Below are 230686 nucleotides of genomic sequence, written 5' to 3' on the forward strand. Positions count from 1 at the left end.
TCATCATCATTGGCATAGCCCCTAACTGCGCGTAGGCGGCAGGTGTCACCAAGTTGGTGGCCCCGGGTCCCAAAGTGGCCAGGCAGACCCCGGGTTTTCCTGTTAACCGGCCATATGTGGCGGCCATAAATCCCGCACCTTGCTCATGTCTGGTAAGCACGAGTTTGATTTTAGAGCTACTCAGGGACTGGAGCAGGTCCAGGTTTTCTTCTCCGGGAACTCCGAAGATATATTCTACCCCTTCATTCTCCAGGGCTTTTATAAATAAATCAGAAGCTTTCATCAAATAAAAGATTTAGTTTTGAAATGTATAAGTGGATAATCATTAAACAAAGTTGTCCTGTATTGAAGAATTTATGTGTTTAGAAAGAGGCACCATAGACCCCGGCCATTAGGGCGTCTATGATCTTCGCTATTTCATCAGGATTTTCTCTTTCCAATAAATAAAACTGGTTAGCTTGAGGGTCATCCCGCCATCGGTTGCTTCCGTCCTTATTTACTATGGCCTTGCCTTTTTTACTTAAATCCCAATATTGTCCAGGGGATACGGCATAGAGTATCGCTGCTTGATCCCAACTTTGCCGGCCTGCAAAATTGTTGTACAGTTCATATGCCCTGCGGACCGGATGGCCATCGGGCAGGTAGGCCTTTAAAAATGTTGAGCCTGTGATGATATTATTGCCGATTTCCCAACCGGCAAATACGACCTTGCCTGGCCATTTATCCACGGAAACCGCGGTGGATTCCGGATCCGGGCGATAGAAATTGGCTTCTTTTCCTTCCGGATAATGGCCGCCCATACAGACCCATAATTTCACCTTCCTTTTCACCAGGTCAAGGCCGGACAGGTTACTGTATTGGTCGGGTGATGAATCCAGGAGGTTTCTGAGGTTGGTCAGGTGACCGACGGTAATGATTGTGACACTTGCATCAGCCTGATCCGCCAGAAGTTTTCTGTACAGGTAAGAAGCGTCCTCTGCTTCATCATAACTTCCCAGCCGATGGTGAAATTCCTGCGCAATTGTTTTTGTGTATTTAGAAAAGCTCCTCAAATTTACATTTTTTTCTACACCAATGGGAATTTCCGGTCGCCCGAAGTAGTGATTCAATGCATCCGTGCATTGCGGGGCGTGCTGGTCATCACTGGTGACAATGATTCCTAAGATTTCTGCTCTTCCATGATCTGCCAAAGTGTGGAGCATAGCGATAGCGCCCACATCGTCTACATCCGAGTCGATATCTGTATCCAGAATTATTTTTTCCATCTGAGCAAATGAATAAAAAGGGAGGAGAAATACGAATGGGAATAAAAAGGCGATTGGTTTTTTCATAGCTGAATTTAGCGGTTTAGAGGAAGAAATGAAAAAAAGAAGTGTAGAAACTTATCATAAAGATGGGGAAGGTTTGCCCCACTGTCTGGCTTCGGGGCCATAAAAAATAGATATTAGATATTTTTTTTGGAATAAAGATTAACCAATTTTACTTTTTTTGGCATAAACACATTTTTATATAGATTATTATTGCATAATTTTAATTTAAATAAAATATATTTTATATAATAATGTAAATATTTTGGCATTGTACTTGCGACTGTAATGGTAAGGTCGATCAGTAAATACCTATAAGCAATTTGAAACTAAATCACTTAAATCATGAAGACCACACTTTATTTATTAGCATTATCAGGAGCATGTCTCTTATTTTCCTGCGAAAACAGGAGACATGATACAGAGAGAGACGGAGATCCTATACATAACGATAGGAATATCGACAGAGGCGCAGATACTTTGGACAGGCAAATGGATCGAAGAGACACCACTCCAGGCACGATGGACGATAGAGGGGGGGCGTTGAATGACAGGGGAGTCCCATCCGAAGGTATAAATGATCACAATGCATTGAGAAATATGCCGCGGGACGCCCGTGAAAAAATCAACAGGGATGCAGAGGAGAAGGAACGGGAGCTGGTAGATGGCCGGGCCGTTGATCATGGAAATGTTAACCATTATGAATTGACATTTTTGGAAAAGGATGGCAACCAAATCAAGGTGATGTATGATGAAACGGGGGAGGCCGTAGGTGACTAGAAAAAACCGCATCAGCTTGACCGGCTGCGCCTTAAAAAATATGAGTGACAACCACTAATTGTTATTAAACATAACCACAACAACCACATAACCACAACAACCAATTATTATTAATTATCATCAATAAATCAATTTTAAAACCCTACAAACCAGCTATTTGTTATGAAAAAGTTAATGTTATCCTTAGCGATCTGTGGCATGTTTGGCTATACTGCCGTACAAGCCAGCAGCATGTTTATCGGTGATCCGGCAACGGAGGTATCGTTTTTACAAGACGATAGAACAAAGATTGAGCCTGAAGAGCTTCCCGATCCTGTAAAGGAAAAAATCAAAAGTGACAATAACATCAAGTCCAAAAACATATCTGAAGCTTATACAGAGAGGGCGGACAATCAGATGTATTATGTAGTCAAATTTGAAAAGGACCAAGACGGTCAGGAAGTTACCAAAAGGTTTGATGCCAGAGGAAACGAAGCTGCCATGGATGATAGGGGACGTGGCCAGCGTCCGGCCCAACAGCCCGGTCAACAAGGTGCTCCAGGTCAGGAACGTCCACAGGGTCAGACACCTCCAGGTGAAGGTGCGCCACAACAGGGTGCACCTGGACAACAGGGAAGTCCCACTCAGGGTACTCCCGGATCTGAAAGACCGGTTAACCCTAATGAATAAAAATATGTAATGAAAGGTCTTTGATTAAAATGAACATAAAAAGTGGCAGTCAGTGGCAGCCACTTTTTTTATGTTCTGGAAAATATTGGGGCTACTTATTTTTTTGGAATTATTCTGACAATTCCTTTTCCTTCTATTCCTGCATAGATGTGTCCGTCGGGTCCCATTACCACATTCCGCGTCCTGCCCAGGCCGTCGATAATCCGCTCTCTTTTGATAACTTTATTTCCCTTTAAAGTCAATTTTTCCAGATAAGCAAAACTCAATGATCCCACGAGGAGGTCCCCTTTCCATTCGGGATAGCGGTCTCCGGTGACTATGGCAAAACCACTTGGAGCAATGGAAGGTACCCAATAATACAGCGGTTGTTCCATTCCCGGTTTATCCGTGTGCTTCGTAAGTACACTGCCGTCGTAATTGATGCCATAGGATATTTCCGGCCAGCCATAGTTGGCTCCTTTTTTTATGATGTTAATCTCATCCCCACCTCTGGGACCGTGTTCGTGGATCCATATTTCGCCTGTATCGGGATGAACAATCATCCCTTGCGGGTTACGGTGTCCATATGAATAAATGGCTTTTTTTGCATCAGGTTTATCTACAAAAGGATTATCATCAGGGACATCTCCGTTATCTTTTAACCTGTATATTTTGCCCCCATCACGCGAGATGTCCTGCGGATTTTGCTGGTGATTTCCTCTTTCACCGATGGAAAAAAACATATATCCTCCCTCGTCAAATACAATCCTTGAACCGAAGTGATGACCCGCAGTGGTATTGGGTTCGGCTTTATAGATCACTTCCAGGTCCGTCAGGCGGTTGCCGTTCAGTTTTGCCCTGCTGATGGCCGTATGTGCCCCAGTGCCTTTACCTTCTTCGGAGGAATAGGCAAAGTAGATCCAACCATTATTTTCATAATCAGGGTGGAGCGTGATGTCCAGCAGCCCCCCTTGTCCTCTCGCCCTTACCGGCGGAACACCCTGGATATTTGTCTTTTGGCCATTCCGAAAAAGAATAATTTCCCCGGTGCGTTCAGTAATCAACATGCCCCCGTCCGGTAAAAATGCGAGTCCCCACGGCACCTTCAAGCCATCCACTACAGTTTCAACGTCGTAATTGTCCCATTCCGGTGAGGTCACTTCTGGGCCATTTGGAGGGACTTGACCCATACAGGCATATCCTGTATAGAATGCTGCTAATAATAAGATTACGTGAATTTTCATGGAGATAAGTTTATGGTTACAGATGGGAAATCGGGAAATGATATTTCTTGTTTGAGATAAGTTTTGTGACCGACTTTGAATGATAGTATATTTAAACGCAACATTCAAATAGAAACACAAAATTATCTTTATTTTCGAATGCGATAATAACTTTTATTATGCTGTGTTCGTTTCACCAGTATCAAATGTATAAAAAATGCGACATATATACTTTTGCCTCTTGGCTTCTCTGACTTTGTTTTCTTCTTGTTCCCGTGAAGAAGAAAACCTGTATACCGGCAATGAAGTTACTTATCAGCTGTATCAATCCAGTGACTACCCTTATGAAGGGAAGGCGGAAATCAAGGAACTCAAATCCGGTGATCTGGAAATTTTGCTCAGGCTCAACGGTCCTACTTCCAAAGAGGCTTATCACTTTACCAGCCACTTTCATTTTGGCAGCTTCAACGAAGCAGGTGCCCATGTTGCTTATCTATTAAATCCTGTGGATATCAGTACTTTGGAAAGTAGAACCGTTCTGGGCAAGCTGTCTGATGGCACTTCTTTGGATTTCAGTGCTTTCCGTAATTTTGACGGCCATATCAAAGTTCACCTGGCGGATGACGGACCTGACTACAATGTGATCCTGGTTGCTGGCAATATCGGGAGCAATGACAACTCCATTTCCGGATTCAACAGAGCGAATATTTCGGCCTGTTCCCCTTATTATCCGGAATAGGTGAAAATCGCATAAGGATTAAGCGAACCCGTTTTGTAGTAAATGCTGGCAATTTGCTCCCTGATAAAAGTCCGGGGGAGTGAAAATATTCATTATAATAAATGAAGGGGATTTAGGAAAAAAGGGAATAGATAGAGGCCAAATACGCTAAAAATAAAGTTACAGGGCAGACGTTACGGTATCGGATCGACGGAAGTCAGGAATCATAAGAATATTAAAAAAGGCGGAAATGATCCGCCTTTTTATGCAATGTAAGCAACAAATAAAATACTGACTAATCAACGTGTACCTCATATACCATTTCAGTAATATTTCCGTTCACATCCTCGGCCCAGATAATCAACTCTAAGTGTTCTTCTCCTTCCGGCAGGATGATGGCGTTTTCGCCAGTTAAAAGTTCAGCCAAATTTATTTCTTTGGTGTCCGGGAGTTCAGCCCCTTGGGCTCCATCTATCCAGTTAGATGATCCCCACATTTTTTCGTAAAAATCTTCATCCATAATGCGTTGGTTTGGATTTCCATTGTGGTCATCATGCTCCTCTGTTAACCTTACCGATAAAAATGCTAGGTCAGAACTGAGTTCGTGAGTGCCTCTCCCGACGGTTCCCTGTACTTCCAATGCTGCTCCCGCTTCGCCATCCAGCTCGTCATCGTGTAAATTGGTGACGTCAATCACCGGCGCATAGGGAGTCCTGATATAAAAAGTGGCCAAATAATTAGAATTATCCGCATAGCTGGTCTGATTGCCCAGGATATCTGTAGCCTCTATGACAAAATCATAAGGACCTGCCAGTACGGGGCTTTCCACACGGGAATTGGGACCTGCCCAGTAAATGTCGGTTCCTGTGGCGTCCACATTCACCCTTGTAGCCCCCGCGGGAAATCGGAAATCCGGGTTGGATGCATTGGGGCTATATATATCACTTACGTTTAATTTTTCAAAATCGCTTTTAACTCTGGCATGACTGTGACCGTCGAAGTTGGCATGGATACTTACGCGAATCTGCTCTATTCCTGTGGCATCATCCACCCCAAACCTTACATGCATATGGTCTGTACCGGCCTCTCTTATTTCGCCGTTTCCAGGTCTGATTTCTTCACGACCGTCTGCATTTCCTATTACCGGCGCATCCAAATCCCGGATGGGATCATCGTCTGTTTCACAGGAATACAAGAGAAAAGCTGAAATAAAGATGCAGGATAACAATGTCTTTTTCATATTTTTTCTTTACATTAAATATTGTTGCAAATGCATTACTGTTGCAATTTTAAAATTTTTATTTCTTTCTTCCTAAGGTTTTTCAGCAAAAGATCAGTTTTTTATGTCGAAAGGTATTTTTAAACTAACGGATATGTTCCGGCCCTGTTCGGGTAAGTTCAGTAACCTGTACCGGCTCAGGTGGTTGAAATAATAGGTGTTGGTAAGATTTTGACCGGAAATCTGAAATTTAATGGGTTGGTTACGGAATTCCATGTTCCAGCCTAATCCCGCTTCCACCAGCCCGTATCCAGGGGTAACCCGCTCGTTCCTATCCACCCTGTCTTGCCTAGAGACATGGCGGTATTCCACAAAAATGTATCCATTATTAAAAATGTGGGAAATGGTGGGCAGCTTGTATTCAGCCCCCGTGAGGATGCTAAATGGGGGTGTTAGGGGTAGGGGCAGGCCACTGTCCAGATTTAAGTTATAGATATACTCTCCCGCCAAGGACAGGTTGAAATTGGGGAAAACAACCCATTCTGCTTTTACCTCTCCTCCCATAAACACGGCATCGTTTTGCCGGTACTCCCACATGGTGCTGGCCCCGGGAATGGTAGAAAACAAGCCTGTAGGAGCCAGATAAATGTAGCCGTCATAATAGCCAAAAAAAGGGCTGATACCTATTAACAGGTTTTTTTTGGCGTGGCTGTAGTTCAGGTCCGCCTGATAACTCCTTTCACTGTCCAGGTTTGGATTACCGATTTCATGACGAAAATTCCCATGATGAATGCCATTGGTTGACAATTCAATGGGGGTGGGGATCCTGTAACTGCTACCCAGATTGATTTTAAGGTTGTTTTCATGGTTTATGATCCATGAAAGTCCTGTAGATCCACTTACATTGAAGAAGTTCCTGTCTATCTGAGGATTCCGCTGTTCGTATTCTCCCGTTGGATTAAGCCGGTCATATATGGGCTGCAGGTGTTCCTCAATACGGTGTTGGGCACCATCTCCTCTGATTCCTGCGTTCAGGATAAAATTATCCTTCCATCTGTATTCATGGAAGTAGAAAAAACCTCCCTGCAAGGACTTGAATGCGGGAAGCAAAAACTCAAATCCGGTGTGCCGGTTTTCCATATAGGAGGACTGAAAACCGATAATGGATTGATGACTTTCATTGAGATGTTGGTTGTATCGGACATTGGCCGTATAAGTGTTCAGAAATAATCCCAATGCCAGGGTGCCTTCCGGGTTTGGACCGATGCCGTGGGCATGGGGAAGCGATTCTTCCAACCTCCGGTTTTTCTGGTATCCCAAGTCGATTTCCAGCCAATTTTTATTGAGTTGCACGGTGGTGTTGGAAATCATTTTCAGGTGCATGTTGTCCTGACGCGGAAACTCAATATTGCTGTTATCCCCGTTGTGGCGCAGGTTATAGCTGTTGGGGATGCCTACTGCACCTGTAAAAATACCGGCTTTCTGGTTAAACTGGCTGACGGTAAAGGTTGATTTGCCCCAATCCTTTCTAACGCCTCCCATGACGGAAAAATGTCTTTCCCTCCCTGCAGTGTTCTTCAGCCGGTTGTCATATACCGGCAACACGTAGCCAGCGTATACAAATTGATCGGTGGGAACGCGATAATCATTAAAGTCCTGTGCGGTAAATCTTGCCCTGAAAACCATGTCGTTTTCATTGCCTTCCACCATGGCGGTATTGCCCCACATGTTATTGTTGGTCCGGTAACTGCTGATCAGATGACCTCTTAGGTTTCCTTCAGCGGGAAGACTACCGGGGGAAATGTTGATCACGCCGGCCATGCCATCAGACCCATAAATCAGAGAAGCGGGTCCCTTAATGACCTCTACCCGGTCTACATCAAAAGGATCAATTTCCAGACCGTGGTCAGCACCCCATTGCTGACCTTCCTGCTTAATCCCCCGGTCATTGACCATTATGCGGTTAAAACTCATGCCCCGGATGACGGGTTTGCTGATACCTACTCCGGTATTGATGGTGCTGATCCCCGGCAGCTTTTCCAGCGCATTTGCAAAAGTGCCGGTATTGTTTTTTTCTATATAATCCCGGTCTACTACCTCAATGGACTGCGACTGTTCTACAGGGCCGTTTTTGAAAGGATTGGCCTCTATGGTCAGACTTTGCAGGGTGATGGCTGACTCTGCCATTTGAACTTCAATCTCCCTGTCCTCCTGTTCCAAAGTAATGGTTTTGGTCACTGATCTGAAGCCCATGTGGGTAAAATGAAAGTGGTAATTGCCGGGTCTTAAGCCTGAAATCGTAAAACTCCCATCCCAGTCAGCTATAGCGCCCTTGCTCAGTTCGTGGATTTGAACATATGCCGGAAGACCTTCTCCTTTTTCTGTAAGTATCCTGCCCCTTACAATAAGGTTGAGGTCACTTTGGGCAGATAGGGAGCTGCTAAAGCATATGCATATAAAGAATAATAGAAGATGTGCAGCCTTCACCGGGTGGAATTTTTGCAATATTATTTCATATGCAAATTTATTTCATTTGGCATAAAGATGCAAAGGTATTGCAAAAATATCTGGTATGAAATTTTATCCTTCCTAAAGGTTTCTTTTTCTTAATTCGTCCAATAAGTAGGTGAGCCCATTTAATTTTATTTCATACATGCTTTCAAGCCATATGCCCAATTTTCCTTCGGGAAAGCCCTTTCTTTTAAACCAAATAAGGTAATGTTCCGGTATATCACAAATCAGGGTGTTTTTATATTTCCCGAAGGGCATTTTTTTGGTGATAAGATCAAGGAGAATCGTGTTGTCCATAAATAATCAGCCTCTTAGGGGCAGGGTGTTTTAGTTTAACCAGGCATTCCAGGGGATTCTACTCAGGATCAGTATAAAAGCAATTCCGTAAAACATGTAGATGCTTCGGAAGCGGTTTCTGCTTTCCTCCAATTTTTTAGCCCGGCTGTAGCCTATGGTGATCAGGGCTACCGCGATGACATTGATCATGGGATGTTCCAAAGCATACAGTCTGCTCACGGAATCAGACATGGCTGCGCCACTGAGGTTAGAAAATCCCAATGGGCTCAGGAAATAGAGTATAATTCCGACAACGAGTTGGATATGGGAGGGTATAAGCCCAAAAAGACCAAGTTTCCGATCCTTTTCCCCAAAAGCCTTTCCGCTTAAAGCTCCAAAGAGCGCATATACAAAACTGATGGTAATACCCGCCAATACCAGGTAGGCAAGAAATGAATGAAGATGCAGTAAGCCGGTGGTCATAGTAGATGGATGATTTATTTGACAACTAAATAAAGAAAAAATTAAGATTAATCCTGCATTTTGAAGTTATTATTACTGGTCTGAGCGGTTATTTGCCTTTTTTATCGCTGCTGAACAAATAACCTAACGGTTTTAGTGCGGGCACATTGCAGCAGATGATGGTCACAATAGCAAATAATGGAAGAGAAAGTATCATCCCTGTCACTCCCCACACGGCATTTCCTAAGATAACCGCCAGAATAATAAAAAACGGATGTATATCCAGCTTACCGCCCAGGATTATGGGCTGGAGGATATAGGTCTCGATGAATTGTACGACGGCATAGGTTAAAGTTACACCTATTAAGGTCAGGGCGCTTCCACCGGAAATCACTCCCATCACCATGGCTATCCCGTACCCAATAAAATTTCCCACAAAAGGAATGATGGAAAGCACTGCTGATATCACACTTACAAATAAAACCCTGTCTACACCCGATATGGACAGGCCGGTGGCGTAGAGAACTGCCAATACCACCATAAGGATCAGTCTCCCGAATAGGTAGCTTTGTACTACAGCCGTCGACTTAGAAATGATATCTCTTACTTCTCCTTGTTTTGAATCTTCGAAAAGCATGAGGATGAATTTTTTAAACCGGCTTCTGAAATGGATGAAGAAAAAAATGTATACAAAGGTGATGAGAAAATCCGTCAGGAAGTCAAACACGCCGGCAACCACAGAAAGCGCTTGCTTGCCCTGTTCTTCTGTTTCTTCATTCCCTTTGCTCCCGTCACTTTTTTCTTCTTCTCCAAAAGCGGGATGATAATTTTCCAGATCCCCTTGCTCTAAAGGCGTGTGTTCCAGTATATACTGTTGTAAAGTTTCAACATGGGGTTTTACGGACGCTTTTATCTCATCCCAATCGTCAACAAAATCCTTGACCTGAAAGGAAACCACCAAAAACAAACCAATGGATACACAGAGCAACAGCAGGACACTGAAAGAAGTGGCCAACAGCTTTTTTATTCCCCACCCTTGCAGTTTGTTGGCAAATGGAAACATCAGTAAAGCCAGAACGGCCGCCATCAGAAGCGGGGCTAAAAATCCTTTTGCTTTTTCCAGTCCAAGCCATAAAAAATAGTTTCCCGCAATAAAAAGAAATGCATACAGCAGGTGTTTTTGGATATATTTTGAACCCTCTTTATTGGCCATGGTTAAAAATGGAATAGATTGGTTGGACAACAATAATGATGCTGGAATTTGCTTTTTTGGCTTATCGCCTCGTTTTATTGAGGAAAGTTGGTACAAAAATGTACACCAGCGGCTTTTTTTATCTTTCCCGCGGGGATCGGGATTAGGGAGAAGATTTTTATTGGTATCTTGATTGGGTAATTTTGGCAACTATATTTTCAACCGGTAGGAAACAAAGCATGACTAAAACGACACACACCGGGATGATGATCAACATGCGACGCAAGCTATCCCGACCTGAGGCGCGGGACAGGTTATGGCAGATGAATGATAAATTATAATCATATGAAATCGAGCATGACGGGATCGTCACAAACTGGGATGATTATAGATTGCGAGATTCCCCCGAAACAAGTTCCCCGAATCGAGTTCGGGGCAGGCAGGGGCAGGCTATATGGCCACTGAAAAATAATAATAGACATATGAAATCGAGCATGACGAGATCGTCACAAACATGACGAGATCGTCACAAAGTGGGATGCCCCGATAGCTATCGGGGAAAACATGCGAGCCATATGGCCACTGAAAAACAATTATAATCATATGAAAATCGGGGGACATGAGAAAGGGGCGTTTTTATTGTTTTGTGGTGGTTGTCATTGTTGTCCTGGTTGTAATGGTTGGGGAGTGGGATTGGGTTGCGTCTTAGGTTTTTGCGGAAGCCAGCATTTAATTCTACCATGCGGTCCCGGGATCTGGTAAATCCACCCCCTATGTGGGCATTACCATTTAAAGTCTTCGATAATCAGAATCGAATTAACACTATATGATGAATTATCTAGGTTTTGTTAAAAAGAACAGCAAATTACTATCTTTTGGTCTGTTGATGACATGTTTTTCCGGCTATGGACAGACTTACCTTTTGGCGCTGTATGTACCTTACCTGATTGAGGATTTTTCTATTCAAAATGCCCAGATAAGTATTTATTATATGATAGCTACTATTGCCAGCGCATTATTGTTGCCTCAAATTGGAAAGTTCATCGACAATGTCAGCCTTAAGAAATATACGTTCATGACTACTTTGCTCTTCGTAACTTCCATGGTTATGATGAGCTATAACGTATATTGGTTTTTACTTCCGGTTGCGTTTTTCGGATTGCGGTTGGCCGGGCAGGGGCTTTTCAGTCATATTGCAATCACGGCTATGTCCCAATATTTTTTGAAGGGAAGGGGGAAGGCTATCAGCCTGGCTTCTTTAGGTCATCCGTTTGGACAGGCCATCCTTCCGATTATGGTCGTTGTGCTAATCAACGTATTTGGCTGGCGGGAATCCCTGTTGGTCAATGCTGCGATCGTGCTTATTATCGTGCCGCTTTACCTGCATTTTTTCATAGAGGAAAGAAACTTGATTAAATATGATGAAGTTCCAAAGACCGGCCAGGTATTGGCCAAGAACGTTTCGCAATGGGATATCATGAAAACACCTGGTTTTTGGTTGCTGGCCCCCAATTTATTTGTGCTCTCGTTCATTGTCACAGGACTTTTTTTTTACCAATTTGCGATTGCGGAATTTAAAGGCTGGACTTTAGAGTGGATGGCGGTGGGGCTTACTTTTTATGCGATTGCCGGATCAGTGGCCATTTTGTTTGCAGGTCCTTTGATTGATAAATATTCCTCCAGAATATTTTTTCCTTTTTACCTGATCCCTTTTTTGATTGCCATTGCTGCGATAGGATCAATCACAGCCTCTTGGGCGATTTTCCCCTATATGATTTTTATGGGAGCATCAGCAGGATTTGGAAATGCCATTGTGTCGGCACTGCAGGTGGAACTTTTTGGTGTTTCTTATATAGGAAAGGTGAGGAGTATTTTTGCCTCCATCATGGTATTGAGCTCGGCAGTAGGACCGGCGGTTTTTGGCGTAGTGGTGGATGCGGGTTATGATTTTGATGTAGTTTTTTTAGCTTCGGCTTTGTTGCTGACTTTGGTTATCGTGCAATCCTTCCGCATTATTCCTAATTACACTTATGCGAAAATGAAATACAGGTTTAAAAAACGTCATAGGAGGTTTGACTTTTTCAATATTTTAAATCTAAAGCATTAAAAACGCTATAGGTTTACATATTTATGTTATTTATTTGTTAAATAAGGATTATGGTTTCATGACGGTTTCAAATATTTGTTGGGGAAATCAGCGCTATTTATCTTTGTTATAATAAAACTTAAAGGTAATGCAGACCCTGATGACCCTTTTGATTTTTACTTTTGCCTATGGGTTGCTGTTCCTGTCATTTTTTCCTGAAAAATCCCGAAGTAAAATAAGCAAAATCACCGTTACGGCGAAAAAGGCCATGCACAGGGACGATCTTGCATGGCCTTTTTTTCTTTCCTTTCTGGGGGGCTATATTGTGGCATCCCTGATTGTCTATTTGATTAGGGACTCTATTTGATTCCCGCTTTTATAACTCCCATAAGCGGGCTTCAGCTTCCATGGATTTCTCAAAACCAAAGTCTCCCATGATTGCTTTCATTTTATCGTTGATCTGCGGAAGACAAAGGTTGCCTATGCTTCCTTCATGGCTATGGGAAAGTTCCGTTTCCGGATGAAAGTGCCCTTCTTCAATATCCATCCCGATTTTCTTATAGGCGTCTCTGAAAGGCATTCCGTTCAATACCAGTTTGTTTACCTCTTCCACGCTGAAAATGTAGGCGTAAAAAGGGTCTTTCAGTATGTTTTGACGTACCTGGATGTTTTCCAACATCAGATGGGTAATCTGCAAACAGTCCTTTATTTTTTCAAAATCGGGAAATATGGTTTCCTTCAATAACTGCAGGTCCCTGTGGTACCCGGTTGTCATATTACTCAGTTGCATGATGATCTGTTGGGGGCTGCTCTGAATTTGATTGGACTTGGCCCTGACCAGTTCAAAAACATCCGGGTTCTTTTTATGGGGCATGATACTGGAGCCGGTAGTCAGCTCATCAGGAAAACTCACGAACCCAAAATGCTGGTTCATGAACAGGATCATATCGGCGGCCAGCTTGTTTAATGTGCCGGCGGTTCCAGCCATGGCAAAGGAAAGCATCTTTTCGGTTTTCCCGCGGCTGTTCTGGGCATTGATTACATTGTAATGCAGGTCGAAAAACCCCAGCAATTCCGTTGTTAAAGTCCGGTCCAGAGGGAAGGAGGACCCATACCCGGCAGCTGATCCCAATGGATTAAGGTTGACAATGCTGTAGGCTGCCTTCCAGAGTTGCAGATCTTCTATCAGTGCTTCGGCCTGGGAACTGAACCAAAGCCCAAAAGAGGAAGGCATGGCCAACTGGGTGTGGGTATATCCTGGCATCAGGTCCTTTTCATGTCTGGCCGCCAGGTCCATCAGTAACTCAAAAAGTTTTTGGACGTCTTCCAGTACAGCTCTTATGGCTTCTCTGTAAAAAAGCTTGAGATCTACCAGTACCTGATCATTCCGAGACCTTCCACTGTGGAGCTTTTTCCCCACATCACCATACCGTTTGGTGAGCAGAAACTCTACCTGGCTGTGGACATCTTCAATCCCGGTTTCAATCACAAATTTACCTTCTCTGATTTCTTCCCTGATTTCCTTCAGCCCTTTTTTTAGAATCCCCAGTTCCTCTTTGGTCAACAAGCCAATGGATTCGAGCATAATGGCATGTGCCAATGAACCGGTCACATCATGGTGGGCCAGGAGCAGATCAAACTCCGGATCACGGCCAATGGTAAATGTTTCTACTTCCTTTTTGTTGGTTTTATCTTTTTGCCAAAGTTTCATTTTGTGTTTTTTATGGTTGAAAAATATGCTTGGAGCAATTTGATATATAGGGCGATGCCTTCGTGGATCTCTTCTACCCATATAAATTCATCCGGGGTATGCGATCTGGCTGAATCTCCCGGACCGATCTTGATAGAAGGATAGGGGATCAGGGCCTGATCAGAAAGGGTAGGGCTGCCAAAGCTTTTCATGCCCAGTTTTTCACCAGCCCGGACAATGGGGTGGGCGGGGTCAATGTGTGAGGATTTCAGCCTTAGTGACCTTGGAACTAATTTTGCCTTTAACACGGCCTCAAGCTCATCCAATGCTTCCTGGTGGCTATACGCGTCTGTCAGCCTTACATCCAAGGTGTAAGTGCATTGATCAGGCACAACGTTGTGCTGGCTACCGGCCTGAATAACGGTGGCGGTCACTTTACTCGGGCCCAGATAACCAGATTGTCTTTTAAATTTGAAATGGCGAATGGCTGTAAGATCATCCAGGGCCTCATAAATGGCGTTTATACCTTCGTCCCGCGCCGCATGTCCGGCCTTTCCACTGACAATGGCATCAATTACCATCAGCCCCTTTTCGGCTACAGCCATATGCATTTCGGTGGGTTCGCCCACAATGGCCAACTCCAGAGGGGGCAATTCCGGCAAAATGCTTTCAATGCCGTTTTTTCCACTGATTTCTTCTTCAGCGGTGGCAGCCATAATCAGATTGCAGGGAAGATGCTGATCATAATAATATGTAAATGTGGCTATGAGACTGACCAAACAACCTCCCGCATCATTGCTGCCCAGCCCATACAACTTGCCTTTTTCAACAACGGGATTGAAAGGGTCTCTTGTGTAGCCTTTATTGGGCTTTACGGTATCATGATGGGAATTCAGTAACAAGGTAGGCAGGAGAGGATCAAAATGACGGTTGACGGCCCAAATATTGTTTCCCTTCCGGTGATATGGGATTCCATTTAGTTGAAAAAACGAACCGATCATGGCCGCTGTATGCGCTTCTTCCTTGCTAAAAGAAGGGGTTTTTATCAAATCCTTCAGGAGCAGGAGGGCGGCTTCCTTTATTTTTTCTGATGCTTCCAAATTATCTAACCAAGGTTTTTTGTGGGCTAAATTAGGGAAATAATCCGTTCATTATCCCAAAAAACAAATCCATCAGTAAAGATCATATTTCAAGGTTTCAATGGAAGTGCCGGAATTTTTTCCTTTGGAGGCAAGAAGCAGGTTTTCAGGCAGCCCAAGCCATACATGATTGACTCCTTTTTTCAACGCATTGAAAGCGTTTTCAAGTTTGGGGATCATACCTGAATGAATGACGTTGTCCCGCATCAATTCACCATAAATGTCCTCGTTGATGAGAGGGATAAGGGAGGACTCGTTCTTTTCGTCCATCAGCACACCCGTTCTGTCAAAACAAAAATACAAATTGACGGTGTGTTTTTTGGCGAGTGAAGTAGCTATTTCTGAAGCTATAGTATCGGCATTGGTATTCAGCAGCTGTCCTCTTTTATCATGGGTAATGGCGCAAAAAACCGGAGTCACGCCCTGTTGCAGCAAATTTTCCAGTAGGCTTGTGTTGACTTTCTTCACATCCCCTACATAGCCGTAGTCAATGTCTTTCACCGGGCGTTTTACGGACAGGATGGCGTTGCCGTCCGCACCCGTGAGGCCGATGGCATTTTGACCGAAAGCCTGGAGTTTGGCGATCAGGCTTTTGTTGATCAGGCCGGCATACACCATGGTGACCACTTCCAGCGTTTCTTTGTCCGTGACCCTCCTTCCATTGACCATATGAGGCTGGATACCCATCGATTTCCCGGTCCGGCTGGCCAATACCCCTCCTCCGTGGACCAGAATTTTGTTACCCGGAAATTTGGAAAAGAGCTTTAAAAACATCTCTGATTTTTCCGGGTGGTCTATCACATTACCACCGATTTTTATCACATTGATTTCCATATGACTTGGCTTTTTAAGATAAAATGCCGTCCAGCACTGCCTGTGCCGCAAAGATCCTGTTTTTTGCCTGTGCTTGTACCAGACTACGGGGGCCGTCGAGTATATCATCCCCCAATTCCAGGTTTCTTCTCACAGGCAGGCAATGCATGACTTTTGCTTTTTTATTTTTTTTCAATTTTTTTTCCGTCAATAACCAATCTTCATCTACAGCCAGTATTTTTCCATAAGGGTTATAAGCACTCCAGTTTTTGACATAGACAAAATCGGCGTCTTCCAGGGCCTTATTTTGATTGTACTGGATGTCTGCCCCTTGGGTAAACTGTTCGTCCAATTCGTACCCTTCCGGATGGGTGATGGTTAAATCATAATCACAGCCCATTGACCATTCAGCAAATGAATTCGCGACCGCATGGGGAATGGCCTTAATGTGGGGAGCCCAGCTCAGTACCACCTTGGGTTTTTTACCTGATGGGATATTCTCCCGGATAGTGACCATATCAGCAAGGCTCTGCAACGGGTGCCTTACTGCACTTTCAAGACTTACTACAGGTACCCCCGAATACTGTATAAACTGCTTCAATATAAAATCGGAAGTGTCTTCCTGCTTGTTGGTAAGAGAAGGGAATGCCCTTATGGCCAGAATATCAAAATAACTGCCTAAGACGCCAGCTGCGTCTTTGATATGTTCAACCTTATTTTTGTTCATCAAGGTCCCATCGTGCATTTCCAGGGCCCAGGTATCCTTGTCCATGTTCAGGACAAAGCTCTCCAAACCTAGGTTGGAAGCGGCTATCTGTGTACTGACGCGGGTCCTTAAACTAGGGTTCAGAAAGATCAACCCCAATCTTTTGCCCTGACCTTTATTTGGATGCATGTGTGGGTCTGCTTTAAATTCCAAAGCCTTAGAAATCAACGCATTGGCGGTAGAAATGTTTTCAAATTTTGTAAATTGATTCATTTTAATTGTTTCAGGCCTCCTTCAATTCCAAAACGTTATGGAGGCAATTCAAGAAAATATTTAGATCCTTCTTTTCTATGTTTAAAGCAGGAAGTAGCCGAATGGTATTTTTACCGGCGGCACTCCCGGTAAATATCTTGTGACGGTGGACCAATTCTGAACGCACCGGTCCAGCCTCGCGCTCAAGGTCAAATCCAATCATCAAACCTTTTCCACGTATCTCCTGGATGGCCTCGATTTTTTTCAGTTCCTCCAGTAAATAAGATCCAGCATCAAGTGCATTGGCTATCAGATTTTCGGCTATGATCACCTCCAAAACGGCTAACCCTGCTGCGCATGCCAGGTGATTACCCCCAAAAGTTGTGCCTAGGAGGCCGTGGGAAGCTTCAATCTCCGGTTGGATAAGCACTCCTCCCATGGGAAATCCATTGCCCATTCCCTTGGCCACTGTGATCAGATCCGGGCGCAAGCCTTCTGTCCATTGGTGGGCAAAGAATTTTCCGGTCCGCCCGTACCCGGACTGGACTTCATCCAAAATCAGTTTGGCGCCGTGCTTTTTGCAGCTTTCCCCCAGTTCAAGCAAAAATGTGCTGTCGGGAACCTGTATGCCGTTTACCCCTTGGATACCCTCGATGATGATGCCTGCGATGTCCCCTCCGGCCAGCAACTTATGTATTTCATCCATTTTCCCAAAGGGAAGTATATGGACCTCATGCCCCTGGTTGAACGGAGATACAATTTTTGGATTGTCGGTCAAAGCAACAGCACCGGAAGTTCTTCCGTGAAACCCGCCCCTGAATGAGATAAAACCGGCCTTTCCCGTAACAAAGGACGCGAGTTTTAAAGCGTTTTCATTGGCCTCGGCCCCTGAGTTGCAAAGAAATAGGTTATAGTCCTCATATCCGGATATTTCTCCGAGTTTTTGGGAAAGTTCCTGCTGAATGGGGATTTTAACGGAATTGGAATAAAAACCCATTTTTTCAAGCTGTTCCGTGATTCTTTGGACATAGTGCGGATGGGAATGTCCAATGGAAATCACGGCATGTCCTCCGTATAGGTCCAAGTACTCGTTGCCGTCTTTATCCCATATTCTGGAGCCTTTCGCTTTTTCAGGGGTAACGTCTATCAAAGGGTAAACATCAAAGGGTAGCATTGCTTTTATCAGGTTTTATTTCAGAATCAGGTTGTTTAATCAAAGTACAATCAGTTTACTAAAATGCTATGCTTTTTAATTTTAGCCCCTCGTTCTGCTCAAATCCAAATGCAAGGTTCATGTTTTCCACAGCTTGCCCGGAGGCTCCTTTTAGCAGATTGTCGATGGCCGAATAGATCACCAGTTGACCGGCTTCTTTCTTCAGGTGTACCAGGCACTTGTTGGTATTGACGACCTGTTTGAGATCTATATCCCTTGCCGAAACATGGGTAAAGGGCGCATCTTTGTAGAAGGCCTCATAGAGATGGTAAGCTTCTTCCAGTTCTCCCTCAAAAGGGAAGTAGGCCGTGACCCATATTCCTCTGGTAAAATTACCTCTATAAGGCACAAACAACAGCTCGTGGCTGAACCCCCAGGCCAATTGTCCGAATGTTTGCCGGATTTCCTTCAGGTGCTGGTGGTTAAATAGCTTGTATACAGAAACGTTTTGGTTTCGATGACTGAAGTGGGTGGTATCAGATAACTTTTTTCCGGCACCGGTACTTCCGGTGATGCCTGTGATATGGATAGCCTGGTTGACCAGCTTGCTTTTGACAGCGGGCGCCAAAGCAAGCTGTATTCCGGTGGCAAAGCATCCCGGATTGGCGATTCTGCGGGCGTTCTGGATTTTTGACTTGTTTACTTCAGGAAGTCCGTATACAAATCCGGCGGATTCATCTCTGAAGTCCGTACTGAGATCGATGATGACCGTATTGTCTCCAAACGTATTTTTTTCTAAAAACGGACGCGCTTCACCATGTGGTAAACATAGGAAAACAACATCAAGCCCTACGGTGCTGATTTCATCCGTGAAGGAAAGGTCAGTTTCTCCTATCAGATCAGGATGTACCTCTTCCAGTTTTTTTCCTTTTTGGCTGTTACTATGGATATACTGGATGGCAACATTGGGGTGGTGTACCAGCAGCCGGAGAAGCTCTCCTCCTGTGTACCCCGCAGCTCCGATCACAGCGGCGTTGATTTTATTCATTTTCGAGTGTTTGATTAACCTTGTGAAATATGGCTGTCTGATTGCCTAAAATCCGGGTAAATCCCTTCACATCTTCTGCGGTATAACCTTTGTTCATTTCGCCGTAACTGCCGAATTTGGAGGACATAAGATCATGATCGGATTGGATGCCGATCAAAGAAAAGCGGTAGGGCATCAAGGCTACCCTGACATCTCCTGATACGAATTTTTGGGTGTCTGCCAGAAAAGCCTCCAGATTACGCATGACCGGATCAAGGTAATGGCCTTCATGAAGGTGGTTACCATAAAATTCCGAAAGCTGGTTTTTCCAAAAACTTTGCCATTTGGTAAGGGTGTGTTTTTCCAGGAGTTGATGGGCCTTGATGATGATCAACGGGGCAGCCGCCTCAAAACCTACTCTTCCCTTGATGCCTATAATGGTGTCACCCACGTGGATATCCCTGCCTATTCCAAAAGGACCGGCAAGTTCCTGCACTTTAAGGATCGCGTCTACAGGATTATCATAGGATGTGCCGTTGACGCCTGTCAGTTCTCCGTTATTAAAAGCGAGCGTTATTTCTTCACGGTCTGTCTTGCTTATTTGGGTAGGGAATGCATCCTCGGGCAAAGTTTGGTGGGAGGTAAGCGTCTCCTTGCCTCCGACCGAAGTACCCCATATGCCTTTATTGATGGAATAGGCGGCTTTCTCAAAATTCATCGAAACACCGTGTTTTTTCAGGTAGTCTATTTCCTCTTCTCTGCTGAGTTTGAGGTCACGGATAGGGGTGATGATTTCAGCCTCCGGCAATATGGTCTGGAATATCATGTCGAACCGGACCTGATCATTGCCTGCTCCGGTGCTGCCATGAGCCACAGCCTTTGCACCTATACTTTTGGCATATTCTGCCAGCGATTTAGCCTGAAGTATCCTTTCGGCACTCACCGAAAGGGGATAGGTTTGGTTTTTGAGGACATTCCCAAATATCAGGTATTTGATGACTTCTTCATAATAGGTTTTGGTCACATCCAATACTTTAAAGGATGCAACGCCCAGCTTTGAAGCCCTGTCTTCTATGGTTTTGAGTTCCTCTTCACTGAAACCGCCGGTATTTACCAGTACAGCATGTACCTCGTATCCTTTGTCTTTGGATAAATGAATAGCGCAAAAGGTGGTGTCAAGGCCTCCGCTGTATGCTAAAACTACTTTTTTCATGTATGTTTTCTTGTTTTCCCACTAAGGGATATATTGATAAAAACGTTTAAGAGTTGACTTTTTCTTTTACTTTTTCAATGGCGTTTTTTTTGCTTTTAGCAAGGTTAAGGAACATGGCCCTTTTGATTTTGACCAACCGCTCAAACAGGCTCAGATTCTTTCTAAAATCGGCACGGAGCTTCTTTTGCTCTGCTTTTTTTAAAGATTTCGGCTCATAAAGCATGGCCGTGCACAGGCAGTTGGACCGGTTTTTACTCATGAGGATTTCATAATTCACGCAGCTTTGGCACCCTTTCCAAAACTCATCATCTGTGGTGAGATCCGAATAGCTGACGGGGTAATACCCCAGTTCTGAATTGATTTTCATTACTGCCGCTCCGGTCGTTAGACCAAATATTTTGGCCTCGGGATATTTTTTCCGGCTGAGTTTGAAAACCTCCTTTTTGATTTCCCGGGCCAGTCCGCATTTTCTGAATTCCGGGGCGACAATCAATCCCGAATTGGCCACAAATTTTCCGTGACCCCAGGCTTCGATATAACAGAAACCTGCCCATGTCCCGTCTTTTGCCAACGCAATGACGGCCTTTCCTTCCCGCATTTTTGTTTTGATGTATTCAGGTGAGCGCTTGGCAATGCCTGTTCCCCTCGCTTGTGCAGACCTTTCCATTTCCGCAGTTATGGTTTCTGCATAATGGCAATGTTTTTCGCCTGCTGCCTGGATGATAAATTTCTGGTTTGACATTTTGTCTAAATTCTAGGGGCCTCCCATCTCATTATCCCATTATATATTGTTACTATGACGGGTGGCCTAGTAAATGAACGCTTGTTTGAATGGTTTGATTTTGTTTTCCTGAAATAAATATCCGCGTAGGATATCGTAAAAATCATCATAGGGACTATGCCCTGAAAACGGACCTGAAAGTTTCCAGCGGAAATAAAAGAGAATAGCTCAAAAGGCTACTGAAAGCCAAATAAAATTTGGATGCTATGTGCGGTGACTGTTTCATCTTTTACATCACAAATATTTAATTATTCTGCCAAATTTACAAGAAATATTTTTTATTGATTTCAATAAACTCAATGTTTAACTGTTTTTTTCTCCATTTCTACCCCAATGAGATGAAATTTCGGCAAATAGCTTTCATAATACAATGGATATATTCCGTTTGTAGCGAACTTTTTCAGCAATGGGATAAAAAGGTTAACTAATTATGGTTAACCAATTATTCGGCAGAGAGAGGACGAAAATGCGGTAAAATTGACTGTTCAGAATAATTAACTGTATTATTTAAATAAAATTAAAATATTTGATGGATAAATAAACTTTAGCTTATTTTTTGTTAAGTCTATTAACGAACCAAAATTTTGAGAAGTTATGGCAGAATGTTTTGCATTGTTGGGCTGGAGTTTGCCAGTGATAGAAAGCATGGAGAAACTGGGTAAGCCTTATGTGGTGGTTTCCTACCCTGATTTTGAAAATTACGCAAAGGACAAGGATATTCCTTTTGTATCCTATCAATTTGATGAATGGAGTGATTCTTCCAATTCACTACTGCTAAAAGAGAAACTGGATGTTTTCGGTGCGGATGTGGCTGTACCCTTATTTGAAGAGACGGTGGAATGGGCTGGAGCCCTTAATTCCCTTTACAGGAACGACCCGAGGGTATTGAACAGGGCATTCCTTTTTCGGAACAAAGCCATGATGAAGCGAAAAGCCCTTATTGGGGGGCTGCGTGTAGGCCTGTTTGAAGAGGTCTTTAATAAGGAAGGCGTGAAGAGGTTTATGGACAGGTTGAATCAAGCCAATCTGCAGATTGAGGGAGAGGAAGACAGTTGGGTACACCTGAAGCCGTTTGCTTCAGCGGGTACGGTAGGACACAGACTGCTTAGGTCAAAAAAAGACATAGATGCAAAATGTGAGGACAATGACTTCCCATGTCTGGCCGAAAGCCATCTGCCGGGACGGGAATTTTCCTGCGAGGCTTTTGTACACGGGGGGGAAATCAGGTTTTTAAATATCACGGAATATGTGAAGCTGGGGTATTCAAATTTTATTCCCGAGGGTCATTACCTGCATTCCAAAAGAGACAGAATCATGCAGGAAATGCAGAAATTGGTGGATATTTTCGGTATCCAATACGGAATGATCCACCCTGAATGGTTTTTGACAGAAAATGATGAACTGAGCTTCGGTGAGGTGGCCTGCAGGATACCGGGAGGTCATATTCTTGAATTGTGCGGCAAAGCCTACGGTTTTGATGCATTGGCGGCATTTGTCTTGTGTCACGACCCCGCCTTGTCTGAGGAAGAACTCAAACAGATTCTGCCTCCCATAGACGCCCGTCCCCATGAGTTTTATGGGAATGTGATGATTTATCCGCACAAAAACCGGATATCAAGGTTGGTAATACCTGACGAACTGAAAGAAGAGCCTTACTTTTTGGATCATAACCTGGTTCCTCCTCTGAGTACGCAAAAAATAAATGACAGAGAAGGGTTCGGTAACCATTTTGGTACGGTCAACTTCAAAGGGGAAGACCCGGACAGGATGACGGAATTGCTTCTACATTATGAAAATGTGGATTTTTATCAATAAGGACAATGAGCTAATCAGATAATTTAGTACTTCATTTAAAAATCAGTTCCTTTGTAGGAAATGAATTTTATGGCCGAGGTTCTGGATGCATTCCGGTGCGACTGACCACTTCAGGCCCAACGAAAGAAATACAGTATACATGCTAGACAAGGCAATCAGAGAGAGAAACGAACAGTTGTTTGAAGAGTTGTTTTCAGAGTTTAAAGAGGCAACCTCCCTGACCAAATCCCAAAAGGCCCAGAAGCTTATGGGGCAATTGGACACTTGGAGTGATGATAAAGAGGGTATAAAAATGATTTACAATCATGTGCCACACCTTACCCATTCAGGGATATTTGAAGGAAGTCCATGGGAAAATCCGGGAAAACTTGTATCTGGCTTGGTCAATGGTACCTTCAAAAGTGGCCATCCCAATTCTACCCTTGAATTGCTTAGCGAGTTGAGAATACTGGCCATTGTCAAAGGTGATATCCAATCTCCTGACATGAGCCGGGACGAAGCGGATAATTTTATCCAGGATGTAATTGTCAATAATCTTGAATTCGTATTCAATGAGCCAAAGGAGGAAACCAGACTGGTGATGGCAGAACATGAGCTCAAAAAAGTACATGCTTTATTTTTGTTCTTGTCTGATCAAATTCACCTTTCAAAAGTTAAATCCAAACTGGCGGAAGAATTGCTGTTGATTTGTGAACAAAGACCTGTGGTCACCGAGAAACAGCGCCGGATCATTGCTTTGGTTAAAGAGCGGATCGAACTGGACCCGGATGATCCCGAGGATGCAGCCCTACTTTCCTTTCAAAGGTGCATTTACCGTCCAACTGATGGAGCAGAGGGTAAAGATTTTGAGGAGTATTGGGATTTTTTGAGGACAATTGATAAGGAAAGGATGAAAATTGAAGCGAAACAAATGGGGGAAACCATGCTCCGGTATGGGTTGGTGAGCCAGTATCAGGCTGTATTGTTGCTGCATCTGGAAAAGGAGCAGTTATATGAACTCCTACCGGTTTGTATGGGACTAAACCCAACCGGAATAGCCAGGTACAATGAATTCAGGGATTTTATAGGATTTCTAATCATTCAGGTCATCCACCCTTTTAATGCCCAGTGTATATATGGACTGGCTAAAATGTTGGAAAACGGAATCCTTTCCAGAGAGGCGGTGAGGGCTGGCCTCTATAATATCAGCAAAATCAGCATTCATCCTGAAGTGGCCAAAAGGATACTGATATCCACCGGAACTCCCCATAAAAAGATTACGCCCAAGCAGTACCTAATGGGATCCCTATTTCGGATACTGGGACAGCCGTTGGGCGTGGGCCAGGGCAACAATCCCACTTGCCAGAGTGCACGGGGTATCAGCATGTGGAGCCAACATGCCCCGGCCAAACTGATCCATATGTTACAGACTGCTGCTGTCCATAATGATTTGGGATTTAGGTTTGAAGGAAAGGAAATAAAGTATTCGGAAACTCCTGATGGGTTGGTACAGCGGCTGGATCATCATTTGGATGCTGTGTCCGTCACGCTGGTACCCATGTTGGATAGAATTTATAATGAAATGATGCGGAGGGCTTCGGGAAGAGGAGAGGACCCTCACAAATGGGTCAATCCGGCAATGTATGGACAATGGATACAGATAGGTTTTGCATCAGCTTATGATTACTTGTCCGATGCCATTGTTGATTTTGATGGGTTTGTCCGGATTTTTTACGCGATGTGCCATCCCTTATACAACGGCGGGCACCGATTGGTTTACCCAAATCCTGTAGGGATTTTCATTACTTCTGCCAAAGGCGAAATGCTGGGGTTTCACGCCGTGTCACTTTTAAGGGTAAATGAAGGCCCCGACGGGAAGATCAGGGCCTATTTTCTCAATCCCAACAATGAAGGTAGGCAGGACTGGGGCCAAGGTATCAAACCTTCCGTATTTGGTAAAGGGGAAGTGCATGGGGAATCATCTCTCCCTGTCCAGGAATTCGCTGCAAGGGTGTATGCATTTCATTACAATAATCTGGAAGCACCTTCCAAAATGGACAACGTACCCGAGGAAGAGGTACAGACTGTTTATAAACTGGCAATTGACAGTTGGGGAAAATCATATAAATGGCTGGAAATCAAAAAAAAATGGTAAGACATTCATCGCGGATAGAACTAAAGCAATCGGCATATAAAAACAATATCAATTTCATTCGTAAAAAAATTGGTGAGGGACCTGTTTTTTCTTCAGTAGTAAAGGCCAACGCTTATGGACATGGTATAGAGGTTTTTGTACCTATGGCCGAAAAGTGCGGCATTCACCATTTTTGCGTGGCATCTTCTTATGAAGCAGAACAGGTTCTTAAAGCCTGCCGGGACGACAGTCAAATCGTCATCATGGGGATATTGTATGAAGAAGACATTGTTTGGGCCATTGAGCATGGGATAGCTTTTTTTGTCTATAACTTTGACCGGTTACCGGTTACCTTGGAGGCTGCTAAAAAGGCAGGCATCCGGGCCAAAGTACACATAGAGGTAGAAACCGGTGCCAACAGAACGGGCATGAATGCCAGGGAATTTCCCAGAGCGCTCAGCTATTTGAAAAAACATAGGGAATCACTCCATTTTGAAGGACTATGCACGCATTTTGGAGGGGCTGAAAGCACCTCCAACCAGTTTAAAATAGATATGCAGCATAAAAGATACAAGGAGTTTCTTCAAAAATGCAAGGAAAAGGGCTTGATGCCCCAAATCAGGCACATTGCATGCTCTGCAGCCGCCTTGGCCATGAAAGATACTGTCTATGACATGGTAAGGATCGGTGTGGCTCAATATGGATTTTGGCCCAGTCCCGATATTTATTTTGCCCATATCTATGAGACCAATAAAAAATCCGATGCATCGCTAAAACGGATTTTCTCATGGAAAACGGATGTGATGGACATCAAAGAAGTGAAACCGGGGGAGTTTATTGGATATGGAACTGCATTTCAGGCTACTCACCCTATGAACATAGCTGTATTGCCCTTAGGATATTCCAACGGGTATCCCAGGGCTTTGTCAAATAGAGGCCAGGTACTCATTCACGGTAAAAAAGCTCCAATAGTGGGGCTTATCAATATGAATTTGTTTATGGTGGATGTCACCCACATCCCCTCTGTAAAAGTAGGAGATGAGGTTGTCCTCATAGGCCGTCAAAAAAACAATGTGATCAACGTATCCAGTTTTACCAATGCTACGCAGTTGCTGAACAACGAGATGCTGAGCAGGTTGCCTGCAGCCATTCCCCGATCAGTGGTAAAGTAATAGGCATGCGTTTGATTTGTGAGGGAGATTTAGGATTACCTTCTTTTAACCAAGTCCAGCAGCATTTCCGGTTCATCCGTGGTGATGAAATCCACATCCTGTTCAAGTAGCCAACGCATATCTTCCCTGTCATTAACGGTCCAGACATTGACCGTCAGATCCGACGTTTTGGATTCATGGATCCAGTGGGGGTTTTCTCTGATATGCCGTATATTGTAGTCAAGCCCGAAAAAGCCGTCTTTTTTGAGTTCAGCGGGTTCTTTGTCTCCATTGAGGTAAGCTACATTGGCTTCTGGATCCAGTTCAATGACCTTGAGGCCAATGTCATAATCAAACGTGATGTAATCTACCCATTTTTGGGCACCCAGTCTCCATACCAGTTCCACCGATTTTTGGGCCAGTTCCTGCCCCCTTTCCTTGCTCACCTTCGAGGGCTTAATTTCAAAGATCAGCTTTGTCCCCTCTTGCTTCATGCCTTCTCTGATAAATTCCTCTGCTGTAGGAATCTTTTCCCCATTGGACAGTCGTTTTGTCATCAATTGGTCATAGGTGACCTGTTCAATCACCAGCCCTTCAAAATCAGCATCATGATTGAGCACCAATACCCCGTCTGCCGTCATCCACACGTCGAATTCTGATCCTTCGCAACCAAGTTCAACTGCACGCTGTAAAGAAGCAAGGGAGTTTTGGGGTAGGTTTTGGGTTTTCCATGCCCCTCTGTGGGCAATCACTTTGTTTTGGTGAAAAGTACTTTTTTCTGTGGTGCACGCAGATAGTGTCATACCTAAAATAAGCATCCAAATAATTGGTGATACTGTCATCATTTTAAATGTTTTAGAGCGTTGTTGGCAAAAATCTTATATAACCGTCAGCCCAAAATACTTATTTTATTTTAATGTGAAATAAAAAAATTGGATTGGTTTCAACATTGGGGAAAATTGTTTCTATTTTTAAAATTAAAAATTTGATTTAAAATGTATTCATGAACCGTTTCGATAGAATTACCGCCATCTGGATATGTTTGCAATCCAGAAAATTGGTCACCGCGCAGCAATTGGCAGAACGGTTTGAAGTAAGTATCAGAACCATTTACAGGGATGTCCGCACCTTGGAAGAAGCTGGGGTTCCCATTGTCAGTGAGGCGGGCTATGGCTACAGCCTTGTGGATGGCTACCGCTTGCCACCGGTGATGTTCAGTCCCCAGGAGGCACTGAGTTTTGTAGCCGCCGAAAAGCTGATGGAGAATTTCACAGACAAGGCGCTGGGGGCTTACCATAGGTCAGCGATGGATAAAATCAGGGCAGTTTTAAAAAACAACGAAAAGGAACTGCTGAGCAGACTGGAAAATCATATTCAGATTAACCCCCTTCATGCCCCGATTAATGATTCTCTGCCGGAGACCTTGGATATTCTTCTAAGGGGAATATCCGAAAACAAGATCGTTACGGTAGATTATCAGTCCTTCCATTCCGATGAACCCGTAGAAAGGGATATAGAGCCTGTAGGAGTGTTTCATGAATATGAATACTGGTATGTCATTGGCTACTGTCACTTGAGAAGGGCCTACAGGCAGTTTAGGGCTGACAGGATGCACGATATACGCCTTACAGACAGAAACCATACGAGAAAACATGGGGAGTTGGAGGAGTACAGAAAACCCATGCAGACAGAAGTGGCCAAAACCGAAGTGGTCATCGAAGTGAAAAAAGATGCACATAGATATATCAAGGACCGAGCCCGGCATTTTGGTTTTGTTTCTGAAAGGGATAAAGGAGAGGTTATCGAAATGGTGTTTCACATTCAGGACCTGATGGATGGATTCCCAAGGTGGTTTTTGATGTTTGCGGATAAAGCCAGAATCATAAAACCTGGCATTGTTAAGAAAAGAATCAGGGAGCTGGTCGGTAAAATGAGTGAAAATTTGGAATGATTTTTTACCCCTGCTGACATACAGTTGTCAGGCCACATGATTATTTTTCATTTGAATTTGATTTCAACCAACGATAAAAAGCCTTATGAAAAAAATCATTGATCTGTATAGAAAAGAACTGGAAAATGAGTCGGAAATAACAAAGAAGATGCTCTCCCGTATTCCCGAGGATAAATTTGATTGGCGTCCCCATCCCAAAAGCATGAATGTAGAGCGGCTTTCCAACCACCTTGCCGAACTACCTTTTTGGGTGAGGATGTGCCTGCATCAGCCTGTTCTGGATTTTGCCGATACTCCTTATCAGCCCACAGCATATGTAACCACGGATGAGTTGAAAACCTTTTGGAATAAAGGGATGGAAGATGCGGTGAAAGCATTCTCCAAAGCTGACGACGAAATGCTGAATGAAAAATGGATGTTACGGACAGGCGACCAGATCCATTGGGAAACCACAAAAGGAGATGCCTTAAGGATGAGCCTGAGTCAGATTATCCACCACCGTGCCCAACTGGGTGTATTTCTGCGGTTATTGGATGTGCCGATTCCGGGAAGCTATGGGCCCAGCGCAGATGAATACTGATTTCATCCGGGAAATCATGCAGGTCTCTATTTTTCATTTCCACCGGAGTTGAAAGGGGACGGATACTTCCCGGATTTCCGGTGGACGGTTCATTCCTGTCCACCGGTTGGTTTTTATGTTTTTAAAATCTGAACATCAAAACTATTTCCGCCGCAGCCTTTTTTAATTTTATGATTGGCGGTTTGTAAAATTTCAGCTCATTTTATTCTGTTATACATGGATTTTTGCGGAAATAAATTTTAAATTGAGGAAATTATTACTTGGATCAGGAGGAGTTCAGCACAGGGAAATGGCCGATTTATTGGGAAAATTCAATAATGTTAACCTCGTTTTTTTCAGCATATTTTTGCTGACGGTGTGTTTTTTGTATCCCGCCTGCCAAGAGAAAAAAAGACCGGAATTGGCCGAACAAGTCGACTTTAATTTTCATATCAAGCCCATCCTGGTTCAAAAATGCTACCTCTGTCATGGTCCGGATCCCAGCAGCAGGGAGGCAGGGCTTCGACTGGATATTGAGGAGGGAGCCTTTTCGATATTGGAGAGCGGGAATACAGCCATACACCCCGGAAGCTTGCAAAAGAGCGCCCTGGTGGGAAGGATAACCCAAACAGACCCCGAGTTAATGATGCCACCGCCTTCTTCTAATTTGGAACTTTCTGAAAAGGAGATAAACCTACTGAAGAAATGGATCAAACAGGGCGCCGCCTATAAAGAACATTGGGCTTTTATACCACCGGTGAGACCTGAAACGGCGCCTGACGAAAGCACATCCGAAGTAATAGACCGACTGCTGAAAGAGAAGGTGGATGCACATCAACTTACAGTCTCTCCGGAAGCTGACAAATATACGTTGATACGGAGGCTTTCCTATGTATTGACCGGATTGCCGCCCAAGCCGGAAGAAGTCAAGGCCTTTGTGGAAAACAAAGGATACAATGCTTATGAAAAACTGGTGGACCATTATTTGGCTTCTCCTGCCTATGGAGAAAGATGGGCCAGACACTGGATGGACGTGGTCCGTTACGCCGAAACAAAAGGACATGAATTTGACTTTATGATCCATGGGGCGTGGCAATTCAGGGACTATCTGATCCGCGCTTTTAACAAGGACCTTCCTTATGACCAACTTGTGAAGGAACATTTGGCGGGGGATCTGCTTGCTTTCCCTAGGTACCATCCGGAAAAGGGCTTTAATGAATCCATTCTGGGTACCATGTTCCTTACCATGGCGGAAGGCACCCACAGTCCGGTAGATATCCGCAAAGATGAAACAGACAGGATAGACAACATGATCGATGTGACTGGCAAGGGACTCCAGGGGCTGACGATAGCTTGTTCCAAATGCCATGACCACAAATTTGATCCCATTCCCACCAAAGATTATTACGGATTGTACGGCATCATGGAAAGTACACGGTTCACACCGGTTCCATTAAGTGAGGAGAGAAAAAAAACCATTAACCTGGAGGATGCCAGAAAGATCAAAAATTACATAAGGGTCTCTTTGGCAGCCTTATGGGACAGTGCCGACGCCCAAAAATTACCCTTTCAGCTGGCAGCTAATTTTGAGAAGAAGGATAAAAAAACGGCGACCAATTATAAAATACTTGGAGACTTCAGAGGCCAGGACTTACAAGGGTGGAAAGCCGATGGCCATGCATTCGGAGTCAGCACTACTTTAGGGGATCCTGTGTTTAAAAAAGATAAGCCTGAGCTGGAATATCTGAACCAAGGCATGGCTTCCAGCAGAAAATTCAAAACGGGGATTTTCGGAGCGCTCCGCTCCTCTGACTTCACGATTGGGGAGCAATTCGTAGGCGTTAAGGCCCGAGGAAGCGGTGGCAGCATCCGCATCATCATAGATAATTTCCAGCTGATCAGCTATCCCATCTATGGTGGGATGGACCAGAAAGTCAACAATCCCGAATGGAGCCAATTTGTTTTTGATGTGGGGGACTGGAAGGGACATAAGGCCTACATAGAAGTATTGCCAGGCGCTTACCGCAACCACGTCTATCAGCAACGCGAAGAAGACTATATAGAAGTAGAATACGCCATAGCCTATGAGGAAGAATGGCAGGAACCCTTGTTGCCTGGTAAAACCGCAAACACCAGCCTGATTACCGCTGTGGCCAATTGGAAAAACCAGCATAGTGCTATTGAAGAAGTTCATCATCTCAATACAATGCTGGCGGAAAACCGCCTGGCAAGGTCTTTTCCGGAAATGGAGAAGAGTATCTTTCAGGAAAAGCTGGTTTTGGCGCCGATCCGTGACAGCGTCTTTTTTAACGGGGTGACGGAAGGCACAGGAAGAGAAAGTCCTGTATTTATCCGCGGGAGCCACCTTGACCTGGAAAAGGACAAGGTACCGCGGGCATTTCTTCCTAAAATTCTGGATTATCAAGGCCTGTATTCTATCAAGGGCAGTGGCAGAATGGAAATGACCACGGCCATACTTTCTCCGGAAAATCCCTTGACGGCACGGGTAATGGTAAACCGGATTTGGCATCATGTGTTTGGAAGGGGGATTGTGGAGTCGGTTGACAATTTTGGTCTACAGGGCAAATTACCTTCCCATTCTGAGTTACTGGATTACCTTGCGCTGAGCTTTGTGGAAGGGGACTGGTCCATCAAGAAAATGATTCGCGCCATGGTATTGACCGATGCCTTCCGGCGTTCCACCCAGGCTTTGGACCCTGAAGCGGACATAGAAAACCGGTATTTGGCCCGGTATCCCGTCAGAAGATTAGAGGCAGAAGCCATCAGGGACGGCATGCTGGCCGTAGCGTCCAGTTTGGATCCAACCATGTACGGCTCTTCCGTTCCGGTGCATCTGACTGACTTTATGCAGGGCAGGGGTAGACCGCAGCTTTCCGGACCGGTAGATGGGAATGGAAGAAGAAGCATTTATTTGGAAGTGAGGAGAAATTTTTTGGATGGGATGATGATGGCTTTTGACAGACCCACACCCTTTTCTACATTTGGAAAAAGGGATGTGACCAATGTGCCGGCCCAATCCCTGTTTCTTATGAATGATCCTTTTGTGATCCTGCAGGCAGGCAATATGGCAGTCCACCTTATCAATAATAGGCAGGAGGACACCTTGGAGGACCGGATAAAATTCATTTACCTTAATGCATTTTCAAGACTGCCCGAACAAGATGAGTTAGGCCATGCCATCAACTTTATACAAACACTGGCTATAGAATATAAAGTGAGTAGTGACGAGATCATGGAGCATGCGGACCTGTGGAAGGATTATTGCCATTCCATATTCAACATGAAGGAGTTTATTTATTTGCTATAATATAATATGGGACATCATAAACCATTACTCAACCGGTCAATAAGCAGGAGAGAGATGCTTGAAATCTGCAAATGTGGCTTCGGTTCATTGGCCCTGATGGGGATGATGGGCAGTTGGGGCACTTCCTGTACCTCCCGGGAAAGCGGAAAAAAATCTGTCTTAGATGCGCTTTCCGGAGGGCCTCATCATATCCCAAAGGCAAAAAACATCATTTTTTTATACATGGATGGCGGGGTTTCCCAAGTAGATTCATTTGATCCCAAGCCCCGCTTGGACAAGGAAAACGGCATGGAACCCAAATTCAAGATTGATGCAACTCAATTTGGGGACAACGGAAAAATATTGAAAAGCCCATGGGCCTTTAAACAATACGGAGAATGTGGTATGGCAGTAAGCGAACTGTTCCCAAACATCGCCGGCTGTGTGGATGACCTGGCATTGATCCGCTCCATGGTTTCCAATTTTCCAGAACATACCAATGCCAACTATTTTTTGCACACGGGCAGCGGTTTACAGGGAAGGCCCAGCATGGGTGCCTGGGTCAATTATGGCTTGGGATCAGAAAACAGCAACCTGCCGGGATATGTTGTGCTGGACGGCGGGCTAGTGCCTCCCGGTGGGGTTGATAATTTCAAAAATGGTTTCCTTCCAGCGGCCTATCAGGCATCGATTATGAAAGCGTCCGAGGAGCCGGTTGCCAATATCCGGGCCTATGAATCCAGGAATGGGATTCAGAGACAAAAGTTGGATTTTATCCGTGAAATGGACCAAATGAAGAAGGAACAGGCGGACGAAATCGAGGCAGCCATCAGCAATTATGAATTGGCTTACCATATGCAGTCGTCAGTACCTGAATTGACCGAGTTTTCGGCCGAAAGCAAATCAACGCAAAAACTTTATGGACTTTTGGATGACGATCCCCATACACGGAGTTATGGGGCACAGTGTCTGATGGCCAGAAGGTTGATCGAAAGGGGGGTAAGGTTTGTGGAACTGACCTGTCCTCAGGTGGACAAGTCCATAGACCGGTGGGATCAGCACCATGACCTGAAAAACGGTCATGCGCGGAACGCCCATGCTGTGGACAAACCCATAGCCGGTTTGTTAAAGGATTTGAAATCCAGGGGACTTTTGGAAGATACCCTGGTGGTCTGGTCGGGTGAATTTGGCAGAACACCCTTCGCCCAGGGAACAGACGGACGCGACCATAATCCTTCGGCGTTCAGTATGTGGATGGCGGGGGCAGGTATCAGAGGGGGCACCGTATACGGGGAGACCGACGAATACGGTTATCGCGTGGTAGAAAACCCGGTAACTATACATGACTTACATGCCACTATTTTGTACCTGTTGGGGATAGATCACAAGCGTCTGACCTATCCTTTCGGAGGAAGGGATTTTAGATTAACCGATGTACATGGACATGTCGTGAAAGACATTCTGGTTTAATGGATACCGAAAAATGTCGGGCTCGCAATGGTTGAAACAAGGATCAACGTAGCCGGAAAAATTATATGGTTTAAAAATAAAGGATTTTTTAATAGGTGACTGTTTTAAATGTCAGGTAAATATGAAAATTATAATTCAATTATTTGTTTTCTTCTGGTTTGTGGTTTTCGATCTGACTGCTCAGCGCGATGTAAAGGACGGAGGAATAGATATTCCGGAAAATTATCAATTGGTATGGCGTGAGGAATTTGATGAAAACGGTAAGCCCGATGATCGTATTTGGGGATATGAGGAAGGTTTTGTTCGGAATATGGAATTGCAATGGTATCAGCGGGAGAATGCTTATATACACGATGGGGTGCTGGTCATAGAAGGCAGGAGGGTAGAGGTGAAAAATCCGGATTTTGAAGAAAATCACGGTGATTGGAGAAAAAGCAGGGCCTTTGCCCATTACACCTCCTCCTGTCTCCACACCAGGGGGAGAATGGAGTTTCAGTATGGCATTTTGGAAGTCAGGGCAAAAATAGATACAGCGACGGGGATGTGGCCGGCCATTTGGACCTTGGGCGTTTCCGGACGATGGCCCGCCAATGGTGAAATAGATATTATGGAATATTATTTGGTAGACGGGGAGCCCACCATTTTGGCGAATGCGGCATGGGCCCATCCGGAAAAAAGGGCCGCCTGGGATGAAGTGAAATTACCTTTTGGTTATTTTTCAAAGAAAGATGCTGACTGGCACAATGAATTTCATGTCTGGAGCATGGATTGGACCGGAGAATATATCAGGCTGTATTTGGATGGGGAACTGCTCAATGAAATTGATCTGGAAAATTCCCTGAATCCTGATGGCACAAATCCCTTTCATCAACCCCACTACCTGCTGCTCAATCTCGCCATCGGAAGCAACGGGGGAAACCCCTCACAGACCGCTTTTCCGAGAAAATATGAAATAGATTATGTGAGGTTATATCAAAAAAATAATATTTCCAATAAATAGGAATAAACCAAAATTCTGGCCTTCTTTGTATAATATAAACAATTGCATTGGAATACCGGTAATAGTATCTGACGAGTCATTTTTTTCAGCATCTATTTCCTCCCAAGTGAACTTAATCCGTGCTTAGCTCAAGCCGGATTCTGAACGCAATGGCGCTTTGGTGCAAAATTAATTAATCAACTAAAATCGATTTATGGCAAAATCCAGAGAAACGTTCAACAAAAAAGAAAAAGAAAAAAAACGACTCAAAAAAAAACAGGAAAAAGAAGAAAAAAAAGAAGCCCGGAAAGCTTCATCCAGCAGAGGCGGTGATTTAGACGATATGATTGCCTATGTAGATGCTGACGGCAATATCACTTCAACGCCTCCGGATCCTTCAGAAAAAAGGAAGAAAATCGAACTGGAAGACATAGAAGTCAGTGTTTCCAAACAAGCGCCTGTAGATCCGGAGGACCTGCGGAGAAAAGGCAAAGTGACTTTTTTTAACACCTCCAAGGGATATGGATTTATAAAAGACCTGGAAACCCAAGAAAGTATTTTTGTCCATGTCAAAGGGTTAATCGACGATATTCAGGAAAATGACCAGGTTACCTTTGAGACCGAAAAGACTCCAAAAGGACTCAGTGCGGTGGATGTGAAGCTGGTTGAAAAGTAACCGTCAGCCATTTAAGCCATTGTAGCGGGTTTTAAAGGATAAATATCCCCCATGATGTTTCCGACTTAACAAGACCCGTTACAAGCTTGGTGAATGACCCGTTACCGGAATCTCTTTATCCCAATCGCTTTTATGGAGGTTTATCCACTGTCAAGTCAAGTGGGGAATGTCGGGTTTCGGATCGCAGCCATTAGTTTCCTATTCCCTAAAATGTTCACGGATTGCACGGAATAGGACGAAGTAAACCGCTCATCACGCAAGTGGCGCGCAGAAGGATGCTCCGATAGCTTTCGGGGGGATATACGAGATTCTCCTAAAATGACCTTATAGGGCACCGTGTTAGCATGGAAATTGATAGGATTTATCAAATGAATGCATGATGATACTGGCCAGATCTTATATAGGATTGCTTATTATCTGCTCTTTATCCTGCGGGGTGAGGGAAGTTATTGTAATGGAGGATCAGGCAGGAAATTTCAATTTGGGCCGTTATGAAACTTTTGACTTTTTGGAAACAGGGGCAACAGGAGATCTTAGTGATAATTACCAGGAAAGCGTGGGAGCATTGATGGATGAGATTACCGAACAAATGACCAGAAGGGGAATAGAACAGACGGCTGAAAACCCGGATCTCAGAATCAATATCGGTATATTGATGGAAGAAAAGGTACAGACCAGAGAAACGGGACTGGTCACCGATCCAGGCACTTTCAATTACATCGGCCAACAGCGGTATACCTGGAGAAGCCAAACCGTCGAGGCTGGCCGCTATAGACTGGGAACAGTGACGGTCCATCTTGTGGATACCGATTTGGATAAGGCGGTATGGGTTGGTGTGGTGGAGAAAACCATTGCGAACAGACCAGCCAGAATAGAACGGATCAGCCGAAAGGCTGCTCAAAAGTTGTTTGACAGGCTGGATGAATACCCATAAGGATGTACAAAAAAGGAGAGGGTAATCTACCCCCTCTTTTAACTTCCAACTTAAATTAAAATGTACCGGTTGGATTATCTCCGCAAGTTTTTCATCATCTCGGAAACACCATCCAAAAATCTGTCGGTTACAGCGGGGTCAGGGTCGGTATTCCAATTGTTTTCAATATGGTTACCGCCTATCATGATGCCGTCTCTTCTGGGTATGAAATAGATGCCTGCCATATTAGCCCTGTAGTTTAATTCCCGTTGGGGCACCAAAAAACAAAGCTGGCCTGAAACCGGGGACATTTCATCATCGCCAAAAATCTCCATAGCACCCAGTCCCGTACAGTTGACGATGCATTGTTGTGGGAGCGCATCAACCTCTTCTGGTTTTTTAAATGATTTCACTTTTATTTTCCCACCTGCCAGGAGAAAATCATCAGTCAGCATTTTAAGATAAGAAGGGATGTTAAAAATATTGGTGGGACCTTTTCGGACCTCCTTGTATTTAAAAGGGTTTTCCCTACGCTTTAGTGCTATGGGTTTGGGATAGAAGTCCATGTCCGGACTGATGAGTTTTTTTCTGAGATCATTAGAATTCTCCACCTCTCCGGAACGTATATTATATGTGTCCATCCAGTCCACAACCCGGTTTAATCCCAGCATCCTTTGATAGGTATTGAAGGAATGCATATAGGCTTTTTTGAACATGGTTTGAAATTCAGATGTGATTTTATCCGGATCTATTAATTTGTGCGTGGGTGACCATGTCCCCGTGGCCATTGCAGAGGTGATGTTGGGATAGACTTCCTTGGTGTAAATGGTTACCTCATATCCTTGGTTTTGCAAGGTTCTGGCTGTGGAAAGGCCCACTACTCCACACCCCATTACGGCAACTTTTGATATCCCTGTTTGGGCAACAAGTTCGGAGGCCAGCATAGCAGAACCCCAGGAAAGGGACCAGCCGCTGCCTCCATGGCCGTAGTTGTGGATGATTTTTTTGTTGCCCAGCTCCTGCAGTTCGATCCTTGGGCCGCTTTTTCTGTAAGGTCTTAAACCTACTGATTGCTTAATAATACGTGATTTGGAAACCAATACTTTTGGCAGCCGGTTTGGTATGGGAGGGTAAATTTCCACGCCGCTGTGATGAGGAAAGGCCAAACCAGGGCAACCGAAACCTCCAGCAGCCAAAGTTGCCAAACTGACTTTCTTGATAAAGTCTCTTCTCAATATACTCATCTTTATCTAGTTAAAATGGTAATTACGTGAGTTTACCGGTCAGATCGGGTTTACAGGGGGAGATAACAAAATAAAAGCTTATTAATGTTGGTTATAATATTAACCAATATTATTGAATTTAAGTATATTATTCAATATATTGGTTAAAAAAATAACATATTCTGATTTTTTATATACTAATAATTATTTTGTAAGTTTCAAAAACAATCTAATTTGCTATTTTACTCTCTTTATCTATTGTGATTTATATGACTTTTGGATGAAGAATGGAAGCGTCTCAGAATTATTTAGCATAATCAATCTGGTCAAAGCAAATCAACCGGCTGTCAAAAATGTATAAAGGATGAGGAAGTATTTATATTCATCTGTTTATAATTTGTTATTCAATGGTCAGCTAGCCTGCCCCTGCCTGCCCCGAACTCGATTCGGGGAACTTGTTTCGGAGGAACCTCGCATGTGTGATAATTATATGCCTACCATTGTATTGATTAAGTTCTAATTTTTAAACCACCAATGACAAATAGTTAATTTCACGCCGCGAGCGCTGCGGATTCGTGGGTGGCCGTCGCGAAAAACCAAATGTCATTTACTTTCTGTAAATGCCAATTTTTAGTACTCCGTGTGACGATTCCGTCAAAATCGGTTTCAGCTGGCTTTATCTTTGAAAATTGATTAAATTACTAATCCTATGGTGGATTTAAGGTGTTGGAGGTTTGATCAGCAATATTTATCAATCTTGATTTTACTGGAAAACACTTTAGACTATATTTTAAATGAACACCCCTCATGGCTACACAAAAAGACTTGGATTTTACCTATTCCACCATTGATCAAATTTTTCGTCTGAGCATGGGTGAAACGGCTGATTTCAGCGGAGCCATGTACAATGGCAATTTCAGCCTGTCCCTGGAAGAGGCGCAGCGGGCCAAGCATGAATTCATCGCCGATAGCCTGGGAATCAATAAGGGAAGCAAGGTACTGGATATGGGATGTGGATGGGGGCCTTTCTCCAGATTCGTTCAAGAAAGAGGTGGGGAAAGTACCGGGCTGACACTTTCCCAGGGGCAGGTGGAGGCTTGCCGAAAGAACGGTCTCACTGTACACTTAAAGGATTGCCGCTATGTACACCCCGGGGATTACGGAATATTTGATGCGGTTTCCTGTGTGGGTGCCTTTGAACATTTCTGTTCCATAGAAGACTGGAAGGCGGGAAAGCAGGAGAAAATTTACCATGATTTTTTCAGGGCGGTCTACAACCTCTTGCCCAAAGGAGGCAGGTTTTATCTGCAGACCATGGTTTTCGGTAGGAATATGATTGATTTTGAGGACATAGACATTAAAGCTCAAAAAGGGTCTGCTGCCCATGTGATGGCATTGATGGTAAAAGAGTTTCCCGGTTCCTGGCTTCCTTATGGGCTTGAAATGGTCGTCAGAAACGCCGATCCGTTTTTTAAGGTGGTTTCAAAAAGCAGTGGGAGGCTGGATTACATCGAAACCATCCGCCAATGGCGGAGAAGATTCAGAACATTCAACTTGAAAAAATACTGGCTTTACCTCACCCTTGTCCCCAACTTTTTTACTGATGAGGAATTCCGGCACCGTGTCAGCATCTTTAGGATCAGTCCTAACAAGATTTGCTTTGAAAAAGAGATAATGGACCACTATAGAATCGTGTTGGAGAAAAAATGAGTTTAGGTATCATGTTTAGGCGTAGTCGGCATCAATTCTTCTATCGCCATTTGGAACCGGGTCCTCACCTCATGTAGACGTATAATATCTTTGGAAACCATAGAATCCGGGAATAAACGACAACCATTGTTGAGATCCTCAATAATTTATGGGAATTGCCCTTTAGTTGCCGTCCTACCCATTTATAGAATATTACAGACCGGAGCCCGCTTTTTTGAGAAAATTGTAGTGGGACCTCAATGCGCTAAAGAATGATTTGTTTTCATGATAAGGCAGATCGAATTCCAAGGCTGTTGTTTTTACAAGATCGGAAATAGCGGGATAATGTATATGACAGATCTTGGGAAATAGATGGTGTTCTATCTGAAAATTAAGCCCACCACATAGGAAAGTGGCCAAACTGCTTTTCCTGGCAAAGTTTGCAGTAGTCCTCATCTGGTGCTGCGCCCAGGCTTCCTCTATATTTTCATTCTCCTGAGGGTTTGGGAATGAGGTGTTTTCAACTAGGTGAGCCAATTGGAAAACAAGTCCAAGTACCAGCCCTTCTGCAAAATTCATCGCCAGAAAACCGATTAAAAACTGCCACCAGGTGATGTCCATCACAATCAAAGGGATGATTATAAAGAGCCCATAATAAACCAACTTGTAAAAGAAAAGGTTGAAATATTCAATTTTAGGGTGTTTGTTTTCGTGCTTTCCGATTCTTTCTTGAAAAAACTTCATAAAGTCTTTTCTAAAAAACCATGACATGGAAGCCAGGGAATACAGGAAAAAGGCATAGATGTGTTGGTAGCGATGAATGCGTTTCCGCTTTTCTTGGACGCAAACCCTAACCAATCCAGGTGCCACCTCCAGGTCTCCGTCATGCCCTACAATATTTGTATAGGTATGGTGGATTTTATTATGGGTGATGTTCCAGATATATACATTTGCCCCAATAAGGTTGAACAGGAAACCAAGGGTTTTGTTGATCCACGGCCTTGAGGAATAGGACCCATGCAGGGCATCATGACATATATTAAATCCAATAAATGCCATGGTCATTCCTAATCCCATGGCCAAAAACAAGTTTACCAACAGGGGAAATACCTCCAATAGGATAATCCCATATAAAAATACCAATAGAGCGAGATAAAATACTGTCTTGATAATCATGGCCCGATTCGCTTTTTTCGATATCTTCTGGGAATTGAAATAATCATCCACCCTTGTTCGAATCGTGTTAAAGAAGTTGGATTTTTGGGAATCTATAAATTTAAGCGGTGAATTCATTTACGTTTTTTATGGGCATAGTGATAACCGATGCCTATTTAACAAATAATTTAGTGTAAAGGTTTTACCAATAAGGAGGGATCAATGGGGAATTTGTACAAAGGTACCCATAAATTTGTCACCTATTGTTATTGTCATCATGTTATTTGACCACTTCTACCAATTCGACCCAATGTCTGGCTTTTTTTCCCGTAAAATGTTCAATCTGATGACGGCAACTGAAGCCGTTTGCGGCAAGACATGTCCCATTTTCCATGGACCTGACCGCCGGAAAAAGGATTTCTTCCCCGATTTTGTGGGAGATTTCATAATGTTCTTTTTCGTAGCCAAAGGATCCTGCCATGCCGCAGCAGCCTGAGGGTATCTCCGAAACGTCAGCTCCTTCAATCAAGCTCTTTTTCATGCCATTTGTACCATACAGTGCCTTTTGATGACAGTGTCCGTGGATGTTGAGCCGGGATGATTTTGGTTTTAGTTTGACCTGGATATTCCCCGCTTCCATTTCCCTGGACAGAAAAACATCAATCATCATCACGTTTTCTTTTAATTTCTTAGCCAGGGAAACATCCTCAAGCAGGTCAGGAAAGTCGTCATTCAGTGCCGATGCACAACTGGGTTCACAAACCACCACTGTTAAATCCTGGTCAATATATTTGACCAATTGCCCAATCACCGGTTCCCCTTCTGCTTTTGCGTCCCTAAGGAATCCATGGGATATTTTTGGACGCTGACAACAGCCTATGTTGGCCAAGACGACTTCATAACCGCAGGCATTGAGCAATTCCATGGCAGCGACCCCGACTTGGGGTTCGTGGAAATTCAGATAAGTGTCGGCAAAAAGCACCACCTTTTTTTCCGAGGAAATGTTTTTTGTTTTGTTTTTCTCAAACCATTTGTAAAAGGGTTCCGAAGCATAAGCCGGCAACGTTCTTCTTTTGTCAAACCCGGCAATTTGTTCCATCGCCTTTTTGAAGAACGCCGACGCCTGTAGCTTATTCACAGCATAAGCCAATGGACCCGCAAAACGCCGGGCCATTTTGGAGGTGTCCCTGATCAATTTGTCCCGGAGATTTGGACCTTTTTGGTCGTAATACAGCTGCATGACGTCACTTTTCATCTTGGCCATATCCACGTTGCTGGGGCATTCGGATTTACAGGCCTTGCAGGAAAGGCATAAAGATAAAACTTCTTTCAGGCGTTCGCCGGCAATACCGCTCCCGTTAAGCTGTCCCGACATGGCCATACGTAAGGCATTGGCTCTGCCCCGGGTCGAGTGTTCCTCGTCCCTGGTGGCTTTAAAACTTGGGCACATAGTGCCCCCAATAAGTTTACGGCATTCCCCTACACCGGTGCACATATGTACCGATTCCTGAAAACTCTGCTCAGAGCGGTATTTAAATTCTGTTTTTACAGACTGGTCATTGTATTGAGCTCCGTACCTTAGATTCTGTTCGATGGTTTGTGATTCGACGATTTTCCCAGGGTTCATCAGGTTTTGGGGATCAAAGAGTTTTTTGACCTGGATAAAGGCCTGATAGAGTTCCTTTCCGAAAAATCTTTCGTTAAAAGCGCTTCTGACCAATCCGTCTCCATGTTCGCCGCTCCAGGATCCGCCATATTCCATGACCAGTTGAAAGGTATCTTCCGCAATGTTTTTCAGTTTTTCGATGTCATTTGCCTCTCTGAGATCAAGAATCGGCCTGACATGAATAACACCCACGCTTACGTGGGCATACATGGAAACATCCGCACTGTGTTTTTTGCAGATCTGTAAGGTTTTGTCAATGTACTCTTTCAGCTTTTCTGTAGGAATGGCTGCATCCTCGATAAAAGGCAAGGGTTTTTTCTTTCCTTTTATCCCTAGCATCAACCCCAGACCTTTTTTCCTTACCAGCCAAACATCTTCATACGCATCGCCCTGCGGGAAGACAGGATAAGCATAACCCAGTCCTTGTTCCTGTAGGTCTTTGATCATCGCCATAGGCCTTTCCATGACATCATCGGGGGTTTCCCCGTAAAACTCCACGATCAGAATGGCTTCCGGATTCCCTGATATAAAATGGCAATGACGCTTGGTCGTCAGGTTTTCACGGCTTAAGTCCACCACTATTTTGTCCAGGATTTCCACCGCAGAAGGGTTGTATTTAAGTATGGGAGTCACCGAGCCGATGGCTTCCAGCAAATCTGAAAAATGCACCACACAAACCGACCTGTACCGGGGCAGGGGCTCCAGGTTTAATTTCAGCTCAAGCGTGGTGGCCAGGGTGCCCTCACTTCCGGTAATCAATTTGGCCAGGTTCCATTGATCTGTATGTATGAATTCATCCAGATTGTAGCCACCGACCCGCCGCATGACTTTGGGGAATTTCTGGTCAATCAGTGTTTGGTTGTTTTGGATGATGTTCCGGAATTCCCTATAAATTTCCCCTTCCCGGTCCCCTTGCTGGGCAATAATGTCATACGTAGCGTTATCTACAGGCCTGAGGGTCATTTCTGTTCCATCAGCCAAAAGCACCCTGGCCTCAAGGATATGATCCACGGTTTTCCCATAAATTATACTTTTTGTACCTGACGAATTGTTGCCAACCATACCTCCTACATTTGCCCTGCTCGAAGTAGCGGGATCCACGGCGAAGTGAAGTCCCAAAGGGGCCAATTCATCATTCAACACATCCCTTACTTTTCCGGGCTGTACCCTTACCCACCGCTCTTCGGTATTGATCTCCAGGGTATTGTTCATGTATTTAGAAAAATCCAGCACGATGGAGTGCCCTACCGTCTGTCCTGCCAGGCTTGTGCCTCCGCCCCGCGGAAGGATGGTAACGCCATGCTCCTTGGCCAATGCCATCGCCTTTTTCACATCACGCTCATCCTTGGGCAGTACAATGGCCACGGGTGTGATTTGGTAGATGCTGGCATCGGTACTGTACATGCCCAATGAATAGGCATCTGTGAGTACGTCACCTTGGATGTTTTCAATCAGTGCTTTGGTAAGTTGGGAATTTTCAGTCTGGATAAGGGTCATGGTTATTTTCGTTCAATTGCTGGAGTTTCAAAGATATTATTTTTTGTCAATCAATTGCAAAAACGAATTTTGTAACGGTATTAAATCTTGAATTTGGTGTAAAAAATGTTTGAATTGGAAAAGACAAATCGTATTTTTCCCCCACTGAATTTGTCAATAATTCCGAATGAATATCTCATTTCGGTAAATAAACCCGTTCATCGCTATGTTTGAAAAAGCAGATAAAAATGACCGCCGGTCATTTTTGAAATCCACCGGAACAGCAATCATAGGCAGCACCGTATTGCCGCTACCATTTTCCATATCTTCAGGTATGGCTGCACAGCGTGCGCCGCTAAAAGTAGGCCTTATCGGCTGTGGTGGCAGGGGCACCGGTGCGGCAGCACAAGCTTTAAAAGCTGATAAAGATGCCGTGCTTACCTGTATGGCTGATGTTTTTGAGGATTACCTCGAGGAATCCTATCAATCTTTGATCAAAATCAGCCCCAAACAGATAAAAGTAGATAAAGACCGGAAGTATGTGGGCTTCGATGGTTACAAAAAAGTAATCGATTCGGATGTGGATGTGGTGATCCTGACCACTCCACCGGGTTTCAGGCCAAGCCATTTCAAAGCAGCTGTGGATGCCGGTAAACATGTGTTCTGTGAAAAACCGGTGGCTGTGGATGCCCCCGGCGTAAGGAGCATCCTGGAATCTGCCCGTCAGGCAAAGGAAAAGGGTTTATCTGTGGTTTCCGGCTTTACTTTCCGGTATGATTTTCCAAAAAGGGCGCTGTTCAAAAGAATATTGGACGGCCAAATAGGAGAGGTGACTTCCGTATTCACAGCCCGAAATGGGGGAGGACTTTGGTACAAACCCCGGCAGGACAACTGGACGGAAATGGAATACCAGATGAGAAATTGGTATTACTATGACTGGCTTTCCGGGGATTATATTGTGGAGATGATGGTGCATAGTTTGGATATGATGTCCTGGGCATTGGGTGACCGGTTGCCCATTCAGGCCACAGGGACCGGAGGAAGGCAATCCCGCACCGAGGCCCAATGGGGGAACATTTATGACCATTTTGCCATTGAGTACGAATATGAAAACAACATCAAGGGGGTACACTTCAGCAGACAACAGAAAGGCTGTTCCAATACGAATAAGGTAGATATTGCAGGAACAGAAGGCTTTGCCTCCGTAGATATAGGGAAAAGGGTGCATGCCACCATGGGTCGGCAACGCTGGGATTATGATGGGGAATACAATAATCCTTATGAAACCCAGCACGAGGAACTTTTTGCTGCCATTCGTTCCGGAAAACCCATAAATGAAGGCGAATTGATGGCCAATAGCACGATGTTGGCAATTTTAGGGCGAATGGTGGGGTACAGCGGGCAGACCATTACCTGGGAGGAAGCCATGAACAGTAACCAAACGCTAGGCCCGGCAGCAGATGCATACAGCTGGAATTTGGAATGGCCTGTTCCCCCTGTAGCAGTTCCAGGGGTGACCAAAGTAGTTTAAAAATTTTGATCCTGATTTTAATATAGACCCATGTACAATTGTTTTCGAATCCTCTTTTTGGCAGGGCTGCTTTCCCTGCCTTTGTCTGTCCTGGCCCAGGACTATCTTTTTGAATTTGGAAAAGAACAGGGATTGGATGCTGTAATATCCGGCAAAGTCCCGAATAACATACCCATCAAATGGTACAACGTGAACACCGAGGAGGAAACCTGGCGCTTTGAAGGGGATATGCTGGTTTGCGAAGGTCTGCCCATTGGGGTGATCCGTTCTGAAAAACAATATGAAAATTTCATCATGTACATTGAGTGGAGCCATCAGGAAGCAGGGGGGAACTCAGGCACTTTTGTATGGAGCAGTGCGGTGCCAGGTACTAATAGGCTTCCCGATGGTGTGGAGGTGCAGATGTTGGAATTGGACTGGGTCAATCAGAATAAAAACGAAAAAGGGGAATTGCCGCCGATAGCCTATGTTCACGGTGAACTGTTTGGAGTAGGGGGAGTGGAGACTGTACCTGACAATCCCAGAGGCACCAGAAGCAAATCCATTGAAAACCGTTGTCTGGGAAAAGGGGAGTGGAATACCTATGTGGTGGTTTGTGTGGATGGGGTGATTAAACTTTCCGTTAATGGCAAATTCGTCAATGGCATCAGTCAGGCCTCCCAGAAGAAGGGATACATTTGCCTGGAATCTGAAGGAGCACCTATCCATTTCAGAAACCTTACCATTACGGAATTGCCACCAGGTGTGACTTCTGTAGATCAGGTGGCACCCTTATGGAAAAACAAGTAATTGTGACGCAAAAACAATACAACAACAAGTAATGAGCAGAGACCTTTCGTTAGTACATGAAATAATAGGTGACCTTTTTAAATGGCCCCGGACCGAAAAGGACTGGGAAAAATACAAGCTTACCGATGAGCAGGTGGCTTTTTTCAATGAAAACGGCTATTTATCCCATATCAAACAGTTGGAGAAATGGCAGGTGGATCAATTGAACAAAGAGCTGGAAGACCTGTTGGATCCCGATTATCCCGGAAATGAGCTGTTCTATGAATACCATTCCAACGAATCCAGTGACTCGAATGCCGTATTGTTTCACTCCCTAGGGCATTGGCGCATTAAACCCGGCTTCCACGATATTTTGTGGAATCCCGCATTTTTGATGGCAGCCAGTCAATTACTGGGGAATAAATCCGTCAGGTTTTGGCATGACCAGCTATTTTGCAAGCCCGCACATCATGGAGGGGTGGTGGCCTGGCATCAGGATTATTCTTATTGGACCCGTACCGTGCCCATGCAACACCTCACCTGTTGGGTGGCATTGGATAATGCTACGATAGAAAACGGTTGCGTTTATTACATTCCAAAAAGCCATGAATGGGGCTTGTTGGATAAACCGGAATTGGCGGGAGATATGGAAGGGTTGATGGATTATCTTACTGAGGAACAAAAAAAGCAATTCAATCCGGTGCCTATAGAAATGGAAAGCGGGTATGGGACTTTTCATCATCCTTTAATGGTCCATGGATCACATGAGAACAAGTCACCCCGATCGAGAAGGGCGTTTGTCCTGAATGTGTTTGCGGATGGTACCCAATCCAATTCAGATGACGAACTGTTGGCGGGAGTCCCGGTAATACCTAGGAAGAAAAAGATGGAAGGGCAGTTTTTTCCTTTATTGCTGGATAGGGATGAAGTGATTCAAAAGCCCTGATTTATATGTGGAATAGCTCAAAAAGAAGGCCTCCCTTTTGGTTTTGGTTCACAGCCCTGGTCCTTCTTTTTGCAGTTTGGTCAATTTTTAGCATCTGGGAGGGAAGTCCCGACAGGTCCCAACGGATTGAGGGATTGATTGTTCCTGAAGGTTTTACGGTGGAAGCTGCTACCGTACCCGGTTTGGTCAAATACCCCATGTTTGCCGTTTTTGATGATCGGGGAAGGCTTTTTGTAATGGAATCCAGTGGACAAACGGAAAGCACAGAAGGGATTTTGGCCGAACCGGATTTTAGAATTTTGCTTTTGGAGGATACTGATGCTGATGGGGTTTTTGACCATAAAACCGTATATGCAGACAATATTCCTTTTCCGATGGGAGGGGTTTATTTGGATGGAAGCCTCATTGTCACGGCCTCTCCGGATCTGGTGAAATTCACTGACAGGGATGGCGATGGTGTTGCGGATGAAAAAGAGGTTCTGCTTTCAGGATGGACTTTAAATCACAATGCGGCCATTTTGAGCGGCCCTTTTTTGGGACCTGATGGTTGGTTATACATGGCCGATGCGAGGCGTGGATTTGATATAGCAAGTAAAGAGGCTGTTCATTTTACCGGTAAAGGAGCCAGAATATGGCGTTGTCTACCCGATGGGACGCAGTTGCAAAGTTTTGCCGGAGGCGGTTTTGACAATGCCATCGAATTGGTTTTTACGCCGTCCGGTGAAGTACTTGGGACCATGACTTATTTTACTGACCCCCAGGGAGGGTACAGGGATGCTTTGATGCATTGGGTAGAAGGCGGCGTCTATCCTAAGCCCCATCCCGTTATTCAGGAGGATGTTCTGGTCAGAACAGGTGAGCTGATGCCGGTCATGCATGAAATGGCCAGGGTTTCTCCCTCTGGATTGATGCGCTATACGGGCGGCTCTTGGGGAGATGATTTTGAAGGGGATTTGTTTCATGCCGAATTCAACACGGGCAGAATTGTTCAAACGGATTTACATCCAAACGCTGCTTCTTTTTCGGCGCGGAGCCAGCATTTTCTTACTTCACAAATTCCGGATTTCCATCCCACCGATGTTTTGCAAGAACCGGATGGAAGCCTTTTGGTGGTGAACACAGGAGGATGGTTTATTTCCGGCTGCCCCTTAAGCCGTACGGCAAAACCGGAAGTAGACGGAGGTATATACCGGATCAGGACATTAGACCACCGGCGGGGTCCCAAAGATCCCTGGGGAATCAACATCCCCTGGGAGGATTTGAATGCGGGACAGTTGGTTGAATTTTTAGGCGATTCCCGTGTGAAAGTTTCCGATAAAGCGGGTGAATATTTGCTGAAACAGCCCCGGACAGCCATTCCTTATCTCACTGTTTTGCTTCAGGAGCATCCTGATGAACAGGTTCGGGCCAAAGCTGTATTCCTGTTGTACAGAACCCGGAACCCCGGGGCATGGAACCAGATGTGTTTAGGGTTGAAGGATGAAAGTGACCTGGTAAAAACAGCTACTGCCCGTGTGTTGGGACTTGCGAAGACCAATGCAGCTGTTGATGAGCTTATAGCCGTATTGGAAAACCATCCATCAACGCCTTTGGCCAAACAAGTGGCTACGGCTTTAGGGCAGATCGGCGACCCCAAATCCACCGGCCCTTTATTGAAAGCCTTGGAACATATCCCATATGACAGGTATTTTGAGCATGCAGTTGTTTTTGCTTTGATACAAATGGACAATGAATCCCTGTTATTGGAGCACCTGGCCACAACTGGCTTTAACAAAGCCGCATTGATCGCTCTCGATCAAAAAGGATCGGACGGCCTTGATGAAAAAAAGTTACAGCCCTATTTGTTGGACAATGACAGTATGGTAAGCAATACGGCCTTGTGGGTTCTGAAAAATCATCCGGAATGGGACAATGCATTTGTTTTGTATTTGGAGGATTATTTTAACGGGGATGAAAAAAACATGGTAAGGTTAATGAATGTGCTGCCTGTCTTTATCCATCAGGAGCGTGTTCAGGAATTCCTTTCCGGTGAATTGGATGACTTGCATACGGGGCCTGAAAGATTAATGATTTTGAAAATCATCAAGAAAAATCCCCCGCAACAAGTTTCTCCTGAATTAAGGAAAAGTCTGCTTAATTTATTAACAAATGCAGATGCAAAAACAAAAGATGCAGTAATGGACTTGGTAGTCCAGATGAACCTGAAAGATTTTAAGCAACCTTTGAGGAAGATAATTTCGGATGATTCCGTGGAATCTACAGTTAAACTGAAAGCTTATCAGGCTTTATTGGCAAACGGTGAGGAAATTACCGATGAGGAATTCCGGTGGATAGCTCACCAGTTGTTGTCGAGGGGACCTCAGCTCCAGTATTCATTGTCCTTAGCTATACTAAGGAACATTTCCTTACATACGAAAAGGGTGCAATGGTTGGCAGAAAATATCCTGCCTGTGGTTCCAAGCGGAAACATCCCGTATTTAATGGAGTTGTTTACTGATATGAAGGTGGATAGCGCTGTTTTGCATGACTTGGAGCATAGATTGCTGGAAAGAAAAGAAATCTGGGATAACCTTTCGCTATCCCAAATGGAGAAAATATTCTCTGGAAAGGAGGAAGGAAAAGCCATTATGGATAGTCTTGCAGATCGGCACCGGGATCGGTTGGCTTATTTGGAGAAGGTGGAAACGGATTTATTACAGGGAGATGTGACGCGGGGAAGAGCGCTTTTCTTTGGTAAGGCAGCATGTGGGACCTGCCATGCAGTGGCGGGAGAAGGAGATTCATTTGGTCCTGATCTGACCAATATCGGTGAAATCCGTTCCAGGCATGACATTTTGGAAGCCATTCTTTTTCCCAGCGCCAGTTTCGCCCGGGAATATGAGACCATGTTTGTACAGACATCCTCCCAAAGTTATCAGGGGATCATCAAAAATTTTGAAAATGGCAGGTATGAACTGGCATTGGGCCCAGGGGCATTTATACAAATCACTGAAGAGGAGGTGAGAGATGTTTATTCAACCACCCAATCGCTTATGCCTGCGGGATTGGATAAAGGTTTAAACCAACAGGAACTGAGTGATTTGATGTTGTATTTGCAGTCTTTACCGGATGGGATGTACACCCGGAATAATTAAATGGGAAGTTGGTCAATTTTGCCACCCAGGTGAAACCCGCCCATGGGAGAATACAGGTGCAGTCAGAGGGAGCTACTATAGCCTTCAAAGAGATATTATTGTATCCCTTGATAAAGAATTAGCCTAAAGATCCCGGCTTCAGGAAAATTTTTTTAAATTAGAATCAAGATTTAAAAAATTGTGATAAAAAATTCTCAGATAAAAAATTGTAAATGGCTTCAACAATGACCCAAAAACCGATAAGAATTTTAGTAGTAGGCTGTGGCAACATGGGGACTTCCCATGCATTGGCATATCATCAAATGGATGATTTTGAAATTGTGGGGTTGGTATCCGGGGGAAACTCCAAGGAAAAGCTCAATGAAAAATTGGGTGGTGGATATGCATTGTATGATGACTATTATGAAGCGATGAGGATTACCCAGCCGGATGCGGTGAGCATTTCTACGTATCCGGACACCCACGAACCTTTTGCCATTCATGCGTTTGAACAAGGTTGCCACGTTTTTGTGGAAAAACCCCTTGCCGATACCGTGGAAGGGGCTCAGAGGGTAGTGGACGCCGCGAAGAAACACAACAAAAAACTGGTGGTCGGCTACATCCTCAGGCATCACCCATCCTGGGAGCGTTTTATTGAGATGAGCCAGCAACTGGGCAAGCCGTTGGTGATGCGGATGAACCTGAATCAACAGAGTGAGGGGAGTATGTGGACCCTGCACAGAAACCTGATGAAAAGTCTCAGTCCGATAGTGGACTGTGGTGTGCATTACATCGATGTGATGTGCCAGATGACCCGTTCCAAGCCTGTTCAGGTGTATGCCATCGGTGCGCGCCTCACAGAGGAGATCCCTGCTGGAAATTATAATTATGGTAACCTTCAGATCCGGTTTGAAGATGGGTCGGTGGGCTGGTATGAAGCCGGGTGGGGACCGATGGTCAGTGAAACAGCTTTCTTTATCAAAGACGTAGTCGGGCCCAAGGGTTCGGTATCCATCGTGGCCAAAGATGCCGGAGGGTCCGGTAAATCAGACAGCATAGAAGCCCATACCAAAACGGAATCGCTTCTGTATCATCAGGCTGATTTGAATGAAAACGAGCTTTTTGCCAAAGAGGACGAATGGATTGACCTGACGGACGAGCCTGATCACAATGGGCTCTGCAAGCGCGAGCAGGAATATTTTCTCAAATCCATTAAGGAAAATATTGACCTCAGTGACCACATGGAAGATGCCGTTAACAGCCTGCGGATAGCTTTTGCCTGTGACGAATCTGTGAGAACGGGGAAAGTGGTTCATTTAGATGTCTGAGATGGTTTGATTGCCAATTTTAGACCTATTTTTGAAATTTCATTTTCAACTTGGTTGTCAAAAATCTGCTTTTTATGATAAAGAATCCGTGTAGGGGTGAATATTATCATTTTGCGCAGGTAAATGATAACCCATTTCCACAATAAATGACAAATCACCCACAACCAACTGAGATACAGATAGGAATAGTCGGGCTAGGCCTGATGGGATGCAGCATATCCACCTGTTTATTGATTGCAGGACACAAAGTGACGGCTTTTGATCCTATTCAGACCAATATATCTGCGGGTGAGAAAAGGATACATGATCACTTCCAAACAGCCAGGGAAAAAGGTTTGTTGGATAAACATCCCGATGATTACCTGGAAAACCTGGTTTTGGCAGATGCCTATGAGGATTTAAAAAGCTGTCAGCTCATTATAGAGTCGGTTAAGGAAGATGAATCCATAAAAGCGGAAGTTTTTAAGGCCATTGATGCGGTGGTAAGTCCTGAAGCATTGATCACCACCAATACCTCAGCAATTCCCATCAGTAAATTGCAGGAATACGTGAGCCATCCTGAACGTTTTTACGGTCTGCATTGGATGGAACCTGCACACACCACCCGTTTTCTGGAGGTGATTTGCGGGGATAGAAGTGACATGAAAGGTGCAGAATATCTTTACAGCCTGGCTGTTTTTTGGCAAAAAGAGGCTGTTTTGGTAAAAAAAGATATCCGCGGCTTTGTGGCTAACAGGCTCATGTATGCCATGTATAGGGAGGCCCTGTATCTCGTAGAGGGGGATTATGCGTCAGTAGAAGATGTGGACAGGGCATGCAGGAATGTGGCTGGGTTTTTCATACCCATGATGGGTGTTTTCCGCTGGATGGATTTTACAGGTATAGGATCATACAGAGAGGTGATGAAAGAACTTTTCCCCACCCTCAGTAATGCTACCCAACCCAATGAACTGATTAACAGGATAGTTGATAATGGCGGTAATGGGATTTTTAACGGTAAGGGATTTTATGAATATACAGAGGAAGAGCGGAAGATTTGGCTCGAAACCTATACCCGGTTTTCCTATGAAATCAGGGAACTGGCCCTCAAATACCCCGCGGATCTGGTCCAACAGCAGTTGGCGTCCGGAGAAAAGGAGTAAGAAATTATGGGATATTGAATGGGCTCAGTGCATTGTCTTAAATCCCGGTTCATAGATGATCCTGGCAAAGGAACTGAGGCCGCGGACTTCCTTATTGAGGGGAATGCCACTGACAATGCCTATCATCAGGTTTTCTGCCAATGCCACACGCATCTGGGGTCGCATGACTGCAACCAATTTGCCGTTTGCCCATTCCTTGTTGATTTCCACGCCGATAAAGTTTCTGGTGCCGGCGATCATGTAGTGAAAGTTGGTGTTGATTTCATACACCGCTTTTGTTTTTTCTTCCTTAAACTCCTGGACCATTCTCGGCCCGGTATAGACCAGTGTATGATAGTTCCTGCCCCATCGCTTTGCAGCTATAAAAAAGGGGTTGTATATATTCCCTTTGTAAAAACTTTCCTGGCCCATCTTGTTAAGATCCACAATTTCAAACTCATGGATATAACCCAGTGCCAGGGAGGTATTGGCTTTTTCTGAAACGAAAAATGACCATTGCGCGGCGAGCTTCAGGCTTTCCACTCTGTTGGAAGGAGCTATGACCTCATCTGACACTGCCGGTCCATATAAGGTCACCGGAACTTCTATTTCCAGTCCCAACCGGTCAATGGGCGCCCATTCGTATTCTATCAATGCCTCGTATTCATCGAAATTTTGGTCGGCTTTCATGCCAAGGGCAAAGTTCCATTCTTTTTCCCCTTTTCTGGCCCCCAAATCGCGGATCAGGTCGATATATAAAGGCTCGGCATGCAATACTTTTGGTTTCTCTCCGGGGACTTGCTCAATTTCCTGTATGAACAAGCTGTCCAATAAGATGTTTTCCGTCCTGATACTGTCCCTTTCAGTCTGAGCATCAACCCTGTTAACATGAATCCAGCACAGGGCCGTAAATGCTAGTAATGTAATTTTGCGAATACCTCTTTGGTTCATTAATCTGATAAAATAAGCGTGCGAAATTAAGGTTTTAAACCAATATAGAGAGGAATAGGTTTGATTAATTTTTGTTAAATTTTTTCAATTCATTAAGAACGAAAACAAATCCCGTATTTCCTGATCGGATAAGCCTTCCAATAGGCGTTCAGGCATAAATGAAATATCAGAAACATCCATTTTATTCAATTTTTCTTTCGTCAAGGTAGTGGGCTTTCCCCCAGACGGAGGAACGACCCGCATGGTTTGACCTTCGGTCTCTGTCAGTTTTCCCGTGATGATCCTGCCATCATCCGTTAAAGCATTTACCAATTCGAACCCCTCCCGGATATCCGCATTGGGATCGATGATATGGAGTAACCAATAGTCCAACTGGCTTCTGTCATAACCACTGAGATCAGGTCCTGATAAGCCCCCTTCCCCGTGCATCTGATGACATTGTCCACAGTTGCTGAAGAATACCGATTTGCCATTAAATACGTCTCCTAAACCGGACTGCACAATGTTTTTTACCCGTCTCATTTCCGTCGATATGGACGCCGCATCCAAAGGGAGCGTCTGTGGCCACAGTTTCCCAGTGAGGCGATCGATCTCCGAATCGCCGAGTAAATAGAAATTTCTCGCAAGAGCATATGGCACATCTTCTTTATGGATAATTTTATGGCGATCTATTTCCTCCAGGAACGATAGCGCCCAGCTTTTTCTACTGGCAAAAAGCCTTATCGCAGCCTCCCGGACATATTCATCCGCCCGGATGGAAGGATATGTCTTGGCTAAATTCCGCCCTATTTGGGGATCAGGATAGTTGGTAAGGGCATGGAGGGCAGCCTGTTGGATAGCAGGAGAACCGCCGGAAGCAGTGATAAGACCGAGCAGCACATCAACCGCCTCAGGTTCGTGGATTTCTCCGAATATATGAATAAGCGACAGCCTTCTGCCTATGGGTTCCTTTTCATCCTGAATGATGGAAAACGCTTTTTTTACATCTTTTCTTTCTCCTGACCGAAGAGACAATGCCAACGAATTGTAATCGTCTGTGTAAGGTTGGATGGCTTTAAGCAATGTTTCCGGTAAGGAAACCAAATCCTGGCCCCCCAGCCCCTGATACAGGCCAGCCACCAGGATTTCGGCCTGTTTTTTACCCGGTGCCAAGTCCAATAGTTTTTGACAAAATCTTAAGTTTTCCTGACCGCCTTCCATAGCAAAACGCTGCATCGCCCGGTTTAGCAGAAATTTCTCCGCAACCGGAGTGTGCCAGTGTTTTTCATTTTTGAAAAATCCGAGTGCGGATTCCGGATTTTCATGGATTTTGGCTTCAAGAGCCCACCACAGCTGCATGGGAATATCGGGATCCTCTGCATCATCATGGTATTGGGCCAGGTTACTGATAATAGGTAATGCTGCTTCCGACGGCAATCTTTTGGCTGTAGCGGCCAGCTGGCTCCTTACTTCAGCTGATTTTTCCTTTGTAGCCAAAGATTTTAATGTCATGGATAGGTCCGCAGAGACCTTTTGATAATCCCCAATCAACCTGAGGGCCCACATACGCACATGGGGATCCCTGTGCGCAAGGGCTTTGACCGCAAAGTCGTCTGTAAACCCACCGCTGAGATGGACGCCCCATAAAGCTTCCAAAGCTTCCTGATCATTGCCTTTTTCAAACAATTTGAAAAGCAGGGGCAACGCCTGTTTGTCCCCCCTGTCTCCCAGTTGCTTTAATGCCTGCTGTCTGAACCACTTATTGGGGTGGCTTAGGTAGTCAATAAGCGATTTTGTGTCATTTTGGCTAAGATCAAAGGGCCCGGGGTTGTTGTTCAGCCCATTTCCGGTCAATTTATAGATCCTGCCGGAGCTTTTGTGCCAGGTATCCCGAGGGTCCACGTGGGACAGCCTGCTGTCGTACCAGTCTGCGAGGTAAATCCCGCCGTCCGGTCCGAGTTTCATGTCCACCGGACGGAACCACTTGTCTTCTGTGGCCAGGATGATCGACTCGTCTATATTCTGAAAGGAAGAGCCGAGTTTTTCCATTCGGGTCAACTGCAGATAATTATGGAGTGGGTTGGCCGCCAACATCTTACCTTGATAGGCTTCGGGAAATCCATTGCCTTCATAGATGATCATCGAATGGGTAAACCGTTTCTTTTCCCCCTCCAAAGGCATATTGGGAAGATAGCCGAAAGCATAAGGATTGGTCAAAGGGCCGTGTTTGCCCCAGCTTTTGATATAATAAGCTCCCTGTTTATAATAAGGTCCTCTGCCATAACCATTTGATCCTGAATAAATTCTTCCCTTTCTATCAAACTCGAGGTTGAAGGGGTTGTTGCCGCCCCCCTCGGCAAATATTTCGAATGTCTTATTTTCAGGATGATACCTCCAGATCGCCTGCCCTGAAAATGAAGTGACATGGGAACTGCCCGTAACTTCAATTTTGGCGGTTGTGGTACTGCCCTGAACACCATAAAGCCAGCCATCAGGACCCCAAGTAAGGCTATTGGCCACCGAATGGGTATCTTCCAATCCAAAACCTTTAAGGTGAACTTCGGGGTTGTCTTCAGGAATACCGTCTCCGTCGGCGTCCTTATAGGCCAACAAATAAGGGGGATTTAATACCCAGATTTTTCCTCTGCCCAGCGCTACCGAGGTGGCAATATTGAGTCCTTCTATGGCATCAAAAGAACGGTCATATTTACCGTCTCCATCAGTGTCTTCAAATACAGTTATTCTATCTGCGCCTTTATCTCCCAAGGGAGGAGCGTCGGGGATTTTATCAAACTTTACCCGGGTGTGATTGTCTATGTCGGTAATTTTTAATCCTTTTGGATAGGGGTATTGACGATATTGTACCACCCACATTCTTCCCCGGTGGTCAAAACTAATGTGTAAGGGCTGAACGATATCCGGCTCAGACAAAACCAACTCCAATTGTAAGTCCCCGGCTACCTTAAATTGCTGCACCGCCATATCAGGTGAAGTAGGCTTCGAGGTAGGATCGGTAAGATCCCCCCGGCCTTCAAAGTTTTCCATATACCTTGCAACCTCCTCGTTGGCTGCATAGGGATGAAGCACCGTCTGATGCTTAAGGTCTTTATCCTGCCCACAGTTTTGTAACAACAGCGTTAAACACCAAAATATCAGGAAAAACCTCATGTGGGGATCAGCGCCCTGGTTTGCATTCATGGCTATAAAGAGTCAATTTTTCATTAAATTATGGATTTTCAGGGAATCTAGACTGCCATTTTCCGTATTTTTTGATATTTTCGCTTTCTGCATGGCCATTTTGGCCGGGGATTTTTGCAGAAAAGCCAGACACAACTGTTATTTAATAATAAACCTTTATTTTAATGAAATTTTACACACCTGATAGACAAGCCAAAACGCTTTTCTATAATAGAAACTCTAAAACACCAACATCCACTATTCAAGGACTGCAACCGATACCGGTTTTAGGAGTATTGTTTTTTATATCCGTTCAGTTTTTTGGTTTTAACAGTCAGGCCCAAGACAGTCAATGGAAGCCGGAGGGAGACCGCATCATGACACAATGGGCAGAAAATATTGACCCTTCTCAGCCGCTTCCTGAATACCCAAGACCTCAGATGGAGCGTGAAGGATGGCAAAATCTCAATGGATTGTGGGAATATGCCATCCGACCAAAAGGGGAAAGCCAACCGGCCCATTTTGAGGGAAACATATTGGTCCCTTTTGCTGTGGAATCCGCGCTGTCCGGCGTTGGTAAAGAAGTCGGGGCGGATAATGAACTTTGGTATTATCGGGAATTTGAAGTGGATAGAAACATGCGTCGGGGTGAGGTGCTGTTGCATTTTGGTGCGGTAGACTGGGAAGCCGAGGTTTTTGTGAATGGCAAAAGTGCAGGCGTACACCGGGGTGGCTATGACCCTTTCCATTTTGAGATCGGCACCTTACTTAGGTCAGGTAGGAAGCAGGAGCTGGCTGTCAGGGTATGGGATCCCAGCGATGAAGGACCTCAGCCCAGAGGCAAGCAAGTCCGGGAGCCACGGGGAATTTGGTATACGCCTGTTACAGGAATATGGCAGACCGTGTGGCTGGAGGCAGTGCCGCAGCAATACATAGGAGGGATCAAGACAACGCCTGATTTAGATGCAAATAGCATTACCGTAGAAACCGATATCCAAAGAGCAAAAACTGATCAGAAAGTACAGGTAAGGCTGTTGGACGGGAATAGGGTAATAAGTGAAAAAACCGTGAGCCCGGGTGAAACAGCGGTACTCCAGGTGGATAACCCGAGGGTTTGGTCTTTGGATGATCCTTTTTTATATGATATGGAAATCGATTTGGTGGAAGGCCGAAGGACAGTTGATCAGGTGAAAACCTATACTGCATGGAGAAAAATCAGTATGGAAACGGATGCGGGGGGGATACAACGGATGCTTTTAAATGATGAATTTGTTTTCCAGTACGGTCCCTTGGACCAGGGTTGGTGGCCTGATGGCCTCTATACGGCCCCCACGGATGAGGCGCTGCTCTTTGATATTGTGAAAACCAAGGAAATGGGTTTCAACATGATCCGCAAACACGTAAAAGTGGAGCCGGCCAGGTGGTACTATCATTGCGACCGGATGGGCATGCTGGTGTGGCAGGACATGCCAAGCGGGGATATGGGCAACCGTTGGGAATCCAGACCGGGCATTATTGGGAAAGGAACGGAAAAGGACAGGACGCCTGAATCCGAAGCGATCTTCAGGGAGGAATGGAAAGCCATCATCGATGCCAACTATAATTTTCCTTCCATCGTGGTGTGGGTACCGTTTAACGAGGCCTGGGGACAGTTCAAAACCCAAGAAATTGTGGAATGGACCATGAATTATGATCCTACACGGCTGGTGAACAGTGCGAGCGGTGGTAATTTCACGACTTCCGGGCAAATCATGGACCTGCACAACTACCCGGATCCGGTGATGCCCGACCCGGATATTTACGGCAAGGACCAGATCATCGTGTTGGGAGAGTATGGAGGACTTGGCTTACCCATCGAAGGGCATACCTGGCAGGAAAAGGACAACTGGGGTTATCAAAGTTTTAAGGACAAGGAGGAGTTGAAAAACCGGTATGACCAATTGATCAAGGATTTAAAGCCACTGGTAAATAAAGGACTTTCTGCTGCTGTTTATACCCAGACCACGGACGTTGAGGTGGAAGTAAACGGACTAATGACCTACGATAGGAAGGTGATAAAGTTCGATCCGTCATTTTTGAAAAAATTGCATGAAGAATTGTATCGCATTAAAATCCCTCTAAAATGAAAAAGAGCTTACTGATTGCTTTGATGGCTTCCGGAATTCTGGTGGCCTGTGAATCCGGTAAAAGAAATGAAAAATCCAAAGACAAACCCCTTACACAAATGGACCCGTCAAAATTTGAAAAAACCCTGGAAGAAGGGGAGGTAAAATTGTACCGTTTATCTAACAGCAACGGTTTGGAGATGACTGTCACCAATTTTGGAGCACGAGTGGTGGAGCTGTTTACCCCGGACAAAAACGGGAATTTTGAGGACATTGTGCTTGGCTACGATAACCTGGATGATTATATCAACCACGCCAACAGCTACTACGGAGCCCCCATCGGCAGGTACGGAAACAGGATTGCCGGTGCAAAATTCACGCTGCAAGGCAAAGAATACGAGTTGGAAGCCAACAACGGACCCAATAACCTTCACGGATGGCCCGGCGGATATCACAATGTAGTATGGGAAGTGCTGGAAGCCACTGACCAAAAATTGGCCATGAAATATATTTCTGAGGACGGTCATGGAGGATTTCCGGGAACCTTAACGGTATATATGACTTATTCATTGACAGATGATAATGAATTTAAAATCGAATATGAGGCTGAGACGGACAAACCCACCATTGTGAACCTAACGCACCATTCCTTTTTCAACCTCAACGGACATGGAGAGGGTGATGTGCTTAATCATAAAATGCAGCTTAACGCCGATCACTATACCCCGGTCAATGAGGTGCTGATCCCTTTGGGAGAAATAGCACCTGTAGAAGGCACGCCGATGGATTTTAGAGAACCTTTTCTTGTGGGTGAACGGATAGCCCATGATTTTGATCAATTGAAAATAGCTGGTGGATATGACCACAACTGGGTTCTGAACAATGACGCTGAAGGAGGGACCATTTGGGCAGGGTCCGTCTGGGTGCCTGAAAACGGCCGGAAGATGGAGGTTTATACTGACCAGCCTGGTATGCAGGTTTATACCGGTAATTTTATGGATGGTAAGGGTAAATCCAAAGCAGGGAAGACCTACGGAAAAAGAGGAGCCATTTGTTTTGAAACCCAGCATTTTCCTGATTCACCCAACCAACCCGACTTCCCATCGGTTGAATTGAATCCCGGAGAAACCTACGAACATCTGTGTATTTATAAATTCACCGTGGAAGATTAATATCGATGAATAAGGCAGGTTTTTTTCCGTTAATGCTGCTTTTGGCGCTTTGGATTGCAGCTTGTGGTCCTAAAAAGAGTGAAGGGGAAAAGCAGGAAACCCTTTCTCTGGAGATTGAAAGGCATGATCCCCGGCTTGACCAAATCATCGATCCTGAAGCCGAAGCGGTAATTTTGGGCAGTGGATTCGAGTGGACCGAAGGTCCGCTTTGGCTGGAAAAGGAACAAAAGCTTTTGTTTTCCGATATACCCTATAACCGGGTCCATTCGTGGACGGCAGAAGAGGGTGTTTCCATTTATCTGGAACCGGCGGGATTTACCGGGGAAGGTACCCGGGGAGGAGAACTGGGATCCAACGGCTTGCTGCTCGACCCGGAAGGAGCGTTGGTTTTATGCCAACATGGAGACAGGAGAATGGCCAAAATGAAGGCTCCCCTGAATTCGCCGAAGGCGGAATACGAAACCATAGTGGACAATTTTGAGGGCATGCGTTTCAATAGCCCTAATGATGCAGCATATGATGCCGGAGGGGATCTGTATTTTACAGATCCACCTTACGGTTTGGAAAAAAACATGGAAGATCCCTCCAAAGAAATTCCCTTTCAGGGGGTTTATAGGTTCTCAAAAGAAGGAGAGCTTACGCTTTTATTGGATTCCATTTCGAGGCCCAATGGATTGGCGTTTTCTCCGGACGGCGGTTCACTGATCATCGCCAACTCTGATCCAGCTAAACCTATTTGGTATGCATACAGCGTTTCGTCTGATGGCGATCTGTCTCAAGGGAGGATTTTCTACGATGCCACTGAGGAATTTAAAACGGATAAAGGGCTTCCGGATGGTTTGAAAGTCAGGAAGGACGGCTTGATTTTTGCCACCGGCCCGGGAGGAGTATGGATTTTTGATCAACAGGCAAAGGTTTTGGGCAGGCTGAAAGTAGGTGAGCTTACCTCCAATGTGGCCTTGGACAAAGCCGGCAAAAACCTGTATGTGACCGCAGATAGCTATGTGGTGAGGATCGCCCTCAAATAAGCCGATAAAATTACAGAGGGAAAGGCAGCAAGCGCTCTCTCAACCAGTGACCGATTTCATGAGGAAATGTTTTGTTTCCCATGAAAATATCGGTAAGATATTCACAACCCTTTTGGCCGTATTTATTGATCAACATCTTTCTGACATGCGGCTGTCCATAAAATGTCCGGCTTAATAATCCTGACGTTTTTAATTCGCGCAGGAGGTTGTTTTTCAATGTGGTCTGGTAAGCTTCAACGGCAGCACTTGGATTTGCAAAATGTTTATGGATACATTTTGCTGCCAGTTGCCCGCTGTACAACGCATTGGAAATACCCTCGGCCGTTAAAGGATCTGCAAAGCCGGCGGCATCTCCGGCCAGAAAGACCCTGTTTTTAGCAAAACCGTCTTTCCTGGCGCCAATGGGTATTTGAAACCCATGGGCTTCTTCTTTTATGATTTGCCTGACCCCTAATTTTTCCAGATAGTACCGATAATAATCTTTTAAATTGATCCTGGATTTCCTGAAACAGGCCACACCAATGGAAAGGTGCGCTCTTTTGGGAAAGCACCAGGCATATCCATAAGGCACGGTATCCACATCGAACCTTACCGTTTGCGAGAGCTTTTCAAAGGTGCCTGTATCCACCTCAACCTCATACTCTAAAGCGGGGATCAGCTGGCGGCTCTCTTTCCATCCAGCCATCCTTGCAGTAGGACTGAAAGCGCCATCGGCAACAATGAGGTAATCGCTTTCCACAAGGCCCGTTGTGGTCTTCAATTCCAGTTTTGATCCCATCCCGATATGCTCCAAAACACATTTTTGAATCAATTTTGCACCTTTTTCAACCGCTTTTTCGGTAATTAAAGCATCAAACTTATCCCGCATCACCATGGTAATAACCGGAGCATTTCGGCTTGCAGTGAAACAGCGGTCTGAATTCTCAAAGTGTACTTCTATTTCCGAAAACTCCTTCTCCGCAACCTGGGACACATCAAAAGGCAACAAGTTTCTACCCCGGTAGACGAGTCCTCCTCCGCAGGTTTTGTATCGGGGGAGGGTCTCCTTTTCAAAAATAGCAACGGAAAGGTTGGCTGCACTGGCTTCATAGGCTGCCATGGCGCCGGCCGGCCCCGTACCTATAATGACAATATCGAAAGATGGCATGGAAAGATATGACTTGGATTGATAATGATCTTGAAAAAAACAAGGGGTTTAAATATCATCAGGCTCCCGCTCCGGCCATTCAGGTCCCGTGAGCTGGAGGATTTTATTTTTGGGATCTATCCGGAAATTCAACTCCATTTTCTCTTTGTCTTGTTCATGAATATTCAAGCAGGCATTGTAATGAACCTTATCATACTTGACAGTAAATTTACCCTGATGGTTTTTAATAAAAACAAGATCATCTCCAATTTCTGTATTTTCGGCTATAGCACCTTCTGATTTCAAATAATAACTCAGGAATATATCCAAAGCCCTCTGTTCATTTTTAAGAAACGATGTGAGGGCATTCTTCTTCGGTGTAGAAGATTCATCGGTAAGTTTTGTTTCATTGATATTAAATTCCCAATGTTGTTGCATAGACCAAATATAGAATTTTTAAAGGAAAACTCCACTTCTCTCGGCCATTGTAATCATCACATTGATTTTTCTTAAAAAATTCGCGGGAAATACAGTAGCCCATCCGGTTAGAGCAGCGTATTGCTATCAGAGCAAAAGAATTATGGTTTATGCCAGCAATTATTTAAATTAAGCTAAAATTCACAATACAGTCTTTATTTAACCAAAGCCTTTTCACATTTACCATGGAAGTATTTTATTTACAATCCAACCCATCCTTTTGTGATCTTGAATCTACCGGTGCTTTAAAATGGAATTTTTAGACAAAGGAAATTATTCAGACATTCTGTGATTCTTTAGCGGAAAATATTTAGCATTATAAACATCTCAAAATAGTAGTATATGAAACCCATAGTCCAAATCAGTTTAGATCTTACCAACATTGATGAAGCCTTGGAAACGGCTTCTCTAGCCATGCGCGCAGGCGTGGATTGGCTGGAAGCAGGCACACCTTTGATTCTGGCAGAGGGACTGCACGGTGTGCGGAAGTTAAGAGAGGCATTTCCCCATACCCCTATAGTGGCAGATCTGAAAACCATGGATGGTGGCTATTTGGAGGCTGAAATGATGGCCAAAGCCGGAGCTACCCATGTGGTGGTGATGGCAAGGGCTCACGAAGAAACCATCAAATGTGTGGTGCAGGCTGGGAAGGACCATGGTGTAAAAGTGATGGGCGATAATCTTGGTTGTCCCGATATGGTGGCAGGAGCGAAAATGTTGGAAGATTTGGGTTGTGACTTTATTGTACACCATATTGGCTATGATGAAAGACGGGGGATTGCCGCACAGGGAAAACGTATGCCCAGTCCCCTCGACCAATTGCGGGAAATAGTGGAAGCGGTAAGCATTCCCGTGCAGGCTGTGGGAGGGTTAAGCCTGGAACAAGCCATATCCACACCCGTCTATGGGGCCCCACTGGTGGTCCTGGGGGCTCCGCTGACCATTGACGCCGATGCGTTCAAAACTGCTGAGGGGGATTTGGAAGCTTCTTTGAGAAAGATCTGTGAAGCGATACATGCCCATGGAGATGTGATCATAAAATAAAATGAATATCGCTTAAATTCAACAAAATATATAATGAAATCGAGCATGACGCAAGCGGCCCACGGAGGGATGATTATCATCATGCGAGATTCCATGCCTGCATGCTGAAGTGCATTACGGCCCGCAAGCATGACCGCTAAAAATCAATTATAAACACATGAAATCTGCTGCTGTAGTGAATTACGCGGAAGCCAAAGGCTCCGTAGAAATAAGGGAAATCGAAAAGCCGGAAATTGGGGAGGGCGAGGTATTGTTGGAGGTGGAAAACGTGGGGGTATGTGGAAGCGATCTCCATCAATGGACATCGGATCATAGCTGGCCCGTTAATTACCCGGTGGTATTGGGACATGAATTCGGTGGAAAGATTGCGGAGATTGGTCCTGGAGTTCAGGGATGGAAGACAGGAGACAGGGTGGTCAGCGAAACGGCTGCCGTTATTGACCCACTGAATCCCATGAGCAGGGTTGGGCTGTATAATCTTGATCCTACCAGAAAAGGTTTTGGTTATGGGGTTAACGGCGCCATGACCCGCTATGTAAGGGTGCCGGCCCGCTGTTTGCACCATGTGCCTGACCATGTGCCTTTTGAAGAGGCGTGCCTCACCGAGCCCTGCTGTGTGGCATACAATGCCGTAATTATGAACTCCACTATCAGACCCGGTGACAGGGTGGTTGTGATCGGACCCGGAACCATTGGGATTTTATGTGCGGTGATGGCCAGGTTGAACGGTGCCCATGTGGCTGTATTGGGGCTGGAGGCGGACCGCGGAAGACTGGAACTTGTAAAACAATACGGCTGTGAAGGTTTGATAGGAAGTGCGGACGAATGGGCAAGAGCAGGTGATGGCATGGGCGCAGACCTCGTGGTAGATGCCGCCGGAACCAGCGCCACCTTGCAGATAGCCATGGCACTGGTGCGGCCAAATGGCCAAATAACCAAAGTAGGCTGGGGACCTCAGCCTTGTAACTTTACATTGGATCCCATTGTACAGAAGAATGTAAGGTTGCAGGGTAGCTTCAGTCACAACTGGCCTATATGGGAGAAAGTAATCAGCATGATGGGCTCGGGAATGCTGGATGTTAAACCCATCATCGGAGGGGTATGGCCCATTACTTCCTGGTTGGAAGCTTTTGAAAAGATGCATCATGGGGAAGTGGTAAAAAGTGTATTAAAACCGGTATGATGAGGCTAAAAGACAAAGTGATTGTGATAACCGGGAGCACCACCGGCATCGGTAAGGCCATTGCCCAGCGATGTGTCAAAGAAGGCGCCAAGGTTGTGGTTCACGGTCTTGAAGAAGCATGGGGTCAAGAAGTGCTTCGGGAGTTGGGGGAGGATAACGCTGCCCTGCACATAGAGGATCTGACCCAGGACGGTTGTGCGGAGAGACTTGTAAAAACAGCGCTGAACCGCTTCGGTAAACTGGATGCCTTGGTCAACAATGCCGCATGGGTAGTCACTTCAAGCATTGATGATACGGATAAGACTTTTTTACAAAAGGTACTTGAAATCAATACCATTGCCCCCTTATTGTTGATCAAAGCGGCTCTTCCGGAGCTGGAAAAAACAGGTGGCGGTGTTTTGAACATAGGTTCTGTGAATGCCTGGAGCGGAGAGCCGCAATTGTTGGCTTACAGCATCTCGAAAGGCGGGCTGATGACCATGACCAGAAACCTGGGGGACAGCCTGTTCAGGGATTATGGCGTAAAGGTCAACCAGATCAATCCTGGCTGGGTACTGACGGAAACCGAAATCCAGCGAAAAAAAGACCAAGGGCTGTCTGATGCTTGGTATGAAAGCATACCTGCCATGTACGCCCCGGCAGGAAGGATCATTTGGCCCAAGGAAATAGCGGCTGCGGCCGTATTTTGGCTTTCCGATGAATCCGGTCCTGTGAGTGGCCAGGTGATGGAACTGGAGCAATATCCCATGATAGGCAGAAACGCGCCTAAAGATACCAGCACGATTAAGTAGATGATAATGATTATTTTCCAAAATTTTTAACAACAACTATATGCCTAAATTAGCCGCATTTCCCAAAGCTTTTATGCAGGCGCTCTGCAAAGACGGCAGCATGAAAGTGGAGGAGTGGATCCGACTTGCCGGTAACCTGGATATCGAAGGACTTGAATGGTATGCCGGATTCCTTGAAATGGAAGACAAAAACAACTGGGACAGGTTCAGGAAGATGGTAGAGGATACAGGTAAAGAGATTCCCATGATGTGCTGTTCCCCGGATTTTACACATCCTGAGCAAGCTTTTCGGAATAAGGAAATTGAGAAACAAAAGCATTGGATAGACATGACCCATGCCCTGGGCGGAAAGTATTGCCGCGTGCTGAGTGGCCAGAAACGCCCTGAATTAGGTATAGACGAAGGGGTAAAATTGGCAGCCGATTCCATTATGGCCTGTATTCCTTATGCAGAAGAAAGAGGCATCACGCTGATTCTTGAAAACCACTATAAGGATGATTTTTGGGAATATCCTGAATTTGCCCAAAAGATGGATGTTTTCTGTAAACTGGTAGACAGTATCGAACACCCTAATTTCGGAGTGAACTATGATCCCAGCAATACCTTTTTAGCGGGAGAAGATCCTTTGGAATTGTTAAAAAAAGTGTCCTCCAGGGTGGTTACCATGCATGCCAGTGACCGTTATTTAAAATACGGCACCATAGAGGACCTTCGAAAAGAGGAGGGAGGAGCTGTAGGCTATGCCAAAATACTTAGTCATGGAGAGATCGGGAAAGGCTTAAATGATTACGATGCCATTTTTACAGAACTGAAAAACGTAGGCTTTGATAGCTGGATCAGCATAGAGGACGGCGTAGACGGTATGGACCAGTTGGAAAGAAGTATCGCCTATTTAAGGGGAAAATTGGCTAAGTATTGGCCTTCCCATTAATTAATTCCAAAGACCAAAGCCCAGTTGAAGACCGGGGCGCATGCTTTGGCATTCACACTGGTTTTTTTTATTTTGAATTTTCTTTCATTCCAAAACATATATACATGGAAGCTTCATTATTATATCCTTCAAAATGTATTTTGGCCGAAGGACCATATTGGCATGCTAAATGGAACAGTTTTTTGTGGGTGGACATTGAGAAAGGAACTTTGTATCGTTACGACTGGGCAAAAAAGAAGGTCAAAACTTGGGATTTCCCGCACCGTCTTAGCTTGGTTTTGGAAGGAAAAGGAGACGGACTCATTTTAGCATTGGACGCAAGGTTGGCGCGGTTTGACCCTGACACGGAAAACTTAACGTGGTTGGTGGATATTGAAACGGAAAAACCTTTAAACAGGTGCAATGACGGTGCTTGTGATGCGTCAGGAAGACTTTGGGTGGGAACCATGAGTACCCAATTTGATAAAAATGCCGGGGCTTTATATTGTGTGGATACTGATTTTACCCTCACTAAAAAAGTGGCATCCGTAACCATTTCAAATGGTATCGCATGGTCATTGGATCATAAGACCATGTACTATATCGATACACCTACCAAAAGTGTACAGGCTTTTGGGTATGAGGTAAAAACCGGGGATATTTCATATATTAAAGAAGCCATCACTATCCCTGAAGGAATGGGATCTCCGGATGGTATGTGTCTGGATGAGAAGGGTCATTTGTGGATTGCCCATTATGGCGGATCAGGTGTCTATTGCTGGGATCCTGGTTCCGGCAAGTTGTTGGATAAAATTGAAGTTCCCGCACCCCATGTTACTTCCTGTGCTTTTGGCGGGTCTGAGGGGAACCAATTGTTGATTACCACTGCAAGGGAAAACATGATAGATGCGCAGTTGGAAGAGTTTCCCGACAGTGGTTCTGTTTTTGCTGTTCCCATGCCGGTTAAAGGAAGCCCGGTTTACGGTTGTGCATTTTGATACTTTTTTATAGGATTGTTCAGGGGTATTGGAGTCAGTTTTAGCTTATTTTTTATTGCGTTTTTTTATTTTTGAGAATTTCGGCATATTTGGGAATGATAAATGGTAAATATTGAATTTGCCCATCTCATTTTTACTATGATACGGAAGAAAATCAATAAACTTAAAAATTATACTGTTTTTCAAATATTAATGGACAGTGTAAAGGATTTTGGCAGGAGTGATTCCATGACTTTTGCAGCTTCCACCGCTTTTTATACCATTTTTAGCCTCCCGGCTTTTTTAATAATTGTGATGAATATAGCTGCCGCATTCTATAGCGAAAACACCGTAAGGGAGGAATTACTGGTTCAGGCAAGTGAATTAATAGGGGAGGACAGCGCCAAAACTTTGGATGACATTATGCGGAATGTGTCCATCGATGCCCGGGCTACCATTGCCAAAGTGATAGGGATAGGCGTGTTGATTTTCAGCGCTACCACCGTCTTTGTGAGTCTTCAAAACAGCATCAATCATATCTGGCATATCAAACCCAAGCCGGAAAAAGGATTGATTAAGTTTGGCATAAACAGGTTGTTGAGTTTCTCGATGGTAGCTTCTATTGGCTTTTTATTGTTGGTTTCGCTTTTAGCAGATGCTTTTATCATGATTATGCTCAATTATTTCTCCGACCTGTTTGAGGGAAACACGCTGTACTTCGCCTCTGTTATCAATTTCTTTTTTACCCAGGCATTGTTGGTTTTGATTTTTGGGCTAATGTATAAAATTCTTCCCGATGCCAAAGTAAAATGGAAAGATGTGTGGTTAGGGGCTTTTGTGACGATGGTTTTGTTTGCATTGGGTAAATACCTCATCGGGATCTATATGGGAAATGCTGATGTCGGCACTTATTATGGTACTGCGGGTTCATTGGTCATCGTGTTGGTATGGGTATATTATTCTGTTGTGATTTTTCTCTTTGGCGCACAGGTCACTTATTTTATTGCGGAAAAGGTCGGCGGAAGCGTAATCCCATTGAAACAGGCCGTTAAAGTAGAAGTGGTAGAAGTGGAAATGGAGGAAGATGGCCGCAAGAAAGAAACCAGGATCTAAACAAGTTGATTTGAAATGAAATCAAACCGCAAAACCGCCATCGGACGTGAATACAGCTCCTGTAGTATAGCTGGAAGCTTTGGAGGCCAAAAAGAGGGCCATGGCTCCTATTTCACCCTCTTCTCCGATCCGTTTTAAAGGAAGATCAGATAAAAATTTTTCTTTGATTTTTTCATTGGACCACAGGGCTTCGCTGAACCGGGTCTTGATAAGTCCCGGGCAGATTGCATTTACCCGGATGCTGTATTCCCCCCATTCTTTGGCGAACACTTTGGTAAGGGAAAGCAGCGCTGATTTGCTGACGCTGTACAGTCCAAGACCGCGTTCCGGTGAGATGGCCCCTATCGAACTGATATTGATGATGGAAGCGTTTGAAGATTGGCGAAGGTACGGAAAACTCAGTTTGGATAACTCATAGGGCGCTTTCAGATTTACATCCAAAATTTTATCAAATGCTCCCATATCTGTTTCCTGTATCGGCCCGAAAACAGGACTTGCAGCTGCATTGTTAACCAGAATATCGATTTGTCCGTATTTTTCAACGGTCTGCTTAACCAACACCTGCCTTTCCTCCTGATATCCTATATTACAGGCCACACCTGCCACCTCGTAACCTTTGTCCCGGAGTTTGTTGGCCGCTTCCATCAAATAATCCTCTTTCCTGCCGTTGATCACTACCTTGGCTCCTGCTGCTGCGAAAAAATGCGCAATTGAAAAACCTATACCTCTGCTGGCCCCGGTGATAATGGCCACTTTATCTTGAAGTGAAAATAAAGAACTTAAATCCATGCTTTTGTAAAATGGTTAAATGTGGTTTAATTGTTGGCGATTTAATTTGATACTAATTTATATTTTTATACGGTATAACGGCGACAACCTGGCAAATAATTTAAAAAATATTCCTACAGCGGCATTCCAGTATACAATATAGAAAAAGGCCCCGGAATCAAATCCCAAGGCCTTCCATTTCGATCCGCTCAACAATTCACTCCACTACCTGATTTCTTTGTTTTCATCACTTTCTTCACGTGGATGTTTTTCAGGATTGTCCGTATGCTCACCGCCGGTGGCGGGATCAAATTCCGATACTTCTTTTTTTAGGACCTCTTCGGCCGAAACCTCCTGAGATACACTGACTTTATCTTTCTTTTTGTTAAAAATTTTTTTGAATAGAAGAAGCAGGGCAATGGCAATACCGACAATGATTAACGCGCCTATGATAAGATCCATGATGTCAATGTTTTATGTTGAACAAAAATTCAGCTTTTTAGCTTAGTGCAATAAAAATGCCTGAAATGGTATACAAAGGATTTTTTATGCCAATTTGGCCGGCTTCCCGCGAAAACCCACACCGAAAACGCTGTAGCATTTGGCCATAATGTCCAAGGGCCTCAACTTTGGGTACTTTACTCACACCCCGTTATACCGGGTTAGTTTTCGGATTTTATTCTTATAGAGGGAAGGCTTCTAAAATAATTTCCCCTGCACAGGTTGGTACCTGACGTTTTGTTGGGAGCCTTTAAGGATTTCAAAAAACAATTTCAGGAACCCGTTTTTCCAGCTTTCAGCACTTATTTTGATGTCCTTAGGTTCATAGTGGACAGTACCTTGCAGCCAACAATTGCCGATGAGCATACTCCAGAGCGTATAAAATGTAGCTTCTGCCTGTAGATCGGGACGCATACTCCCATCCTTTATCCCCTGGGAAATTATTTTGATGCCTATTTTGGCCACGTCGTGGTGGCTGTCCAAAAGCTTTTTAAAATATTGGCTTTCCAGTACCAACCCATTCATGTTTTTCCTTTCACTTTCGTCATTATAGGGTTCCAACATCCCCAAAAAATAAAGTATGGCCTCATGGTATACCTTTTTATCTTTGGTGAATGATAAAAAAGCTTCCACCAGATCTGCGATAATTTCAATTCCTTTTTTGTCTTTGTTTTTGTTGTAGGCCTTATTAAACAGGTCCTTTAGTTCTTCAAAGCCTTTTTTGGCAACAGCCATGTACAGATCTTCCTTACTTTTAAAATAAAAATAGACCAGGCCTTTGCTGATTTTCGCTTGTTTGGCTACGTCTTCTACCTTCGTGTAATGAAAGCCTTTTCCGCCGAAAAGCTTAACAGCAGCTTCCAGTATTTTTTTTTCTTTTTGTTGTCGTTCGTAGACTCCCATATACTGATCAAACGCGAAAGAGAGGTTGGTTGAAGGGACAGGGGCTGATTATTGTTCCAGCCCCTGCTTTATTTTATTCTAACAATATAATAATTCTTTTTGCCTTTTTGGATCAAGAGGTACCTGTTTTGTAGCAAAGGGAAGTCCAAGGCCGATTGTGGATCACTGATTTTTATTTTGTTGATGCCCACACCCCCGCCTATAACCATTTTCCTGGCTTCACCTTTGGAAGGAAAGATTTTATGATCGTAATCAAGGAGGTCCAAAACATTATCAAGCTTCTTAAAATCGGAATGTTCCATCTCGATCACAGGTACACCATCAAAGACCTGAAGAAAAGTTCTCTCATCCAGAGAGGAGAGGTCCTCGAGGGAAGATTTTCCAAAAAGGATAGAAGAGGCCTTTTCGGCTATTTCATAATCAGCCTCACTGTGCACCAAAATGGTGATCTCTTTGGCGATTTCTTTTTGAAGGACCCTGAGGTGGGGAGCGTCCTGGTGCGATTTTTCCAGTTCCTCTATGGTGTTTCTGTCTAGTGTGGTAAAGATACGGATGTACTTGGAAGCGTCTTCGTCCGATACATTAAGCCAAAACTGGTAGAAAGCATAAGGAGAGGTTTTTTCGGGGTCAAGCCAGACGCTTCCGCTCTCTGTTTTCCCGAATTTGCTGCCATCCGCTTTTGTGATCAGGGGTACGGTCAGGGCGTGGGCTTCTCCATTTGCCATTTTACGGATCAGTTCGGTTCCCGTTACGATATTGCCCCATTGGTCAGACCCACCCAGCTGTATGCTACAGTCGCTGTTTTTCCATAAGTGATAAAAATCGTATCCCTGTATGAGTTGGTAAGAAAACTCTGTGAACGAGAGGCCGCTGCCTTCTTCCAGCCTTCTTTTAACCGAGTCCTTTGCCATCATATAGTTGACAGTGATGTGCTTGCCCACATCCCTGATAAAATCAAGGAAGGAAAACTTCGCCATCCAATCGTAATTATTGACCAGTTCGGCTTTATTGGGTGAGTCTGCAGCAAAATCCAGGAATTTTTCCAGCTGATTTTTGATACAATTGATGTTTTTCTCCAGAGTAGCCCTGTCCAAAAGGTTTCTTTCGGCGGACTTAAAGGAAGGATCGCCGATCATGCCGGTGGCACCCCCAATCAGGGCAAAGGGTTTATGGCCGGCTCTTTGAAAATGCAGCAGCGTCATTACCCCTACCAGATGGCCTATATGAAGAGAGTCCGCAGTAGGGTCGAAACCTAGATAAGCGGCTTTAATGCCTTTATTGAGGTGTGCCTCCAATCCAGGTGTCATGTCTTGCAACATGCCCCGCCATCTAAGTTCGTCTATAAAATTATTTGTCATGATCAGGTTCTTTTCAATGAGTCCGCAAATATAAGTTTTCAAACAGAAGGAAGGAAAGAAAGCAGGGATAATGGTTAGGTTGTTGGGCATTTTTTTATGATTGCCGGAGGGAGAAAAGGGGACAATAAAGGTTTTTTTCTCCAAAAAAGCCCCCGAAACTTATTGCGGGCAGAAATCCTTAACTAAATTTAAATATTGTATGAAAGTTAATTGAATACCGGTAAACATTGAAGAAAATACTGCTTATAGAGGATGACCCCGTCTTGAACAGAAATATCAAGGAAGCACTGCTGGATGAAGGATGCATGGTGGAACCTGTGTATGACGGGCTTTTGGCGGAAAAAATGCTGAATAAAAACAATTATGACTGTGTGATTCTGGACATCAACCTTCCCGGTAAAAACGGCTATGATGTTTGCCGGGATTTCAGGAGATCAAACCAAGTGACTCCGGTCCTTATGCTCACCGCATTTGATGAGCTGGATGACAAAGTGAAGGGTTATGAATGTGGAGCGGATGATTACCTTACCAAACCTTTTTATATGAAGGAGTTGATCCTTAAAATCAAATCCCTCATGAAGAGGACGGAAGCCCAAAACCAGACGGGACCTGTCCAGGATCTTATGGTGGTGTCAGATATTACCGTTCGGCTTTCAAAAAAAGAAGTCAGCAGACAGGGAAAGGAAATATCTCTTACCCCCAGGGAATACCAGATTCTTTTGCGTCTGTTAATGGCTGACGGGGAATTGGTAACCAAGCGTGAACTGATCAAGGAGATATGGGGTAAATATATCGACACCAATACCAATACGGTAGAAGTATACATCAACTTTCTCCGCAACAAAATCGACAAACCCTTCGGTAAGGGATCCATTAAAACAAAAATAGGATATGGTTATTATTTTGAGGACAGCTGACCCATTGCCGTTTCCCGTTAGAAAGGATTAGGAGATACGTTTTATTGGGTTACATGAGTATTAGAAAAAAAATATTGATTTATTTTTCCGCCACAGTCATCCTGTTGACGGGTTTGTCCCTCGTATTTATTTACACGCTTTTTGCGGAGTACCGCGAAGAGGAATTTCAGCAGCGTCAGAAAGAAAAAATCACAACGACTTTTAATTTCCTGACTGAAACACAAAGAATGGACAGTGATATCCTGCAATCCCTTGAAGAGGTAACCATACAGAAAATCTATGATGAAAAGCTTCTTATATTTGATGGCGACAAACAGTTGATCTATGAAAGCATCGATGATACGGAAATAGACAATCCAGAAGAAATCCTCAAGATGTTGTCCTCCGAAAACAATTGGATAGAAACAAAGGACGGATTGTATGATGTAGTAGGGATCTATTTCCAGTCTGAGAGGAAATCCTACTATGGCATCAGTAAAGCTTATGATGCTTTTGGGTACACAAAGTTGGACTTTCTCCGGAAAGTTCTCGTTTTCACATTTTTATTGATAACTGTGATTGTCATTTTTGTTTCAATTTACCTTTCGCGAAAGATTTCCAAACCCATAATGGAAATTACCCGGAAAATCAGGAATTATAACTTCGAAAGCGAAAACAGCCCTATTGAAATTGAGGAGTCTGAAAATGAAATAGGAATTCTCGCAAGCAGGTTCAATGAACTGATGAAACGGATGAAAGAGGCTTTTTCCTTCCAGAAACACGCCATCCACCACATTTCCCATGAGCTGAAGACCCCGATTTCGGTGCTGGTATCCAATTTTGAGAAAATTGAAAATGAAACTGATTTTGATACCGTTAAAAAGCATATCGCCAATCAAAAAGAAGACACCAAAAGCCTGAGTGAAATCATCAATGCCCTGCTTGAAATCTCCAAAGCCGAAACCGGAAGCCAGGTTCTGAAAGACCGTATCAGGATGGACGAACTGATATTTGATATCGCAGATGAATTGCAGGCCATCGCGCCGGATTTTAATTTTTTTATAAGTTACGCTCATATAGAGGACGACGAAAGTAACCTGACCATCTCCGGAAACCAAAGATTGATGAGATCGGCCGTTACCAATCTGATGATGAACTGCATACTTTACAGTGAGGAGAAAAACGCAACAATCAATATCCGTTCGCTGGCGGGCAAAATCCAGGTGGAATTCATCAACAGAGGCGAAACCATAAGTGACAAAGAAGAACAGTACCTTTTCCAACATTTTTTCAGGGGAACAAACAGCAAGGGTAAAAAAGGCTTTGGCCTGGGCTTGATTTTTATTTATAAAATCATGCAGATTCATCAAGGGGACATCTGCTACAAAAAGAAGGGGAAGGACACCAATATTTTTAGCATTTCGGTTCCTTTAAGCGGATTTTAATCCTCTTTAAGCCTTTTTTAAGGTCGTATTAAGCAGTTTTGAAACTGATTTCAAAACTAAAATGCGGTGAAAAGTATCTTTTTAATTATTGTTATTTCATTGATAGGTCTGGAGTATGCCCAGTCCCAGTCAGATACCTTATTTGTAGAAAAAAGGAAAAGATTAATCGACTCCCTTACCTATGAGACGCAGACAGGACTTCCCATTGCTGCTTCCAAAATCTATTTTACCGATTCTAAATTTACCTTTTCGGGCTTTGGTGAAACCAATTTTGTCAACTACCGGGGACCCAAAAATGTGGAAAGCAACGACGTGGAGCTCTACTATACCAACCTTCAACGGCTTGTTGCCTATGCTGCGTGGAAGCCAAAAAAATGGTTGGTCCTGTATGGTGAGTTCTTCGCTGAATTTCTGAATGACGGCAACAATGAGAGTCACTTTGAATACCTTCCGGAACTTTTTGTGGACTTTTTAATTGATGAAAAGTTCAATGTCCGTGTGGGCACACACCAACCCGGAATAGGGTTCATCAATAACAATGATGAGCCCATCATGTTTTTCACGGTCAACAGGCCTGAAGTGGAAAGGCTCATCATCCCCTCCCAGTGGATAGATCTGGGAATTATGACTTATGGAAAAATCAGCGACGATCTAAAATGGAACCTCTCCCTCTATCAGGGACTGGACGCCAACAACCTGAATGGCAGCACATGGCTTCGTAGAGGAAGGGATGAAGCGCTTCGTTTCAATTTTAGTTCTTATGTGTTGAATTCCAAATTCGTTTACACCGGGATGAAGGATACCGAAATCTCAGCCAGCGGGATCTGGACAAGATTGGGCGACAGCCAGCAAATCAATACCAACGACGGACTTGAAAGGGTACGGGCCAGCACCTTGCTGTTGAGTTCATATGTCAGACATGTTTACCGTGATTGGACCTTTATGGTTTTGGGAACTTATGGTAGAATCAATGACACGGATAAGCTTTATGAATTGACAAGGTCCTCTGATTTGGGGCCGCAGGTGCTTGGTGAGCAGGTGTACGGTGTATATGGCGAGGTCAGTTATGATATTTTACCCGCTCTGGGTTGGAACAAGCCAGGACCGTCCCGCGACAAGGATAATTTGTTTATCCGCAGGAATGAATTCAAATTGCCTTTGTTTGTCAGAATGGAAAGGTTGAATACCCACGCCGGGGTTCATGATCAATTGGCACACCTGGCCCGGTCCCAGACAGACCTTACTACCTTGACCATGGGACTTAACTTTAATCCCCGCAGGAACATGGTGTTAAAGTCCAATTATCAAATCAGGTGGAATGACCGTCCCATGGAAAACGGCGAATATGAGGGCAACCGTTTCGAAATGGGCCTAGGTTTTATTTTCTGATACCAGTTTGAAACGGATTTTCTCGCCCGGTCGCTTTTGGGCCAGCACGGCTACCGCATATTCACTGAGTTGCAATATTCTGGGATATCCACCTGTGACCTGGGCATCGCGCATCAATACAATCATTTTCCCGGAGGGAGTCAACTGTACTGTACCGGGATAAACAGGACAGGAAAGTATTTCATCCAAGGTATGGGACAGCGTCTCTTCCAATTGAATGCCCATCCGGTTTTGGGTGGGGGAGACGGTGAAGCCGCCCCGAATGAGCCTTTTTCTTGAGGTTTCCGGTAACCGATCATAATCCGGTCCGGAATATACCTCAATGGTTTTCTCGTTAAGGTGAGCGGGGATCCCAAGTTTCAAATAGGTTTGGGAGATCTTGCTTTTTGAGCTTCTAAACCCTATTCGATCCTTTTTTTCAAACTTTTCCTTTAAAGTAATGCCTTTAAAAAAACTATGGCTTCCCATTACTTTTTCAGATTGAAGTTTTCCGTTAATAGCCAGATATAACCACTGGCCTTTTTTAAACGGACTGATTTTCACCGTATCCCCTTTTTTGATGTTCAGTAGACTTTGGGCCGGATAATCTTTTCCGGAAATGGTTATTTTTGTATCGGCACCACATATGGCCACCTGGCAAGTCGCTGTAAATTGCAATACTATCTCTCCGTTATACATTTCCAGAGCCGGGGAACCCGGTTGGGTTCTTGCCAGATGGTTGGCTAGGTCAAAGGAAACCCTGTCCATGGGACCTGCCAACGGGACGCCCATCCCCGTATGGCCAAACCTGCCCCTGTCCTGAACAGTAGTATAAAGTCCCGGTGATTGAATGATCAGCTTACCCATCTGGCTTATCTCTTTTTATCTTGAGGTCAGGATTTTCTTTAAGTTCGTCAAAAGTTTTTCGGTCAATGGGCTTAAACTGTATCAGGTCACCTGGGCTGAATCCAGGGAAGATGTTTTTCCGGGGGGCGAAAATCTCAACAGGGGTTTTTCCCAGGGCATACCAGCCTCCGGGGCTGTCAGCAGGATAAATCCCGGTTTGGGATCCTCCTATCGCGACAGTGCCTTTTGCGATGACCCGGCTGGGAACAGGTTTTCTGGGACAGAAGAGATTCTTGTCCAATCCCCCCAAATACATAAAGCCAGGCAGGAACCCGAAAAAATGAAGCAGGTATCTTTTGCCGCTGTGCATGGATACAAATTCGTTATATTCCAATTTTTTCTTTTTCAGATAAGTTTCCAGATCCGGTGCGAGCGCTTTATCATAACACACCGGAATTTCCCAACAGGTTCTTTGAGGGCTATCCGGTAATGTTAACTTCCCAAGTATATGTTTAATTTCATTGGTTATCTCCTTGATTTTTTGAGGTAGTTTAAAATGCAGGCCCAAGATGTGATAGCCGCCGGTAATTGATTGGAGTTTCCCCTTGTAATGTTTTTGTAGGGATCTTTTGCAGCAAACCATTTCCATTAAGATGTTTTCATCTGTTGTTGCAGGCCAGACAAGTTCTACGATGAGGGGTCCTGTATTGGTTATTTTGATTTTTTCAGTCATCCAATGGTGTAGTTTTTGTCTTTTAATGCCTTGAAAATGGCAGCAGCGGTAGCTACAGCCCCCGGATGGTCTCCGTGCACACATACCGTCTCGGCAAAAATTTCGATTTCTTCTCCATTTATTGTCTTTACTTTTCCTTTTTCAACCATATGCATCACATGTTGGGTGATCAGATCCGGATCAGAAAGAACAGCCCCGGCATGCTGTCTGGATACCAAGGAAAGATCAGAAAGGTAACTTCGGTCAGCAAAAACCTCGTGCTTTACACCCAATTTGTTTTTTATGGCGATGTCTGCCAATTTGGAACGGAAAGGGGCATATAGGATGCTTTTTTTAAAATTCCTCTTCACCAACTCAACGATTAGAGAAGCCACGTCATCATTTCTTGTGGCGGCATGGTACAAAGCCCCGTGAGGTTTGATATGATTCAATTCCTGCCCTTTGCTGAAAGCAATTTCCTGAGTAAGAAGAATCTGTTCCATCAAGGTTTCGGCCAATGCAGATGATGAAATGGGAAATGTAACCCGGCCAAAATTCTTTTTATCAGGATAGGAGGGATGGGCACCTATTTTTACGCCATATCGTATAGCCAGTTCAATGGTTTTTGCAACTGTTTTTTTGTTTCCTGCATGACCTCCACAGGCAATATTGGCACTGCTGATGTATGGCATGATAGCCTCATCATTTCCAATGCCTTCTCCCAGATCACAATTGATGTCTATTCTTCTTAAATTCATCTGCAGGTATCATCTCAAGAGCAAGCTTATTTTTCCCCCACAATTGCTTGAATTTAATACAAGCCAGCCTCAATACAAAATTGTCAGGATCCGTCGAGGAAAAGATTGGCAAACAGTGCCAGTTGTAAATAACCTTTGGTTTTTCCGTTGAAATCCTGTGCCAACCACCCTGTTTGAAGATTTACAGCTTTGTTGAATTGATATCCTACGGCTGTATAAAACCGGTTTCTGTCATAGGGATTTTTTTCAAGATGATAGAATATTTCATTATAAGTGCTGATGAACACCGTATTGGCCTGCATGGAGCTTTTATTGAGAGGTATGTTGATCATAAGCCGATACCTTACCCTATCCCTGTAATTATCGCCGACAAACCTTTGTTCGAGTCTTCCCCTATGCTCAATAAACAACCGGCCCAAATTATGATAGTACAGGCCTTGTTGCCAGACCCTGTGTTCCGAAACAGTAGGGAGCTGATCGCCCGCCAGCGAATAACTTTCAATGTATCCATAACCACCGGTCAGCCAAAGATTTTTTTTAAGATGATAATTCATTCCGGCCCTGATAAGAAGTTGTTCATTCTTGTGGCTAAGATCATAGGCCCTGTCCTGTATTTCGCTGTGGATGCTCCATTTTTCTGTCAACTGCGTCCGGTTAAAAAACATTAACCACATACCCTGTCCTTCTCTAAAAGCCGACTGGGAATAACAAGGTTCTGCTGATATCAGCAAAAACAGCATCAGTATTTTTTTGTTGATCACTATAAAATATTCAGAGGTTGTTAAATCAATAGCTAGATAATAGAAATATTCTTGATATCATCCATTTTATTTATTGAGTAACTTTTTGGCTGTTTAAAAGGTTTTTTTAGCTGTATCTGGTTAGCAGGGAATTAATTTTGGCTGCAGGGATATAACTTATTTTTCGATTTATTCGTTTTTTAGATAAAAAAGTTAAATATGAAAAGCACCTTATTATATTTCATGATGGTCACGGTTGTTGCGACTGCGGTGTCGTGCAGTCCGGTAAAGGTGTATATGGAAAAAAATGAAGTCGCCAGTACCCAGGAATACCATACTTTTTATGTGATCAATGAGTTCTATGACAAAAATGCTTTTGATTCTCCCGTATTGGAGGAAAACCTGCAGCACAGCCTGACCGAAGGATTAAAGCGGATAGGTTTTGAGCCGGATGACAAACATCCGGATCTTATAGTAAGGTATAACACCGTCTTGACCGATAAAAAAAAGGAAATCAACACGATGCCTATGAGTCCATGGGGATGGGGGATGTACAATCCCTGGATGTGGGGAGGCCCTTGGGGTGGTAGAGGCGGTTACCGGGTGGAAAAATATGATCTAGGTGAACTGGTGGTGGATTTTATAGATACCAGACAGGACAAGGTAGTCATGCGGATAAGCGCCGTGGGCGAGATCAACAAGCCTGATCATAAAAGCAGAAATCTTAAAGCCTCCGTCAATAAAATCCTCTCGGAGTTTTCAAAAAAAGTATCGACCTAATTTCAAAAAAGAGGGACTGTATTGAAAATGCAGTCCCTTCCCGTTAATTACCCATTAGTTTTTTTTCCAGCAGGATGACCAGCCAGACAGCACTCACGATGGCCATGGAGGAAATCACCAGTATCGGATTGATGATTAAAGGATCCGGCAGGGGTAACTTGGGCCACTTTATTTCCTCTAAATAAGTGAAATAAACATTGTCAAGATGGTACAATGCATAAGAAAGTGTGGACAACAACAGGATAACAATCCCCCACAATATGGACGCGGGCATCTTGGCAGGCTCTATGATAGCCGACCGCTTCACAATGTTTTTCATGATGAGAGGAACCAAGTCTTTTTCCAACTGGTTGGTTTCCGAAAAAAACCGTTTTAGTTCCCGGTCATTTATTTTGTTGGTTTTCATAAATCATTCACTTCTTCTTTCAATATAACGGCCAGTTCCTTCTCCAGCTTTTTTCTGGCCCTGTGAAGTTTCACTTTTGAGGTATTGGCAGGTATTCCGGTGATTTCGGCTATTTCCTGCAGGCTCTGTTCGTGCATATAATATAAGGTAATAATCAGCCTCTCCTCCGCCAACAACCTTTCCAAAGCATACGATATGAATTTTTTACGGTCTTCCCATACCATTTGTTCCCAGGATGCCTTCCCTGAACCCGGAATTTCCATATGGGTCTGGGTCCATTCCAGAATCTTGACCGGGTTTCTGGCCAACTTGGATAATCTGTTCAGTGACATGTTATGCGTTATCCTGTATAACCAGGTCGAGAACCGGCTCTCCCCATTAAAAGAACCCAGTACATGATAGACTTTGACAAATACGTCCTGGGTTACTTCCTCCGCCTCTTCCCTGGATTTAAGGATTCCCAAAGCAATATGGAAAACATAACGCTGATAATGAGTAACCAAGGGTGCAAACGCAACGCTGGTCCCATTCCTGATTGCCTGTTGAATACTTTTTATTTTATCCTTGTCAAAGTCTGTTGTCATTGACCATTTAGACCAACCCTTTCTATAGACGGTTACACAAAGTAGAAAAAAAGTGTGATTGAACAAAAAAAAAGCTTACCGTGTAACCATACCTGTCCCAGCCTTGTCAAATACATGTAACAAAACTATTCATTCATTAAGAAATACCGATATGGCAGTAGCAATTGTATTCATTTCCTTTTTCGCGACAGCGTTTGGAATATGGTTTTATTCTCTGAAAACAAGAAACAGCGAGCGGCTGGCGCTGATTCAATCAGGTGCAGATGCCTCTTTGTTTTACAGTAAAAAGAAAGCTCGCAATTACAACGCCTGGTTCATTGTTTTGATTCTGGGTATGGTCTTTCTGGCAGTAGGTCTGGGGATCATTACCGGACATTTTATGGAATCGCTGATGATTGAAAATGAAAGATCGGTGTATCCGGATCACTTCAGAAGGCATTTTCCACAGGCTTACTTCACGTCAATATTTGTGTTTACCGGGTTATCATTGATCAGCGCTTACTTTTTGATCAGAAAGCTGAATAAGCAAGATGAAGCAGGACAACCCATGCTGGAAAAATAGGACTGAAATGCCTGAAGAACAAGTAGATAGACTCTTTTGAAGTTTCAAAAAAGGGGATTCGGATTTTGAAGCCCCTTTTTTATCATACCCAAGTATTTTTTTATTAGTTCACGTGACAACCATTCCCTGATAAATGTCGTAAAAGTCAAAAAAGCGGATCATTTTGAAATGTCTGCGAATTCAATCTTCTAACTGCATTTTTTGCTATCGGTGTTTTTGTTTATGAAAAAAAGTTTATTGAAATGTCGGTTCATTTCAGCAATCAGTTTTGGATGGGTTATTCTTTTGAATTGGGCATTTCAACCTGCTTACAGTCAAAGCTACTTCAGTTTCCAAACCGCCAAAGGGTACATGTTGGCGCATTCCTCTGACCTAAGGGACATCCATGGCTGGCCCAATATATTTAAATTGGATTATGCTATCAGGTTGAATTCAAAGGAATACCATCATTGCCTCAATACGCCTTTGTCGGGGGTAAGTCTTACTTACATGGATCATGATCACCCTGCCACGGGTAAGTCGGTTTCGTTGAGTACTTTTCTTCAGCCAACCATAAGAAAATGGGGGCGGCATGAGGTTTCGGGAAGAATGTCCTTGGGCTTGAGTCATGTCCAGAATCCTTTTGATCCGGTGAAAAATCCTCTTCAGCAAGCCATAGGGTCCAACATGAACTTTTTTGTTGAAGGTCAGCTATTGTATGCTTACAATCTGGCGTCCAACTTGGACATAGGAGTTAATTCGGGCCTCATACACATTAGCAACGGGGCCAGAAAACTTCCCAATTCAGGGTTGAATATTTTGGCTGTGGGGATAGGTGCCAATTACAGAATTACGGGAGAAAACCACATACCGTTCAAAAATGTGAACCACCCGGAATTGCCTTATGAAATTGATGATATCACCCACTATGTGAATTTCAGAGGAGGCCTGAAGAGCATCCGTATTTTAGATTATGATGTTTTCCCCGCTTTTGGACTCAATTATACCATGGCTTACAGGTATCATCCCATCGGCTCTTATACGATCGGATTCGATGCGGACTACAACGAGGGATACATTAAGGAAATGCATGCGGTAAATAGGGCAGGGGATGATTATACTCCATTTAGCCACTGGCGCTGGGCTTTGGCCGCGGGACACGAACTGCATATGAACAGGCTCAGTCTTATTACCCAATTTGCTTATTATGTTGTGTTGCCACACTCCCTGCACAAAAGAACCTATCAAAGATACGGCCTTAAATATGAATTAAGCCGGAGAACAGTAATTGCCGCAACCTTACGGGCTCATGCCGCACGGGCAGATTATATGGAATGGACGGTGGGGAGGAAGTTTTGACCCCTTTATTCCCAAATCCCTTTGGGCACAATTTCAAGAACATGCCCAAAGGGATCTTCAAAATAAAAACTTTCAAGGCCTTGTTTCCAAGACTGGTTATGGGTGATGGTGATTCCTTTTTTTATTAGATTTTCTTTTACTTTTTCGTACCTGTTTTTTTCCACTTCGAAAGCAATGTGCTGCTTCCCATGGGCGTAATGGGGCGGCAATATTTTTTCCTTTTGGGTGGCTTCCGGTATGAAACACAGCAAAACAGACGTACCACATCTGAAAAATATATGGCGGTCTTTGGCTTTTGATATGATCGGCATTTCAAGTTTGCCATGATAAAAATCTGCAGCCAGGTCCAGGTCATGGATATATAAACAGGTTTCTTTGATTTGGGTATAAGGAATCATCTTCGGCTTTTTGGGGTATTCAAATCATGGGCGGTAGATTATTGCCACTTTGTCAAGTCAAACATGATATTTCTGCTATTTGTTTCGTGAAACTGCCAGTGTCCGGGAACGCCTGGGTTATCCACAAATTAATTGACACGAATTTCATGAAATGATTCAGATCGTAGAATCGTTTTCCCAACTAATAATTTCAATTGAAGTATCCTCTTTCTTCGTGTCAATCAGAGTAATTCCCCGAATCCCTTTGATGGGTCCGGGGCAGGCTGTGGACAATAGATCCGCTGGTTAACCCCAAAAGTTGCCCCTTGATTTAACACTATCCATTGCCTTCCAAATAAAAGGATTTCAGAATATAATTCATCTGCTCATACTCTATTAGGAAAGCATCATGTCCGTAAATGGACCTGATTTCCTTGTAGGTACCCTTTGGCACCTGATGACTGATAAAACGGGACTCTTCGCTGGTAAAAAGTACGTCGGTATCCACTCCGATAGCCAATACCCTGGCCTTGATTTGGAAAAGGGCGTTTTCAGCGCCTCCGCGTCCTCTACCTATATCATGGCTATCCATGGCCTTGGACAAGACCCAGTAAGAAAGGGCATTGAAACGATTGGCCAATTTAAGACCCTGATACCGCAGATAACTGCTGATTTTGTAATTGTCCAGTTTTTCCTCTGTTTCACATTGGTTTTGCAGGAAAGTTTGCGGGTGTCTGTAGCTGAGCATACCTATAGCCCGGGCAGTTTCAAGGCCCTTTTTCCCCGCATCGGGATGGCGGACTCCCCAGGTTTGATCGGTTTCAATGGCCATCCTCTGTGTTTCATTGAAACCGATAATCCAGGGAGAGGCCTTGGCATTGGAGGCCACAATGATGGCGTTTTTCAATCTTTCACCCAAAGTGTAAGCCCATTCCAATGCTACCTGCCCTCCCAGTGAACCTCCAATCACCGTGTCTATTTGCTCGATTCCCAAATGTTTCCGTAACCTGTCCAGACTGGCAGCGATGTCCCTTGTGGTAAGATTGGGGAAATCGTAATAATAGGGCTTGCCGGTTTTAGGATTTTCGCTGAGAGGTTGTGTGGATCCATAGCAGGAACCCAGAAAGTTGGCACAAACAATGAAGTGTTTGGAGGGGTCAAAAAACTTGTCTTCTCCCACAAGGCCTGACCACCATTGCTGTGCATTGGCATCTCCGGTAAGGGCATGCAATACCCATATTACATTGTCTTTTTTTGGTGTCAGGTGTCCTTGTGTGGTATAACTGATCTGAAATCCGGGGAGAGTACCACCGGATTCCAGTACCAGGTCTTCATTGCAAGTGAAAATCTCTTGGGTCATTTCAGCGATCAGATACGGAGATTGAAGGTTCATATTTATTATTTGATTTTGTCAAAAGCAGCACTGAGGTCCGCTTTTATATCTTCTATATGCTCTATTCCCGAGGAAATCCGCAACTGCGTTGGCGTAACCCCCGCAGCCAACTGTTCTTCATCAGATAATTGCTGGTGGGTGGTGGCTGATGGCTGGATGATCAGTGTTTTGGCATCGCCCACATTGGCCAGGTGTGAAATCAGCTGCAGATTGTTGATGAATGCAGAAGCGGTCTCCTTTTCTCCCTCCAGTTCAAAGCTCAACACACCTCCGTAGCCATTTGGAAGGTATTTTTTTGCGGTTTGATGATATGGGCTTGAAGGCAGTCCCGGATAGCTTACTTTTCTGACTTGAGGGTGGTTCTCCAACCATTTTGCCAGTTCCAGGGCATTGTCTGCCGTTCGCTGAACTCTTAAAGAAAGTGTTTCCAATCCTTGCAACAACAGAAATGCATTAAAAGGACTCATGGCGGGTCCGAAATCCCGGAGTCCTTCTACTCTGGTCCGGATGGCAAATGCAATGTTGGGCAGGCCCAGCGGGTTGTTGTCTCCAAATGTTTCCCAAAAATTAAGACCATGGTAACCTTCAGAAGGCTCAGAAAATTGAGGAAACTTCCCATTGCCCCAGTTATAGTTGCCACCGTCTACAATGATACCACCAATGGAATTGCCATGTCCCCCGATCCATTTTGTAGCCGAAGAAACCACAATGTTGGCGCCGTGTTTGATGGGTTGGCATAAAAAGCCACCGGCGCCAAATGTGTTGTCAACCACCAACGGTATATCATATTTTTTTGCCAGATTGGCTACCTCTGCAAAATCAGGCACGTTGAATTCAGGGTTACCGATGGTTTCTACATAGATAGCCTTGGTTTTATCGTTGATTTCCGCCTCAAGATCCGCTGCTTTATCCGTTTTCGCAAACCTCGCCTCGATACCGATACGTTTGAAAGATACTTTGAACTGATTGTAAGTGCCTCCATATAAAAACGGGGAGGTAACGAAGTTGTCTCCCACAGTCAGAAAATTGTTAAGGGCCAAAAACTGTGCGGATTGGCCGGAAGCAGTGGCCACCGCCGCTACACCACCTTCCAATGCCGCCATCCTTTTTTCAAAAACATCTGTCGTAGGATTCATGATCCTGGTGTAGATGTTGCCGAATTCTTTCAAAGCGAAAAGATTTGCGCCATGTTCCGCTGAATTAAAAACATAGGAAGTGGTCTGGTAGATTGGAACCGCCCTGGCGTTGGTAGCTGAGTCTGCTTCCTGACCCGCATGGATCTGTAAAGTTTCGAAACGATAATTTTGAGACATGTTGTGTTTTGTTTTGAGGTTTATTAATTAGAACAGTTGTTTTCCATTGAAAAATATTTCCGCAGCAACCGACGGCCATATGTTTTTTGCAGTGTTTCAAAAACACATACAGCCATCAAAATGACAGATTCTAGGAATGAGGCAGGAAATATTCCTGTAACAGGAAGGTACGTTTTGTAGGGAAATTTGCTTGTGATATGAAACCATGCTCTTCAGAATTTATATATCCAAATGGCCTTAATGCCCCTTGGCAGGAATTGGCACCTTGGATTTTCCAGGTTGCCAGAGGATCACTGAGCCTGTCTCTAACCTCTTCTTTATAAATCCAAATACTTTAAAAAGTAAAAGGATGCTGCAAAATAAGCGCTCTTTCGCCTTATTTGCAATAATTTGCCACCAAAATTTTTAATTTTGAAACAAATATCCACGATTTCAGTGTGATAGGGTATGTATGAATTGAAAATCTCTTTTTTCTCATTGCTCCTGATTTTATATTTGGGAACACATGCTACTGCCCAGAAGGTCTCCAGGTGGACAGGGGAACTGCAAAAAGGCATTATCGTTGCCCATGCCACAGATCTGATTCCAGTGGCCGATTCCCAGCCCTTTGGCTTTCGTGCGGGCTTTGATGTATTGCAGAAAAGCAGGGATGCATGGCATGCATGTCATTGCCATCATTTTCTCGGAATAGATTTTTCATACCATAATTTCAATAACCGCGAAATCCTGGGAAGCGCTTTGTCCTTGTCGGGGGCATTCGAACCCGTTATATGGCATAATAAGAACTGGCTGCTGTCTGTAAGGTCCGGTATGGGTATCAGCTATATTACCAGAGTTTACGATGAAGAATTTAACCCGGATAATAATTTTTTCAGCAGCCCCATAAGTTTTCTGTTGTTTATTTCTCCGAAAATCAGTTACAAATTATCAGAACGCTGGATGAGTAGCCTTACGCTTCATTACAACCATATTTCCAATGGCGGTCAGAGGCAACCCAACAGAGGCATGAATTTTCCCACCTTAGGCATAGGGATATCCTATTTGGTACGGGATCTGGACTTGCCGGACCATGAGGCCGAAAAAGCAAGTAAAAAAGTAGCTTGGCATGCGGATTTTTTTGGTACGATGAGAGATGATCCCGTCAATCCGGGAAGGAAGCCTTCTTTTGGTGTATCTGCAGGAAGCATTTACCGGATAGGCAGGGTGAATGGATTAGGGGCGGGAGCGGAAATCAATTGGGACCTCGCAGCCAATGAAATCTCAGGAAGCGGCAACGCGGCTATCCTGGGTACCTATTTTTCCCACCATTTTCTCTTCGGCAGGTTTGATTTCAGTCAACGCATGACATGGTATATCCAAAAACCGGTTGGTTATCAGCCTGATAGGACTTTCTTTCAAAGGTATATTTTAAGTTATGAAATTTTTAAAGGGGTGCGTGTAGGAGTGGGTTTGAAAACACATGGCCACGTAGCGGAGAATATCGATTTCCGTATAGGATGGCGGAAATAGGGAGTGGTTTGTTCCGGGTTTCCCCGTTGCTATTATTTCAGTAAAACGCTGATTGAAAAGCTTGCTCTGGCGTGGAAGAGGCATACTTTTTGCGTCTTAAACCTGCATGAATAAAACCCATATTTCCTTACCTCAAATAGATATTTGGATTTCGATAAAACTAAAGCCATAGCAAATGAAAAACACCAACTATCAGAAGTTTTTAATCATGCTTACGGCATCTTTTATGATAATGTATGCTGTGATGTATTTGAATGTTGACACAGTTGATCATGTATATCTGAGCACGACGAGGTTATACATGACTTCCCTGATGGTGGCCCCCATGTCCTTAATCATGTTGACGGTAATGAAAGGGATGTATCAGAATAGAAAGCTTAACTTGCTTATTGTCGGGGCAAGTATTACCGTATTTGTTATGGCCTTCATTTTATTGCGGACCCAGACTCCCATCGGTGATAAGCAGTACATGAAGGCAATGATACCGCATCATTCCTCGGCCATTTTGACCAGCGAGGAGGCTGATATCAGAGATCCTGAAGTAAAAAAGCTGGCTGAAGAAATCATCAAAACGCAAAAGGAAGAAATAGCACAAATGAAAAAGATTTTGGACCGGATGGAGGAATAATACATCATTTCTATCTAAAATAAGACCTCGCCGGGGCTATTCAACAACCATCCCCGGCTATCTCACCTTTAGGCCATTGGCCCGATAACCATTTTATTTTTATGCAAAAATAAATACATTGACAGGTCAATATGGAGGTTATACGGAATCAGGTCATGATTTTGCAGCCGATTGTTCCGAAAACCATCATTTATTAGGTTAATGTTTCCAAAATCAGCTTAAACATGCTAAAAATTTATCTTTTTAATATATTTGCGCTTGTTTCTTTGTTTTCCTGTCAATCCGGTCAGCAGGATGCTGCCCCCTTAAGTACCGGCGGTGGGGACCGCTTCGATAATTATACGGATTGGGCCATCTATCGGGGTGATAAAAAAGCCAATCAGTTTTCAGAAATGGCCCAGATTCACGCGGCCAACGTGCACAAACTGGAAAAAGCCTGGGAATACCACACGGGTGATCCCAACGGGCCGTCCATGTATTCCAACCCGATTATTATTGAAGGCCTGATGTATTTTACCACGCCAAAATTGGATGCCGTGGCCATCGATGCCAAAACCGGTGAAGAAGTTTGGGTTTTTGATGCTACCCGGTACAATGAGGGCCAGAAAATTTTCAGAGGTAGAAACCGGGGGGTAACTTATTGGGAAGGTGAAGAAGGACAGCGCATCTTCCACTTTGTCAACAACAGGGTATATGCCCTGGATGCCAAAACAGGAGCGTTGATCACTTCTTTTGGAAAAGACGGGTTTATAGATTTGAGGGAACACCTGCCGGTTGAATCTGCCACTGCCTCCATAGAGGTGACCACTCCGGGAATTGTTTATAAAAACTTCCTGATCGTCACTTCGAGGGTACCTGAGGAATACAATTCCACGCCAGGTGATGTAAGGGCGTTTGACGCGGTGACGGGTGAATTCAAATGGATATTCCACACGGTGCCCCAGGAAGGTGAGTTTGGCCATGACACCTGGGAGTGGGTAGAAGGCGAAAAGTATGGTGGAAACAATCCCTGGGGAGGCTTTACCGTGGATGAAGAGCGCGGATGGGTGTTTTTTGCCACCGGTTCGCCTGCCAATGATTATTATGGGGGCTTCCGCAAAGGAATGAACCTGTTTGGTAATTGTGTGGTGGCCTTGGATGCAACTACAGGCGAAAGAAAATGGCACTATCAGACCGTTCACCACGATATTTGGGATTTTGACAATCCGCCTGCCCCGATATTGGTGACCCTTACCGACGGCAAAGAAAAGCGGGATGCGGTAGTCCAGTTGACCAAAATGGGCTTTACCTTTGTCCTGGACAGGGACACCGGGAAGCCTGTCTTCCCAGTGGTGGAAATGCCGGTGCCACCTTCCACCGTACCCGGTGAAGAAGCCTGGCCTACCCAGCCATTTCCTGTAAAACCACCCCCGCTGGTGAGAATATCCCTGCATGAGGCTGACTTGACCAGGGTTACACCTGAATCTTATGAATCCGCCCTGGAGCAGTTCAAAAAACACGGGACCGGATTCATTTATACCCCGCCATCCCTTCAGGGGACCATCACCACTCCCAGTCACCAAGGAGGAGTGGAATGGGGTGGCGCTGCCTTCAATCCCTACCTCAATGTCCTTTATGTGAATGCCAATGAGGCGCCTTCCATCAATACCCTGCATCACTTCTATGATACAGACCCCAATGCTGAGGCGTCGCCGGTACAAAAAGGACTTTTGGTGTATCAAAAGAACTGTACCACCTGTCACGGTGCCGAGCGTGAAGGAACATCTCCTGCTTTTCCCGCCTTGACCCATCTTAATATGGAGGAAAAGGAGATCAGGGAACTGCTTCGCAATGGGAGAGGCATTATGCCCGCGTTTGGTCAGTTGACTTACCAGGAGGTCAACCATCTGGTTGCCTATCTCAAGGCCGACCCAAAAGATATCGAAAAAGTTACCAATACAGGTACTGTTGAACGCTACTCGATCTCTAATCCGTTTTTTACGGATCAATATGGTGCACCCGCCATTTCCCCTCCTTGGGGTACTTTGAATGCAGTAGACTTGATAGGGGGGGATATCTTGTGGAAAGTCCCTCTGGGAGAATATCCTGAATTGGCGGCAATGGGGATCAAGGATACCGGGGCGAAGAACTTTGGCGGCCCTGTCACCACTCCAGGGGGCCTGGTGTTCATCGCCGGTACCCCGGATGAAAAGATCCGGGCATTCAGCAGTCATACGGGAGAGGTGCTTTGGGAGTACAAACTTCCCGCCGGCGGATATGCTACGCCAAGTATTTATATGATCGATGGGAAACAGTATGTGGTCATCGCTGCCGGTGGGGGAGGCAAAAATGCCACGCCTTATGGGGATTCCATCATCGCTTTTGCATTACCCGATGATGAAGAAGATGGGCTCTCTCAAAAGAAAGGGGAGTGGATGGAACTGTTTGACGGAGAAACACTGGATGGATGGGTACACCTGAACGGTTCCCATCGGTATACAGTAGAAAAGGGAGCCATCGTGGCCCGCACCGTAAAAGGAAGTGAGAATTCTTTTCTTTGTACCAAAGAGGAATTTGGCGATTTTGAGATGGAACTGGAAGTGATGATTGACAGCGTGACCAACTCAGGGATACAGATCCGGTCGCAGGTGAAGCCTTTGACACATGGTGAAGGGCACCATAACCGGGCCGGCAGGGTGTACGGCCCACAGGTAGAGATGCAGCGCAACCACCGTCCGGGCACCCCCACCACGGGTTTGATATATGGAGAAGCTTTAGGAACCGGATGGCTGTCTTCAGAAGAGAAAATACAAAACGGTCATCATTTCCTTCACAACGATGGCTGGAACCACATGCGTATATTGGCCGAGGGCCCGCGCATTCAGACATGGGTAAACGGACATAAAGTAGAGGACCTGACCAATGAAGAAGTATACCGCACCCATCCAAAGGGTTTTATAGGTCTTCAGGCCCATGGCATGGAAGACGGAAGGGAATATATCATGCGGTACAGGAATATGCGGATCAAGCCGTTGTAATTGATGGGGTTCAATTAGCCGATCCTTAATCCATTTGCTGTTCTTCTTTCTGTAGTCAGGAGGGTAATCTCGTTTCCTACAGCTCCCAGGATCAGGCATTCGCTTCGCATATTGGCGATCTGCTTGGGAGGGAAGTTGATGACCGCCACCACTTGTTTACCAACCAAGTCCTCGGGACGGTACAGATCGGTGATCTGGGCAGAGGATTTTTTGATGCCCAGGTCACCAAAATCAACCCATAGTTTGTATGAAGGCATTTTGGCTTCCTGAAAAACTTCGGCCATGATAATGGTTCCGGTGCGTATGTCCACCTTCATAAAATCCTCCCAGCTTAGTGTGTTTTCCATATGAACGGTTGTTTTAAGGATCGTTATAATGTTGAATTCACGAATTTCGGATACAATAGTGTCACCCGCAGCGCCGGCTTTACTGCTGTTTGAAATCTTCAATGTTTGGAGTTTGGACGCAGGTTCCTAGGAAACAGTATCCATCTCAATTATGGCCCAAACCGCAGCCACAACCGCTGTGCATAAAACCTCTGATGTGTTCATGCCAGGGGAAGGCTTCCCGGAACAGCCTGTTTTCCCAGTAAAACTGTCCCCTTTCCTTCGGCTCCATACCTATTTCATTCATGGTTTCCGTGTCATACAACCTGCCATTCACCATGGTATATCGGATGGATTCGGAATTGCGGATGTCCTCTAAGGGGTTGGACTCCAGTATGATCAGGTCTGCCAGCTTTCCGGCTTTCAACGAGCCTATATCCTCATCCGCACCGATGTACTGAGCGGGGTTGATGGTGGCGGCCTTTAAGGCCTCGTGGTTGTCCATGCCCCCCTGCGCCAGGTTCCATAGTTCCCAATGGGCTCCCAAACCTTGCAGTTGGCCATGAGCCCCTAAATTTACCTTGATGCCTTTTTTTGCGAGTTCATGTACGGCTTTTGACGTAAGAATATGGCTGTTTTCATATTCTTCATCCGGGACCATCGTACGGTGTCTGGACCGGGCATCGATGGTGCCCCTGGGGGTAAATTGCAGGAGCTTTTCATTCTCCCATACATCGGTTTTCTGGTACCAATAGTACTCCGCATTCAGCCCGCCATAATTGACAATCAGGGTAGGGGTGTAGCCTACATCTGTCTGGCTCCAGAGCTCCAAGACATCCTTGTATACCGGAGCAATCGGAATGTTATGCTCGATTCCTGTATGCCCGTCCATTATCATGGTCATGTTATGGAAAAAGGTAGAGCCGCCCTCTGGCACGACATTTACGCCCTGTTCTCTTGCTGCCTGCAAAACCTGCTGACGCTGGTCTCTGCGGGGCTGATTATACGATTTTACGGATGTTGCCCCGAAGGCTTTGGTACGCCGCACAGATGCCCGGGCATCTTCCAGGTTATCAATGAGGGCTTTGAAATCCCCATCCGCGCCGTACAGGATAAACCCGGTGCTGAAAATCCTGGGACCTACCAACGCCCCGTTCTTTACCATTTCCGACAAGGTAAATACGGTTTCGGTATTGGCGGAAGGATCGTGGGCGGTGGTCACGCCAAAGGCGAGATTGGCATACAGTTGCCAGTTCTGTTGTACCCTGAGCCCATCGCGGAAAGCACCGATATGCGCGTGGGCGTCCACCATGCCAGGCATGATGGTTTTTCCTTGCATGTCATAGGAAAGGGCATCGGAAGGCACTTTAACCATGCTTGCAGGTCCCACTGCGATTATTTTGTTGTTTTCTATCAGAATGGTGCCGTTTTCGATGACTTCATCGCCTTCCATGGTGATGATCCTTGCGCCTTCAAGGGCTATCTTACCCTGGGGTTTGTCTATTGCAGCCTCCAGTCCAATGGCAATTCCAGGATCTTCATCCTTTCTTTCTTGTTTAGAAGAGGAAGCCTCCAAAAAATCGAATTTATCGGTCAGTTTATTGGAGTAATACCGGTCACCCATGGTCCAGTAGACGGTCTGACTGTCTTTGGACCAGTGCAGGTTGATCCCTGCATCCTTGGTGAGCTGGGAAACGGGAATGGATTTTGTTTTGTCATCCAAATCGACGGTTTGGCCATTGAGTACCAATGGGGCTACATAAGCCTTGTGCAAATGGATAAAAGCAACCCATTTGTTGTCCGGGCTGGGCACCAATCGGTTGGCGTATTTGGACTTGATATGGCTTCTTTCGTCTTGCCCATTCAGGTCCACGCTTTTGAGCTCTTTGGTGAGGTTACCGAAAAATTGTCCACCTGTTTGGTAAAAAATCCTCTTGCCTTCCTGGTTGAAAACGGGAAAATCCCCTTCTTCGGTCAGCAGTTTGGTAGTTTTATTGGTCAAATCCATGGTATAAAGACCGGGATTTTTCGTGAAAGCCCTTCCCTGATCCAGATTTCCTGCTTCCTTCTGAAACAAGAGGGTCTTACCGTCGGGAGAATAGGAGGGATTCCTGTATGTTCCTTTTTCTAAGGTGAGTTTGGCAATAATACCGCTTTTGAGGTCTTTTTCATAAATAGCCCCTTTCTCAAGGTCATTCCACGTGACGAACACGATTTTATTGCCATCGGGAGAGAAGGAAGGCTCTGCTTCGAAATCTTTTCCATTGGTTAGTCTTTTGGGTTGACCATTTGGAAGTGTTTTGGTCCATATATACCCCAAGGCCGTAAAGGCCAGTGTTTTGCCGTCGGGGGAGGTGATGGCATTGCGGATCATTTTGGCAGTAAAAGCTTCTGTTTCGATGACATTCCTGAAATGAACACGCTCGGCAACCGGTATTTCCGCTTCCACTTCGAAGGGTATATTATCCACTTCAAGTGTTTGGGTGTGGATTTTCTGGATTTTACCTCCGGCCCAGATCACGATGTGTTGGTTGTCAGGCATCCAGTTGAAACCCGGATACACACCAAAAATGGCCCAGGCTGTTTGCTGGTCCTTGTTAAGTCGGTCGTAGACCGGCCATTCCTCACCCGTTTCCAGATCGTGGAGATAAAGCACAGTTTTGGTTCTCACCCTTTTGATAAAGGCCAGTGTTTTGCCATCCGGAGACACTTGCGGGCGCACGGCCCCCCCGGGCCCTCCGGTAATGACTTTCGTTTCCCCTTTTTCAAGGTCATATCTTTTGATGACATAGATTTGGTTGTTGGGATCCCGGTTGTATTCAAATACGTCTCCCGGCGACATGTCTTCGCTGAAATAAAGATACCGGCCGTCAGGAGCCACCGAGGGCTCGTTCACATCCATCTGGTCATTTCTGCGTTTGGTGAGTTGGAGACCTTCCCCGCCGCTGATGTGATACTGCCACATTTCCCCGGCACCAAGGGAGCGTCGGGAAGTAAAATGCTTGCGGGCGATTAAAAAGTTGCCATCAGGCATCCAGGTGGCATTGTTAAGGAGGCGGAAACTTTCCTTGGTGACCTGTCTGGCCTCGCTGCCGTCAGGTTTCATGACCCAAATGTTGTCGCCACCTCCTGCATCGGAAGTAAAAGAAATCCACTTTCCATCCGGGCTAAAGCGCGGCTGTATTTCGAACGGCAATCCTGCCCTTAGGGGCTTGGCTTTCCCCCCTGTAATAGGCAGACTATAGATGTCACCCAGTAGGTCAAAGACAATGGTTTGGCCATCAGGACTCACATCCAGATTCATCCAGGTACCTTCATCCGTGGTAAAGCGTACGGTTTTGAAATTCCAGTTGCCTTTGGGATTGGCAACATCCCATTTTTCTTCTTCCTGGGCATGCAGGCTTAAAATTAAGATCAATGATAAAAGGCCTGTGCTTAAAAAGGGTCTCAACATACAATAGGCGGTTAGCTTAATAAATTACTTTTCGGATAAAGATAGGGAGGTTTTTGTAAATGAAAACCGGGAGGATTATATGGAGGGGTATTCGATAATACTGAATTGGAAAGCCATTCCATAAGGAGAATATCCTAAAAGATAAATTAGAAGAATGGAATTTCGTTTATCTTTAAAAAAATAATGTTATGGCTGAATTTTAATTGGCGTCCATTTTTAGGAATTTTGCTTACAGGATGGTGTCTTGGCGGGGGGGATAATATTTGATCCACTAAGGGAAGTACCAACCGGACTCCATAAATATTCGGCGTGTCCCACACTAAAAAGATTCTAAAACTTGAAACCTTGATATATGACCATTGAAACCAACCAAAAACCTGCTTTAGATGAGTTGATGGTGTTATTCTCCCAAGTTTCCTGGGCTAAAAGCAGAAGCCGGGAAAGGGTGCAGCAGATGTTGGAAAACGACCCAATCTCGGTATGTATCCGTCTGGAGGGCAAGCTGGTTGCCTATGGGAGAATTCTCACGGATGGATGTTTTCGTGGTTTGCTGGATGACATTATTGTTGATGAGCCAGTCCGGGGAAAAGGGTACGGTGCCATATTGGTCAGAGAACTCCTCAAACTCGCCGATGACGTTGACGTACTTTTTCTGAACGCAGATCCCGATATGGAAGACTTTTATTTACGATTTGGCTTTAAGAAGTTTGGGCTGTTGACCATGATCCGGCCAAAGGAAGTCCCCGGATAATAATATCAAACCATTTGGAACCTCCCCCGGTAATCCACCGGCGTCATGCCACTCACCTTTTTGAAAACATCCCTGAATGCCTTGGGGTCGTTGTAACCTACATCGTACATTACTTCATTGACGGTTTTCTGTCCCGCTTCCAAGCTTTTTTTGGCAGCTTCTATCCGTATCCTTTGTATATATTCAATCACCGTATTAGCAGTGGCTTTCTTAAACCGGCGTTCGAAAGTCCTCCTTCCCACACCAAACCGATCGCATAATTCATTCACGGTGATTCTTTCGGGATAGTTTTCTTCTATATAGGCCTGGGCTTTTTTTACCTCTTCATCCTCATGGCATTTCTGCCCCTTAAAAATGATGAAAGGCGATTGGGATTGCCTGCCCACATCTACCTGGAATATTTTGGAACAATATATGGCTGTCTCCCTGCCGGCCATTTTTTCGATCAGATAGATGATCAAATTCACAGAAGAAAAAGCACCCCCACCGGTATATAAGTTGTCCTCATCGGTCAACAGTTTATCGGAAAGAAGTTTGACGTTTGGGAAAAGCATCCTGAAAGCCTCTCCGGCCCTCCAATGGGTCACACAGTTTCTGCCGTCCAGTAAGCCCGTACTGGCCAGAATAAATGCTCCCATACAAAGACTGACGACTTGTGCCCCGTTTTGATAATGGTTGCAGATCCAGGGCAAAAAATCCCTGTTTTTCTTAATGGCCTCAGCCAAATTCTCTTGTACAGGAGGGATGATGATGATGTCCGTCTTTTCCACCTGGTCGATCAATTTGTCTGGTTTAGCTGCATAAAAACCGTTTTCGATGACAATCAACGGCTCTAACCCGATGGTCTCAACGTGGAATATCTCCGGATTTCCCATTAATGTTTGATGGCGGTTGGCCTCCATAAGCCCCTGACGGACATTGTCAAAACCGGCCAGATTGGCCTGATGCAATAGGAGAATAGATACATGTTTCATAAAATTTATTTTTGGCTGAAGCTGAATACCCCATTCACCACCAATCCCTGAAAAATACTATGGGAAAACACTACATATTCAAATTCAACAGTTTACATGACTAATTGAGGATGAAATATAAATATAGGATTTGTCGTAATCAACCCTATACATATGTTTTTTTTCATAAATATTAAATTCTTGCCTGGTAAGTGTACAAGTCATAGTACCTACCCTGACTGGAAATGAGTTCTTCGTGTTTACCCCTTTCCACAATCTGCCCTTTTTCAATCACAAGAATTTGATCCGCCTGCCGGATGGTACTCAGCCTGTGCGCGATCACAAAAGTGGTTCTTCCATGCATCAGCCTTTTTAAACTTGCCTGAATGAAGTGTTCGCTTTCAGCGTCCAGGTTGCTGGTGGCTTCGTCCAGAATAAGGGTTCGTGGATCTGCCAAAATCGCCCTTGCAATAGCCAACCTTTGTCTTTGACCTCCTGAAAGTTTAATCCCTCTTTCGCCGATGACGGTTTCCAGCCCCATTTCGAACTGGTCGGTAAATTGGTTTACATAGGCTGCTTTGACGGCTTCTTGCAAGGCTTCTTCACTGGCATCCGGCCGGGGGAACATGATGTTTTCCCGAATAGTCCCTTCAAACAAAAAATCATCCTGTAAAACCACGCCAAGTTGCCCCCTGTAGGATGAAAGACTTATTTGGGAGAGGTCATGCCCATCAATGGTGATCTGCCCCTTGGTGGGATTGAGAAAAGAAGCGACAAGGCCCGAAATGGTGGTTTTCCCAGACCCCGAACTCCCCACCAGAGCGGTCACGGTCCCCGCCCGGGCTTTGAAACTTATGTTCTTCACCACATCATGTCCCTCCTCATAGGCAAAATCAACTTGGGTAAATTCCACATCGCCCCTGATTTCAGGAATCGTGATATTTCTTTTACCGGGATCTTCTTCCAAGGGGAGGTTCATCAGTTCCTCGGTCCGGTCCAGTCCGGCAAAGGCCTCGGTCAACTGACTGCCTATGTTGCTCATTTGGAGAATAGGAGCAATCATGAAACCCAACAAAAGGGTGAATGCCAGAAAGTCCCCAAAACTCAACTGCTCGTCCATAATCATATAGCCACCGATACCCATGATGCCGGCAGAAGCTAGACCCAGGAGGAAAGTGGCAGCGCTGGTGACAAAACTGGTCGCCGTCAGGCTGCTTTTGACATTTAGAAACAACCTGTTTACACCCTCTTCAAATGTTTTCGTCTCCTGGTCTTCCGCATTGAATCCTTTGATTACCCGGATACCACCCAAAGTCTCCGTAAGCCTTCCGGTCACTTCTGCATTCAATTTCCCCCTCTCTCTGAATATGGGTCTTATTTTTCCAAAAGCCTTCAGGGAAATCAGGCCAAAAATGCTTACGGGGAGCAATACATACAGTGTCATCAGCGGGCTGATATATACCAATAACACCAGACAGATCAAGGAGGTCAGCACACCGCCGACCATTTGGGCCAATCCGGTTCCGACCAGGTTGCGGACCCCTTCCACATCGGTCATTACCCTGGAAACCAATTCCCCGGTCTTGGCATTGTCGAAAAACCGTATGGGCAGCCGGATAATATGGGCCTGCACCTGAGCCCTCAATTTTGATATCAGGTTCTGTGCTTCTACACTTAGGATCTGTGTGAGGGCAAATGACGTGACGGCCTGAATTGTCACGGCTACAGACACAGCAATGATCAACCATTTGAGCAGGTCAAAATTGTTGGATGGAATCACATCGTCAACCAGGTATTTACTGGCCCAAGGTAAGACTAAACCCGATAAGCGGCTGATAACGATAAGGGCCAAACCTATAAAAACATGTTTTCTCCTTGGCCAGATTATGGTTTTGAATACCTTCGCCAGGCTGACTTTTCCCGGGATTTTTGTTTTTGTCATGTGGATGAAATTTGATAAAGTACGAATTCCTACATGGATATCTAAAAGCAGGTTTCCTAATAATTTAAAAATTCATTGGAAAGTTCCGTGGATCATATTATCGGCTTCCGGGTTTTTCTGACTTGCTATGTCTTTGGGTGACGTGAAGTGTGCCGTTACACTATCTTATCTTGCGGGATACAAAAATCACAGGCAATCTTTACCTTTGAGTGTCTATTGAAGACACGATGACGGGCATACAGTTTAACCGGAGCTAGAAAATATACTGGTCAACTCAGAAACCCACAGCCGTATCCATGCCTCTGGTATCAGCCCCTCCTTCCATACTTCCATCGTCCCTCATCAGGATGCCATCAACCCTGCCTATGGCACTTCTTTCATTAAGCACATGCCCTCTTTTTTTGAGGTCATCAAGGATTTTAAGCTCAGAAAATTCCTTTTCATAAGAAATCACGTCTGGTTTCCACTGACTGTGAAACCTTTCTTCATTGACCGCTTCCTGCATGCCCATATCAAATTCAATCACGTTGACTACCGTTTGAAATACCGATGTGGGGATGGTGGATCCGCCTGGGGTTCCCACAACCATAAATAATTTTCCGTCTTTTTCAATTATGGTGGGGGTCATTGAACTCAGCATGCGTTTCCCGGGCTCAATTTTATTGGCCTCTCCTCCCAGCACACCGAACATGTTGGGAAATCCTGGTTTGATGGAAAAATCATCCATTTCGTTGTTTAATATAAACCCTGCACCGTCTACGACGACTTTGGAGCCCATCCCGCCATTGAGGGTAGTGGTGCATGCCACAGCATTTCCCAATGGGTCGACGATGGAAAAATGGGTTGTCTCTTCACTTAACGCCAGTACGCTTCCTGCGTTGATCCCGTCAGAGGGTGTGGCTCTTTTTGGGTCAAAATCGGCAAAACGTTCAGCAAGGTAGTCCTTGTCCAATAATTGTTCCACTGGAACAGGATAATAATCCGCGTCTGCCATGTATTCTGCCCGGTCCGCATATATCCTTCTTTCCATTTCTGTTTTTAGGTGCAGGTAGTCTGCATATTTTTTGCCACGATTGGAGACTTTATAGTTTTCAAGTATGCCCAGCATTTGCAAAAGAATGATGCCTCCACTGCTGGGTGGGCCCATGGTAATGATGTCATATTGTTTATATGAACCCAGGAGCGGTTGTCTCCACGAGCTTTCGTAAGTATCCAGGTCTTCCTGTGTGATGATACCGTTGCCTCTCTCCATTTCTGCCAAGATAAATTCAGCCACTGGGCCCTTATAAAAGCCATCTCTTCCAAAATCCCTGATGCGCTTTAAGGTAGATGCCAGCTGATTCTGAATTAAAGTATCGCCTTGATGCCAGGATTTTCCGGAAAACTGTACCGGATCAACAGTGGAATATTTTTTCAGATTCTGGGATACACGGGTAAAATAGTCGGCCTCTTCCGATGTCAGGACAAAACCGTTTTCCGCCAGTTCAATTGCCGGCTGTATCAGTTCTTCCCAGGGCAGGCTGCCAAACTTTTCGTATGCCTTTACCATTCCGTCCACCGCTCCGGGAACGCCGGCTGCCAGGTGCCCGTTTTGGCTTTTTTCGGGCAGTGGCTTGCCTTCCTCATCCAAAAACATATCCCGGTCGGAAAGAAGGGGAGATTTTTCCCTGAAATCCAGGGAGTGGTATATTCCGTCTTTTTCCCGGATCACGAAGAAGCCGCCGCCTCCTATGTTTCCGGCCTGCGGATAGACCACCGCCAGGGCCATATGAACAGCGATGGCTGCATCGACTGCATTGCCTCCTCTTTGCATAATGGCTGTGCCTACCTCTGAAGCCAATGGGTGCGCGGAAACAGTCATGGCTTTCTGGGTGACCAGACCGGTTTCTGTGATTCTTTTTTCGGTGTGACAGGAAAAGACAAGCAACAAAACAGTTGCTAGGCTAAGTACTGGTATGAAAACTTTGTTTTTCATTTTTTAGACAACTCTTATAAGATCTCACATTAAATGGACATGGAAAATTTCCGGTTATTCAGGGGCATCAAAAAAGAATCATAATGTATCAAATGTTTTGGAGGATGTCCAATAAAACAGTTGATTAATGGAAGGAAATCTATTGATTGATCTTCTCAAGGAAAATTTTGAGTTCTTTTTCCAATGAGTCCAGTTGGTGGAGTAAGGTATTATAATAATAGGGGAATTTCTTCTCGATGTTTTTTTCTATGTTCTCGATGTTATTTTTGACCGTTATGGCACCCAGATAGCTTAACATGGGTTTTGATTTATGGAACTTCTTTTTGATGATGAAAAATTCCTTGTTTTCATAGTGGTGCTCCAGATTTTTGAGATCCTGAATACTGATTTCCAGAACCAATTCGATAATTTCATAAATCAGTTCCGTATCGTGGTCGAAAAAATGATAAATCATGTCGGGTTTGATCAGCTTGTACATAAAAGTGTGCTTAAGAAGTTATCCATTTTATCTGTTTTTAGCCCGACCACACATACCAGCTAATAGTTAACGATTGAACATCTGTTTTTATACGGAGTTGACGCCATTGATTTTGGCTAATAAAAGTAAATTTACTCAAATTCATTTATTTTTAGATGCATGTTGATGAAATTACTTTACAACTTTTAAGCACAGCATTCGGGATGTTCCCATCTGAGATTTTTTAGAACCCGGGCTGCGTCGAATTGGGCGGAAAAGGAACTTTTCTTTATACCGAAACCTTAATAGAACCGATAAGGATATTGGATCAAAAAGGCAACCGTATGGATCGAAATAAACGTAATAAATGGGTGTTCCTCATTTTTGGGCTTATTTTTTTGTTGATTATCGTTATTATTGGTATTGACATGTCGAAGAGGACCACTTTCCCTGAATCTAAAGGAAATTTAAAGGAAAGAATGACTCCCTCTGAATGAAAGTGTATATTTGCAGTTGATAATTATCAACAACCTACCGGTTACGCTGTCGGTTAGCCCTATTTCCATACGTGCATAAGCAAAAAACAGAAACACTCATCCAAGCATTGGACCTGGAAAAAATTGATATAGAGCCAGGCTTTGAACTGGAGGTCCGTCAAAAGCATCTCGAAGGTAAGGGGAAAGAATTATTGAATGAGGTGTATACTGAACTGGGGGGTAATGATAAATCCCCGATACTTGGGCGTCTGAAAATAGATTTTAAAGTAGGCCGGCATTTTTTTGTGTATGACGATGCCTACCATTTCAACAGGTACAGGCTGCAGACGTTGAAGTCGGCCGTGTATTCGGTTTTTAATTTCCAGTGGAAGACCCAATATTTAAGATTATGCCGTAGCCATGAACGCGAATGCCTGCTTTCCGGGCTTCAGGAGAGAATATGGGAAGGCCCTCCCTTGGCAGGGCAGTGCTTCGGTAGATCTGAAGAACCGGGTGATCTTTCCGGAAACGGCTCTTCCGGCTGGAAACTCAATGCTTACAACGATGTCCAGTATGACCTGATCTCAAGACTACAGGGGTACAGGATAATCCGGATTCCGGCTTACGAAAACCTGATGATCGGCGGTTCACTAAAAAAAATAGACCAATTGTTGCTGAGTCCAAATGAAGCGACCCTAAAGGCAATAGCGACCTGGTTATTAAGGAAAACGGCCCATTAGGTTATTTGAATAACCCAAAAATCTCCCGGTCAATTTTTTCCAGGATACCGGAAAAATGTTCCCGGTTGTCCACAAAATCCAATCCATTGACATTGATAACAAGAAGTTTGCCTTTGTCGTATCCCGCGATCCAGTTTTCGTAGTGTGCATTCAGATTTTGGAGATAATCAATGCGGATGGTTTTCTCAAAGTTCCGTCCCCTCTTCTCTATCTGTTCCACCAGTTTGGCGATGTCGGCTTTTAAGTATACCAACAGATCAGGCGGATTTACGTATTTCTCCATAGCATGGTAGAGTTGGAGATAGTTGTCATAATCCCTCGCGGAAATGAAGTGAGACTGGTAAAGGTTGGCCGCAAAAATATGGGCATCTTCATAAATGGTCCGGTCCTGGACAGTAGAAATATGGCTTTCCTGAACCCTTCTGACTTGATTGAAGCGGTTATGAAGGAAATATACCTGAAGGTGGAAGGCCCACTTCTTCATATCTTGATAAAAATCTTCCAGATAAGGATTATCCTCTACCGCTTCAAATTCTGCTTTCCAATCATAATGCTGGGCCAGTTTTTTGACCAAGGTCGTTTTTCCGCTCCCTATATTGCCAGCGATCGCGATGTGCTTCATTTTTAATCGTGGATTATTTGTTAAATCTTTCCGCTATTTTTAATTCCTTCGAACCGGAAGTGTATTGATAAAAGCCCTCTCCCGATTTTACCCCTTTGTGCCCAGCTGCTACCATGTTCACCAACAACGGGCAAGGTGTATATTTGGGTTGCCCAAAGCCTTCATGCAATACCTTCATGATGGAAAGGCATACATCCAATCCGATAAAGTCTGCCAGTTGCAAAGGCCCCATCGGATGAGCCATCCCCAGTTTCATGACAGCATCGATTTCCCCGACTCCGGCCACGCCTTCGTATAAACTGTAAATGGCTTCATTGATCATAGGCATCAGGATTCTGTTGGCAATGAAGCCGGGATAATCATTCACCTCCACAGGTGTTTTTTCTATATTTTTGCTCAACGACATGATCGTTTCAACAGTAGCGCCAGTGGTGGCATAACCCCGGACGACTTCTACCAGCTTCATCATAGGTACGGGGTTCATGAAGTGCATGCCGATTACCTGTTGGGGTCGGGAGGTGCTTGCAGCAATTTTCGTGATGGAAATCGAGGAGGTGTTGCTGGCCAGAATACATGTTTTGGGACAAAAAACATCCAGCTGCTCAAAAATTTCCGCCTTGACGTCAAAGTTTTCAGTGGCCGCTTCAACGACCAAATCGGCATCTTGGGTACTTTCCCGAATATTGGTATAGGTTTTAATCCTTTTTAGTATGGAATTTTTCTCGTCTGAGCGTACCAATTCCTTCCTGATTTGGCGGTCAAGGTTATCGGCGATGGTCGTCAAAGCTTTGGACAAAACCTCTTTTTGGGTATCCAAGAGATTTACATGATATCCATACTGGGCAAAAACATGGGCTATTCCGTTACCCATTGTGCCTGATCCTATCACTGTGATGTTTTTCATAATGCATGCCATGTTTTAAATCAAGCTCAAACTTATTACTTTTTCATGTAAGTTAAGGCGAATCTGAAGTGTTCCGCAATACAGGAACTAAATTACGGATAGTGGATCGAAGGAGGATGCCCGCCGGTGATTTTAGCTGAATAGGGGCTGAGGAAGATAAATCTCATGTTAGAGCGTCATTTATTTTAATATTATTTGATATATTAGAAGGGAAGTTGGTGTATATTTTCGTGTGACCGGGGAGATTGGAATCTGTGTATATTAAGTTAGGGCATATTGGACTATCATCGTTGAATGTGGCAGCAAAATATAGCTTTCGCCTCGATTTAGGTATTCGCACCCGCTCTTATCCGTATGGTCGCCATGGAGGCAATTGGAAATTTTATTTCTAGCAACTATAACAATCATCCATGAGTAAACTTACTGACGGTTCCCAGGAACTAAAAAAAACACTGGGGCCATTTATGCTATGGGGTCTGGGGGTGGGGTATGTGATTTCGGGTAATTATTTTGGATGGAATCTGGGCCTGCCGGAGGGAGGAACGCTTGGAGCCGCCATAGCCATCTTGTTCATCATCATCATGTATGTCACCTTTACCTTCAGCTATACAGAGATGGCCTGTGCCATCCCCAAAGCCGGAGGAGCCTTTTCCTATGCCGAAAGGGGACTGGGTAAAGATTTAGGGTTTCTGGCCGGCATGTCCCAGAACATTGAATTTATATTTGCACCGCCTGCCATAGCCTCAGCCATTGGCGCCTACTTCAGCATTTTTTTCCCAAACCTGGAGGTACTGTGGATTGGCATCTTCGCCTATTTTATTTTCACCGGCCTCAATATTGCAGGTATTCAGTTGGCAGCTTCCTTTGAACTGTTCATCACCATTATAGCTGTTTTGGGGCTGCTGTTTTTTGCGGGCATTACCTTACCTGAATTTCAATTTGAGAACCTGAAAAGCAATGCCTTTCCCAATGGCTACTGGGGGATTGTGGCAGCTATTCCCTTTGCCATCTGGTTTTTTCTGGCAATAGAGGGGGTGGCGAATGTGGCAGAGGAAACCATTAATCCCCAAAAAAACATTCTGATAGGTTTTGGGACAGCCCTGTTGACTTTGGTCATCCTGTGTTTATTGACTTTTTCCTCCGCTATCGGGGTAAATGGTTGGGAGGCCATCGTATATCCTGCTGAAAGTATGGTTGCCTCTGATTCCCCGCTTCCCATGGCGGTGGAGATGGTAGTGGGCCAAAGCCATTATTTTTACCAATTGCTGACTTTCATCGCTCTTTTCGGTCTGGTGGCTTCATTCAACGGGATTATTTTGGCAGCAGGGAGAGCCACTTTTGAATTTGGAAGAGTAGGATATGCACCCAAGGCTTTTGGTAAGGTAAATGGCCAATTCAAAACACCGGCCAACGCTTTGCTGTTCAATATGGTTATCGGCATCGTAGCATTGCTGACAGGGAAAACGGGAGAAATCATTACCATAGCCGTGTTCGGCGCTTTGGGATTATACATCCTTTCCATGGTTTCCTTTTTTTATTTGCGGAAAAAGGAGCCCAATCTCCACCGGCCTTTCAAAGTCCCTTATTATCCGCTTTTTCCGGCCGTGGCTTTGATCATCGCCAGCATTTCTTTAGTGGCGATGATCATGTACAACCAAATGCTGGCGTTGTTATTCTTTGCCATGCTACTCGGCTCATATCTGTTTTTCAGGTTGTTTATCTATGATTCAAAGGATTTGAAATATGAAAAAGAGCAAGGATGAAATAAGGAATTTTCTTAGGGAAAGCCATCACCAAAAAGTCCGGTTGGCCGTTGTGGATATCGACGGGGTGCTTCGGGGCAAGGTAGTTTCAGCGGAAAAATTCATCAGTATTCTTGAAGGGGGCATGGGGTTTTGTGCCGTGGTATTTGGCTGGGACATGGAAGACAAATCCTATGACAATATACAGGTTACCGGGTGGCACACCGGCTACCCGGATTTTGAGGCCCGTGTGGATCCCAACACCATGCGGAAAGTTCCCTGGGACGATGACCTTCCCTTCTTTCTGGCAGACTTCAGTGAGGACAAGGGCCAAGGAGCGGAGGTATGCCCCAGAAGTCTGCTGAAAAAAATAAAAGCCCAGGCGGAGACCGAGGGGTTCAAGGCCCAGTTTTCCCAGGAGTTTGAATGGTTTAACTTTGAAATGACGCCCGAGGCTTTCTATAGCCATGAGGCCGGTGCTGCCAAACCCCTGACACCGGGTATGTTCGGCTATTCCATATTACGGTCGTCCCTGAAGCACGCCTATTTCAACGAGCTTTTTGATCACTGCCATGCCTTCGATGTACCCCTGGAAGGATTGCATACGGAAACGGGTCCGGGTGTATATGAAGCAGCTATTCAATACGCAGATATTCTGCTGGCAGCAGACCGGGCGGCCCTTTTCAAAACATGTGTGAAAGAAATTGCTTATAAACATGGTATTATGGCCACTTTTATGGCAAAATGGACGGAGTCCCTTCCCGGAAACGGCGGTCATGTGCACCAAAGTCTTTGGGATCCGGGATTGGAGAGGAACCTGTTTTATGAGGCTTCGGATTCGAAGGGCATGAGTGCTTTGATGAAACAGTACATAGCCGGGCAACTCCATTGCCTTCCTTATATTCTTCCCATGTTTGCCCCCACCATCAACAGTTATAAAAGACTGGTGGAGGGGGCTTGGGCGCCCACGACCATTACCTGGGCGTTTGACAACAGGACCACGGCCTTGAGGGTGTTGACAGGGAAAGAAAAGTCCACCAGGTTGGAAACAAGGGTGATAGGTTCTGATGTCAATCCCTATTTGGCTATGGCAGCCTGTCTTGCATCAGGCCTCTATGGCATTCGCAAGGGCTTGGACCTGGATAGGCCGGCTACGGTAGGGAATGGTTATGAGGATTACAGCAACGGCTCCATCCCCACCTCGCTGAAAGAGTCAGTGGCTATGATGAAGGATTCAGAGCTTGCCAAAGAACTGTTTGGAGAAATCTTTGTGGATCATTTCTGCAGAACCAGGGAATGGGAATGCCGGGAATTTGCATCGAAAGTGACTGATTGGGAAAGAAAGAGATACTTTGAAATCATTTAAAGAATCAATAAGCATTTAATTACACACATGGATATCCATCAAAAATACAACTTCAGTTTTCCCACGGCCATCCGGTTTGGTGTGGGAGTGATAAAGGAACTGCCCGCTTATCTTAAATCCCAGGATATTGTAAAACCTCTTCTTGTGACAGATCCTACGGTAGCCGGGCTGAGCTTCTTTAAGGAAATAACGGATGAATTGCGGAAGGAGGGCTTTTCTGTTGAGGTTTTTTCGGATGTACAAAAAAATCCGGTGAAATCTGATGTGTTGAAGGGCAAAGCAGTTTATGCTGATGGAGCCAGAGATGCCATAGTCGGTATAGGAGGTGGTGTGGCACTGGATGTGGCACGGGCGGTAGCGCTGAGCATCAATCATCACCGGGACCTTTTTGACTATGATGACCTCATTGGGGGTGACAAATACATCACAGAACCCATTCCCCTTTTGGTTACCGTACCCACCACGGCGGGCACAGGCAGCGAAGTGGGGAGGAGTGCCATCATTTCCGAAGACCAAACGAGGAAGAAAAGGATTCTTTTTTCTCCTAGTCTTATGGCCAAGATGGTATTTGCTGATCCCCAATTGACCATGGATCTGCCGCCCTTTGTGACAGCTGCCACCGGAATGGATGCCCTTACCCATAACATGGAGGCTTATCTCGCCAAAAACTGGCATCCCCTATGCAGTGGTATTGCCATGGAGGGCATACATCTTATTTCTGAGTCGATCGTGAAAGCGACCATCGAGCCGGATCTTGAATCCAGAAGTAAAATGCTGATGGCATCTATAATGGGGGCTGTAGCATTTCAGAAGGGATTGGGTATTGTTCACAGTCTCGCACATCCGCTTTCCACACTGCTGGATACCCATCACGGCTTGGCCAATGCGATCAACCTTCCCTATGGGATGGAATTTAACTATCAAGGGTTTGAATCGCATTTTGATCATATGGCTTACGCGATGGGCATCCCATCAGCCGCCGGAGAAAAAGTATTTCACCATTTATTTGAATTGAACCGTAAACTTGGTCTTCCCACCACGCTGTCGGAGATAGGCGTTGAAGACAAGCATATTGATACCCTGGCTGACTTGGCGATAGCTGACTTTTGTCATCCCAACAACCCCAAGCCTGTGGGTAGAAATGATTTCAGGAATTTATACATTAAAGCGTTGGCATAAATGTTAAAAATAGGAGTCAGTGCGTGTTTCATGTATCCTGATCCAGGGAGAGTGGTTTTTGGGCCCAAGACCTTGGCCTATATAGAATTGGATATGGCGGGGTATTTAGCCCAGAAGGGGGTTTTGCCTGTATTGTTGCCGAATGTAGGAAAGAAAATGCTTGAGGAGATAATGGAAGAAATGGACGGTTTTGTTTTCCAGGGAGGCACAGACCTGGCACCGGAAAGCTACGGAGAAAAACCCATTGTTCCTGGAAAATGGTTGGGGGACCCCTATCGTGATGAATATGAGCTGAAGATTATGGATTTTGCGATTAATAGCAAAAAACCTGTCCTGGCCATTTGCAGGGGTATTCAATTGCTGAACGTTTATTTTGGAGGTACGTTGTATCAGGATATCGCTACCCAATTGCCGCAAGCAAGGATCCACCGGGATGCGGAGGCTTACGATAAGCTGTATCATAGCGTGGAATTGTTGGAAGGAAAAATCCTTGATAAGATCTATGCAGGCGTGAGCGTAAAAGAAAGAAAGGTAAATTCGGTGCACCATCAAGCCATAAAAACCTTGGGCGATGGATTAGAAGTTCAGGCCCGATGTCCGGAAGATGGTGTTCTTGAGGCGGTTAGCCTCCAAAATGAGAACAGGGGGCTGGTGCTTGGTTTACAATGGCACCCTGAGTTCTCGTTAGGTAAAAAAGAGGCCGGCTTAGATCCTTTAAAGTTATATCAATTTTTTCTGGACCGAGTTAAAAAATCATCATTATGAATATCATCAATCCCTATAACGAGGAGGTAATAAAGGTAGTCAACAGCGATACCTTTGAAACCACTTTGTATAAAGTCAGGAAACTAAAGGAAGGACAATCATCCTGGAGCCGGAAACCTGTTGAAGATAGATTGTCGGTCATTGTCCGTTTCGGCGAATTGGTAAAGACACATAGAGAAGAACTGGCCCGCATTCTCACTTCAGAAACAGGAAAGCCAATCCGGCAGGCCTTGAACGAAATCAAAGGGGCACATAATAGAATAGAGCATCTTAAAGCAAACGCGGTAAAATGGCTGCAACCCGAGGTGATGGTGGAAGAAGGTCCAACGAAAGAAGAGATCAGGTACGAGCCGTTAGGGGTAATAGCGAATATTTCCGCCTGGAATTTTCCCTACAATGTGGGGTACAATGTGTTTCTATATGCCCTGGTGGCAGGCAACGCCGTGGCCTATAAACCTTCTGAATATGCCACACTTACCGGATTGAAGTTCCGGGAACTTTTGTGGGAGGCGGGTGTGCCTGAAAACGTCTTCGAATGTTTCGTAGGGCCTGGCGAGGTGGGCGCCTGGCTATTGGATGCTGATCTGGATGGTTATTTTTTCACCGGTTCGTATAAAACGGGCCAATACATCGCCCAAAGAATAGCGCCCAAGCTGGTACCCCTGCAACTCGAACTTGGAGGAAAGGATCCGCTTTATGTAATGGAAGATGTTGAGGATATCAAACAAGCCGCGATCAATGCTGCTGAAGGGGCATTTTACAACAATGGACAGAGTTGTTGTGCCGTGGAACGTATTTATGTGCATGAGCATATTTTTGAGGAATTTGTAAAGTACTTTACAGAGGAAGTGGCTTCTTATAAAATAGGGGATCCCCTGGCTATGGATACTTTCATTGGGCCTCTCACGCGGAAGGATCAACTTTGGATTATTTTAAGGCAAATAGAAGACGCGACCGGGAAAAACGCCAATGTCAGGCTAGGAGGGAAAAGATGGGGAAATACAGGTTATTTTGTGGAACCTACTGTTTTGACTGGAGTGAACCATACTATGGATATTATGAGGGAAGAATCATTTGGTCCCGTTATAGGCATTCAATCCGTAAGCGGAGATGAAGAAGCATTGAAATTGATGAAAGATACGGATTACGGACTTACTGCCGCGGTATTTTCGCGGGATAAATCCAGGGCCACCCAGCTGTTGGAACAGCTTTCCGTGGGCACCGTTTATTGGAATTGTTGTGATCGTGTCAGCCCGAATCTGCCCTGGGCCGGGAGGAAACATTCAGGTCTGGGAATAACCCTTTCCTACCTTGGAATAAGGGCTTTTGTCCAACCAAAAGCTTTTCATCTTAGAGATTAAATATTATTTTAAGTTAATATTATTTTTTATTTAGATGATTTTATAATTAAATAAAGAACTTTCTTTCATGATTAAATTTTTTTGTGGGAATTTTGATTTTGCAAAGAATATTGATTCATATTATTCATATATTTAAGAATAATGAATTAAGTTATCCGTAATATCAGGCCTTTATTTTATAAAAAGGAAATATTGTAAAACAAGGTGCTAATCATCTGCCATTATTAACCGGTTAAGCTGGCGTATGTGAATTTTAACATCAAACCTAAAAAACCTGACCCATTACCCCAACAGGGTTATTACCTCATTATTTACTAAATCCTAAAAAATCACTATGAAAAAAGCCTTACATGTTTTGAAGGGCATCGGTTCGGCGTACATGAAACTTTCGTGCGGGATCGTAGCGCTTTATATGGCATTTTGCGTAATCGAAGCAAATGCCCAGTCAAAAACCATCGGTGGGAATGTCACAGAGAGTTCAGGTGGAGAGCCTGTTGTCGGGGCTTCCGTATTGCTTAAAGGAACGACTAGAGGGACGGTTACCAATATGGATGGAAACTTCCAGCTTGAGGTGGATGGTCCCGAAAGTGTGCTTGTGTTTTCCTATATAGGTTTTCAGACCCTGGAAATACAGGTGGGCAACCAAAATGTCATTAATGTGTCAATGGAATATTCTTCAGAGGAACTTAGTGAAGTGGTAGTAACTGCATTGGGCGTAGAAAGAGAGACCAAAGCATTGGGTTATTCCGTTCAGGCGGTGGATGGGGACAGGTTTACCGAAGCCCGGGAAACCAATGTGATCAATTCACTTAGCGGTAGGGTAGCCGGTGTGCAGATCACCAACTCCAGCAGTGGGGTCGGAGGATCGGCCAGGGTCACCATTCGGGGCGAATCCTCTTTGAATATCAACGCCAATCAGCCCTTGTTCGTGGTCGACGGGGTTCCTATAAGCAATAGCATTATAGGTTCCTCCGGATCGGGCAATCAGGAAGTGGATTACGGTAATGCCGCTGGTGAAATCAATCCGGATGATATTGCCTCGGTCAGTGTGTTGAAAGGGCCGGCAGCCGCTGCGCTGTATGGTTCCCGGGCAGCTAACGGTGCCATTTTGATCACGACCAAGACAGGGAGAACAAAACGGGGGTTGGGCATTACCATCAACTCGAATACCACCTTTGACACACCTTTGAGACTTCCCAAATGGCAGGACAAATATGGCCAGGGAAACAACGGGCTGTTTTCTTTTGTAGACGGGGCAGGTGGTGGACTTGCAGATGGCGTGGACGAGAGTTGGGGCCCGCAAATGGATCAGGGTCAGTTGATCCCGCAATTCGACTCGCCCAGAGATGTGGCCGGATACAGGGGAGGTGACCTGAATGCCCCTGAGGGTAGCACCATACAGCCCACGCCATGGGTATCCCAGCGAGACAATATCAACGATTTTTTTCAGACTGGCGTTACCCTGTCCAATAACGTCGCCATTGCCGCCGGCAGCGAAAAGTCCAATTTCAGATTTTCCTGGACTAATCTGGACCAAAAGGGTACTATTCCGAATACGGATTTAAAAAGAAATACGCTCGCTTTTAATGGAATGACCCAGATTACCGACCGCCTTACGATCAATACGGCTGTCAATTATCAGCGGACATCCAGTGGGAACAGACCTAGCATCAGCTACGGGACGGAGAGTCTGATGTATTTATGGATATGGTATGGAAGGCAAATCAACACGAAGAGCCTGAGGGACTACTGGATGAGGGGAATGGAAGGCAGGCAGCAATTCAATTACAATTACAACTATCACGACAACCCTTACTTCAACGTCTATGAAAACACGAATGGACAAAATAAGGACAGGGTGTTCGGAAACGTGATGGCCAATTATCAGTTTACCGATAATTTAAGTTTGATGGTAAGGACGGGGATTGATTTTTTTAACGACCTTAGGGACAGAAAAAGGGCTTTTAGTACCATGCGTTTTCCCAGAGGAAGCTACCGTGAAGATGCCGTGTTTTTTAGTGAAAGGAACACGGATTTTCTGTTGACCTATTCAGAGACTTCCAAAGAGAAATTTTCATATACGTTCTCCCTGGGAGGAAACCAGATGATTCAGGAAAACAGGTACACCCAGACCATGGCACCACAGTTGTTGATTCCGGAAATCTATAATTTTACCAACACTGCGGTAAACCTTCAGGTAAACCATATGGTCTCTGAAAAAAGGATCAATTCGCTATATGGATTTGGCCAGATGAGTTACAATAATATACTCTTTCTGGATATTACAGGCAGAAATGACTGGTCCAGTACATTGCCGATCAACGGTAACAGTTATTTCTACCCCTCTGCCACATTAAGCGGCATTGTTTCGGACATGATCAGCCTACCGGAAGCCATTTCATTCTTCAAGCTTAGAGCGGCTTATGCAGAGGTGGGTAATGATACCGACCCTTACAGCTTAACCAACGTTTTCAATCCCGGAATCGCATGGGGGTCCGTGCAGACAAAATCCGAATCCAACAGGCTGGCCAACGCGGAACTGAAACCTGAAAGAACCGGCTCGCTGGAGTTCGGAACAGACATCCGGTTTTTGAAAGGAAGGTTGGGATTGGATTTTACTTATTATGACAACCGGACGCGGAATCAGATTATTCCTATAGAGTTGGATATAGCCACAGGCTATGCCAGCAGGATCATCAACGCCGGCGAAATCCAGAACTACGGTATGGAAATCATCGTAAACGGCAGCCCTATCCAACGGGCAAACGGCCTTATCTGGAACGTATCGGCTAACTTCACCCGAAACAGGAGCCGTGTTTTGGAGCTGACTGAAGGTTTGGACACCTATTCGATGGTGGGTAGAAACGGTGCCACCATACAAGCCCGCATCGGAGAAAGAATGGGCAACATCTATGGAAGAGGGTTTGAAAGGGTGAGTGATCCCAACAGTGAATATTACGGTCAGATCATCCATAATACCACTGGTACACCGCTTACGGCCACCACACTGGTAAAACAAGGGAATTATAACCCTGATTGGATGTTGGGTATCCAAAACAATTTCAACTATAAAAGGTTGACGTTCGGATTTCTTTTTGACATCAGGTACGGCGGTATAGTGGTATCCCGCACCAAAACCATAGGGAGTACTTCCGGTCAGCTTGAGGAGACCCTGTTGGGCAGGGAAAACGGTTATGACCTGTCCGTAGAGGGAAACGGGATCATCAGCCCCGGCGTGATCAGGACTTCTGACGGCAGTTTTATACCCAATACCATTAAGATCAGTTCGAGAGATTGGCACAACCGCTATTATGAGAGGAGCAATGTGGAGGCGGCTATGTATGATGCCTCTTTTATCAAATTAAGGGAAGTGACGATCGGGTATAATTTACCCGGAGGTGCATTGCAGAAACTGCCTTTCCAGGAAGCCCGGCTGTCTCTCGTGGCCAGAAACCTGGCTTTGTGGACGGAAAATCCCCATTTTGACCCGGAGACCATGTCTATGAGCGGAGCCACGCTGATTCCAGGAGTGGAGGATATGGCCTTTCCCTCCACCAGAAGTATAGGCATCAACCTTAACTTAAAGTTCTGACCATTAACTGACTGAAATTATGAAATTTATAAAAATAAAGTTCCTCGGTGCGTTGGCTGTTTTGTGTATGTTGACCACCTCCTGTGATAAGGATTTTGAAGAAATCAATCAAAATCCCAATAGCCCGGAAACCGTTTCCTCCGCGTTGTTGCTGCCCAATGTCATCCGAAGTGCGGCCAATGAGATTGTAGGGAAATCCTGGGGAATAGGCAATGTGGTGGTACAATACACGGCTAAAATCCAATTTACCAATGAAGACCGGTACAATTGGGGACCGGAAGGTAATCCGTATAGCGTGTTTTATAACGCACTTAGAGATGTGAACAACATGATCAATATCTCAGGAGAAAGGGGACAAAACAATTATGTCGGCGCTGCCAAAGTGATGAAATCGCTGATGTATGCGTTTATGACAGATGCTTACGGTGACCTGCCCTATACAGAGGCCACCAAAGCCAAAGAAGGTGTCAATTATCCGAAATTTGATCGCCAGGAGGTCATCTATCAAGGGATTTTGGCGGAGCTGGCAGAAGCCAACCAGCTTTTGGGAAGTAGTAGCGAAAACCTGGAAGGGGATATCCTTTTCCAGGGAGATGTGATGAAATGGAGAAAACTGGCCAATTCACTGCGGTTAAGGGCTTTGATGCGGCTCTCGGACAGAATAGATCCTTCTGCGGCCATGCAGGCCATTGTATCGGATCCGGTGAACCATCCCATTATAGGCAGTAACGCAGACAATGCCGCTTTGCAGTACCTCCAAGATGTACCAAATCAACATTATCTGTATACAACAAGGTCCGGTTCTTTTGATGAATACAGATTGAGCACTACCATGGAAGGTGTACTGAAGGCATATAATGATCCCCGGTTATACGCTTATGCCCAACCTACCAATGACAGCGGGGCGGGAATATTAGGAGATCCGGATGATTATGCAGGAGTGCCTAACGGGCTGGCTGACGAAAATGCCTATGGTTACTCACCTTCCGGGGATCCCAACAAAGGCGGCTCCAACTATATCTCCAGAGTAGGTCTGCTATTCTCCTGCTTGACTTGTTCTGAACATGCTTCGCCCGTGGGTTTTCAAACCATGTTGATCAGCTATTCCGAAGTGCAGTTCATTTTGGCTGAAGCCAGGGAAAGGGGGTTTATCAGCGTGGGAGATGCCTCTGTCTATTACCAAAACGGGATAAGGGCTTCCTTTAATTATTATGAAAGTCGCCTTCGAATCGCTAACCTGAACACATTGGCAGATGTTATCCAGCCAGGAGAAGCGTATTTTAGCCAATCGCAGGTCGTTTATGAGGGGAGCCAGGAGGAGAAGCTTCAAAAAATCGGGATGCAAAAATGGCTGGCTTTGTTTTTCAACGGACTCGAAGGGTGGTACGACTGGCGAAGGACAGGGATTCCTGCCATTCAACCTGGTCCGGCAGCCTTTATAGCAACCGTCCCGGTAAGGTTTATGTATCCTACAGGTGTTCAGGCGCTGAATAGAGACAACTATCAGGCAGCGGTAAGCGTCCAGGGGGAGGATAGAATCACCACCAGGGTTTGGTGGGATGTAGAATAGCAAATTAGCCCAGGCGGATTCTTCCCGCCTGGGCTAATTTGTTGATTTGTATCTATCATGGTCTTTAAATAGATTTATCATGTATTATTAATAACTTACCAAACTGTCCAGGGTTTTCATTATTCTATTCTATCATTATTCATGAAAGATTCCAGAAGAGAATTTCTTAAAAAAGCAGCATTGCTTGCCGGAGGTGCCGGCATGTGGAACGTTCTGCCGGCTTCCGTTTACAAAGCCATGGCCATCCATCCGGATCCCGGAACCACTTTTTTAGATGCCGAACATATTGTGATCTTAATGCAGGAGAACCGCTCCTTTGACCATTGTTTCGGAAAATTGAAAGGAGTAAGGGGCTTTAACGATCCAAGAGCAATAAGACTTCCCAACAAAAACCTCGTCTGGCTCCAAAGTGACAAAGCAGGAAACACTTTTGCGCCGTTCCGGTTCAATATCAAAGATACCAAAGCAACCTGGATGAGAGACATACCCCATTCCTGGGAAAACCAGGTGGATGCAAGAAACAATGGAAAATATGATGGCTGGATAGAGGCGAAACGGTCAAGTAGAGAAGAATTTCGTCATATTCCTATGACAATGGGTTTTTACGATAGGGAGGACATTCCGTTTTACTATGCATTTGCTGATGCATTTACCGTTTGCGACCAGCATTTCTGCTCCTCTCTGACCGGCACGACGACCAATAGAAACTATCTTTGGGCAGGAAAGACCCACGGAAGTCCTGAAGAAAAACCCAGGGTCAGGAATTCGGAGCTTACCTATGGTAAAGAAGTGGCTTGGAATACTTTTCCGGAACGGCTTCAGGACAACGGGATCTCATGGAAAGTATACCAGAATGAAGTGAGTATTGACACGCTTCTGGAAGGAGAAGACGTTTCATGGTTGGCTAATTTCACAGACAATAACCTGGAATGGTTCAGCCAGTTCGGGGTTAGGTTCAGCCCGGGGCATTATGAGTATATGAAGTATCAAAGCAAGGAATTGCCCAAAATCATCAAAGATTTAGAGAAAAAGGTTAAAAGCACTGGAGATGAAGAAAAAGAAAGGCTTCAAAAGGAATTGGATGACAAACGGAAACAGTTGGTCTTTATAGAACAAAATTTGAAGAAATTCAACCCTAATACTTTTAATAAATTAAGTGAGAGGGAAAAAGAGCTCCATCAGCGGGCTTTTGCCATCAACAACGAAGATCCTGACTACCATCAAACGGAGATTTTCGAATACGATGACGAAGGGGAGACAAGGGCCACCAAAATTCCTAAAGGCGATATTCTTTATGGTTTCCGAAAAGATGTCAATACGGGAAACCTGCCTGCGGTTTCCTGGCTTGTGGCTCCGCAGAAGTTCTCGGATCACCCCAGCGCCCCGTGGTATGGGGCCTGGTATGTCTCTGAGGTACTGGAAATCCTCACCAAAAATCCGGAGGTCTGGAAAAAAACCATCTTTATCCTGAATTATGATGAAAATGACGGATATTTTGATCATATTCCTCCTTTTGTACCACCAAAACCGGGAGATGAAAGTACCGGAAAAATGTCCGCAGGCCTGGATGCGACAGGCGAATATGTAACGCTTCAGCAAGAGCAAAACCATCCGGGAATGAAACCTGAAAACGCCAGGGAAAGTCCGGTTGGATTGGGCTATAGGGTCCCATTGATTGTGGCATCTCCATGGAGCCGTGGCGGATGGGTCAATTCGGAGGTATGCGATATTACTTCCACCATCATGTTGATGGAGAAATTTCTGAGTCATAAAACCGGAAAGGAAATCAAAGAAACCAATATCAGCAGTTGGAGAAGAAATGTCTGTGGAGACCTGACTTCCGTCTTTAGGCCTTACAATGGCGAGCCCTTGGAAAAACCCGAAGCGGTGGACCTGAAGGAGCATGTGCAAACAATTTACAGCGCCGGTTTTAAAGATTTACCCAACAACTTCAAACCGCTGAACGATCAGGAAACCCAGCAGGTAAATGCCAACCCTGGAAGTTCCCCGTGGATGCCCAAACAGGAAGCCGGAACAAAACTGGCGTGTAGTCTTCCTTACGAGCTTTATGTGGATGGCAGTGTACGGGGTTCACGCAAATTTGGAATTGATTTCCGGGCGACAAAGGAGATTTTTGGTGAGAAAGCCAAAGGAGCACCTTTTCATGTTTATGCACCCGGGAGTTACCGGCAGACAGCCGGTGGCTTTTCGCCTGTCCGCACTTGGTCTTTGGCGGTAAAGGCAGGGGACCATTTGGCTTATGAATGGCCGCTGGAAGATTTTGAAGGGGAGTTTTATCATCTTCAGGTATATGGTCCCAATGGATTTTACCGCGAGTTTAAAGGAAATAAAGTAGGCCTTTCTGTTTCTATGGAAAGCCAGAAGATAAGTGGCAACCTGCTGACTTCAAATGACCATTTCAGGTTGAAAGTTAAGAATCCAAACTTTCAGCCAATTACGCTGTTTGTGGAGGATTTATCCTACAAAAATGGCAAAACATCCACTAGAGTCGGCCCGCGGATGCAGGAGAACATATCCATTCCGACGGCCAGAAGTTATGGTTGGTATGACTTCGCCGTATCGATGGAGGAGGAGCCGGCCTTTTTAAGGAGATATGCAGGCAGGATAGAAAACGGGAAAGCCGGGAGAACCGATCCTTTGATGGGGATGGAAGTTGATGAATTGAAGCGAAAAGTCTGAAATTCTTATTTTTTTGGAATGAAAAACCTACCCGTTCCCTATTTACCGTTTGGGAAAATATAGGGAACGGGTAACCGGCCCATTGCTTGGTTCCAGTGTCTTGGCTTTTTTCGGGCTTTTTATAACCATATTATTCCGACAATCTTATTATTTATAATTTAATTTTTTAATTTCATCCGCGAATATGTTTAATCTTATTTGATCTTAGAGAAATTAGTTTCTTGCTGTGATCTATATCAATCCTATTAACCGCTGGATAACAAGGGAGAATTGATTATTAATTAGAATAGAAGCTTTTATGATTAAGTTTTTGAGTTGTGATTGGGGCACTTCTTCATTTCGACTTCGATTGGTCAGTGTGGCGGACATGTCAACTGTCGCCTTCTACAGCAGCAAAGCAGGGATAAATAAAGTCTTTACAGAATGGAACACGTTATCGCAAAAGGATGCTCCCAGAGTAGGATTTTATTATGCCAGGATATTGAAAGGAATAGAGCATCTGGAAAAGGAGACAGGGAAGGATCTCTCAGAACTGCTGATCATCTGCTCCGGGATGGCTTCTTCCAGTGTGGGGATCCGTGAGCTTCCCTATACTTCTTTGCCGTTTGACGTCAGGGGAGAGGGGCTTGAAATGCATCTTTTTCCACTTTCAGAAGAAAGGAGACAGTCTTTGCTTCTGCTGTCAGGGTTGAGAACCGAAAATAATGTCATGAGGGGAGAGGAAACCCAATTGGTGGGGATCATTACCCAAATGAAGGATTTTGGTGGTGATGGCCAGTTCATTTTTCCCGGAACCCATTCCAAGCATATCACTGTCCAAAACAGCAAGGTAACAGGCTTTCACACCTGTATGACCGGGGAGCTTTTTTCATTGTTGAGCCAACACAGCATTTTGGCCAACAGCGTTGCTGAGGGACTCTCCTTATCGGATGAAGCTGGCCGCAGGGCTTTTAAAAAGGGAGTTTTGGAAGGTGCCGCCCATCCTATCATCTCCCGGCTTTTTCACGTCAGGACCAATGAACTTTTCAAGTACTTGAAAAAGGAAGAAAACTATCATTATTTAAGTGGTTTGCTCATCGGTGGCGAACTTGGTATTTTGGCAGTTCGTCAAAATAAACTACCCCTTTTTGTCTGTCCGGACAATAACCTTTATCAACAGTATTCCCTGGCCCTGGAATGCCTGGGAATTGATTGCGGGATAATTTCACCCTCGCTTGTCGAAGGTGCTGTTGTCCATGGTCAGTTTAAGATATTCAATCAAAATTTAAATCATGAAAGAAGCATTTTCCTGGGAAGCTTTTAAAGCTGCCCCTGTTGTATCCATATTTAGAAATCTACCCTCAGAGGCGCTGCTAGAAGTGGCTTCCTGCTTTGCGGAAACAGGCATGTCCACCATGGAAATCACCCTGAATTCTGAAAATGCGTTGCAGGATATCCGGACTTTGGTTGACCGGTTTGGGACCAGGCTGAATATCGGCGCGGGTACGGTATGTGATCTCGAAGGAATGGAGGCAGCATTGGAAGCCGGTGCGCAGTTTGTCGTGATGCCTATTGTAGATGAAGATGTTATTGGTCATTGCGTTTCGTGGGGAATTCCGGTTTTTCCGGGTGCCTATACTCCCACGGAGATATATAGAGCGTGGAAACTGGGGGCGTCTATGGTCAAAGTCTTTCCTGCCAATGATTTGGGACCAGGCTATATCAAAGACGTTTTGGCACCCCTCAATAAAATAGCATTGATGCCTACCGGAGGGATAACCAAGGAGAATATGGGTGATTTTTTCAAAGCCGGGGCAAAGGCCATGGGAATAGGAAGCAGCATCGTTCCCAAGTCATTCATTGATGGCAGGGATTGGGAAGGCTTAAAACATTATCTCAACGAATTTTACACCCATCTTCAAACCGTCAAAAGCAGCTTTTAGCCCATCATGGATCAAACAATATACCTATTTATAATAACCACCTTATCGATTTTTTTACTTTTAGTTCTGGTAATGAAAATAAAGGTCCATGCCTTTATTTCCTTGCTTTTGGCCAGTTGTTTTGTGGGTCTTGCCGCCGGCATGCCTTTCATGGACTTGATAGCCAGCCTTCAAAAAGGGATGGGGGATATCTTAGGATTCATCACCATTGTGGTAGGCTTGGGGGCCATATTGGGCAAATTGCTCGAAGTATCCGGGGGAGCCCAGACTTTAGCCCATTTTATAATAAAAGGATTTGGAGAAAAAAGAACCACCTGGGCATTGATGTTAACTGGGTTTATCGTTTCAATTCCGGTTTTCCTGGATGTTGGCTTCATTATTCTTATTCCGTTGATATATGCCTTGACAAAAAGATCGGGACTTTCTTTACTGCATTTTGCCGTTCCTTTGCTTGCGGGAATGGCTGTAACCCATGCCTTTATTCCCCCTACACCCGGACCGGTGGCAGTTGCGGAAATCATTGATGCCTCTCTGGGATGGATGATAATTTTCGGCTTTGTGGTGGGTGTGCCCTGTGCTGTGCTTGCAGGGCCGGTATTTGGCAGGTACATTTCCAATAAGATATATGTACCCATACCCCAACACATTGAATTCAAGGGGGAAGTAGACACCAGGTCCACGCGATCCGATTTTTTGATGATCGCCTTTGTCATTACCCTGCCTTTGTTTCTGATCCTGATTGCGACCACCTGTGGGATGATGGTGAGGACGGGATACTTCGCTCAGGATAATTTTATGGTTGATTTTCTTCAGTTTCTCGGACACCCTTTTATTGCCCTGGCCATTGCTACCCTGATAGCCAGTTATTTCTTGGGATTCAAAAAAGGATTCAAGCCCAAACAGCTGTTGGAGTTTTCTGATAAGGCATTGGCGCCGGCGGGTTTGATCATCGTGATAACAGGCGCGGGAGGAATGTTCAAGCAGATACTGGTGGAAAGCGGGGCAGGGGAGGCGTTGGCCCAGGTGTTTATTGATTACAATGTTGCCCCCATTGTCATGGCCTATATAATAGCGGTGATCATCAGGGTAATCCAAGGCTCTGCCACAGTGGCCATGGTGACGGCGGCCGGAATGATCTCTCCGGTAATCATAAGTATGGATTTGTCCGATCCCATGAAGGCTTTGATCGGCATCGCCATTGCTTCGGGCTCTTGCATTTTGTCCCATGTCAATGACAGCGGGTTTTGGCTTGTCAAAAAATATCTTGATATTTCAGAGAAACAGACCTTACAGACTTGGACAGTTTTAGAAACCATTATCTCGCTCACAGGCTTTGTGCTGGTCCTCGTGCTTTCGTTTTTCTTCTAGGTTAATTATCTTGTAACCTCTGCTAACCCATATAACATATGAAACCAAGATGACGCAAGCGACACACAGAGGAATGCCCCGATAGCTATCGGGGGGGAGAGATGCGAGATTCCATCTGACCTTAAAAAAACAATTATAATCATATGAAACTTTACAGAACTAAAAAAGGCATTCTTATTGAAAATGAAGGAGCCTATTATGCACCGAAGGAACCTTCTTGGGACAAATTCTTAAATGATGATGACCTGTTTGACAAAATGCAGGCATGTATCAGAGATTCCCCTCCTGACCCCGAAGGTGCAGAGAAAATCAAAGATTTTTTACTTCCTCCCGTTGAAAACCAAGAGATATGGGCAAGCGGGGTGACTTATTTTAAAAGTAAGCTGGGCCGGCAGGAAGAATCAAAAGACAGTGGGGGAGGGACCTTTTATGAAATGGTCTATAATGCCGAGAGACCGGAGCTTTTTATGAAAGCCACAGGATCCAGGGCCAGGGGACACGGTGATAAAGTAAGAATCAGAAAAGATTCCACCTGGGACGTACCCGAGCCGGAATTAACCTTAGTGATGTCCTCATCAGGCAAAATCATAGGCTACACGATAGGAAATGACATGAGCTCCAGAAGTATAGAGGGTGAGAATCCGCTGTATCTTCCACAAGCCAAAATATACGACGGAAGCGCGGCTGTAGGTCCTTGTATTTACGTGACCGATCAGCCCCTCCCGTCAGGTACTACCATACATTTGGAAATAAGTAGGAATGGAAGTACGGTTTTTAGTGAGCGTATTGCTATTTCCCAAATAAAACGCGAGTTCACCCAATTGGCCGGCTTTTTATACAGGGAATACACTTTTCCTCACGGCAGTCTGCTGATGACAGGTACGGGTATTGTGCCTGACAGCACCTTCACCCTACAAAGCGGTGATAAAATAAAAATCAGTATCGATGGCATCGGTACTTTGGTGAATACCGTGGAATGAGATTGATTTTACAATTGCCTTCGAATTACATGGGGGACGATTTGTCTTGTATTAAAATTTGAACTATAGAAAGTACACTGAATGAGGTGAATGATGATTGTGATACCGCAACAGCCTCAGCACCGGGGCTGTTGCCTTCACATCTGTTGTTTTTTTTGATACAGTATGCCATATTTTCAAAAGGGCATCAAGCCCTTTTATACCCACAAAGTCCGTCTGTCAGAATGCGTAGGAGCCGTTTTGAACCCCTTTCACCTCTTTTAACAATATGGACCGGTTTTTATCTAAAAGAAAAAATAATAGCATTTTGGGCAATGGATGTATTTATCCTTCATTGAAAAAATAAAATTTTTTATGTTCTCATCATAATCCTATATATTAATTACATTATTTAAATGTTTTAAAATATTTATTTGTATATTTGATTAGTTTATATTTGTATCTAAATAATATAAAATATAGTATTAATCAGGGTTTAAATGAATCGGCTAGAGGACTTATATTCCTATGACATATTGGATACTCCCCCGGAGCAGGCACTGGACGATTTTGTTGAAATAGCTTCGGCAATCTATGAGGCGCCTGTTGCTATCATTTCATTTATTGATGACAAGCGTCAATGGTTCAAAGCAAAGAAGGGTATCAAAGTCTCAGAGGTTCCTGTTGAAGGTACTTTATGTCAATATGTGCTTAGTAGCCCAAAAAGGGTGTTGGTAATAGAGGATCTGGAATCCGATGCGAGGTTTAAAGACCATTTTCCCCTCACAGGGATCCCCGGTACCCGTTTTTATGCCGGAGCCACGTTGAAGTCGCAGCACGGCAACGTGCTGGGAACAGTGAGTGTAATGGACTATAAACCCAAGAACATCCCTGATATACAACATAAGGCTTTGGGCCTGATAGCTAAAAAAGTGATGAATTATATTGAAACCAGAAGGTTTGTATACGATCAGGAAAAGGAAATTGACACCAATGCCATTAAACTCAAGAAATTAACTGATTTTGCTCCCGGCGCCTTATTTAAATTTCAAATTTCTCCCACCGGCGAGAAGTCTTTTGTTTTTATCAGTGAAGGAATCACTAAATTGATCCCTCAAATTCGCCCGTTAGATCTTAAAGAAAATGCTGAGTTACTCCTAAAGTACATCTATCCGGAAGACAGAAAATCCGTAATGGACAGTCTCATGAAGTCCTATTTGGATTCTTCTGTGCTGGATATTGAATACAGGATTGATAGGGGAGACGGGGAGATCTCATGGAATTGGGTAAGGGCAAACCCTGAAAGGAGCGACAACGGCGATGTAATATGGTACGGTACCTTTCAGGATATCAGCCAAAAGAAAGACTACTTGACGACACTTGAGAAAATATTGTTTGATGTTTCCCATGTTATCCGCAAGCCTATAGTAAACATGATGGGTCTGATCGATATCCTCCAAAACATAGAAGACACTGAAAAGGGTGCGGAAAAATATGTAAGGCATTTGAAAACAGTGACGATGGATTTGGAAAATTATACCCGAAAGCTTAATGAAGATTATTCACGACTAAAGAATTCATTGATCAAATAACCCGCAACTGTAAAAAGGTCTGGATAATATTGTGCTTTCACTGGTATAAAACAGACTCAAAATACAGATTCCCACAACAGATAAATAGGAATGGGGTAAACATTTTCCCCACCGGCTATCTGGGCCACAGGGTGTTTTTGTTTTTCCATTTTTCGGACCACCAGCTAGCGGCCCGTGTCCAAGGGGTTTGCTGTACGGAAAGTTGATGGGTTTGAGAGAGGTGTTGAAGGTACTCGCCCAATTCCTGGCACTGGTAATCCGTAAGCGGCTGATGGAGAACTTCGGTTTCGTCGGGATGTACTGCCTGGAACAACAGGGCCTGTTCATTTTCAACCGTCCAAACAAGGGGCGATTCTTTCGCCATTTCTAAAATATAGGGGTTAAGCAAGCTGTCGGTTTTTACATTCAACTGGTACAGGGAAGGCGATAAATTTCTCTCAAATACCCAGGGCGTGTTTTCCCCTATGGAAATATTGGAAACCGTATCCAATGAAGCGGTTTTCTTTCTTAAGTTCTTGTCAGCCACCATTCCCTGCCAGACAGGTGGATTATATTGGAAGGGAAACAATTGGCTTTTAATAAAGCCTGAGTTGATAATTTGCCATTTATCTATCCGGACCGAGTCTCCCAGGTCCAGCATGCTTTTTATCCGGTTACCCGTCATGTAGGCATCGTCAATCGAACTTTTCGGCAACACGATGGTTTCCAGCTCGCCTTCTTCCACCCGTTGATCGAGAAGATAGCCTATTGCTAAATTGAACTGTTGAAAGAGCAGCAAAGAATCTTGCCACCAAATGGTATTTTCAGGATTTTTATGGATTTCGCCTGATTTCAATTGGGCCCTTTGTTGTAAGACGGTTTCCTTTTCTTTTTCATCGATGATGGAATCCAGGGAGACTTCATAAAGGCACCTGGAGAATAAACCGAATTTGCCCGGCATGTCCTCAAACGGCAGTGAGGTCATTTTTTGGGTGATTTCCCCTAATATCACCTCCTTCTGAAGGGCAAGTTGCTGGTTTTTAAAGCTGTGGGTTCTTTCTGCCCGGAGCGAATCGATCGCACGGAATTCCGCGTGGACAAGCCGTTCGAAGTGGATGGCCTCAGGATAGGAAATAAGCCCGTCCTCCATCATGTTTTGGGTTAACTGGTTGATCTGGTCATCATGAAAAATCACTTTATTGATGGTCTTACCTGTAATCAGGCTGAAAAGGTTCTTAAAAGTCTCGGTACCTGAAACTTCGGCATTTTTTAGTATTCCGGCAGTTTCCGCGTTGATCCGTAATTTTTCGACGGCATATTCCTTTACTTTTTTGCTGTCCCTAAAATCCACTTTCCCATTGTAGTCAAGGATCTCGAAACCGGGAATACCTTTTTCAGGAATAAACCAAGGGTTTATATCCGCATTGAGGATTATCGGATGAATACCAAAAAAATGCAGTTCTCCGGCCTCTTCGTTGATATAAAAAGTACTTTTGTCAAGGCCGGACAGGTCGAAACCTGCTTTCACAGTACCTCTCCCTACCATGGCCAATCTTTTTCTGGTCTCATTTTTCGGGGTTAAGGCCACTTTTCTTTGGTAGTAAAAGTCAGTGAAGCGGTCATTGTTCCAAAGGACAGGTTCAGGCTGCTGGTATATCCTCCATAGGGTTTCATTCTTTTGTTTTAAGGAAAGGGATGCGCGCTCGGGGTCATCAATTCCCCTTTGTCGGTGGTACAAAAAATGAATAACCTCATCGTATAACGGCAAAATCTCCATTTCTTCATTCAAGCCCAAATATTCCATCTTTTCCTGCAGTGTCCCGGCTCTTACGGGTTGTCTGATGATGCGTCTCCATCGCGACACCCCCGGTCCATCCCGGTAGGCGGCCTCTCTGATTTCCAAAGGCTGTTCCTCAAAATCCCTCAGCATATCCAGAGAGGTTATGATCGCAGAATAGGTTATTTCTGCCTGATTTGAAATGTTTTCCACATCCAAAAAATTAAGCCTTGCTTCGTCTATGGAAACGATCACTTCTCCATAATACTCAGCCGTAACCAGTTCGGCCATACTCTGTACCTGATGCATAAGGTTGGCGGTAGGTTGCAGCCGCAATTTGCCACCGAATATCCCCATAGGGTTCCATATATAAATGAGAACAACGAGCCCTATTACCAGCAGGACTTCCAAAAGGAAACGAAAGTTACTTAACAAGCCGCGGATCATGACTCATCCTCATTATATTGCAAATTGACCATTGGGATGACTAATCGGTCATCCTGGAAATGAATATAAATTTCCTGAAAACCCAAAGAACTCAACAGGGTGTTCAGCAGCTTTCGGGTATGCTCCTGGCTGGATTTGACCAACCCCAGATACTGTAAATTATTTCTGATATCGGTTTCCGCCATTCTAAAAAATTCTTCCTGGTCCTCCAAACTGATGGAATTTAAAAACCGGTCAGGGTTGGATATCAAACTGTCCTCTACAAAGCTTGAAGGCGGATAGGAGAAGGTAATCACTTCTATGGAAGGGAGGTTAAGCGTTATTTTGTTTCCTTCTATGATGATGTCTTCTTCTTTGATTTTTTTAAGGTCTATCCCCGTTTTGACCTTAGCTTGGGAGTATGCCAAAAACTTTGCTTCATTCATTCTGAACCATAAGAGATTGCGTGACTTTTTGCCGAAGACCACTTTGTCAATGACAAACTCTGAGGTCACAAGGTCACTGGCCTGCTGGATTTTTCCTACCACCATCGCCCGTTCATCCTGGTCGCAGGATGAAAACCATATGGTGGTTAAAATCAATGCGCTACCCTTTATGAGGTTCAGAAACTTTTTCATGATTCCATTGCCTTATACTTTTCATAAGCGGTTTTCAGCTTGATGTCGTATTTATTCACCTTGTATCCGCTGCCGTTGTATCCAAAAGCAAATGATTCCCAATCGTATTGTCCGGCATTGTCTTCTGACACATAGGCTATCAAAGCTTTGCCCCGGACTTTTTTTGTTTTGATGAATTCAAGAAAATCCAGAAAATGGTAACACTCTGACTCATGCTGTTTGGCTTCGAATTCCTCGTGGCTTTTGTACTTCCTTCCTTTGATGTAATGTTCCAGGTTTTCGCCCAGTATCTGAAAGAGCCCCCATGACGCAGAATACACTGCTGCTTTGGCGTCAATCAGCTTGGCTTCGTTAAGGCGATCATACTCTTTTGCCCCTACTTTATAATGTTCCCGGGTCCATTTTGGATAGATAATATGTTCTTTCCCTTTTTGCAGGGCCTTTGGATCCTTGCCGAATTTCTCCAGCCAGTACCAGAATTTATGACCTTCGAAAAGTATCTTTGCTCTACCGTCCTGTAAATGTCCCCTTCCCGCAGATTCGACGGTGACAATGGCTTTGATCACCGGCATGCTGATTTTGATGTTTTCTTTTTGTTCCAATTCATCCAAGGCAAGACGGATGTCCATATCGCTCAGGACCTTACTGGTGGTGTTGTCCTTGATCTGCACATATTCGTCATTTGTAGACACCGTTTCTTCCGGCTGCTCCAACGAAGCGGATAGCATTACCCGCCGCTCGCTTAGCGATGGAGACTTTTCCGGCATGCTCTGCTCGGCAAATTCCTTATCCTCCCTCAGGAAAAATTCATCATCTTGATTTATTTCACTGGTTTGGGAAAGAGCGGCTGTAGGCCTAAAAGAGGGTCCTTCTCCCGGCTGCTGGAAAGTGCCGGGCTGACGGGTATTCGGATCCACCCATCTTGCCCTCAGGTGTTTTAAGGATTTATCGCCGAAGTAGAAGGCAATCATCATCAAAAAAGCAGTTTCAAAAAACTCAAATTGCTGACGGATCAGTGCCAGTTCCCCACCAGTATAGTGGGATCCGAAACTCGTGATCAACAGCGACATGCCTCCCATCAGAAGCGTAAAGGCAATCATTCCGCGTACCGTCCCGGGGGGCAATCCAAAAGTCTGACTTCTATAAGGGTTGTATTCCGGTGTTTGCAGTTCGGAGGGCTTGACCGGAAGACCTTCTTTGTACCGGTCTTTGGCTTCATAAATCCTTTCCCAATCCTGGTCGGTCAGTCCATAATTGATATTATAATGGTAGACCGACCACATGAAATAAATAAGAAAAACCGCGATCCATATGACCGATGTGGCCAGACCTACAGCCTGAAAAAGATTATGGTGCTCCACATAAACAAAAAAGGCCCCGAAAATGCCAAAAAAAACCAATAAGGTAGTCAAAAGCACTGTCCCTTTAAAAAAATAGCCATGATAAGGGTTGGCATTGGGATTTCTGTCCCTCACCTTTGGACTCATATACCTGGCCACGGTGCCATACATGAAGCCAACTGCAATCAATAAAACAAACCCATTGGCAAAAGCCCTGTTTGGCGGAGACATCGTGGAGGTAATGAAAATCGTTACCACTAATGTAAGCAGGATGATAGCACCCAAATGTACAGCCAGGTACTTCCAGTCGGAAAAAGGCTTTTCCTTTTTTGGAGACCCTTCAATTGACGTTTCTTCATTTTCCTTCATAAAATATAAAATTTGGCCTGGCAATTTCCGGAGATTCAAATTGCTCAGGTGGATATACTTTCGTTCTCAGTTTGAATACGGGCTTTTTGAAACCAATTCTCATCAAGAATGCGGATTTCCATCTTTTCGTTGTGCTTCAGTTTTGGATATAGCGTCTTATAAAACCTTTCGAAGGCTATTCTGGAATGCGTAATCATTTTCTCAGTGCCTGCTGCGGTCACCCCGTCAGCGATCAGAATACAGCCCCGGGTGTCTTGATGGGAATTGCCTATATGGATATATACATTGCTGAAATCGGGGACATCCTTGAGCTCGATATGAAAATCAAACCATTGGAACTGGTTTCTGTAACGTTGCGTGAGATCGGTGAGATTCCGGTTCAGGATCAAAGGATATATCCCTTGGGGGATCCGGGTACTGCCGGCTATTTTTTCGTCTTGATGGGTATCTTCCAATGTGTAGGCAAAAAACTTGTTCTGCAAAAAAAGCAAACCAAGCGTGGTTTCCCCGTCGTCCATGTATCGAAGAACAGTGACCTCTTGTTGCGATAGAGGTGTGTCCTTGACAGCTCCCTTTCTGAGCAACCCTTCTATCTTTTCGACATGATCTTCCAGGGAGCGGGGTTTTTCAGGCCCTGGGATGGGTCCGGGAACCTGGGGGCCGGTTTTTTTAGGGGTGACATCCGGTTTGGCCTGAAAAGGAGACTTAAGGGCTTCCACACCTTTTTCTATCAGCAGATACACATAACCGGCAAAACCTATCAGCCACATCCAAACCTTGTTTAATATTTCGGGGTTTGTTACCAGCAAAAGGATAAGTACAGCAATGAGGGCTATCGCCAGAAGTCCCAACAACCTTTTCATAGGTCAGTTATATATTAAAACATTCAATTGTATAAAAATGGTATAACACGCATAAATTATTTAAAATTTAATTATAATAAATCTTACTTCAAAAGAATCTGCTGGATTTTTTGCCAAAAACATTTTTTGTGACGGAAGTATATCGCGGCAGAAAAGAGCGTAAACCGAGGCGTCGGTTTCCAGCAGTGGATATATGAGACGATTTATATAATAAATGGTGAAAAATCAGTCGTTTTTTTGACAAGAGAAATTTTATTAATTAATTTAATACTTTAACAATAGAAAAAGCAAAATGGCTAACTACAAACTTCAAATCAACGGTAAAAACTACGAGATCGATGTAGATGAGGACACCCCCCTTTTGTGGGTACTTAGAGACAATCTGGGCCTTGTAGGTACCAAATATTCCTGTGGAATATCCCAATGCGGTGCCTGTACAGTTCATCTAAATGATACAGCGGTAAAAGCCTGTACTTTGCCGGTATCTTCTATAGGCAATGATAAAATCACTACCATTGAGGGGCTTTCCAAGGATGGTGACCATCCTGTACAAAAAGCTTGGGAAGAAGTGGACGTGGCACAATGCGGATACTGTCAGGCAGGTCAGATCATGACGGCGGCGGCCTTGTTGAAAAGCAATCCCACTCCTACAGAAGGGGATATCATTGACGCGATGAACGGGAATATTTGCAGATGTGGTACTTATCATAGAATCAAAGAAGCTGTATTGCTGGCTTCCTCCAAAACCAAATAACCATGGAAACTTTACTGAAAACAAACAGAAGAAATTTTCTGAAAATTGCGGCGACTGCCGGAGGAGGGTTGTTGCTCGGCTTCAATTGGTCCAGCTGTGATTCCCCAAAGATGAAGGTGGTGACGGATGAAGAAGTTCTGAAGAATGCGTTGAATTTCAACAGCTATCTGTCCATTTCACCGGATAACCATATTGTTATTTATTCACCCAATCCTGAGTTAGGCCAAAATATAAAAACTTCTTTCCCGATGATAGTGGCCGAAGAGCTGGATGCCGATTGGTCCAAGGTAAGGGTAATGCAGGCTTTCCTGGATAACGAAAAGTATGATCGCCAGGTTACAGGGGGGTCAGGGGCCATGCCCCATTCCTGGGAAAGGTTGAGAAAGGCCGGTGCTACTGCCAGACAAATGCTTTTAGAAGCAGCCGCTAAACGTCTGGATGTAAGTATGGATGAGCTTAGTACCGATTTGGGACAGGTAGTCCATCAATCCAGCGGCAAGAAAATCACCTATGGTGAATTGGCCAGTGATGCTGCTCAGGTTCCGGTTCCTGAAAACGTGGAGCTGAAGAAACCGAAAGACTTCAAAATCATCGGTACATCGGTAAAAAATGTGGACAACAGAGCCATGTTTACCGGCAAACCGCTGTATGGTTTGGATGTCTACAAAGAAGGTATGTTAAACGCCATGATCCAACGTCCTCCTTTCGGCATGAAACTCAAAGGAGTGGATGCAGAAGCGGCTAAAAAGGTGCCGGGAATCAGGGATGTGGTCACTTTCAAAAATAATGTGGCCATCGTAGGGGATGCCACCTGGCCAATAATGAAGGCCCGGAAGTTGTTGAAAATTGATTACGAGCCGGAAGACGACAAACTGGAAAGTACGGATTTTCATAATCAGCTTTTTAAAGATCTCCTTGAAAAAGGCAAAGGAGAAGTAAAAAGAAAAGATGGTAATGCGGATGCCGCTTTTAGGAATGCCGCCAAAGTGGTAAAAAGCGAATACCAATGTCCTTTTCTCTCCCACAGTCCAATGGAGCCTATGAATTTCTTCGCTCACGTCAGAGAAGATGGCGTGGAACTTATAGGACCCACCCAGACACCGGATAGGGCGAGGGATGAAACCGCTGAATTGTTGGGAATTCCCAAAGAAAAAGTAACGGTGGAATTGACCCGTCTGGGAGGAGGTTTCGGACGGAGGCTGCGGGCGGATTTTGTCGTAGAAGCCGTTGAATTGTCGAAAATGATGAACGCACCGGTGAAGGTGACATGGACGCGGGAGGATGACATCACCGGTGGCGCATACAGGCCCGCGGTCAGGTACCGGTTTGAGGCTGCTTTGGACAAGAACAATCAGATGATCGGTTATAAACTCCGGGGTGTGGGTATCAATGCCGGCAACTGTACCCGTGAACACAATTTCCCTTCCGGTTCTGTGGATAACTTGCTTATCGAATCCATAGAATATAAATCCTCCATAACCACCAATGCGTGGCGGGCGCCCATAACCAATTTTCTTGCCTTTGCCGAACAATCTTTCCTGGATGAAGTGGCAGAGGCCGCGGGGAAAGATCCGGTGGATTTCCGGTTGGAACTGCTGGATAGGGCTAAAAAATCCCCGGTTGGTGAAATTCATTATGACATAGACCGTATGAGGGGAGTTATCGAGCTGGTGGCCGAAAAGTCCGGCTGGGGCAAAAAAAGCGGCGTGGCCCAGGGATTCAGTGTTTATTTCTCCCATAGGTCATATGTCGCTCAGGTGGCCGAAGCCAGTATGGCAGAAGGAAGCCCGGTAATAGAGAAAATTTATGCAGCTACCGATTGTGGTATTGTAGTGAATCCTACCGGTGCCGACCAGCAAGTCCGGGGGGGCATGGTAGATGGTATGGGGCATGCCATGTTTACCAACATGACCTTTACCAACGGGGTGGCGGATCAGAAAAACTTTGATACTTATCGTTTGATAAGGATGAAGGAAACACCCGAAATAGAAACCCATTTTGTGGATAATGGTATTGATCCCACAGGGCTTGGAGAGCCTGCCCTTCCACCGACCGGTGGGGCCGTGGCCAATGCGCTCTATAAGGCCACTGGCAAGCGCCTCAGAAACCAGCCATTTACTGAACAGGAAGAGTTTAAAGGCTTTAAATTGGGAGATAGGGCTTAGTATTTTTGATGTTTTTGATACTAAAAAGGCTGTCCAAACTTTGGACAGCCTTTAATCATTCAAAGTGGCTACACTAAGAAAAAATATCGGGTTTTTTAACAATGGTTTTTTTGAAAACCGGATTATATCGTGAATGTTCTCCTACTGAAAAGCAGTCAACCTAGGAAATCGCTTTCCTTTTCCCCAGGGTCTCTTCTTTCCTCATATCTGCCTCTCAGTGTTTCATCACTATCCAATCCTGTATAACCGGGGTCAGTTTCCCAGGGTCTCTTATAACCATAGTAATCTCTGATTTCGGTGATAAACTCCAATTGTGGGCCAGTGGGCCAGTTATCTTTATCAAAACCGGGTGAATTTTTAAGCTTCTCCTTGTCCACGTTCAGAATGAACACGTCTTCTTGTGCAGTATCAAAAGCGAACGCCTGCCAGGGGACCGCAAAGTACTTGCTCCCCAAATTCAGAAAGCCGGAATCTACAGAGAGTACGACATACGCCGCTTCCCCGGTAGCACAATCCATCATAATGTCTTCAATGGAGCCGATTTTCTCGTCCACGGCATTTTTTACGGTAGTGCCTTTAATACTAGAGGCAGACAATACGAGATGTCCTAATTGATCTTTCATTGTTGGTTTGGTTTTGGGTTAAATAAAATATTATTTAAAAGACAGTTCAATAATTATGCCATGAAAATTATTATATTTTTAATTTGAAAAATAAAATAATATAGATAGAAGGGGAGAAGAATGTGCTTCAGCTGGGTATTGCCAATGGGAGGGATTTTATATCAGATCTACTATTACAAACACCCGGGCTGGAGTTTGTATAGTAGATAAACCGAAATGCACCACATGTGCTAAAATAATCCCGGATACATATAAACCCGGCTTCAGTTATGGTTTTTGAGTATTGGTGGAAAATGTAAAACCTATCCGATTTACTGAATAAATAGCTATCTTTTATGTATCTTCATGCTTTTAAAATATAAAATTCAAAATCATGAGTACAACCCTTATATTGATCATTGTAGCCGTAATACTGGTTATTTTTGTGATTTCCCTGTACAACAGATTAATTGCTTTCAAGAACAACAGGGAAAATGCGTTTGCTGATATTGATGTGCAACTCAAACAACGCCATGATTTGATTCCCCAGCTTGTAAGCAGTGTCAAAGGATATATGGAGCATGAGGCGGGCGTCCTGACGCGTGTGACCGAAGCCAGGGCCCGGGCAATGAGTGCCACCTCCATTGAAGGAAAAATTGCGGCTGAGCAGGAATTGGGAGCGGCGTTGCAGGGACTCAAAGTCCAGGTAGAGGCCTATCCTGACCTTAAAGCCAATACCAACTTCCTTCAACTGCAAAGCGAAATAGCCGACGTGGAAAACAAATTAGCTGCTGTCAGGAGGTATTTCAATTCAGCCACCAGGGAATACAATGTGGCAGTACAAAGTTTTCCCTCCAATATCATTGCCGGTATGTTTGGATTTCATAGAGAGCCCATGTTTGACGTTGGCTCGGACCGGGAAAGACTTGACCAAGCTCCCGAAATCAAATTCTGATTTATATGGCGAATTATGTAGGTATCCAAACCCAAATCCGCAGAAATAATTTTCGTTCCGTTTTGCTGCTTTTGGGTTTTCCTTTACTGGTGTTGGCCGCTGTATATGTTTTTTTGATGCTGACACTTCCGTATGAAGGGCAAATAGATCACAGCAGGGTCAGCGAGGCCTTTGTGCAAGTGATACCTGGGGTGCTGATTGCCGTAGCCATTTGGTTTGCCATAGCTTTCCTGTTCCACAGCACCATGATCAACAAGGCTGCGGGATCAAGGACATTGGAAAGAAAGGAAAATATGAGAATATATAATCTGGTTGAGAATCTCTGCATGAGTAAGGGCATGAAAATGCCCAGAGTAAACATCATTGAGGATCAGGCTCTGAATGCATTCGCCAGCGGTATCAACGAAAAAACGTATACGGTGACGCTTACCAGGGGCATTATAGAAAAATTGAATGATGAGGAGTTGGAAGGTGTGATCGCGCATGAACTTATGCATATCCGCAACAGGGACGTCAGGCTGTTGATCATATCCATCATTTTTGTGGGAATATTTTCCTTTGTGGCGCAGATCCTGTTCAGGAGCATGATCTATGGTGGCGGGAGGAGAAGAGGTAAGGGTGATAACAGAGCGCTTTTGATCGCGATGGTCATTGCATTCGTGGCCTTTCTCTTAAGTATGGTATTTCGCTTTGCCATATCCAGAAAAAGGGAATATATGGCGGACAGTGGTGCCGCAGAGATGACAAAAAAACCCAGGGCGTTGGCGTCTGCCTTGCGTAAAATCTCAGGTAACTACCGCGTGCAAACGGTTAAAAGCGATGATGTAGCCGAGCTGTTTATAGAGAACCGGCCGGATAGGTCCTCGGGGCTGATGGCCGCCATTACAGGACTTTTTGCGACGCATCCACCCATAGAAAAAAGAATTAAAATCCTGGAACAATTTTAAGTTAAATATCAGGTAGATAAGTTGTTATAGTCCGGCAAATAGTTTAACTTTAAATCATTGAAAAACATAGGCCTTTTAAAGATTATTCAACCAATAAGGTCGTTTATTTACCCGAATTCCTTTGCTTCTCCTATGGAGCAGGGAAATTCAACCATGTTTCTTTAAAACACCAATACTGGAATTCAGATTCCAGTTGGGATCAACAAATCCCAGGAAAGAAAAAATGCAGGTGATCAATTATCCCCTGCATTTTTTGTGTCCTTGGCTCTTGCAAAGGTATTTTATTCCAATGGTGCTTGGGCAATGCTATGGTTTGTTTTTTTCAATTTCCACAATAATTGCTCCGGAATTGTCGGCGAATCCAGCGCCGTACTGCTGATTCATGTCATCATTAATACACAGAAGGAGTTCGCCGAAGTGGGCCGCAGGTACGAGTCCGCCGTTGCCGATGAGAAAAACACGGCTGTCAGTCCTTCCGATAAGGGCACCTTCGGGGGCTCCCTGCAAAGTATAGCCTGATTTAGCAATGTAAGCCGGATTACCTCCTGCGTTTACAAAGCCCGTTGATGGATTGGCAGTCCACATTCCGCTTTTGTATAGAATATTCACCCTTTCTCCGGGTTTTATTCTCACACCTGAAGTTTGCCATTCTTGACTAGCGTATACCGTTACAGTAGTTGTGTTATTTATCAGGGCAGCTACCGCGGCACTTGTTTCCTGCTCGCTGAAACCGGCAGCAAGAAGTGACTGCCTCAACTCCCCACTGGACAAGTCCGGATATACTGTTGGGTCAAGAAGGAGTTTGCCTACGTCCGTAGCACTTATCCCGGGAAAACCCGCCTTCACCGCAATGGCGACATCATCCGGATTGTCATAGAACAATTTTGCATCCTGTGCCAGATCAAGCGGGGTAAGGCCACCCTGATCATCACCATATACCGCCCTGTAAACTTTACCAAGTTCACCCGGTCTTATCACTCTGTTGTGAAAACCATGTGCGGTTTCAAAACCTGCCAGGCTTTTCATTGAATTTGCAAATACCGATTGTGCATCAAACATCTCTGTTTTCAGCATTTCAATACTTTGCCTTCTGGTATATCCCTTCGATTTCAGAAGTGCTAAATGGTTCTCAAGGAACTGGGTCGTTGATAGGTTTTCAGTTGTACTCATGGTGTTTTAAAGTTTTTATTTTTTAGCTGTTATCAATATGTATAAAAAAGATATTGTGTTTATTTGGCTGTTAACAAAGTGATTTATGCCAGACCATTTTTAAGGAAAAGCGGTTTTCATGACCTGGGCAAACTGCTGTGGAGTAAGATTTGGATACACCTGCTTTAATCCCAATGTTACATCCCTCTGTGAATAGCCCCCTGTAACCATCGCCATTGCAAGCGTTTCCGGTTCCAGGTAGGGGAAGTTTTTAGTCAGTTTTGAAGCGGCATCTTCCGGCAAGGCTCCACTTTGGAATAAGCTTCCTGCGAACTCCTCCGGTGTGATTGTCGGGAAAGCAGAAACCATAATATCTGCAAATTCGGCAGGAGAGAGCGTAGGGAACTGCTGCTTCAATCCCTGTGTCACGTCGGTCTTACCATATCCTGCTTTTGCGAGTGCTGATGCAAATGTGGTAGGATCAATGTCCGGAAAGTTTCTGACCAGGTCTGCTGATGTGCTAAGCACGGGGACTCCTGCTGCAAAATACCGTTGTGCAAAAGCTTCCGGATCATCGGCAGGGAATGCGGCCAGCATTGCTTCTGCAAACGCCTCGGGAGACAGCGCAGGAAACTCCTGTTTCAATGCCAGCGTGGTCTCATCTTTTTTATATCCTGCAAATGCCATTGCTATGGCAAATTCCGTGGCCGTAATCAGCGGATATTGTTGATGCAGTGCAGCTGCTGTCTGAAGGTTGGTAAACCCTGCATCATGTTTCTGCTTTGCAAATTCATTTGGCGTCAGTTCCGGGATGGTAAACACGATGGGATCGCTCCAGCTACCGGGGATTGTACCGGGTTCTCCCGTGGCCTGAACGGAAAAATCATAATTACCGGGAGCAAGAGCGGATACGTTCAGACTGTCGGAAAGCTTATGGGTTACAAGGGTGACCACTGGTGATCCGTTCTGACTGACCTGTAGGCTATAACCAGAAGCTCCGGATACAGGATCCCAGCTTCCTGTTACCATAGGTGGCTCATACACTACCGAGTTTAATATCGCCTTTGCGAACTGTCTCACGGGGTTTGAGCTTGAAACCGCACTTACAAACCCATTCGGGTTTTCGGCGGTTATTTTTACCTGATAGTTGATGGAGGCTTCACTTTGCAAATACGGTGATAAGTCGAATATTGTATGTGGTGACGGATTCAGTTCTGATGCGTCGCTTACTTTTTTTGCAACAAGCGGGTTTTTATCTCCCTCTGTATTCCAGAGCTCTGCCAGGTAGGAAACAGTCAATGAGGACTTATTCCAGCTACTGTTTAATGAATCCGGGGATTCAAATGCAATGACAATATTTTCAACAGCAGGTAGCAGCAAGGCTCTTTCGACAGGATTGATTTCAAGCTTCCAAACAACAGCCTCGGGTCCTGAATCCATTGAGGTGTTTGCGGAGTCATGGCCAAGGACAAGCAGCATGATGGTATCACCCGCATTTATAGGTCCGGACCCAAATTGGGCATTTCCCCCACCGTCATTTCCTATCCATTTTTGAAGCCTGAATACCTGATGGAGATTGTTCACTGCCTGCCCTCCGGACAGTGACCACGAATGGGGGCCATTGGCGCCATCTGTACTTTGTACAAGCATTTTATTCAATCCGGCATCAAATCCATCAAAGGTTACAAGGTCACCACTCTGATATCCGTCTTTTCTCTGGAGGTTCTTCAATCCAAATGCAAAAGGGAACCAGGGGATAGGAGAGGCACCACCGCCAGTAAGGGCCACAACGGTAGCTTCCTGAATATCCTCAACCGCAACTGGCTGCATATTGCGGTAATTATTGCCCCAATTGAGGGTTTGTCCGTTACCGAGATAATAGGTGCCTTCATCGTCACTGAATGCCTGGGGCATATAGAACACCGCCGTCTCTGGCTGAACAATTGAAAGGCCGTTGGATGTGCTGGCAGGGCTAAAACTCTGTGATTTTTTTGCCCTTATTTCAATATTGTATTCAGACCCGGATGAAATCAAATCATTTGAAATCAGCGCCTGAGTAGTGCCCACTACAACATCTGGGATTATCTTTTCGCCCCCGGCATTAAGAATGCTCACCGAATAACTGTCAATCCCATTCACGGCTTTCCAGGCTGCGATGATGGATACACCATCGGTTCCGGTCTGTAGCTGGGTAGGCGTGTCTACCATAAATATGGTAATATTTGTACCGCTGCTCCAGGCACTTTCGAACTGCCCGATTTTTACTTTGATCTTAACCGTGTAAACAGTGTTGTCAGCAGGCTGACTGACTAAGAACTGTGCCGATGTTTTATCCGTTTCGACCGGGCTTCCCAAAGATTCCCCGGCCGCATTAAATAGCTGAAGAATATATTGGGTAACCCGGCTGTCATTGCTCTTCCAATTTGCACAAATATGGCCGTCTGCAAATGTTAGATCCGGTAACGGAACCACAACAGGTGGAATGGCGATCGCTGCTCCATAGGTGATTCCGCTATCAATAACGGTTTTAGCTCCCAAGGCCTGTACGGCTATCCGGTACACTCCGTTTAAAATATTGGAAAAGTCCTGTGGCGTAAAGGTATAACCAGGCTTTCCTCCCGTAGAAGGGGCATCTATGGTTTTTGAAGCCACGGGATTGTCTGCGTTGTCTGTATCCAGCACCTTAACCAGGTATTGTGCGGCTCCGGTCACTGAAGCCCAGGAGCTAACCAGGTTGTCCCCCTGAATGGAAGTCTTTAGAGAGGAAGGAGCGGCCAATCTGGTCACCGACTGATCCGATTGTTTCGGACTGCTGTTTAAGTAATTGGCGCTTCCTGAGGCCGTGATCCACATGAAAAATGTGGTTCCGTCGCCTGTAAGTTCAGCAACCCCAATATCCAGGCGCTGCGCATTGGCCTCGATATTATTGTTTTCAAAAGCCGTATTGCCGTTTTCATCTTTCAATATCAAGGAGTAACTTGTTGCCGCCTCTACGGCTCCCCAGCTGGCTGCAATTTTACCGTCTGTTTTATAAAGGCTGATATCTGCGGAAGCGGGCTGGGAAAGTTTGGTGACACCGGAAGCAGCAACTGGATTTCCGCTAACAAATCCGGGTTTACTTACCGGAACGATGCTTACTTCAACTGCTCCGGCAGGATAGGCTGACGTGTCCAGATTCACCGAGTTAGATCCGGCCATAACTGTAGCATTATCAGCTGGTGTACTTTCCACCATTACCTTTACCAAGTATTGGTCAACCCCTGCCTGCGCATCTTGCCAGCTAACCTCCAGGTGATTTTTGTCCGCTTTTAAGGCAGCGGATTCAACAGGATTCAACTTGGTCAGAGCACCCGAACCCGCTATGGTCTGACTAGGTACGGCAGAAATTCCCGGAAGCGGAATGGCGGTGACTTTTACCTGATACATGCCTGTCGGATCTAAATCCGCTCCTTTTTGTAGGTACGGACTTTGACCAACCACTTCAGTATGCCCTTGTGTCGGATCCGCAACCGGATAAAGGTTGACGGAGAACCTAGCAGAACCTGTTTCTTTCCATGAAATGGAAACCTGGTCGGTATCAGGAGTATAGTCTAGTTTAACCTGTTCAGGATCAGGTGTTTTAGCAATTAAAGTTGTTGCCCAGTTGGACTTTTTATCTCCACGGACACTGCGAAGTTTGGCGGTATAAGATCCGCCGTTGAAGTTGAGGGAAATCTGTGTTTTTCCAGAAGTGGTAGTGAGTCCCAGGCTTTGCGTTTGTCCGATTTTCTGTCCCTTCGGATCGTAGAATTCCAGCTCGTATCCGGATGCGTAGGAAGCTCCATACCAGCTGGCCGTAAGCCAGCCGTCTTTATAGGAAAGTCCTGTTGAAGTAAAGGTGGGTACTACGGGGTTGGGGTCGGTGCCACCACCACCGCCTTTATTATGCACAAGGTAGCTGTTGGCATAATATGTGTGATTTTCTTTCAGGATAAAGTTGTAAAGCTGTGTACTTGGATCAGCTTCGATGCATTTTATACGGGTGATTTTTTCCGTTGTACCATTTGCCAGCATCAGGTAGTTACCTTCTTTCAAAACACCAACCCGAAGGGATGGGTTCTCTCTTACAGTAGATTCCGGATCTATCGCTTTCCAGCCGTCTGTAGTAAAAAAAGGATGCTCGGCGGTTACAAAATAATCGCCGTCATTGAAAGCATACAGTTTTCGTGAGCCTAGCAACGGGTGGTCAAAGGCGATTACTTCATTTGTCGTGCCCTCTTGTCCCGCCAGAAGATCACCGATCAAAACGTCTTCAATCGCTTTTACAGAACGGTCTGCCATCTGAACCTGCGTACCGGCTGTAAAACAGGTGCTGCCTTTGTTGTGGGCAATGAGGTGATTGGCAAAGTAGGTATTGTTTCCGCTCAGTTTGAAATTATACAGCTGCGTATTGAAATCGGCGTCTTTTGCGCGGATTTCTCTTATTTCCAGTGTATGGTCATTTTCCATCAACAGTACATCGCCGGGCAATAGCTGACCTACTTTCAGTCTTGGATTTTCGCGGGCCGTGGCCACAGGGTCAATCGCTTTCCAACCTTTTTCTGTTAGAAAGGGGTGCTCTGCGGTTACGAAATAAGGTCCTTCGTTGAAGGCGTATAATTTTCTGGTGCCAAGCTTTGGATGATCAAAAGCCAGAACTGTATTGTTGATCTGGTTATAACCGGCTAATACATCACCGATCTTTACGTCTTCGATCATCTTAACCGTTCCATCAGCCATATTAACTTCAGTCCCTGCCGTAAAGCAGGAAGAGAAAATACTTCCGGCAGCTCCCAAACCTGCTGAGATGGCAGCGGCGGCGGCAGCTCCTCCAGCGGCAATGGCAGCAGCTCCTCCCGCCTCGACTACCGCAGCGCCTGAAGCGGCGACAGCCTCAGCAGTAAGGGCATCAATAAGGCCCTCACATAGCCATTGCGCCGCGAGTTCAGCCGCCTGTTCGGCAAATAGGATACCCGCTAGTTTTGCCCATTGTTCCCCGTTGTTTACCAGACTCTGCACAAAGGATGTGGCAGATGCCTTAATAGCGTCTTTGATATAGTCCTCCATATCGTCAAAGGAGGTGTTGTGGGGGAGTGGAATGCGTATTGTATTTGGGAAATCGATAGACGTAACTTCATGGCCGGCTACCAGGACGTTAAATTTTCCGTTCAACACAAAAAACAAGGAATATCCGTCTGATCCGCCAGCTTCAGTGGAAAAGGTCGGAGCCATGGTAAACTTATTCTGATAGGCTACTTCGGCAATAAGGCTTGTAATAGCTCCGCATACCAGGGTGGGGTCGGCTTTTTTCATTAGTCCGGATACCTCATCCGCAATGTCTATTATTTTCTGAACACTTTCATAGGCCTGTGAAAATGGTGGCCAGTTACTGATGACAAAGCCTTCACTTCGGCAATAACTGAAATTGACCGATAGCTCACCGAAAACAGGTACTTCGGCATCGGCCACCAGTTGTGCACTGATTTTGGTTTCAGATCCGCCTCCACTTAAGGTTTTCTTTCCTATACTGACTTCGGCGGTACCAAAAGGATATTCAAAGAAATTAAATCCGGTGGATAGACCGAATACGGTTGATCCGCTTTTGGTGCTGAGGTTCAGCGTCGGACTGTTGATGTATTTTTTATTTCCGGTCTCTGACTTTTGTTTACTGGCAAGTTCGAGGATAAAAATCTTAATGGAATCTGTAAGTCCCACCTGCGCTTCCATTCCCACATTGGTCTCCACGTTGATCTTCATGAGAATAGTAATGGTATATAGGAAAGTCAGTTCAATGGTAGATTCCAGGTTATAGCCATCCCGGAAATCATTACCGTTTATCTTTGATGGGGTAAGATCCGCACTTTTATCATAATAATATACCCTCGAATGATGATCAAGAGTATCGGCTTTGAAGGTAATATCAAAAAAGTCCGCTGACCAGGTTTGATTGTTTCCTACAAGATTTCCTATCAGCTGGCTTATAGAAAAATCCTGGGTGAGGGAGATCAATGCCAGTACAGGTTTTCCTTCCAGAAGATAAAGGTTGGAGCTGAGGAAAATGGTGCTGACCAGTTCCACCTTTCCCGTGACATTCAGTTCCAGGTATTTTTCAGTTCTTTCCTCTGTCTGGAAGTAATATATCACATCCAGCCCCAGTTGTTTTAATACCAGCAGCGGAGGCATGGATGTCGGAAAAAGCTGGATAGCAACGGACGTATCAGGTGCAGTAGTAACAGTAAACTTTGTCTTGTCATTGTTGACCAGCAGGTCACCCATAAATTCATATTCACCACCAAATACATTAAATCCGATAATCCCCGACATGGTAAATTCAGCCGATTCAGCCTGGGTATATTGCATCTGAATACCGGGCGCGTCCTTTGCACCTTTAAAAGTTATCAGATCGCTGATGATTGAAAAAGGTGCGAAAGTAGCTTTAAAAATAGTTTTTATGGAACCTTTATCAGGTTCGGTATCGGTTGAAAAGAAGGCATACAGCGTCACATCCAGACCACTTGTATCTTCTGCATTCAGCTGTGTGAACATGGAGAATAAAGGCCCGGTAAGCAATAATCTGCCGTATAGATGCACGCCTTGATTTACCGGTCCTGCGGGAAGGTTTGCCTGTTTTATCGGATTGGTAACTGTACCCGGTTTATCGTTAAGTGCAATAATACCGTCAATCTGTTGTACCAGGTCAGCTGCCGAACTTACCGTATAAGACGTTATAGCAATTCCCGCGTTGGAAATATTTAAGAAAGAATCTATTGGGGCAAGTCCTGAAAAGAGATCTGTAAATTTGAAATCCTCTTTCAAAGCAAAAGAAAATAGGTATCCTCTTTGATTATTTTGTTCACCGGTTTTCTGGGAAAGGAATATAGCGTCCCCGAAGTCAGCCAGTCCGCCGTAAAGGAACAACTGGTTTTTCGTCTGATTGAAATATAGAAATGCACTGGCGTACTGCACCAGTTTCATATCGTTTGGAGTAAGTTTGCTCCATTGGTTGTTGTCAGGATACGGGTTGTCGCTCGTCGCCCGGGCCTGGCCGGCAACTAAACCGTCACCAAACTTATCTATTTTTAAAGCATCTAACTGGGAGACAAGGAGGGTACCTGTGAAAATATTGTCAACGCCAGCAGGTCCAAGTTGCAATCCGACTGTCACCTGCAGGGTGTTCATATCCAGGAGTGCCCCTATATTGGCTTTGAAGTAGTTTTTGTTTTGCGGGTCCTCAGGCGAAAGATTTTTGAAATCCAGTTTGGCAGAAAGACCAAACATGTTGAACTGAAGACCGAGAAAAGAAACCGTCCAGTCCGCCTGTGTATCATCAGCAGGTGGATGCGGGGGAAGTATAATAACAGTACCGTTAATGTTGAAATTGCCGGTTTCCGGCACCATCTTCCCATCCAGAGACTGTACGGTCAAGGTAGGCAAGCCCAAATCCGTAGGTATTGAAAACAGGGAATCCAGATGCACTGCTGATATGAGGTCAGCAAAGCTAAAAGTGACCTGATCGGCAAGTTTTGCGGCAAAGCTCCAGTGCGGAACCGTAGATGCGTAATCCGCTGTAAATGAAACAGTGGCAGAACCCACCGTAAGATCTGTAGCTATGTGAACTGCCAGGTTGCTTTTTGATACATCCGTGTTGTTTACCGTAATTTTGGAAGCAAGAACGGTGTTGTCAAGTGACACATAGCCGGGAATGGCATTCCAGGGTGCAGCGTTGACGATTGAAAAATTTATCAGGTTGAGCTGCTGATTGGAAACATCAAAATCGATGTCAAGTGCCGTAAGATCAAATCCCGCGCCGAAAGGCATAAATGTTTCGGGAATATAGTTGGCCATGTCTCCGGGCAGCATCCAGTTGGCCAGCTGTGCAAGTCCTGGAAGGTGAATATCCTGCGCCACAGCGAGTTTAAATCTCCAGGGATCATCCAGCGTTTCTTTTACTGCCTGCAGCCATATCTGGATATTGAAAATATTTACAAACCCGTTAAAATCCCCAGTGCTCTGATAGGACTGGTTTGATCTAACAATTTTCAGATGGGCACTGATATCGGAAAAGGAAAAAAAGTTTTCAAGTACAACCCAATCTTCCTTTCCTGTGAGGTTGAATTCGAAGCTGTTGATCAGTGCCGGATCAAGTGCCGGGTTAAAATTAACTGTAAGTACATCCAGGGAAAAATTCCCGAAACTGTTAAAACTCTCCGGCAAACCATTGGCTACGGCGCTACCGCCGATCAGTTTAAGCAACTCACCCATTCCGGGAAATTCGACCGTTGTACCTTCCTGCAGATTTATTGTCCATCCTGCCTCTCCTGCGGGTATAGGCAATGTGGCTTCTATCCGGACAACATTACCAACCTGCATAAATCCATGAAGCATGCCGGTAATGTTGTACTCATTTGCTACATCCACAGACATGCTTACAGTCCAGTTATCCACTTTGAAAACGGGGAGTATCTCCCATGTCCCTTCCTGCGAAAGATCGAAACTAACGAGGCTTAAGGAGGGCGTAAATGGATTAAATCCTATCTGAATCTGATTCAGGATAATGGTAAGCTTGTTGTCTTCAAGTCCTTTTGGAAGGAGGGACAGAAGATCCTGATCGCTATGGTCTCCCTGTGGCCATATAAAACTTGCCAGGTCATTTAGGGTAGGTAATTTTGCGTTATCTGAGGTTATTGCCAACAGCCAGTCGCCCTCCAGAGGAATGGAAAGCGAAACATTGAGATTGGTCTGGGTTCCAATGGTGATATCCCCACTTACTATCCCAATGATCATGTAGGGTAAGGGATTGTCCTCGGATTTGAAATAGGAGGTGGCTAGGCCGAATTTTAAATTCCCTACCGCCAGATTGGGACTATCCACTATCTCCCAGCTTCTTGGCGTGCCATCCTGATTGGGTTTTAATGTGACCGAAGTAAAAAAGTAGGTTGAAGCATCGATGTCCTGATCAAACTGAATATCGAGATCCGAAACGCTCAGATTATCAACAACTTTAAGAGATGCTGGAAATATGGCGAGGGCATCAGGGCCAGCTGCCTGTTTGATGACCTCAGCAACACTTGGAAAATTGATGCCGTTGCCCTGGTCGAAGGTAAGCTCCCAATTTGTGCTTATTCCGGTGGGAATTGAAAGTATACCTTCAAAAGTCAGCTGGTCTGAAAGTTTTAGATCACCCAGAATAACAGGAGAATTGGAAATGACACCATTGCTGTCTGCCTTACTGACCAAGTGGACAACGGGGGAGGAGAGCTGCATGGGGGATAAACCAACAGGGCTGATCTGGAGGACATCTTCCAACCCGCTACTCTGAAGGTCGATGTTAAAGAAAGATTCATTCTGTGTTACAATTCCGATGAAATCAAGAGAGGAAACGTCAGTTTGCAAACTTGAAAGAACCCCTAAAGAACCTGATTGCAGCGATACCCGGAGGTACAAGTTGAGTCCGGTGGTCAATGGCCTTGGCAGCTCGGCCAAAGAATGCGGATATGATGTGGCTATCAGCCCCCTTGAGTTAAAAGCCAGCGTATCGAAAAATGAACCCAAAGTCTGCGGAAAGGAAGCCGAGGGGATCCAGGTGTCATTTAAGCCGGTGACCTTTAAGGTAAAATCAAGCCGGTCTTTTGTAATTTCAGCTATTGACAGCTCAATCTGAATGGCCGCAAGATGGTAAACCGATGTTTTACCGGTAACCAAAAGAATTCCGCCGGAATTAGTGATTTCAGCTTCTGTAAGATCCAACTGATGGCTAAATACAGAAGAGAAAAACAAAGGAGCTATGGTTTCGCCGAGGTCTGTATCAAAAAACGTAAAATTACTGTTCTTATACCTTTGTCTGAGCGTTTTCTCCAGTTGGTCCAGTGCATCAAGTTGGGTCGGAATATTGACTTCAACAGGGAAACTGTACTCACCGCCGGCGTAGGTTCCCTTAACAAGCGCGGTTTCTGTTTGCCCATTGTTATTGGCAAGCGCCTGCAACTGGAGGGTACTGGTATTTAGGTTTAGGTTTACGGGTTTGTCCAATGTCGCGGACAATAAAACACTACTTTGTCCGTCAATGTCGGTTATCATTCCCTGCAGGCTTATGGACTTAATCTCACTGTTAAGCGAACTGATACTTTCCAGTGCTGCGGTAGGTGTGGTACGCGCTATGAAATTTAACCCTGATAACATATTACCTTCCGGATCTGTTAAAGCATGCTCATAAGAGGTGGCAATAAGCCAGGTTGAACTCAGGTCCAGATTATCAAAATAAGTGTCTGCCAGAGATTCAAAACTGTCCGAAAACTTCCAGGTATTAAGACTGCTTGCATTTTGTACCGTAAATTGAAGTAGATTGTCGCTTTCAATTATACTGATTTTCATCGGGGTTGAGGCAGGCAGCAGCCATACGGAGGCTTTTCCAGTTATGACCAACAGGCTTTCTGAAAAAAGTATTTCCGCCTCGGTTAAGTGAACCGAGGAGATACCTGCCAGTTCGGTGAAAAGCGCAGCATTTGTGCCAAGATCTGTGGCACAAAAGTCAAGTTGTTTGTCACTTGTTAAACGTTCCTGAAGTGCTGTGTTTAAATTGTCTAGAAGTCCCATGGGAAGTTAAAAAATTAGAGGTAATACCAAGTCAAATTCACTATTTTGCTTTTCAAAGAAGACCTCAATGGTTTTTAGAAAATCTTTGGTCATTCTGTTATCCAGCTCAAATGTATGCACGGTGGAGGGCATCCATCCTTCGTTTCCGCTAATGATATAATAGTATTGTCTGGTTACTTCCATGCCAAAGCCTTCAAACAGTTCCAACCCATACGTGTTTGTTTCAGTATCCAAGGTTATGGCACAGGCATAGGTATAGAACCGATAGGAAATCCTGAAGTTTTCCAGGTTCATACCATCGATGCTGTATTTGTAGTTTTTGAAAAGGATGTTGTTTAATTCTTTCAGGTTTGGCCTTCCATTGGCTTTTTCATCTTCCCGCCATTCTTCCAGGAGGTCTTCATCCAGAAAGGTGAAATGTGTGCCGCTTTCATCCTGCCATATTATGGCGTAAGTTATCGTCTTTAATGTGTTTGATTTCCTTTTGAACTCATTTCTGTATCCTAAGAGGAAGTAGGTTTGTCCCCGCAGGTTTTGCTTCCGCTGAATCTGTGAACCCAAAGGAACAATGCCGGAACATGCAAGATAATTCATGAGATAGCCAGCTTTGAATTGAATTTCAGAAGGTATATTTACCTGGGCTTCCAGGTCCTCAAAATCGATTGTATCGAAATAGGTTCGTCCTTCAGAATCAAAAGGCAGATCCATAAGAGAAAGATCCAAATCCAGATTCAAATAGGCACATAAATTATCCCCGGCCTTTCTGCCGCCCGGTACGCCATCGGGACCGTAAACCGTATATCCTCCAAACTGTTGCGGGAATTTAAAAAGCTTGTGCATATCCAGTTTAGGCTGGTTGGTGAGCTCCCACAATGGAAAATCAGGAAAGGGAGTTTTCTGTGGCGGGTTATTGTAATTTCCGGGCGCATTCACCCATTTCATAAACAAAGGCATTCTGGAATATTTATTGACTTTGTTGTAAACAGGGTAGGGGGTTGAATTGTCGTGGATGCGAACAGTAGTAGGAACCCCCTGAATTCTGAATTCACCTGTTTGGATAAAACCGATCTGCGTCCATTGACCCCCTTTAGCCAGAGGAGAAAGGGAAGGATCGAAAAAGGCCTTTATGTTCACAGAGGAATCAAACGGTGTGGAAGCTCCGATGACCAGAGGTTTATCGTTGCCTCCAAAGGTCCAGGCCTGGCTGCCTATATTGATTGCATTGTCCCCCTGTCCCTGATAAACACCAGTCACAGTCCTAAATCCTCCTGTTGATCCTAGCGTTAGTGCCATATTAAAAATTGGGTTTAAGTAAATTCAGTACAAAGTCATTTAAGGTAAACCAGATCAGATTGATTTGTTTTTACCTCATGGCACTCGTGTTTCACAATGCTTGCTGCATTTGGCGCCCGCATTACGCTGCTTACCATAGTCCCCGGGAGCTCACCATTCCAGAAAACCGAAAATCTGCTTTTGGTGGCAATGTCTTCATCGTTTACCACCAGCACAATATCACCTCCAATTATTCCGACACTATGAGTGGGATTTCCCACATTTCTTCTTGTGTTGTCCGTAAATCCATCCATTAAGGAAGTGAGGTAATATTTCTGAAAGGTATTGGCTACGGTATCATTTGTGACAGCCGTCCAGCTTGAAATGTCCCATCGCGGCGATAGGGATGGCTCCATCGCTTCAATTACTTCTTCGTTAGGATGCCCGTGTTTATCTCCGCAGGAAACGATGCCTACTACCGGGGTTATCTGACTCAGGAAGTACTCGCTGGTACTGAGTGTGCTGCCGTGGTGGCTGGCTTTAAATGAGCAGATATGGCCTTTGGAAACATCCCTTCCTCCGCTTATCCATTTGAAATTCGATTTATCCCGCCTTTTAATTGAATCTGCCAATGGAGATTCCATGTCAATATATCCCCCTGTTTTCCAGCCACCCAAGTCGCCTCCGGTATAAAATCTGAAATTTCCATACTGTAGGATCCACGCCAATCCCAGATCATTCTGATTGGAACCGTTTCTCGGGGGATTTTGGCTACTGTCTTCACCTAATACATAATTGTTGGTTGCTACCACCAGCAGTTGCACCATCGTGTTTGCAGTCCCAATAAGATCAACGGTACTGCCGAGGCCAGCGGTGTTCCGGGTCATCGGTGCTTTGGTAGCCGCATCAACGTATTTGCCATAAACCGTCCTCTTTTTTGCTGTACCTTTTGGAGGTACGCTTTTGGTGTCACCCCGGTCTTTCGTGCCATTTGCAGAAGGGTTTGTGGCAATAACTGCCGGCAGGCCGCCGATATGATCCTGGTGGTAGTGGGAAGCTATCACATAGTCTACGGTTTTAATACCCGTCTTTGTGATGTAAGCATTGATTTTTGCTGCTTGTTTGCTTCCATCTCCTCCGTCAACCAATACAGCTTTTAGTACGGTGCCGGCAAGAGGTACACTCTTGTCCAAAGCCAATTTTAGCATTTCAGTCCTGTCCGGTGGAACAGTCAACCCTGCTGCCAGAATTTCGGCGTGCAGTTTTGCGGTGTCCCTGACTATGATAAGGGCAGCGTCACCGTGTCCTACACTCATCTGATGGATTTCCAGGGTTTGAGAGAAGCTCCACGGGCTATGGAAGATTATCAAAAGTGCCCATAATACCCGGTTAATCCGTTTTAATCTAGCTGTGATCATCTTGTGTTAATTTAAAAATATATTAAAAACATAGAGACAATGAATACATCCTATGTCATTAGGATCTTGTAAACTTTGTTGAAATTTTGTCGAAAATAATTTAACCTGACACCGTCGATAGCAGAAAGTGCCCAGGGTATTCAACTCAAAATCAATCTTGAGACCTCATGAATTCCTTCTTAAAACGCTGACAAAAATCCCAGGAAACAGAAAAATATTTAATCTACAATTGTAATTAAAGCGACCTCCAAAGCTGCGATAGAGGATTCTGAATATACACCCACAAGTTAAACAAAATTCATTTCTGGTTGATTTGCCGCTATTTTATGTCAATAATACCTAAATATAGGATTTTATTTTTATAATTTCCAAAAAACTTGTCGAAATAAATAATTTACAGGAATCAGCGTTCCCGCGCCCGAGAAAATTCATTCCGGTTCTTGCACAATCGAATTTTTCAATTAACTTTGAAATTAAAAGTACTTTTAAAATGAAAGAAGAGCAGGATTACATTCGGGATATAGCAGAGATACGCTCCATGATGGAGCGTTCTTCCAAATTTCTGTCGCTTTCCGGCTGGGCCGGAATAATGGCAGGGATCTATGGATTGGCAGGAGTCTATATTGCCTACAGCGTATTCCATTTTTATCCAGTTGAAATATTTGACAGCACGATAGGTTCAGGAGGGATATCTCCAAACCTGTTAAATGTGATTGTTTTAGCCGTTATTGTATTGATTATGGCTATCGGCACAGCCATATTTCTGTCGCACAAGAAGGCCGTTGCAAGGGGTGAAAGGCTTTGGAATCCTACCGCCAAACGGCTTGTGGTCCATATGGCGGTGCCGCTTGTTGTAGGTGGCCTGTTGATACTGATCATGATTGCCAAGGGGATGATCGGTTTAATTGCCCCGTTTTCACTCCTGTTTTATGGCCTGGCCATCTACAATGCCAGCAATTTTACATTTGAAGAAATGAAAATATTAGGGCTTACACAAATAGGCTTAGGTTTGATCAGCGCCTACTTTGTTCAATATGGGATATTATGCTGGGCGTTGGGATTTGGCGTACTCCATATTATTTATGGAATTTATATGCATTATAGGTACGAAAAGTGAAAATAAGAATTGATGGTTTACATAAGGCGTTTGAAAGCAGGATCAGGCTGGGCATCATGTCGGCACTGGCCGTTAACCAGAAGCTGGACTTTAATTCACTGAAGGAATTATTGGATGTTACAGACGGCAATCTGGCGAGCCATATAACCGCGCTGGAAAAGCTCAGGTACATAGAGGTGAAAAAGCAGTTTATCGGTAAAAAGCCCAACACGAGCTATACAGCCACGGCGCTTGGCCGAAAAACATTTAATGAACATTTAAACGCCTTGGAAAAGCTGATCAAAGGGGTGGGTTAATAAAGGAACTACCCCAAAAAAGTTTGTCGCCCCTGCTATGCAGGCGACAGATAATAGCAAAAAATATCAACGCATTAATCGCATATTGGTATGAAAGAAGAAATATTCACCTACCTCAACCAGCCTGGGCAACTTGAGAAGCTGTACCGGGCGAACAAAGCTGATTTTAAGCGGGCGTTCAATACGCTGTATCCTGAACTTAAAGGCAACGCATCAGCTGATTTCTGGAATGAAAGACTGAATTACGAAGCTGAGGGGCTTACCTGGGGTACCCGGAAGGAATTATTGTTTGTCATCATTGCCTCCCTCGCTGCTGGTCTTATTGCAAAACTGCCGGCAATTTTATCGATAAGCGAAGACTTTTTTTATCCCAGAAATATAGGCTTTATCGTGTTTCCGGGGTTATCGGTTTACTTTGCATGGAAAAATAAGCTATCCTTAGGAAAAACAGCTTTTATCATCGGCACATCCCTGTTTGGCTTGGTTTTCATCAATTCGCTACCCGAGGCTGAAAACAGTGACACGCTGATTTTATCCTGTATCCATTTACTTGTGTTTCTGTGGTTGGTATTTTGTTTTGCATTTGTCGGTGACCGTAAAATCAATGTTGAAAAACGGCTTAATTTTTTAAAGTATAACGGCGATCTGATCGTTATGGCCTCCCTCATCCTGCTTGCGGGAGCGATTTTGACAGGAATAACCATAGGACTCTTCTCGCTGATTGGCTATGATATTCAACAGTTCTATACCGAATACGTAGTGGTTTTTGGATTGGCTGCTGTCCCTATGGCAGGCACCCACCTTACCCGGACTAACCCGCAACTGGTTGGGAAAATATCACCGGTGATCGCCAAAATATTCAGCCCGCTGGTATTGGTGATGCTGGTTATATATCTGTCGGCCATCATTTATTCGGGTAAGGACCCTTATAACGACCGGGAATTTTTACTGATGTTCAATGCCCTGTTAATCGGGGTGATGGCCCTCATTTTCTTTTCTGTTGCCGAAACATCTGCAACAAAAAGCAGGATGGAAGTCTGGGTGCTGTTTCTGCTGTCTATTGTGACCATTATCGTCAATGGCATCGCCTTATCTGCCATCTTGTTCCGCATATCGGAATGGGGAATTACACCCAACAGGACAGCGGTTTTAGGCGGTAATGTATTGATTTTAATCCATCTTTTGAGCGTAACTGGACGGCTTTTCCGGGTACTTTCCCGAAAGTCCGGTATAAACAGCCTCGGCAAAGCCATAGCTTCCTACTTGCCCGTTTATTTCATTTGGGCCATTATCGTGACCTTTATTTTTCCCTTTATATTCGGATTCAAATAAGGAGCCGGCCTCTAGCCAGTAACGATAAACAAGCCATTTAGGAAAGAAATGGCTTGTTTAGGTCACTTCTGTTAAAGCACTTGGAAAACAGGTAGTTTTCTATTTTGTCCGTTTGGATAAGGCAGGATATTGCGGCAAGGCCCCTGAATGGTTGGACTGCCAATTATAGCCAAGAGGGTCCACAAGCAATCCCGGCGCACAGCGCTGTCTTTATAAAATCTTTATGAATCTTTCCCTCATTTTAATAGCTTTTATACACGTAACTCCCGAAATTTGTGGGTCAATTTGTGCCTCTCAAGAATGATATATATTACATGATGCGGGACATTTTTGGAAAGTCAGACCAGGCAATCCTACGCAAAAAATCGATAGAAAAGCATACCAAAGTTCTCATAAGGGTTTTAAGTATTCTTGCTTTTTCGTTTTTAATAGTCAATTTCGGTTTTGAGGTTGCTCCTCAATACATACCCCATGCCAGGGTGGCATATGCTATATTCATTATTTTGCTGGCATTCGCTATCGGGTTTCACCTTATAATCAAGACATCTGCATATATATGGATCAGGTGGTTTACAGAAGTACTCTTCTTTTTGATGTTGCTTGTCGGGGGAAGCATCAAACTTCGGTTATTGGATCTGGGATTCGAAAGGACCATAGTCAATATCCAGCTAAAGGATTTTTTCATCAATCTTTTGGTGACCGCAATTTTTTTTATCGAAATAAGCAAGTGGAGTTTGTCGGTAAGCAAATTGAAGATCAATCCTCCGCAGGCTTTCATTTTAAGCTTTGTATTTGCTATCCTGATCGGCACCGGCTTGCTTTCGATGCCAAACGCTACCTACAACGGGATCTCGTTCGTCGATGCGCTGTTTACATCTACCAGCGCGGTGTGTGTCACCGGTCTGATCGTTTTGGACACCGCTTCTGATTTTACATTGATCGGACAAATCATCATCATGATTTTATTCCAGGTAGGGGGACTTGGAATGATGACCTTCGCCAGCTTTTTTGGCTTCTTTTTTAAAAGCAGTTACTCCCTGCAAAGCCAGCTGTTCATTCAGGATTATATCAATGAAGAAAAAATCGGGGCCATCTATTATACGCTGGTTAGAATCATTTTTTTTACGCTTTTGGTGGAAGCGGTTGCCGGAATCCTTATTTATTCCCTGATAGAACCTGAGCTTTTTGCCTCAAAGGGAGACCAGGTGTTCTTTTCCATGTTCCATGCCATCTCCGCCTTTTGCAATGCAGGTTTTTCCACTCTCAGTGATGGACTTTATCAAGAGGGGTTCAGGACGGCCTATCATGTCCATTTGACCATAGCCTTTGCGATTATTTTGGGCGGGATTGGTTTTCCTGTGGTCATGAGTTATTACAGTTATTTGAGACACGTGGTCATCGGTACCAAAAAGATGATTACCGGTGAAGAACAATACCGGCATGCCCCCCGGGTGGTGAACGTCAGTACCAAGCTTATTGTGAACACCACCATCATACTGTTGGTTTTGGGATTTGTCAGTTTCTGGTTCTCTGAAAGAGACGCCACCCTGGCCGGATTGAGTGGCTATGGAAAAGTGGTCACCGCTTTTTTTGGGTCAGTTACCCCCAGAACGGCAGGATTCAACACGGTGGACATGACTGCCCTCACCCTTCCCACCATCCTTATCTGCCTAATATTGATGTGGATAGGTGCATCCCCGGGATCCACCGGCGGAGGGTTGAAAACCAGCACTTTCGCGGTGGCGGTGCTGAATGCATTCAGCATTGCCAAGGGAAAAAGAAGGGTGGAGATCTACAACCGGGTGCTCACCAATGTCACGGTAAGAAAGGCCTTTGCCGTCATCCTCCTCTCTTTTCTGGTCATCGGGTTGGGCGTGTTTCTGGTATCCCTTTTGAATCCGGAACTGGAGCTTATCTACGTGGCTTTTGAAGTATTTTCTGCATTTTCAACGGTGGGACTGAGTCTGGGAATAACGGGAGAACTGTCCAGCGGAAGCAAGCTGGTCGTCATCGCCATCATGTTTATGGGGAGGGTGGGCACATTGACCTTAATGATGGCCCTGGTGACCGCGAAAAAACACCAACGCTACAAATACCCGGAAGAAAGCGTTTATATCACTTAATCAATGAAAAACAACACCAAGAAAGGATTATCATGAAGTATATCATTGTAGGACTGGGGAATTTCGGCGGGTATCTGGCGGCAAGATTGACCGATTTAGGCCATGAGGTGATCGGGGTGGATTCCGACGGTTCCAAGGTAGAGGCTTTCAAAGACAAGATTACCCACGCGATCACCATGGATGCCACAGATCTCCAAGCGGCCAAGGGCCTTCCCATTAAAGAAACCGATGTGGCCATCATTGGCATTGGAGAGGATTTTGGCGCCTCCATCATGGCCACCGCCATATTTAAACAATTAAAGGTGAAACGCCTGATCAGCCGTGCTATCAGCGTTACCCACGAAACAGTCATCAAAGCCATCGGTGTGGATGAGATCATCCACCCGGAAGAGGAAACGGCAGAACGGCTGGCCAAAAGGCTGCAAATGAAAGGGGTGTTGGACTCCCTCGACGTGTCAGACGAATACAACATTATTGAGGTCGAAGCCCCGGAAAGATATGCGGGCATGACCCTTGCTGACACCAATATCCGGTCTGAATTCAACATCAACGTCCTCACCATCATCAAGATGGAGGAAAAGCCTAATATATTTGGTATCATGTCCAAAAAAAGAAAAGTCACCGGAGTGGTTTCAGGGGATACAAAGATAGAAAAAGGGGATATTCTGCTGCTTTTTGGTAATATCAAAGATATCAACCGGATCCTCAATCTTTAAGGTAGGCGTCAGAAGAATTACATTTAATTTTTTTATAAAGGAAGACGATGTGTCACCATAAAGCCCGGAATTTGCGAAATGTCTATTAAATTGATTAGGTAGCCAGGGCAGTGAAAAAGACCAGGAACTGGTGAAGCTCACTTCCATGGAATAGGAATGTAGTATTTTGGACCTGTTTACCCACTCCTATTATCCTAAAGGAGATTTGGGGCTACGGTCATCAGGCAGAGACTCATTTACGGTTTTTTGTCAGGGCCCCCTGCAAAAAATGAGGACAACCCCATAACCCACAGCATATTATCACGGAAAGCGGGATGAAGTACCGCTATCAGTGGATGGTATTTTTATCACTGACAGGCTTGGACCTGACGAACCATGCCACTATGGCCGAAGTAACCACTCCCATGATAAGGGCTCCCACTGTACTTTGGATGATGTAATTCCGGAGGTTGAAATAGGCTTCAGCCTCTTCCCTGCTTTGGTAATATCCCGTGGCCAGGCTATGCTCAATTACGTTAGGAAAATATTCCGGCGTAATGACGACCGAGGTGATCCACTGGGTCAGAGGGGCAAACACCATGACGATGAGGGAAATGATGACGCCCGATTTGAAGCCCTGCATATAGCTCATTTGGCCGTGGTAGTAATTCCGTTTCTTGTCGCGTAGGGCAAATACATAGACGGCTATTGCCGGTATGGCGAACAGGTTGGTAAGGTACAGGTGTTTGTCGATATGTTCATCATGAAGGCCCGACACTTTTTCCAGTACCATCCAAAACAACTGGACCAGGATAAAAACAAAAGCCCATTTGATCTCAATGCTGATTTTTCCCATATGTTGCTTGAAGGTAATTGATGGTTGCTTTCACTAAGATGGCCAATTGCCGGAGGTCCACATCCTCCAGTTTTTTCACATAGATGCAGGCTTTTCCCATTTTAAACTTCCCCAAATCCCTAAGCAGGTGTGCATGCTCCTCCAAGCCGGTAAAGACATAAAGGGAAAGCGCCGATTTACGTGGGGAGAATCCCACCAACGGTGCATCGCCCTCATGACCGCTGGCATATCGGTAATGGTACGTCCCAAAACCGATGATGCTCGGTCCCCAAATTTTGGCCTCAAAACCTGTAAGTTCATTGAAAAATGCAAGCAGCTCAAGACTGTCCTTTCTCTTTTTCTCTGTATCTGCAAATTCGTTGATAAATTCCAGGACGTCTTTATCGGTTGCGGTGGTTTTGTTTTTCGCCATATAATTGGATTTACCATTTGCTGTTATAGTAAATGTACAAATAAATCGACAACTAAGCAGCACAGATAAGCAGCTTATATTTAGGTTGGGAAGATAATCTGGTTAAGTTTTCCAATATATCCACCTAGATTCTCCGGCCGGGATGGTATTTTTTCGGGACGATTTGGTCCATTTCTCTGAAGCACGCCGAAAATTCCTTCGGATGCATCAGATGGGTTGGCTTGGTAAGGTCAATGAGGTGTTTTCGGGCGAGTTGCCGAACCTGCGTTTTTCTGAAAAGCTGTTTCAATACCATTTTGACTGGCAATTCCGGTTTTTGGAGCATGAAGGTCAGAAAGTTCAGATAGGCTTTTTTCCTGTACACGGGAATTCCCGATTCCGGACTGCTTTTCAGGTGGACCAGTGCGGATTTTACCCTGGGAGGCGGAACGAAGCTTTCAGGGCTTACTTCACCTATTATATTGATCTTATAAAAGGAGCGGTAAAGGGCCACCAGGGGGTTGTGCATCGTCTTGTTGCAAAGTTTCAGTGCCGCCTCATGCTGCATCACGATTGTCCCTTCGATAAATTTGCCTGCCTGTTCATACATAAGGGATCTTAGAACCTCAGCACTGATTCCATAGGGGATATTGGCCACAACTTTAAACTTGCCCGCGGGAAACATAAAATCCCGGAAATCACATCCAACAACAGAGACCTTTGGGGTTTTGAGAAAGCGCTGTCTCAGGAACTTCACCAGAGAGAGGTCGTTTTCAATGGCCAGTGTTTTATGGCATAGTCCTGCCAGATGAACCGTCAAAAAACCTTTTCCCGCACCAATATCAAGCACGGTATCGTTTGGGCTGATGTTTGCCAGTCTTATGGCTTTAAGGATCAATTTTCTGTCTACAGTAAAATGCTGCCCCGTAAATCTTACAGGGATTCTTCTTTTACTCATGTGCCTTTTTTGTAAGAAGTGAATGCTTGTTTTCAATCGTGGAAAATTGAATAGACAGCATTTATCCATCCTTACAAATGGACATGGATATTCCTAAAAGATAATGCAGGACAGAGTGCCGCTATCCCAAAGGAAAGACCGGAAAATATTGGGTAATCAATAAAGTAAAACCAGCTGTCTATCCGTTAGACAGTCATCCAAGGTTTCATGCAGAAGGCAAAATTTGAGCAACGCATTGGGATTTTTGTTTTTGAAGTAATAACGACAAAGATACAAAAGCATAGGTTCACTATGCCTATCTACCGGCATTTTTTGCGTACCTTTTGACGAAACCGGAGCAAGATGCAAGCGACCCAGAAAGGGATGATTATTAGCAAGCTACCCCTACCTGAGGTGCGGGACAAGTGATGACCGTTGAAAACACAGATTATAAACAGATGATGCTTTAGAAAACCAACTGATTTCAGAATGAAGAAGATGGGCATTTAAGCGATGAAGACAATCCTATTCTTGTCCATAAGCTCAAAACCGGAATTCAAACCGTTAGGGAAATTAATCGGGCGTTGGATTAAGGTTCTGGGTTGTTTTGGTGTAAAATTGGAATTTGAAAATTCTTTATATAAATTTATAGGCACATATAGACAGTAATAGTCTTTTTGACATTGTAAATATTTTTTCTGACTTCTCCTTTTAAGATGAATGTAATGAGAAGTGAGAGAATGTGGGAATATTCTTTCCGGGGGAAATCCCGGTAATGCGGTTACTAAAAACTACAAATTTTAATCTTTTAATCTTTTAAACTTAACACTATGTCTTATTTACATTTACCCAGACTGGTATTTTCAGGGGATTTTATTTCTGATGTTTCTACTGTAAATAATGACCCGGCACATTACAACAACGCGACTTTTCAGCCTTCTTTCCAGGAATATGGACAGGGAAGTAAAAACGGATGGTGGAATCCGGAAGGAGGGGCAACTTTTAATTTCCAGAACTGTAAAGTTTGTAAGGTGAGGTATGCCGATGGTTCATCATCAGATAGGGATGAATTGATAGGGGTTTTCGTCGAAGGTCCGGAAGGCAGGTCGGCGGGCAAAATGGTTGATCTCGATCCCCAGCAGCAGGGTGTGTCGGAGTTATGGGCAGTAAAGCTTAGAATTTTAACCAGGGACAATGCGCTTCTGTTAGAAGGTGACATTGGGGTGACGCCTTTTCGGGACCTTCAATTGAGACAACATGGTGGAGCAGACATAAATGGACAACCCCTTGGTGCATCTTGGACATCGGTTATCCGGAACATTACCTGGGGTGAGAAAGCCGATGATCACCGGTTTTTCAGCGAACTAAAGAATGAAACGCAGGATAATAAATTGGCAGTTAATTTAAATGGATTTGGTTACTACTACAGTCATGCGGCAGATGGCCGGTTTTCCCTCGGCCGGATTCTCGGAGCAATAGGCCCGTGGTACAGGGATGAGCCTAATACCTTCACCGCGGAACGCAGGCTTTTTGCCACGAAACAATATGGATCATCGAACAACCCTTCGACCTTTTTCAATATCTCGAATTTTAGATTTGACGCAGATAGATCACGTTTGTCGCTGGATTTAGGAAACTCTTTTCCGGTGGTCAATTCATTGGGGGATATAGCCATTCAACTGTCGCTTGTTTTAGGAATTGCAAAAAAACCATTCACCAATGTCCCAAGTATAATGGATGTCACTTTAACACCGGATCAAATCATAGAAACCGGAACAATATCTTATACCCAAGGGGATTGGTTGATGAAGACCGGCGGAATCATCGATTTGGAAGATGTTTCCAATGAGCTTCAGCATAAGCAGTTACTTTTATTGAGCAAAATGAGCGACGGAAACTATACATTGATAGCCAGAGAATCGATGAATGGGTTAAATGTGCGGGCCGACGAAATGGTTTTACGTCTCGATACCCATTATCAATCCGAAGTGCGCTTCTTCGCCCGTCAATGGGGAAAACCCTTAGCAACAGGACAAGTCGGCGTCCAAATGGCAAACCCAACCAAGACCACACCAAGTCCGATTTGCCCAATTCCCGGAAATAATTTTCCACAAGATGGGTTGACTTTAAGCAATTCAACGATTCAAATAAAGGACGGGATCGGCCGCTTTACGATAACCGGAAATAAGATCAACAATCCAAGAGGTTATATTGAAGGTCAAATGTATTTTATAGGTTATGGCCTTCTTCAAGAACCCGCGGACCCGGCGGATTCTGCCGGAGACGCAATATCGGTGCACTTAAGAGACTACTTCCCGGTACCGGATTACCCAAAGTGGTCTGATATCCGGGAAACGATGCAGCAATTCAGCAATTTGTACCCGATCATGAGTAAGTATATTGTTGATCTTGGTAATCGGGAGGCTGTTCTCGCAAAAAGAGACATCGTCCACTTCGCTTTCGACCAGGACATCAACAGCCCCATCTACATGCCGGTCACAAGGGACCTTTCAGAAGGAAAACGTCAGACAATTTTAAGATGGCTGGAAAGTAACGGAGAATATGATACCGATGAAATGGAGATCACCTCATTGAGAACACCCGTTTCGGAATCTCTTGAGCGTGCGGAACCGGCGAATACCGATGGAGTTTCGGACTTTCATCAGAAATTGATTCAGGCCATGCGCTTGAAAATGGGAAAAGACATCAGATATTCACCAATTGACTATACTAATTTTTAAGCCATGTTAAAGTTACATCCGCAATATATTGCATCACTACAAACAGCTGAAAGGTTGCCGGAGTTATTTCCACTGGTTCAAAATGCCATAGAATTAGAACACTCCACGATTCCTCCGTATTTGACAGCCATGTTTTCTATTAAACCAAACACGGAAGGGAGCATATGGAACATACTACATTCCATTGTAATCGAGGAAATGCTGCACATGACAATTGCTTCAAATATTTTAAATGCGTTGGGAGGACAGCCAAAGATCGATTTGCCGAATTTTGTTCCTGAATATCCATCTCCACTTCCAATGGGCATTGGAGACGGATTGAGGGTCAACCTGGAAAAGCTTACTAAAGATGTGGTGAAAAACACATTCATGGTTATCGAAGAACCAGAAGATCCTTTGGAATTTCCCATAAAAAAAATGGACCTGTTTGCCGCTGGAGTACCGGTTGAGTACAGCACAATTGGGGAATTTTACGAAGCCCTCAAGCAAAAAATTGATGAGATCGCGCCGGATGAACTTCCAGGAGACCCAGAAAAACAAGTGACTTCAGGATTTTTCGATAAAAGCGTATTGTTTCCAATTCTAACAAAACAGGATGCTATTAATGCAATAGACATTATTGTTGAACAAGGGGAGGGGACATCCACGTCTCCAATCGATTTTGAGGGGGAAATTGCACACTATTATCGCTTTGAAGAAATCTATGTAGGTCGTGCACTTGTAAAAGACGATTCAGTTGAAACCGGATATTCCTTTTCAGGAGAAGAAATTACATTTGATCCGGCAAATATTCAACCCCTGTTCCCGAATACTAAAGCAAGTATGCTGGCACCAGGCTCAGAAGAAAGACGGAGAATCGATGAGTTTAATGCTGCCTACGCCTCTTTGCTTAAGGGATTGCATGATACGTTCAACGGTCATCCTGAGAAGTTGAATAATACCATTGGAATTATGTTTGATATAAAACTGTTGGGAGAGAAGCTCTGCGCAACGGTGTTTCCGGGAAAGCCAGGTTATACGATTGGACCTTCATTTGATTACCAAAAGTAGTGGGTTGGAAAAGAATCTTTCCACACTTTTAGTCAATTGTTAGGCCAGTTTTTTGGCTTTGGATAAATTGACAAAAGAGTAACGGATACATTGAATGTACAACGGGTCAGGTGTTGTTTAACCTGATTCTATTGCAGCCTAAAAATCCCATATTTTGGGAAACAGTATCCTGCCCGTGGATAAACTTTCATTTATAAGCATGGCAGTATTATTTAATTTATTTGCGAATTCTAAATTGTGTTTAACTTAGCTTCCTGTTTGTTTCCGCCCTGACCATTTATATAAGCCGTGCCTTGCCATTCACCGGCTAACCATTTTAGAGTCTGCATTTTTGTTGTACAGTTGATAGCTGGTCAGCTTGTTGGATTGGGTACAGTTATATCTCTTTATCCAACGTTAGAGACTACCGTTCCTGCGATGCGCAGGACAACCAACCTGTTTAATCTGTAATAAATTTGGGAAAAAAAAGAAATATAAACAGTTTTGTAAGCACGATTTTTTTTGTAGGAGTAAGGCATTTTACTTTGACAAAATGGACGATCCAGGAATTATAGAAGAGCTTAAACGCGCAGAATATCGTTTTCGGACAATTGTAGAGCACTGTTCGGAAGCTATAGCGGTGTTATCTCCCGAGGGAGAAGTATTGTACATCACACCTTCCATTAGAAATGTTTTGGGATATGCCGAAGAAGAGGCCATGAAACTCAACGTTTTTTCGCTTGTACATCCTGACGAGTTGGAAGAGGCGTCTAAAGTTTGGGAAGATGTATTGGCAACTTCCGGTGTCCTGATGTCCGGCCATACCGCCCGGATGAAACACAAAGACGGTACTTGGCGATGGGTAGAAGCTTCTGTAAAGAACATGATACACGACCCGGCAATTAACGGTATCATCAATAACTTTAAAGATGTGACTGAAAAGGTCCATGCAAGGAAACAGAAAGCGTTTGACCAAAATAACCTGGAGGCTTTGATCAACAGCACCACGGATATGATGTGGAGCGTAGATAGGGATTTTAATTTAATCACGGCCAATAAGCCCTTTTTGGATATGTTGCGGAATTTTAGCGGAAAGGAAGTTGATAGCGGTGCTAATATTTTTAGTTCAGGAATACCACAGGAACTGGTAAACCATTATAAAAAATATTATGAACGGACAATGTCGGGTGAAATATTTACTGTCATTGAACATTTAGACTATCCTTCACCCATGTGGCTTCAGATTTCTTATCATCCCATTTGGGTGGGAAACGACATTATCGGAACAGCCTGTCATTCGCGCATCATAACTGAACTGAAAGAAGCTGAGCAAATTCGTATCAGAAATGAAGAACGGTTGAAAGAATCACAGGCAATTGCGAAACTCGGCCATTGGGAATTGAATTTTGAAACCGGGATTTCAATATGGTCTGATGAAACATGCCGGATATATGGGCTTCCCGTTGAGGATAACCGTCAATCATTTGAAGTGTGGGTAACTTTTATTCATCCGGACGATTTGGAGTATGTCATGTCAGAAATTGAAAAGTCTCAAAAGACCCTGAGTGACGTGGAATTGGACCATCGGATCCTTTTGAGAGACGGTACGGTTAAACACATATCATCAAAGAGCAAGTATGAATTTGATGAAAAGGGTAATCCAATTGGAATTTATGGCGTGGCCTACGACGTAACTGTCCGGAAACAAGCAGAAGAACAATTGAAGCAAAAAGCAAAAGAACTTGAACTGTCCAATGCGGAATTGGAACAATTTGCCTATGCGGCTTCCCATGATCTCCAAGAACCCTTGCGTATGGTAACCAGTTTTCTAACCCAACTGGAAAATAAGTATGGGGATGGTTTAGATGACAGGGGAAAAAGGTACATACATTTTGCCGTGGACGGAGCCAAACGGATGCGGCAAATTATTTTAGATATACTTGAATATTCCAGGGTAGGTAAAACGGTGGGTGAACCCGTCGCTCTCGATATAAACGAACTTGTAGAAGAAGTTAAAATGCTGTTAACCACCCAAATAAGTGGGAAAAAAGCACATATTCAATATCCCAAACTTCCCATCATTAACTCTTATAAAACACCCCTTTTCCAGGTTTTTCAAAACCTGATCGGAAATGCCTTGAAGTATTCTGCAGAGGGGATTGAACCTCAAATTAAAATTGATTTTAAAGAACTGAAAAACCATTGGCAATTTTCGGTCACCGATAATGGCATAGGCATCCACGAAGAGTATTTCGACAAAATTTTTAATATTTTCCAGCGGCTTCATACACAGGAGGTATATTCCGGTACCGGCATAGGATTGGCTACAACAAAAAAAATCATAGAACGATTGAAGGGGCAAATATGGGTAGAGTCAATTGAAGGGGAGGGGAGTACTTTTTATTTCACCGTCGGGAAATAGTGGGTAGAATACGGGGGAAGCGTGAGAACAAAATAACTATCCTGCGCTGTCCGATGTAAATGACTTCCCGTGTTTTATTGGGCTTCGCTGAAAAGCAGTTTATTGCCGAATGGATCAATTACTTCCATACACAATGCTTTCCAGGGAGCCACTTCCAATCCAGGGCTATTGTACTTGTATTTTTTTGCCAAGAGCTGTTTGTGGTATTCCCTTATACCCGTGCATTCGATAAACGCTTTGCTCCCCGGACAGCAATCCCCATGATGTTCACTTAAATGAAGCACAATAGTATCCATGGATACCTGCATGTAAATGGGGGAATTATCATCAAAACGATGTTCCCAATCAACTTTAAATCCAAGCCAGTCAACATAATATTCAATGGTTTTCCGGTAGTCAAAAACCCTGAAGATTGGAATTACTTTGTTGCTTTTTAGCATATTGTTTGTCTTTTAATCAATGTATCCGAAAATGTTTTGTTCCGACTTTTTAATATCTAAAAATTCGCCGGTAGTATCCTTAGGTATTATCTGCTCAATATTTATAAAAAATACTGAACCATTGAATTTTCTATAGAGGTTTGGATAAAGCTGAGTTTTATAAACTATATGATATATATTTCAAAAAAAAACCTTCTTAATATCCTTTTTAAGAAGGTATTAAGAAGGTCCATTTTACCGAAACAGACGTCTATTGTTTTTATTTCACCTCTTTTATCCACTTCATAAGTGTTTGATAGGTGATGTTATTTTCTTTGCAAAAATCCACTTTACTGGTGCCGGCTTTATCTGCTGCTGCCCATGCTTTTACCACCTTCGCCTTTTCAGCATCTGAATAGTTCCTTCTGGATTTGGTTTTTTTAGGACCTCCATGTAAATAGTTCAACAGTTCAATAAATTTGGTAGCGTCTGATTTGGACTCTATGCCCATGTTGCGTAAATCATCCAAAGCAGATTCATTAATATTGATCAATTTTACATCTTTACCGGCTTTGATGGCTTTATAAGCCTCTTCGTTTGAAGAATATATTTTCCCTTCTGAATCCTTGTGTACTATGGAAGTTTCAACTGATGTTAAATGGTAGTAAGTTTTAACAAATTCTTTAATGCTTTGCATATGGAATAATTTAAGTGATAAACAATTGTTTTATAAATTTATGTCATAAATTTTACATATACAATTTTATAACGGCCACTTCGCACGTAAATAGAAACAATATAATTATCTCAGAATTATCCAGTGAAATTCAGATCGTGTACCACACTATATATAAAGCATCAGTTTATTTCACATGATATACGTTAACCGATTCAAACAATTCATCCAATTTGTCATCCATGGAAGTCAAGTCATACTGTAAGGTGACCGACGGGTGTTTAACAATAATGCTGCCCGTATTATTAAAAATGGATATGATTTTTTATACTTGGTGGAGTTTATAAAGTTGTTTTAGCCACCGAAAAGGGAAGGCGCTATCCACAATAAGCCGCCGATAAATGTTCGTCAGCGCACTCATCAATATACGGATCATAATCTTTGTAATAGGTGAATAACTGATATTTTATTCTTAATTTTAGATGATAAATCTATCCTGCCGATGAAAACTACCATAAAATCACTTTTGCTTTTTTTTCTTGCCTTGCAGGCATGGGGCCAATCAGGAAAAAATTTGTCCCGGAGTACTCCGGCGGAGGAAGGGGTTTCGTCAGCAGGAATTATGGCTTTTTTGGATGCCGTGGGGGACAGCAAACACGAATTACACAGTCTGATGATCCTCAGGCATGGTAAGGTGATAGCCGAAGGCTGGTGGGAGCCTTATGGACCGGATATCAAGCATACCATGTATTCTGTCAGCAAGAGCTTCACTGCCACGGCGATTGGTTTTGCAGTAGCCGAGGGCAAGCTGACGGTGAATGATAAAGTTATCGCTTTTTTTCCGAATGATTTACCGGAAAAGGTCAGTCCCAATTTGGAAGCGCTTCATATTAAGGATTTATTGAGCATGAGTGTGGGCCACGGGAAAGACCCTACCTCAGATGTGCTACACACTGACAATTGGGTGGCTTCATTTTTAAAATACCCTATTGTTCATGAACCGGGAACCAAGTTCGTGTATAATACAGCGGCCACTTATATGCTGTCTGGGATCATCCAAAAGGTCACGGGAGAAACCGTACTGGATTATCTTACTTCCAGATTATTTGGACCATTGGGTATCGGGGGAATAGACTGGGAAAAAGACCCAAAAGGGGTCAATACAGGAGGGTACGGGTTAAGGTTAAAAACAGAGGACATGGCCAAATTCGGCCAATTGTTTTTACAGAAAGGCGAATGGCAGGGAAAACGGCTGCTGCCTGAAGCCTGGATAGAAGAAGCCAGCAGTAAAAAGATCCTCCAGGATCCGGAAGCCCCAAAAGAGAAAGTGGATGCCAGTGATTGGCTGCAGGGATATGCCTATCAGATGTGGCGCAGCCGCCATGATTCTTACCGCGCTGACGGAGCTTTTGGGCAGTTCATTCTGATTTTGCCGGAAAAGGATGCCGTGATTATCATTACTTCAGAAACCCCTGATCTGCAAGGCGAACTGGACCTGGTTTGGGAATACCTCTTACCCTCTTTTGACATGGATTTGCCAAAAAATGCCGCAATAAGCGACCAACAGTTGCAAGAGAAGCTGGAAAAATTATCCATCGAACCTTTACAGAGTGAACCTAACGTGGCATTGCAGCAGCAAATTTCCGGAAACTATTACCAATTGGCTGAAAATGACAAAGCTGATGCCATTTCCCTGTCTTTTACTGAAGAAACCTGCGAACTGATCATTGATCAGGGCGGAAATAGCCATCCTTTCTCCTTTGGTTCCGGTGAGTGGGTTATGGGGGAAACCGCCAGGAAGGGCCCGTACCTGGTATCCCGTGCAAAAGGGGCCCTTGAGGGTTTGGATCCTTTTAAGGTGGCCGGCAGCTATGCTTGGAAAGATGAACAAATACTTGAGTTGCAGCTCAAATACATAGAAAGTCCCCATACTGAAACGATCAGGATCGTTTTTGAAGATGATGAGAAGATAACCCTCGATTTCGAAAGCATTTTGAACAGGAATGCTGAAAGAAAGTTGATTGAGGGCAAGGCCGTAGAAATAATTGCCGCCTACTAAAACGCATTGAAAAGTTAAATGACATCTTTTTATACTTTCTGAATAATGAGAATTCCCGGTATCTCCGAGATAAGAAAGGAACTGAAATTCCTGGATGAGAAAAAATTGATCGAATTGGTGTTGGACCTGGGCAAATTGAACAGGGAGAATAAAGCCTATCTCTATTTTAAATTATTCGAAGAAGACAATCCCAGGCTTTTTATAGAGATGGTCCAGGAAGAGTTGATGACCGAATTTCAAAAAGCCAATACCAACCATTACCATTTCGCTAAAAAATCCGCACAGGCCATCCGCCGAAAGCTCAACAAAAACCTTAAGCTGACCAAAGACAAAGCAGCACACATAGATCTGCTGGTTTTCTTTTGTAGAAAGTTAAAGGAGTATGGATACCTTGATTTCCGTCATCCGGTTATAGATAACGTGTACCTGATGCAGATGACTAAGATTGAAAAATTGATTGCAGGCCTCCATGAAGATCTCCAATACGATTACAATAAGGAACTTGAAGAATTACGTGAGACTAGCCCAAGATAGCCACCCTTGAATAAACCGGCATATTTTAGTCTTTTCTTTTATCTATAAAACGGATGATCCTTGAGGTTTCTCGGGCCGTAAACGGGAACGTCATCTCCAGATTCGATGGCACCGAGATCGGGAGCTTCTCCGCGGTGGCCATCATTGATATTGGGGATTTTCAAGCCGGCATCCACGGCATTGCCATGGGGGTTCAAAGTAAAATCAAGATCCGTTGCGTGGTATATTGCGTGCGGATTGTCCGGATCGGGTGGTGTCAACGTAGTGAAAATATCATAATCAAGCTCCCTGCCATTGCGCTCTAATCCACTGTCCTTTGTCAGTTCTGATAGTGTAACATAGGTTTTGGCATCTTTTCCTGTCAGATCGTAGTCGTACATTCGGTCTCCTTCCGGGGAAATCCAAAGGTAATTGCTTTTTCCGGAATTGGGGCGGTAGCCGTTGTAGTCGGAAGTGGAATAAGCAGTGGCATGGGAAAATGCATTGATGGGCCGGTTGGGGGTGCCGATGCCCAGGAACAGATTATTGCGGAAATGGGAATTGGAATAGGTTTGTGTGTTGCGGTTTTCAGCAATGATGGTATTGTGATAGACTATAAGGCCGGCGGGCTTGGCCATGAATTTCAGGGCAAACCCATTGGGTATATGATATACCACGTTCCTGATGAAATAGGCAGGGCCACCAAAAACCGGCTGGGCACTCAAAGCACATTGGGCGGAGTTGACACCGCGGTTGCGCATTACCCGGATATTGTGCACCCCTCCATCCGCTTCTATAAAATCGTCCACCATCAGGTGCATGTCATTGTTATAGATATCAATGGAAACAGCCTTTAAATCCTGTTCTTTCTCGGGCGTGCCATAGGTCGACACATTGATGGCATCGTGGAAGTAAGCCAAGGCATTGTGGCAGATTACATGGCCTGAACCGTATACTTTGATACCCATATAGCTTTTCAGAGGACTGGCGCCGTACACGCCGGGGCTTGCCCAGCCTACAAGATGGCTGCGGGGGTCCCGGCCAAGTATGATGTTGTCTGCTATATAAAAGTTTTTTGAACCTGCGTACTCCGAAGTGACGGCTATCCCCACATCCTCTATTCTGCAATTCCGGATGGAGAGATTGGACGCGCCTACAACCCCTTTGAGACCAGCCGAAAAGGCAATATCCGTGTTTCTGATTACCAGATTTTCAAAAATATGATGATCCGTTCCGAGGACGTCAAAAAGGCGGTGCGCACCATTTCCATCAAATATGGCTTCTCCATCACCTGCTCCGCGGATGACGATGGGTTTGTCTTCCGTGGCTTTTACATTCAGCACATAGGTGCCATCGAAGGGAATGCCATGTGGGTCCACATAATCCAGCAAATCGGCTTTATAAAGACCTGCATGGACCATGATAATATCACCCGGCTGCACCGTTTTTTCACTTACCACAGACCAATCCCCTAACCCGGACCCATAATAAGCCGCTTTCAGTCCAAAAAAAGCCGGCTCCTCCATCTCCCCTTTGTACCCGGGGGGATAGACATGGAGCACCCTGCCGCCCTCACCGGCTTTGGGTTCTGTGCGGGTTTTTACCATGACCGTCTTTATCGCTTCTCCATCCACGCCATCCGGGTCGGAAAGGGTAAAGCGGCATTCATATTCGGTACCCGGTTCAAGGTCCAGAATGCTGCCGGCAAACATATGGGGAGTGGTATACTCCAACTGCTCCATCTCCCGGAAAACCCTTTCCCCGCCTATCCTCAGCAAGGGCATGCCGTCCTTCCATGTAAGAGTACCGGATTTTCTATAGGTTACCTGGACAAACGCATTTCTGTTATCATCTCCCTCGATTTTCCACTCAAAACCCAAATTGAGCAGGGTGGGAGGTTCTACAATAAACGCTCCGGGTCTGACGGCGTTATCGGCGTGAACTGAGCGGAAAATAAGAAAAAGGACAAAAAGGAGTACGGATTTAAAACGCATGGTGATTATGATTTTTTAAGACTGTCATTTGGATACATAAAGTAGCAAATCAAAAGCTTATATAAAACCGGTTTTTGACATACGTTTTAAATATCCCCGCTTTTAAGTTGTCCGGCACAACCCGATAGGGTAATTTCCCAAGGAAAATCTTTCAGGGCAAAACCCTTCCGGGGTTAAATGGGGCTTGGGGACGAAAATACCTCAAAACAAGCAGATGTCCCTCAAAAAGGATTAATCCACGAGGGCTCCCCGCTTTGGGATTATCAAAAACGATTCCTGATAATTTTCCTTACAAAGAGAAAAATCCTGATATTTTTTTCTTTGCTATCTTTGGCCGGGTTTTAGCATCTATTTGATCCTTACTGAAACAAGACCATTTCATTATCGGAATTACACTGAATTGATTTCACTCAATGAGCATAAAAAATGAACTTACAAAACCTGCCGGTCTTTCGTAGTAAAATTATAATCAGTACCCTATTATCAGGAGCGATGGCATGGACATTGTCAGGTTGTGCCGAGCGGGAAGAAGCAACCGATGATCCCAGCAAGAAGCCAGATCCTACACGCTTTACTTATGAGGTTGTGGCAGATGGCCTGGAGGAGCCTATGCAACTGGAGTTTGACCATGAGGGAAGGGTATATTGGATCGAGCGGACAGGCGCTGTGAAACGGGCGGATGAAGCCTCCGGGCAGGTGACCCGGTTAGGAAAGGTGGCATTGACGACCGAAAAAGCCCCGGGATTGATAGGCATGCTGTTGGCTAAGGATTTTCAACGCAGCCAGCAGGTTTTTCTTTATTATTCTGCCGCTGAAGATAAGGGGGAATATATGCGGCTTTCGAGGTTTACATTGGAAGCCAACGGGCAAATGAACATGGACTCAGAGGTGGTATTGTTGAAGATATTCTGGGAACAGCCTGACGGAGAACATTTTGGAGGGGGCATGGTATGGGACAATGAAGGCAATCTTTTGCTTTCCGTAGGCTGCGATTCCTCACCCACCCAATACGCGCCCTTTGCATTCAGCAATGAAGGCGGAAGAGGGGAGGATTCGGGCAGGTCCGCTGGCAATTCCAATGACCTCCGGGGAGCCATTTTGCGCATCCGGCCCCATCCTGACGGAACGTATTCCATCCCTGAAAACAACCTTTTTCCGGAAGGAATACCGCAGACCCGACCCGAGATTTATATCATGGGCAACCGGAATCCCTGGCGGTTGTCCATAGATTCACAGACGGGTTACCTACATTGGGGAGAGGTAGGCCCTGATGCCGGGATAGATTCAGAAAAATACGGCCCGAAGGGATACGACGAGTTCAATGTGGCCAAAGGGGCGGGTAATTTCGGCTGGCCTTTCTTTATCGCAAATAACCTCCCTTACAACCGTTACAATTATGAAACCGGAGAATACGGTGAACCATTCGATCCGATGGCACCGGTAAACAATTCACCTAATAACACCGGTCTGGAAAAACTGCCGCCTGCCCAACCTTCACTGGTGGCGTATCCCTACAGGGTATCAGATGAATGGCCGCTTCTTGGCAGCGCCGCCCGGTCCGCCGTCGGAGGCCCTGTCTTCAGAAAGAGCAACTTCTCTTCAAATGCTCTCAGGTTGTTTCCTTCATATTATGAGGGCAAATGGCTGGTAACCGATTACGTCCGTAACTGGATTATGGTTATCAGCATGGACGGGGAGCGTACAGAGGCCACTTCCATAGAACCGTTTTTGCCGCCGGGCCACTTAAAGCACAAGCAACCTCTGGATATGGATTTTGGACCAACGGGAGATCTTTACCTAGTGGAATATGGTCTCGCCGGACAAGGCCGCGTGTCGAAAATGGTGTACAATGCCGGTAACAGGCCGCCCATAGCCAACGCCTCCGCGGAGCCATCTGCGGGCGCTGTTCCACTCGAAGTCAACTTGTCCTCCGATGGCACTGTTGATTTCGATGGAGACCAATTGAACTATACTTGGAGGTTCCGGCCGTTGGGTGATGGGGAGGAGCTGGTTTATGACGGACCTCATCCCCGGGCAAGTATTCAGCAGGCAGGAAAGTATGAAGTAACGCTCACTGTGAGTGATCCTGAAGGGGCAGCCGATTCCACTTTATTGGAAATAGTAGCGGGCAACGAAAAGCCGGAAGTGAAGTTTAAGATCACTTCGGGTAACCGCACTTTTTTCTTCCCCAATGAAAACATTGGGTATAGGGTAGAAGTGAGGGATGAGGAGGATGGAACCACGGAGAAAGGGGATATTGCACCTGAATCCGTCTCTGTCACTGCCGAGTATATCCCTTCAGGTTTAAGTCCGGAAGAGCTCATCAGGCTCAAAAAAGAAGGGGCTGTGCAGCCCGGGGAGGCACTCCGCCACATCCAGGCCCAATCCCTTTTGGAGCAATACAACTGCATGACCTGTCATCAGCTTGATGAAAAGTTGCTTGGACCTTCTTTTCGTGAAATAGCACTTAAATATGGGCAAAATAGTAACGCATTTGATATCATGCATCGGAGTATCTTTGAAGGGAGTTCCGGTAAGTGGGGGGAAATAAACATGCCGCCCCATCCCATGCTTTCAGGAGAAGAGACCAGCCGGATCATTGATTATATCCTCAGTCAGGCAGACGGGGAGTCAGGCGTCAGGAAGCTTCCTCTTGAGGGGAATTTTTCCATGCATGCATTTGAACCCAGAAGCCATGTGAGCCGTTTGGGCAAGTTCTATTCTTTCAATTTCGAGCCGGGGTCTTATCTCTTCCATGCGAGCTACACGGATCGGGGGTCTGATGAAGTCCCTGGAATCAACCTTACCGGGGATCACCTTGTTCTCCTAAGGTATCCTTTGTTGACGCCTGAGTCTGCCGATTATTTTTCAGAGGAAGGCGTTTCATTCACCCCTTCAACGGATGATCCCGGCTTTATCATCACCGGAAAGGGAGGGTATTTAGGTTTTAGGAACATTGACCTCACCGGGATCAACAAAATAAACATCGGTGCATTGACCCGTTTTTGGCATTGGTCGCACTTTATCGGTGGCATCGTCGAACTCAGGGTGGGCTCACCCACCGGAACGGTGATAGGCGAGCCTTTTGAAATCATCCCGCATCCAATCAAAGAAGGGGAGGGGCCATTCTTTGGCGAGGATGCCGGAAAACCCGTCCCATTTGATGTTTCGAAAGTCGATGGCATACACGACGTTTATATTATTGTCCGCAACGAAGGAGCCAAAGAAAGTGACGCATTGGTGATCATGACAGGAATAGAATTTATCAAATAAAGGAATGGAGAAGAAACTGATTTCATATCTCAGCACATCTTTTTTTGGGTGGTGGTCGATACAGGTTGGCATATGTTCAGCGGTTATTTTTTGCGGTGTTGCCTGTTTTCCGGCTCAGGTTGTAAAAATCCCCCAAGGCTTTAAGCCATTGTTTAACGGAACCGACCTCAGTGGCTGGCATGCCAGCAAAACAACCCACCATGGAATCAAAGGTGATTTTTCTATCGAAGATGGGACCATTGTACTGAAGCAGTATCCCTTTGGTCAGGGAGGAATTTTATTGACCGATAAAAAATACAGGGATTTTGAACTGCACTTTGAATTCAAAGGGACGCCAGGAACAAACGGTGGCCTGTTTTTCAGGTCAGCGGAAAGCGGAACAGCCTATCAATTGGAGATGGTCGGTGACGGGGATACAGGGACCGGGGCATTGTTTGGTGAGATGCTGCGGGTGACAAGCCCTGTGCCTGCCCCTGATCTTTCCCAAGTATGGAAAAAAGGAGATTGGAACACCCTTGGCCTGCGGGTGACAGGCGTCATTCCCCATATTACTTTGTGGATTAACGGGGAGCAAATATGGGCGGTGCAAATGGAGCGCAATGATTTAATAGCCAATGCCACCGAAGGCATGATCGCTTTGCAGTTACATTGGAGTTCTACCTTGGTTCCCATTCCCGGAGGAAGTTGTTGTGGCTATTCCTGGAAACCGGAAGCCACACATCGATATAGGAATATAGCGATAAAAGAACTATAGATAGCCATGAAACTGTTTGCACTTATATTTTTATCAGTTTTTATCTGGAAGGGCAATGCCTTTTCCCAGCAGGGCGACTCAAAAAAAAGCCCGGCAAGCTATACCAATGAACTGGGAATGGAGTTTGAGATGATCCGGCCGGGAAGCATGATCGCAGGCCGACTGGAACTGCAATGCCCAACACCCCCGGACACACGTGATGTGGACGTAAGTGAAAAATGGACAGCAGAGGACTTTGAAAAGTGTGAGGAACTCGCCCGCAGGGATTCCCGCACCGGCTTTACAGTGGCAATCGATAAGCCCTACTACATGGGTAAATACGAAGTGACACAAGGCCAATGGAAAAAAGTAATGGGCTACAATCCCTCATTTTTCCAAGGGGAAAGGGCAGAAGGGGATGAGAACAACTATCCCGTAGACAACGTGAGTTGGGAGGACACCCAGGAATTTATCAGGAGATTGAATGCGCTTGACTCCGCTGTCATTTATCGCTTGCCCACCGAATTTGAATGGGAATATGCCGCAAGAGCCGGGGCAGCCGAACCTTTGTCCTGGGCTGAAACAAGAAAGCAGGCTTGGATACAGGATACCGATAAGGGAAGCACGCAGGCTGTAGGCCAGATGGAGCCCAATCCCTGGGGTTTATACGATATGCTCGGAAACGTATGGGAATGGGTGGAAGACTTTCACAATGAAGATATCCTTCCCGGCCCGGTTCCCCCGTCTTCTGGCGAAGTGCATGTGTTGAAAGGCGGGAGTTTTACTTCAGATGTGGTCAATGCCACTTATTTTTTTCATGGTGGTGGACCGGGAAACGGTTACGATGTGGGCTTTAGGGTAGTGATGGAGATGAAGGAGTAGGTTAGCCATCGAGAGATAATGCCCCCAGACAAAACCGTGGCCATCAAAGACCTGCCAGCTCCTTAATATAGGCAGGGGTTGAGGGTTCATCCTCGAAAAAACTGCCCTTTTTTCCCATGCTGAGCGCCCATCGGTCTATCCAGGAAATACCCCAGTCTCCAAAGTGGGTCACAGGAGTTTGGTACAATTCATCTTTAAGGGCCTGTTCCAAACCGATGAACTCATAGCCATTTTTTTTAAACATCCCGGCGAGGGCTTCCAGGCTGTCTGCGTTCAACAGATTGGCATGCAAAAGCAAAATATGGCTGATATTTTGGCCAAAAAGCCGAACGGATTGTATTTCATAATAACGCAGCATGTTTTCCATGTAGGTGATATAATCCCCGGCTATTTTAGACATCATCTGTTGATCGTTTGCAAGCCAAGCCTTGTGGTAGGCATAAGCAAAAATATATTCCTCATTATCGATGGTGACGGGGGCGACGGTATAGCCGTTTTCTGCAAGAAAAACATCAAGGGAATCGGCTTTTTCCCTTGTGTTGCCCACATGCAGATAAGGATGCCTGAAGTATTTTACAGATCTCCCGTTGTCGTCCTGTAATTTTTTGGTGACCGCCTCACCTTTTATTATATCCCTGGAAAAATCGGCAAACGACGTGTTGTTGTAATCAAAATGGGAGTAGCTGTGGTTGCCCAGTTCCAATCCATTTTCCACCCAGCTTTTTAACATCTGGTACTGAAAAAGCAAAAGATTATCCTGGCCATACAGTTTACTTTCATTTACAAAGCCAATCGCCGGGATATTGTTATTCTTTAAAGCACCGATCAACCGCTCGGTAAGTTTTCTTTGGGTAGCCTGATCCAACATGCCATAACCGACCACAGGCAGGTCGTCAATGGTAAAACAAACCCGTTTGGATTGTCCAAATGACCCATATTGAATAAAAAACAGGACAAATCCCAACAGCAAACACAATCGAGACTTCATGTTCTTCTGTATTTTAATTGCAAACCCTGAAGAAAATTACGTAAAATCTGATCTTTACACAGTCTGTATTGACTCTGTTCGGGTTTCCGAAAAAAGGCGCTTAATTCATGTTTGCTGATATGCCGTCCTGCTTTGGACAATATTTCCAACATGTCCTCATCTTTGAGTGCAAGGGCGATTTTCAGTTTCCACAAGATGATGTTGTTGTTCAACCGTTGTTCGGGGACAGGAGGCTCCCCATCCTTTTTACCCCGTTTATAATTGATCAGACCGTTGAGGAAAATGGCCAGTTTGAGGTCGCTGATGGGCTTGAATTCCGGATCATCCTCTCTTTTCAGCCAATCACTTACCTCAGCGCGGGTAACCTGAAGATCCGCCAAACCAAAAATTTCAATCATATTGGAATCATTAAAATCGAAAGTATATCTAAGGCTACGCAGTATGTCGTTATTTTGCATGAATGTTGCTTTGTTTTCAATTGATTATAAAGGCTAAGATCGTTATTAATTGTGGGAATAGGTAAATAAGCCTTGGTAAATCTTAAATACACCGATAAATTACTAATTTAATGGTTTGAGACATTTCTATGGAGGTCAAAAAATTCACTTTGATAACAGGTGCCAGTATGGGCATCGGCAAGGCATTTGCATTTGAATGCGCTTCCAGGGGTATGAATCTCTTGCTTATTGCATTACCCGATGATGGTCTTGAAGAAACCAAAAAACAAATCAATTTGCGGTTTTCAGTGGAAATCATCACCTTGGCGATTGACCTGAGGGATCATGAGGCTGTTCGAAGTCTTTATGATTATTGCATCCAACAGAATCTTGTTGTAAACATGCTCATTAATAATGCAGGTATGGGTGCCGGTGGTAAGTTCGAAGAAATATCCCATGAGATTTACACGGACATGTTGCATCTGAACATTCGTGCATTGACGATGCTGACCTATCATTTCCTGCCTATGCTGAAGCAACATGCGCCGGCTTTTATTTTGAATATGAGCAGTATGGAAGCAAATTTCCCACTGCCTTATAAAAGCGTGTATACGGGTACCAAAAACTTTGTGTATGCTTTTTCTCTGGCGCTGCGGGAAGAACTCAGCCATTGTAACGTGAAGGTTTCTGTCCTTTGTCCAGGGCCCGTATTGACCAATTCCGATGGCCTTAAAAGAATCAATGCTGTTGGAAACAGGGCCAAAATGATCATGTTGATGCCCGCAGAAGTCGCGAAAATCGGAGTCAACAATTTATTAAAGGGTCAGGGAATAGTGGTTCCGGGAAAAATCAATTGGACTATTGTCAAGCTCATGAAGTTATTCCCTACCGGGCTTAAAATGAAATTGCTGGAGCGTCTTTTCCGGGTATATACTGACCATTGACTTTTTGTGGAATTTATGGGAAGAATTTCCGGATACTGCACATTTCCTGAGTGAGTTGCCACAGCTTGGCGGCGTCTTCTTTGTTCACAGCATTTTTTGAAGGGGATTTGGTTTTACATTTGTCCCAGTATTTACCGCTGATATCCTTTACCTTTTCAGAAGTAGCCAGGTAAACCGAAGTAGCCGCTCCTTTTTCAGGTGAAACGCCCATCCACCGGCGGATCTTCCAAACCAATCCGTGAAAGGATATGGTATGCTTTAAGCCGATGTCTGTCTTGACCAATCCCGGCTGTACGGCATTGATGCTGATATGTTCAAAACCGGAAGGCTTTCTTCTTTCAAACTCCAACGTGAATAGCACATTGGCCAGTTTGGATTGTGCGTAAGCACGAAGTCCATGATAATTGCTGCGCAGGTTGACATCTTTGAAATGGATTTTCTCCTGAAAATGGCTGTCGGAACTCACATTGATGATCCTGGGGTCTGCTGATTTCTGCAGCGCCGGTAGCAATAAATGGCTTAAAAGAAAATAGGAGAGGTGGTTGATGGCCCATTGCCGCTCAAAATGGTCTTCGGTAAGCTCAAAATCGGAATACCAGCTACCCGCATTATTGATCAGCACATCGATTTTAGGATAACGTTTCAATAGGTTACGGGCCATGTCCCGTATCTGTTTTTGTGAGGAGAGGTCAGCAATGGCAAAATCGGTTTTGGCCTCCGGGACTTCCTGTTTGATCCGGGCTATGGCTTTTTCGGCCTTCTCCTGGGAACGACATACCAGAATGGTAGTAATCCCTTTGCCGCATAGGATTTTAGCGGTCTCATAGCCTATTCCGGAATTGGCACCGGTGATGACGCAGATTTTATCCACGGGCAGTGAGTTTTCATCTTCTTTTTTCATTGATTCCTTGATTTGTTGCGATGCTTCCCATGGGAAAACATGTTTTTTATTTTGTTCCAGGGAACCGCGTGTTTTTCAGTTCCCCTGCCACTTAAAAGAAAACCGACAGGTTGCAGGAAGCTGATGTTTTCACAACATATTTTTATCATGGCCATGAGGGGAATAATCAGCAGCATTCCTGCTATACCCCACACCATGCTTCCAAAAATCAGGCTTAATATAGTGATAAAAGGGTTAAGGTTCACATATCCACCTGTGATATTGGGTGTAAGAATATTGTTTTCTATAAACTGAATAGCCACAAAATACAGAAGCACGGCAACCACATAATTCGTTCCGTCCATGGCTAACAAAGCGTATGACAGGGGCAGTATGGCACCGATCAGCGTCCCGAAATAGGGAATAAAATTGAAGAAGGCCGCGGTAACCCCAAAAAAGACGGGATGATCAATTCCGATGATACTGAAGGTAACAGAATGGACAATGGAAAGAATCGCTACTACAATGACAACACCGGTCATGTATTTTTTGGTAACGAGATTAATCTCCGCCAGAATATGTTCCGCTTTGTTTTCCTTTTCTTTCGGAACCATCATGATGATAAAATCATGAAATTTATTCCTGTAGTATAAAAAACAAAATATAAATACGGGCATCAAGCCGATGGTCACCAGGGTGCTGGTAGTAGCTGAGAATACAGTTTGTACCTGAGCAGAAGCTTCAAACAGGTTTTTTGTGAAATCCTCTTCCCAGTCCCTGAACTGTTCTGTTGAAATCCCCAGCGATAAAGATACGTTTTCCCGCATGTTCTGGAGATTTTCTGCGGCCTGTTCTTTTATTTCAGGGAGGTCTTTTATAAAAACCGAGAATTGCTTTGATAAAAAGTTAACGAGCATGATAACGACAAATGCAGCGATGATAATAGCGATGAAATTGGCTAGAATTCTCGGAAATCTATGGTCTTCCAAAAATTTCACTATGGGATAGAGCAAATAAGATAGAAGTACACCTAAAAATAAAGGAACCACAAATTGTCTTGATTCAATCACACCAAAAATAAATAAGATCAGAAAGAGAAGAACAAAGGTGATTTTCTCCAAGAAGCCATAACGTGTCAGTTTCTTCATAAATAGCTGCGTTTTTCCTACAATCTGTTTGAATCCATTATCCCTTGTTTACCTTCTTTTTACCATCTAGTACTTTTTTCCTGCGCAATGATCGTGCAAATCTAGGACATGTGAGAACAGATTATTTTAGGCGGACATCCGCACAAATAATAAATAATAAAGATATCTATATTTGACGTTTAACTTTGAATGGTTGCTTCTATCTTTATCGGATTTATTTTAATTTTAAAACGATCATAAACCCTTGTTCCGATGAAACACGTTATTCCGGTTCCCTCCCGATTAGTTCATGGTATACTTATATTGGGGGCGTTGTTCTTGACCGGACTCACAGGGAGTCTTACGGCTCAGGAGATGGGATTTGAAGAATACAATCCAAGACCCACGCTCGTGGTTCCTGAAAATCCGGTAAAAAAAGCCAAATTTCCTTTCATAGACATACATAGCCATCAATGGAATGTGACTCAGGAAACCGTACACCGGCTGGTGAGGGAAATGGATGAGATCAATATGGGTGTGATGGTGAACCTTAGCGGCCGGGGAAGGTCCATGTCCTCCAATGACATCGATGGCCAGGAATACATGTACGCTATGATCAGAAGGTTCAATGGCGTGGCTCCCGGAAGGTTTATCGTATTCACTAATTTATCGTTCAGGGATTTTGGCAGTCCGGGATGGACGGAGAAAGCAGTTGAGGACTTGGAAAAAGACGTACAAAATGGGGCCAATGGGCTTAAAATATTCAAGAGTCTGGGACTTTCCGTCAGGGATGTCAATGGCCATAGGGTGCCTGTGGATCACCCTGATTTGGATCCGGTCTGGAAAAGGTGCGGTGAATTGGGCATACCGGTGCTCATCCATTCCGCTGATCCGGCCCAGTTTTGGGAGCCCATGGATTCGGATAATGAAAGATGGCTGGAATTAAAACTCAATCCGGGGCGCAGGAGGGCAAACGACAACCCCGTACCATTTGAGCAGATCATTGCAGAACAGCACAATGTCTTCAGAAAGAATCCCGGCACCACCTTTATCAATGCCCATATGGGTTGGATGGCGAACAACCTGGACAAAGCTGAGGCCCATCTGGAGGAGTTCCCCAACGTTTATTTTGGGATTGGTGCGGTAATAGCCGAATTCGGGAGGCAGCCAAGAAGGGCCAATGCGTTCTTTACCAAATACCAGGATAGGATCCTTTTCGGAAAAGATGCCTATAACAAAGAGGAGTTTTATACCTATTTCCGGGTATTGGAAACCGAGGACGAGTATTTTCCCTATTATAAAAAGTACCATGCATTCTGGAGCATGTATGGTTTGGGACTTTCAGAGGAAGTACTTAAAAAAGTCTACTATAAAAACGCCCTTAAAATCATTCCCAACATTGACAAAAGCAGGTTCCCGGATTGAGGGAACATCCGTTGATTCCGATACTTGTTATTGAGAAACAATTTCGGAAGCGGGACTCAGTCAGGTTCTTGTTTTTTCAGCCTTTCTTTTGTTTCCAATATAGTTGGATACAGATCATAGGTGGGGTAGAACTCCGTGGAAAAAGCTCCCCATACACTTTTCTCTACGGCGATGTTTAGGTTTCTTAATTCGCTGGCAGGAATTTTCACGGTAACCACCTGGCCTATTCCCATCATCACATACCAGGATATCACCTTGGCAGATTCAGGCGGAAACAGTTCAGTAAAGCCGTTCCTTTCCCTGATTTCGCGAAGCTCATCAATGTTCTTGTCCTGATGGTGCTTCATCATGATCGTGATCATGATGCTGTCGTTGACCGGTTTCTGGATTGCTTCCTGCGCTTGGGAATGATTCAAAACAAAGAGAGGAAGGCAGAGTAAGATTAATTTTTTCATATGGCAGAGAGATTTTCGGCCTTTGTTTGAAGATCGCTGAAGATGAAAGGTTTTGAAGTTTTGTCAAAGGATGCTCAACGTTGCCTGGGATCGGTTTCGAGTGACATTCTTTAAATACCCAGAAATCAAATCATCACCTTCCCATCCAAAGCCTCCCGGTCCCAATTGGCTAAAGCTGCCCCGGCTTCATATGTGCTCTCCAAAAACAAATGCAAGGTTGAAGCAGGGTCTTCAGACTGCTGAACCGCATTGTAAGGAAGAACAAATTCCCTCAATGTGTTGTGATAATAAGCTTCATCTGGTCGGACTTTGGCATGCTTATAGTCATCAGGCTCAGGATATAGATAACAGTAAAATGCAGGTTCGGGCAATGCCTCGCTCCCCGGCCAAAACCCGCAGCTGGTGACCTCATGGGAATAAGCCTCTTCTGCTACCCAATCGGGTAAATGAGGGACACCGCCGGGATGCTTAGGCGCCCGCCGCCCTGAAAAACGGCTGACGGCCAGATCAAAACTGCCCCAGAAAAAATGCACCGGGCTGCATTTTCCCTTAAATCCGCAACGAAACCGGTTGAAGACATCCTGCATAGAAAGCAAAGCCTGATGCAAAGCAGCTACCTGTGTTTTGTCATAGGTGGCATGCACAGTGTCTTCTTCAAAGGGAATGGGATTTTCGATTTCCACCGGTACAGGCTTGATCTTTACATCAATTTGCAGCTCGTGCAGCACTTCAAAGACCTTCCTATAAAAATCCGCGACGGAGCGACCGTTCAGGTCAAAGGAGCGAAATTCTCCCTCGCTGGTACCCACTTTTAATTGATGGTTAATAAAATCAAAATCGATCTGGAAGTGAATTCCCTGATAAGGCATATTCAAGGTGGATAGACCTATAGGTGTGATATGCAGGGTAACATGCCATGAATGATTGAGCCAGGGTAATGTGGCCAATTTTATCTTCCCGATGACCTGCGTCCACATGTGCAGGGTCTCAAATGTTTTTCTCCCTTTTTCATAGGAAAGTTCCGGCCATTTTTGTTGCATGGTTCCTCAATTTGATATCAGTGAAATTACGATTTTATATTCTGAAAATAAGACTTTCAGCTTAATATTTCCTCCGTAATCACCGTATACCTCACCATCAATCAAAAAAACTCTTTTGTTTTTTCAGTAAAGACAGGTTACAAGCGCCATTTACCGATGTGCACGGCACCCCCTCGCATGCTTTTATCGCTTTCGGGATCTATCTGGCATAAAGTCTCAACTTTTTCATTGTCCAAGGCCGTTCGCTCCCCTCCACTAAATGCAAACGGATAAATTTACCCATGATCTGTCTGTCCCAGCCAAAGGTATTGCTACCATTTTCTCCTGTACCATTGCCTACTTCCGTCCATTGGGCACCGTCGCTTGAGATTGAAACGGCATATTTTTTCGGATATTCTCCCTCGGGGGAATCAAACTGTATTTCCGCCAGGTTTGTCGGACGGGGAAGCTCTATCTGGAACCACATTCCTGCTTTTTGGGGGCCTTCGGTTTGCCAGCTCTTGTGACTAAAGACATATGAAGGGTCCCGGGTGGAGCCTACGCCCTGCAGGGCGGTGCTGCTGGCACTTACCTTCCAGTCATCCTGGGGAAAGAGAACCTTGGGGATTTCCTGGATCAATTCATCATAAGCATAGTTGGATTTCCGGTCCCGGGTTTCGTTTCTGATTTGGGCCACATATTCAGGAGTTACAAAACCGCCGCTGTTACCGAATTCATTGCGGATATAGGAAACCACCGCCGCGATCCAGTCATCATCGTTGGAATCCATAGCGATCATTACCCCTTCGTACTCTTTCCCTTCAATGGCCCCGGTCAATCCATGGAGCAGGGTTTTTACCGCATACTCGGGATGTCCCTGGATGCGCGGTGAACCGGAAAATGCCGGTGCGATGAGTTCTCCACCCGCAGCACCGGTAGGGGTGCCCAAACCTTTGATACCATGGCAAGCCGCACAATAGCCGTCGTAAATGGCTTTTCCCTTGTTGAATAATTCGCCTTCCCGTGGGGAATACTGTGTGGCCGCTAATTGCCTGGCTTCCTCCATTTTCTGTAAAATCTGGGTAGCCACCAACTGTGGCCCTTTTGCTTTGTTGGACTGGAGCGTGGACTGCAGCAGTTTATCCACATTCCCTATTTTTAAAATATAAGCGCTTTGCAGGGCCTGTATCACTACACTGGGGTCCTTGTCCTTGGCCAACCTGATATAATCTTCCTCGAGACTTTTCGCACCATATTTATACAGAGTTTCACTGGCCCTTAACGCCTGAATGCGCATGGCCGGGCTGGCATCCTGGAATAAGTTCCTGACCATTTCCAACTTTAATGCACCTAAACCTTCCAAGGTCCACATGGCATGGATACGGGCAAGTTCGTTCTGGGAATTATTTACCATCTCCACTAAGTTCTTAACCACGGATTTGTCCTGCTTCAGTACCAAAAGCTGCTGGGCCATATCGCGCCACCAGCCATTAGGATGTTCCAAGTGCTTAACCCACTCGGCAGGGGTTTCTTCATACATCCTCGGCTTTTCCTTGCTCCTGGGCATATCATCATGTGTTACCCTCCAAATCCGTCCGTTGCCCACAATATCGTCCATTTGATATTGGAGGATTTTGGTGCGCAGGTAGCTGCCTTCCTGGGTCCAATTCCCTTGCTGAATGATTCCCCGGTACATGTCCACGATGTACATGGTGCCATCCGGGGCAGTAGCGATATCGGTGGGCCTGAACAGCGGATCGGTGGATTGGATGAATTCAGTTTCGGTATCGATGTATTTGTTTTGTATATAGGTGAGACCTTCCTCTTTTTCCGAATGAACCTGGCGGACGATCCTTCCCACCGGCTCCCCATAAAAATATTGCCCTACCAACTCCCGGGGCAGCCGGTCACCCCGGAACACATCATTGCCGGCGGCTCCGGTAACATTATTGAGGGACCCGTCGGGTTTGGTTTCCCGCATGCCTGGTTCAAAATCCGCTAATTTCACGAGGCTATAAGGTACCCGGAACCCTTCCTGAAATTGGCCTTTTACCTGGAAATTTCCATACACGATGGGAAACTGAAAATTCTGCGGTACCCCGCCGGCTCCATCCTGGAACCATACCTGGCCATAATTATCCTGGGTCACGCCCCATTGCCCATAGGGGTTACCTGTGGGCTCCTGAATCACGCCGTCGGGAGTCCAGCGTATCCGCCGGGAGTTGTAGGTGCTGTACATCCAGTTATCCATCGCCCAGGTCAAAAAGCTGGTTTGGTGCTCCACATTGCCAGACCGGCCCAGCCCGGTGGCAAACAATTCCTTTTTGTCCGCTTTGCCGTCACCATTGGTGTCGGTGTATTTATACACATGGTCTTCATTGGATTCCATGGATAAAATGGTGTTGGGACCAAAAGGGACTACAAACCTGGGGAAAACCAGGCCATCCAGAAAAATTACTCCCTTGTCATATATCCCGTCGTTATTGGTATCCTCCCACCGGGATATTCGGCTTGTCGGCAGCAACTCTCCATTGGCATCAATGTCCTGCATATAAGTCCTGAGTTCCAGCACGTACATCCTTCCGTTTCCATCAAACCGGATGGCCGCCGGTTCCTTGATTTGGGGTTCGGTCAGGATGGGTTCAATTTTATAGCCGGGTTTGAGAACAAAGGTCTTTTTTTGTTCGGACGCAGATAAAGGAACTACCGGGGGTACCGGTGTCAGATCGATGCCTTTCCAGCGGGGAGATTCCAAATCTATCCCTTCAGGAATCTGTATCTGGGGATAGGGTGGCTGCATTCTTTTTGGATCCAGGCGATCAGCGGGCGATATATCAAAAGGGGACTTTTCCTGGCTGCAACTGAGAAAGAGAGATAGGGAAATACAGAATGAAAAAATGGATTTTGCAGATGGATTCATGAACTATCGAGAATGTTTTTGTTTACTCCGGTTAATTTCATTTTTGACAATTGGCTATATATTTCCAAAGGGGTCAAAAACAGAACTGGAAAAGTATATTTTTTTTGCTAAAAATAGATACCCATATACATAATTTTTTCTGCTTTTCTCTTTAAAAAAAACTAAGCCAGCTCACAACATAAAGGTAGTTGTATAAAAAAATACCGGGAGCTTGACTATTATCTGCTTCAGTTTCTTTTTTCAGGTTAATTTGAGTCGGCTATCAAAATATCCGGTTAATTTTGGGATAAGAGAAAACCCATTTGTTTCCTATATTAGCCATTAGAACTATGAGTTGTTTCCGGATTCTTTCGTTTATATCATATGGGAAAATACCTTCCGTTTATCGTTTTACTTATTAGTATCAGTGCCTGCAATCAAAAAGAGGAATGGTATTCCCTGGAGGATTTTTCGCAGGTAAAGAAAATAGATGTCCATATCCACATCGAGTCGGACCGGCCATATTTTGTCGAAAAGGCGTTGGAAGACAATTTCCGGCTTATCAATGTTTCGCTGGAGTATACGGATGGCTGGAACGATGTTTATGAAAAATTTGCGTTCGGGGCGGTGCAGAGGGAAAATTTCCCTGGCGTCGTGGACATGGTGACTGCCTTTGCGGTTTCGGATTGGGATGAAGAAGGTTGGGAAGATAAGGTGGTGACTTGGCTGGACAGTTGCTTCAGGCAAGGCGCATTGGGGGTGAAGGTATGGAAGAACATAGGAATGGTTTCAAGGGATACTGCCGGCAGCCTTATTTCAATAGACGATGAGCGTTTTGATCCTATTTTCAGATATATCCGGGATCAGGGGAAGGTGCTTATGGGGCATATCGGGGAACCCAAAAACTGCTGGCTTCCGCTCGATTCGATGACAACAAATAATGACAGGAGATATTTTGAGAGACATCCTGAATATCATATGTACCTGCAGCCCAAAATGCCTTCTTACGACGAACTTATTGACGCCCGTGACCACATGTTGGCAAAACACCCTGATCTGAGGTTTGTAGGGGCGCACCTGGGAAGTTTGGAATGGAACGTGGATGAGTTGGCGAAAAGGCTTGACCGGTTTCCCAACATGGGCGTGGATTTGGCGGCCCGTATGGGGCAGCTGTTTTATCAGACGGTGGATAACAGGGAAAAAGTAAGGGACTTCTTTGTCAAATACCAGGACAGAATCATGTACGGTACAGACTTGGTGGATGATGGCGAGCGCCGCAGGGAGGATCTGTACCGTGCCATGGATGAAAACTGGAAGCGGGATTGGGAGTATTTTGTGACAGGCAATGTCATGAGCAGTACGTTGATCAACGATTCCTTTCAAGGTCTAAAACTGCCCAAAGAAGTGGTGGACAAGATTTATTACCACAATGGCGTAAGGTGGTTTGGAATGGGGGAGTAGGATTGGGCATCAATAGAATTAAAACCCATAAAAATGGGGGCAAGTCATTGTCCATTGTTTCAGTGGATTTAAGGGTGTCGAGAATTGTTTGAAAGCAGGAAAATGGATAAATGGCTTTTATGTTTATATTTATTTGATAAATAGCTGAAAAAGACCAACAAAGTCCCGTTTTAAAACCGAAACCATTTCATGCATGAGGTGTCAATTGTTCTTCTGTTTCCGTTTATTGCCGGTGATGATATTTTTTTGTCATTTGCCGGATTCTTTTTCCCAAAACCCAATCACAACTCCAGGAATGCAAGACCTTAAAGATAAAAAAGACCTGCGAAAAGAATTATATGCCCTGTTGGGTAAGCTACCCGGAAGGGACAAGCCGATTTCTGTAGAAGTGGTTTCCACTGAAGAAAAGGATGGTGTAATTATTCAAAAATTATTGATGGATATAAATGGGCTCGAAAGGGTGCCCGCCTACTTTACCAAACCCAGTAATGCCGGGGGGAAACTGCCGGTGGTCCTGTTTAACCATTCCCATTTCGGTCAATACGAAGTAGGGAAGAATGAATTTGTATTGGGAAGAAAAGAAATGCAGTCACCCCCTTATGCCGTGGCTTTGGCCCGCGAAGGGTATGCAGGCTTGTGCTTGGATTCATGGGGGTTTGGGGAAAGGTCGGGAAGGGCCGAGATCGATATTTTTAAGGAAATGTTGTGGAAGGGAAAGGTACTTTTTGGTATGATGGTGTATGACAATTTGCGGGCATTGGATTACCTGGTATCCCGGGAAGATATAGATGCCGACCGCATAGCCACCATGGGGATGTCAATGGGAAGTACCATGGCCTGGTGGCTGGCAGCCTTGGATGAACGCATCAAGGTAACGGTCGACCTGAATTGTTTGACGGATTTTCATACGTTAATGGAGAAGGGCGATCTCCGGCTTCATGGCATCTATTATTATGTGCCTGATTTGTTGAACCATTTTTCCACTTCAAAAATCAACAGCCTTATATCTCCCAGGCCACACTTGGGGCTGGCTGGAAGGTTTGACCCGCTTACACCACTTGAAGGCCTTGAAATCATCGATTCCAACCTAAAGGAAGTGTATGCAAACGACGGCGCCCCGGAAGCCTGGAAATTAAAAATTTACGATGTAGGCCATGAGGAAACCAAGGAAATGAGGGAGGATATCCTGGATTTTTTAAGGAAATGGCTGTAACGGAACGTCTTCTGCTGAATCTCTTCAAATAAATCGGAATGCTTACAACAAGGTCATGCCAAATCCGGGAGCATTGGAAGGATAGATGAGACCATCTGAGATTTTATAATCGCCATAAGCTATTTGATCGGAAAAACAGGTAACCCCTTCTATGGTCACTACATTTCCCTGGGCTGCTGCCAAATGGGTGATATAGTTGGTTTTGAGGGAATTTCCCCATGCATGGGGACTTGACAGCGTGCCTTTTTCCTTTAAATCGATGTTTAACTTTATCCATTTCGAAAAGCCATAGTCATAAATGTCGGACAAGTAGACATCCAATATTCCGGCATCCACCATTTCGGAAAGCAGGTTGTGGTCAGGATTGGCTTCACCATCAGCGTACAATACCGATTCAAATCCATTTTTTTTCATCCAATCTTTCAACTGGCGGCCCTCGTGGAATGTTTTCTTAAAAGGTTCCTCCACCCAGAAAACCGGGACATCCCTGACCCCTTCCAGAAAATGCAGCGTGTCATCAAGACTGTACATGTCATTGGAGTCGACAAGAATCTGAATGTTTCGATCTTTAAAAGCATTATGGATGAGGTTGTTCGACATCCTTTTGGAGCCCTTCACGGTGACTATACCACCTCCCGCTCCGGCCGATTTTTACCTTCAAACTTCTGTATCCATGGTCAACGTCCCATTCACAGTTTTCCAATATCCTGTCGCAGCTTTCGAAGTTGCCCTTTTCGTCAAGTTCATCGAGGTAGATCATTCCGCTGTATACCGGAGTGCCGGTAGAAGAAGGCGTCTTATTTTCAGCCAGCAGCTGATAAACCGGCTTATCCCGGATTTGCCTGTTAAATCAAACAAGGCGACATCGAAGGCCTTTAAGGCAGGATCCCGCGTACCTTTTAGGAGATCGATCAACTGATCAAGGTGTTTCCCCTGATGCGGAATGAAGAGATTATTAAAAGACCCGCTGGCCAAAATACAATCACCAAGCGGTACACGGAAGAAGCTGTGAGATTTATTAGGGAAAACAAGGAGAAACGAAACCATTCTTTCTCTATCTGGCACATTCCATGCCCCATGTACCCTTGTTTGCTTCGGAAGAATTCAGGGGACGGGAACGCGGTTTATACGGAGATGTGGTCGAAGAAGTGGACTGGGGTGTCGGGCAGGTACAGGAAACCCTGACAGACGAGGAACTTGATGAAAATACCTTTGTCGTTTTCACTTCTGACAACGGCCCCTGGGTCGTGATGGATCAGCCTGGAGGCAGTGCCGGGTTGTTCTTTGGGGCGAAGGCGACAAGCTATGAAGGCGGAGTAAGGGAACCCGCTATTTTCTGGATGCCGGGAACGGTCAAGCCCGGCGTGATATCAAAAATGGGAGGTACGCTGGATTTGCTTCCTACCATCAGCAACATGGCCGGGACTTCTTTACCCGAGGACAGACTGTACAACGCCTATGATCTCACTCCTGTACTAACTGGGGAAGATGCCGGTCCGAGGAAAGAGCTTATTTACTATCATGGAACGCGGGTATTCGCGGCCCGAATAGGAGCTTACGAGGCAGTTTATTACAGCAACAATCCGCAGGTCTGTCCCGGGAATATGCAAAAGCTGGACAAACCCAGGTTGTTCAACCTGTCGGTAGATCCCAGTGAGAGGTTTGATCTTGCGGAGGAGCATCCTGGGGAAATAAAAATACCCTTAAGAGATACTTGCAGGCATGAAAAGGATTAACATGGCCAGAAAGCAATAGGCTAATCATTTTTTCTTATTTTGGGGGTTTAAGACGGTAATTCCTTATGGAAGGACAAATATAGCTATTGATAAAAAGAATACATGGAAGAATACCACATCAATATCCTGAATTTGTTAGCGATTTTGGTAGCAGCCTGGATAGGCGGTAGCATTTCAAGAAGGCTGAATTATCCCTCTATTTTAGGGGAATTGATTGTAGGGATTATTCTGGGGCCGGGCCTGCTTGGTTTATTGGGAGAGTCGTGGACAGTCAGGGTCCTAGCGGAGGTTGGGATCATCCTCCTTATGGTATATATCGGGATGGAAATTGATTTTAAGGATCTGAAACGCGCTTCATGGCCGGGATTCATGGCCGCCATAGGTGGGTTTATAGTACCTTTTGTGATGGGGTATGCAGCTATTATTTACTTTGGGGGAACTCCCATGTCTGCACTTTTTGTGGCCATCGCTGTGGGGGTTACTTCCCTGGTAACCAAAAGCCGGATCCTAGTGGATCTCAAGCTGCTCAATACACGAATTGCTTATGTGCTGATGGCGGGGGCGCTGATATCAGATACGCTGGCCCTGGTAATTTTTGCAGGAATTTTGAGTTTTGTGGATGTAGGAAGTATTGACCTAATTGGACTTTTGTTGGTGGCAGGCAAAGCGGTGATTTTCTTCGCAGTGACTATCCTGTTAGGTTTATATGCCCTTCCCAAGCTCGGAGCCTATTTATCCCGTGCTAAATTTCAGAGCAGTACCCTGTATTTTACGATTATTCTGATAGTCGCTTTCGGTTACGCCGAGCTGGCTGAACTGGCGGGAATGCATCAGATCCTGGGGGCCTTTATGGCCGGGTTATTTATAAAAGAGAGTCTGTTCCAAAGAAATATTTTCAAAGAAGTTCAAAAGACCTTTTATGATGTGTCCATTGGCTTCATGGCCCCCATATTTTTTGTAACCGCCGGTTTTTCTGTGACCGTAGAGGTGTTTACGACCGATCTTCCCTTGCTGTTGGTAGTGATCTTGTTTGCTGTAGTGGGTAAAATCCTGGGAACAACATTGTTTTACCTGCCCAGTGGATACGGCTGGAGAGAAGGTCTGGCGGTGGGTTCAGGAATGAATGGTCGTGGGGCTGTGGAGATCGTTATTGCAGGTATAGGATTAGAGATGGGGATCATTGATCAGAATATTTTTTCCATACTGGTGTTTATGGCTATTTTCACAACCACTACCGTACCCTTCCTATTGAAATGGACGACAGAGTGGCTGCGCAGGCGAGGTGAATTGGCGCAGGTCAACCAGCGGCACGGTTACTTGCTGGTAGGGGTCAATCCCGTAAGCTTGCTCCTGGCCCGGCACCTGCAGGAAAAATCCCCTGTAAACATGATAGATTCCAATAAAGATTTGGCAGACCATGCCATAGAAGCCGGATTTAAATGTGTTCATGGCAATGCCCTGAAAGAAGAGGTGTTGGTCGAAGCGAATGCTGCCAATAAGTTCATTTTTATAGCGTTGACCAATAACAGTGAAATCAATATGCTGGCTGCCCAAATGGCCCGCGAGAACTTTTTGATTCCCAATATTTACGTGGCTATTTTACGCAACGACGATGGGGTAGGGGCGGCCTTGCTGAAAACCATTAAGGCCACCAGTATGTTTTCAATGCGTACACCTTTGGATATCTGGTTTAATAAAATTTCCCGCCGGGAACACAAAGAAGTGTATGAATCCGTACCGGAAAAAGTGACGGCAAGGCACTGGGTGAAAGAAAAACGGGCTAAGGGGGTCCAGCTCCTCCCGTTCCTGATCAAGAGTACGGATGGCTATAAAAGACCGTTCCACTATGGAGAAGAAATTTTTTCAGGAGAACAGGTAGTATATCTGAAGTAAAAAGTTGGAAAGTGTATTGTTTTCCCTAGAAGTCTGGTCGAAGTGTACTATTAAAATAAAATTACTTTTACTAATTTTTTATTTATATTGAGAAATGTTAAGTATATTCCACAATTCAAAAACTAAAACCTTTTTCGCATGAGATTTTTTCTTTTAATTGTCGTTGCCGGTTACCTATTTTCCTGCAACAAGAGTAAGGAACAGGAAAACGTATTTTCAGGTAACCTGAGCTTCTCCATGGACACGGTTTGGGTGGATTCAGGCGATGAATTCATTTATCTGCAGGACAATTTATCCCTTTCTGATCTTTCGTCGGCCAAAAATTACCTGATTAATTTTAACCGAATGGATAATTATGCAGAGCGGATCAACCTGGATGAATTGGTGTTGGAAAAAAAAATCCAGTTTGAAAAGGAGGGGCCTAACGGATTGGGTTCTATTATTTCCAATTTCAGGATTACCCCAGAAGGTCAATTGATGGTTTGGTTTTATAAGACCTACGCCCTGTTTGATCAGGATGCAAAAAAGGTAAGGGACCTGGGGCTCGAAAAAATTGCGGGGTCTTATCTCAATGGTTCGGAAACATACCCGCTGATGTTATTTGAGGACCCTGCCCAACCCGACCGGATTGTGGGCGTCTTTATCCAATGGCAGGACAATACCTATTTTCTTTTAGACTTTGATTTGAAAAATCAGGATTTTAAAAAAACCGACCTGCCTGAATTGACCAAATTGCGCGACTACCGCGTGGACATTCTGCATGAGGGCAGGCCGGCGGGAAGTTTTGGCGTGGCCTTATTTCCTGCTTCGACACCGGATAAAATTGTCATTGCCAACAATTCCATCAATGAGGTACATGTTTTTGATTTGAAAACAGATAGTCTATTTATAAAAAGCTGGGACACGCCGCTTTTGGGTGACAGAAAAAAATACCTGCCCCCAAAGCAGGTGGATCATGCTACCGGGGAATTAGAGAATATTTACAAAAAGTCAAAGGAGGAAATAAACTTCGGCAGGTTTATCTGGGATGAAGAGTTAAGGCGTTTTTTGCGGTTTTCGGCCAGGGAAAGTTTTGGGGAGGAAAAAAATGAGTATGGCCAATATGCCCCTACCGGGGCGGATGTGTATCTGAGCATTTTCGATGAAAACCTGAATTTACTGGCGGAATCCCCTGTACAGGAATTAAATGCTCCGCCCAAAAAGCATTTTGTTAAGGATGGGAAAGTATGGATGTATGAAAACATTGAGGATGAACTGGCATTCGTTCGGCTGAGTATGGAATGACAGCCCTTTGACGCAGGTTCATCGATTCACACGGCCATAAGGTTTCTACGCTGGCTGAGCGCAGCCGAAGCCAGCGTATTTTTTTAGTATTATGAAAGGCTATATGTACATACTGGAATGTGTTGATGGAAGCTACTATACCGGAAGCACCAAGTATTTGGAACGCCGTTTGAAACAACATCAAACCGGACAAGGCAGCAACCATACCAAAAAAAGACTTCCCGTGAAGCTGATCTATTTCGAAGAATTTCCGCGAATAGATCAGGCGTTTTACAGAGAAAAACAAATACAGGGCTGGAGCAGAAAGAAGAAGGAAGCATTGATCAAGGGCTGGATCTCCGAGTTAAAAAGATTGGCTGAGTGTATGAATGAGAGCCATTGTAGAAACTTCAGTCCCGGTGAGTTCGGCTCCGCTCACTCACCGGGACACAGCTCCGCCCACTCACCGGAAAACGGTTCTGTCCACCCACCGGGACACAGTTCTGCCCACCCACCGGGGAACGGTTCTGCCCACCCACCGGGGAACGGTTCTGCCCACTCACCGGGGAATGGTTATGCTCACTCACCGGGGAACGGCTCCGCTCACTCACCGGGACACAGTTCTGCCCACCCACCGGGGAATGGTTACGCCCACTCACCGGGGAACGGCTCCGCTCACTCACCGGGGAACGGCTCCGCTCACTCACCGGGACACAGTTCTGCCCACCCACCGGAAAACAGTTCTGCCCACCCACCGGGGAACGGTTCTGCCCACTCACCGGGGAACGGCTCCACCCGCTCCTCCGACCATGAAAACGGCAATGATCCTCAAGCTGGCTGAGCGAAGCCGAAGCCAGCTTTACTTTTTTACTTCCAGAGAATCAATACAGTTTACCACTGATAACCGTTTATCCATTTGTCAGGTTCATCCATCGTTTTCAAGCTTTTTCCTTTTTTGGCAGTTCCTTGACGGGCATGATGACAAACTCCTGTATTCGCCAGTCAAGTGCCTGGACCGCCTGAGCAAGTTCCTCTATCAGTTGGGTTAAATTTTCCTCCCCGGCCGGAACAACAAACCCCTCTCCAATATAAACATGCCCTTCATCACGGAGACGAATGGCAAAATCACTTATCCATTCTCTGCCGGCAAGAACCTCTTTTATCTCTTCAATTAATGGATCCCTTTTTTGTCTGTTGACAGTTTTTGGAACCTGGTCCATCAAATCAAAAACCGCCTGCTTCAAATTGGTATAGCCATCATGTAGGATATCCACTGAAATGGCTAAGGCAGCAACGGCATCGGCCCACCACCATCCCATACCGATTCCAAAAACACCAAAAATGGCAGCGGACGAGGTCATCCAATCCGCCTTGTTCATTTTTGCGTCCGTATAAAGGTTTTTTTCATGCAGTTTTTCAGCCAGAGGTAATTTTATTCTTCCTAATATGATAGCAGGAAACGTTCCCCACAAGAGGGCAGCGATCATAAGGTAACCCAACCATACCTGTCGGCCAAAAACAACGACTGTCCCTATAGTGGCATGTTCGGCCATAATCAGGGTGTGACTTGAGTCAATTACCAGAAAAGTCCCTACCGAAAACAAAGCCAATGCACTGCACAAAAAAGCGATGTTTACCACCCTATGGTACCCATAAGGAAAATCGGTGTTTGGGGATTTCATAAAGATTTTAGAGGCGATTTGAAAAGAAATGGCCGGGGTGAGACTCAGTAAGTCTTCCAACAGCGCTGTCTTCATGGCTTGGGAATTTCCCATCGTAAGGAAGATAAAAAATGCCGTTGAAATTACATATGCGATGGTCAGCCATTCAAGTCGCTTGGCTTTTTTGAAAACAGGTACTAACTTCTCCGGATATTCGAAGTTTTTTATCGCTTTCATGGTTGGATAATTTCTTTTTTTTGTTGATATAGAAACCTTTCCAGTTGGACGATAAAGGCATTTTCCCCTTGGATAACCGCCATCACCTGTTTCTTTTTACCGCGCTTGGCAAAAGGTCTGGTAAGGCCTACCTTCTTTTTCCAAGGAGTATCACTGGTGATGCCTGCAACCACGAGATGCAGCTTCTTTTTCCCCAGATCATCGAAGAGATTTTGTTCCGTATCATTTATCCATTCAATTTCCGCATTGAGCGACTTCGCGAAATCTTTGACAAGTTCCGGCTCTATGCCTATGGGAATGTTATCGGTTTCTACCACCCAGGGAGGGTTCTCTGAATAGCCTACCCGTAAAGTTCCATTGTGTACTTTTTTTAAAGTGTTTTCGGGATCTTTGGGGAAATTTTCACAGCCTATAAGAATAAAGGGGACGACCCAAAAGACAAGAAATCCCAACATTTTTACAGGGTAAAAGGATAGAAGCTTTTTCCCGGTAGATAAGATAAAGGAAAGTCTCTCAGTTGCGAATTGAAAGGTTCCATTTCTTTTATGAACCGGAGTTTGATTTGAAAAATACATAATTTTCCGCTAGATCAACGCCTTGATTTTATTAAACAAATAGCAATAAATCTGCCAATAAGATAGTCTGTTTAATGCTCTCTTGGAGTATGATAATCCTTTTGTCACCGCTGTATTATACAAGGGCCACATTCCGAATAGAAATTGAATTCGGCTAATTCTTCCACTCAACAGATACCGGTCCATTCACCAACTCGTAGCGCTCATCCAGGACAGAGGCGTTGACAAAGGTGGTTTGACCTTTGGTCAAACTTCCGTGGCCTTCGTGGATATGGCCGAAGATATGGTATTTGGGTTTGAGTTTTTGGATAATCTTCAGCAAATCGTCACAGCCTGCGGGTATTCCCCGGGCGTTTCTGTCCAGGACTCCCCGGGGTGGTCCATGGGTGATAAGAATGTCAGTGTCCTTGGGGATTAATTTCCAATGTTCCTTGATTTCCTTGCCCCTTTGCCGATTAAACGCCCAGTTATTAAACCAAGGGGTGATGGGGGAGCCCCAGATGTTAACGCCTTCTATGTTGATGCCATTGTCCTCAAGATAGATTACATCCTTGGGAATCACAGTTTTCAGGCGTTCCACGCCCGCTTTTTCAAAGAAAAAATCATGGTTGCCTGCAATCAGGATCTTGTGGGTAAAATCCAACCCTGAATACCAATCAAAAAAATCAGCTATCTCCTCTTCCTGCCCCACTCCTGATATATCTCCCGCATGGATGATCATATCCCCTAGAGGAGGGGAGAGGGATCTGTGCCTGCCGTGGGTGTCGGAGATGAGGGTGATTTTCATTGTGTTACAGGTTCTTTTAGACCCTTCTAGAATCTTGAGTACTTTTTTAGCTCAGTTTGAATGAGCTCTTTACCAGCATTTCTTTCCCCTTTCCAAAACTGCTTTTTCCTCTTTTTCGCATAAGGGTACTTAGCTGGTGACCCCGATACGGTTAAATGTCCTTTCTACTTGTGTGTCATGGCTTTTTGAATTTTAACTCAATTTATAGGAATTTCTGTCTGCCTATGATTCTAATTATCCTCATGTGATCTTCTGTCGTGAAAAAATAGTAAGTGAAGCATGAACACAAAACCGATATCCTTCTCGGAGATGGGAAGCAAGGGGAAACATATTTGGGTTTTCGGCGATTCGCTCAAAGGTTTTTCCAACGAATTAGGGTATTCATCAGCCTGCATAGATCCAAATACCTTCAGGCCATACAAGTAAATTTGAATGAGATCTTCCTCAGCCTGTCGGGTCAGTATATATGGCATTATTCGTTATTTGAGCGTCTTTTGGCCTCTTCCAGTATTTCAGCCATTATTTTGGTGGAAATTCCGCTTTTTTCGCCTTTGATGAGCTTGTTTCTTAACCAAATTCTTTCCTCTTCCCGCTCTCTTTGCTTCCGGATTAAATCGTTGATCAATTCACTTTTACTGGCATATTCATTGCCTCGGATCTTCTCTTTCACCCAGAGATCATTTGGTTCATTTATCGTTATTGTTTGTCGTGCCACGCTTTTCTTGGTACACGTTGTGTACTTTTGGTGTAATAATACACCAATAGAACTAGAAAAGCAAACCTACATAGTTCAATGGGTAAATTGATGCTTATAGCTTTTACTTCCCGATACAGAATCTGTAAGGTGTTTGTTTTCAGTCAGTTAATATAATTCGGTACAAAGTCGGTACAGGATGGGTGGGGTAGATGTGTTTTTCTTTCTTTTTGCTGTTTTACTTGCTGTACCCGGCAGGGTATATTGTTTGACTACGCTCACTTTTTATACCTTAACGGGTATAAGTTACTTGTTTTCTCACATTCCGTGGCTTTTTCTTTGATTTTCTACCAACCCAAATTAGGTGAATGCAACCTATTAGCTTTGGGGGGCTGACTAGAAGGGTAGATCCAGCAATTACTTCGCCATTTCCTGTTTCCCGTCCAGTTCGCAGGGTTGGATCAGTATGTCAACCGGTAACCCCAACAATTCAGAGAGGTTTCTGATCATATCGATAGTCAGCGACCTCTTTCGGTTGAGTACCAAGCTCACCGTGGTTTTGCTTCCGATAGCCGGAATTAGATCCTTGTCCTTCAGACCTTTCATCTCCATGGTTTTCCGAATGGCCGTAACAGGATCAGGCATGTCGATAGGGTAGTGCTCCTTTTCGTATTTTTCGATCAGGGTTACCAACAATTCCGCTTCCATTCCTTCGGCACTGTCAGGATCTGCCTCAAAGATTTTGGATAGCCTGGCCAAGGCTTTTTCGTACTCCTGTTCGGTTGTGATGATTTTATACCATTTCATATGATTATAATTTGCTTTTAAGCCATATAGCCTGTCCCGAACTTGTTTCGGGGGAATCTCGCATGATAGATAATCATCCTTCCTTGTGACGATCTCGTCATGCTCGATTTCATATGTTTATAATTGTTTTTTTATCGGCCATAACTTGTCCCGTACCGTAGGTCGGGGTGGAACCACCACTGATAATCATCTTCCTGTGTGTCAAGACTCGACATGTGGTTTCATATGATTACAATTCAGCTTTATGGTTTAGTACTACTGGTCAATAGTATTTGCATCTACTTTATCATATTCGGCATGTGTCCCGATAAACTTGATAAAGACCCATTGCCTGATGTAACTGATTTGAACGATGAACCTGTATTTATTTCTGGCAATATTGAATACTACCCGATTGTTTTTAACTGGATCAGCGTCAGGGAAATCCCTGACCACATCTGAAGGTTTTTGCCATTCAGCATTTTTGGCGATAGCGCGCCAGGTTTCTATACTCGACTTGGCATCAGGGTGTTTCTGATAAAACTGAACCACGTTTATAACTGAGATGATATTTTTCAAAACCAGTTATTTGTTTAACGATGAAAGATATTAAAAAGTTTTCAAACTGAAAACAATTAGGCTTAAATACCTTGATATTTGTGACAAAGTCCCCATCTTGCGGGGTGACATGCTGGACACCGAGGAGTTTTCCTGCACGAGTGCCGGCTTTGATTTTAGACAAATAGCTCACTGCAAAGGGGTTTCCTCCTCCGGCGGACAGGTTTTGCTTTCCTTTTTTGATCTGAAGCAAAAAAGGAACAAAGATCATGAGGTGAAAATCACTCTGAAATTTAGCAAACAATGAAAAATAGTTACCCACAGTAAATCATATAGAACCATCATTTTTCCTGAGAACGTGCTTTTAAGTTTTTTTCAATTAAATAGGGGTTTTTAACTAATTCCCTCTCAAAATAAACCAAATCCTTGTTTTCAGCATCACCTTGTATCCTACAATAGTAAATTTGATCAATGTAACGTCTTATCACCAACCTTGTTTGTGGGTATATGATAGCGGAAACTACATCACCCTCATTATAGCTGTTTTGTACAAATTCCTTGCTCATGATCTTTTTGTTTGAATTTAAGGAGAAAGATCCGAAATGATGAGGAGTAAACCACTACGTTAAAATGAGCAAAAATTACATGTTTCACATCTTGGTCAGGACAGTTTAAATAATTAACACTTTTATAGTGAACAATTTATAAGGCTTCTTCCGTACATTAGTATAGAACCATTTAGAAAAACATGAAACTCTATATCAAGTATATGGTCAGCTTACGGTGTAAAATGGTGGTCAAGGAAGAACTGAAAAAGTTGGGGCTCGATCATTTTGAGATAGACCTGGGGGTTGTCAATATTCATCAGGAAATATCGGATGAACAACGCCTCCAGCTGGCAAAGAATTTACGGAAGTCAGGCCTGGAGCTACTTGAGAATAAGAAGAGTATACTTATAGAGAAAATTAAAAACCTGATCATCGAGATGGTTCATTATGAAGAGGATATACCCAATATGAACAATTCAGATTATATAAGTAAAAAGCTCGGTTATGATTACACCTATCTGGCCAATATTTTTTCCGAAGTTAAGGGAATGACCATCCAGCAGTTTATCATCCGGCATAAAATCGAACGGGTGAAGGAACTGTTATTATACGACGAACTGAGTCTCTCGGAAATCTCCTATAAGCTGCACTACAGCAGTGCTGCACACCTGTCCAATCAATTTAAAAAAGTGACCGGGCTGACCCCATCCTTTTATAAGAAGATGAAGAAAAAACGGGATCAGAACCTGGAAAACCTATGATGTCAATCAAGGAACTTCCAGGTTTGTTTTTTCTATAAGTCATTGCTTTTAGGATGGTTCAATGTAAAAAGGGCCTTTGTTACCTTCTCCCTTCCCGGCAAACATGTGATATCTGTAAGTGTATTTTTTTAACTGTAAGGTTTATCAGTTGGGATATGGATAGCTTTGTTTTAATGAAAAAATAAATCAGCGTACTAAAAAAGTCCAACAACATGTCCAAAGAAAAGAATGGTAAATCTGATAAAAAACAGCCGGCAAAAAACCTAAAAGAAAAGCGGGCTGCAAAACAGGCCAAGAAAAAAGAGAAAGAGGATAATGATTAAGTTGTCCTAGTCCATGCATAGTCAGGCTGCGCAAAAATGCCGCTGCCTATAAGCTTGAGATATATGGGCCGGATAATTTGGTTTTAAGGTGCCGTGGCATTCTTAAAATGTATGGCATTTTCAATGAAAACGGGAAGTAATTATGAAAATAGGATATATTAGTACCTATCCGCCAAGAGAGTGTGGGATTGGTACATTTACCCAAAACCTTCAGCAGGCAATAAAAAAATCAGTGGAAGGAGATGGCGGCACATATGAAGGCTTTGTGATAGCTATCAACGATGAGGATGGGTACCATTCCCATCCCAGCGAAGTAAAAATGACCCTGCAGCAGGATCAGCAAACAGATTACCTTGAGGCAGCTGATTTCATCAATTTGAGTGGTTTGGATCTTTGTGTCCTGGAGCATGAATTCGGGATATTTGGTGGGGAGAGCGGATTGTATATCCTTCCTCTTTTGCATAGACTTGAAATGCCATTTATTGTCACCTTACATACCGTCCTGGATTCACCTTCATATAATGAAAAGATTATCCTGAAGGAGGTTTGTGACATGGCCAGTAAAGTGGTGGTCATGAGTAAAAAGGCCGTGAAGTTCCTGGATGAAATATATCAGGTGTCCAGGGAAAAAATAAGCTTAATAGAACATGGGGTCCCGGATATGCAGTTTGATACTTCGGGGGTTCGGAAAGCCTTTCGGTTTGAAGAAAAGAAAATACTGATGACTTTTGGCTTTGTCAGCCGCAACAAAGGAATTGAAACGGTGATCAAATCCCTTCCCGATGTCATCAAAAATCATCCCAATACAGTTTATATGATCTTGGGAAAAACGCATCCAAATGTAATTAAACATGCGGGTGAAGAGTACAGGAATTACCTTAAGCTTATGGTGAAAAATATGGATTTACAAGACCATGTTTTATTTTTAAATGACTTTATTGATGAAAATGAACTGATAAAATACCTCACCGCTTGTGATATTTATATCACCCCCTACCTTGCCCAGGCCCAGATCACCAGTGGCACATTAAGCTATGCTATTGGAGCCGGTTGTGCCATTGCCTCAACTCCTTATTGGCATGCAGAAGAACTTTTGGAAAACGGTATGGGAAGATTATTTGGTTTTAGGAACCACGAAGAACTTTCCACTCTCCTAAACGATATGCTCAGTAACCCTGTTCAACTGAACGCCATTAGGGAAAAAGCGTTGGAATACGGAAAGACCATTACCTGGCCTATGATCGGCGGGAAGTATAAAAACCTCCTGAATGCCGTTTTAAATGAGGCGCCCATAAAACGGGAAAAGAAAGAAAGCATATTGGATATCCTCCTACTGCCTAATTTTTCAATGGCTCATATCAAGAGGCTGACAGACGATACCGGAATCATCCAACATGCAAAATACGGGATTCCCAACCTGAAAGAGGGATATTGTCTAGATGACAATGCCCGGGCACTGCTTATGGTGCTCATGGCTTACAAGCAAAAGAAGGATCCATTGGCATTAGGATATATGCCCATATACTTGAGCTATATCCATTATTTACAGAACCCGGATGGGACTTTTAAGAACTTTTTGGGCTTTAAAAGGGATTTTTTAGACCAGGTAGGTTCGGAAGATTCATTTGGAAGAACAATCTGGGCCTTGGGTTACCTTATGGGGAATGCCCCGAATGATGCCTACTTCCAAACAGGGAAGCTAATGTTCCTGGATGCGGTGCCAAATTTTGACAAGCTCAAATCCATAAGGGGGATTGCCAATACCATTATCGGTATAAGTTATTACCTAAAAGCCAATAGGTATGATGACCAAATGACAGAGATATTGAGGATTTTGACCAATAAGCTGATTAGGCAATACAAACAACAAGCTACTACTGATTGGAGATGGTTTGAGTCGCTCCTGGCCTATGACAACGGGATTCTCCCATTGGCATTATTGCATTCAGCTGAAATTTTAGAGGATGATGAGACAATCTGCATAGCCATGGAAACGATGGACTTTCTGACCGAACATACGATGAAAGATGGTATTTTGTCTATTATCGGCAATAAAGAGTGGTATGTCAAAGATGGACATAGGTCGGTTTTTGCTCAACAGCCCATTGATGCCCTGTCCATGGTACAAATGTACCATCAAGCGTTTCAACTCACAAGGGAAAATACCTATCTGAAAAAATTATTTGCTTCGTTTATGTGGTTCTTGGGAGAAAATGACCTGAGGATGAGTCTGTACGATTTTGAGACCAAAGGGTGCTGCGATGGTTTTGAAAGCTATGGAGTAAATAGAAACCAGGGAGCGGAGAGCTCATTGGCCTATTTAATATCCCATTTGGAAGTACTGCAAGCTCATGAAGAGTTCTATAAAGCAGAAGAAGCGGAAAAGTTGGTCGTTACAGGCCCAATAAGTCTTAAAAAAGAAGTATTTCCTTGAAAATAGCAGTTCTTTCTCCCATTGCCTGGAGAACGCCCCCTGAAAGCTACGGACCTTGGGAACAGGTGGCTTCCAATATTTGTGAAGGGCTGTTGGCCAGGGGTATGGATGTCACCCTTTTTGCAACAGCAGATTCCAAAACCGGGGCAAAGCTTCAGTCTACCGCTGCACTTCCCTATGAGATAGACAAGCGTGTTGATCCCAAAGTGGAGGAATGCCTGCATATCAGTAATCTGATGGAGCAAGCCCATCATTTTGATATTATCCATAACCATTTTGATTTTCTCCCTCTTACGTATTCGGCCTTGATCAGCACACCGATGATCACAACTATACATGGCTTTTCTTCCCCTCAGATTATTCCCGTCTATAAAAAGTACAACAACTCTTCTGCCTATGTGTCCATTTCCGATTCGGACAGGGCTAATGAACTGAATTATCTTACTACCATTTATCATGGGATTGACCCCTCGGTCTTTCAGTTTCAGGACATCAAGGAAGAGTATCTTTTGTTTTTTGGCAGGATCCATCCGGATAAAGGCACTCACCTGGCCATAGAAATAGCCCAAAGGTCCAAACACCGCCTGGTGATAGCTGGTTTGATTCAGGATACCGTATACTTCGAAGAAAAAATAGAGCCATCCATCAACGGTGACACGGTAAGTTACGTGGGAAATGTAGGACCCGGTATAGGAAGAAAATTACTGGCCGCTGCTAAGGCATTATTGCACCCTATCTGTTTCGAGGAGCCGTTTGGCTTAAGTGTACTGGAGGCCATGATGTCGGGAACCCCTGTTATTGCCTTTGACCGGGGCAGTATGAGGGAGCTGGTAAAGGATGGAGTTACAGGTTATTTGGTGAAAAATACAGATGAGGCCGTGGAGAAAGTTACCGTTCTAGCAGAAATTGCCCCGCTCAATTGTCGGTTATATGCACAGGAAAGGTTTAGCCTTCAATCAATGGTGGATAACTATATGGAAGCGTATAAAAAAGTGATTCAACACAAAAGCTAAAGCCCTTATCTTTTCAATGCTCCGAACAGGTCATCCAAGGCAATGACCGCGTAGGTGGAGGAGGAATCCGATACGGCATAGGGCAAAATAAGGTTTTCGTTATGGATGATGGCTCCGCAGGAATAGACTACATTGGGCACATAACCGTCCCGCTCTTCTTCCAGTGGTGCCAGGAGGGGCTCTTTTAGCCTCCCGATCTCTTTGGTTGGATCATCCAAGTCGAGCAGTGATGCGCCAATGCTGTACCGACGCATGGGGCCAACCCCGTGTGTAATGACCAGCCACCCTTCTTTGGTATATAAAGGCGATCCACAGTTTCCAATTTGCGTGTATTCCCAGGGAAATTTAGGCTCCTGGATCAAGATAGGATCATTCCATAACGTACTTTGATCCGAAAACATGATGTAATTGTTTACGCCGTCTATCCTGGCCATCATCGCGTATTTTCCACTTATCTTTTTGGGAAACAGGGCCATGTTTTTGTTCAGCGCTCCTTTTCCATGTAGCGGCATCACCCGAAAGATGTAAAAATCCTCAGTAGAAAGTAGTTTGGGAAGTATCTTGTGTCCATTATAGGCCGTATAAGTAGCGTATATTTTTTCGGTGCCATCGTCTTCGGTAAAATTAACAAAACGGGCATCTTCTATTCCTTTGCTTTCGGAGCTTGAGATGGGGAATAAAACCCTTTCTGTAAGGTCAGAATCCAAATGGAACCGTACATCATAAAAAGAATCTACCAACCAGGTCATTTCCTGCAGGGCGATTCTCCTTTCCATACTGATGGTGTGGTCGTTTAACACGTCAGTCACCGCAGTGGTCAGGGCGTAATACTCAAAGTTATCAGGAAGCTCCGACATGATCTTATCGGAATATTTTTCGGGAATATTCATCTCGGTAAGCTTCTTGATATACTTTTTTTTATCGTATAATCTCTTATGGGTGACTTCGGCAAGGTCGATCTGATCGCCCGATTTCATCACATGTAGATCGTTGTTTTTGTCAATGATAGCTCTTCTGAAAACGATGGAAGAAATATGGCCTTCTCCTGTAGCCCTAAAGGAAAGGATTACCCTCATCTCTCCTTCTTCAAGGTGGGATTGGTCCAGATCCCTGACGATGGAGGGATTGAATATGGCCGCCGATTCAATGGAGTATTCCATTGTACAATAAGAGCCGATCAACATTATCCGATGATCGGATAGATCATGAGGAATGATATCCATTTCAACCAGTACGGATTGGATTCTTTCAAAGTGTTTTAAAAAAATGCGGGAAATATTTCTATGGCGACTGGCAAATTCCCTTAAGGTCTGTTCCAGGATTAACCTGACCTGACTTTCTTCCAGGGAAAGTACCCTGCTTATCATTTTTTGACATCGTTCTTTCCCGTTCCAGAAGAACCTGGCTACCACTCTGCTGGAATCCGGTAGAAACTTAAAATTTTTTCGTTGAACCGGAACTTTCATCATTTCAATCATTTAGGCTAAATCAGGATGTGACTAAAGGTAACCCGAATTTCGGTAGTAAATCACCTTAATTATGGAATTAATTTAATCTCTGGCTTGCAGTGATAAAAGTTACCAAAAATGAATTTCCTCTCACCATGATTTTTGGCTTCACGGTTTTGGCGTGCTCTAAACATGAGAAATCTATAAGCATAGGAATTCTAAATGTAATGCAAGAGGATAAGATTCTGTGCACCTTTGTAGTGATGACAAAGCTATGGGACATTTTGAGATGCAAAAATTAAAAGTATTAATTACAGTGGAATTGGTTGATTACATTCCCCATTCCATATTGAGTAAAACCATTATCAAAAAAACGACAGGAGATGTTTCTGCCGTTTCCTTTGACTCCGGGGAGATTTTGCCTGAAAAAAAATCACCTTTTGATATATTCATTCAAGTAATTGAGGGGAAGGCGGAAATATTCATTGATGGAAAATCAAAAAAATTAAACTCAGGAGAGGCTATTATTATCCCGGCTCATTTATCAAGTAGTATTAAGGCCAATGTCAGGTTTAAAATGATTTCGACAACGATCAAAAGTGGATACGAAGGAGTGCCTTTGGGACCGTAATACCTACACGGATGTGAAATCCAAGGAGAGCATAAATCAAATAAAAAAGATTGGGGTAAACTTACTTCAGTTTGTTGAAGAACACTGAAATATATAACAAATAATGAACATTTTAAGAAGTTGGAGAGAGCAGAAGATCATGTTGAAAAGAAGGTTTCCCTTTCTTACTGATAATGATTTTCTTATTGATGAACATGGGAGAGATAGTATGCTTGATAGGTTATCTGAAAAACTAAAGAAAACCAGGGCTGAATTGGAATTGCTCTTTGCAGAACTCCAACGGTATTAGCAGTAGAATAATTGAAAAGAGCCTGTAACAGGCTGTTTAAGCTTTCAACTATTACATATGTGGGATATTTATAATCCCAAACAATGTTTATGTAACGTACAGCGATTATAAAAGCCTCACCTTTGTAATAAGATAAAAAGATCAAAAAGATGATGACTGATATACCAAAAACAAATCGTACAGTTTCCTATATCATGAACACAATGAATATTGTGGCAAATGAATTTGGAAAGCAAGCTACAAAATACATGGCCATCGGTCAGCCTGTGCTTAAAGGAATTATGAATCCTTTAGCAATGAAACATGCAGATTTGATCATCCCTGGATGTGGCAGAATGAAAATTAAGGTTGATACAAGGCGCCATTTGCAACTTATCAAATGGAAATAGGCAGAAATCGGAGAGCGCAAAAGCATGTAGTCCGGAACTTCAGTTAAACTTGAGAAAAGCAGGGCAGCGTCGAAATTCTTTCTTGCGTTGAGCTACAGGGATTATTTAGATAAATGAAACAACTGCAAAAGAGCTGTCATACAAAATTGGAAGGTGTGGAGAAGTTTTAATTATTACCCAATGAAAAATTTAAAATTTGCGTCAAATAGAAATTCCGAATTCGCTAAAATCTTGCGAACAAGGGTAAATGACTATTTCAAAAGAAATAATAAAAGTAAAAACGGAAATGTAAGTATGGTTTTGAAAACCATTGTTATGCTTTCAGCTTTCTTTGTTCCTTTGATCATTATAAGCACAGGAATAGTTGCCCATCCTTTATTGCTATTTGCCTTATATATTACCAGTGGTTTTGGAATGGCTGGAGTAGGGATGGGGGTGATGCATGATGCTATCCACGGTTCTTATTCCAAAAACCGAACCGTTAACAAGTACCTTGGCTATACCATGAATCTTATTGGGGCCAATTCCAGTGTTTGGAGAATCCAGCACAACGTGCTCCACCACACCTATACCAATATTGACGAAGGGGACGATGACATTAACGCACCGTTTTTCTTGCGCTTTTCCCCACATGCCAAGCGATACTGGATTCACCGTTTCCAATATCTTTATATATGGCTGTTTTATGGACTTTCTACGATATCGTGGATTACCATGAAGGATTTTGTCAGGGCTAGTCGTTACAAAAAAATGGGTTTCTTTAGTAAGGATGGAGAATTCAGAAGAGAACTTTTGAAAATTGGGGGGTGGAAGTTGCTTTATTACTCCTATGCGTTGGTTTTGCCATTGATTATGGTCCCTTTACCCGCTTGGATTATTATTATGGCCTTTTTGAGCATGCATTTTGTTACGGGGATTTGTATAAGTATCGTCTTTCAGACCGCTCATGTGATACCGGACACTACTTTTTCCCAACCCGATGAAGAGGGTGTTATTGCCAAAGATTGGACTGTGCACCAGTTGGCATCAACAAGTAATTATGCTCCCAAAAGCAGGTTTCTTTCCTGGTTAATCGGAGGACTGAATTTTCAGGTTGAGCACCATTTGTTTCCCAATATTTGTCATGTTCACTACAGAAAGCTATCCCGAATCGTTTCCAAAACGGCCGAAGAATACAACGTTCCCTATTTGGTGAAGAAAACATTTCTAGCGGCACTTTCTGGTCATGTAAAAATGCTCCGTCAATTGGGCAGAGCGTAATGTTAGGTCATGCCTATTTAAAAAAGGTAGTACGATGTCACTTTTGACTAATCCACAAGAAGACCACCTTGTAAAAAATTGGAACTGCCCGAAATGGTTTTCCAGAGAAGCAATGACCGAGCTCAGGCAGGGCATCTGTGCCGGTTGCTGTTGTTGGCCGTCGCATTAACGGTAAAACCGCTTAGATGGTGGGGACTGATGGGATCGGTAGTATTGCTTTCTGTATTTACTACCTATGTTGGATTGATCTGGTGGAATGTCTTTGACCGTGTCCCCTGCAACTGCGCTGGTTTTATAGAAGCCATGGGCTGACACGAACCTTTCTATTTCAATGCCACATTGCTGTTCCTGGGGATATTGGCACTTTGGATGGAGTGTGGGGATGGCCGGATGATCAGCAATAGAACCTTTCCCCCCAACCACATTTGCAACTAGAAGAATGATTCCAAGCTTTACACATAAAATAAATTTTTATTAATAACTACGTGTAATATGATTTGACGATTGAAATTTTGTTTTTTTGTTTTCAAACATGATTAGGAATATTTGCTTATAAAAGCACTATCCCATCGATTCGTTAGTCAACTGCCACTCTAATTCTCTTTCTATATCTTTTTAAACAGTCTTCCGTCAGCATTTATTATGTCTATGAAAGGTTCACGGAATAAAACGGCAATGATTGTTTCACCTATCCCTGAATTAGGGAAAAAGCAAAGACCCCGAAAGAAAAACGGACACAGCACATATCGCCCCCGGAGCAGGCCCCTGATACGGTGCCGGGGAAAACTACACCCTCAACCCGGCCGGCCTTGAACTGAAAAACAAAAAAATACGGTATGCGACCCATAAAGTGCATGTTTCCCCTAAATATGGATCCTTTTATTTTTGTAACAAAAATATAAGTTATGAAAATACGGGAAGAAATGACAAGGCTGGTCGGAGAGTACGAAACCAGCGGCCAGACGCAGAAGTGCTTCAGTGAATCCAGGGGTATAGGTTTTCATAAATTCAATTACTGGTACAGGAAGCTCCAAAGAGAGGCGGCGCATCCCGGCGGTTTTCACAAAATCGAATGCCAGGGCGCCCGTCCGTCCGGGGATTGCAGGGCAGAGCTTGTCTATCCCAACGGGGTAGTCCTGAGAATTGACCGCCCGGAGCCGGAACTTCTTTCCCGCCTTATCCGGATGTACTGATGTTCAGCCTGGGATCCACCCACAGTTATTACCTTTACGGCAGCCCCGTGGACATGAGAAAAAGCTTCGACGGGCTCTGCGGCCTGGTCCGCAACCACCTGGACAGGGACCCCGCATCGGGTGTGGTGTATGTGTTCCTGAACCGGGGCAGGAACCTGATCAAACTGCTTCACTGGGAGCAGGGCGGTTTTGTACAGTACTACAAACGGCTGGAGCAGGGCACCTTCACCCCTCCCCAAAAGGCAGGAAATGGCGCCCCGATCCGGTGGCCGGAACTGGTCATGATGGCCGAGGGCATCCTTGTACAGGGTTACAGGCAAAAAAAGAGGTACCAAAACAGGCTGTAAAAGGACTTTTTTTGCTGACCCTGAGTCAGCAAATCCCCTGCCTGCCTGCTTCTGCGGGCCGCATGGGGCGATTTTGTTCCGGTTTTTTGAAAAACCGTTTTTTTTCCGACTTATCCACAGCCTGTGTGGATAAATAATCCATGGAAATACGCTTCCCGCGCCCTATTTTTAAACCATGGAAACCTCCCTGAAACTGCTCTCCAAAGAACAACTCATCACCCTTTTGGGTGACAGGGAGCGTATCATCCGCGAAAAAGAAGAGGAGGCTGTCTACCTGAAGGCCCTTGTCGAGAAGTTCAGGCGGCTTGCCTTCGGACAGAGAAGGGAACGCTTTGAGGGCAGCAGTGACCAGATGCCGCTTCCCTTTGAAGCACCGCCGGAAAAACAACAGGAACAGGCAGCGGAGTTTGAAAAAAAGAAAGAAGGCCTGCGCAGGAAGAGAAAGACCTCCCATATCGGGCGCAGGCCCCTGCCGGACCATCTTCCCGTGGAAGAAGTGGAGCTGCATCCGGATGGTGACCTCTCGGAGATGGTCTGTATCGGAAAAGAAGTAACCGAAGAACTAGATTTTGTCCCCGCAAGGTTTTTCATCAAAAGGTACATCCGCTTCAAATATGCCCCAAAGGACAGGTACAGCGAAAACGGGGTAAGGATGGCGCAGTTGCCCGCCAGGGTCATCGACAGGGGCATCCCTTCGGCCGCGCTTCTGGCACATATACTGGTGGGCAAATATATGGACCACCTGTCACTCTACAGGCAGATCCAGCAGTTCAAAAGGGAGAAAATCCCGGTTGCCGCCTCTTCGATAGAGGGTTGGGCAAGACGGGGCCTTGAACGGCTGGAACCCTTATATGACTGCCTGCTTGAAGACACCAAATCGATGGGATACCTTCAGGCGGACGAGACAACCATCAGGGTACTGGAAAACCCGGGCAGGAAGTCCTGTCATCTGGGCTATTACTGGGTCTACCACAGCCCCCTGGACGGCACCGTGCTTTTTGACTACAGGCCTACGCGTGCAGCGGAAAACGTGGAAAATATGCTCAGCGGCTTCAAAGGCTATCTGCAGACCGATGGTTACCCCGGATATAAAAAGACCGGTGCAAGAAAGGATGTCATCCATCTTGCCTGCTGGGCGCACGCCAGAAGGGAGTTTTTTGAAGCCATGTCAAACGACGAAAAAACGGCACAGCAGGCACTCAATTATATAGGCCGGTTGTATCAGGTAGAGCGTGAGGCCAGAGAAACAGGCCTTGATCCTGAAGCCCGCAAAGCACTCAGGCTTGAGAAATCCCTGCCGGTGATCAATGAAATGGCAGAATGGATGAAGGAACGCCTCAGTAATGTAAAGCCCAAAGAGGCCATAGGCAAAGCGGTCCTGTACAGTATCAACAGATGGGCGGAATTGTCCAACTATCTATATGACGGGCGGCTGGAAATAGACAACAACCAAATAGAAAACGCCATAAGGCCTGTCGCTGTGGGCCGGAAAAATTACCTCTTTGCAGGTTCACATGCATCGGCACAAAGGGCTGCCATGATCTATTCCTTCTTTGCCATCTGCAAAAAGCATGAGGTAAACCCCTATGAATGGCTCAGGCATACCCTTGAAAATATCATGCAGACAAACCACAAAAACGTCAGAGACCTATACCCGCAGAACTTTAAAAAGAAGGCTTAGTATGTACTTGGTGGGATGCATACAAAATACTGCTTCAGGAAAGGAAAAAATAACCCCAAATCCTTAACTTAATAGCATTGGGATGCCCCGTCGCTGTTTTTCATGCTGTATGATTTTTAAAACAAACCTTAAACGTAGAGCCCTTCCCAGGTTCACTTTCGACCGAGATATCACCTTCCGCATTGGTTATCATCTTTTTTATCATGAAAAGGCCTATGCCGGAACCAGGGATACCTTCTTCCTCATGGACACGTTTAAATATGGTGAAAAGTTTGGATTTTTTATCCTCGCTTATTCCTATGCCATTGTCCCGAACGGAAAGAATTGTGTAATCATTATTTCTTTCTGTGTGTATATGAACCTCAGGATTACGGTCCTTCGACCGGTACTTAATGGCATTTGTTAAAAGATTCATAAGAATACTTCTAAGATTTTTCTTAGAAAAATTGATCGTCTCTGCCTGGAAATCATATGTAAGTTTCAAATCTGTTTTTATAAGCATATCATGGATACTCAACTTAACTTCTTCCAGAAGGTCATAAAAATTAACATTCTCTACAAAGTCCTCCGAAAATTGCTTTTCCAGTTTAGTAATGTCTGAAAGCTCTAAAATCGTTTCTTTAAGTTTGACAACTGAATCCCTCACCAAGCGTGCTATTTCATTTATTTCGGAATTTTCAGGTCCTATACTATCAAGCAAGAGGTTTGCCAATGATTCAATGTTTGTGGCAGGTGCATTCAAGTCATGGGCGACAGAATAGATAAATGTGTTGTGATCCTTATTAATTTTTATCAACTTTTTCTGGGCAATTTTGAGATCTGTAATGTCATTGAACGAAATAATGACCCCATCGGTTTGACTATCCTGCTGCCTTACATAAGGAAGCACGACCATCTTATACCATTTCCGGTCCATCGTCTCAACTTCCTTTTCTATTAAATGGGAGGATTCAGCTACCTTTTGCATATCCTCTACCATCGTAGAAAATTTAATGTTGGTTGATATATCGCTTATGGGTCGCCCAACATCCGATTCTTTCAGGTTAATTTGTTTGACAGCCGATGGTGTAAACTTTCGAATGATAAAATTTCTATCTACATATATAAGGCCATTGACGGTAGTCCGGAAATAATTATTCAAATCATCGTTGAGCTCTGTCAGCTCTTTTATTTTAATCTGGTATTGATTGTTGACCGTATGCAACTCTTCATTGACGGATTGAACTTCTTCATTTGTGCTTTGTAATTCTTCATTTCCTGAAATCAACTCCTCATGAAAAGATTGCGCATGTAAATTTGAGACCTCAAGTGCCTCATACGCCTCATTCAACTTCTTTTGAGTTTCTTTAAGCTCCTCTTCCAAATCCAGCAAATATCTGCGGGTATGCATTTCCTTATCATATACTTCTACATTTTCTGAGGGGGGTGCGGTAGAGTCAGAAAAACAAACCAATGTTACTTTTCCCGCAAATTTATACTCCGGAATAGGCTGAAAATAAATGGTAACGGAACGGGGGGTATTATCATGGGAATAAACAACATCTTTGATCGTCAATTCTTTTTTATCTGTGTTCGCCTTATTAAGGCCCGTTGCAGTAACGATCGACAGCTCATGGGGCAATACTCGGAGCAAATTAAAATTAAACATCTCAGGAAGCAGGTATTTTTTATATTCTCCGAAGGTCTTGAGTATGTTGTAATTCTCATCCACACACACACCGGCTTGATTCGTTCTCTCAGAAAGCACATCAGCGATAATCTCATAAAGGCCATCAGACGGCGAAATAGGGGTTGTCCGCAAAGCAGGCATTGCTTTTATGGGTGGCTTTACATATAAACTGGGGATAGAGTAGGTGCCATTTTCCAAACGCACGGCAGATTCTAGGTTCTTATATATTTTCCACTTTTTATCTACTTCAAAAAACTTCATTTTCAGATCGCCAAGGCTTTCGCTGGGCCCAAGAAACAAAAAACCTTCAGGGTTGAGGCAATAATGAAGTGTGGCAAGAATCTTCTTTTGCAAGTCAGGATTCAGATAGATGAGCAAGTTGCGGCAACTGATCAAATCCAATTTATAATACGGAGGATGTTTGGTGATATCATGTTCGGCTATGATCAACATATTCCGGATTGCCTCTTTAATATTATATCGATCACCTTCCCTGTAAAAAAATTTAGAAAGTCTTTCTTCAGAGATTTCGTTGGCAACACTCTCTGGATAGCTTCCCTTTGAAGCGATCGCCAAAGCTTCTTTATCGATGTCGGAAGCAAATATTTTTACTTCCATTGATTTTTTCATTTCCTCAAGGCATTCATACACCAATATGGCAATAGAGTAGGCTTCTTGTCCTGTAGCACATCCCACTACCCATATTTTTATGGGGGAATTATTTTCTTTGTTTGCCAGGATTTCAGGGATAACCTTTTCTTTCAAAAGATTAAAGGCTCCCGAATCCCTGAAAAATTCAGTGACACTGATCATAAACTCTTTGGCAAGTGTATCAATTTCACCAGGGTTGTTTTTTAAAAATTGAATAAAGTCAGATAATAGCCCTACTGACTTCTGATTCATTCTCCGGGTGATTCTTCTTACAATGGTGGCCCTTTTATAATTGGAAAAATCCAGTGGTGTATGTTCATTGATCAGATCGAGCAGCTCTTTCAATAATGTTTCGTTGCTATCCTTAAACTGGCTTATCAGAATATTATGCTCCCGATAATTGATGATTTCATCCATCATCAATTCAGGCGCCAGAACGGAATCTACAATACCTGCTGAAATGACATTTGAGGGCATGGTGTCAAACTGGGCTGTCTCTGGGTCTTGAGCTATCACCACTCCACCGGCTTGCTTGATAGCCTCTGCACCTTTGGTCCCATCGCTGCCTCCCCCGGAAAGTATGATACCCATGCTCCTGTTTCCATACGCAGCAGCAAGAGAGTTAAAAAATAAATCCAATGTATTGTTCATGGAGTTGGGGTCTAGCTCCGTTAATCGGAATTTACCTTGATGGATTTCCACTTTTTTTCTTTCGGCCAAAACATAAATAGAATTAGCTTCCACCTTCATGTTATCTTCAATAGCAATTACCTCCCTATGACAATGAGATGCTAGTAAATCCGCCGTGACACTTTTGAAGTCCGGTGAAAGGTGCTGCACCACCACAAATGAGACATTTGAAGGAACGGGGTGTTCGAACAACGTATAAAGCGCTTTTAAACCGCCGGCAGAGGCTCCTACACCAATTATTAATATATCCATTAGTTATCGATCATTGGTGATTTTTTCTCAATAAGTTCAATAATAATCCGCATTGCCACACTATCTAATTATAAAAATAACATGCGTGCTGGTATTTATCTATCGCAAAAACTGTAATAATTAATATACGGATGATTATTTTACCCTTGTAGCAATGTACCCAAAAAAGTCTGAAGTATAAATATAACGAAAATATAATTATTCGTAAGTACCTAGACAAAAATAAATTAAAGCAATGGATTACAGGCTTATTAAGGAAAAATGGGATAGATAACAAGCCGTAGACCATCAGAATTATGGGGCGGAAAGGTTCTGCCACGAGTGAAATTGTAAAAGTCCCAATATTTTGTTTTTGTCATAGGTTGGGCTTAGTGGCTTTACTTCCCGATGCAGAACTTACTAAAAATATTAGCTAGCAAATCATCCGTCGTGATCTCGCCGGTGATCTCGCCGAGGTAGTGGAGGGAGCGGCGGATGTCCATCGCCAGAAAGTCATTGGTGACCTGATCGTCCAGTCCCTGGAGTACATCGAGCAGCGATTCACGGGTTTTGACGAGTGAATCATAATGCCTGATATTGGTTACAATGGTGTTGCCCGTCCTGAACTTGTCCAAATTCACCAATTCCAATATCTTGTTCCGGAGCGCGTCCAGGTTTTCCTTCAGACCCGCCGAAATAAAAATTGTATCAGGATGTTTATTATTTAACTCACTGATAAATAATTTATTAGACTTATCTGTTTTATTGGCTACTTTAACAAAAGGTACCCCAAGATTTTCCAGTTTATTGACATCGCGGTTGATCTCCACCATATCCGTATCACTCAGGTCAAAGAGGTACAGGATCAGGGAGGCGGTCTTCATTTTCTCCTGGGTACGGCTGACACCGATGGCTTCTATGGTATCGGTGGTTTCCCGGAGCCCGGCCGTGTCAATGAAACGGAAGATCACCCCGCCGATATTGATCTCGTCTTCGATAAAATCCCGGGTAGTACCGGCGATGTCTGATACAATGGCTTTTTCTTCGTTGAGGAGGGCATTGAGTAACGTGGACTTCCCCGCATTCGGTTTGCCGGCGATGACCGTGGGCACTCCGTTTTTGATCACATTGCCCAGGTCAAAGCTGCCGATCAATTGTTCCACCACGCGCAACAGCTTTTCCACCAGAACTTTGAGATCATTACGGCTGGCAAATTCCACATCTTCTTCTGTGAAATCCAACTCCAACTCGATCATGGAGGCAAAATGGATAAGCTGTTCCCGGAGGGATTTGATTTCATCACTGAAACCTCCCCGCATCTGGCTCAATGCGGCCTGATGGGAAGCTTCGGAATCGGAATGGATCAGGTCTGCCACTGCTTCCGCTTGAGCCAGATCAAACTGGCCGTTCAGGAAAGCCCTTTGGGTGAACTCCCCGGGTTTGGCCGGTCTGGCCCCCTGGCGGATAAGGAGCTTGATGACCTGGCTGACAATATACGAGGAGCCATGGGTGGAAATCTCCACCACATTTTCTTTTGTAAAGGATCTCGGGGCTATAAACAATGAAACCAGTACTTCATCAATGATCCTGTCGCCGTCCCTGATGGTGCCAAAATGAATGGTATGCGAAGGCTGTTCTTCCAGGTCCTTTCCTTTGAAAACCTTCTTGGTGATGCGCACGGCATCTTTTCCTGACAGCCTGATAACAGCAATGGCCCCGACTCCCTGAGGAGTGGCCAGGGCCACGATCGTATCTTCTTTCTCCTGAAGGGAAAAACTCATTTAATTTTTGAAATTATCCAGCAAGGAATTGAGGGCAGCTACAAACGGTTTGGGTTCCCTGTAGCCAGGCAATTGAGTGATGTTTTCCATTGCGGCATCCATAATGACAAAATTGGGGTAGGAGCTTACCCGCATTGCCCTTGCCATGGTCTCTTCGCTGTATTCCTTGCCTCTGAATTCAAATTTCTTATTTTTGTCTTCCGCATTTAATTTGACAGCATAGAAATTATGGTTGACGTAGTCTACCACTTCTTTGTCGGTAAACGTGTCTTTGTCCATCTTTTTACACCACCCGCACCAGTCTGTATAGACATCGATCAAAATCATCTTTGGATTTTTTTCCACCAGATCAATGACCTCTTCAAAGCTGTACCAGGTGATTTTATTGTCTTGCGCGGTGGCCACTTGATACGTGAACATGACCATCAGCAGCCATATGACTCTTTTCATGGATATACTTCTTTCTTTGAATCTTATTTAAATCAAATATAATGCAATTTTTTGAGTCTTGTAGACCCGTCCGCTGTTATTACCGGATAATATCTAACCAAAATTGGCGATTTGCGGTTCCTTCCGCATTTTCCGCAGGTTTTTTCGGTTTTTAATTATAAGGCTATGGGTGCAATAGTACCATAATGTTGATGGCCACTTCCCTGGATAAAAACAGTTTTTTATGGTTGTCTACCATGACTTCCAAAGAGCCGTCAAACTCCACCTTTTCCAATGCTTCGATTTTGGCCCCTATGTATACACCCACCTTGTCCAGGTATTTCAAAAAGGCAGCACTGGAATCATTTACTGCTACAATTTTTCCCGGGTGATGCAGGGGCACCTCACTTAATGCTGCTTTAGGCCTTGTCTTGATGTCCCCAAATTCGTCAGGAATAGGATCCCCATGAGGATCAAATTTCGGAAAACCGAGATAATCATCCAGCCTGCTGACAAGTAGGGGGGATTTGACATGCTCCAGCTCTTCTGCCACCTCATGCACCTCGTCCCAACTGAACCCAAGTTTGTCTACCAGGAACACTTCCCAAAGACGATGTCTGCGAATGATGTGTAGCGCCATTCTGATCCCCGAGGGGGTGATGTCTACTCCGTAATACTTTTTGTAACCAATAGTCCCTTTTTCCGATAGCTTCTTGAGCATGTCACTGACCGAGGCAGGTTTGGTTTTCATTTCATGGGCGATCTCATTGGTGGAAACGTTTTTTTTCCCCCCCTCCGATAGATGGTATATGGCTTTGAGATAATTCTCTTCTGCATTGGTAAGCGGCTTCATAAAATAAAATCGGTTGACCTTCCAAATATACTGATTTAGATTTAGCTAAAAAAATTATCCGTTCATGCCTAAATATGGTGTGGATAACTTATTTTTTTATGTGTGTTCATTTTAAAGCTGATCTATATTTATATTTAGACATATCTAATATTTTATCAATACATTGATTTACAATTAATTATGAATTAATTTTTGGTAACATTTCTGTCAAGTGTAGCCGAAATGAGGTTCTTAGAAAAATCCTATCTTGGAAAAACCAATCCCTTTTCAGGGCAATAAAATCCGATCAACCAGCTCAATAAACTTGACCTTTTCATGCTTCCAAAGGACGGGGCTTTCGGGTTGGGTTTTGTAAAAAACTTTGGACAAAAAGTTTCCCATAACGTCTTTGGCTTTCCCGGTGGCCGAAAAATCAACCCCTAAACCCGCAGGGCCGGAGCAGATCATTTTTTCCCATATTGGATTTTTGCTGATCAAAATGGGTCTCCCCAGGGCAAGCGCCTCATATAATTTAGTTGGGACTTTGTCCCTAATACTGGGAAGCAGGAGATAAGGCAATACCATCACATCCGCTTTTTGCATGCATTTTCTTAAAACCTCGTGGGGTATAGGGACGGACGAAAGATTCAAAGATATTTGTTGATGGGAACGCGCCAGGGCTTCTACCTGATTTCTGAAAGAAGGGACCGGTGCATGACCGACGATATGCAAACGAATATTAGGGTAGTCCCCTAATAGGGACAGAAACCATTGCAAGGCTTTCTTTACACCATATGCTTCTGTGATGGTCCCGGAAATAAGGAACCGGATGTGGGCGTGAGGGTTAAGACGAACGGGAACAGAGGAATCGGAATGCCACGTTGACTTATTTTCTATGACGGTGTAATTTTTTACCTGAGGGAATTCCTGAACATAACATTTTTCCGCAAACAGGTAGTGATCCACAAAGGGGCCGGCGGTTTTTTCACAAACCCTGATAAAGAGAGCAGCCGGTTTCCGCAAGGGTTTGGGCAGTGTATTATTATAAATCACGTTTTTGCCGTAATTTTCCTGTACATCATACACAAGCCTATAACCGAGAAGCAGTTTGCCTAACACTGCCGCCGGTAAAAGTTCATAAGTGGTGACGATGATAAGCCGGGGTCTGGTTCTAAAAAGGACCTTTAGCATCCTAAAAGACACCATGATTCTGGTAAAATGCTTTCTGCTTTTTGAAAAAACGCTATGGAACCTTATATTTTCATGGTTTGGTGTTTTTTTTGAAGAAAAACCTATGATGTTAAGGTCGTATTTATTTGTTTCACGCAATGAATAAGCCAGTTTAAACAGCATCCTGGGATCATTGACAGGTTTCAGGACAGAAGCGATGACGACAGGTGTTTTCTGACTCATATTTTAGAATAACAAACTATATAAACTAAGCTAATATAAATATTTATGGAATTACAGCATATCATAGAAAAAGCCTGGGACAATAGGGCGCTGTTGAATGAAAAAGATGTACAAATAGCCATTAAAACCGTAATTGCCGATTTGGATAATGGTTCGTTAAGGGTAGCGGAACCTTCCCAAGACGGCTCCTGGAAAGTAAATGATTGGGTTAAAAAAGCTGTAATTCTCTATTTCCCCATTCAAAAGATGAGAACGGTTGAAGTCGGACCCTTTGAGTTTCATGATAAGATGGCGCTGAAAACCAATTATGCCAAACAGGGAGTAAGAGTGGTGCCGCATGCGGTTGCCAGATATGGCGCATTTCTTGCTAATGGTGTTGTGATGATGCCTTCTTATGTGAATATAGGTGCTTATGTCGATAGCGGCACGATGGTGGATACATGGGCCACGGTAGGTTCTTGTGCGCAGATCGGTAAAGACGTTCACTTAAGTGGAGGAGTGGGAATCGGAGGGGTTTTGGAACCAATTCAAGCCGCGCCTGTTATTATAGAGGACGGAGCTTTTGTCGGATCCAGAGCTATCATTGTGGAAGGCGTCCGGATAGGCAAGGAAGCGGTAATAGGAGCCGGTGTCACCCTCACTGCCAGTTCTAAAATCATTGATGTGACTTCAGATGAAGCTAAGGAATATAGAGGATATGTTCCTGAGAGATCGGTAGTTATACCCGGTTCCATCACCAAAAGCTTTAAAGCTGGTGATTACCAAGTACCCTGCGCCTTGATTATAGGTCAGCGAAAAGCTTCGACGGACCTCAAGACCTCTCTTAATGAGGCACTGAGGGAAAACAACGTGGCAGTTTAATTAAACATAATTTATGAATTTATCAAAAAATATTCTTGTATGGATAGGCATTTTTGGATTTTTGATTTCCTGCGGAGAGAGCAAATCTTCTCAGGGAGATGTATATTTCAACAATGAACAATATGAGGAGGCCATCCAGTCCTATGAAAAATTCCTGCAAAGCAGGCCCAAAGACATAAAGGTGCTGTACAACAAAGGCAGAGCCCATGAGGAACTTGGAAATTTTGAAGAAGCGGAAGAAAGCTTCAAAAAGGCACTTGAACTTGATAAAAAAAATGTCCAGATCCTTTTAAGCCTCTCCAACCTGTACCATAAAATGAAAAAACCGGAAAGTGCGCTGATGTATGCGGATAATGCGGTGGAGATTTCTGGCGCACCGGCCATGGCCTATTTCCTCAAAGGCCGTTCGTTGCACCAGCTCGGCAATGCCGACGAAGCCATGAGAGAATACAATGCGGCTATCAAAATGAATCCGAATTATGGACAGGCTTACTATTACAGGGGAATGCTGAAGGTGGCTACGGACAAAACAAACCAGGCCTGTGATGATTTCAGAAAGGCCCTCAATAATAAATTTGAAATGGCGCAGGAAAGTTTGAACAATTATTGCCAATAAAATAAAAGGGCTGTCTGCGGTTGTTACTTCAGGCAGTCCTAATTATTTTCAATGCCGGTGAAAAGGATTTTTAAAACCTGTCCTGAATGACAGGGGGCCGTTTTCCTGATGATCACAGATTTTTTCGGAAGGGATTAAGCCTTTTGCTTGGCAGACCCTGCAGTCATCAAATTCGATAAGCTTTCCCTCACATTTTGAACAGGGGAGTCTTCCTTCTCCAGAGCACCGCTCACACTCAAAATATTCCACGATATTGAAAACGTTTTTCTTTGTGACCAACCCCTTTCCAACACACCTGCTGCATCCTATGACACCTTGACCTTTGCAAAGACTGCATGCCTGTTCTATCTGTTTTTTACCATCACAGGTGGTACACGTGGTATATCGATAACCTCTGTTGTCGCAATAATTGCAGGCCCTTATTTCATTTAGGTGAACTTCCAATTTTTTCTCCAGCTCTTTTGCCTGTTCATAATGCTCTCCGTTATATCCGTTGAGATCGAGGTATTTCTTTATAAAATTGGCGCTGTTGTCATACTGTCCCAAATGATAAAGTGTGGCGGCAAAATGATAGGGCATTTCCGGGGGGATCGCTGTATTGCTGTTGATGATTTCCCTAAAGTGGCGGTTGGCCTTCTCATAATCCCCCTGTTCCATAGCCGTAAGGGCATTGTTCATCATCCTGCTGGTTCCTCCAAGGCTGGGCCTTGCCTGACACCAGGCGGCTGTATGCTGCAGACAAAATAGAAGAGCGACCAAAATGCCTACATGAATATTTTTACTTAAACCAACTGTCATAGTCCGTACTGCTTTCTAACCTGTTTTCGAGACTGTCGGGTAGCATAGGAAAAAAGTCTATCCCCGAAAATCGCTCTAAACTATCTACTGTTATTGCATATTCCAATAAAGGAGCATTTGATTTTTCATTTTTTAACAAAAAAGCTATCATTTTGTACTCAGGTGGATGGATATCTAATATTACCTTATAGAAATAATCCGGTACCCTTACCTTATTTTGGCCAATATGCGGTGCGTGCGCCTCTATAATTGGCCCGGTAACCACCACGAGAGATCCATGCTCTTTGGCCCAAGACCGGATTTGTTCTTCAAGTTTTTTCCAAACCCCCCTGTTAAATGAAGGGTTTTGCGGAGAGATATTGCTCATGTAAAAACTGCTTTCCATTGCCTCACTTGAATATACAAAATCCCCCGCAGGAGCCAAATGACCCCGGTCAAAACCGGAATGCAGGTAGTCGTTGGGATGCGCAGAACCCGCGATGATGTTGGGGTCGGTTTTAAAATTATTATTCCTCCTCTTATGATTGCCTGACAGCATGCTTTTGTCCAGCCGGTGAGCTACCCACTGCGCCTGCTCCGACTCTTCGTCGTACAACAGCATAAAGCACCGGTGGTCTATCAACTGGGCACCTTCGGTTGACACGGACAAAATGGTGGGGACAATAAAATCTTTGAGTTGGGTAAGGGAATCCATCCAGTAAAGGAACGGATCGTCCGTTTTTTGGGCAGGTAAACCAGGGGCATTTTCAGTAAAAGGGGTATTGGCTACAGCATTATCTCCTGTGGAGAAAGCAAGGTGAGCTGAATGAAGGGTCGTTTCGGTGTTCAGGTATTTTTGCAACTCTTTGACACTGTATACAGCCAACAGAGGAATGAGAAGCACCAAACCTATAAAGATGAAAAATGATATTTTTTTACCTTTTTTAACTTTTATTTTCTTATTTTGCCGTTTAGTAGGCATATTTTTCTCTTAAAATGGATAATTTTGATTTTATTACTAAACGGTTAAAATACCATTTTGTAATTTTCTATGAATAAAATCGGAGTCATTGGCGGTGGTGCTGCTGGATTCTTTGCTGCCATCCACGCTGCAGTCTCGGGCCATAAAGTTATTATATTCGAAAAAACCTCCAAAATACTTTCCAAAGTAAAGGTTTCCGGGGGTGGGAGATGTAATGTCACCAATGACTGTTATGAGATTTCAAATTTGATAAAGGGGTACCCGAGGGGTAACAAGTTTTTAAAAAAGTCGTTCCAGCATTTTAATGTGAAAGATACGATCACTTGGTTCGAAGACAGGGGTGTCCAATTGAAAATTGAGCCGGACGGCAGGGTGTTTCCGGTGTCGGATAATTCTGCTTCAATTATTGAAGTGCTGGTAAATGAAAGCCGGAAATACAAAGTGGAAATATTGAAACATCATTCCATTGATGCTGTTGTTTTTAGAAACCAGACCTTCGAATTGGAGGCCGGCCAAAAAAGTTACACGGTCGATAAACTGGTTGTATCCATGGGAGGCAGTCCAAAGCCTGAGGCTTATGATTTTATCCGTAAACTTGGCCATTCCGTCATTTCGCCCATTCCCTCCTTGTTTACCTTTAATTTACCTGATGAGCCGATAACCCAGCTTAAAGGAATTTCGCTGCCGGATAGTATGATCCGGCTTGAAGGCAGTAAACTCAGTTATTCGGGACCACTGTTGATCACCCATTGGGGAATCAGTGGACCTGCAGTGCTTAAGCTTTCGGCATTTGGTGCGGCTTTTTTGCATGACAAAGCCTATAAGGCTGTAGCCTTGATACGGTGGCGGCATGATTTTACGGAAGAAGGTCTTAGGCAAGACCTCTTTGCCTTTCGGGAGGGGCATCCGAAAAAGAAAATTGCATCCAATCCAATGTTTAATCTTCCGGCACGTCTTTGGGGGTTTTTAGTTGGGCAATCGGGAATAGCCGCCTCTGCTTCCTGGCGTGACAGCAGTAAAAAAGAAGTCAATAAATTGGTTGAATATTTATTCAAGTATCCATTAAATATATGTGGAAAAACCACCTTTAAGGAAGAGTTTGTTACAGCGGGTGGTGTTTGTTTAGAAGAAGTAAATCCCCATACTATGGAAAGCAGGATGGTGCCGGGCCTTTTTTTTGCAGGTGAAGTTCTGAACATGGACGGGATAACCGGTGGTTACAATTTTCAGGCTGCCTGGACTACGGGGTACTTAGCAGGTATAAACGCATCAAATGACTAACTATGGAAAAAAAACACAAAAACATAGATTTCCAAAAAGTGGAGGAAATTGTTGAAGGTGATTCGGACTTCCGAAAGCAGCTCCTCGAGGCGATCATTTTGGCGGCGCAGGAACTAAAAGAAAAATACCTTAGGGGAATTGACGAGAAAGACGTGGAACGCATCAAACAAGCCAGGCACAAGATAAAACCTACTTTGGGGTTATTTGATTTGCAGAAGTTGCGTATGGTGTTGGGGCGCGGGAAACAACTTTTTTCTGATAACGGTCTTAACCAGGAGCTGGACTGGCATAAACAGGAATTGGCTGAGGCCATTGATGATTTGATGGATGAAGTAAGGGAGCAACTCAAAGAATGACCCATCTGTACAATGCCGTTGATTTCCCATTCCACATACCCAGGTCCCCCAAAATACTACCTGAATAGCCACATTGAAACGGTCATACCCAGTCTGTTCAGGAAAATAGAAGGGATAAAATACCTTAGGGAGCGGATTCATACGCCGGATGGTGATTTTTTGGATTTGGACTGGTCAAGAGTAGGAGGGGAAGCACTTATTCTGATTTCTCATGGCTTGGAAGGAAGCAGTAACCGCCACTATGCCAAAGGACTTGTAAAGCTTTTCAACAGCAGGCAAATGGATGCGATGGTCTGGAATAACCGTTCTTGCAGTGGGGAAATAAATCTTCGTCCCATCCTGTATCACCATGGAGCTTCTGACGATCTTAAAACAGTGATCGAACATGTATTGAAAAACAATGATTATCAATCCGTGTTTTTGGCCGGGATCAGTATGGGAGGAGCCCAGACGTTGAAATATCTGGGCGAAGAAGCAGCGGATATCCCTGAGGCCATCAAAGGAGCAGCTGTGTATTCCACTCCCTGTAATTTGCCCTCTAGTGCCTCCACTTTGGGGTTAAAAATCAACAGCTTTTATAAAAACAGGTTCCTGAAAAAACTTAAGAAAAAACTCATACTTAAGGCCGGGCAATATCCCGATTTAATTGATCTTGAGCGCCTGGGCCGGGTGCATGGATTTGAGGAGTTTGATACTTATTTCACGGCACCTTTACATGGTTTTAAGGATGCAGAAGATTTCTACAGGTCCGTCAGTGCAGACAACTGGATGTCCCTAATTACAGTACCTACATTGATTATCAACGCCTTAAACGATCCGTTACTGGGAAAAGCCTGCTATCCTGTGCAGTTAGCAGAAAAACACAGACATGTCTATTTGGAGATGCCAAAAAGGGGAGGGCACACAGGTTTTACGCTGGGTTCTGAATTTACCTGGGTAGAATACAGACTGTTTCAGTTTTGTGCCGGCCTATTAAATTTATAATTCAAATCCATTTTTGGCATACTCCTTGTTAATCTCCCCAATGTGGGGTCAAAAACGGGATTTGACCAGGTTATTTATCGTCCGGTGTCAGTTCGACCTGTCTGATATTTTCTGAAATTGTTGTCAGTTTGTTTTTAGGGTATAAGGTTTTTAGGATAGGCGTAATGGGAGAGAAGTCTCTCTGATAGGAAAATATGATTATAATAGCTATAGGTGCATCGGCGGGAGGTTTGGAACCATTGGAAATTTTTTTCAAAAATCTGAATCCAATTCCCAATGCCGCATTTGTTATTATTCAACATCTGGCGCCTCATCACAAAAGCCTTATGGACCAACTGTTGAAAAAGCATACATTGCTTCCTATAGAAATCATAGAAGATGACAAGCCGATCAAAGAAGGGGTCCTTTATCTGAACCCGCCCAACAAAATCGTTCACTTAGGTAAAAACCTCCATTTTAAACTCGAAGACAAACCTGCAAAGGGGCTGAGTTTCCCGATAAGTTCTTTTTTTGAATCTGTTATAGCGCACGGCAACAACGATGTGATAGGAATCATTTTGTCCGGTACGGGCAGCGACGGCTCCGACGGCATGAAAAGGATAAAAGAAGGGGGAGGTTTTACGATGGTTCAAAACCCCGATGAAGCTAAGTTTGACGGAATGCCAAAGAACGCGATTTATACCGGTGCGGTAGACATGATCCTACCCGTAAAAAAACTTGCCGCAAAAACAATCAAGCTTGTAAAAGGAATAGAAACAGTGCCTCACAAAAAGCACCATAAAAAGGAAGCTTTTTTTAACGAAATACTGACCGTCCTCCAACAACGGACCGGAATCGATTTCAAAACCTATAAAGAATCCACTGTACTGAGAAGGATTGAAAGAAGGATGTCGATTCTTGGAATAAGGTCCTTTTCTGAATATTGTGAGCATTTGATTAGATCTGCCGATGAGGCGAACCTTTTGTGCAATGACCTGTTCATAGGTGTCACCAGATTCTTTAGGGACGAAAAAGCTTTTGAAATTCTGCAAAAGGAAGTCATACCAAAAATCTGTGAGAAAGAAAACCCAACAGAACCTATTAGGATATGGGTTCCCGCTTGTTCGACGGGAGAAGAGGTGTATTCCATAGCTATTCTGGTGCACGAATATCTCATGGAAAAAAAGATCGCTAATCCCGTTGTGATTTTTGGAACAGACATTGATCGGAAAGCGGTCAAAATAGCTGGGATGGGGATTTATAATGCAGGCATATTAAAAGAACTGGATTCAGAGAAATTAAAGAAGTTTTTTGTCAGCCTTCCGGACGGAAAATTGAGAATCAGCAAAAAAATCAGGGAGTCCATCGTATTTTCAGTGCACAATGTATTGGATGATCCTCCCTTCAGTAAAATCGATTTGATAAGTTGCAGGAACTTTTTGATTTATCTTAAAAGCGAAATTCAACAAAAAATATATACGTATTTTCGATATAGTCTAAAGCATGGTGGTTTTCTGTTCTTAGGTAATAGCGAGAGCCTGGGAAATATGCAAGAAAATTTTATAGAAGTGGACAGAAAGTGGAAGGTGTTTTTAAACAAACAAAGCACTCCTCTCCCGGAAGTCCCGGCGATTAAAAGAAATAGCAAACGAATCAGCAATCGATTACCAACAATGGAAAATATGAATCAGGTTGTTCAAATCCAGAAAAAGAAAATTTCCAAAGAAAAACTCAATTCTACTTTGATTCAAAAGTATGTACCGGACTCTGTAATTTGTGATCAGAAATTCAGCATCCTGCATACGGTGGGGCCTGTACTGGAACTCTTCAATTTTCCCCCGGGCGAATTTACCTATAATCTACTGGATATTGTTCCCGATAACCTTCGGTATACGCTGGATGTAAGTTCCAACAAAGTGCTGCAACATGCAGGTCATATCAAGATCCCGGGTGTCAAATTTGAATCCAAAGATGAAGGAGAGCTATATACACTTAAGCTACGTCCGTTAAAACTACCCCATGATGATGAGTCTTTGCTCATGGTAGAAATAATTAAAAACAAAGAAGATAACGGAACAACAGCAAACGATTCCGATCAGATTGAAATCAAGCGATTGGATTTGGATAAAGACACTATTTACAAAATACAGGAACTTGAAGAAGTGGTTAAGTCCACAAGGGAAGATCTGCAGAACACCATCGAAGAGCTGGAAGCCAGCAATGAAGAACTACAGTCCACCAATGAAGAACTTCAGAGCAGCAATGAAGAACTTGAATCGGTAAACGAAGAGTTGTACACGGTGAATGCCGAATACCAGGAGAAAGTGGAAGAACTATCTTTATTGAATGATGATCTGAACAACCTTCTCAACAGTTCCGACATTGCCATCCTTTTCCTGGATGAGAACTTATACATCCGAAGACACACCAAATCCATAAGGAAAATTCTAAACATAACCGATGGGGACATCGGAAGACCCATAACAGATTTCGCCACAACGATAAGCACGGAAGATATAATAAACAATATAAACGAGGTGCGTGAAAACCTTAGCAGTAAGGAGGTTGTCGTCAAAGGGGCGGGCGGTCATGTTTATATCTTAAAAATAACGCCTTTCAGAACCTACAAAAATAAGATAAAGGGTATCGTGCTTTCTTTTTTTGATATTACAGAGATCAAATCCAATCAGAAACAGCTTGAGGAACTCGAAGAAACGCTCTTAACGGCAAGAAAGAAAATCAGCGAACAGGAAGACCTCTTCAGGATGATAGCGTTGCATTCCAGTGATTTCATAAGTATTTTAGACATGAACAACACCTATGAATATGTCTCACCAAGTTGTAAGGAACTCACCGGCTGCCTGGAAGAACAACTGATCAAAAAGGACTTTTTTGAACGGGTGCATGAAGAAGACATGGAAAAATTACTGGATTATTTTGAACTGGCCAAAGCAAACAAAGCAAGCCACCCGATTCGATACAGATATAAAGATGTGAATCGTAACCACAAATGGTTGGAATCAAACATAAAATGTATTACGGACAGCAATGGCAAGGCGATAAAGCTTTTGATCACCTCCCGTGATATCACTTCCACTGTAGCCTATCAGGAGGAGCTTGATCTGCTCTCCAATATCGTCAGGGAAAGTGAAAACAGTGTGATTTTGACCGACACCGAAGGCAAAATAACCTGGGTAAATGAATCATTTGGCAAAAGAACCGGGTATTCTTTGGAAGAGTGCATCGGAGAAATACCGGATGATCTGCTCCACGGGGACGAAACGGATCCTCATGTCGTTGAAGTAATGGCGGAGGGGATCAGGCAAAAAAAAGGATATGATGTTGAGGTGGTTTACTATACCAAAAAGAAAGAGAAGTTTTGGGTCAGGGTGCAATGTCAGCCGTTTTACAATAACACAAAGGAACTGAAAGGTTTTTTTGCCCTTCAGAGTGACATCAGTTTTAGGAAGGAAATGGATGAAAGATTTTTGAGGATAAACCGCCAGTTAGAGGAGAAAAATATCCAATTGGGTATCATCAACAACGAATTGAGGCAATTCGCGCACATGGCTTCCCATGATCTCAAGGAACCCGTCAGGGGAATCACCAGTATAATCGACCTTATCAAAGAAGATTACGGTGACAAGTTGGACGAGGAAGGGAAGATGATATTGGATATGGCCATCGAATCAGGAAACAGAATGCTTCATCTGATCAACGGTTTATTGGATTATTCCAAGACCGGCGAAATCAAGGAGGAGCTGAAAGTGGTAGATCTCGATCATATCATCAATGTGGCAGTCGGCAATCTTAAAGTAATCATAGAAGAAAACTATGCCGAATTCAACATCAGCAGTATACCGAAAATAATCGGTTATGAGCAATTGCTGGTCCGGCTTTTCCAAAATCTTTTTAGCAATGCCATCAAATACAGAAGGCAAAGCCGTCCCTTGATCGAAGTGAATTCAAATGAAACGGAGCACCATTATCAGATCAAAGTCAAGGACAATGGGAAAGGGATTAAAAGGGAAGATATGCCCAAATTATTTAAAGTTTTTTCCAGGCTCACCAATCATTCCAAAGTGGAAGGATCAGGCCTCGGATTATACATATGCAAACAGATCATGGAGCAGCATGGAGGAGAAATTGGCGTGGAATCTACCTTTAACTCGGGTACCACGTTTGTGTTGACATTCCCCAAAGTAAAACAATAAAAAGAATTATGGCCATCAGTTTGGTAATGATCGATGACAGCCAGGTCGATATTATGATGGTGAAAAACGCCAGCAAAAAACTCAAAGAAGCCGTTGATTTTTCCAGCTTTATTTCTCCCGAAGAAGCACTGGAGTTTATTGATAAGGTCAGCCGGGGAGAACTACACCTGGATGATTTGATCATCCTTCTGGATATCAACATGCCTAAAATCAGTGGATTTGAAGTCTTGGATCTGATCAGAAAAGATATGGAAATGTTCAGTACACCGGTGATCATGTTTTCTACCAGTAGTAATCTTGAGGATTTTCAGATTGCCTTGGAAAAAGGGGCCAACGCTTATCTGGTAAAACCAATAAGTACCCGGGATTACAACAATGTGATTCAATCAGCGGTAGGATTCTGGAAGTATCATTGTCACTGAAGTCTTTTTAGGGCGAGTTCACCGATGGTATCACCGATAGAAAGCGCGCTGGTAGCAGCCGGGGATGGCGCATTGATCACATGAATGGCACCTTTCCGCTCCTGTATCACAAAATCATCCAACAACCCGCCTTCTTTGTCACACGCCTGGGCGCGCACACCCGCTCCACCATCCACCAGATCGGATTCCTGGATGTCCGGAATCAATTCCTGAAGAGCAGCTGCAAATGCCTTTTTCGAAAACGAACGCCTGTATTCACCCAAGCCGGTCTTCCAATATTTTGAAGCCACTTTTCTCAACCCGGGCCAGGAAATAGAAGCCATAAATTCCTTCAGATCAAAATCGGTTTTTTTGTACCCTTCTTTGCGGAAAGCCATCACCGCATTGGGCCCGGCTTCCACACCGCCTTTCATCATCCGGGTAAAATGGACACCAAGAAAAGGAAAATTAGGATCCGGCACCGGGTAAATCAGGTTTCTGACCAAATATTCCCTTTCCTTTTTGATTTTGTAATACTCTCCCCTGAAAGGGATGATCCGAACCTGAGAGGGCTGCTTGCCATGCATTTCCGCGATCTTATCAGAATAAAGACCCGCACAATTGATCATCAGCCTGCATTCAAAATCCCCACGGGTAGTATCGATTGAAATCGTGTTGTTTATCTCGTTAATATCCAGCACTTTATGTCCTGAAAAAACTTCACCTCCGGCCTCTTGGAATTTTCGGGCATAAGCCTGCGCTACCTTTTTAAAATCGATTATGCCCGTCTGGGGAATATGTAGGGCACCCACTCCCTGGCAATAGGGTTCATATTCCTTCAGCTCATCCATGGTAATCGACTTGCTGCCCTCCAGACCATTCTGAAGTCCTCTTTCCAGAAGCCCATATAAAAGCGGCAGTTGCTCTTTTCGCGTGGCCACCACTACCTTTCCGGTGATCTCATAGGGTATACCTTCCTCTTCACAGAACCTTAGGAGCTGCTTGTACCCGTTGATGCAGTTGACAGCTTTTAAGCTTCCGGGCTTATAGTAGAGTCCGGAATGGATTACTCCGCTGTTGTTACCGGTCTGATGCATGGCCAGTCCGTTTTCTTTTTCAAGAACAGCTATTTTTAACGCGGGCTTTTTACTTTTCAGCTTCATGGCCGTAGCAAGCCCCACGATTCCCCCACCTATGATGACTATGTCGTATAACATGTGACTGTGATAAATAAAAGCGTAAATATAGCAATGTAAATCTTATTTCAAGGCCTCCCGAATAAAGCCCGAAGGGATTTTGATGGTAAAATCCGCAGCCGGTCCCGATTGTTACCAGTCATCATTTTCGTCAAGTGGTTTTTCCTCCGAACCGGAAAAAAAACGTTTGATATCTGGATTTTGGCCATCCCATTTGAGTTCACCCATTTGCATGAACCTGTTGACTTCCAGAAGGGATTCAAAAGTAGGGTGCTGGACATGTTTGGGAACGCCCATTATCCTGGGATCAGCCTTGGAAAGCCGGGATACTTTTGGATTGAATAAGAACGGCCAAAGGGTTTTCGCACAGGCTATACAAATATGGTCTATATAGTACTGCTCTAAGTATTCATCAAGGCGCTGACCGATTTCTTTGAAAAAGATCTCCGTGGACGCCAGCCGTACCCGGGAACCGGCCCTGGATTTTCCTTTGGTGTTCAGGTACTTGACCTGGCTTTTCCCCTGTTTTTTCCGCACCATATAGGCATGGAAGGTTTTGTGATCGATGGTATCGCCGTTTTCAAAATAGCCTATCGACGCAGCACCCGCTCTGACCAACAGTATCACCCAATGCTTCTCGGTTTCCGTCAAGGCAGCATTTTCCTCAAAATAAACGGTTTGAATAGGAAGCCTAAGAAAGGCCTTGTTCTTTTCCGTCCCGGTAAATGCCAATTGATGCTTTTCCGATTGATATTCGATTCCATACTTTTCCGCCTGTGCCCATCTTAAAAAAGAGAGGGAGTCTTCAGAGGAAATTAACTGGTGTGTCGTTTGCATACGGGATTCTCCTTACCAATATCACTACTATGTCGGTTAATAAATTTTCCTTTGCGAAAATGACAAAAAACCTTTAAAATCAAATACTAACTTTGTTTTGTCATCTTCAAAAATGCAGCCCAATTTCCCTTCAGGGATAAAAGGCAAAAATTGGCTTGAATTTCCCCCGAACTTGTCCCCGTAGGACAGAGGCCCTTATGGTTTCAGGCGGGGCGCTCGCGGGGCTTGGTGCGGGCACCCTTATGGGCTTTTCAAAAACCATCCTACGGATTTATATAGAAGAAAACAATCGGAAGGTTTTATATGTCAAGCGGTTTTGATTACTTTTAAGGTAAATAGAATAATTCAGTTATGGTATCCCAAAATAAGCCCCTGTCGGACGGGCAGCTACATCATTATCATCAGGATGGCTATGTGCTCGTGAAAGGCTTCTGCTCAAAAGCAGAAACAGAGAAGTTGTATAAAATCGCGTTGGAGGATGAGGCGATGGGCAAAAATGCCTTGGATCTGAATGACCAAACGGGCAAAAAAACCAGGCTATCCCTGTGGTTTACTCCCGGCAATGACCCCTTCGGGTACCTGGTCCGCAGTGAGAAAATGGTACATGCTGTGGGGCAGTTGATGGGAGGGGAGTCTCCCGTCTGTCATTTCCACTCCAAATTGATGCAAAAAGAACCCAAAGTGGGCGGCGCCTGGGAATGGCATCAGGATTACGGCTATTGGTACAAAAACCAGTTTATGTTTCCTGACCAGGTCATGAGCGTCATGGTGGCCCTTACTGAAGCCAACCGGGAAAACGGATGCCTGCAGGTCATCAAAGGCTCGCATAAAATGGGCCGGGTAAACCACGGCTTTGCCGGTGAACAGGTGGGGGCGGACATGGAGATGGTCGACAATGCCCTCAAAACCATGGACCTGGTTTACTGTGAACTGGAACCGGGGGACGCCTTGTTTTTCCACAGCAACCTCCTGCACAGATCGGCGGCCAACTTATCTGATCATCCCAGGTGGTCCATTATCGCCTGTTACAACACCCAGGCCAATATTGCCTACAAGGAAACTTCCACCGCCTGGAAAGTGCCCTTACAGACCGTTCCCAATGAAGCCATTTTGGAATGGGAATACGAATCACTCTCCAACGCCGACTTTTTGAAAAAAGAAAACGATCCCGCGCTGAAGGATACCGGCTGGGAAGGAGACGTCAAAGTCAACTAAGCGACTATATTACCATCTACAATAAAACCAGAAAACCATGAAAATAGCCATGCTGGGTTCGGGCTTTATAGCCCGTTTTTATACCGATACCTTACATGCCCAAAGAAGAGAGGATACCATTCATGTAGTGTATTCCCGTAATGAAAATAATGCCGCGCGTTTTGCCAAGGATTATGGATTGCCAGCCCATACCACGGATATGGAGGAAGCGGTAAACCATCCGGAGGTAGAAGTGGTCATCATTGCCCTGCCCAATCACCAGCATGAGGAGGCTGTACTGGCCTGCGCCGGTGCAGGCAAGCATGTGTTGTGCACCAAGCCTTTGGGAAGAAATGCCAAAGAGGCCAAAACGATGCTTGAGGCAGTGGAAAAAGCGGGGGTGTTCGGCGGATACCTGGAAGACCTCTGTTATACGCCTAAATTTTTGAAATCGGTAAAGAGCATCCAAGGCGGGAGTCTGGGAAAAATACTGTGGACAAAGTCCCGGGAAGCCCATCCCGGGCCGCACAGCGATTGGTTCTGGGACAAGGAAAAGTCCGGGGGCGGGGCCATCATCGACCTGGGCTGCCATTGCGTGGAGATAGGCAGAAACTTTATCGGAAAGGATGTGAAGCCCCTGGAAGTCATGTGCTGGGCGGATACGCAGGTACACCCCATCGATGCGGAAGACCATGCCATAGGCCTGGTCAGGTATGCCAATGGGGCCATAGGGCAGTTCGAGGTCAGCTGGACCTTCAGAGGGGGAATGGACCTGCGGGATGAGGTGATGGGCACAGAGGGCACCATCTGGCTCAACAGCTTTTTGAGGACGGGTTTTGAGATGTTTACCACGGGAAAAGGAACGGGCTATGTGGCCGAAAAGGCGGAATCAGATTCCGGTTGGCTGTTTCCGGTAGGGGATGAGGCCCATGAATTGGGCTATCCGCATATGTTTACCGACATGTTCGATGCACTGGAGTCGGGCAGGGAACCGTTGGAAACCTTCTACGACGGTTATGTGGTCAACGCTATTTTGGATGCGGCCCTGCTCTCCGCGGAAACCCGGCAATGGGAGCCGGTGGTTTTGGAAGACTGGCGGGGAAAAAC

At 44.5% G+C, this 230686-nt stretch carries 188 protein-coding genes and 1 riboswitch (2 of these 189 running past the window's edge); of the genes, 101 read left to right on the forward strand and 87 right to left on the reverse strand.

Translation table 11 applies throughout. The features are described from left to right. Window positions 1–283: the beginning of an acetolactate synthase large subunit gene (locus ACFPFU_RS08900; RefSeq protein ID WP_377063618.1), read on the reverse strand. The gene continues 1358 nt to the left of window position 1, outside the view; only the first 283 of its 1641 coding nucleotides appear in the window; it begins with the start codon at window positions 281–283; the stop codon falls past the left edge of the window. Window positions 284–362: 79 nt separating this feature from the next. Beyond that, window positions 363–1265 carry a nucleoside hydrolase gene (locus ACFPFU_RS08905; RefSeq protein WP_377063620.1) on the reverse strand — a complete coding sequence of 301 codons (903 nt, stop codon included), beginning with the start codon at window positions 1263–1265 and terminating at the stop codon, window positions 363–365. Window positions 1266–1652: 387 nt separating this feature from the next. On the opposite strand from ACFPFU_RS08905, the gene ACFPFU_RS08910 reads away from it, so the two are divergent. Beyond that, window positions 1653–2087, forward strand: a complete 435-nt coding sequence (locus ACFPFU_RS08910; protein WP_377063621.1) for a hypothetical protein — start codon at window positions 1653–1655, stop codon at window positions 2085–2087. 162 nt (window positions 2088–2249) lie between these two features. Continuing rightward, window positions 2250–2756, forward strand: a complete 507-nt coding sequence (locus tag ACFPFU_RS08915) for a hypothetical protein (RefSeq protein ID WP_377063623.1) — start codon at window positions 2250–2252, stop codon at window positions 2754–2756. Between the two features lie 95 nt (window positions 2757–2851). On the opposite strand, the gene ACFPFU_RS08920 is transcribed toward ACFPFU_RS08915, so the two are convergent. Then, window positions 2852–3979, reverse strand: coding sequence for a PQQ-dependent sugar dehydrogenase (locus ACFPFU_RS08920; RefSeq protein WP_377063625.1), 1128 nt, complete (start codon window positions 3977–3979; stop codon window positions 2852–2854). Between the two features lie 196 nt (window positions 3980–4175). On the opposite strand from ACFPFU_RS08920, the gene ACFPFU_RS08925 reads away from it, so the two are divergent. Next, entirely contained in the window at window positions 4176–4697 is a 522-nt protein-coding gene (locus ACFPFU_RS08925; RefSeq protein ID WP_377063627.1) for a hypothetical protein, read from the forward strand. A gap of 274 nt (window positions 4698–4971) precedes the next feature. On the opposite strand, the gene ACFPFU_RS08930 is transcribed toward ACFPFU_RS08925, so the two are convergent. The 5 genes from ACFPFU_RS08930 to ACFPFU_RS08950 all read right to left on the reverse strand — a co-directional run bounded on the left by ACFPFU_RS08930 (window position 4972) and on the right by ACFPFU_RS08950 (window position 10357). Then, window positions 4972–5916, reverse strand: a complete 945-nt coding sequence (locus ACFPFU_RS08930) for a DUF4625 domain-containing protein (RefSeq protein WP_377063629.1) — start codon at window positions 5914–5916, stop codon at window positions 4972–4974. 93 nt (window positions 5917–6009) lie between these two features. Continuing rightward, a complete protein-coding gene (locus ACFPFU_RS08935; protein WP_377063631.1) occupies window positions 6010–8382 on the reverse strand; it encodes a TonB-dependent receptor in 2373 nt (790 codons plus the stop codon). Window positions 8383–8484: 102 nt separating this feature from the next. Further along, the gene (locus tag ACFPFU_RS08940) at window positions 8485–8703 is read right to left on the reverse strand and encodes a DUF3820 family protein (protein ID WP_377063633.1); all 219 of its coding nucleotides are present in this window, start codon (window positions 8701–8703) and stop codon (window positions 8485–8487) included. Between the two features lie 30 nt (window positions 8704–8733). Then, a complete protein-coding gene (locus ACFPFU_RS08945) occupies window positions 8734–9165 on the reverse strand; it encodes a hypothetical protein (RefSeq protein WP_377063635.1) in 432 nt (143 codons plus the stop codon). An 88-nt stretch (window positions 9166–9253) separates the two neighbouring features. After that, on the reverse strand, window positions 9254–10357 hold the full coding sequence (locus ACFPFU_RS08950; RefSeq protein ID WP_377063637.1) for an AI-2E family transporter: 1104 nt from the start codon (window positions 10355–10357) through the stop codon (window positions 9254–9256). A gap of 805 nt (window positions 10358–11162) precedes the next feature. Between ACFPFU_RS08950 and ACFPFU_RS08955 the strand changes: the two genes are divergently transcribed. Beyond that, on the forward strand, window positions 11163–12443 hold the full coding sequence (locus tag ACFPFU_RS08955) for an MFS transporter (protein ID WP_377063639.1): 1281 nt from the start codon (window positions 11163–11165) through the stop codon (window positions 12441–12443). Window positions 12444–12570: 127 nt separating this feature from the next. Further along, a complete protein-coding gene (locus ACFPFU_RS08960; protein ID WP_377063640.1) occupies window positions 12571–12789 on the forward strand; it encodes a hypothetical protein in 219 nt (72 codons plus the stop codon). A gap of 9 nt (window positions 12790–12798) precedes the next feature. Here ACFPFU_RS08960 and argH read toward each other — a convergent pair whose 3' ends face one another. From argH to ACFPFU_RS09000, 8 genes are all read right to left on the reverse strand, one after another. Next, on the reverse strand, window positions 12799–14133 hold the full coding sequence (gene argH, locus ACFPFU_RS08965; RefSeq protein ID WP_377063642.1) for an argininosuccinate lyase: 1335 nt from the start codon (window positions 14131–14133) through the stop codon (window positions 12799–12801). After that, window positions 14130–15212 (reverse strand): M20 family metallo-hydrolase, encoded by a 1083-nt coding sequence (locus tag ACFPFU_RS08970; RefSeq protein ID WP_377063644.1) that lies wholly within the window; start codon window positions 15210–15212, stop codon window positions 14130–14132. Before ACFPFU_RS08970 ends, argH begins: the two co-directional genes overlap by 4 nt. Window positions 15213–15284: 72 nt before the next feature. Continuing rightward, on the reverse strand, window positions 15285–16085 hold the full coding sequence (gene argB, locus ACFPFU_RS08975; RefSeq protein ID WP_377063646.1) for an acetylglutamate kinase: 801 nt from the start codon (window positions 16083–16085) through the stop codon (window positions 15285–15287). A gap of 13 nt (window positions 16086–16098) precedes the next feature. Continuing rightward, window positions 16099–17043, reverse strand: coding sequence for a Rossmann-fold NAD(P)-binding domain-containing protein (locus ACFPFU_RS08980; protein WP_377063648.1), 945 nt, complete (start codon window positions 17041–17043; stop codon window positions 16099–16101). 10 nt (window positions 17044–17053) lie between these two features. Then, on the reverse strand, window positions 17054–18196 hold the full coding sequence (locus ACFPFU_RS08985; protein ID WP_377063650.1) for an aspartate aminotransferase family protein: 1143 nt from the start codon (window positions 18194–18196) through the stop codon (window positions 17054–17056). Between the two features lie 58 nt (window positions 18197–18254). Continuing rightward, window positions 18255–19223, reverse strand: a complete 969-nt coding sequence (gene argC / locus ACFPFU_RS08990; RefSeq protein WP_377063652.1) for an N-acetyl-gamma-glutamyl-phosphate reductase — start codon at window positions 19221–19223, stop codon at window positions 18255–18257. Further along, complete coding sequence (gene argG, locus ACFPFU_RS08995) at window positions 19216–20415, reverse strand: argininosuccinate synthase (RefSeq protein ID WP_377063654.1); 1200 nt, start codon at window positions 20413–20415, stop codon at window positions 19216–19218. The genes argC and argG overlap by 8 nt, the downstream gene beginning before the upstream one ends. Window positions 20416–20461: 46 nt before the next feature. Next, window positions 20462–21157 (reverse strand): GNAT family N-acetyltransferase, encoded by a 696-nt coding sequence (locus ACFPFU_RS09000; RefSeq protein WP_377063656.1) that lies wholly within the window; start codon window positions 21155–21157, stop codon window positions 20462–20464. Window positions 21158–21790: 633 nt separating this feature from the next. Here ACFPFU_RS09000 and ACFPFU_RS09005 point away from each other — a divergent pair. The 3 genes from ACFPFU_RS09005 (at window position 21791) to alr (ending at window position 26296) form a co-directional block, all read left to right on the forward strand. Then, window positions 21791–23011: an ATP-grasp domain-containing protein gene (locus ACFPFU_RS09005; RefSeq protein WP_377063658.1), complete on the forward strand. Its 1221-nt coding sequence runs from the start codon at window positions 21791–21793 to the stop codon at window positions 23009–23011. A 139-nt stretch (window positions 23012–23150) separates the two neighbouring features. Further along, entirely contained in the window at window positions 23151–25145 is a 1995-nt protein-coding gene (locus tag ACFPFU_RS09010) for a hypothetical protein (RefSeq protein ID WP_377063660.1), read from the forward strand. Beyond that, window positions 25139–26296 (forward strand): alanine racemase, encoded by a 1158-nt coding sequence (alr, locus tag ACFPFU_RS09015; RefSeq protein ID WP_377063662.1) that lies wholly within the window; start codon window positions 25139–25141, stop codon window positions 26294–26296. Before ACFPFU_RS09010 ends, alr begins: the two co-directional genes overlap by 7 nt. A gap of 35 nt (window positions 26297–26331) precedes the next feature. On the opposite strand, the gene ACFPFU_RS09020 is transcribed toward alr, so the two are convergent. Next, a complete protein-coding gene (locus ACFPFU_RS09020; protein ID WP_377063664.1) occupies window positions 26332–27120 on the reverse strand; it encodes a glycerophosphodiester phosphodiesterase in 789 nt (262 codons plus the stop codon). Between the two features lie 158 nt (window positions 27121–27278). Between ACFPFU_RS09020 and ACFPFU_RS09025 the strand changes: the two genes are divergently transcribed. From ACFPFU_RS09025 to ACFPFU_RS09055, 7 genes are all read left to right on the forward strand, one after another. Further along, window positions 27279–28226 (forward strand): helix-turn-helix transcriptional regulator, encoded by a 948-nt coding sequence (locus ACFPFU_RS09025; protein WP_377063666.1) that lies wholly within the window; start codon window positions 27279–27281, stop codon window positions 28224–28226. A gap of 85 nt (window positions 28227–28311) precedes the next feature. Further along, the gene (locus ACFPFU_RS09030) at window positions 28312–28806 is read left to right on the forward strand and encodes a DinB family protein (protein WP_377063668.1); all 495 of its coding nucleotides are present in this window, start codon (window positions 28312–28314) and stop codon (window positions 28804–28806) included. A gap of 244 nt (window positions 28807–29050) precedes the next feature. Continuing rightward, the gene (locus ACFPFU_RS09035) at window positions 29051–32113 is read left to right on the forward strand and encodes a PSD1 and planctomycete cytochrome C domain-containing protein (RefSeq protein WP_377063670.1); all 3063 of its coding nucleotides are present in this window, start codon (window positions 29051–29053) and stop codon (window positions 32111–32113) included. 6 nt (window positions 32114–32119) lie between these two features. Further along, window positions 32120–33562: a DUF1501 domain-containing protein gene (locus ACFPFU_RS09040; RefSeq protein ID WP_377063672.1), complete on the forward strand. Its 1443-nt coding sequence runs from the start codon at window positions 32120–32122 to the stop codon at window positions 33560–33562. Between the two features lie 121 nt (window positions 33563–33683). Next, window positions 33684–34562 (forward strand): glycoside hydrolase family 16 protein, encoded by an 879-nt coding sequence (locus ACFPFU_RS09045; RefSeq protein ID WP_377063674.1) that lies wholly within the window; start codon window positions 33684–33686, stop codon window positions 34560–34562. Between the two features lie 193 nt (window positions 34563–34755). Further along, entirely contained in the window at window positions 34756–35217 is a 462-nt protein-coding gene (locus ACFPFU_RS09050) for a cold-shock protein (protein WP_377063676.1), read from the forward strand. 376 nt (window positions 35218–35593) lie between these two features. Further along, complete coding sequence (locus tag ACFPFU_RS09055) at window positions 35594–36151, forward strand: DUF4136 domain-containing protein (protein WP_377063678.1); 558 nt, start codon at window positions 35594–35596, stop codon at window positions 36149–36151. Window positions 36152–36225: 74 nt separating this feature from the next. Here the strand turns inward: ACFPFU_RS09055 and ACFPFU_RS09060 are convergent, their stop codons facing one another. Beyond that, a complete protein-coding gene (locus ACFPFU_RS09060) occupies window positions 36226–37374 on the reverse strand; it encodes an FAD-dependent oxidoreductase (protein WP_377063680.1) in 1149 nt (382 codons plus the stop codon). 786 nt (window positions 37375–38160) lie between these two features. Between ACFPFU_RS09060 and ACFPFU_RS09065 the strand changes: the two genes are divergently transcribed. Beyond that, a complete protein-coding gene (locus ACFPFU_RS09065) occupies window positions 38161–39063 on the forward strand; it encodes an SAM-dependent methyltransferase (protein ID WP_377063682.1) in 903 nt (300 codons plus the stop codon). Window positions 39064–39255: 192 nt separating this feature from the next. Here the strand turns inward: ACFPFU_RS09065 and ACFPFU_RS09070 are convergent, their stop codons facing one another. Continuing rightward, window positions 39256–40335 (reverse strand): fatty acid desaturase family protein, encoded by a 1080-nt coding sequence (locus ACFPFU_RS09070; RefSeq protein WP_377063683.1) that lies wholly within the window; start codon window positions 40333–40335, stop codon window positions 39256–39258. 142 nt (window positions 40336–40477) lie between these two features. Further along, on the reverse strand, window positions 40478–43360 hold the full coding sequence (locus ACFPFU_RS09075) for an FAD-binding and (Fe-S)-binding domain-containing protein (protein WP_377063685.1): 2883 nt from the start codon (window positions 43358–43360) through the stop codon (window positions 40478–40480). A 205-nt stretch (window positions 43361–43565) separates the two neighbouring features. On the opposite strand from ACFPFU_RS09075, the gene ACFPFU_RS09080 reads away from it, so the two are divergent. The 6 genes from ACFPFU_RS09080 to ACFPFU_RS09105 all read left to right on the forward strand — a co-directional run bounded on the left by ACFPFU_RS09080 (window position 43566) and on the right by ACFPFU_RS09105 (window position 52167). Further along, window positions 43566–44870 (forward strand): Gfo/Idh/MocA family protein, encoded by a 1305-nt coding sequence (locus ACFPFU_RS09080; RefSeq protein ID WP_377063687.1) that lies wholly within the window; start codon window positions 43566–43568, stop codon window positions 44868–44870. 30 nt (window positions 44871–44900) lie between these two features. After that, a complete protein-coding gene (locus tag ACFPFU_RS09085; RefSeq protein WP_377063689.1) occupies window positions 44901–45659 on the forward strand; it encodes a 3-keto-disaccharide hydrolase in 759 nt (252 codons plus the stop codon). A 31-nt stretch (window positions 45660–45690) separates the two neighbouring features. Further along, on the forward strand, window positions 45691–46584 hold the full coding sequence (locus ACFPFU_RS09090; RefSeq protein ID WP_377063691.1) for a phytanoyl-CoA dioxygenase family protein: 894 nt from the start codon (window positions 45691–45693) through the stop codon (window positions 46582–46584). Between the two features lie 5 nt (window positions 46585–46589). Beyond that, window positions 46590–49718 carry a PVC-type heme-binding CxxCH protein gene (locus ACFPFU_RS09095; RefSeq protein ID WP_377063693.1) on the forward strand — a complete coding sequence of 1043 codons (3129 nt, stop codon included), beginning with the start codon at window positions 46590–46592 and terminating at the stop codon, window positions 49716–49718. A gap of 212 nt (window positions 49719–49930) precedes the next feature. Beyond that, on the forward strand, window positions 49931–51025 hold the full coding sequence (locus tag ACFPFU_RS09100; protein ID WP_377063695.1) for a Gfo/Idh/MocA family protein: 1095 nt from the start codon (window positions 49931–49933) through the stop codon (window positions 51023–51025). A 146-nt stretch (window positions 51026–51171) separates the two neighbouring features. Beyond that, window positions 51172–52167 carry a 3-hydroxyacyl-CoA dehydrogenase family protein gene (locus ACFPFU_RS09105; RefSeq protein WP_377063697.1) on the forward strand — a complete coding sequence of 332 codons (996 nt, stop codon included), beginning with the start codon at window positions 51172–51174 and terminating at the stop codon, window positions 52165–52167. Between the two features lie 24 nt (window positions 52168–52191). On the opposite strand, the gene ACFPFU_RS09110 is transcribed toward ACFPFU_RS09105, so the two are convergent. Next, the gene (locus ACFPFU_RS09110; protein ID WP_377063699.1) at window positions 52192–53097 is read right to left on the reverse strand and encodes an HAEPLYID family protein; all 906 of its coding nucleotides are present in this window, start codon (window positions 53095–53097) and stop codon (window positions 52192–52194) included. An 84-nt stretch (window positions 53098–53181) separates the two neighbouring features. Further along, window positions 53182–56274: a PVC-type heme-binding CxxCH protein gene (locus tag ACFPFU_RS09115; RefSeq protein ID WP_377063701.1), complete on the reverse strand. Its 3093-nt coding sequence runs from the start codon at window positions 56272–56274 to the stop codon at window positions 53182–53184. A gap of 164 nt (window positions 56275–56438) precedes the next feature. Here ACFPFU_RS09115 and ACFPFU_RS09120 point away from each other — a divergent pair, with 164 nt between their 5' ends. From ACFPFU_RS09120 to ACFPFU_RS09130, 3 genes are read left to right on the forward strand one after another with little or no spacing between them, the layout of a single operon-like run. Then, the gene (locus ACFPFU_RS09120; RefSeq protein WP_377063703.1) at window positions 56439–58379 is read left to right on the forward strand and encodes a glycoside hydrolase family 2 protein; all 1941 of its coding nucleotides are present in this window, start codon (window positions 56439–56441) and stop codon (window positions 58377–58379) included. Then, window positions 58376–59530 (forward strand): aldose epimerase family protein, encoded by a 1155-nt coding sequence (locus tag ACFPFU_RS09125; protein WP_377063705.1) that lies wholly within the window; start codon window positions 58376–58378, stop codon window positions 59528–59530. Before ACFPFU_RS09120 ends, ACFPFU_RS09125 begins: the two co-directional genes overlap by 4 nt. A gap of 5 nt (window positions 59531–59535) precedes the next feature. Further along, window positions 59536–60558: an SMP-30/gluconolactonase/LRE family protein gene (locus tag ACFPFU_RS09130; RefSeq protein ID WP_377063707.1), complete on the forward strand. Its 1023-nt coding sequence runs from the start codon at window positions 59536–59538 to the stop codon at window positions 60556–60558. Window positions 60559–60568: 10 nt separating this feature from the next. On the opposite strand, the gene ACFPFU_RS09135 is transcribed toward ACFPFU_RS09130, so the two are convergent. Together ACFPFU_RS09135 and ACFPFU_RS09140 are read right to left on the reverse strand one after the other, a co-directional pair. Next, entirely contained in the window at window positions 60569–61705 is a 1137-nt protein-coding gene (locus tag ACFPFU_RS09135) for an NAD(P)/FAD-dependent oxidoreductase (RefSeq protein WP_377063709.1), read from the reverse strand. Between the two features lie 48 nt (window positions 61706–61753). Continuing rightward, a complete protein-coding gene (locus ACFPFU_RS09140) occupies window positions 61754–62122 on the reverse strand; it encodes a hypothetical protein (RefSeq protein WP_377063711.1) in 369 nt (122 codons plus the stop codon). A 381-nt stretch (window positions 62123–62503) separates the two neighbouring features. Here ACFPFU_RS09140 and ACFPFU_RS09145 point away from each other — a divergent pair, with 381 nt between their 5' ends. From ACFPFU_RS09145 to ACFPFU_RS09170, 6 genes are all read left to right on the forward strand, one after another. Further along, a complete protein-coding gene (locus tag ACFPFU_RS09145) occupies window positions 62504–63205 on the forward strand; it encodes an orotidine 5'-phosphate decarboxylase / HUMPS family protein (protein ID WP_377063713.1) in 702 nt (233 codons plus the stop codon). Between the two features lie 157 nt (window positions 63206–63362). Next, complete coding sequence (locus ACFPFU_RS09150; RefSeq protein WP_377063715.1) at window positions 63363–64388, forward strand: zinc-binding dehydrogenase; 1026 nt, start codon at window positions 63363–63365, stop codon at window positions 64386–64388. Continuing rightward, complete coding sequence (locus ACFPFU_RS09155) at window positions 64388–65179, forward strand: SDR family NAD(P)-dependent oxidoreductase (protein WP_377064046.1); 792 nt, start codon at window positions 64388–64390, stop codon at window positions 65177–65179. Before ACFPFU_RS09150 ends, ACFPFU_RS09155 begins: the two co-directional genes overlap by 1 nt. A gap of 40 nt (window positions 65180–65219) precedes the next feature. Further along, window positions 65220–66110, forward strand: coding sequence for a sugar phosphate isomerase/epimerase family protein (locus ACFPFU_RS09160; RefSeq protein WP_377063717.1), 891 nt, complete (start codon window positions 65220–65222; stop codon window positions 66108–66110). A 104-nt stretch (window positions 66111–66214) separates the two neighbouring features. Then, a complete protein-coding gene (locus tag ACFPFU_RS09165) occupies window positions 66215–67087 on the forward strand; it encodes an SMP-30/gluconolactonase/LRE family protein (RefSeq protein WP_377063719.1) in 873 nt (290 codons plus the stop codon). A gap of 192 nt (window positions 67088–67279) precedes the next feature. Continuing rightward, window positions 67280–68179 carry a YihY/virulence factor BrkB family protein gene (locus ACFPFU_RS09170; RefSeq protein WP_377063720.1) on the forward strand — a complete coding sequence of 300 codons (900 nt, stop codon included), beginning with the start codon at window positions 67280–67282 and terminating at the stop codon, window positions 68177–68179. Between the two features lie 21 nt (window positions 68180–68200). On the opposite strand, the gene ACFPFU_RS09175 is transcribed toward ACFPFU_RS09170, so the two are convergent. From ACFPFU_RS09175 to tyrS, 4 genes are all read right to left on the reverse strand, one after another. Then, window positions 68201–68968, reverse strand: a complete 768-nt coding sequence (locus tag ACFPFU_RS09175) for an SDR family NAD(P)-dependent oxidoreductase (protein WP_377063722.1) — start codon at window positions 68966–68968, stop codon at window positions 68201–68203. Window positions 68969–69172: 204 nt separating this feature from the next. Next, window positions 69173–69409, reverse strand: coding sequence for a hypothetical protein (locus ACFPFU_RS09180; RefSeq protein WP_377063724.1), 237 nt, complete (start codon window positions 69407–69409; stop codon window positions 69173–69175). Between the two features lie 237 nt (window positions 69410–69646). Beyond that, complete coding sequence (locus ACFPFU_RS09185) at window positions 69647–70351, reverse strand: TetR/AcrR family transcriptional regulator (RefSeq protein ID WP_377063726.1); 705 nt, start codon at window positions 70349–70351, stop codon at window positions 69647–69649. 68 nt (window positions 70352–70419) lie between these two features. Next, window positions 70420–71709: a tyrosine--tRNA ligase gene (gene tyrS, locus ACFPFU_RS09190; protein WP_377063728.1), complete on the reverse strand. Its 1290-nt coding sequence runs from the start codon at window positions 71707–71709 to the stop codon at window positions 70420–70422. A 227-nt stretch (window positions 71710–71936) separates the two neighbouring features. Between tyrS and ACFPFU_RS09195 the strand changes: the two genes are divergently transcribed. The 3 genes from ACFPFU_RS09195 (at window position 71937) to ACFPFU_RS09205 (ending at window position 75439) form a co-directional block, all read left to right on the forward strand. Then, window positions 71937–72626: a response regulator transcription factor gene (locus tag ACFPFU_RS09195; protein WP_377063730.1), complete on the forward strand. Its 690-nt coding sequence runs from the start codon at window positions 71937–71939 to the stop codon at window positions 72624–72626. A 53-nt stretch (window positions 72627–72679) separates the two neighbouring features. Further along, complete coding sequence (locus tag ACFPFU_RS09200; RefSeq protein ID WP_377063732.1) at window positions 72680–74050, forward strand: sensor histidine kinase; 1371 nt, start codon at window positions 72680–72682, stop codon at window positions 74048–74050. A 66-nt stretch (window positions 74051–74116) separates the two neighbouring features. After that, window positions 74117–75439, forward strand: coding sequence for a hypothetical protein (locus tag ACFPFU_RS09205; RefSeq protein ID WP_377063734.1), 1323 nt, complete (start codon window positions 74117–74119; stop codon window positions 75437–75439). On the opposite strand, the gene ACFPFU_RS09210 is transcribed toward ACFPFU_RS09205, so the two are convergent. The 4 genes from ACFPFU_RS09210 to ACFPFU_RS09225 all read right to left on the reverse strand — a co-directional run bounded on the left by ACFPFU_RS09210 (window position 75422) and on the right by ACFPFU_RS09225 (window position 78495). Continuing rightward, entirely contained in the window at window positions 75422–76285 is an 864-nt protein-coding gene (locus tag ACFPFU_RS09210) for a 5-oxoprolinase subunit C family protein (RefSeq protein WP_377063736.1), read from the reverse strand. The two genes, ACFPFU_RS09205 and ACFPFU_RS09210, sit on opposite strands and share 18 nt — an antisense overlap. Continuing rightward, a complete protein-coding gene (locus ACFPFU_RS09215) occupies window positions 76278–76997 on the reverse strand; it encodes a 5-oxoprolinase subunit B family protein (RefSeq protein WP_377063738.1) in 720 nt (239 codons plus the stop codon). The genes ACFPFU_RS09210 and ACFPFU_RS09215 overlap by 8 nt, the downstream gene beginning before the upstream one ends. After that, window positions 76994–77734 (reverse strand): 5-oxoprolinase subunit PxpA, encoded by a 741-nt coding sequence (gene pxpA, locus ACFPFU_RS09220; protein WP_377063740.1) that lies wholly within the window; start codon window positions 77732–77734, stop codon window positions 76994–76996. The genes ACFPFU_RS09215 and pxpA overlap by 4 nt, the downstream gene beginning before the upstream one ends. Window positions 77735–77817: 83 nt before the next feature. Continuing rightward, window positions 77818–78495: a DUF2490 domain-containing protein gene (locus tag ACFPFU_RS09225; RefSeq protein ID WP_377063742.1), complete on the reverse strand. Its 678-nt coding sequence runs from the start codon at window positions 78493–78495 to the stop codon at window positions 77818–77820. A 198-nt stretch (window positions 78496–78693) separates the two neighbouring features. On the opposite strand from ACFPFU_RS09225, the gene ACFPFU_RS09230 reads away from it, so the two are divergent. After that, window positions 78694–79254 (forward strand): DUF4136 domain-containing protein, encoded by a 561-nt coding sequence (locus tag ACFPFU_RS09230; protein ID WP_377063744.1) that lies wholly within the window; start codon window positions 78694–78696, stop codon window positions 79252–79254. Between the two features lie 43 nt (window positions 79255–79297). On the opposite strand, the gene ACFPFU_RS09235 is transcribed toward ACFPFU_RS09230, so the two are convergent. Both ACFPFU_RS09235 and ACFPFU_RS09240 read right to left on the reverse strand, forming a co-directional pair. After that, on the reverse strand, window positions 79298–79660 hold the full coding sequence (locus ACFPFU_RS09235; protein WP_377063746.1) for a hypothetical protein: 363 nt from the start codon (window positions 79658–79660) through the stop codon (window positions 79298–79300). Next, a complete protein-coding gene (locus ACFPFU_RS09240) occupies window positions 79657–80244 on the reverse strand; it encodes an RNA polymerase sigma factor (RefSeq protein WP_377063748.1) in 588 nt (195 codons plus the stop codon). Before ACFPFU_RS09240 ends, ACFPFU_RS09235 begins: the two co-directional genes overlap by 4 nt. A gap of 151 nt (window positions 80245–80395) precedes the next feature. Between ACFPFU_RS09240 and ACFPFU_RS09245 the strand changes: the two genes are divergently transcribed. Continuing rightward, window positions 80396–80806 (forward strand): DUF6249 domain-containing protein, encoded by a 411-nt coding sequence (locus ACFPFU_RS09245; protein ID WP_377063750.1) that lies wholly within the window; start codon window positions 80396–80398, stop codon window positions 80804–80806. Between the two features lie 222 nt (window positions 80807–81028). Beyond that, complete coding sequence (locus ACFPFU_RS09250; RefSeq protein WP_377063752.1) at window positions 81029–82144, forward strand: acyloxyacyl hydrolase; 1116 nt, start codon at window positions 81029–81031, stop codon at window positions 82142–82144. 5 nt (window positions 82145–82149) lie between these two features. Here the strand turns inward: ACFPFU_RS09250 and ACFPFU_RS09255 are convergent, their stop codons facing one another. The 3 genes from ACFPFU_RS09255 to ACFPFU_RS09265 form a co-directional block, all read right to left on the reverse strand. Then, window positions 82150–82539 (reverse strand): VOC family protein, encoded by a 390-nt coding sequence (locus ACFPFU_RS09255; protein ID WP_377064048.1) that lies wholly within the window; start codon window positions 82537–82539, stop codon window positions 82150–82152. Window positions 82540–82858: 319 nt separating this feature from the next. Next, the gene (locus tag ACFPFU_RS09260; RefSeq protein ID WP_377063754.1) at window positions 82859–83914 is read right to left on the reverse strand and encodes a homoserine O-acetyltransferase family protein; all 1056 of its coding nucleotides are present in this window, start codon (window positions 83912–83914) and stop codon (window positions 82859–82861) included. A 5-nt stretch (window positions 83915–83919) separates the two neighbouring features. Beyond that, complete coding sequence (locus ACFPFU_RS09265; protein WP_377063756.1) at window positions 83920–85227, reverse strand: O-acetylhomoserine aminocarboxypropyltransferase/cysteine synthase family protein; 1308 nt, start codon at window positions 85225–85227, stop codon at window positions 83920–83922. Between the two features lie 216 nt (window positions 85228–85443). Continuing rightward, window positions 85444–85553, reverse strand: a riboswitch (SAM riboswitch). A gap of 121 nt (window positions 85554–85674) precedes the next feature. Here ACFPFU_RS09265 and ACFPFU_RS09270 point away from each other — a divergent pair. The 3 genes from ACFPFU_RS09270 to ACFPFU_RS09280 all read left to right on the forward strand — a co-directional run bounded on the left by ACFPFU_RS09270 (window position 85675) and on the right by ACFPFU_RS09280 (window position 90381). Beyond that, entirely contained in the window at window positions 85675–86736 is a 1062-nt protein-coding gene (locus tag ACFPFU_RS09270) for an acyloxyacyl hydrolase (RefSeq protein WP_377063758.1), read from the forward strand. 175 nt (window positions 86737–86911) lie between these two features. After that, the gene (locus ACFPFU_RS09275; protein WP_377063760.1) at window positions 86912–87364 is read left to right on the forward strand and encodes a DUF305 domain-containing protein; all 453 of its coding nucleotides are present in this window, start codon (window positions 86912–86914) and stop codon (window positions 87362–87364) included. A gap of 224 nt (window positions 87365–87588) precedes the next feature. Next, window positions 87589–90381 (forward strand): 3-keto-alpha-glucoside-1,2-lyase-like domain-containing protein, encoded by a 2793-nt coding sequence (locus ACFPFU_RS09280; protein WP_377063762.1) that lies wholly within the window; start codon window positions 87589–87591, stop codon window positions 90379–90381. Window positions 90382–90395: 14 nt separating this feature from the next. Here the strand turns inward: ACFPFU_RS09280 and ACFPFU_RS09285 are convergent, their stop codons facing one another. Further along, window positions 90396–90728 (reverse strand): tRNA-binding protein, encoded by a 333-nt coding sequence (locus tag ACFPFU_RS09285; protein WP_377063764.1) that lies wholly within the window; start codon window positions 90726–90728, stop codon window positions 90396–90398. Between the two features lie 145 nt (window positions 90729–90873). Continuing rightward, a complete protein-coding gene (locus tag ACFPFU_RS09290) occupies window positions 90874–94161 on the reverse strand; it encodes an amidohydrolase family protein (RefSeq protein ID WP_377063766.1) in 3288 nt (1095 codons plus the stop codon). Window positions 94162–94513: 352 nt separating this feature from the next. On the opposite strand from ACFPFU_RS09290, the gene ACFPFU_RS09295 reads away from it, so the two are divergent. Then, a complete protein-coding gene (locus ACFPFU_RS09295) occupies window positions 94514–94912 on the forward strand; it encodes a GNAT family N-acetyltransferase (protein WP_377063767.1) in 399 nt (132 codons plus the stop codon). A gap of 5 nt (window positions 94913–94917) precedes the next feature. Here the strand turns inward: ACFPFU_RS09295 and ACFPFU_RS09300 are convergent, their stop codons facing one another. The 4 genes from ACFPFU_RS09300 to ACFPFU_RS09315 all read right to left on the reverse strand — a co-directional run bounded on the left by ACFPFU_RS09300 (window position 94918) and on the right by ACFPFU_RS09315 (window position 100260). Then, window positions 94918–95886, reverse strand: a complete 969-nt coding sequence (locus tag ACFPFU_RS09300; RefSeq protein ID WP_377063769.1) for a GlxA family transcriptional regulator — start codon at window positions 95884–95886, stop codon at window positions 94918–94920. Between the two features lie 172 nt (window positions 95887–96058). Further along, a complete protein-coding gene (locus ACFPFU_RS09305; protein WP_377063771.1) occupies window positions 96059–97807 on the reverse strand; it encodes an ABC transporter ATP-binding protein in 1749 nt (582 codons plus the stop codon). 274 nt (window positions 97808–98081) lie between these two features. Continuing rightward, window positions 98082–99782: a gamma-glutamyltransferase gene (ggt, locus tag ACFPFU_RS09310; RefSeq protein ID WP_377063773.1), complete on the reverse strand. Its 1701-nt coding sequence runs from the start codon at window positions 99780–99782 to the stop codon at window positions 98082–98084. A 139-nt stretch (window positions 99783–99921) separates the two neighbouring features. After that, window positions 99922–100260, reverse strand: a complete 339-nt coding sequence (locus ACFPFU_RS09315) for an Hpt domain-containing protein (RefSeq protein WP_377063775.1) — start codon at window positions 100258–100260, stop codon at window positions 99922–99924. A 547-nt stretch (window positions 100261–100807) separates the two neighbouring features. On the opposite strand from ACFPFU_RS09315, the gene ACFPFU_RS09320 reads away from it, so the two are divergent. Next, a complete protein-coding gene (locus tag ACFPFU_RS09320) occupies window positions 100808–101455 on the forward strand; it encodes a DUF7255 family protein (protein ID WP_377063777.1) in 648 nt (215 codons plus the stop codon). A 1-nt stretch (window position 101456) separates the two neighbouring features. On the opposite strand, the gene ACFPFU_RS09325 is transcribed toward ACFPFU_RS09320, so the two are convergent. Together ACFPFU_RS09325 and ACFPFU_RS09330 are read right to left on the reverse strand one after the other, a co-directional pair. Continuing rightward, window positions 101457–102077 carry a deoxynucleoside kinase gene (locus ACFPFU_RS09325; protein ID WP_377063778.1) on the reverse strand — a complete coding sequence of 207 codons (621 nt, stop codon included), beginning with the start codon at window positions 102075–102077 and terminating at the stop codon, window positions 101457–101459. A 13-nt stretch (window positions 102078–102090) separates the two neighbouring features. After that, window positions 102091–102981, reverse strand: coding sequence for a 3-hydroxyacyl-CoA dehydrogenase family protein (locus ACFPFU_RS09330; protein WP_377063780.1), 891 nt, complete (start codon window positions 102979–102981; stop codon window positions 102091–102093). A gap of 410 nt (window positions 102982–103391) precedes the next feature. Here ACFPFU_RS09330 and eat point away from each other — a divergent pair, with 410 nt between their 5' ends. The 13 genes from eat (at window position 103392) to ACFPFU_RS09395 (ending at window position 123097) form a co-directional block, all read left to right on the forward strand. Next, window positions 103392–104744, forward strand: coding sequence for an ethanolamine permease (eat, locus tag ACFPFU_RS09335; RefSeq protein ID WP_377063782.1), 1353 nt, complete (start codon window positions 103392–103394; stop codon window positions 104742–104744). Then, window positions 104725–106089, forward strand: a complete 1365-nt coding sequence (locus ACFPFU_RS09340; RefSeq protein WP_377063784.1) for a glutamine synthetase family protein — start codon at window positions 104725–104727, stop codon at window positions 106087–106089. The genes eat and ACFPFU_RS09340 overlap by 20 nt, the downstream gene beginning before the upstream one ends. Before the next feature lie 27 nt (window positions 106090–106116). Then, on the forward strand, window positions 106117–107268 hold the full coding sequence (locus ACFPFU_RS09345) for an iron-containing alcohol dehydrogenase (protein WP_377063786.1): 1152 nt from the start codon (window positions 106117–106119) through the stop codon (window positions 107266–107268). Continuing rightward, complete coding sequence (locus ACFPFU_RS09350; RefSeq protein ID WP_377063788.1) at window positions 107269–108033, forward strand: gamma-glutamyl-gamma-aminobutyrate hydrolase family protein; 765 nt, start codon at window positions 107269–107271, stop codon at window positions 108031–108033. Next, window positions 108030–109394: an aldehyde dehydrogenase family protein gene (locus ACFPFU_RS09355; protein ID WP_377063790.1), complete on the forward strand. Its 1365-nt coding sequence runs from the start codon at window positions 108030–108032 to the stop codon at window positions 109392–109394. The genes ACFPFU_RS09350 and ACFPFU_RS09355 overlap by 4 nt, the downstream gene beginning before the upstream one ends. Before the next feature lie 334 nt (window positions 109395–109728). Further along, window positions 109729–112986: a SusC/RagA family TonB-linked outer membrane protein gene (locus tag ACFPFU_RS09360; protein WP_377063792.1), complete on the forward strand. Its 3258-nt coding sequence runs from the start codon at window positions 109729–109731 to the stop codon at window positions 112984–112986. A 19-nt stretch (window positions 112987–113005) separates the two neighbouring features. After that, on the forward strand, window positions 113006–114556 hold the full coding sequence (locus ACFPFU_RS09365) for a SusD/RagB family nutrient-binding outer membrane lipoprotein (RefSeq protein WP_377063794.1): 1551 nt from the start codon (window positions 113006–113008) through the stop codon (window positions 114554–114556). 141 nt (window positions 114557–114697) lie between these two features. Continuing rightward, window positions 114698–117256, forward strand: coding sequence for a phosphocholine-specific phospholipase C (locus ACFPFU_RS09370; RefSeq protein ID WP_377063796.1), 2559 nt, complete (start codon window positions 114698–114700; stop codon window positions 117254–117256). A gap of 298 nt (window positions 117257–117554) precedes the next feature. Beyond that, a complete protein-coding gene (locus ACFPFU_RS09375) occupies window positions 117555–118559 on the forward strand; it encodes a 2-dehydro-3-deoxygalactonokinase (protein WP_377063798.1) in 1005 nt (334 codons plus the stop codon). Then, a complete protein-coding gene (locus ACFPFU_RS09380; RefSeq protein ID WP_377063800.1) occupies window positions 118528–119178 on the forward strand; it encodes a bifunctional 4-hydroxy-2-oxoglutarate aldolase/2-dehydro-3-deoxy-phosphogluconate aldolase in 651 nt (216 codons plus the stop codon). Before ACFPFU_RS09375 ends, ACFPFU_RS09380 begins: the two co-directional genes overlap by 32 nt. A gap of 6 nt (window positions 119179–119184) precedes the next feature. After that, window positions 119185–120546, forward strand: a complete 1362-nt coding sequence (locus ACFPFU_RS09385; protein ID WP_377063802.1) for a GntP family permease — start codon at window positions 119185–119187, stop codon at window positions 120544–120546. 143 nt (window positions 120547–120689) lie between these two features. Further along, window positions 120690–121526, forward strand: a complete 837-nt coding sequence (locus ACFPFU_RS09390; protein WP_377063804.1) for a fumarylacetoacetate hydrolase family protein — start codon at window positions 120690–120692, stop codon at window positions 121524–121526. Between the two features lie 479 nt (window positions 121527–122005). Then, window positions 122006–123097: a PAS domain-containing protein gene (locus ACFPFU_RS09395; protein ID WP_377063806.1), complete on the forward strand. Its 1092-nt coding sequence runs from the start codon at window positions 122006–122008 to the stop codon at window positions 123095–123097. Window positions 123098–123212: 115 nt separating this feature from the next. Here the strand turns inward: ACFPFU_RS09395 and ACFPFU_RS09400 are convergent, their stop codons facing one another. Genes ACFPFU_RS09400 through ACFPFU_RS09415 form a run of 4 tightly spaced genes read right to left on the reverse strand, consistent with a single transcriptional unit; the run spans window position 123213 to window position 128489 of the window. Continuing rightward, complete coding sequence (locus tag ACFPFU_RS09400) at window positions 123213–125300, reverse strand: DUF4230 domain-containing protein (RefSeq protein WP_377063808.1); 2088 nt, start codon at window positions 125298–125300, stop codon at window positions 123213–123215. Beyond that, on the reverse strand, window positions 125297–125917 hold the full coding sequence (locus ACFPFU_RS09405) for a DUF4230 domain-containing protein (RefSeq protein WP_377063810.1): 621 nt from the start codon (window positions 125915–125917) through the stop codon (window positions 125297–125299). The genes ACFPFU_RS09400 and ACFPFU_RS09405 overlap by 4 nt, the downstream gene beginning before the upstream one ends. Beyond that, window positions 125914–127626, reverse strand: coding sequence for an N-acetylmuramidase domain-containing protein (locus ACFPFU_RS09410; protein WP_377063812.1), 1713 nt, complete (start codon window positions 127624–127626; stop codon window positions 125914–125916). Before ACFPFU_RS09410 ends, ACFPFU_RS09405 begins: the two co-directional genes overlap by 4 nt. 44 nt (window positions 127627–127670) lie before the next feature. Beyond that, window positions 127671–128489 carry a DUF5675 family protein gene (locus ACFPFU_RS09415; RefSeq protein ID WP_377063814.1) on the reverse strand — a complete coding sequence of 273 codons (819 nt, stop codon included), beginning with the start codon at window positions 128487–128489 and terminating at the stop codon, window positions 127671–127673. Between the two features lie 292 nt (window positions 128490–128781). Here ACFPFU_RS09415 and ACFPFU_RS09420 point away from each other — a divergent pair, with 292 nt between their 5' ends. Together ACFPFU_RS09420 and ACFPFU_RS09425 are read left to right on the forward strand one after the other, a co-directional pair. Further along, on the forward strand, window positions 128782–129243 hold the full coding sequence (locus ACFPFU_RS09420; RefSeq protein WP_377063816.1) for a (2Fe-2S)-binding protein: 462 nt from the start codon (window positions 128782–128784) through the stop codon (window positions 129241–129243). A 2-nt stretch (window positions 129244–129245) separates the two neighbouring features. Then, a complete protein-coding gene (locus ACFPFU_RS09425) occupies window positions 129246–131408 on the forward strand; it encodes a xanthine dehydrogenase family protein molybdopterin-binding subunit (RefSeq protein ID WP_377063818.1) in 2163 nt (720 codons plus the stop codon). Window positions 131409–131563: 155 nt separating this feature from the next. Here the strand turns inward: ACFPFU_RS09425 and ACFPFU_RS09430 are convergent, their stop codons facing one another. Continuing rightward, window positions 131564–132031, reverse strand: coding sequence for a PRC-barrel domain-containing protein (locus ACFPFU_RS09430; RefSeq protein WP_377063820.1), 468 nt, complete (start codon window positions 132029–132031; stop codon window positions 131564–131566). Between the two features lie 373 nt (window positions 132032–132404). Here ACFPFU_RS09430 and ACFPFU_RS09435 point away from each other — a divergent pair, with 373 nt between their 5' ends. Further along, window positions 132405–132965, forward strand: a complete 561-nt coding sequence (locus ACFPFU_RS09435) for a LemA family protein (protein WP_377063822.1) — start codon at window positions 132405–132407, stop codon at window positions 132963–132965. Window positions 132966–132970: 5 nt separating this feature from the next. Beyond that, complete coding sequence (locus ACFPFU_RS09440) at window positions 132971–133912, forward strand: M48 family metallopeptidase (RefSeq protein WP_377063823.1); 942 nt, start codon at window positions 132971–132973, stop codon at window positions 133910–133912. A gap of 306 nt (window positions 133913–134218) precedes the next feature. On the opposite strand, the gene ACFPFU_RS09445 is transcribed toward ACFPFU_RS09440, so the two are convergent. The 4 genes from ACFPFU_RS09445 to ACFPFU_RS09460 all read right to left on the reverse strand — a co-directional run bounded on the left by ACFPFU_RS09445 (window position 134219) and on the right by ACFPFU_RS09460 (window position 148362). Next, on the reverse strand, window positions 134219–135082 hold the full coding sequence (locus ACFPFU_RS09445; protein WP_377063825.1) for a hypothetical protein: 864 nt from the start codon (window positions 135080–135082) through the stop codon (window positions 134219–134221). A gap of 99 nt (window positions 135083–135181) precedes the next feature. Next, window positions 135182–145672 (reverse strand): hypothetical protein, encoded by a 10491-nt coding sequence (locus tag ACFPFU_RS09450; RefSeq protein WP_377063827.1) that lies wholly within the window; start codon window positions 145670–145672, stop codon window positions 135182–135184. A 6-nt stretch (window positions 145673–145678) separates the two neighbouring features. Further along, window positions 145679–146965 carry a hypothetical protein gene (locus ACFPFU_RS09455; protein ID WP_377063829.1) on the reverse strand — a complete coding sequence of 429 codons (1287 nt, stop codon included), beginning with the start codon at window positions 146963–146965 and terminating at the stop codon, window positions 145679–145681. A gap of 35 nt (window positions 146966–147000) precedes the next feature. Continuing rightward, the gene (locus ACFPFU_RS09460) at window positions 147001–148362 is read right to left on the reverse strand and encodes a ComEC/Rec2 family competence protein (RefSeq protein ID WP_377063831.1); all 1362 of its coding nucleotides are present in this window, start codon (window positions 148360–148362) and stop codon (window positions 147001–147003) included. Window positions 148363–148852: 490 nt separating this feature from the next. Between ACFPFU_RS09460 and ACFPFU_RS09465 the strand changes: the two genes are divergently transcribed. From ACFPFU_RS09465 to ACFPFU_RS09485, 5 genes are all read left to right on the forward strand, one after another. Beyond that, a complete protein-coding gene (locus ACFPFU_RS09465; protein WP_377063833.1) occupies window positions 148853–149479 on the forward strand; it encodes a hypothetical protein in 627 nt (208 codons plus the stop codon). Continuing rightward, window positions 149476–149775 (forward strand): winged helix-turn-helix domain-containing protein, encoded by a 300-nt coding sequence (locus ACFPFU_RS09470; protein ID WP_377063835.1) that lies wholly within the window; start codon window positions 149476–149478, stop codon window positions 149773–149775. Before ACFPFU_RS09465 ends, ACFPFU_RS09470 begins: the two co-directional genes overlap by 4 nt. Window positions 149776–149865: 90 nt before the next feature. Next, window positions 149866–151107, forward strand: a complete 1242-nt coding sequence (locus ACFPFU_RS09475; protein ID WP_377063836.1) for a hypothetical protein — start codon at window positions 149866–149868, stop codon at window positions 151105–151107. Between the two features lie 314 nt (window positions 151108–151421). Further along, window positions 151422–153230: a TrkH family potassium uptake protein gene (locus tag ACFPFU_RS09480; RefSeq protein WP_377063838.1), complete on the forward strand. Its 1809-nt coding sequence runs from the start codon at window positions 151422–151424 to the stop codon at window positions 153228–153230. Window positions 153231–153262: 32 nt separating this feature from the next. Continuing rightward, on the forward strand, window positions 153263–153946 hold the full coding sequence (locus ACFPFU_RS09485) for a potassium channel family protein (RefSeq protein ID WP_377063840.1): 684 nt from the start codon (window positions 153263–153265) through the stop codon (window positions 153944–153946). A gap of 328 nt (window positions 153947–154274) precedes the next feature. Here ACFPFU_RS09485 and ACFPFU_RS09490 read toward each other — a convergent pair whose 3' ends face one another. The 3 genes from ACFPFU_RS09490 to erm form a co-directional block, all read right to left on the reverse strand. Further along, a complete protein-coding gene (locus ACFPFU_RS09490) occupies window positions 154275–154781 on the reverse strand; it encodes a DUF4199 domain-containing protein (RefSeq protein WP_377063842.1) in 507 nt (168 codons plus the stop codon). Beyond that, window positions 154762–155193 carry a DUF1801 domain-containing protein gene (locus ACFPFU_RS09495; RefSeq protein ID WP_377063844.1) on the reverse strand — a complete coding sequence of 144 codons (432 nt, stop codon included), beginning with the start codon at window positions 155191–155193 and terminating at the stop codon, window positions 154762–154764. The genes ACFPFU_RS09490 and ACFPFU_RS09495 overlap by 20 nt, the downstream gene beginning before the upstream one ends. Before the next feature lie 124 nt (window positions 155194–155317). Beyond that, window positions 155318–156130, reverse strand: a complete 813-nt coding sequence (gene erm, locus ACFPFU_RS09500) for a 23S ribosomal RNA methyltransferase Erm (RefSeq protein ID WP_377063846.1) — start codon at window positions 156128–156130, stop codon at window positions 155318–155320. 809 nt (window positions 156131–156939) lie between these two features. Here erm and ACFPFU_RS09505 point away from each other — a divergent pair. The 3 genes from ACFPFU_RS09505 to ACFPFU_RS09515 all read left to right on the forward strand — a co-directional run bounded on the left by ACFPFU_RS09505 (window position 156940) and on the right by ACFPFU_RS09515 (window position 162301). Continuing rightward, window positions 156940–158850 carry a hypothetical protein gene (locus tag ACFPFU_RS09505; RefSeq protein ID WP_377063848.1) on the forward strand — a complete coding sequence of 637 codons (1911 nt, stop codon included), beginning with the start codon at window positions 156940–156942 and terminating at the stop codon, window positions 158848–158850. Window positions 158851–158853: 3 nt separating this feature from the next. Continuing rightward, window positions 158854–159900 carry a ferritin-like domain-containing protein gene (locus ACFPFU_RS09510; protein WP_377063850.1) on the forward strand — a complete coding sequence of 349 codons (1047 nt, stop codon included), beginning with the start codon at window positions 158854–158856 and terminating at the stop codon, window positions 159898–159900. 532 nt (window positions 159901–160432) lie between these two features. Then, on the forward strand, window positions 160433–162301 hold the full coding sequence (locus ACFPFU_RS09515; protein WP_377063852.1) for a PAS domain-containing sensor histidine kinase: 1869 nt from the start codon (window positions 160433–160435) through the stop codon (window positions 162299–162301). 74 nt (window positions 162302–162375) lie between these two features. Here ACFPFU_RS09515 and ACFPFU_RS09520 read toward each other — a convergent pair whose 3' ends face one another. Together ACFPFU_RS09520 and ACFPFU_RS09525 are read right to left on the reverse strand one after the other, a co-directional pair. Beyond that, window positions 162376–162741: a glyoxalase superfamily protein gene (locus ACFPFU_RS09520; RefSeq protein WP_377063854.1), complete on the reverse strand. Its 366-nt coding sequence runs from the start codon at window positions 162739–162741 to the stop codon at window positions 162376–162378. Window positions 162742–163000: 259 nt separating this feature from the next. Further along, window positions 163001–163417, reverse strand: a complete 417-nt coding sequence (locus ACFPFU_RS09525) for a hypothetical protein (RefSeq protein ID WP_377063856.1) — start codon at window positions 163415–163417, stop codon at window positions 163001–163003. Between the two features lie 481 nt (window positions 163418–163898). Here ACFPFU_RS09525 and ACFPFU_RS09530 point away from each other — a divergent pair, with 481 nt between their 5' ends. Together ACFPFU_RS09530 and ACFPFU_RS09535 are read left to right on the forward strand one after the other, a co-directional pair. Continuing rightward, window positions 163899–165455, forward strand: a complete 1557-nt coding sequence (locus ACFPFU_RS09530; RefSeq protein ID WP_377063858.1) for a serine hydrolase domain-containing protein — start codon at window positions 163899–163901, stop codon at window positions 165453–165455. Between the two features lie 45 nt (window positions 165456–165500). Then, window positions 165501–165989 carry a hypothetical protein gene (locus ACFPFU_RS09535; protein WP_377063860.1) on the forward strand — a complete coding sequence of 163 codons (489 nt, stop codon included), beginning with the start codon at window positions 165501–165503 and terminating at the stop codon, window positions 165987–165989. A 38-nt stretch (window positions 165990–166027) separates the two neighbouring features. On the opposite strand, the gene ACFPFU_RS09540 is transcribed toward ACFPFU_RS09535, so the two are convergent. Next, the gene (locus tag ACFPFU_RS09540; protein ID WP_377063862.1) at window positions 166028–167962 is read right to left on the reverse strand and encodes a right-handed parallel beta-helix repeat-containing protein; all 1935 of its coding nucleotides are present in this window, start codon (window positions 167960–167962) and stop codon (window positions 166028–166030) included. A 426-nt stretch (window positions 167963–168388) separates the two neighbouring features. On the opposite strand from ACFPFU_RS09540, the gene ACFPFU_RS09545 reads away from it, so the two are divergent. The 3 genes from ACFPFU_RS09545 to ACFPFU_RS09555 are packed head-to-tail and all read left to right on the forward strand — an operon-like array spanning window position 168389 to window position 172850. After that, window positions 168389–171235: a PQQ-dependent sugar dehydrogenase gene (locus ACFPFU_RS09545; protein ID WP_377063864.1), complete on the forward strand. Its 2847-nt coding sequence runs from the start codon at window positions 168389–168391 to the stop codon at window positions 171233–171235. 4 nt (window positions 171236–171239) lie between these two features. Further along, window positions 171240–171989: a 3-keto-disaccharide hydrolase gene (locus ACFPFU_RS09550; protein ID WP_377063866.1), complete on the forward strand. Its 750-nt coding sequence runs from the start codon at window positions 171240–171242 to the stop codon at window positions 171987–171989. Window positions 171990–171995: 6 nt separating this feature from the next. Further along, entirely contained in the window at window positions 171996–172850 is an 855-nt protein-coding gene (locus ACFPFU_RS09555; protein ID WP_377063868.1) for a formylglycine-generating enzyme family protein, read from the forward strand. Between the two features lie 43 nt (window positions 172851–172893). On the opposite strand, the gene ACFPFU_RS09560 is transcribed toward ACFPFU_RS09555, so the two are convergent. Together ACFPFU_RS09560 and ACFPFU_RS09565 are read right to left on the reverse strand one after the other, a co-directional pair. Continuing rightward, window positions 172894–173838, reverse strand: a complete 945-nt coding sequence (locus ACFPFU_RS09560) for a polysaccharide deacetylase family protein (RefSeq protein WP_377063870.1) — start codon at window positions 173836–173838, stop codon at window positions 172894–172896. Next, window positions 173835–174296 (reverse strand): YehS family protein, encoded by a 462-nt coding sequence (locus ACFPFU_RS09565; RefSeq protein ID WP_377063872.1) that lies wholly within the window; start codon window positions 174294–174296, stop codon window positions 173835–173837. The genes ACFPFU_RS09560 and ACFPFU_RS09565 overlap by 4 nt, the downstream gene beginning before the upstream one ends. 128 nt (window positions 174297–174424) lie before the next feature. Between ACFPFU_RS09565 and ACFPFU_RS09570 the strand changes: the two genes are divergently transcribed. Continuing rightward, complete coding sequence (locus tag ACFPFU_RS09570) at window positions 174425–175219, forward strand: SDR family NAD(P)-dependent oxidoreductase (RefSeq protein WP_377063874.1); 795 nt, start codon at window positions 174425–174427, stop codon at window positions 175217–175219. A gap of 13 nt (window positions 175220–175232) precedes the next feature. Here the strand turns inward: ACFPFU_RS09570 and ACFPFU_RS09575 are convergent, their stop codons facing one another. Next, a complete protein-coding gene (locus ACFPFU_RS09575) occupies window positions 175233–176120 on the reverse strand; it encodes an SDR family oxidoreductase (RefSeq protein WP_377063876.1) in 888 nt (295 codons plus the stop codon). Further along, window positions 176117–177247, reverse strand: coding sequence for an AI-2E family transporter (locus ACFPFU_RS09580; protein WP_377063878.1), 1131 nt, complete (start codon window positions 177245–177247; stop codon window positions 176117–176119). Before ACFPFU_RS09580 ends, ACFPFU_RS09575 begins: the two co-directional genes overlap by 4 nt. 252 nt (window positions 177248–177499) lie before the next feature. On the opposite strand from ACFPFU_RS09580, the gene ACFPFU_RS09585 reads away from it, so the two are divergent. Then, window positions 177500–178651, forward strand: coding sequence for an amidohydrolase family protein (locus ACFPFU_RS09585; RefSeq protein ID WP_377063880.1), 1152 nt, complete (start codon window positions 177500–177502; stop codon window positions 178649–178651). A gap of 56 nt (window positions 178652–178707) precedes the next feature. On the opposite strand, the gene ACFPFU_RS09590 is transcribed toward ACFPFU_RS09585, so the two are convergent. The 3 genes from ACFPFU_RS09590 to ACFPFU_RS09600 all read right to left on the reverse strand — a co-directional run bounded on the left by ACFPFU_RS09590 (window position 178708) and on the right by ACFPFU_RS09600 (window position 183045). Further along, window positions 178708–179106, reverse strand: a complete 399-nt coding sequence (locus tag ACFPFU_RS09590; RefSeq protein WP_377063882.1) for a hypothetical protein — start codon at window positions 179104–179106, stop codon at window positions 178708–178710. 125 nt (window positions 179107–179231) lie between these two features. Continuing rightward, window positions 179232–180146 carry a DUF5996 family protein gene (locus tag ACFPFU_RS09595; protein WP_377063884.1) on the reverse strand — a complete coding sequence of 305 codons (915 nt, stop codon included), beginning with the start codon at window positions 180144–180146 and terminating at the stop codon, window positions 179232–179234. A 199-nt stretch (window positions 180147–180345) separates the two neighbouring features. Continuing rightward, window positions 180346–183045, reverse strand: a complete 2700-nt coding sequence (locus tag ACFPFU_RS09600; protein ID WP_377063886.1) for a DUF7133 domain-containing protein — start codon at window positions 183043–183045, stop codon at window positions 180346–180348. A 363-nt stretch (window positions 183046–183408) separates the two neighbouring features. On the opposite strand from ACFPFU_RS09600, the gene ACFPFU_RS09605 reads away from it, so the two are divergent. After that, the gene (locus ACFPFU_RS09605) at window positions 183409–184485 is read left to right on the forward strand and encodes an amidohydrolase family protein (protein WP_377063888.1); all 1077 of its coding nucleotides are present in this window, start codon (window positions 183409–183411) and stop codon (window positions 184483–184485) included. Window positions 184486–184780: 295 nt separating this feature from the next. Next, window positions 184781–185698, forward strand: a complete 918-nt coding sequence (locus ACFPFU_RS09610) for a dienelactone hydrolase family protein (RefSeq protein ID WP_377063890.1) — start codon at window positions 184781–184783, stop codon at window positions 185696–185698. A gap of 42 nt (window positions 185699–185740) precedes the next feature. Here ACFPFU_RS09610 and ACFPFU_RS09615 read toward each other — a convergent pair whose 3' ends face one another. Beyond that, complete coding sequence (locus ACFPFU_RS09615; RefSeq protein WP_377063892.1) at window positions 185741–186298, reverse strand: enolase C-terminal domain-like protein; 558 nt, start codon at window positions 186296–186298, stop codon at window positions 185741–185743. Between ACFPFU_RS09615 and ACFPFU_RS09620 the strand changes: the two genes are divergently transcribed. The 5 genes from ACFPFU_RS09620 (at window position 186282) to ACFPFU_RS09640 (ending at window position 191431) form a co-directional block, all read left to right on the forward strand. Continuing rightward, window positions 186282–186617, forward strand: a complete 336-nt coding sequence (locus ACFPFU_RS09620; RefSeq protein WP_377063894.1) for a hypothetical protein — start codon at window positions 186282–186284, stop codon at window positions 186615–186617. The two genes, ACFPFU_RS09615 and ACFPFU_RS09620, sit on opposite strands and share 17 nt — an antisense overlap. Window positions 186618–186768: 151 nt before the next feature. Then, window positions 186769–187434: a sulfatase-like hydrolase/transferase gene (locus ACFPFU_RS09625; RefSeq protein WP_377063896.1), complete on the forward strand. Its 666-nt coding sequence runs from the start codon at window positions 186769–186771 to the stop codon at window positions 187432–187434. A 102-nt stretch (window positions 187435–187536) separates the two neighbouring features. Next, window positions 187537–189327, forward strand: coding sequence for a cation:proton antiporter domain-containing protein (locus ACFPFU_RS09630; RefSeq protein WP_377063898.1), 1791 nt, complete (start codon window positions 187537–187539; stop codon window positions 189325–189327). Between the two features lie 138 nt (window positions 189328–189465). Continuing rightward, a complete protein-coding gene (locus ACFPFU_RS09635) occupies window positions 189466–190611 on the forward strand; it encodes a DUF4221 family protein (RefSeq protein WP_377063900.1) in 1146 nt (381 codons plus the stop codon). A 103-nt stretch (window positions 190612–190714) separates the two neighbouring features. Beyond that, window positions 190715–191431 carry a GIY-YIG nuclease family protein gene (locus ACFPFU_RS09640; RefSeq protein WP_377063902.1) on the forward strand — a complete coding sequence of 239 codons (717 nt, stop codon included), beginning with the start codon at window positions 190715–190717 and terminating at the stop codon, window positions 191429–191431. Window positions 191432–191528: 97 nt separating this feature from the next. Here ACFPFU_RS09640 and ACFPFU_RS09645 read toward each other — a convergent pair whose 3' ends face one another. The 9 genes from ACFPFU_RS09645 to ACFPFU_RS09685 all read right to left on the reverse strand — a co-directional run bounded on the left by ACFPFU_RS09645 (window position 191529) and on the right by ACFPFU_RS09685 (window position 196454). Continuing rightward, window positions 191529–192488, reverse strand: a complete 960-nt coding sequence (locus tag ACFPFU_RS09645) for a cation diffusion facilitator family transporter (RefSeq protein ID WP_377063904.1) — start codon at window positions 192486–192488, stop codon at window positions 191529–191531. After that, window positions 192485–192943, reverse strand: a complete 459-nt coding sequence (locus ACFPFU_RS09650; RefSeq protein WP_377063906.1) for a transporter substrate-binding domain-containing protein — start codon at window positions 192941–192943, stop codon at window positions 192485–192487. Before ACFPFU_RS09650 ends, ACFPFU_RS09645 begins: the two co-directional genes overlap by 4 nt. 274 nt (window positions 192944–193217) lie before the next feature. Next, the gene (locus ACFPFU_RS09655; RefSeq protein WP_377063908.1) at window positions 193218–193850 is read right to left on the reverse strand and encodes a metallophosphatase domain-containing protein; all 633 of its coding nucleotides are present in this window, start codon (window positions 193848–193850) and stop codon (window positions 193218–193220) included. A 230-nt stretch (window positions 193851–194080) separates the two neighbouring features. Beyond that, entirely contained in the window at window positions 194081–194323 is a 243-nt protein-coding gene (locus ACFPFU_RS09660) for a type II toxin-antitoxin system RelE/ParE family toxin (RefSeq protein ID WP_377063910.1), read from the reverse strand. Next, entirely contained in the window at window positions 194323–194565 is a 243-nt protein-coding gene (locus tag ACFPFU_RS09665) for a ribbon-helix-helix domain-containing protein (RefSeq protein ID WP_377063912.1), read from the reverse strand. Before ACFPFU_RS09665 ends, ACFPFU_RS09660 begins: the two co-directional genes overlap by 1 nt. A gap of 396 nt (window positions 194566–194961) precedes the next feature. Next, window positions 194962–195351 carry a helix-turn-helix domain-containing protein gene (locus tag ACFPFU_RS09670; protein WP_377063914.1) on the reverse strand — a complete coding sequence of 130 codons (390 nt, stop codon included), beginning with the start codon at window positions 195349–195351 and terminating at the stop codon, window positions 194962–194964. 255 nt (window positions 195352–195606) lie between these two features. Further along, window positions 195607–195882 (reverse strand): type II toxin-antitoxin system HigB family toxin, encoded by a 276-nt coding sequence (locus tag ACFPFU_RS09675; RefSeq protein WP_377063916.1) that lies wholly within the window; start codon window positions 195880–195882, stop codon window positions 195607–195609. Then, window positions 195854–196210 (reverse strand): hypothetical protein, encoded by a 357-nt coding sequence (locus ACFPFU_RS09680; RefSeq protein WP_377063918.1) that lies wholly within the window; start codon window positions 196208–196210, stop codon window positions 195854–195856. Before ACFPFU_RS09680 ends, ACFPFU_RS09675 begins: the two co-directional genes overlap by 29 nt. 19 nt (window positions 196211–196229) lie before the next feature. After that, entirely contained in the window at window positions 196230–196454 is a 225-nt protein-coding gene (locus ACFPFU_RS09685; RefSeq protein WP_377063920.1) for a hypothetical protein, read from the reverse strand. Window positions 196455–196636: 182 nt separating this feature from the next. Between ACFPFU_RS09685 and ACFPFU_RS09690 the strand changes: the two genes are divergently transcribed. The 3 genes from ACFPFU_RS09690 to ACFPFU_RS09700 all read left to right on the forward strand — a co-directional run bounded on the left by ACFPFU_RS09690 (window position 196637) and on the right by ACFPFU_RS09700 (window position 200967). Continuing rightward, window positions 196637–197197 (forward strand): helix-turn-helix domain-containing protein, encoded by a 561-nt coding sequence (locus ACFPFU_RS09690; RefSeq protein WP_377063922.1) that lies wholly within the window; start codon window positions 196637–196639, stop codon window positions 197195–197197. A gap of 465 nt (window positions 197198–197662) precedes the next feature. Next, on the forward strand, window positions 197663–199954 hold the full coding sequence (locus ACFPFU_RS09695) for a glycosyltransferase family 4 protein (RefSeq protein WP_377063924.1): 2292 nt from the start codon (window positions 197663–197665) through the stop codon (window positions 199952–199954). Beyond that, window positions 199951–200967: a glycosyltransferase family 4 protein gene (locus ACFPFU_RS09700; protein ID WP_377063926.1), complete on the forward strand. Its 1017-nt coding sequence runs from the start codon at window positions 199951–199953 to the stop codon at window positions 200965–200967. Before ACFPFU_RS09695 ends, ACFPFU_RS09700 begins: the two co-directional genes overlap by 4 nt. Before the next feature lie 5 nt (window positions 200968–200972). Here ACFPFU_RS09700 and ACFPFU_RS09705 read toward each other — a convergent pair whose 3' ends face one another. Beyond that, the gene (locus tag ACFPFU_RS09705; RefSeq protein ID WP_377063928.1) at window positions 200973–202334 is read right to left on the reverse strand and encodes a glycoside hydrolase family 130 protein; all 1362 of its coding nucleotides are present in this window, start codon (window positions 202332–202334) and stop codon (window positions 200973–200975) included. Window positions 202335–202689: 355 nt separating this feature from the next. Here ACFPFU_RS09705 and ACFPFU_RS09710 point away from each other — a divergent pair, with 355 nt between their 5' ends. The 8 genes from ACFPFU_RS09710 (at window position 202690) to tnpC (ending at window position 208205) form a co-directional block, all read left to right on the forward strand. Further along, the gene (locus ACFPFU_RS09710; RefSeq protein ID WP_377063930.1) at window positions 202690–203046 is read left to right on the forward strand and encodes a cupin domain-containing protein; all 357 of its coding nucleotides are present in this window, start codon (window positions 202690–202692) and stop codon (window positions 203044–203046) included. Between the two features lie 103 nt (window positions 203047–203149). Further along, the gene (locus tag ACFPFU_RS09715) at window positions 203150–203335 is read left to right on the forward strand and encodes a hypothetical protein (protein ID WP_377063932.1); all 186 of its coding nucleotides are present in this window, start codon (window positions 203150–203152) and stop codon (window positions 203333–203335) included. A 149-nt stretch (window positions 203336–203484) separates the two neighbouring features. Then, on the forward strand, window positions 203485–203724 hold the full coding sequence (locus ACFPFU_RS09720; RefSeq protein ID WP_377063934.1) for a hypothetical protein: 240 nt from the start codon (window positions 203485–203487) through the stop codon (window positions 203722–203724). 315 nt (window positions 203725–204039) lie between these two features. Then, window positions 204040–204984 carry a fatty acid desaturase family protein gene (locus tag ACFPFU_RS09725; RefSeq protein WP_377063936.1) on the forward strand — a complete coding sequence of 315 codons (945 nt, stop codon included), beginning with the start codon at window positions 204040–204042 and terminating at the stop codon, window positions 204982–204984. 93 nt (window positions 204985–205077) lie between these two features. Further along, complete coding sequence (locus tag ACFPFU_RS09730; RefSeq protein ID WP_377063938.1) at window positions 205078–205296, forward strand: MauE/DoxX family redox-associated membrane protein; 219 nt, start codon at window positions 205078–205080, stop codon at window positions 205294–205296. 593 nt (window positions 205297–205889) lie between these two features. Next, window positions 205890–206177, forward strand: coding sequence for an IS66 family insertion sequence element accessory protein TnpA (gene tnpA / locus ACFPFU_RS09735; protein WP_377063940.1), 288 nt, complete (start codon window positions 205890–205892; stop codon window positions 206175–206177). Beyond that, window positions 206177–206524, forward strand: coding sequence for an IS66 family insertion sequence element accessory protein TnpB (gene tnpB / locus ACFPFU_RS09740; RefSeq protein WP_377063942.1), 348 nt, complete (start codon window positions 206177–206179; stop codon window positions 206522–206524). The genes tnpA and tnpB overlap by 1 nt, the downstream gene beginning before the upstream one ends. 175 nt (window positions 206525–206699) lie before the next feature. Next, window positions 206700–208205: an IS66 family transposase gene (gene tnpC / locus ACFPFU_RS09745; protein WP_377063944.1), complete on the forward strand. Its 1506-nt coding sequence runs from the start codon at window positions 206700–206702 to the stop codon at window positions 208203–208205. Between the two features lie 100 nt (window positions 208206–208305). Here tnpC and ACFPFU_RS09750 read toward each other — a convergent pair whose 3' ends face one another. The 5 genes from ACFPFU_RS09750 to ACFPFU_RS09770 form a co-directional block, all read right to left on the reverse strand. Beyond that, window positions 208306–211467, reverse strand: coding sequence for a CheR family methyltransferase (locus ACFPFU_RS09750; protein WP_377063946.1), 3162 nt, complete (start codon window positions 211465–211467; stop codon window positions 208306–208308). A 377-nt stretch (window positions 211468–211844) separates the two neighbouring features. Continuing rightward, window positions 211845–213227 (reverse strand): tRNA uridine-5-carboxymethylaminomethyl(34) synthesis GTPase MnmE, encoded by a 1383-nt coding sequence (gene mnmE, locus ACFPFU_RS09755; RefSeq protein ID WP_377063948.1) that lies wholly within the window; start codon window positions 213225–213227, stop codon window positions 211845–211847. Further along, window positions 213228–213677, reverse strand: a complete 450-nt coding sequence (locus ACFPFU_RS09760) for a thioredoxin family protein (protein WP_377063950.1) — start codon at window positions 213675–213677, stop codon at window positions 213228–213230. Window positions 213678–213840: 163 nt separating this feature from the next. Continuing rightward, a complete protein-coding gene (locus tag ACFPFU_RS09765) occupies window positions 213841–214509 on the reverse strand; it encodes a metal-dependent transcriptional regulator (protein WP_377063952.1) in 669 nt (222 codons plus the stop codon). A gap of 267 nt (window positions 214510–214776) precedes the next feature. Continuing rightward, window positions 214777–215901, reverse strand: coding sequence for a glycosyltransferase (locus ACFPFU_RS09770; protein ID WP_377063954.1), 1125 nt, complete (start codon window positions 215899–215901; stop codon window positions 214777–214779). A 45-nt stretch (window positions 215902–215946) separates the two neighbouring features. Between ACFPFU_RS09770 and ACFPFU_RS09775 the strand changes: the two genes are divergently transcribed. Together ACFPFU_RS09775 and ACFPFU_RS09780 are read left to right on the forward strand one after the other, a co-directional pair. Then, window positions 215947–216762, forward strand: coding sequence for a 2,3,4,5-tetrahydropyridine-2,6-dicarboxylate N-succinyltransferase (locus ACFPFU_RS09775; RefSeq protein ID WP_377063956.1), 816 nt, complete (start codon window positions 215947–215949; stop codon window positions 216760–216762). Window positions 216763–216775: 13 nt separating this feature from the next. Beyond that, entirely contained in the window at window positions 216776–217378 is a 603-nt protein-coding gene (locus ACFPFU_RS09780) for a tetratricopeptide repeat protein (protein ID WP_377063958.1), read from the forward strand. 48 nt (window positions 217379–217426) lie between these two features. Here the strand turns inward: ACFPFU_RS09780 and ACFPFU_RS09785 are convergent, their stop codons facing one another. Next, entirely contained in the window at window positions 217427–218176 is a 750-nt protein-coding gene (locus tag ACFPFU_RS09785; RefSeq protein ID WP_377063959.1) for a tetratricopeptide repeat protein, read from the reverse strand. Beyond that, the gene (locus ACFPFU_RS09790; protein WP_377063961.1) at window positions 218157–219137 is read right to left on the reverse strand and encodes a DNA/RNA non-specific endonuclease; all 981 of its coding nucleotides are present in this window, start codon (window positions 219135–219137) and stop codon (window positions 218157–218159) included. The genes ACFPFU_RS09785 and ACFPFU_RS09790 overlap by 20 nt, the downstream gene beginning before the upstream one ends. A gap of 69 nt (window positions 219138–219206) precedes the next feature. Between ACFPFU_RS09790 and ACFPFU_RS09795 the strand changes: the two genes are divergently transcribed. From ACFPFU_RS09795 to ACFPFU_RS09815, 5 genes are all read left to right on the forward strand, one after another. Continuing rightward, on the forward strand, window positions 219207–220418 hold the full coding sequence (locus ACFPFU_RS09795; protein ID WP_377063963.1) for a BaiN/RdsA family NAD(P)/FAD-dependent oxidoreductase: 1212 nt from the start codon (window positions 219207–219209) through the stop codon (window positions 220416–220418). Between the two features lie 2 nt (window positions 220419–220420). Beyond that, on the forward strand, window positions 220421–220774 hold the full coding sequence (locus tag ACFPFU_RS09800) for a hypothetical protein (protein ID WP_377063965.1): 354 nt from the start codon (window positions 220421–220423) through the stop codon (window positions 220772–220774). A gap of 12 nt (window positions 220775–220786) precedes the next feature. Continuing rightward, window positions 220787–221758 (forward strand): YheT family hydrolase, encoded by a 972-nt coding sequence (locus tag ACFPFU_RS09805; protein ID WP_377063967.1) that lies wholly within the window; start codon window positions 220787–220789, stop codon window positions 221756–221758. 194 nt (window positions 221759–221952) lie between these two features. Next, window positions 221953–225951, forward strand: a complete 3999-nt coding sequence (locus tag ACFPFU_RS09810; RefSeq protein ID WP_377063969.1) for a CheR family methyltransferase — start codon at window positions 221953–221955, stop codon at window positions 225949–225951. A gap of 8 nt (window positions 225952–225959) precedes the next feature. After that, complete coding sequence (locus tag ACFPFU_RS09815) at window positions 225960–226373, forward strand: response regulator (RefSeq protein WP_377063971.1); 414 nt, start codon at window positions 225960–225962, stop codon at window positions 226371–226373. Here ACFPFU_RS09815 and lhgO read toward each other — a convergent pair. Then, window positions 226367–227569, reverse strand: coding sequence for an L-2-hydroxyglutarate oxidase (lhgO, locus tag ACFPFU_RS09820; RefSeq protein WP_377063973.1), 1203 nt, complete (start codon window positions 227567–227569; stop codon window positions 226367–226369). The two genes, ACFPFU_RS09815 and lhgO, sit on opposite strands and share 7 nt — an antisense overlap. A 111-nt stretch (window positions 227570–227680) precedes the next feature. Then, window positions 227681–228385, reverse strand: a complete 705-nt coding sequence (locus ACFPFU_RS09825) for a hypothetical protein (protein WP_377063975.1) — start codon at window positions 228383–228385, stop codon at window positions 227681–227683. Between the two features lie 351 nt (window positions 228386–228736). Between ACFPFU_RS09825 and ACFPFU_RS09830 the strand changes: the two genes are divergently transcribed. Continuing rightward, complete coding sequence (locus tag ACFPFU_RS09830; protein ID WP_377063977.1) at window positions 228737–229600, forward strand: phytanoyl-CoA dioxygenase family protein; 864 nt, start codon at window positions 228737–228739, stop codon at window positions 229598–229600. A 37-nt stretch (window positions 229601–229637) separates the two neighbouring features. Next, window positions 229638–230686 carry the 5' portion of a Gfo/Idh/MocA family protein gene (locus ACFPFU_RS09835; RefSeq protein WP_377063979.1) on the forward strand. It continues 151 nt past the right edge of the window, so only the first 1049 of its 1200 coding nucleotides appear in the window; its start codon is at window positions 229638–229640; the stop codon falls past the right edge of the window.

The organism is Negadavirga shengliensis, assembly GCF_042652345.1.
GTDB classification, from domain to species: Bacteria; Bacteroidota; Bacteroidia; order Cytophagales; family Cyclobacteriaceae; genus Negadavirga; species Negadavirga shengliensis.

Excerpts from the sequence above, each read along its gene's own strand:
- ACFPFU_RS09070 (WP_377063683.1), bottom strand. The coding sequence starts at position 40,335 with ATGAATTCACCGCTTAAATTTATAGATTCCCAAAAATCCAACTTCTTT.
- ACFPFU_RS09705 (WP_377063928.1), bottom strand. The coding sequence starts at position 202,334 with ATGATAAGCAGGGTACTTTCCCTGGAAGAAAGTCAGGTCAGGTTAATC.
- lhgO (WP_377063973.1), bottom strand. The coding sequence starts at position 227,569 with ATGTTATACGACATAGTCATCATAGGTGGGGGAATCGTGGGGCTTGCT.
- ACFPFU_RS09615 (WP_377063892.1), bottom strand. The coding sequence starts at position 186,298 with ATGTCGAACAACCTCATCCATAATGCTTTTAAAGATCGAAACATTCAG.
- ACFPFU_RS09305 (WP_377063771.1), bottom strand. The coding sequence starts at position 97,807 with ATGACAAAAACAAAAATCCCGGGAAAAGTCAGCCTGGCGAAGGTATTC.
- ACFPFU_RS09055 (WP_377063678.1), top strand. The coding sequence starts at position 35,594 with ATGATGATACTGGCCAGATCTTATATAGGATTGCTTATTATCTGCTCT.
- ACFPFU_RS08955 (WP_377063639.1), top strand. The coding sequence starts at position 11,163 with ATGATGAATTATCTAGGTTTTGTTAAAAAGAACAGCAAATTACTATCT.
- ACFPFU_RS09325 (WP_377063778.1), bottom strand. The coding sequence starts at position 102,077 with ATGAAGCACATCGCGATCGCTGGCAATATAGGGAGCGGAAAAACGACC.
- ACFPFU_RS09315 (WP_377063775.1), bottom strand. The coding sequence starts at position 100,260 with ATGTACAAGCTGATCAAACCCGACATGATTTATCATTTTTTCGACCAC.
- ACFPFU_RS09285 (WP_377063764.1), bottom strand. The coding sequence starts at position 90,728 with ATGGAAAACACACTAAGCTGGGAGGATTTTATGAAGGTGGACATACGC.
- ACFPFU_RS09260 (WP_377063754.1), bottom strand. The coding sequence starts at position 83,914 with ATGAACCTTCAATCTCCGTATCTGATCGCTGAAATGACCCAAGAGATT.
- ACFPFU_RS08910 (WP_377063621.1), top strand. The coding sequence starts at position 1,653 with ATGAAGACCACACTTTATTTATTAGCATTATCAGGAGCATGTCTCTTA.
- ACFPFU_RS09585 (WP_377063880.1), top strand. The coding sequence starts at position 177,500 with ATGAAACACGTTATTCCGGTTCCCTCCCGATTAGTTCATGGTATACTT.
- ACFPFU_RS09360 (WP_377063792.1), top strand. The coding sequence starts at position 109,729 with ATGAAAAAAGCCTTACATGTTTTGAAGGGCATCGGTTCGGCGTACATG.
- ACFPFU_RS09560 (WP_377063870.1), bottom strand. The coding sequence starts at position 173,838 with ATGAAGTCTCGATTGTGTTTGCTGTTGGGATTTGTCCTGTTTTTTATT.
- ACFPFU_RS09400 (WP_377063808.1), bottom strand. The coding sequence starts at position 125,300 with ATGATCCGCGGCTTGTTAAGTAACTTTCGTTTCCTTTTGGAAGTCCTG.
- ACFPFU_RS09085 (WP_377063689.1), top strand. The coding sequence starts at position 44,901 with ATGTACAATTGTTTTCGAATCCTCTTTTTGGCAGGGCTGCTTTCCCTG.
- ACFPFU_RS09475 (WP_377063836.1), top strand. The coding sequence starts at position 149,866 with ATGAAAGAAGAAATATTCACCTACCTCAACCAGCCTGGGCAACTTGAG.
- ACFPFU_RS09495 (WP_377063844.1), bottom strand. The coding sequence starts at position 155,193 with ATGGCGAAAAACAAAACCACCGCAACCGATAAAGACGTCCTGGAATTT.
- ACFPFU_RS09655 (WP_377063908.1), bottom strand. The coding sequence starts at position 193,850 with ATGAAAATCACCCTCATCTCCGACACCCACGGCAGGCACAGATCCCTC.
- ACFPFU_RS09075 (WP_377063685.1), bottom strand. The coding sequence starts at position 43,360 with ATGACCCTTATCCAGACTGAAAATTCCCAACTTACCAAAGCACTGATT.
- ACFPFU_RS09425 (WP_377063818.1), top strand. The coding sequence starts at position 129,246 with ATGGAAACTTTACTGAAAACAAACAGAAGAAATTTTCTGAAAATTGCG.
- ACFPFU_RS09265 (WP_377063756.1), bottom strand. The coding sequence starts at position 85,227 with ATGTCTCAAAATTATCGTTTCGAAACTTTACAGATCCATGCGGGTCAG.
- ACFPFU_RS09485 (WP_377063840.1), top strand. The coding sequence starts at position 153,263 with ATGAAGTATATCATTGTAGGACTGGGGAATTTCGGCGGGTATCTGGCG.
- ACFPFU_RS08915 (WP_377063623.1), top strand. The coding sequence starts at position 2,250 with ATGAAAAAGTTAATGTTATCCTTAGCGATCTGTGGCATGTTTGGCTAT.
- eat (WP_377063782.1), top strand. The coding sequence starts at position 103,392 with ATGAGTAAACTTACTGACGGTTCCCAGGAACTAAAAAAAACACTGGGG.
- ACFPFU_RS09330 (WP_377063780.1), bottom strand. The coding sequence starts at position 102,981 with ATGAAAAACATCACAGTGATAGGATCAGGCACAATGGGTAACGGAATA.
- ACFPFU_RS09455 (WP_377063829.1), bottom strand. The coding sequence starts at position 146,965 with ATGGCACTAACGCTAGGATCAACAGGAGGATTTAGGACTGTGACTGGT.
- tnpC (WP_377063944.1), top strand. The coding sequence starts at position 206,700 with ATGGAAACCTCCCTGAAACTGCTCTCCAAAGAACAACTCATCACCCTT.
- ACFPFU_RS09800 (WP_377063965.1), top strand. The coding sequence starts at position 220,421 with ATGGAAAAAAAACACAAAAACATAGATTTCCAAAAAGTGGAGGAAATT.
- ACFPFU_RS09640 (WP_377063902.1), top strand. The coding sequence starts at position 190,715 with ATGTACATACTGGAATGTGTTGATGGAAGCTACTATACCGGAAGCACC.
- ACFPFU_RS09825 (WP_377063975.1), bottom strand. The coding sequence starts at position 228,385 with ATGCAAACGACACACCAGTTAATTTCCTCTGAAGACTCCCTCTCTTTT.
- ACFPFU_RS09465 (WP_377063833.1), top strand. The coding sequence starts at position 148,853 with ATGAAAGAAGAGCAGGATTACATTCGGGATATAGCAGAGATACGCTCC.
- ACFPFU_RS09135 (WP_377063709.1), bottom strand. The coding sequence starts at position 61,705 with ATGCCATCTTTCGATATTGTCATTATAGGTACGGGGCCGGCCGGCGCC.
- ACFPFU_RS09100 (WP_377063695.1), top strand. The coding sequence starts at position 49,931 with ATGGCTTCAACAATGACCCAAAAACCGATAAGAATTTTAGTAGTAGGC.
- ACFPFU_RS09760 (WP_377063950.1), bottom strand. The coding sequence starts at position 213,677 with ATGAAAAGAGTCATATGGCTGCTGATGGTCATGTTCACGTATCAAGTG.
- ACFPFU_RS09395 (WP_377063806.1), top strand. The coding sequence starts at position 122,006 with ATGAATCGGCTAGAGGACTTATATTCCTATGACATATTGGATACTCCC.
- ACFPFU_RS09720 (WP_377063934.1), top strand. The coding sequence starts at position 203,485 with ATGATGACTGATATACCAAAAACAAATCGTACAGTTTCCTATATCATG.
- ACFPFU_RS09535 (WP_377063860.1), top strand. The coding sequence starts at position 165,501 with ATGAGAATTCCCGGTATCTCCGAGATAAGAAAGGAACTGAAATTCCTG.
- ACFPFU_RS08930 (WP_377063629.1), bottom strand. The coding sequence starts at position 5,916 with ATGAAAAAGACATTGTTATCCTGCATCTTTATTTCAGCTTTTCTCTTG.
- ACFPFU_RS08920 (WP_377063625.1), bottom strand. The coding sequence starts at position 3,979 with ATGAAAATTCACGTAATCTTATTATTAGCAGCATTCTATACAGGATAT.
- erm (WP_377063846.1), bottom strand. The coding sequence starts at position 156,130 with ATGAGTAAAAGAAGAATCCCTGTAAGATTTACGGGGCAGCATTTTACT.
- ACFPFU_RS09140 (WP_377063711.1), bottom strand. The coding sequence starts at position 62,122 with ATGCAACAACATTGGGAATTTAATATCAATGAAACAAAACTTACCGAT.
- ACFPFU_RS09020 (WP_377063664.1), bottom strand. The coding sequence starts at position 27,120 with ATGATGACAGTATCACCAATTATTTGGATGCTTATTTTAGGTATGACA.
- ACFPFU_RS09595 (WP_377063884.1), bottom strand. The coding sequence starts at position 180,146 with ATGCAACAAAAATGGCCGGAACTTTCCTATGAAAAAGGGAGAAAAACA.
- ACFPFU_RS09600 (WP_377063886.1), bottom strand. The coding sequence starts at position 183,045 with ATGAATCCATCTGCAAAATCCATTTTTTCATTCTGTATTTCCCTATCT.
- ACFPFU_RS09790 (WP_377063961.1), bottom strand. The coding sequence starts at position 219,137 with ATGCCTACTAAACGGCAAAATAAGAAAATAAAAGTTAAAAAAGGTAAA.
- ACFPFU_RS09405 (WP_377063810.1), bottom strand. The coding sequence starts at position 125,917 with ATGAAAAAGTTTCTGAACCTCATAAAGGGTAGCGCATTGATTTTAACC.
- ACFPFU_RS09050 (WP_377063676.1), top strand. The coding sequence starts at position 34,756 with ATGGCAAAATCCAGAGAAACGTTCAACAAAAAAGAAAAAGAAAAAAAA.
- ACFPFU_RS09045 (WP_377063674.1), top strand. The coding sequence starts at position 33,684 with ATGAAAATTATAATTCAATTATTTGTTTTCTTCTGGTTTGTGGTTTTC.
- ACFPFU_RS09685 (WP_377063920.1), bottom strand. The coding sequence starts at position 196,454 with ATGAGCAAGGAATTTGTACAAAACAGCTATAATGAGGGTGATGTAGTT.
- ACFPFU_RS09280 (WP_377063762.1), top strand. The coding sequence starts at position 87,589 with ATGCTAAAAATTTATCTTTTTAATATATTTGCGCTTGTTTCTTTGTTT.
- ACFPFU_RS09810 (WP_377063969.1), top strand. The coding sequence starts at position 221,953 with ATGATTATAATAGCTATAGGTGCATCGGCGGGAGGTTTGGAACCATTG.
- ACFPFU_RS09250 (WP_377063752.1), top strand. The coding sequence starts at position 81,029 with ATGAAAAAAAGTTTATTGAAATGTCGGTTCATTTCAGCAATCAGTTTT.
- ACFPFU_RS09110 (WP_377063699.1), bottom strand. The coding sequence starts at position 53,097 with ATGAACCAAAGAGGTATTCGCAAAATTACATTACTAGCATTTACGGCC.
- ACFPFU_RS09670 (WP_377063914.1), bottom strand. The coding sequence starts at position 195,351 with ATGAAATGGTATAAAATCATCACAACCGAACAGGAGTACGAAAAAGCC.
- ACFPFU_RS09625 (WP_377063896.1), top strand. The coding sequence starts at position 186,769 with ATGCCCCATGTACCCTTGTTTGCTTCGGAAGAATTCAGGGGACGGGAA.
- ACFPFU_RS09460 (WP_377063831.1), bottom strand. The coding sequence starts at position 148,362 with ATGATCACAGCTAGATTAAAACGGATTAACCGGGTATTATGGGCACTT.
- ACFPFU_RS09520 (WP_377063854.1), bottom strand. The coding sequence starts at position 162,741 with ATGCTAAAAAGCAACAAAGTAATTCCAATCTTCAGGGTTTTTGACTAC.
- alr (WP_377063662.1), top strand. The coding sequence starts at position 25,139 with ATGGTAAGACATTCATCGCGGATAGAACTAAAGCAATCGGCATATAAA.
- ACFPFU_RS09165 (WP_377063719.1), top strand. The coding sequence starts at position 66,215 with ATGGAAGCTTCATTATTATATCCTTCAAAATGTATTTTGGCCGAAGGA.
- ACFPFU_RS09525 (WP_377063856.1), bottom strand. The coding sequence starts at position 163,417 with ATGCAAAGCATTAAAGAATTTGTTAAAACTTACTACCATTTAACATCA.
- ACFPFU_RS09185 (WP_377063726.1), bottom strand. The coding sequence starts at position 70,351 with ATGGGAGTCTACGAACGACAACAAAAAGAAAAAAAAATACTGGAAGCT.
- argH (WP_377063642.1), bottom strand. The coding sequence starts at position 14,133 with ATGAAACTTTGGCAAAAAGATAAAACCAACAAAAAGGAAGTAGAAACA.
- ACFPFU_RS09445 (WP_377063825.1), bottom strand. The coding sequence starts at position 135,082 with ATGAGTACAACTGAAAACCTATCAACGACCCAGTTCCTTGAGAACCAT.
- ACFPFU_RS09270 (WP_377063758.1), top strand. The coding sequence starts at position 85,675 with ATGTATGAATTGAAAATCTCTTTTTTCTCATTGCTCCTGATTTTATAT.
- ACFPFU_RS09780 (WP_377063958.1), top strand. The coding sequence starts at position 216,776 with ATGAATTTATCAAAAAATATTCTTGTATGGATAGGCATTTTTGGATTT.
- argG (WP_377063654.1), bottom strand. The coding sequence starts at position 20,415 with ATGAAAAAAGTAGTTTTAGCATACAGCGGAGGCCTTGACACCACCTTT.
- ACFPFU_RS09040 (WP_377063672.1), top strand. The coding sequence starts at position 32,120 with ATGGGACATCATAAACCATTACTCAACCGGTCAATAAGCAGGAGAGAG.
- ACFPFU_RS09650 (WP_377063906.1), bottom strand. The coding sequence starts at position 192,943 with ATGTTGGGATTTCTTGTCTTTTGGGTCGTCCCCTTTATTCTTATAGGC.
- ACFPFU_RS09235 (WP_377063746.1), bottom strand. The coding sequence starts at position 79,660 with ATGAAAACCAACAAAATAAATGACCGGGAACTAAAACGGTTTTTTTCG.
- ACFPFU_RS09590 (WP_377063882.1), bottom strand. The coding sequence starts at position 179,106 with ATGAAAAAATTAATCTTACTCTGCCTTCCTCTCTTTGTTTTGAATCAT.
- tnpB (WP_377063942.1), top strand. The coding sequence starts at position 206,177 with ATGTTCAGCCTGGGATCCACCCACAGTTATTACCTTTACGGCAGCCCC.
- ACFPFU_RS09150 (WP_377063715.1), top strand. The coding sequence starts at position 63,363 with ATGAAATCTGCTGCTGTAGTGAATTACGCGGAAGCCAAAGGCTCCGTA.
- ACFPFU_RS09775 (WP_377063956.1), top strand. The coding sequence starts at position 215,947 with ATGGAATTACAGCATATCATAGAAAAAGCCTGGGACAATAGGGCGCTG.
- ACFPFU_RS09505 (WP_377063848.1), top strand. The coding sequence starts at position 156,940 with ATGTCTTATTTACATTTACCCAGACTGGTATTTTCAGGGGATTTTATT.
- ACFPFU_RS09290 (WP_377063766.1), bottom strand. The coding sequence starts at position 94,161 with ATGTTGAGACCCTTTTTAAGCACAGGCCTTTTATCATTGATCTTAATT.
- ACFPFU_RS09730 (WP_377063938.1), top strand. The coding sequence starts at position 205,078 with ATGGTTTTCCAGAGAAGCAATGACCGAGCTCAGGCAGGGCATCTGTGC.
- ACFPFU_RS08945 (WP_377063635.1), bottom strand. The coding sequence starts at position 9,165 with ATGACCACCGGCTTACTGCATCTTCATTCATTTCTTGCCTACCTGGTA.
- ACFPFU_RS09770 (WP_377063954.1), bottom strand. The coding sequence starts at position 215,901 with ATGAGTCAGAAAACACCTGTCGTCATCGCTTCTGTCCTGAAACCTGTC.
- ACFPFU_RS09410 (WP_377063812.1), bottom strand. The coding sequence starts at position 127,626 with ATGAAGGAAAATGAAGAAACGTCAATTGAAGGGTCTCCAAAAAAGGAA.
- ACFPFU_RS09795 (WP_377063963.1), top strand. The coding sequence starts at position 219,207 with ATGAATAAAATCGGAGTCATTGGCGGTGGTGCTGCTGGATTCTTTGCT.
- ACFPFU_RS09645 (WP_377063904.1), bottom strand. The coding sequence starts at position 192,488 with ATGAAAGCGATAAAAAACTTCGAATATCCGGAGAAGTTAGTACCTGTT.
- ACFPFU_RS08925 (WP_377063627.1), top strand. The coding sequence starts at position 4,176 with ATGCGACATATATACTTTTGCCTCTTGGCTTCTCTGACTTTGTTTTCT.
- ACFPFU_RS09530 (WP_377063858.1), top strand. The coding sequence starts at position 163,899 with ATGAAAACTACCATAAAATCACTTTTGCTTTTTTTTCTTGCCTTGCAG.
- ACFPFU_RS09695 (WP_377063924.1), top strand. The coding sequence starts at position 197,663 with ATGAAAATAGGATATATTAGTACCTATCCGCCAAGAGAGTGTGGGATT.
- ACFPFU_RS09605 (WP_377063888.1), top strand. The coding sequence starts at position 183,409 with ATGGGAAAATACCTTCCGTTTATCGTTTTACTTATTAGTATCAGTGCC.
- ACFPFU_RS09180 (WP_377063724.1), bottom strand. The coding sequence starts at position 69,409 with ATGGATCTTATCATAGGCGCGTTAATCATTGTCGGTATTGCCATTGCC.
- ACFPFU_RS09635 (WP_377063900.1), top strand. The coding sequence starts at position 189,466 with ATGAGATTTTTTCTTTTAATTGTCGTTGCCGGTTACCTATTTTCCTGC.
- ACFPFU_RS09125 (WP_377063705.1), top strand. The coding sequence starts at position 58,376 with ATGAAAAAGAGCTTACTGATTGCTTTGATGGCTTCCGGAATTCTGGTG.
- ACFPFU_RS08950 (WP_377063637.1), bottom strand. The coding sequence starts at position 10,357 with ATGGCCAATAAAGAGGGTTCAAAATATATCCAAAAACACCTGCTGTAT.
- ACFPFU_RS09750 (WP_377063946.1), bottom strand. The coding sequence starts at position 211,467 with ATGGATATATTAATAATTGGTGTAGGAGCCTCTGCCGGCGGTTTAAAA.
- argC (WP_377063652.1), bottom strand. The coding sequence starts at position 19,223 with ATGAATAAAATCAACGCCGCTGTGATCGGAGCTGCGGGGTACACAGGA.
- ACFPFU_RS09355 (WP_377063790.1), top strand. The coding sequence starts at position 108,030 with ATGAATATCATCAATCCCTATAACGAGGAGGTAATAAAGGTAGTCAAC.
- ACFPFU_RS09660 (WP_377063910.1), bottom strand. The coding sequence starts at position 194,323 with ATGCCATATATACTGACCCGACAGGCTGAGGAAGATCTCATTCAAATT.
- ACFPFU_RS09610 (WP_377063890.1), top strand. The coding sequence starts at position 184,781 with ATGCAAGACCTTAAAGATAAAAAAGACCTGCGAAAAGAATTATATGCC.
- ACFPFU_RS09515 (WP_377063852.1), top strand. The coding sequence starts at position 160,433 with ATGGACGATCCAGGAATTATAGAAGAGCTTAAACGCGCAGAATATCGT.
- ACFPFU_RS09450 (WP_377063827.1), bottom strand. The coding sequence starts at position 145,672 with ATGGGACTTCTAGACAATTTAAACACAGCACTTCAGGAACGTTTAACA.
- ACFPFU_RS09145 (WP_377063713.1), top strand. The coding sequence starts at position 62,504 with ATGAAACCCATAGTCCAAATCAGTTTAGATCTTACCAACATTGATGAA.
- ACFPFU_RS09630 (WP_377063898.1), top strand. The coding sequence starts at position 187,537 with ATGGAAGAATACCACATCAATATCCTGAATTTGTTAGCGATTTTGGTA.
- ACFPFU_RS09550 (WP_377063866.1), top strand. The coding sequence starts at position 171,240 with ATGGAGAAGAAACTGATTTCATATCTCAGCACATCTTTTTTTGGGTGG.
- ACFPFU_RS09765 (WP_377063952.1), bottom strand. The coding sequence starts at position 214,509 with ATGAAGCCGCTTACCAATGCAGAAGAGAATTATCTCAAAGCCATATAC.
- ACFPFU_RS09420 (WP_377063816.1), top strand. The coding sequence starts at position 128,782 with ATGGCTAACTACAAACTTCAAATCAACGGTAAAAACTACGAGATCGAT.
- ACFPFU_RS09120 (WP_377063703.1), top strand. The coding sequence starts at position 56,439 with ATGAAATTTTACACACCTGATAGACAAGCCAAAACGCTTTTCTATAAT.
- ACFPFU_RS09105 (WP_377063697.1), top strand. The coding sequence starts at position 51,172 with ATGACAAATCACCCACAACCAACTGAGATACAGATAGGAATAGTCGGG.
- ACFPFU_RS09380 (WP_377063800.1), top strand. The coding sequence starts at position 118,528 with ATGAAAGAAGCATTTTCCTGGGAAGCTTTTAAAGCTGCCCCTGTTGTA.
- ACFPFU_RS09230 (WP_377063744.1), top strand. The coding sequence starts at position 78,694 with ATGAAAAGCACCTTATTATATTTCATGATGGTCACGGTTGTTGCGACT.
- ACFPFU_RS09060 (WP_377063680.1), bottom strand. The coding sequence starts at position 37,374 with ATGAGTATATTGAGAAGAGACTTTATCAAGAAAGTCAGTTTGGCAACT.
- ACFPFU_RS09575 (WP_377063876.1), bottom strand. The coding sequence starts at position 176,120 with ATGAAAAAAGAAGATGAAAACTCACTGCCCGTGGATAAAATCTGCGTC.
- ACFPFU_RS09570 (WP_377063874.1), top strand. The coding sequence starts at position 174,425 with ATGGAGGTCAAAAAATTCACTTTGATAACAGGTGCCAGTATGGGCATC.
- ACFPFU_RS09090 (WP_377063691.1), top strand. The coding sequence starts at position 45,691 with ATGAGCAGAGACCTTTCGTTAGTACATGAAATAATAGGTGACCTTTTT.
- ACFPFU_RS09295 (WP_377063767.1), top strand. The coding sequence starts at position 94,514 with ATGACCATTGAAACCAACCAAAAACCTGCTTTAGATGAGTTGATGGTG.
- ACFPFU_RS09350 (WP_377063788.1), top strand. The coding sequence starts at position 107,269 with ATGTTAAAAATAGGAGTCAGTGCGTGTTTCATGTATCCTGATCCAGGG.
- ACFPFU_RS09130 (WP_377063707.1), top strand. The coding sequence starts at position 59,536 with ATGAATAAGGCAGGTTTTTTTCCGTTAATGCTGCTTTTGGCGCTTTGG.
- ACFPFU_RS09025 (WP_377063666.1), top strand. The coding sequence starts at position 27,279 with ATGAACCGTTTCGATAGAATTACCGCCATCTGGATATGTTTGCAATCC.
- ACFPFU_RS09245 (WP_377063750.1), top strand. The coding sequence starts at position 80,396 with ATGGCAGTAGCAATTGTATTCATTTCCTTTTTCGCGACAGCGTTTGGA.
- ACFPFU_RS09490 (WP_377063842.1), bottom strand. The coding sequence starts at position 154,781 with ATGGGAAAAATCAGCATTGAGATCAAATGGGCTTTTGTTTTTATCCTG.
- ACFPFU_RS09830 (WP_377063977.1), top strand. The coding sequence starts at position 228,737 with ATGGTATCCCAAAATAAGCCCCTGTCGGACGGGCAGCTACATCATTAT.
- ACFPFU_RS08985 (WP_377063650.1), bottom strand. The coding sequence starts at position 18,196 with ATGCTACCCTTTGATGTTTACCCTTTGATAGACGTTACCCCTGAAAAA.
- ACFPFU_RS09690 (WP_377063922.1), top strand. The coding sequence starts at position 196,637 with ATGAAACTCTATATCAAGTATATGGTCAGCTTACGGTGTAAAATGGTG.
- ACFPFU_RS09345 (WP_377063786.1), top strand. The coding sequence starts at position 106,117 with ATGGATATCCATCAAAAATACAACTTCAGTTTTCCCACGGCCATCCGG.
- ACFPFU_RS09005 (WP_377063658.1), top strand. The coding sequence starts at position 21,791 with ATGGCAGAATGTTTTGCATTGTTGGGCTGGAGTTTGCCAGTGATAGAA.
- ACFPFU_RS09080 (WP_377063687.1), top strand. The coding sequence starts at position 43,566 with ATGTTTGAAAAAGCAGATAAAAATGACCGCCGGTCATTTTTGAAATCC.
- ggt (WP_377063773.1), bottom strand. The coding sequence starts at position 99,782 with ATGAAAAACAAAGTTTTCATACCAGTACTTAGCCTAGCAACTGTTTTG.
- mnmE (WP_377063948.1), bottom strand. The coding sequence starts at position 213,227 with ATGAGTTTTTCCCTTCAGGAGAAAGAAGATACGATCGTGGCCCTGGCC.
- ACFPFU_RS09510 (WP_377063850.1), top strand. The coding sequence starts at position 158,854 with ATGTTAAAGTTACATCCGCAATATATTGCATCACTACAAACAGCTGAA.
- ACFPFU_RS09725 (WP_377063936.1), top strand. The coding sequence starts at position 204,040 with ATGCTTTCAGCTTTCTTTGTTCCTTTGATCATTATAAGCACAGGAATA.
- ACFPFU_RS09365 (WP_377063794.1), top strand. The coding sequence starts at position 113,006 with ATGAAATTTATAAAAATAAAGTTCCTCGGTGCGTTGGCTGTTTTGTGT.
- ACFPFU_RS09155 (WP_377064046.1), top strand. The coding sequence starts at position 64,388 with ATGAGGCTAAAAGACAAAGTGATTGTGATAACCGGGAGCACCACCGGC.
- ACFPFU_RS09170 (WP_377063720.1), top strand. The coding sequence starts at position 67,280 with ATGGACAGTGTAAAGGATTTTGGCAGGAGTGATTCCATGACTTTTGCA.
- ACFPFU_RS09540 (WP_377063862.1), bottom strand. The coding sequence starts at position 167,962 with ATGCGTTTTAAATCCGTACTCCTTTTTGTCCTTTTTCTTATTTTCCGC.
- ACFPFU_RS09240 (WP_377063748.1), bottom strand. The coding sequence starts at position 80,244 with ATGACAACAGACTTTGACAAGGATAAAATAAAAAGTATTCAACAGGCA.
- ACFPFU_RS09160 (WP_377063717.1), top strand. The coding sequence starts at position 65,220 with ATGCCTAAATTAGCCGCATTTCCCAAAGCTTTTATGCAGGCGCTCTGC.
- ACFPFU_RS08940 (WP_377063633.1), bottom strand. The coding sequence starts at position 8,703 with ATGGACAACACGATTCTCCTTGATCTTATCACCAAAAAAATGCCCTTC.
- ACFPFU_RS09430 (WP_377063820.1), bottom strand. The coding sequence starts at position 132,031 with ATGAAAGATCAATTAGGACATCTCGTATTGTCTGCCTCTAGTATTAAA.
- ACFPFU_RS09200 (WP_377063732.1), top strand. The coding sequence starts at position 72,680 with ATGAGTATTAGAAAAAAAATATTGATTTATTTTTCCGCCACAGTCATC.
- ACFPFU_RS08960 (WP_377063640.1), top strand. The coding sequence starts at position 12,571 with ATGCAGACCCTGATGACCCTTTTGATTTTTACTTTTGCCTATGGGTTG.
- ACFPFU_RS09215 (WP_377063738.1), bottom strand. The coding sequence starts at position 76,997 with ATGACTGAAAAAATCAAAATAACCAATACAGGACCCCTCATCGTAGAA.
- ACFPFU_RS09545 (WP_377063864.1), top strand. The coding sequence starts at position 168,389 with ATGAACTTACAAAACCTGCCGGTCTTTCGTAGTAAAATTATAATCAGT.
- ACFPFU_RS09565 (WP_377063872.1), bottom strand. The coding sequence starts at position 174,296 with ATGCAAAATAACGACATACTGCGTAGCCTTAGATATACTTTCGATTTT.
- argB (WP_377063646.1), bottom strand. The coding sequence starts at position 16,085 with ATGGAAATCAATGTGATAAAAATCGGTGGTAATGTGATAGACCACCCG.
- ACFPFU_RS09370 (WP_377063796.1), top strand. The coding sequence starts at position 114,698 with ATGAAAGATTCCAGAAGAGAATTTCTTAAAAAAGCAGCATTGCTTGCC.
- ACFPFU_RS09480 (WP_377063838.1), top strand. The coding sequence starts at position 151,422 with ATGATGCGGGACATTTTTGGAAAGTCAGACCAGGCAATCCTACGCAAA.
- ACFPFU_RS09340 (WP_377063784.1), top strand. The coding sequence starts at position 104,725 with ATGAAAAAGAGCAAGGATGAAATAAGGAATTTTCTTAGGGAAAGCCAT.
- tyrS (WP_377063728.1), bottom strand. The coding sequence starts at position 71,709 with ATGACAAATAATTTTATAGACGAACTTAGATGGCGGGGCATGTTGCAA.
- ACFPFU_RS09390 (WP_377063804.1), top strand. The coding sequence starts at position 120,690 with ATGAAACTTTACAGAACTAAAAAAGGCATTCTTATTGAAAATGAAGGA.
- ACFPFU_RS09095 (WP_377063693.1), top strand. The coding sequence starts at position 46,590 with ATGTGGAATAGCTCAAAAAGAAGGCCTCCCTTTTGGTTTTGGTTCACA.
- ACFPFU_RS09065 (WP_377063682.1), top strand. The coding sequence starts at position 38,161 with ATGGCTACACAAAAAGACTTGGATTTTACCTATTCCACCATTGATCAA.
- ACFPFU_RS09030 (WP_377063668.1), top strand. The coding sequence starts at position 28,312 with ATGAAAAAAATCATTGATCTGTATAGAAAAGAACTGGAAAATGAGTCG.
- ACFPFU_RS09000 (WP_377063656.1), bottom strand. The coding sequence starts at position 21,157 with ATGTCAAACCAGAAATTTATCATCCAGGCAGCAGGCGAAAAACATTGC.
- ACFPFU_RS09010 (WP_377063660.1), top strand. The coding sequence starts at position 23,151 with ATGCTAGACAAGGCAATCAGAGAGAGAAACGAACAGTTGTTTGAAGAG.
- ACFPFU_RS08905 (WP_377063620.1), bottom strand. The coding sequence starts at position 1,265 with ATGGAAAAAATAATTCTGGATACAGATATCGACTCGGATGTAGACGAT.
- ACFPFU_RS09175 (WP_377063722.1), bottom strand. The coding sequence starts at position 68,968 with ATGGATTTAAGTTCTTTATTTTCACTTCAAGATAAAGTGGCCATTATC.
- ACFPFU_RS09375 (WP_377063798.1), top strand. The coding sequence starts at position 117,555 with ATGATTAAGTTTTTGAGTTGTGATTGGGGCACTTCTTCATTTCGACTT.
- ACFPFU_RS09715 (WP_377063932.1), top strand. The coding sequence starts at position 203,150 with ATGAACATTTTAAGAAGTTGGAGAGAGCAGAAGATCATGTTGAAAAGA.
- pxpA (WP_377063740.1), bottom strand. The coding sequence starts at position 77,734 with ATGAATTTAAGAAGAATAGACATCAATTGTGATCTGGGAGAAGGCATT.
- ACFPFU_RS09815 (WP_377063971.1), top strand. The coding sequence starts at position 225,960 with ATGGCCATCAGTTTGGTAATGATCGATGACAGCCAGGTCGATATTATG.
- ACFPFU_RS09385 (WP_377063802.1), top strand. The coding sequence starts at position 119,185 with ATGGATCAAACAATATACCTATTTATAATAACCACCTTATCGATTTTT.
- ACFPFU_RS09710 (WP_377063930.1), top strand. The coding sequence starts at position 202,690 with ATGGGACATTTTGAGATGCAAAAATTAAAAGTATTAATTACAGTGGAA.
- ACFPFU_RS09275 (WP_377063760.1), top strand. The coding sequence starts at position 86,912 with ATGAAAAACACCAACTATCAGAAGTTTTTAATCATGCTTACGGCATCT.
- ACFPFU_RS09435 (WP_377063822.1), top strand. The coding sequence starts at position 132,405 with ATGAGTACAACCCTTATATTGATCATTGTAGCCGTAATACTGGTTATT.
- ACFPFU_RS09805 (WP_377063967.1), top strand. The coding sequence starts at position 220,787 with ATGCCGTTGATTTCCCATTCCACATACCCAGGTCCCCCAAAATACTAC.
- ACFPFU_RS09415 (WP_377063814.1), bottom strand. The coding sequence starts at position 128,489 with ATGAAAAGGTTGTTGGGACTTCTGGCGATAGCCCTCATTGCTGTACTT.
- ACFPFU_RS08980 (WP_377063648.1), bottom strand. The coding sequence starts at position 17,043 with ATGAATCAATTTACAAAATTTGAAAACATTTCTACCGCCAATGCGTTG.
- ACFPFU_RS09440 (WP_377063823.1), top strand. The coding sequence starts at position 132,971 with ATGGCGAATTATGTAGGTATCCAAACCCAAATCCGCAGAAATAATTTT.
- ACFPFU_RS09580 (WP_377063878.1), bottom strand. The coding sequence starts at position 177,247 with ATGAAGAAACTGACACGTTATGGCTTCTTGGAGAAAATCACCTTTGTT.
- ACFPFU_RS09300 (WP_377063769.1), bottom strand. The coding sequence starts at position 95,886 with ATGAAACATGTATCTATTCTCCTATTGCATCAGGCCAATCTGGCCGGT.
- ACFPFU_RS09555 (WP_377063868.1), top strand. The coding sequence starts at position 171,996 with ATGAAACTGTTTGCACTTATATTTTTATCAGTTTTTATCTGGAAGGGC.
- ACFPFU_RS09210 (WP_377063736.1), bottom strand. The coding sequence starts at position 76,285 with ATGGGTAAGCTGATCATTCAATCACCGGGACTTTATACTACTGTTCAG.
- tnpA (WP_377063940.1), top strand. The coding sequence starts at position 205,890 with ATGAAAATACGGGAAGAAATGACAAGGCTGGTCGGAGAGTACGAAACC.
- ACFPFU_RS09785 (WP_377063959.1), bottom strand. The coding sequence starts at position 218,176 with ATGACAGTTGGTTTAAGTAAAAATATTCATGTAGGCATTTTGGTCGCT.
- ACFPFU_RS09620 (WP_377063894.1), top strand. The coding sequence starts at position 186,282 with ATGAGGTTGTTCGACATCCTTTTGGAGCCCTTCACGGTGACTATACCA.
- ACFPFU_RS09115 (WP_377063701.1), bottom strand. The coding sequence starts at position 56,274 with ATGAATGCAAACCAGGGCGCTGATCCCCACATGAGGTTTTTCCTGATA.